Source organism: Oxalobacteraceae sp. CFBP 8761 (assembly GCA_014841595.1).
Lineage (GTDB): Bacteria > Pseudomonadota > Gammaproteobacteria > Burkholderiales > Burkholderiaceae_D > Telluria.
In genome coordinates, this window is sequence record JACYUE010000001.1 from 1951327 (window position 1) to 2182012 (window position 230686).

Genomic DNA, 230686 nt, shown 5'->3' on the forward strand with positions numbered 1-230686 from the left:
TGGCTGGCGGCGGTTGCATTGTGGGCACGCGTGCACCGGCCATTCGTGCGCGGCGCTGCGCTTGCGGGGTTTGCCCGCGCGAGCCTGCACGGAGGGCGTGTGGCGCCGGCGCTGGACCTTGCCTTGCTGCTCGTTGCGCTGCAGTGGTGGGCGCTGCCGTTTGCAGTCGCCTTCTGGACTGTGGCCACGAGCCCCGCGTCGCCGCTAGGTGCTGACGGTTTCTTTCCCCTGTATGTTCTTGGGCTGATCGTGTTGACACTCGCCGTGGCGCATGCCGTGGTGTTCAGTGCTGGCCGTGCTCGTGGCGCGCGGCGCACGGGTGCGGGCGGCGTGCTGCGTGTTCCTGCGCTGGTGTTCCTGATGCTGCTGCAGATGCGTAGCTTGTGGCGCGGCCACCTGCACGTGGCGCTGCCACGTATCGGGGCGGCGCTGCTCGTACATGCGGCCAGCTGGTGGATGATCTGCCAGGTGGGCAAGCGCCAGGATGCGGCAGGCTTCATCGCGCTGGCGTGCTCCGTAAGCGCGTATGCGCTCGCCGGCCTGTACTACGCGTTCTGGCGCGCGCGCCAGCCGCTCGAGCCCTACCTGCGCAGCATGCCGTTCAGCGTGGTCAAGATGCTCGCGGCCGAGCACCTGGTCGTGCTGGGCCTGGGCGGCGGCATCAGCATGCTGGTGTGGCTGGGGTATCGCGCCGCGCCGGCGAGCAGCCCGGACCTGCTGCCAATGCTGGCCTGCTCCCTCGGCCTGTCGCTGCTGCTGCTCGCGCTTCTCGGCGCACCGGTGCTGCAGCGGCACCGGTACGGGACCGCCTTCAAGGCTGCGCTCACGTTCGCTGCACTGATTCTGATGGGAGCAACACAATGACGATCTTGTTGGCAGCCGACGGCCTGGGCATGCGCTACGGCGGCCAGGTGGTGTTCGAGGACCTGCACCTGGCCTTTGGCGCAGGCGCCGTGGCGCTGGTGGGACCCAACGGCGCCGGCAAGTCGACCTTGCTGGCGTTGCTGGCCGGCGTCGACGTGCCGCAGGCGGGGCGGGTGCTGGTCTGCGGGCATGACCTGGCGCGCGGGCAGGGCGCACGCGCTGCGCTGGCCTGGGTGCCCGATGCCTCGGTCGCCTACGACTTCATGACCGGCGACGAATTCCTGTGCATGGTGCAGGCGCTGCGTGGCTGCGCCGGGCCGCATCGCGCGCTGCTGGAAGGCTTCGGAATCGCGGCGTATCTTGGCGCGCGCTTTGGCGACATGTCGCTCGGCACGCGCAAGAAGTTCATGCTGGCCGCCGGCCTGATGGGAGACGCGCAGGTCGTGCTGATGGACGAGCCGACCAATGGAATCGATGCCGATGCCCGGGCATTTCTGATCGATCAGATCAAAGCACGGGCGCACCAGCATCTGGTGCTGTTCTCGACCCACGACCGCGACCTGATCGTGCTGACCGGCGCCCGCGTGCTGGCGTTACCGGCACAGGGCGCGTAGAAGGGCTTAGCGCCGGTTGGTCTTCATTGCGGCAGCGACTTCGCGTTTGGCGTCGCGGTCTTTCTCCGTCGAGCGCTTGTCGTGCTGCTTCTTGCCCTTGGCCAGGCCGATCTCGCACTTCACATTGCCTTTCTTGAAGTGCAGGTTGAGCGGCACCAGCGTGTAGCCGGAGCGCTCCACCTTGCCGATCAGCTTATCGATCTCGGCGCGGTGCAGCAGCAGCTTGCGCGAGCGCAGCGCCTCGGGGTGGCTGAAGCTCGACGTGGTCGTCAGTGCGCTGACGTGCGCACCGAACAGGTACAGCTCGTTGTCACGGACGAGCACGTAGGCTTCCTTGATCTGCACCCGGCTTTCGCGGATGGCCTTGACTTCCCAACCCTCCAGCACGAGACCTGCCTCGTAGCGGTCTTCGATGAAGTAGTCAAAAAATGCTTTTTTATTGTCAGCGATGCTCATGAAAAGGCGAAAATTCGCGTGTCGGTTAAACTACTGCTATTGCGCCAACGGTGGCGCCACTTGCAAACGACCCCCATCATAACAAACGGTTGACCAATGGCAGTAGTGCACAAATCAGTTTTCCTTGGCTATAGCGCAGAACAGATGTTCGACCTCGTTGCCAAAGTCGAAGATTATCCGAAGTTTCTTCCCTGGTGCAGTGGCGTGAACATCGTCGAACGCACTGATGACAAGCTCGTCGCGGCTCTGCAAATTAATTTCCATGGCGTCAAGCAGAGCTTCACGACATCGAACCACAACCAGCGCCCGACCCAGATGAAGATGCACCTGGTCGACGGCCCGTTCAAGCTGCTCGAAGCCACCTGGAGCTTCAAGTCGCTGCGCGCCGATGCCTGCAAGATCGAGTTCGACATGCAGTACGAGTTCTCCAGCATGATCCTGGCGCAGATCGTCGGCCCCGTGTTCGGCATGATCGCCAACAGCATGGTCGATTCGTTCTGCAAGCGTGCCGAGGTCGTGTATGGCTGACGTCGCGCCTGCGCCCGCATTGCTGGGCATCTCGGTCAGCTACGCCAGCGACAAGGTCGAGTGGCTGCGCGAGCTGCAGGTCGAACCCGGCACGACGATCGGCATCGCCATCGAGCGCAGTGGCGTGCTGGAAGCCTTCCCGGATATCAATCTGACGACGCAGCCGGTGGGCATCTACGCCAAGAAGAAGACGCTCGACACGGTACTGCGCGAGCGCGACCGCATCGAGATCTACCGGCCGCTCGTGGCTGACCCAAAGGAGTCGCGCCGCAAGCGCGCGGCCAAGCGGGAAGGCGCTAGCGGCAGTCCTGCAGCGCCTGATTGACCTGCGCGGCCCGCGTGGCCCGCTCGGCATCCGTCATATAACTCTTCTGGCCATCCTGGCCGTAGCGCGCGATGCGCGTGCCGGACGCCAGCTGCGCCTGCGTCTCGCGCGCGGCGTTGCAGCGCTCGGCCAGCTGGCGTACACGCTGCGCTTCTTCCTGTGCTTTCAGATTGGACTCGTCACGTGCCTTGGTGCGCGCGCGGTAGGCGGCTTCCTGCTCGGCAAGCGTGGGTTGGCCTTTTGATGGCAGCGGCTTGGCGGCTGGGACGGTGGCCGACCCATCCGCTGGCATGACGGCAGGGGGCGCCGATGCCAGTTCGGGATTGGCGCGGCCTGGTGCCTTGACGATCTTGCTGGCCGGTGTGCCGGGCGGGGGCGGGCGATCGGAATACTGGCGCGTGCCGCCGGGGCCGATCCAGACATACTGGGCGTGCGCGGCCGTGGCGGCAAGGAAGAGCAGGGTGGCGCCGAGGGCGCGGTACGGCATCTGCGACATAGAAATTGCTCCTGAGAATTAACAGATTTCGCCATGCTTCGGTCCGGCTGTCAATCTCAAACCGTACCGCACCAACTAAATTTGGGTCAGGCCGGCGACGGAAATCACGGGTTTCTGTATAATTCGCTTTTGCGCCTATAGGAAATACTATGCGTCTCCTCCAAAAAGCACTCACCTTCGATGACGTGCTGCTCGTCCCGGCCTACTCCAACGTTCTTCCGGCCCAAACTTCCCTGCGCACCAAGCTCACCCGCAATATCACGCTGAACATTCCGCTGCTGTCCGCCGCGATGGATACCGTGACCGAAGCGAACCTGGCGATCGCCATGGCGCAAGAGGGCGGTATCGGTATCATCCACAAGAATCTCCGTCCAGCCGACCAGGCGCGCGAAGTCGCGCGGGTCAAGCGCTTCGAAGCGGGCGTGCTGCGCGATCCGATCACGATTCCACCGACCATGAAGATCCGCGAAGTGCTGGCGCTGTCGCAACAGCACGGCATCAGTGGCTTCCCGGTGGTCGAAGGCAACCAGGTGGTTGGCATCATCACCAACCGCGACCTGCGTTTCGAGGAAGACCTGGAAGCCGAAGCGCGCGCCAAGATGACGCCGCGCGACAAGCTCGTCACGGTCAAGGAAGACGCGGACACGGCCGAAGCCAAGCGCCTGATGAACAAGCACCGTCTCGAGCGCGTGGTCGTCATCAACGATAACTTCGAACTGCGCGGCCTGATCACCGTCAAGGATATCCAGAAGTCGCACGAACACCCGCTGGCCTCGAAAGATTCGCAGGGCAAGCTGCTGGTGGGCGCCGCTGTCGGCGTCGGCGAACGCGATGAAGAGCGCATCGAACTGCTGGTCGCGGCCGGCGTGGACGTGCTGGTGGTCGACACCGCCCACGGTCACTCGCAGGGCATCCTTGACCGCGTACGCTGGATCAAGGACCGTTACCCGCACGTGGATGTCATCGGCGGCAACATCGCCACCGCATCGGCCGCGCTGGCGCTGGTTGAAGCGGGCGCCGATGCGGTCAAGGTCGGCATCGGCCCTGGCTCGATCTGCACCACCCGCATCGTCGCCGGCGTGGGCGTGCCGCAGATCACCGCAATCTCGAACGTCTCCGAAGCACTCGAAGGGACGGGCGTGCCATGCATCGCCGACGGCGGCATCCGCTTCTCGGGCGACATCTCGAAAGCACTGGCTGCAGGCGCGCACACGGTCATGATGGGCAGCATGTTTGCCGGTACCGAAGAAGCACCGGGCGAAGTGATCCTGTACCAGGGTCGCAGCTACAAGTCGTACCGCGGCATGGGCAGCCTGGGCGCGATGGCCGACGGTTCGGCCGACCGTTATTTCCAGGAAGCGTCGAGCAAGGCCGACAAGTTTGTTCCTGAAGGTATCGAAGGCCGCGTGGCCTACAAGGGCAGCGTGCTGGCGATCATCTTCCAGCTGATCGGTGGCGTGCGCCAGTCAATGGGTTACTGCGGTTGCAGCACCATCGAAGAGCTGCGCTCGAAAGCCGAATTCGTCGAGATCACGTCCGCCGGCATGCGCGAATCGCACGTGCACGATGTGCAGATCACGAAAGAAGCGCCGAACTACCGTTCGGAGTAATCGACCTTCGACGCGGCCATTGATGGCCGCGTTTTCTATGGTGGGTGGCAATGCCAGCCACCATACGTTTCGCTCACCACCGACCACATTAAGCTTCCCTATGCATTCGAAAATCCTCATCCTCGATTTCGGTTCCCAGGTCACCCAGCTGATCGCCCGCCGCGTGCGCGATGCCGGCGTCTTCTCCGAAGTCTTCCCCTACGACGTCAGCGACGAGTTCGTCCGCAACTACGGCGCCTCGGGCATTATCCTGTCGGGCAGCCACAATTCGACGCTCGAAGGCGATTCGCCACGCGCGCCGCAGGCCGTGTTCGAAGCCGGCGTGCCGGTGCTGGGCATCTGCTACGGCATGCAGACCATGGCGGCCCAGCTGGGCGGCAAGGTCGAAAACGGCCTGAAGCGTGAGTTCGGCTACGCCGAAGTGCGCGCCCGTGGTCATACGGCGCTGCTCAATGGCATCAACGACTTCGTCACCGACGAAGGCCACGGCATGCTCAAGGTCTGGATGAGCCACGGCGACAAGGTCCTGGACATGCCTGAAGGCTTCAAGCTGATGGGGTCGACCGATAGCTGCCCGATCGCCGCAATGGCCGACGAAGAGCGCCGTTTCTACGCGCTGCAATTCCACCCTGAAGTCACGCACACGACGCAGGGCGAAGCCATCATCGGCCGCTTCGTGCACGAAATCTGCGGTTGCAAGTCGGACTGGAACATGCCGGACTATATCGGTGAAGCCGTCGAGAAGATCCGCGCACAGGTCGGCACCGACGACGTGATCCTGGGCTTGTCGGGCGGCGTCGACTCGAGCGTGGCCGCTGCGCTGATCCACCGTGCGATCGGCGACCAGCTCACCTGCGTGTTCGTTGACCACGGATTGCTCCGCAAGGACGAAGGCAAGATGGTCATGAGCATGTTCGAAAAGAACCTGGGCGTGAAAGTGATTCGCATCGATGCCGAAGACCAGTTCATGGGCCACCTGGCCGGCGTGAACGATCCCGAGCAGAAGCGCAAGATCATCGGCCGCGAGTTCGTTGAAGTGTTCCAGGTCGAAGCGGGCAAGCTGACCAATGCCAAGTGGCTGGCGCAGGGCACGATCTACCCGGACGTCATCGAGTCGGCTGGTAAAGGTAAAAAAGGCCAGACGATCAAGAGCCACCATAACGTGGGCGGCCTGCCAGAGACGCTGAACCTGAAACTGCTCGAGCCGCTGCGCGAACTGTTCAAAGATGAAGTCCGCAAGCTCGGCGTCGCGCTGGGCCTGCCGCACGACATGGTCTATCGTCACCCGTTCCCGGGCCCGGGCCTGGGCGTGCGCATTCTGGGCGAAGTCAAGAAAGAGTTCGCCGACCTGCTGCGTGAAGCCGATGCGATCTTCATCGAAGAGCTGCGCAACACGCCGTTCGAAGTGCCGCACGTGCCGGGCATCGATGCCGGCAAGGCGCCATTGAACTGGTATGAAGCGACCAGCCAGGCGTTTGCCGTGTTCCTGCCAGTGAAATCGGTGGGCGTGATGGGCGATGGCCGCACGTATGAATATGTTGTCGCGCTGCGCGCGGTGCAGACGCTGGATTTCATGACGGCGCAGTGGGCGCATCTGCCGCATGCGTTGATGGGGAAGGTTTCGAATCGCATCATCAATGAGGTACGGGGGATTAATCGCGTTGTCTATGATATTTCGGGGAAGCCGCCTGCGACGATTGAGTGGGAATGACGAGTCGGCTGTAACTAGCTGATTTTGAATAAAAAGTTAAGGCCGTTGATGATCTGGTGTAGATCATCAATGGCCTTAATTATTTGGTGGCATCAGTCGCGACTTGGCCGGTAACGTCGCAGCGAGTCGTGCACATTCGATACGCAAAGCCTCAGGCAAACCAGCACCCCGGACCACGCTGCGCTGCTAGTATCAGTATGTGAAAAATAATATCTCTCCGGTCTCATGATCGAAACCCGACTTCTTCGCCAATTCATCGCCGTCGCCGAGGAATTGCACTTCAACCGCGCTGCGCAACGGCTTCACATGGCGCAGCCACCGTTAAGCCAGGCGATTCGCCGGCTGGAACAGGAGATCGGCGCGCCGCTATTCGAGCGCTCTAATCGCAGCGTCTCGCTCACGCCGGCTGGCGCGGCCTTTCTGGAGTCGGCGAGAGGGGTGCTGCGCCTGCTTGACGAAAGTGTCGAGCAGACCCGGCGTGTGGCGCAGGGCATTGAAGGCCATCTCACTCTGACCTTCATCAACATCGCTCCTTATAGCGCATTGCTGCATGCGCTGCGGCGCTTCCGCTGTGCATTCCCGGCGGTTTCCTTCACGATGCAGGAAGCCACGACGCAAGAGCAGGTCGAATCCCTAGAGCAGGGCCGTGCTGACCTTGGCTTCATGAGACCGCCGGGCAGGACAGCGCCGGGCTTACGATTCGCGTCCATTCTGCGCGAGCCCATCCTGGTGGCCCTGCCTGTCACGCACCGGCTTGCAGGCAGCAAGATCGTCCCGCTGGCAGCGCTTCAGGATGACGCCTTCGTCTCGTCACCCCGACATTTGGGGCAGGGCTTTCATGACCAACTCGTCCAGCTTTGCAAGGCAGCAGGTTTCGTGCCGCGCATTGTCCAGCAGGCGCGGCAACTCGAAACGCTGGTGGCCCTCGTCGGCGGTGGCTTTGGTGTGGCTCTGCTGCCGGCCTCATTGGCACAGCATGGGCGTGAGGACGTGGCGTTCCGGCCAATTGAAGTGGATGCGCCGGACGGATTACGGCATGTGGAATTGTGGATGGCATGGAGCGAGCATGCTCCCAGCGTGATTCGGGACAGACTGATCGCCGAGGTGCGTGACACTTCGGCATCAGCGCGTCCAATTGAGACTATTTAGATCTTGTTTAAGTACAAATAATATATTTTACGAACGGCGGCAACCGTTCCATCATCGTGATTTCAGATTCAGGGAGATTCACGATGACACATCTGACAGATGAAATTTTTAAAGGCAAAGTCGCTATCGTCACCGGCGCCGCGCGCGGGCTTGGGCGGGCCTATACGCAGGCGCTGCTTGACCGTGGCGCGTGTGTAGTTGCTAGCGACCTCGGCACCGATCGGGCTGGCGAGGGCGCCAATGAGGACTTGATGGCCCAGGCGGCGCGCACCTTGCGGGCCGACGACGGGCGATTGATCGCACACAATGGGCGGCTGGATCATGAGGCTGGCTGCAAGCAACTCGTGGAACTGACCATCGCGCAATTCGGTGCGCTCGATATTCTGATCCACAACGCCGGGTGGGTAAATTATCAATACATTGAGGACCAGCAAGACGATTCCCTCGAGCGCGCCATTGGCATCAACGTGCGTGCGCCAGTCTGGTTGAGCAAGCATGCCTGGGCGCACCTCAAGCGGTCTTCATCGGCGCGGGTTGTGCTGACTACGTCCGACCGCGCCATGTACCAGCGGTACGCGCAGCCGGGCCTGGCGGCCTACGCCGCCGGGAAGATGGCCCAGGTGGGCATCATGAATGCATTGAGCATGGAAGGCGCACCGCATGGCATTCTGGTCAATGCGGTCTCTCCTGTTGCCAAGACCCGCATGTGGGGGATCACGCAGCCACCCGAGGATCTCCTGCCGGAGAGTGTGGCCCCTGGCGTGCTGTATCTGGCCAGCCCGCTGTGCCAGGACACGGGCGTCATCCTGCGCGCCAGCAACGGTCAGTTCACCGCGACGCGCTTTTGCGAAAACCATGGGGTCATTTACCCCGAGAACCTGGCGCGGGTCGCATGCGCAAGCATGGAAGACATCGCCCGGAACTGGCCGTGCATCAAGGAGTTCAGCGATGCGTGACGATCATGGTTTGCGCAAGATCGCCCATATCCGCGCCGATCTTGGCGAAAGTCCCGTGTGGGATGCGCGCAAGGGGCTTTTGTACTTCGTCGATATCTCCGGGGGCAAGATTAACATGCTGCTTCCGCAAGGACAGGTGGAGACGATATATACATCGGCGATGCGTATCGGTGCGCTGGCACTGACCGATAAAGGCAATCTGATCTTCACTGAAGATGCCTCCTCCAGGATGTTCGATGTGGAGGCTGGCGAGGTGTGCAGGCACACTCCCGCCGTCCATGACGGGGCAAGCTATCGTTTCAACGATGGCGCCTGTGATCCGCAGGGACGGTTTGTCACCGGCTTCATGGACGAGGGGCCGAGCGGCAAGAGCGGCGCGCTGTACCGCTACGACAGCGCGCTGAATGCTCAAGTGATTCATCGGGGATTGGCACTGCCCAATGGGCTTGCCTGGTCAGAAGATGGGCGCACGCTGTTCTTCGTCGATTCCGTTGCCCGCTCGATCTTTCGGGCAGCGTATTCAGCCGAGGGCGTACTTGGGCCAGTGACGTTGTTCGTCGCGACGCCGGCCGAACTGGGGCGTCCCGATGGCATTGCCCTGGATCAGGCTGGAGGAGTATGGGTCTGTCAGTTCAACGGCGGATGCCTGCTGCGCTACGACCGCTACGGGCACTTGACCGATCGCGTTGCCATGCCGGTGCCGCGTCCCACCAGTTGCTGCTTCGGCGGTGACGGTTTGGGGACGCTGTTCATCACCACAGCACGTTTTGCCATGACGGCCTCGGAACTGGACGAGTATCCGGGCGCCGGGGACTTGTACACCATTCGTCCCGAGGTCGCTGGCAGTCCGCGGCACTTGTTCAGGGAGTGAAGCGGAGTCGCTGGATGATGGTCTGCCGAGAATCTGGATCGAGGAGGCAGATCTCCAATAAACGTAACTAACCAACTTAAGACACGCCAAAAACATAAAACTTCTGAGCCAACAATTATAGTAAGACATCAGTTAATCAACCAGGCTTGCAGGCGAGGGGGGGGGCCGCCGATGACTAACTTCACAGGGCGCTGGCGCTATGCGGCGCGCCGTCAGAAACGGACCGGTTGCCTGGAGTTCGACCTTCGCGGACAGCACGCACGTGCGCGACGCAGCAAACACTTGGTAACCGCTGTCCGGATCGCTTCCCCCGACTGTCGGTTTCGGCCTGCTACGTTATCGACACGGGCGGGCAGCGTGACCACGCGATCCATGCAGCGCATCGCTTCGTTGGCGCCCATGCCGAACCGGGTGCGGGCCGGAACCTCGCTGGCATTGGCGACATCGGCAAACTGGGTTGTCGTGCAGGCCGCACAGGCATTGAGGCTGAGGCTTGGGACGTTTGGCAAGTCCCGTTCGCCGCTTTGTCGCGCTGCAGGTGCCGCGGCCGCTGCACGTTGGCGACCATCGTAGCCAGGCCCCCGAACTGCAGTGAACCTGCCGCGACACTGCCACCAGCCCGGTCTGGATCACGGGCTTCGACTGGTGGCTCAGGCAGGGCCGGGCAACCGCCTTCAGGCCGAGAGCAACCCCGGCACTCCGACGGCACTACGCCATGACCGCACCAATCTCACGGCGTCGCCGCCGCCCGCGCCTGTGCAATCCACCCATCAAATTCCTTCTGATGGAACTTGATCCACCCCGACACATGGCGCGCAATATCGGCCTGGGAATTCTCACCGCTGCGCATGCGCGCATTCTGCGCATCGATATCGGCAATCGGCAAGCGCATCACTTGGAACAGCTTCACGGCTGCCGGGTTCTTCTCGGCCCAGGCACGGTTCACGACAAAGCGCGTCGTGTTGATGGCAAAGCCGTAGTCGCTGCCATCGGGCAGGCGTGTATCGGGCTTGCCCGGATACGCCGTCTTCGGTGCCTGCAGCCACACGACATCTTTGCCCGGAATCAGCACACCATTGACCCAGTACGGCGTCCAAGCGTAATACAGGATCGGCGAGCCGCGCTTGAAGCGGCCGATGGTATCGGCGATCAGTGCGGAGTAATTACCCTGCACATGCGTAACCGTGCCGCGCAGCTTGAAGCCGTCCATCTGCTGCTCGATCATCGCTTCGCAGCCCCAGCCCGGATTGCAACCGGCCATGTCCGCCTTGCCATCGCCGTCGTTGTCAAACAGCTTGGCCAGGCGCGGTTCGCGCAGTTGGCCGATATTGGTGATGCCGTACTTGTCGGCGGTGACCTTGTCGATCAGGTAGCCCTGGGCGGCCGGCCCGGCGTACTCGCCCATGCGCAGCAGTTTGGCATCGCCGCCGGCGTTGTCATAGAAATCCTTGTGCAAGGGATCCCAGTGCACCGCCAGGAATGTGGCATCGCCGTTGGCAATGGCGATGTGGGCCGTGGGGTATTCCACTTCCTTGATGGGTTGCGGTGCGTAACCCAGCGCTGCCAGAGCACGGTCGACCAGCATGGTCTGGAACGTCTCTTCGGCCACCGGGCTTTGCAGCGCTTGCACCTTGATCCCTTTGCCGGGAAGGCTGTCTGCCGGCGTTTGCGCCATGGCCAGGTGGGTAGTGAGCGCCAGTGCGCCAAGCGCGATGGTGGCGATCCAGCGAAACATGCGTCGTGACTGGTGTTTGATTGTGAATTTTTTCATGCGATGCATTCGTGTTCCTTTTTATGATTGTGGCTTGCCGCGCGTCAGGCGCAGGATGAGGCCGGCCGGGCCAGTCTGGTACCAGTGGCGTACGCCACGCCGCGGCTGTCCCATCGATTGCGTCAAGCGGTCCAGCGTGATTGCCAGCAGCACGATGCCCAGGCCACCCACGGTTGCGAGACCCATGTCCAGGCGGCCGATGCCGCGCAAGACCATCTGGCCAAGGCCGCCGACGGCGATCATCGAAGCGATCACGACCATCGACAGCGACAGCATCAGCGACTGGTTGATGCCGGCCATGATCGATGGCATCGCCAGCGGAAACTGGACGCGGCTCAGCAACTGCCACGGCGAGGCGCCGTAGGCGCGCGCTGCCTCAATCAGGTCGGGCCGCACCTGGCGAATGCCGAGATTGGTCAGGCGCACCAGCGGCGGCAGCGCAAAGATGATCGTCACGATCACGCCTGGCGCATTACCGATACCGAACAGCATCACCACCGGCACCAGATAGACAAAGGCCGGCGTCGTCTGCATGGCGTCGAGCAATGGGCGCAGGAGGTTCTGGGCACGATCGCTGCTGGCCAGGAAAATCCCCAGCGGCAAGCCGATCACCATGCAGAACGCGAGCGACGTCAGCACCAGCGACAGCGTGATCATGGCGTCGGACCAGATGCCCAGCACCGATACGATCAGCAGCGCCACCACGGTGCCGATGGCGAGCGTGCGGGTGGTGAATTGCCAGGCCAGCACGCCGATGACGGCGATCACCGCGAGCGCTGGCGCAGCCAGCAGCAGCGCGCTGACGGCGTCGAGCGTGGCATCGATGGGAGCGCGCACGATCTTGAAGAATGGGCGGAAGTGTTCAACCACCCAGCCCAGCGCGTCATTGATCCCGGACTGGAGCGACAGCGAGCCGTTCAGCAGGTCGGACAGCCCGAGGCTAGCCTGATCGGGCGATGCGGATGGCGCGGCGTCGAGCCAGGAGGTATCGCGCGGCGGCGTCGGCAGCCATGGATTGATCTGCTCAGCTTGTGGGGTGACCGGTTGGGTCGCGGTCGCGATAGCGGTGCCGGAATTCATGCTTGTCCTTTCGGGTGGTTTGGTGCGGCGATGGGCGGCGTATCGCGGTCGAGGAACTTCAGCAGGGTGGTCTTGCTGATGGCGCCGCGGTATTTGCCATCGTTCGTCACCACAGGCACGCCATACGGCATCTGTGCGACCTGGCCGAACAGGCCGGCGACCGGCTCATCGGCATCGATGGTGGTGACATCGGGCAGGTAGGCATGCGCCAGGCCCAGCGGGCCGACGTGGCCGTCGAGCGCGCTGCGCAGCGAGTCGGCCGAGACCACGCCCAGGAATTTTTGCTGCGGGTCGACGACGTAGGCATAGGCCCGATCCTGTTCTTCGAGCATCGACAGCGCTGCGCGCGAGCCGCGCGCGGGCGACTCCGACACCACGATCTGGCTTTTACGGGCGATATCGCCGGCCTTGAACACGGCCGCGGCATCGACGCCGCGCACGAAGTTGCGCACGTAGTCGTTGGCAGGCTGGCGCAGGATGTCTTCGGGCGTGCCCACTTGCACGACATGGCCGTCCTTCATGATCGCGACCCGGTCGCCGATGCGCATGGCTTCGTCGAGATCGTGCGAGATGAATACGATGGTGCGGCGCTTGATCTGCTGCAGGCGCAGCAGCTCCGATTGCATCTCGGTGCGCATGATCGGATCGAGCGCCGAAAACGCTTCGTCCATCAGCAGGATGGCGGGATCGCATGCCAGCGCGCGGGCCAGGCCCACACGCTGCTGCATGCCACCGGACAATTCGTCGGGATAGCTGGCGCCATACCCGGCCAGGCCCACCTGGTCCAGTGCCTGCAACGCCAGCGCATGGCGCTCGGCCTTCGGCGTACCGGCCAGCTCCATGCCGAATGCGGTGTTGTCGAGCACGGTAAGTTGCGGCAGCAGCGCGAACGACTGGAACACCATGCTGATATCCTTGCGGCGCAGCGCGCGCAACTGGGCATCGGGCAGGGTATTGATGTCATTGCCGTCGATCAGGATGCGCCCGGCGGTTGGCTCGATCAGGCGGTTGAGCATCCGCACCATGGTCGATTTGCCCGACCCGGACAAGCCCATGATGACGAAAATTTCGCCGGCTTCAATCGTGAAGCTGGCGTCGAACACGCCGATGGTGCAGGCGGTCTGGGCCAGGATGTCCTGCTTGGTGGCGCCCTGGCGAACCAGGTCCAGGGCGGCTTCCGGCTGATCGCCGAAGACTTTGAAGACCTGGTCGATGATGATTTGTTTTGCCACGGTGTGGTTCTCCCTCGATCTGTCGAATGAAATGAAATCGCCGCAGGCAACGAGGCCCGCGGCGGAGATCGCGACATGGTGGTGATGCAGACAGCGGTGCCTGGCCTGTCGACGCGGCGACAATGCCAAAGGCGTGGCGGCGCTCGCGACATGCGCAGTGCGTGCCGGATGCTGTGTGCGTGTTAGTGACGCTGAGTAGCGTTCAACCGCGATGCGGCGAACGTTGCTTGATGCGGGCGGTTGGCCCAGGGTTCGGTCCCCATGCACGGCATGGAAAGCGATCGATAGCAGGTGTGCTACCGGAGGTTTTGTTGTAAAAGGGCCGCAATTATAACAGCAATGATGTCAAAGGACAATTGCTTTTTGCGGTGAAACATGGTTGCTGCAGCAGTACCAAGCCGGGTCACAAGCCGGAGTCACAAGCCGGGGTCACAAGCCGGGGTCAGGTCTGACATTCGGACACGGCCCCGGCTGTGAACATAAGCGCGCTGCCGATCTCGTTCCCTTCGAACGACAAATCGAACTGGCGCGACAACGTGACTTTAAACTACCAACCGCCGTAAATCGCCACCAGCACGATAAAAATAACCACCGAACCAACCGCAAATCCGCGATCAACCCGGAACATCGACCGGTCGATCACCATGCGCTTGTTGCTGCCGTCGCGCTGCGCCGTAGTGCTCAACAAAACCATGCCAATGACCACCATGACAAACACAATCAGCATCCGATCAAGAAACGGGATTTCGTAACTACCAGCGCCGTTATTGACCGCAAAACCGATCGGCGCCAGAAACCCCAGATCCATCATCATTGGCAAGAACTTGAGAAACACCGAGAACACCAGCCCGCCAATTGTGGCAAACATGGCCGCCGCAGCGGTGGTCTTGCGCCAGTAAAAGCCCAGCAAAAACATCGCCAGGATGCCGGGTGACACGAACCCGGTGTATTCCTGGATGTACTGGAAGCCGCCTTTTTTGTCGATCCCCAGCAAGGGTGCGAGCAGCACGGCAATGGCCATCGCCGCCACCACCGAGATCCGGCCGATCCAGACCATGCGCTGCTCGCTGGCCGCGCGGTTGACATGCTTGTTGTAGACGTCGAGCGTGAAGATCGTCGCGACGCTGTTGGCCTTGCCGGCCAGCGACGCGACGACCGCTGCAACAAGGGCGGCGAACGCCAGCCCCTTGAGCCCGGCCGGCAGCAGGGCCAGCAGGGTAGGGTAGGCGCGGTCCGGATTGAGTTCGCCACCCGGCCGCATGGCGTCGCCAAGCGTGCCGGATTTGTCGAGCGCATAGGCCGCAATGCCGGGCAAGACCACGATCACCGGCATCAGCAGCTTGAGGAAGGCGGCGAACAGCAGGCCCTTGCGCGCCGTGTGCAGGTTGGCGCCCAGCGCGCGCTGGACGATGTACTGGTTGCAGCCCCAGTAGTTGAGGTTCACGATCAGCATGCCACCGATGATGGTCGACATGCCGGGCAGATCCATGTAGTTCGGATCGTCGCGCGTGAGCACCATATTGAAATGCTCGCCGGCGCGCAGATACAGTTCGCTCAGACCACGCACCGCACCCTGACCACCGGCCAGTGCCGCCACCAGGTCGAGTGCAATCCAGGTGGTAACGAGCCCGCCAATGACCAGGCACAGCACCTGGATCACATCGGTATAGCCGATCACCTTCATGCCGCCCAGCGTGATCACGGTGGCGAACACGGCCAGGAACAGCATACAGGCCAGTACATTCAGCCCCGCGATGCTGCTGATCGCCAGCGCGCCAAGGTACAGGATGGCGGTAAGGTTGACCACCACATACAGGCCAAGCCAGAACACGGCCATCGTTGCCGCCACCGCCGGTCCATAGCGCTGCTCGAGAAATTGGGGCATCGTATAGATGCGGTTCTTCAGGTAGATCGGCATGAAGAACACGGCAACGATGACCAGGGTCGCCGCAGCCATCAGCTCATACACCGCGATCGCCATGCCGATGCGAAAGCCCGCTCCGCTCATGCCGATGAACTGTTCGGCCGAGATGTTCGATGCGATCAGCGAGGCGCCGATGGCCCACCACGTGAGCGAGCCTTCGGCCAGGAAGAAGTCGTGGGTGGCCTTGCCGGACGAGCGTTTCTTGCTCCAGTAGATCCAGATGCCGTAGGCCGAAATGGCCACGAAGTAGATGAGGAAGACGAGGGTATCGAGGCTGGTGAATGAGGTCATGACGTTGTCGTGTCCCGGCACTCAGATGCGGTCGCTGCCCGACGTTCGCGAACCCGGCGCAGCGGCACCGGCCTGCGTCAGCTGCACGTCGCCCCAGGTCGTCACGACAGGCACCGCGTTGCCGGTCCTGGCATCCCGCACCACCAGTTCAATGACCTTCACGCCGCGCACATTGGCCGTCAATGCCTGAGCCTTCGATCCGAACCGCGCCGGCGCACTTTCAGCCAGCAGTTTTCCATCGCCATACACGTAAAAGCGCACCAGCTCGGCCGTGTTTTCAGTCGAATCATCCACGCCAACCGAGGCGGTCAAGCGCGCGTAGCCGGCATCGTTCTTCACCTGAAGGCGCGAATTCGACAGCACGCCAAGTCCCGACGTAAACACCTGGCCGGCTACCTGCAGGCTCTGGCCAAACGGCGTTGCATCCGGCTGCGCGCCGCCCCAGCCCGCGTACTGGGGCCGCGAGCCACCGGAGCGGGTGCTCGACCACGGATCGATCATGCGGTGCACGGTCGGATCGAGTTGCGGCTGGCGCGTCCCGTCGACGGCAACGTTGATCGATCCCGGGATCTCCGACAGATACACACCGTTGTCCAGCTGGCGCTTGCCTTGCGCTTCAAACACGAGCGTCTCGTGCGGCGCGAGCGTAAAGGCCTTCTCGCCGGTAAAGGTGAGGGTTTCCTTGGTCCACAGGTTGCGCAGGGTGACCGGTGCGCCATCCGCCAGTTTCAGGTGCATCGCCAGCAGCGTCACCGGTGCGGGCGCCGCGCCGCGGTTGAACAGCGCCACTGCCTTGCGCTGCCCGTCACCCAGTGTCTTGACGATGATCTGCGCATCGTCGGAATCGTAGGCGACGATGCCCTGGTGGCCGGCCTTGTCCTGGTTCAGGCGAATAACGTCCGCATTGCCCAGGACGGCGAGCAGCGACGCCGGACCATGCTGCAAGTCATAGCTGATCAGCAGCGGCGCGTTGATCATCGCCCACAGCGAAAAATGCGAGCGCACTTCGACCGGATTGTTGGCATCGAATTCGCCATGGCCGATGTGCAGGATATCGGGATCGTTCCAGTGGCCGGGGCCGGCGTACAGCGCGCGCTTGGCCGCGCTGTCGAAGTTGTGCAGCATGCTGGTCCAGCTTGGCGTGATGTCGGCGCTGGTGCGCCACAGGTTGCCGACATCCTTGCCCCAGCTGCGCACGTTGGCCATGCCCCAGGCGCAGATCGACATCACATAATCACCCAGCGGGCGCGCGGCCTTGATGGCCGCCGCAACGGTCTCGTAGCGGGCGCGCACGGCGCCGATCTCCGTGCGGTTGATCGACCCGCGTTCGATGAGCGGCGCCATGCCGCGGTAGCTCTGCTTCTTGACCAGGTCCGAGCCCGGGATGAAATCGGCCAGACCGCAGGCGTCGATCTTCAGGTAGTCGAAGCCCCATTCCTTGAAGTACAGATTGATGTCCTGCGTGACGTGGCCGTCCAGGCCCACTTCGCGTTCCGCTGTCGTGCCCTGTGGCAGGTTGGGCGAATGCAGATCGTAGGCTTGCGAACATGCATTGCGGCCCACGTCCGTGTAGATGCCCGCCTTGAAGCCCATCGCGTGCAGTTTGTCGGTGAACGGCTTGAAGCTGGTGCCGTCCGGCCCACCGGTGGCGGCAGACGGGAAGATGCCGGTGCGAATCTGCAGGCGGCCATCGCTGGCGCGGCGCTTCATCCACCAGCCATCGTCGAGGATGACATGGTTGTAGCCGAGCTTTGCCAGACCGCTGTCGGCAAGCACCTTCGCCGCGCCCATGACCTTGCCTTCGTCGACTTCCGTGCGGAACGCGTTCCAGCTGTTCCAGCCCATCGGGGGCGTGCTGGCGCTGCCGCTCGTGTTGCCTTCCCAGCGGCCTGCCGGGGCCAGGGGATCATCCAAAGATTTTGCATGAACCTGCGTCACCGACAAGGCCAGGGCAGCAGCCAGGCTGCCGCAGACAACGGTCCAGGGTTTGGGTTCACGTGCTTCAGTCCAGCGATGGTTCATGCAAATCTCCTGACGATGAATTTGTCTGCGGGCGGGAAAGGGTCGGACGGCGCATGCGTCCGTCGTCCTGATGGTAATCGAAAGTATTCGAAAATAAAAGGCGCGATTTTGTCGGCGAAAACACGCGAAAGCGAAAATATTTGGAAAGACTTTGCTTTTCGTTTGGCACTTCTTTACTATCGCATGGGTAGCAACGAAAACGTTTGAAACTAACGCACCTGGCGGAGAGGATTCGGATGAAAAGCACAACGAGCGATGGCGTCGAGTACGGCACAAATTGGATGACAGCATGGGTGGCCCTGTGAATCCAGTAGATACCCTGGAAAAGACGACGTTGCCTGCGCAAGCTCCCGCCAGTGCTGCCAAGCCGCGCTGGCTCGGCTACGCGCTGGCGACGGCGCTGCTGTGGGGCGTATGGGGCGCGTTCGCAGGCCTGCCCACCCAGAACGGTTTTCCCGAAACGCTCGTGTATGTGGTGTGGGCGCTGACGATGGTCCCGCCGGCGCTGTTCGTGCTGGCGCGCTCCGGCTGGCGCGTGCGCCGCGACCGCACTGCCGTGGGCTACGGGCTGGCCATTGGCCTGTTGGGCGCGGGTGGCCAGATGGTGCTGTTCTATGCAGTCAAAGCCGGCCCGGCTTACCTGATTTTCCCGCTGATTTCGCTTTCTCCCGTCATCACGATCGTGCTCTCGCTGCTGTTCCTGCATGAGCGTACGGGCCGCATGGGCGTGCTCGGCATCGTGCTGGCCGTATGCGCGCTGCCGCTGTTTGACTTCAACCCGGGCGGCGCACCGCAGCAGTACGGTCTGTGGTTCGTGCTGGCCATCGGGGTGCTGGTCGCATGGGGCCTGCAGGCGTACTTCATCAAGCTGGCCAATACGCGGATGGATGCCGAAAGCATTTTCTTCTACATGACCGCCAGTGCGCTGCTGTGCATTCCGGTGGCGCTGGCGATGACCGATTTCTCGCAGCCGATCAATTACGGGCCATCCGGGCCGCTGCTGGCCGCCGCCACCCAGGTGCTCAATGCCATCGGTGCGCTGACGCTCGTGTACGCCTTCCGGCATGGCAAGGCGCTGACGGTGTCGCCACTGGTCAATGCCGGCGCGCCGCTGTTGACAACCGTGATCGCGATGGCGCTGGCCGGCGCCGTACCGGGCGGCTACCGCCTGGCCGGCATCGGCCTGGCGCTGGCGGCCGCGCTGTTTCTTGCGCTGCAGGCGGACGACGTCGCGCCTGCCGAATCAACCGAAGGAGCCTGACAAATGGACTACATGTTGAATCTGGTGCGCCGGCACAAGGCCGGCGAAGCGGTCGGGATCCACGCGGTGTGCTCGGCGCATCCGATCGTGCTCGAGGCGGCGATGGAAGTAACGCTCGCGGCCGGGCCGGCGCAGCCGGTGCTGATCGAAGCGACGTCGAATCAGGTGAACCAGGATGGCGGCTACACCGGCATGACCCCAAGCGCATTTCGCGATTTCGTCTACGCCATCGCCGACCGCGTCGGCCTGGCGCGCGAGCGGGTGCTGCTGGGTGGCGACCACCTGGGCCCCAATGCCTGGCAAGGCGAGCACGCGGATGCCGCCATGGCGAAGGCCGAGGTGCTGATCGAACAGTATGTCACGGCGGGGTTTCGCAAGATCCACCTGGATTGCTCGATGTCGTGCGCCGGCGACCCGGTGCCGCTGCAGGATGAGGTCGTGGCTGCGCGGGCTGCGCGGCTGTGCGCCGTTGCCGAGCGGGCCTGGCAGGCGGCTGGCGGTGAGGCGCCCGTGTATGTGGTGGGCACCGAAGTGCCGGTGCCGGGTGGCGCGCATGAAGACCTGGCGGAGCTGAGCGTCACGACACCCGCCGCGGCGACGCAGACCATCGCGGCGCACCGCGCCGCATTTGCTGCTGCCGGACTGGATGGGGCGTGGCCACGCGTGGTCGGCCTGGTGGTGCAGCCGGGCGTCGAATTCGACCACCACAAGGTGATCGACTTCCGGCCCGAGCGCGCCGTGGAGCTCGGCCGCATGATCGAAGACGTGCCCACGCTGGTCTATGAAGCCCATTCGACCGACTACCAGACGGCGGCCAACCTGGCGGCGCTCGTCGCCGGCCATTTTGCGATCCTCAAGGTGGGCCCGGGCGCGACGTTCGCGCTGCGTGAAACGCTGTGGGCGCTGGCCGATATCGAGGCCGCGATGGCGGGTGACAGCGAGGGTTCCGGGTTCAAGGACACGGTGCTGGAGGTGATGCGTGCCGAGCCGGCGCAGTGGCAAAAGTATTACGACAATGAGCCGCGCCGCGCCCGCTTCGACCAGCAATACAGCCTGAGTGACCGGATCCGCTACTACTGGCCGCATCCTGCCATCCAGGCCGCGCAGGCGCGCCTGCTGGCCAGTCTGGAGCGTACTCCGCCGCCGCTCACCCTGCTGAGCCAGTACCTGCCGTTTCAATACGACGCCGTGCGTGAAGGGCGGCTATGCAACCAGCCCGTCGATCTGCTCAAAGAGGGCGTGGCCAGGGTGCTGCGCCAATACATGGCCGCCTGCATGGCAGGGGCCGCAACGAAGGAGTTGGAAGCATGTTAGTAGCAGACAAGAATATTCTGGGCATTGATGCGGAGCGGCTCGATGCCGCCGGCGCCGGCGCTACCGCGCGCGAAATCGCGCAGCAACCGGCCGTCTGGCCCGAGATCGAGGCACTGGTCGCCCATCAGCGCAGCGCGCTCGACGCGTTCCTGGGGCCCTTGCTCGCGAAGCCCGACCTGCGCATCGTGCTGACGGGCGCCGGCACCTCGGCGTTCATCGGCGAATGCCTCGCGCCGGCGTTGCTGGGCGGCGGCTGGCGCGTGGAAGCCGTGCCCACCACCGACCTGGTGTCGGGTCCACGCCAGTTCCTGCAGCCGAAGGTGCCGACGCTGCTCGTGTCGTTCGGCCGCTCGGGCAACAGCCCGGAAAGCGTGGCCGCAGTCGATCTGGCCGACGGGGTCGTGGACGAGATCTACCACCTGGTCATCACCTGCAATGCCGACGGCGCCTTGTGCCGGATGGCGCAGGGCCGCGCCAATGCGCATGCGATCCTGCTGCCGGACGCCACGCACGACCGCGGGTTCGCCATGACCACCAGCTTCACCTCGATGCTGCTGGCTGCGGCGGGTGCGTTCGGCGTGCTGGCGCCGGGCGCCACCGCCGGGCCATCGGCGGCGGCCGCGCAGGTGCTGGCGTCAATGCTGCCGCTGCTGGACGGGTTGGTGGCGCAGAAATTTAGCCGCGTGGTCTACCTTGGCAGCAATGCGCTGCGCGGGCTGGCCCGTGAAGCCTCGCTCAAGCTGCTGGAACTGACCGATGGCCAGGTCGTCGCGTTGTTCGACTCGCCGCTGGGCTTTCGCCATGGGCCGAAGACGGTCGTCAATGCCGACACGCTGGTCGTCGTGCTGTTGTCGAACGATCCCCGTGCCCGCCGTTATGACCTCGACCTGCTGCGCGAGCTGCGCAGTGATGGCCGGGCCGGCCGCGTGCTGGCGCTGAGCGGCCGCGATGAACCGGCGCTGGGTGACGCCTGCATCACGCTGGACGCGGTCGGGCAGGCACCGGATCTGGCGCTGGCGCTGCCCTACATCGTGTTCTGCCAGGCCTTCGCGCTGCTGCAGTCGCTGGCACTGGGCTTGCGTCCGGATACCCCGAGCGTGTCGGGCACCGTCAATCGCGTGGTGCAGGGCGTTACCATCTACCCACTGGCGGAGGACAGCGATGTTTCTCGGGGTTGACGGCGGCGGCACCAAGACGGCGTTCGCGCTGATCGACCGGCAAGGGCAGGTCCTGGCGCGCAATGAACAGAGCAGCGCGTACTACCTCGAAGTCGGCATGGAAGGTGCGGCTGACGTTCTGGCGCGCGGCTGCGCCGCGTTGTTCGCGGCCGCCGGCGTGACCGCGAACGACGTCGCGTTCGCGTTCTTCGGCTTGCCCGCGTATGGCGAAGACCGCGCCGTGCAGGCGCAACTCGATGCGCTGCCGCGCACCGTGCTGGGCCACGGGCGCTACCTGTGCGACAACGACATGGTGTGCAGCTGGGCCGGCTCGCTGGCCTGTGCCGACGGCATCAGCGTCATCGCGGGCACTGGCTCGATGGCCTATGGGCGCATCGGCGGGCAGGGCGCGCGTGCCGGCGGCTGGGGTGAATTGTTCAGTGACGAGGGCTCGGCCCACTGGATCGCGCGGGCCGGGCTCGCGCTGTTCTCGCGCATGAGCGATGGCCGCGCGCCACGCGGGCCGCTGCATGGGTTGCTGCGCACGCGCCTGGAGCTGCAGGACGACCTCGACCTGTGTCAGGTCGTCTATGGCGACCTCAAAGGGGAGCGCAGCAAGGTGGCCGCGCTGTCGCGCCTCGTGTCCGAAGCGGCGGCGCTGGGCGATGCGCAGGCAGCAGCGATCATCGAGTCGGCGGCGCTGGAGGTGGCTGCACTGGTCGATGCGGTGCGGGGCCAGCTTGGCGTCGATTCAGGCACCGAGGTCACGGTCTCGTATTCGGGCGGCCTGTTCGGTGTGGACGGCCCGCTGCGCGCGCCGTTTGCCCGCATGCTCGCGGCCAGCAGCGCTGGCGCCTATCGCCTGATGGCGCCGCGCCTGCCGCCCGTGCTCGGTGCGGCCGTGTATGCGGCGCACCAGGTCGGCATACCGCTGAACCCGGCAGCGCTCGACCGCCTGGCAGGCACGCAATGATGCGCCGGCAAGCACATGGCGTGCCGGTCGTGCGCCAATCTGGTAAGCTGTTTTTTTATTAAATCTGCGTATCCAATCATGGGTCAAACCGGTCAGCGCCGCGACACCATTCTTAAAGCTCTTACCGAACAAGCCTCGGTCCAGGTCAGCGAACTCGTCAAGCAACTCAACGTCTCGGCCGTCACGATCCGCAGCGATCTGAGTGCGCTCGAGGCGCAGGGCCTGGCCATCCGCAGCCACGGCGGCGCCACGCTGGCACGCATGCCGCCGACCGAACACACGGTGTCGCAAAAAGACGCACTGAATCACGAGCAGAAAGAGCGCATCGGCGCGCTGGCTGCGCGCCTGGTCAAGCCGGGCGAGAACATCATCATCGATTCGGGCACCACGACGCTGTCGCTGGCGCGCCACCTGCGCGACGTGCAGAACGTGACGGTGCTGACCAATGGCCTGAATATCGCGTGGGAGCTGGTCAACGCGGCCGGTGTCGACCTCATTCTGACGGGCGGCCTGCTGCGCAAGCAGGCGCTGTCGATCCAGGGCTTGCAGGCCGAAGCCTGCCTGCAGGCCTACAGTTTCGACAAGCTGTTCCTGGGCGTCGATGGGCTCGACCTGCAGTTCGGCGTGACGACCCACCACGAGGCGGAAGCGAGCCTGAATCACAAGATGGTCGAGCGCGCCAGGAAGGTCATCGTGCTCGCCGATTCCTCCAAGTTCGGCTTCATCAGCCTGCACCGTATCGTGCAGCTCGACCGCGTTCACACCGTCATCACCGACGGCGATATCAGTCCGCAATACCGGGATGGCCTGCGCGAGGCGGGCATTGAACTCCTGATCGCCGAGTAAGCCGGCCACGCGCGCACGGCGTGGCACCACGTCAGAGAATATGCAGCGTCGTCCCGGTACGAAACGCACCCAGCGGTGCATCCCATCCCTGCGCTTTGGCGGCATCGTCGGCGTTGGCAGGCCGCACGTTGTAGCGCACGTCGTCGGCCAGCGACGCTGCGCCATCCGGCAAGGCCAACAGCATGTCCCAGGCGCCAGTGGGCGTGCCGCCCGGGATCGCAACCCTTGCGGTTGCGGTGCTGGTCTGCCCCGGCAGCCAGGCGCGCGGGTCGATCGATGCCGCGGACAGCCGCACGACCCGGCCAGTAGCGCGATGCCGGAGCAGCATCTGCACACCACGCGGGTTGAAGGCGCGGGCCCAGCCGCTGTTGCGCACGGTCAGCACCAGTTCACCCGACTGGCCAGCCACGATGTGCGGGCTGTGTCGCAACGTCACCAGCTCGAACCGGTAGCCCATGCTGCGCTTGACCTGCGCCAGACAACCCTGCGCCTGCCAGCGCTTGTGAAACAGGTCGCGATAATAACTGTCGTTCAGGTACGTCAGGCCGAAGCGCCGGCCTTCGCGCAGGATGCCCTCGCAGTTCGTGCGTGGCGTCGGTTTGACTGCATCGGCCGGATTGCAGGTTTCGGCGCCGAATGGCGCTGTCGTCGACAGCGCGGCCACGTAGGCGCGCTCGCGCTGCCGGGTCGCTGCATTCTCACTGTAGGTGCCGACATCCGTGTTGGATGCCAGGAAGCAGTCGTTGTGCACGCCGATGCGTGCCACAGCCGAACCGTCGCGCCAGCGCGGCGCCTTTGGCGCCCATGCCATCAGATAAGGTGGATAGCGCACTTGCAGGAAGCGGTCCGGCGGCAGCGCGGCCAGCAGCGCAGCGCGGATCTGCGTGCGCCGCGCCGGCAGGGTCAGGTCGTGCGACGAGGTATGCCATTCGCCCCAGGCCCCGATAAAGCCAGCCTGCAGATACGCGATGACATCCGCGTTCGCCGCCAGGACCGGCTTGAGCTGCCCGATATGTTCCAGCACGCGCTCGAGCGGCGCATCCTGCGCCGCCCGGTAAGCGGTTTCGCCTGCCGGGAAGTTGTACATGAAACGCGGGATGACTTTCAGGCCGGCGCGGCGTGCAACCGCAAACCCTTTCGTCACGTCGGCAAGCAGCGTCGCGGGCAGCGCGTGGCCCGCATGCGCGTCCAGCCGCACCGGCGCGTAGACGATCCGGTAGCCGGCCGCAAACTGTGCATCGGCTTGTGCCTGCGTCCACGCCGCCAGGTTGTCGGCCGCCCAGACGTACATGCCACGCTCGGGGTTGGCGATCTCGTCGATCGACGCCTGGAACGTTGTTTCGACGGGACTGCCTGAGGGGCGGTCTGCCGACTGCCCGGCATGGGCATGCGCCGACAGCATGACGAGCAGGGCGAGGGGACGCAGGCGCTGCAGCATCATGCGCCGATCAGCAACCGGCCGAACGCGCCTGGCACGTGGAAGTCGGGCGCCGCAGTGCGGGTCGGACTCCACGCCGAATGCACGCGGTTGTCACCGGCAGCTTCGGGGCCTTCGACGCGGAACAGGTTCAGGCGCCAGCCGTCTCCACCCTGCATTGGTATGGCCAGCTCGGCTGTCCAGACCTTGTTGCCCGCATCGACATGCGCCCTGGCGCGGCTGCCGCCATCGATGCGCCGCTTGCCCGACACCTCGATCGCGATTTCCTGCAGCAGTCCGTTGGGCGCAACCTGCACCTCGCGATAGCTTTTCAGTCCGGCGCGATCCGGCGCCTGCAGGAACACCTCGACGACATCGCGCTCCCACAATGGCCAGATGGCGCTTGCCGAACCGGCCTGGTCGAAAGTGGTGAGCGTCTCGTACTTGCAGATGAAGCGCAGGTACAGGTGGCCCGCGCCCCGCAGCAGCTGGACACGGGTCGACTGTGGGCCGGCGAGCGGCTTGCCTTGCCAGTCGTGGCGGAAGAAGGTCGTGGGCGCATCGGCCCATTGCGATGCGTGCGGGAAGCCGTCCGTGCCCACGGCCGGGACCCTGCTGGCAAACGCCACAGGCAGCAGATCGGGAACGTCTGGCCGCGCTTCGATCAGCAGGCTGTGGGTGAAGCGCAGCGGCAGCGTTGGCTTGTCGGCCGACACCTTGCCCAATACGCTGCCGCTGAGCGAGTCGCGGACCGTCCAGGTGCCTGGGCCGAGGCCCCGCAAGGCGACCATGCCATCCCAGCGATCGGCATAGAACGCGTAGTGCAACGCGCCAGCTTGCTCCACGACGTGGGTTTCCGGTTTGTCGAAGCCCAGGTCGTACAGCTCGCCCCGGTAACGGCCTTCGGCCAGGCGCCCCTTGTTGTACAGGTCTACCCACTGCCGCCAGTGCGCCTCGCGCTCGGGTGTCAGCAGGAACGAGTCCTTGGGTTTCGGGTCCACGGGCCATGTGAACTTGGTGGCGACGACCGCGCCGATGCCGACGCTGGAGGCGAAGTCCTGTCCGCCCGTGCTCAGTTCCACGTGGTCGCCCGCATAGGCGGACCACGGGCCCATCAGTGCCTTGAGTGTCTTGCCCTTGTGGCGCACCTGCCAGCTCGACAGCGGATCGGACGATGGCGCCTGGTCCATGTATGGCATGTTGTGGAAGGCGTAGCTGGTGCCGCACGGGCACACCTCCAGCACCGCTTCCGGATTGGCCGCATGCACCACATCGTGCATGACCTTGTAGAAGTCGGCGACTGCCTCGACCGATTCCTCGGGGCGCTTGTGCTGGTGCTTGGGATTGAAGCACGGCGCGACGCCGTTCAGGTGCTGGCCATCGACCTTGAGGCCGTCGAAGCCCCAGTCCGCAATGATCATGCGCAGCGTCGCGGCCAGGCGCGTCTGCGTCTTTTCGTAGGCAGGGCACAGGTAGAAGCAGTTCCACCAGGTCACGTCCTGGGCCGCGCCGGTCTCGTCGAGCAGCAGCAGGTCGGTATGCTCGTGCAGCTCGTCGCTGCCGGGGGCCACGGCAAGTGGCGCGATCCAGAGCCGCGCCTTCATGCCGCGTGCGTGGATGTCGGCAACCAGCGCCTTCATGTCGTCGCCGCCGCGCGGGAATTTGGCGAGGTCGGGCGTCCAGTCGCCGGTCTTGACCTGCCAGCCGTCGTCCAGCACGGCCCACTTGAAGCCCAGTTCCTGCACCTTGGGCAGCGTGGCGCGCACATAGTCGAGCGAGAAATCGCGTTCATAGCCCCAGGCGCACCACTGCGCATCGTAGGCGCTTTGCGGCGGCTCGGGAGCTGCCAGGCCCTGCGCGGCCATCAGGCGGCGGTAGCGGTCGAGCGGTACGTAGAAGTCGCCACGGTGCACGGCGATGAACGTGGGCGGCGTGGCCAGCGTGGCGCCTGGCGCCAGCGTCTGCGGGACGTCGCCGCGCAGCGCGATGTCGACCGCATTGCCGACCGCCTTGACGGGGAGTGACACCAGCAGCGGCTGTAGCGCCAGGTGGCCGACGGCCAGGCCGACGTCGCGGCGCCAGACATCCGCGACTGGCGTGCCGCCGCCGTAGTCGGATGCGTTCATGCCGAGGAAGTTGCCTTGCTCGAAACCGCGCTTGACGGGTTGGACCCAGTCGCGCCGGTCGGCGTGGCTGGCGCCGGAATAGGTCCAGTAGCCGCCTGCATGGCGCGGCGCGGCGGCCAGGCGGTGCGCGCCATTCACCCAGGCGTCGATCGTCAGCGGTTTGGCGCCGGTATTCACGTACTGCACGTCCAGCAAGGCCACGCCCGGATGCTCGTCGAGCAGCGTCACGGTAACGCGCTTCTCGATGCCCTCCGCAGAGCGGCCGACGAGGTGCAGCGCCTGCCCGGCGCCAAACGGCGTCGTGGCCGGGGCCGGCTCAGCCTTCTGCAACGTGAAGCGGCCGATCGGCTTGCCACCGATGACCAGGTGTTCGCTGGTGTCGAAGCCCGTCAGCGCGGCAGGCTGCTTGCCCAGCAGGCTGACGATGCGGCAACGCAACTGCTCGTCGAACTGCAGCGAGACGGCGGCGTCCTGCACGCGTACATGGCCCTTGCCGGTGACGGAGGCGGAGGCAGGCGCTGCCTGGGCCAGCGGGATCTGCGTGGCCAGCGGCGCCGCGCCGAGCCACCCGAGAAATGCTCGGCGCGCGGTCATGGCTGGCCTTTCCAGGCGTCGGGGAAAGCGCGCTCGGCATTCGTGCGGTAAATTTTGTCCACGACGTCGCGCGGCAGTGCGAGACCCTGGACGGGCTTGTCAAGATCGGCGACCTTGAACGACTCTGCCGTATTGAAGTAGCGCCAGTGCATGCGCCACACGCCTTCGGCCTCGCGACCCAGTGCGGCCCCATCCTGGCCAGGCTCTTGCGCCATGTCGCTGCCGTAGAGGATGCGGTCCTGGTACTTGATGAAGAAGTTGCGCACTTTCTCGCGGTCGCGCTGGCTCTGGTACTGCAGCTGGCCGATGCGCGCCGACGCGTCCACCACCGCGTTGGGGAACCGGTCGAGGAACGCCGCCAGTTCGTCAACATTGCGCTCCAGCGAGGCCAGGTGCACGCCGACGAAGTGCAGCGTCGGATGCGCCGCGACCATGCGGTCGCGCGCGGCCATCTGCGCTTCCCAGCTTGGCATCTCGGGGTGCAGATACATATGGTATTGCGGGTGGTTCTTGAAGTAGGTGCGGTCGTTGTTGACCGTCATGCGTTTTAACGGCAGCCAGCAATTGTGCGGTTCGCCCTGGTGGCCCAGCAACGGGATGCCCTGGCGGGCCAGGTCGTCAAACAGCGGTGCGAAACGCGCATCGTCGATCATCACCAGTTCTTTGTCGGCGCCGCGCAGGCTCATGCCAATGTTCTTCCAGACCTTCACGCCTACGGCGCCGGCTTCCATCGACGCGGCAATGTGGTGGCGGGTGGCCGCGAGCCACGCAGGTTGGGCGGAACCATCGACGGAGAAGCTCGCTGCCCATGCGACGTCCTGCGGGAATTGCTTTTTCAATGCGATGGCGACGCGCTGCTGGTCATCAAGTGGTGGGAAATCAGGGTAGTCGACATTGATCGACAGGATCTTGAAGTTCTGGCGCCGGGCAGCTTCCATGAACGCCGGCGCAGCATTGTGCAGGTGCAGGTGCGCGTCGATCTTGGCTACGCTGGCATAGTCCGCCATCGTGTAGCTGGACCCGTCCGCGGCGTACGCGGAGAAAGGGATGGCCCCGGCGAGCAGGACGGCAATGGAAAAAACAGAAGTGTGCATCAGGATTCCAGTTCTCGGTGTTGCGGGCCGGTGAACTGACAGGCCGGCCCGCGCTGGCGATGGGCTGTGCGGCGCCACGTACCATGGCGCCGCGTGCTGCATTAGAACCTCAGGCTGGCGCCAAGGGTCACGGAGCGCCCGTATCGGTAATAACCGTTGGGCAGGCTGACGGTGCCGTTGGTCAGTCGTGGTGCTTGCTCGGCATCGGTCAGGTTATTGCCTTCGATGCTGATGCGCAGCGACTTGTTCACATCATAGGCGAGCTGGGCCGTGAGCCAGGTCACCGAGTTGGTCACCTCGTTGAAGCCGGAACCGATCACGTTGGTCGCAGTGACGAACGAATCGGTGAAGTCGGCTGTGGTACTCATGCTCCACGGGCCCCGTTCGTACAGGATGCCCAGCGATGCCGTTGCTGGCGCGATGCCTTCGAGTGGGCGTTCGACGCCGCCGACCCAGCTGCTCGACAGATTGCGCGTGTATTGCGCGCGCACGCCGAAGCCGTTGTCGAACAGGTGCTGCAGGCCGATCTCCATGCCGCGCGCCTTGGCGCTGTCGCCGTTGATGGGGCGCTGCACGTTGAACAGGCGTCCGCCGGGTGCACCGATGTCCTGACCGGCCAGGTAGAGATTGGTGATCTGGTTCTTGATGTTTTTCTGGTAGACGGCGAAGGTCAGTGCCGAGCTTTTGGCGTAATACCACTCCAGCGAGATGTCGGCCTGGTGCGCCGTATACGGCTTGAGGTCGGCGTTGCCGCCGTAAATCTGCGTGAAGTCGCCCCACGAGATGCTGGCCGTGGTGCTGGACGGTGCCAGCTTGTCGACGGATGGGCGCGCCATCGTCTTGGCGGCGCCAACCCGCAGCTGCAGCTTGTCGGTCAGCGAGTAGGTGAAGTTACCCGACGGCAGAGCGAAGCTGTAGGTGGCATCCTGACGCACGATCGACGGATCGGCGTAGACAGGCGTGAAGTTGAATGCGCCGTTCTGCACGATGTCTTCGATCTTGGCGTCCCACGCCTGCGCACCGGTCTTGGTGCGCACGAAGCGCACGCCGACGTCGGCGAACCAGCGCTCGCCGGCCAGGTCGGCCTGCACGAACGCGGTCGAGGTCTTTTCTTCGACGCGGTAGCTTTCCAGCGGGTTGAAGGCTGGCGCTGACAAGGTCGAGCTGTAGACGCCGCCGCCTGGCCGTGGCTTGCCGTCCAGCCCCGCCAGTGCCTGCGCGTAGCGGTCGACGTCAAAGCCCAGGAAGCTGCGCGGGAAGTTGCCGTTCACGCCCGACAGGAAGCCTTTGGGACTCAGCGTCTGGTTGATCACGTTGCCGCCCAGGGTGCCGACGTTGATCGCGTTTTCGCCAGAGTAGTGATCCTGGCCCGAGTTGAACGCATTGTTGATCATGTCGCGTGACTTCTTGCGGTTGGTCTGGCTCAGACCGAACTTGAGGTAGTCGATGCTGTAGCGGTCCACCTTCCAGTCGGCATTGACGGTCGCGCCGCCGATGCGGTCGTCGATATTGTCGCCCGCGCGGCTGTAGAAGTGGGTGTTGAAGTCGTTGCCGCTGAACAGGCCCTGGGCCAGTCCGCTCTGCAGATCGCGGCCATCGGCCAGCGTGGTCGTCACGTCGGGCACGGCGGCGCCGGTGAGCCGGATGCGCGTCGTGTTCGGCTGGTTCATGCGCAGCACGACGTAGCTGTCCTTGCCGCCGGAGTCGCGCTTCGAGGTGGACAGATAGACGTCGCCGGCCACGTTCAGCGTCGGGGAAATCCGCCATTCGGCCCGGGTACCGTACATCGCGGTATCGACGACCCGGTATTCGGTCTTGTTCAGCACTTCGGGATTCAGGCGCAGCTCGGGGTCGTTGCTGTTCAAGGTCAGGTCTGTCACGACATTGTTGGTGACCTTGACGTCGGACCAGCGGCCCGGGGCGTACAGCGGGTAGTACGACAGCTGGTAGCCCACCTGGGGTGAGTCGAGCCGCGTCTTGAAGCCGTCAAAAATGACCTTGACGTCGCTGCTGGGCCGCCACTCCACCTTGCCCGAGAGCGCGATGCGCTCTTTTTTCTCCATGATGGAGCCGAAGCGGAACTGGCCGGGCCCGATCAGGCCTTCTTCGCTGGGGTCGAGTACGCCGTTGCCGTTCGGATCGATGGCGCCGCCCCAGGTATTGCCGTATTCCCAGAACTGGCTTGGGTCGCTCGGGATAGGATTGCGCGACCAGCCGCCGTCGTTGCCGGCGGTGTCGGTGCGCACGTCGCGCTTGGCATAGACAACGCCGAGCAGCACGCCGAGCTTGTTGTCGAAGGTGTTGCTGTAGGTGGCGGACAACTTCTTGCCGTTCAGGCTGCTCATGTCGTTGCGGTCAGCCTCGGCGCGCACCAGGCCGCGCTGGCCTTTCTGGTCGAACGGGCTGGCCGAGCGCAGGTTCACCAGGCCGCCGATGGCGCCTTCGATCAACTGCGCCTGGGTCGACTTGACGACGTCGGCGCCGCTGATCACGTCGGCCGGCAGCACGTCGAATGCGAAGTAGCGGCCCGCGCTGTCGGTGCCCAGCAGGCGCCCGTTGAACGTGGTGATCGTGTAGTCAGGGCCCAGGCCGCGGATGCTGACTCGCTGGCCTTCGCCGCCGGCCGTGCGGGAAATCGAGACGCCGGTGATATGACTGAGCGAGTCGGCCACGTTGTTGTCGGGGAAGCGCCCAAGTTCCGTCGCGCTGATGCTGTCCTGGACGACAGCGGCATTGCGTTTGAGTTCCAGCGATTGCTGCAGACTGGCACGGGTGCCGGTCACGACGACTTGCTCCAGTTTGCCGGCATCGGGCGCGATGACATCCTGAGCGCGGGCCGATGTCGCAAGTGTGGCAAGCGCGAGCAGACAGGCAGACGTGAGCGGATTGAGCATAAACCGATCCTGACGATCGGCGCGCGAGCGGCACTGTGAAGGAGAATTCATGAAACGCTTCCTTTATAAGTTGTTGGAGCAGCGTGGCAATGGCTGGCAAACGGAAAGGCTGTCTAGTTGCGATCACTGCCTCCACGAGCCGGAGTACTTACCAGCTGATGTGACTCGATTCTTTCTTTCGTTTTATTTCGTATTGCTTGAATCCTCATCTCGCAGCTTTCGGTTGAGGGATATCGAAAGTCTTCGACATTGCTCGAACGATCGCTGTGACACCAAGTCTATAGCGAAATTCTGTGTAATACAAAACATCTTTCGTTTTTTCGAATTTCCGTTGTGTTAACGTATTTCATGAAAATTCTTTCATTCGAAAGTCGGGTCTGCCGCGGATTTTTGTTTGGTGAGGTGCGCCTGTGCACAGGCAGATCGGAAGCGCGATCGAACGGTGCCGAACCGGTTGGATGCGGGAGGGGCGGGAAGGGAGAACTGGTGACCGGGTTCGATGGGTTATCCCCGAAATGGCTTCGGGACGCGATCGTGGTCAGCGGGGATTTGGATGGGCGTAAACGAATGCGAGAGCGCCAGGGCCGGAACAGGCCACTGCGCACGGCATCGGGCTACCAGCAGCCCGATAGTCGCGCCAGCCTGTCCGGGACCAGCGGCCTGTCAGCCCGCCAGGTAGTCGTCGGCAGACACCACCGACGCGTAGGCAAACGCAAGTGCCGACATGAACGCGGCGTGCACCTGCGCGGCCGGCACGGTTTGTCCAACGAACTCAAGGTCGCGCGTGGCGCATGCATCGTGCACGACCGTTGTCTTGTACCCGAAGTCGGAGGCTGCACGGGTCGTCGCATCGATGCACATATGACTCATGGCGCCAATGACCGTCACCCTGTCGACGCCGTGGTCGTCAAGCAGTGCCTTGAGATGGGTCTTGAGAAAAGCATTCGGGAAGTTCTTGACGATGACCGGTTCGCCCTGCACCGGCGCCACGGTGTCGTGGATCTGGACGGCATCCGTTCCCGGCGTGAAGACGGGCGCGTCCGGGTCCGTTGACTCGTGGCGAATATGGATGAGCAGGTCGCCTTTGGTGCGGGCATCGGCGATCACGCGCGCTGCATTGGCCAATGCGTCATGGATGCCGGCCAGGGCCAGTTTTCCGGTAGGGAGATACTCGTTCTGGAGGTCGACGACGACGACAGCATGCTTGTTCATGGTGATGTTCCTTTCATTGAAATGAGGCGGCCAGCGACAATATCGTGCACGTGTCGGGCCAGCCGGAAGACCGATTGTGCTCGCAACGACCACCATCGAACATTGGCCCGAAGGCTAACTTTCGATACAATCGGGCCATGTCTCTTATTGCGCCTGAAGTCCGCCATCAAAAAGTTGCCGTTATCGCCTTCGAGGGCATCACGCCATTTCATTTGTCGGTGCCTTGTCTGGTGTTCGGCAGCCACGTGGCGGGCGCTGATGCGATGTCGTTCGAGATCACTGTCTGCGCACCGCAGAGGGGCACGTTGCCAACCTCTGCCGGATTCGCGATCGCGATCGATGCCGACCTCTCGGCAGTCGATGAGGCTGACATCATCGTCATGCCTTCCTGGCACGCAGACGGGCGCAGTGCACCGGACAGCCTGCTTGACAGTCTGCGCCGCGGCCATGCGCGCGGCGCCATCATTGTCGGCTTGTGCCTGGGCGCCTTTCCGCTGGCACAGGCCGGCCTGCTCGATGGCCGGACCGTGGCAACGCACTGGCAGGCGGCAGACATGCTCGCGCAGCACTATCCCCGACTTGCCGTGGATCGGCACGTGCTGTACGTGGATGATGGCGACATCCTGACGTCGGCGGGTGTTGCCGCCGGCCTCGATTGCTGCCTGCATCTGCTGCGGCGATTGTGTGGTGCCGAGGTCGCTAACCGTGTCGCAAAGCACATCCTGGTCGCGCCGCACCGTGACGGCGGGCAGGCGCAATTCATCGAGCGGCCGTTGCCGGATGACGCTGCGGCAGGGCGGTTCGCCCAGTTGCTCGAATGGGTCGGTGAACATCTGCACGAGGAGCACAGCATTGACATGCTGGCCGAGCGCGCTGCCATGAGCCGGCGCAATTTCACACGTCATTTCCGCCTTGCTACCGGCACCTCCGTCAAGCAGTGGTTGCAGAATCAGCGACTGATCCATGCCCAGCGGCTGCTCGAGGCAGGGGACTTGTCGATCGAGCGCGTCGCGCACGTATCCGGATTCGGCACGGCGCTGTCGCTTCGGCAGCATTTCAAGGCAGCCCTGCGCACATCGCCGTCCGACTACCGCAAGCGCTTTCGGGCCAGTAGCGTTGAGCGCGCTGAAACCTGACCAGGGCACTGGCTGTAAGGATGGTCACCGGGTCGAGTAGAGCGGCGTCTAATCTCGCTGAAATGTAACTAACCAACGTATGAATTTGCGAAACGACAAACCCCGCGTTAGCGGCGGCGCCAACCTTGCGAGCACATGAAACCGTCGCCAGATCACGTGATAATCACGCCCGCCAGCGACGATCTGGCACCGCAATAATGCTAGAATGGCGCCCAGCTTGCGTGGTGCCAGCTTCTGGCAGGGCAGCTGCGAGTGTTTGCATAATAATAAAGCCCTGTTTTTACAGGGCTTTATGTTTTTGAACGATTTAGAGCGTTACTGAGGAAATCTGCGATGGAAATTAAGGTCAACTTTCTCGACAAGCTTCGTCTCGAGGCGAAGTTCGATGACTTCACGGTGATTGCCGACCAACCCATCCGCTACAAGGGTGACGGTTCGGCGCCGGGCCCTTTCGATTACTTCCTGGCTTCGTCGGCACTGTGCGCGGCGTACTTCGTCAAGCTGTACTGCGATACGCGCAACATCCCGACCGAAAACATCCGCCTGTCGCAGAATAATATCGTCGACCCGGAAAACCGTTACCAGCAGATTTTCAAGATCCAGGTCGAGCTGCCTGCCGATATCTCGGACAAGGACCGCCAGGGCATCCTGCGCTCGATCGACCGTTGCACGGTCAAGAAAGTGGTGCAGGCCGGCCCTGAATTCGTCATCGAAGAAGTCGAAAATCTCGACGCCGATGTGCAGGCCTTGCTCACGCTGCAGCCGTCGACCGACTCGCGCACCTACATCACCGGCAAGGACCTGCCGCTCGAGCAGACCATCGCCAATATGTCGGGCATGCTGGCCGATTGGGGCATCAAGATCGAGATCGCCTCGTGGCGTAATATCGTGCCGAACGTGTGGTCGCTGCATATCCGCGACGCCCATTCGCCAATGTGCTTCACCAACGGCAAGGGCGCAACGAAGGAAAGCGCACTGGCCTCGGCACTGGGCGAATACATCGAGCGTCTCAATTGCAACCACTTCTACGCCGGCGCGTTCTGGGGCGAAGACATCGCCAACGCACCGTTCGTCCATTACCCGAACGAACGCTGGTTCAAGCCAGGCCCGAACGACGCGCTCCCGGCGGAGATTCTCGATGCCTACAGCCTCGAGATCTATAACCCGGACGACGAACTGCGTGGCTCGCACCTGATCGACACCAATTCGGGCAATGCCGCGCGCGGCATTTGCGCGCTGCCGTACGTGCGCCAGTCGGACAATGAGGTCGTGTACTTCCCGACCAACCTGATCGAGAACCTGTACGTCAGCAATGGCATGAGCGCCGGTAACACGCTGGCCGAAGCGCAGGTGCAGTGCCTGTCCGAGATTTTCGAACGCGCCGTCAAGCGCGAGATCCTGGAAGGCGAATTGTCGCTGCCGGACGTGCCGCAAGAAGTGCTCGCGAAATACCCGGGCATCGTGGCCGGCATCGCGGCGCTGGAAGAGCAGGGCTTCCCGGTACTCGTGAAAGACGCGTCGATGGGCGGCACCTATCCCGTCATGTGCGTGACGCTGATGAACCGCAAGACGGGCGGCGTGTTTGCCTCATTTGGCGCGCACCCGAGTTTCGAAGTGGCGCTGGAGCGCAGCCTGACCGAACTCCTGCAAGGCCGCAGCTTCGAAGGATTGAACGATTTGCCGCAGCCGACCTTCGCCAGCAATGCCGTCACCGAGCCGAACAACTTCGTCGAACACTTCATCGATTCGAGCGGCATCGTCTCGTGGCGCTTCTTCAGCGCCAAGGCCGACTTCGATTTCGTGGAATGGGATTTCTCGAGCGAGGGCGAACACGCCAATGCCGAAGAAGCGGCGACGCTGCTGGCGATCCTGGCCGACATGGGCAAGGAAGTCTACACGGCGGTGTACGACCAGCTTGGCGCGACCGCGTGCCGCATCCTGGTGCCGGGTTATTCTGAGATCTATCCGGTCGAAGACCTGATCTGGGATAACACGAACAAGTCGCTGCTGTTCCGCAGCGATGTCCTGAATCTGCATCGCCTGGACGACGCCAGCCTCGAAGCGCTGATCGATCGGCTGGAAAACAGTGAGCTCGACGAGTATTCGGATATCGCCACGCTGATCGGCATCGAGTTCGACGAGAATACCGAGTGGGGCCAGCTGACCGTACTCGAACTCAAGCTGCTGATTCACCTGGCGCTGGGCCAGCTCGAGGATGCCCATGAACTGGTCGGTGCGTTCTTGCAATACAACGACAACACTGTCGAACGCCGCCTCTTCTATCAGGCGATGAATGTAGTGCTGGAAGTCTCGCTCGACGACGATCTGGAACTGGACGATTATGTCGCCAACTTCCGCCGCATGTATGGCGACGAGCGCATGGACGCGGTGCTCGGTTCGGTGGACGGCAGCGTGCGTTTCCATGGCCTGACGCCGACCAGCATGGCGCTGGAGGGGCTCGATCGCCATCACCGCCTGATCGACAGCTACAAGAAGCTGCACGCAGCGCGGGCGAAGGCGGCGGCGCGCTGAGCTGGTGACGGGCCGGCGTTGTTGCTACCTACAGCAAGAACGCCGGCCCGCCGCTGCCTGGTGAGTCACCATGACTAATGCAGGCACCCATGAACCATCGTTGACGTCAGACACCCCGATAACTCACGTTGGCGACGCTTTCGACATTCATTTCTGCTTGTCTGCAAGTACCTCTTGTAACAGCTTGCGGGTTTGATTCAGCGAATCATTCCATTGAGCGCCTGGAAGGTAAGCAAAAACAGGGGCATCTCCAGGGTTTGCTGCAGCAAATTTAGGATCACGAACCACTGTTTCAACGGCTTTCTGCAGCTGTTGGGTGATATTCGCAGGAACATTTTTATGGACTGCAAATCCACGTTCCGATGACATCGTCACTTGCAAGCCTGATTCAATCGCCGTTGGCACCTGAGCCAGCGCCTTGATTCTGGTTCGGGAGAGCTGCGCAATAGCACGGTATTCGGCCGTTTTCCCATGATGGAGTTCTGGCACTTCACTTGCGCTCACAACCGCAACATCGATGAAACCACCGAGCAGGTCGGTGCGCTGTGCTGCCGTTCCTTTGTAAGGCACCTCGTTCAACGACAATCCCGTCTGCTTGCTGATCAATTTGGCAGCAATCTCGCTATTCGTCCCGATGCCGTTATTTCCGAATGAGACAGAACCTGGTTGCCGTTTGAGTGCTGCCAGAACACTGGCGACGTTGGTATATTTGCTGTCCGATCGAACAATCAATACCGTCGGATCATCGACGATCCGGGCGACCAAACGAAAGTCTTCGGGTTTGTATTGGGATTTTTTTGACATCGGCACGTACAGAAATCCCGGCATGTTGACAACCGCAACGGAATAGCCATCTGCCGCAGCACGTGCAACGTAACCCGTGGCAATTTCGCCTCCCGCGCCAGGTTTGTTCATGACGATAAACTGTGTTTTTTCGCCGAGTGGTTTTTGCATGAACCGCGTTATCTTGCGGGCCAGCAGATCAGTGCCGCCGCCTGCCGCGAAGCCGACTACCACTTCAATGGGTTTGTCGTTTGGCCAGGCGGCGTAGGCTGGTTGGCAAAGTGCAGTGCCGATAATGGCGCTGATCAAAATCTGTCGGCCACTCTTTCTGTTCAGTCGGTTCATCGATTTATCTCCAATTATTTTAATTTTGAAGCGCCTGCTGATGGCCATCAAGGCGTCGCGGGTCGCGGTAGGTCGCATTGAGACTGCAGGTAGCGCCCCGGATAAACGTTGGGAGATCAGGCACGTTCTGTGACAGGGTATTTCCCCATTAAACTTTCCGGGACACTGCTGCAGTTCAGGACGCATGTTAGATCACGAATTCTGCATGAAAAAAGCGAATAATTTCGATTTGGAGTCATTCGCTTTTTTCGTGGTAGAAGATCGTTGTGATAGGCTTGTGTCATCCCGAACACCAACGATGCGCGTACGAACCGGCGTCGAGTGACGCTGATTTATCGCAAACGATGTGAACCCAATCGACCTGCCCACACACGACATTTCATGACTCTCAAACAACTAGAAGCGTTTTACTGGGCGGCTACTCTCAACAGCTTTTCCGCCGCCTCCGGTCGTCTGAATGTCACGCAGTCGACACTTTCCAAACGCGTCGCGGAACTGGAGTCTTCGTTGGGCGTGTCGCTCTTCGCCCGTTCTGCCAATCGGACGATACTCACAGAGCACGGACAGCTTGTCTTGGCGAAAGCCCAGCAGATGCTGGTCATGGAAGCGGACATCAAATCGCTGCATGGCGGACCACAACCTCTGCGCGGAACGTGCCGTTTTGGCATCAGCGAGTTGACCGCGCTGACATGGTTTCCGAAATTTGTTTCGCGGATCAATGAGCTGCATCCGCAATTGCTGCTTGAACCTTACGTCGATCTTGGTTCGGCGCTGGAAAAAAAGCTGATGCGGGGGGAGATCGATTTCGCCATTTTGCCAAAAACCAGTTCGGGCAACACGATGTTGTCCACCGTGGCATTGGCAACGCTCGATTTCGCCTGGATGGCGTCGCCGCAACGCATTGCCGCAAAGGACGAGCTGACGATCCAGGAGATCGAGCAACATCCGATTATTGTCATGACGAGCGAGTCGAGGCTGACCGAATCTTTTCAACAGTGGTCATCGCAACACAATGTCACCGTTCGGCGTGTCCTCGCGTGCAATAGTTTGAGCGCTATCGTCGGACTCACTGTCGCAGACGTTGGCATCAGTTTTCTCCCGCGCCGGTTTCTCGAGCCGATGGTTCAGCAAGGCAAGCTTAGCGCCTTTCAAAGTAATCCTGCTTTGCCGGCCATCGAATATTGCTTCCGCTGGCGAGCCGATGACACGCGCACGCTCGGTCCAACCCTGGCGCAGCTTGCCCTGGAAGAAGTGGACTATTCACTGACGTACGGGTTCTAGGTTTTCTGTGCTTGCGCGTGTTATGGCGATGACCGCCATGAAACCGTGCATGAAGTCCAACCGACCTTGTTCACGACGCATGCGTTGCCCTTATGGCAGAGCCGTGTCGCATCAGCGCTGAAAAACTTTTTATACCCGAATAAAAAAAGCCTCCGCGTTAGCTGCGAATATTTTTCACCGCGAAAAAAATGAATAGCAGCCGATCGAAATAATTCTCTTTTTTCTTGCTGGGGTCGTGATCTACCATGGGTGAAAGGCTGCAGCTCGATCTGCAGTCCTACAACAATAACGAACATGGAGACAAGCCTTGGAGAATTCTTCGGGTAAGCGCACGCGCTACCGCTGGATCGTCTTACTGATGATCTACGTGACCTACATGATTGCTGGAGCAGACCGCGCCAATATCGGCGTACTCATTCCCGTCATTCGCCAGGACTTCAACCTCTCCAACACTGACGTTGGCGCACTGGCAAGTCTCTTCTATATCAGTTACGCCATCATTCAGATTCCGGCAGGTTATCTGTTCCAGAAATTCGGTGTGCGCAAGCTGCTCGTTGGCTCGATGGTGCTGACGTCGCTGGCAACGCTGGTAACCGGTCTGGCCGCAACTACGCTACAACTCAAACTCGCGCGGTTCGTGCTGGGAGCTGCTGAAGGTCCGATCAATATCGGTATCGTGTCGACGATCAATCGCTGGTTTCCCCCTCAGGAAAAGGGACTCGCTACTGGCGTATTCATGTCGTCCATCAAATTTGCGCCTGCATTCGTCCCGCCACTGTGCGCGTTCCTGATGCTGCATTTCGGTTGGCGCGAAGTGTTTTTCATTTTCGGCATACCCGGGTTCGTGTGCGCGGCGTTGTGGTATTTCCTGGTGCACGATGACCCCTCCGAATCAAAACGGTGTTCGCCGGCTGAGGTCGCGTATATCAAGGATGCACCACGCCAGGATGGAGGCGACAGCACCACGCAGCCTAAGCAGGTCGTCAGTTCGCGTGACTGGATTGATGGCCTGATCCGTACCCGCGATGTGGATCTTCTTCAGACCAACAAAGAAGTCCTGCGGTCGTGGAATGTATGGGCCTGTGCACTGGGATACTTCTTTATGGTCGGCATCACCTACACGATCATGACCTGGATTCCGACCTACCTTGTTTCGGTCAAACACTACTCGATTATGAAAATGGGGCTGGTCGCGTCGGCTCCCTGGGTGGGCGCCATTGTCGGCAACATCCTTGGCGGCTGGCTGTCAGACCGCGTATTCGCCCGTCGTCGCAAGCCCGTCATGCTGATTACTTCAGCTGCAACGGTGCTGTCGATGTTTGCTCTGATTCATGCCCCGGCCGCTCCGCTGGCATTGTCTGCGATGTTTTTTTGCGTTGGCGTGTTGCTGAATCTGGGGTATTCGACGTTCCTCGTCTACCCGATGGCCATCGCCGCGAAAGAACGCGTCCCGTTCACGGCCTCGATCGTTAATACGGCAGGCTCTCTCGGCGGGGCATTCACACCATTCGTCGTCGGCGTGTTGCTCGACAAGTTCAGCTGGACGTGGGTATTCGGCCTTCTTGCAGCAACCTCGCTGCTGACGTTCGTGCTGGTCGTCTCGATGATCGAACCGCGCGTTCGCACCCGCTTTTCAGACGCCGCCACCGACGTGGATGCGCTGTCAGGAACTACCAAATCTTCTTCAGCTCCTTAAGGCAAAAAATGGCAATTTTTATCATGGACCGCATTGCGCAAGAGGCGGTTGATTTTCTGCGCGCTCATCACGAAGTCGTCGATTTTCCCATGTCGCGTGAGAAGGATTGGCGGACTGAGGCAACTGCGATGATCGTCAGAACATTCCAGATGCGTGAAGCTGAGATCGCATTAGCGCAACACCTGAAGATTATCGCCAAGCATGGCAGTGGCGTCGATAACATCGATATCCCTGCCGCGACACGCAAGGGAATCACGGTAACCAACACGCCCGGCGCGAATGCGGACGCGGTGGCCGAGTATGTGCTGACCCTAGCCCTGGCCACGGCGCGCCGGGTCGCACTGTCAGATCGGCGCCTGCGAACAAGCGTGCCTGGACAGGTGCAGGACGGAATCGAGCTTGGCGGAAAGACCCTCGGCCTGATTGGTCTCGGGGACATCGGCTCGCGTACGGCAAGCCTTTTCCGCAATGCGTTTGCCGCCGAGGTGATTGCCTACGATCCGTATGCGCCGGCGTCGGCATTCGAACAGTGCGGCGCCCGCCAGGTACGTGACGTGTCGAGCGTGCTGACCGACGCTGACGTCATCAGTCTCCACGTGCCACTCATGGACAGCACGCGACATCTCATCGGCGCTGCGGAACTCGCAATGATGAAGCCGACCGCGATTCTGATCAACGCCGCGCGCGGCGGCATCGTCGATGAGTTGGCGTTGCATGCCGCCTTGCTTGACGGCCGGATTGCTGGTGCAGGGAGTGACGTTTTTGAAATCGAGCCGCCGCCTGCAGAGCACCCCTTGCTCAGTCTCGATAATTTTGTCGGCTCTCCCCACGTGGCAGGCAGCAGCCGTGAAGCACTTCAGCGAATGGGATTCGGTGCTGCACGCGCAGTGCTTGCAGTCCTGTCTGGCGAAACGCCGCCCCATGTTCTCAACAACAAGTAATCACCAAAGGACCCCAATGAAAACTACGAAATTCGACAATGTCGCCGAGTTCGAGCGTGTTTCTGCCAATCTGGTCGATGAGGCACGGCAATTCCAATCCGCTGTCCTGTGTGACGTTGCAGGACGCCGCGGCGCCCTTCACGCACGCATCCAGGGGCTGTCTCCAACAATGAAGCTGGCCGGCCCTGCATTCCCGGTCGAGGTACGGCCGGGCGACAACCTGCTGTTTCACGTTGCCTTGGCCCTGGCCAGACCTGGCGACATCATCGTCGTTGATGGCAAAGGCTACGAGTCGAGCGCACTTGCTGGCGAATTGATGGCAACACAGGCCATCGCGGCCGGCATCGGCGGTTTTGTCATGGACGGCGCCATTCGCGATACCGACACGCTCGGGAACGGACCGCTGCCGATCTTTGCAGCAGGCCGCAATCCGGCCGGCCCAACGAAGGGTCTTGACGGACGCGTGGGCACAACCGTTGCAATCGGTGATGTGGCCGTGCATCCGGGCGATCTGGTGGTCGCCGACTGCGATGGCGTGGTGGTGATTCCTCGTACCGACGTGCCCGCCGTTCTGCTGGCGGCGCACCAGAAGCTCAAGGCGGAAGCCCAGCGCCTGAAAGAAATCGAAGAAGGGCTGCTGGTGTCGCCTTGGCTCGACGACGCACTGCGGATGGCAGGCGTGATCGGCAAGGAAGAAACCCTGCTTTGATCACCACGCAGGGGATGGCAATGCGCGTCCCCGGCCTGGCTGAGGGCAGCTTGCTTCAGTGATCGTTTCATTTAACTGAAAAAGAATGACATGAACAAGAAACTGTTATCAGTACTCAGCCTTGCCCTTGGCGCGAATGCGGCCTTTGCCCAATCCAGTGTAACGATCTACGGCATCGCCGATGCTGCTATCGTCCATGAGCGCGGTGGCGCCGGCGGCAACGTGAACAAAATTACCAATGGCGGCGTTTCTGCATCGCGCATCGGCTTTCGCGGCAATGAAGAACTCGGTGATGGAATGTCCGCATTTTTCACGCTGGAGAATGGCTACCGCATCGATAACGGCGAGGTGGATGTTGCGGGAACGCTGTTCAATCGTCAGGCGTTTGTCGGTTTGAAGACACGTGCGGGTGCGTTGTCAATTGGCCGCCAGTACACGCCCTGGCACCAAACACTGGGCCAGGTCGCTGACCCATTCGTGACTGGTTATGCAGGGACATCCAAGAATCTGTTTCCCGATTCCGGGACGAATGTACGGACCAGTAACACGATCCAGTACACGGCGCCGGTCATGCAAGGGTTTACTGCCGATCTGGCTTACAGTTTTGGTGAGCAAGCCAGCAGCAGCAAGACCGGGCGGCAGATGGGCGGGTCCATCGGGTACGCGAGCGGGAAACTCGCTGTACGTTATGCGTATAACAAAAAAAATACCGATGTCGCTGGGTCACCGGGTGTCGCGCCAATTTCGAGAGACGACAGCACCAACCACCTGATAGCGGCGAATTACAATTTCACGGTCTTGAAGTTGCACGCTGCATATGGCAGGGACAAGGGCTTCAACAGCGCACCGATACAGAATCCCAATAATCCATTTGGCGGTGTCCGGCCAACGCCGTCAACGAACAGCAATGCCATGTTGCTCGGTTTGTCAGCGCCAGTGCCTGGTGGGACTCTCATCGCGTCTGTCATGCGCAAGGACGACAGGACAAATGTCGATCAAGACGCGCGTGCCTGGGGCGTCGCTTATGTGTATGCACTGTCAAAGCGGAGCACCCTCTACACATCGTACGGTGCTGTCGTGAATAAAAATGGCGCTGGCTATACGGTCGGTAGTAATGGCGAGACGGGCTCCGGAGATCGTGCATTCAACGCCGGGATGCGACACGTTTTCTGAAAAATCGTCTGCACCTGGGCCGTAGGCGCGTCGTGAAGTGGTTTGCTTCACTGCCTACAGCAGGAACGCCGGCCCGCCGCCGCCCGGCAGCACGTCATCCTGGGACGTCTCGTCCTTGAGTGCCACGCCGCTCAGCTGCCGTAGTTGCGCCTGCCTAAGCAGATAATGCAGCCGGGCAGCGGCTTGGACATAATCCAACCCCGCCGGCCTGACGTTCGAGATGCAGTTGCGACGCTCATCCGTCAGGCCGACGCGTGGCGCCCACGTCATGTAGATGCCCATGCTGTCCGGTGCGCTCAGACCCGGGCGTTCGCCAATCAGCACAACGACGATCTTCGCCCCCAGTAATTCACCGACTTCATCGCCCACGGCGACGCGGCCTTGCTGGACGATCGCCAACGGCGCCAGCATCCACGCTTCGGCGGCCAACTGTAGATGCAGCGCTGCGAGAAACGGCGCGGCATTCTGCGCGATCGCGTGTGACGACAAACCATCCGCCACGACGATGGCCAGATCGCAGCGGCGGTTGCCATCGTCACGATCGGTCAGAAGCGCGCGTGATGGCGCATCGAGCCGCCGCCCCAGATCCGGTCGCTGCAGATAGACGTTGCGGTTCGCAGCCGCGCTGTGCAGCAGGAGGGGGGGGCCAGCGTGCGGCCACGCTGCCTGCAATGCTGGCTTGAGCGCATCGATGTCGAGCGGAAGATGCACGGCGTCGCGCGCCCGCGCATGCGCGAGCTGAAAGTCGAGCTGTGCGCCTGTCGGCTGGCTGATGCCGGCAGCGCCCAGCGCAATGCGGGCGTCCGTAAATTTGCGCAGGGCTAGCCACTGTGCGGTGCCGGCAATGGGGTCGTCAATCGAATCGGACATGGGAGCAACCTCAGGATGACTGCAGCAGCGCGCGTTGAAATGCCGGGGGCACGGTCCGCCCCAGCTCAACCTGGCCCGCGCCCTTGAAAATACCCATCGCGCGCAACCACGCATCGAACTCTGGCGCCGGCTGCAGGCCGAGCGCGCGGCGCGCATACAGCGCATCGTGGAAGGACGTCGTCTGATAATTGAGCATGATGTCGTCCCCGCCGGGAATCCCCATCACGAAGGTGCAGCCGGCCGTGCCCAGCATCGTCAGCAGCACGTCCATGTCGTCCTGGTCGGCTTCGGCGTGGTTGGTGTAGCAGACGTCGCACCCCATCGGCAGGCCGAGCAGCTTCGCGCAGAAATGGTCTTCCAGGCCGGCGCGGACGATCTGCTTGCCGTCGTACAGGTATTCCGGCCCCATGAAGCCCACCACGGTGTTGACCAGCAACGGCTCGAATGCGCGCGCCACAGCATACGCGCGGGCCTCACAGGTTTGCTGGTCCACGCCGTGGTTGGCATTTGCGGATAGCGCGCTGCCCTGGCCGGTCTCGAAATACATGACGTGGTTGCCGACCGTCCCGCGGCCCAGCGACAGGGCAGCGGCGCGGGCTTCGCCGAGCAGCGCCAGGTCGATGCCGAAGCTGGCGTTGGCCGCTTGTGTACCGGCGATCGACTGGAATACCAGGTCGACCGGCGCGCCGCGCCCGATCGCCTCGATCGTGTTGGTCACGTGCGTCAGCACGCATGACTGGGTGGGGATGTCGTAGCGGCTGATGATATCGTCCAGCATCGTGACGAGTTTGACCACCTGCGCGACATTGTCGGTGGCCGGATTGATGCCGATGACCGCGTCGCCGCTGCCATGCATCAGACCGTCGAACAGGCTGGCCGCGATGCCCGACAGGTCGTCGAGCGGGTGGTTCGGCTGCAGTCGCGTCGACAGCGTACCGGCCAGGCCGATCGTGTTGCGAAAGCCGGTGATCACGCGGCACTTACGCGCTACCAGCACCAGATCCTGGATGCGCATGATCTTCGATACCGCCGCCGCCATCTCGGGCGTGATGCCAGGGGCGACGTGCGCCAGCATGACGCCGTCGACCGCGTCGCCCAGCAGCCACTCCCGGAAACTTCCCACGGTCAGGTGGCGGATCGGCGCGAACGCGGCAGCGTCGTGGCTGTCGATGATCAGGCGCGTGACTTCATCGGTTTCGTACGGTACGACGGCGTCGTTCAGGAAGGTGCGCAAGGGCAGGTCGGCCAGCGCCATCTGCGCGGCGACGCGCTCTTCGGCGCTGCCTGCGGCAACACCGGCGAGATGGTCGCCCGAGCGTGCGGGCGTGGCCTTGGCCAGCAGGTCGCGCAGATCGGCGAACCAATACGTTTTGGTGCCGACGACATGGGAGATCCGAGGCATGAAGGCGGTCCTTCGCTTGTAGGGGGGCAATAGCGGGCGATTGCGCTGCACGACGCTCATGTTAGCAGCGATAGTGCCACAGGTCGGGTGTGTTCAGGGCGCGTGGCGACGGCGGCAACGGTGTGATAGCATCGCCGCTGATCTTGCACCATTGGCAACTCGCCACCATCACGACGACACCGACCGATCCGACAATGTGAGAACCCCTTCCGACACACCTGCTTTTTCCTGGCGAATGCGCCTGGCACTGCTGCTATCCGTGGTGATCCACGCTCTGCTGCTAAGCATTCCGCTTGAGGGCGATGTGTTCGGACTTCCAGGATTGCGCATGCCGTGGGAAGAGCGACGCCTCGCGGTGACTGAACTCAATGTCAGGCTGGCGCCGGCGCCAGCCGCAGCTCCAGAGCCGCCGCCCGCACTCACTGCGAAGGCAGAAGCACCGGTCGTTGCGAGTCAGCCGACGCTGCCGGCCGCACCAGCAGCAACCGCGCCTGCGCCCTCCGTGCCGCAAGCGCCGGTCACCAGGGTCCAGCCAGCGCCAGCGCCGACGCCACAGAACGACGACGCGGCCGGGGCGCGCATCATCGCACTCGATGACGACAAGCGGGAGACGGCGATCGAGGAAGAACGCGTGCGCCAACAGGTGGTCCAGCGCGAGGCTGCGCGCGCAGCGGCAGCCGTTGCGGCTGAACAGCAGCGGACTGCCGAGCTGGCGGCACAGGCCCAGGCACAGGCACAGGCACAGGCACAGGCACAGGCACAAGCAAAGGTACGTGAGCAAGCCGCGCGGGACGCCCTGGCCAGTGCCGAGGCGGCGCAACGCGAAGCCGAACGTGCCGATGCACAGCGCATCGAGGAAGCCAACCGCGATGCGGCGGGCCAGCGTGAGGCTGCCCGGGCAGAAATCGCCAGGCAGGAGCAGGCCAAACGGGAAATAGCGCGTCAGGAGCAGGCCCGTCTTGACGCCGCCCGTGCTGAAGCAGCCCGCCAGGAGCAGTCGAGACTGGCGCAACAGGAAGCAGCACGTCAGGAAGCTGCACGTCAGGAAGCAGCACGCCAGGAAGCAGCACGCCAGGAAGCCGCACGCCAGGACGCAATCAAGCAGGAAGCAGCACGCCTCGCGCAGTTGCCACAAGCGCCAGCGGCGCCCGTGCAAACCGCGCAGGAAGCGCAGCGTGAAGAGCGCCTGCGCGCGATCGGCCGGCAGTTGAACCAGGAAGCCGCGCAGCGTGACGCCGCCGGCGGACAGCGTCGCGGCTGGCTGCTGGGCCGCGCCGATGCCAACGCCGACCTTGTGGCGTACGCGGAAGCCATGGGCCGCAAGATCGAGCTGAACATGAGCCTGAGCGCCGTGCGCGACATCGTCAGGCAGCCGCACCGGCAGCCGCTCGTGACCGTGGCCGTGCGCAGCGACGGTTCGGTGGAGCGGGTGACGTTCGTGACCTCGAGTGGTGTGCCTGCGGTCGACGAGGCAATCCGCCAGATTATTGCCAGTCACGCGCCGTATGGACCGTTCCCGCCGGCGCTGGCGCGCCAGTACGATGTGGTGGAAATTCGCCGGACGTGGCTGTTCGATGTGGCGGTGCGCCTTCAGTAAGAACGCAGAAACACCATCCGATCGGTTCGCCAACAGGTGGCCCGGCATGTTAGGGTGCTGTTTTCACTCACCTTAAAGCAACCTGCAACCATGCAAGACCTCTCCAAATACTCGCTGGCCAAACTTCGTGCTCTTGAAGAACAGGTCAACGATGCACTCAAAACGCACCATTTCCTCAGCATCAGCAAGGCGCGCGAACAGATCCTCCACATCGCCCGCAATGCCGGCCTGACCGAGAAACAGGTGCTGGCGATCAAAGCGCCGGTACCAGGAAAGCCGACCGCCGCCGCTGTCAGCTATACCAATCCCGACGATTCTGCCCAGCAATGGAGCGGTCGTGGCCGTCAACCGGCCTGGGTCAAGGCATGGCTTGCCGCCGGCAAGTCGCTCGAGGACATCAAGACGTCGGTTTGATCCGCGGCCCGGTCAGCGTCAATCGCGCGCGGTACGCCATTCCTGGGCATTGACAGGCTGCTCGTGTTCATGCCCGCAGTTCGTGATCCTCTGCTTGCCGAACTTTTCGATCATGTCGATGCTCGTTGCCGGCGAGCGCTCGGTGATGCAATAGATGCCGCCAGCCGTGACGACGCGCGTGCGTCGCGCGCCGTCGCCGCCATCATTGACGAGTTCAACGATCTTGGGCGCTTCCCACCAGCGGCCCGGCGCGACTGCCGCCGCCTCGGCAAACCCGCGGGCCATGCGGATCTGCGGGCTGTCCGGCGGCGCGACGATATACGGCTTGCTGCTCTTGCGCAGCGTGCGCTCGATGGCGCCCGCTTCGCGCAGGGCTTGCTCGACGCTCAGTCGCGCGCTCCCTTCAACAGGCGTCATGTCACGACCATCGGCTGAAAGAACAACGTCCGGCCCGGTGGTTGGCTGTTCGATACCCGACGCTACCGCTTGGCCAGTCCGGGCGGCTGGTGCAGCGACAGTTGCGCGTTTGCGTTCCGCGGGAACGCGGACATCGCGTGTGGCAGGCTGCGGCCCGCTGTCAGGCACGTGCACCCACTGGGTGAAGACCGCCTGTCGCTCGTCGTCGGGCGCTCGTTGGCGGCTTGCCTGCCATGCGGCCAGCAAGGCGGCGTGCAGCAGCATGGCGACGCCGATGCCCAGGACGCGATTTTCGGAAGATGACAACGATAGCGGACGTAAGTACATATTCACCAAGTATAGTCAGCACCGCGCGTCAATTATTCGCACATTCTCACATTTCACCAACCAGTCAATTCGAGGGAAACATTTTTCTGGTGTATTTATGTCAACTGGTTTGCATCATGCTGCGTTATTAAGACACATTTCAGGCGCCGCCGACCGCGGCACGCCCGATCCATGCAGACTTCAGGAGAATGAATGCGCCGTTTGAACCTCACGCCGGTATGTGCCGCCATCATGCTGCTGTCCTCGTATGGCGCACCAGCCTTCGCGCAGGTCGTCACCGACTCGCCGGCCCCGGCACCCCAGGCGCCGGAAGCACCTGCTGATGCAGCTCAGGCCGCGCCGGCCGCACCCACCGTCATCAAGGTCACGGGCCTGCGCCAGAGCCTGCGCTCGGCCGAAGACATCAAGCGCGATGCAGCGCAGGTGGTCGATGCGATCAACGCCGACGATATCGGCAAGTTCCCCGACCGCCATGCGGGCGATGCGCTGCAGCGCGTCGCGGGCGTGCAGGTCGGCCGCGATCGCGGCGAGACCAGCAACGTCACCATCCGCGGCTTGCCCGACGTCGCCACGACCCTGGACGGCAACGAGATCTTCACTGCGGCCGGGCGTCGCCTGGCGTACCAGGATTTGCCGGTGCAGTCGATCGGCGGCATGGAAGTCTACAAATCGGCCACCGCGAACCAGTTCGAGGGCGGCATCGCCGGCGCCGTGAATATTCGCCTGCGCGCGCCGTTCGACGCCAAGGGCTTCGTGGCCACCGGCTACGTCGAAGACCGCGTCAACCAGATCAACGGCAGCGGCAATACGGCCGACAAGCACAGCCCGGGCGGCGGCTTTTTGGTCAGCAACCGCTGGGACACCGATTTTGGCGAGATGGGCGCGCTGTTCGACGTCGCCGTCAACCGCGACAACTGGGCCTATCCGGTGCAATACAACGACCGGCCGTCGAACGTGTTCTCGGTGCGCCCCGACGGCAGTGCCACGCGCCTGGGCGAGTCGGCGCCGTTTGCACCGCTCGCCCCTGGCGAGGTGCTGGGCCAGCTGCCGCATATCGGCGGCACCTACAACGAAGGCGCGCGCGAACGCCAGAGCGTGCACGGCGCCTTCCAGTGGAAGATCAATCCGCGCACGACGGCCACCGCACAATATCTGGGCATGGGTTACCAGGGTCGCAACGCCGTCAACTACGCGTTTTCGAACGTCGGTTCGGCGCCGCGCCTCAGTGGCGTGACGCTGGGCCAGCAAGCCAATGGCTGCGCCACGTCGCTCGGCGTCATCTGCCCGATCCTGTCGGCGACTGCGCCGGCCGCGCAGTTCGGCGGCGCCAACGACTGGGAGCCGTACACCGCCACCAGCACCTGGGGCCAGAACGAACGCACCGCCACGCACTACCTGAACCTGGGCCTGAAGTACCTCGAGGGCCCGCTGTCGGTCGAGTCGCAGGTGGGCTACACGCGCTCGAAGTTCGTCAACGACACGCTGATCGTCGATCAGCAGGCGCCTGGCGTGAGCGCCAATGTGTACGCGTATGGCGCCGACGGCCATGGCGGCTTCAATGCCATCACCAAGGGCGGCAACGCCAACGTGCTGCAAGACCCGAATGCGTATGTGCTGCGCGGGATGGTGCAGAACTGGAACGAGCAGGCCGGCACCCAGCTGCAGTGGCGCACCGACGCCGTGTACCGGATGCCGGGCGACGGCGCCTTCAAGGCGCTGCTGGGCGGCGTGCGGCTGTCGTCGCGCAAGGCGAGCTATCACGGCGCCGAAGGCCATGCCGACTTTACCGGCGCGCGCCCGACCCCGATCGGCGCCTTCGGCCCGGCCTTCCAGCACCTGGTGCCGGGGCTGGACCGCTTGGGTGGCGCCTGGAGCGCGCCGTCGGCTGACTTCCTGATCGACCAGGCCGACGCGGTGCGCAATGGCTATGGCCTGGCGAGCGGGCGCATTGCCGAAGACCCGGCGCGCGCGTTCGACCAGAAAGAACAGAATGTCACGCTGTATGCGGCGGGGCGCTGGGACCATGAGATTGCCGGCGTGGGCATCAAGAGCGAAGCCGGCGTGCGCGTCGTGCGCGTGAACCGCGACCTGCGCGGCCAGAGCCGCATCGGCGACGTGATCACCGACATCGACCAGTCGACGTCGGAAACCAATGTGCTGCCAAGCGCAACGGCGACGATCGGCTGGCGCGAGAACCTGCAGTCGCACCTGTCAGTCGGCAAGACGATCACGCGGCCCGAGTTCGGTGCGCTCAATCCATCGCTGTCCCTGATTGCGCCGACGGTCAACGTGGCGGGCAGCGGCGGGGCCGGCAACCCGTTGCTCGAGCCGACCAAATCCACCAACCTCGACGCCACACTGGAGTACTACTTCAAGAAAAATGGCTATGCGCAGATTGCATTGTTCCACCGCGATATCGACGGCTACCAGCAAAGCTTCACGCAGGATGAAACCATCGACGGCCAGCTGTATCGCGTGACGCGCCCACAAAATTCGGGCAAGGGCCGCCTGCGTGGCGCCGAAGTCGGCATCCAGAAGTTTGCCGACTTCTTGCCGGGCGCGTGGAGCGGCCTGGGTGCGCAGTTCAATGCCACCTATATCGATGGCGACAACCAATCGCGCACCGCGTTCGACAGCGACCAGTTCACGACGACGGCGCTCACCGGCGTCTCGCGCCAGAGCTACAACTTTGCGCTGCTGTACGAAGGCAGCGGCTTCACCGGCCGCCTGGCCGCCACGCGCCGGGGCGACTATGTCGAGCAGATCGCCGAAGCGCCGTTTGGCCAGGACCGCGTGGTCAAGGCCGCGACCTTTGTCGACCTGAGCATCGGCTACGAAATCAACGACAACGTGTCGCTGCAATTTGACGCCATCAACCTGACGCGCACGAAGTATGAGAGTTCGCTGGGACAGTACCAGCCGCGCGATATCCGCTACAACCCGACGACGTATGGCGTGAGCCTGCGCTTCAGGATGTAAGGCAGGGCAGGCTGGCGGTCGGGCCGGCGCTTGAGGGATAATGGCCGTTTGCCGGCGGGTGCGCCGGAATTTTCGCAGACCGCCATGACCTTCCTCCGCCGGCTTTTCGCCATTTCTGCTGCGCTGCTGCTCACTGCCTGCAGCACGCCTTCTCCCAACCTGCGCCTGATCGGCACCGCGCAACTGGCAGGTGACATGCGCGTCGGTGAGACGCGCGTCGGCGGCTTGTCCGGCATCGATTACGACAGCGTGGCCAGGGAATGGCTCATCATCAGCGACGATCGGGGCGTGCATGGCCCGACGCGTTTTTACCGCGCCCGCATCGACTACGACGCGCATCGTGTCGCGGGCGTGCAGATCACCGGCATGCAGCCGCTGGTGCAGGCTGGCGGCGCGCCGTATGCGCGGCGCGGCGAGCCCGGGCAGGTGGCCGACCTGGAGACGCTGCGCCTCGACCCACTCGAGCGCAGTCTCTGGTTTGCCGGCGAAGGCGACCGCGCCGCGCGCTCGCCGATGCTGCTGGCCCGCACCGGCATGGATGGCACGCCCCTCCGTGCGCCGCCATTTCCCCCAGCGCTGCAGATCCAGCCCGATGCGCAAGCCGGTGGGCGCAGCAATGCGGGGCCGGAGGGCCTGAGCTTCAGTGCCGATGGCCAGCACCTGTGGCTGGCGATGGAAGGTGCGTTGATCCAGGACGGCCAGGCGTCGGCGCCGGGCGAGGGCGCGCTCACGCGACTCAGTCTGCTGGACCGGCAGGGCCGCATCCTGGCGCAGTACGCGTACCGGCTCGAGCCGGTGTTGCCGCCGGGCCGCCCGGGCGGCTATAGCGAAAACGGCATTGCCGAAATCCTGGCCATCGGACCGCGCCGCCTGCTGGTGATCGAGCGCGCAGGCCGTCAGACGGCGCACGACTTCACGTTCGATGTGCGCCTGTATGACGTCGACCTGCAGGGCGCCAGCGCGCTCGACCCGGACGCGCCGATTGCCTCTGGCGTGCGGCCGGCCGTCAAGCGCCAGTTGCTGGGCAATGCGCAGCTGCCTGCAGGGTGGTCCGACAATTACGAGGCGATGGCGTGGGGACCCAGGCTGGCCAATGGCCACCGTTCGCTGGTGATCGCCTCGGATAATAATTTCAGGGATGGGCCGTCGCGCTTTCTCGTCTTCGATGCCGGGGCCGACAGCACCTGGCGCTAAGCACCGGCCAGGGTCACTGTCCCGCTGACTCTCCGCACTGCCGGCGTCGATTAATCTGGCCTTAATGTTGCCCCCATAAGTTTCGCCATGGGAACAACAAAAGGAGTGACCAGTGTCGACCACCATGCCATGCGCTACCCGCGCCAGCGCCACGCCACCTGCCGCAGCAGGGGCCGGGCGCACTCTTGAACTCGTGGCGCCGGACCATCCGGAACGCGCATCGCTCGAAGCCTTCATCGCCGCCGAGTTTGCCCGCGTCTACGGCGCCACCTTGCAGCATTTCTGCCATACGCTTGCCGGCCGTCGCGACAGCGCCGGGCGCTGGGTTGCTGCGCTCGGTTATTCGCTGGCGGGCGAAGGCCGGCTGTTTCTCGAACATTATCTGGACGGTTCCGTCGAGAGCGAAATCGGCGCGCGCACCGGCCGGCCGGTCGCACGCGGCAGCATCGTCGAAGTGGGCAACCTGGCCAGTACCGATGCGGGCGCCGCGCGCGCCCTGATCGTGGCCATGACGCACCAGCTGCATTGCCAGGGCCTGGTCTGGGTCACCTTCACCGCCACGCGCGCACTGCTCAATTCATTCGCACGGCTGCGGCTGGCACCGTCGGTGCTGGCGGATGCCGATCCGGCGCGCCTGGGGCAGGCACAGGGGGCATGGGGCAGCTATTACGCGACCCATCCGCAAGTCATGTTCGGCAATATTGGATTCGGTCATGATCAACTGGCGCGCTAATCTCCCCCCAAACGGCGCGGTGCTGGAAGGCGCGCACGGTACCTGGAGTGCCAGCGTGCTGATCGAGCGTGTCGAGGCGCTGGCGCAGATGCTGCGCGCGACGTTCCGCCCGGGCGCTGCGCTGGCGATTCTGGCCGACAACGGTCCCGAATGGATCGCCATCGACCTGGCCGTGCACGAGGCGGGCATGACGCTGGTGCCGCTGCCATCGTTCTTCACGCCGCCGCAATGGCGCCACGCGCTGACGCAGGCCGCAGTCGATGGGCTGTTCTGCGTCGATGCGGCGCTGGCCGGCGCGCTGGGCTACACCACGGCGGTCGCCACGCCGGGCGCTTTATCACTGTATGCCGGCGCCGAGATGCCTGGCACCGCGCCGCCCGGCGTGCAGAAAGTGACGTTCACGTCGGGTACCACCGCCCAGCCGAAAGGCGTGTGCCTGGGTTCCAGCCAGCAGTGGGCACTGGCGCAGGTGCTGGCCGATGCGCTGGCCGGCCTGAACATCCGGCGCCATCTGAATCTGCTGCCACTGTCGGTGCTGCTTGAAAACATCGCCGGTACCTACACGGCCATGCTGTCGGGCGCGCTCAATATCAGCCTGCCGCTGGCCATGACCGGTCTGCGCGGCGCGGCGTCGTTCGATCCCGGCGTCTGCCTTGCCGCCATCGCCGCCACGCGCGCCGAGAGCGTGATCCTGTTGCCGCAGATGCTGCAGGCGCTGGTAGCCGCGGTCCGGCCGGACGATCCACGCATTGCCAGTCTCAAGTTCATTGCCGTCGGCGGGGCCAGGACGCCCAAGGCGCTGATCGCGGCGGCGCAGGCCAGGGGATTCCCCGTGTACGAAGGCTATGGCCTGTCGGAGTGCGGCTCCGTCGTGTCGCTCAATCTGCCGGGGCAGGCGCGGATCGGCAGCGCCGGCAAACCGCTGCCCAATCGCAGCGTGCGCATCGCGCTGGACGGCGAGATCGAAGTCGGCGGCGGGGTCATGGCCGGCTATCTGGGCCCGAATTCCGGAGACCACACGCCTGCCGAGGGCACCTGGCTGGGCACCGGCGACATCGGCCATCTCGATGCCGACGGCTACCTGTACATCGACGGGCGCAAGAACAACGTGCTGGTCACCGCCTACGGGCGCAACGTGTCGCCCGAGTGGCCCGAGTCGCTGTTGCTGGGCACGGGCGTCATGGCCCAGGCGATGGTGGTCGGCGACGCACGGGCTTACCTGGCGGCGGCCATCGTGCCGCTGCAGGCGGATGCGCCGGATGCGGTGATCGACGCCGCCGTCGAACGGGTCAACCAGGAGTTGCCCGACTATGCGCGCATCGGCGCGTGGTTCCGCACCGCGCCATTCAGCGAAGCCGATGGCACCGCGACCGTCAACGGACGCCTGCGGCGCGACAAGGCGCGTTTGCGCTGCGCGGCGCACATCGAACAAATTTACCAGTCCTGAAGGAGCAATGTATGCAGTTCTATGACATCCTGTGCCAGCACACCGAACCCCAGCGCCAGCAACTACTGGGCACGCCGCTGATCCAGCAGGCACTGACGGGCGACATCGACCTGCCCCAGTACGTGGCCTTTCTGACGCAGGCCTATCACCACGTGAAGCACACGGTCCCGCTGATGATGGCTTGCGGCAGCCGGCTGGGTGACGAGCAAGGGTGGCTGCGCCAGTCCATTGCCGAATACATCGAAGAAGAAATCGGCCACGAGGAGTGGATTCTGTCGGATATCGCCGCCTGTGGCGGCGACCCGAAGCTGGCGCGCGATTCACGGCCGCTGCCGGCGACCGAACTGATGGTGGCCTACGCCTACCACGGGATCGACCGCGGCAACCCGATCGGCTTCTTCGGCATGGTGCACGTGCTGGAAGGCACCAGCACCGCGCTGGCGACGCAGGCCGCGCAGACCATCCAGCTGCGCCTGGATCTGCCGGATGCCGCGTTCAGCTACCTGACGTCGCACGGCAGTCTCGACCTGGCCCATGTCGCGTTCTTCGTGAGCCTGATGAACCGGGTCGAGCGGGCCGCCGACCGCGAGGCGATCATCCACAGCGCGCGCATGATGTATCGCCTGTATGGCGACATCTTCCGCAGTCTGCCGCAGCGCAGCGCCAGCCTGGCCGGGGTCTAGCATGGCGCACATGACATGGCGGCTGGTGCTGACCGGCGCCAGCGGGGGCATCGGCCAGGCACTCGCGGTGGCCCTGGCGCCGTATTGCACGTCGATGGTGCTCGTCGGCCGCAACCGCGGGGTGCTCGAGACGCTGCGCGAACGGCTTGGACCGCATTTGGTGCGGATCGTGGTGGGTGACACGACGCAGGCGGCCACGCTCGACGCCGTGACTGCTGCGTCGAGCGAGCTCGGTGGCGTCAGCCTGTTGATCAACAACGCCGGCATCAACGACTTCCATGCGTTCCAGAGCCAGGATCCGGCGGCGCTGCGCAACCTGCTCGAGGTCAACCTGCTCGCGCCGATGCTGCTCACGCAGCGCTTGCTGCCGCAACTACGCAACGCCACGCGTGCGCAAGTCATCAATGTCGGCTCGCTGTTTGGCTATCTGGGCTACCCCGGGTTTGCCGGCTACTGCGCCAGCAAGGCCGGCCTGCGCGGTTTCACGCAGGCGCTGCGGCGCGAGCTGGCCGATACCGGCGTCGAGGTGCGGCACTTCATCCCGCGCGCGACCCGCACGCCGATCAATGCCGGCCCGGTCGAAGCGATGAACGCCGAGATGGGCGTGCCGCTGGACGAGCCGGCCGATGTGGCGCGCCAGCTATGCGCGTTCATCGAAGGCTCGGCGTGGGAGCACAAGCCGGGGCTGAAGGAAGCGCTGCTGGTCCTGCTCAACCATCTGCTGCCTGCTTTGCCCGACCGGGCCATCCGCGGCCAGTTACCTGTCATTCGCAAACACATGCCGGCGCCTGTCCGCCGCGCACAACCGAGGTCATCATGAAAATATCGCATCGCACACTCACCACATTCGTCTTGGGCATGGCGGCCTTCAATGTCGCCCTGGCCGCACCCGCCGACGACGCCGTCAGTACGCTGCAACAACGTTGGGAACAAATGAAGTACGGCGCGCCCGCCGGTGGGCAGGAGCGCGCATTCGAGGCGCTGAGCGCCGAAGCGGACACGGTACTGTCGCGCTATCCGGATAGCGCCGGCGTGCTGATCTGGCATGGTATCGTCGTCGCCAGCCACGCCGGCGCCAAGGGCGGCCTGGGCGCACTGGGCCTGGCCAAAACAGCGAAGAAGGATTTCGAAGCAGCGCTGCAGGCCGACCCGAAGGCGCTGGGCGGTTCTGCGTACACGAGCCTCGGGAGCCTGTATTATCAGGTGCCGGGTTGGCCGATCGGCTTTGGCGACAAGGACAAGGCGCGCGAGTACCTGCAGCAGGGCCTGGCGCTGAACCCGGACGGCATCGACGCCAACTACTTCCTTGGCGACTTTTTGTATCGTCAGGGTGACTTTGCCGGCGCCGAACGCTGCCTGCGCAAGGCGCTGCAGGCGCCGGCGCGGCCAGGCCGCAAGCTGGCCGATTCAGGACGGCGTGCCGAAGCCGAAGCGTTGCTGGCGCAGGTCGCGGCCAAGCGCAAATAACAACCTGCTGGAGAGGCGCGGGATGCGAATACTACTTGTCGAAGATGACGAATCGCTGGCATCGGGCCTGAAGCTCGCCCTCGGGCGGGCCTGTTACACGGTCGAACACGTGGGCGACGGCGTGGCGGCGGTCGCCGCGCTGGAACACAATGCGTTCGACCTGGCCATCCTCGACCTCGGCCTGCCGCGCCTGGACGGCATCGACGTCCTGGCACGGGTGCGGCGCGCCGGCAACGCCGTGCCGGTACTGGTGCTGTCGGCGCGCGATGCGGTGCGCGACCGGATCGTCGCCCTCGACCTGGGCGCCGACGATTACCTGATCAAGCCGTTCGATGTCGATGAATTGCTGGCGCGGGTGCGGGTACTGGAGCGGCGCCGCGCCGGCCTGTCGGTCAACCAGCTGCGCTTCGGCGACCTGGCACTGGATCTCGCGGGCATGGCGGTCAGCTGGAAAAACCAGCCGATCGATCTGCAGCACCGCGAATTCATGCTGCTCAGGCGGCTCGTCGAGCAGCCAAACAAGGTGTTTACCCGCAGCGAACTCGAAGCGTCGCTGTACGGCTGGGGCGAGGGCGTGGCCAGCAATGCCATCGACGTCTACGTGCATCACGTGCGGCGCAAGACCGATCCTGAGCTGATCAAGACGGTGCGCGGGCTTGGTTACCGTATCGGGAATTTGGCCACATGAGCGGTCGCACGAGCAGTCACATAAGCGGCCGTCGCTATTCGATCCGCCGGCGCCTGATCGTGCGCACGATGGCGTGCATGCTCCTGATCCTGGGGGGCATCTCGCTGGCCGCCCACTGGTTTGCCAGCTACGAGTCCGAGGAATTCTTCAGCGCGCGCCTGGCCAGTTCGGCGCGCGTGCTCGAAACACTGGTGGCCCACCAGCTCGAAACCGCCACCATCGGCGCGCCCATCGTGATCCCGATTCCGCGGCGGCTCGGCTACTCGGGCGGTGCAACGCCGTATGGTCATCCGTACGAACACAAGATCGCCTTCCAGGTCTGGAATGCCGAAGGGCGCCTGGTGGCCCGATCGGCGTCGGCGCCCGAAGCGCCGCTCGGACCCCTGGCGGCAGGCTATACCAGCAAGCTGCTGGGCGAGACCCTGTGGCAGGTGTTTGCCCTCAAATCGGGCCACATGTGGGTGGTCGTGGCCGAGAAGGACGAAGTGCGCGAAGAGATGGTCGAGCAGCTGGGCGCATCGGTGCTGGCGCCCGTCATCATTGGCGGCATCCTGTTGGTGCTGGCGGTCAACCTGGTGCTGGCGACGAACCTGGCGCCGCTGCGCACGCTGGCCGATGCCATTGCCCGGCGCGAGCCGGAGTCGCTTGCGCCCGTCGAACTGCCCGACCTGCCACGCGAGCTGGCGCCGGTGGTCGATGAACTCAACAGCCTGTTGCAGCGGGTGGCTGCGGCGTTCGAGCGTGAGCAGCAATTCATCGATGCGGCGGCGCACGAGATCCGCACGCCGATCGCGGCGGTGCAGCTGCATGTGCAGAATGCGCTGCGCGCGGCCAATCAGGCCGAGTGCGATGTGTCGCTTGGCGAGGCAGTTGGGGCGCTCGAGCGCACGACGCAACTGGCCGAGCAGCTGCTGACCTTCAGCCGCCTTGCGTCCGGCACCGACATGCAGTTGCAGCGCGAGGTCTCGCTGGCCGAAGTCTGCCGCGACGTGATGGCGCTGCAGGAACCCTTGCTCGACCGGCGCGGCCAGTCACTCGGCTTGTCCGCCACCCACGATTGCAGCGTGCAGGGCGATCCGTACCGGCTGCAGCAACTGCTGCGCAACCTGATCGAGAACGCGTCCCGGCATGGCCTGGCGCGCGGCGACATCGACGTGGCCATCGACTGCAGCGAGGGCCAATGCCTGCTGCGCGTATCCAACGATGGCGATCCGGTGCCGGACGAGGAGACGGAAAATGTATTCCGTCCTTATTACCGGCTGCGGCCCGGTGGCAAGTCGGGGGCCGGCCTGGGCCTGAGCATCGTGCGCCAGATCGCCGACCAGCACGGGGCCACGGTCATGATTGCCCGGAAGGCAGATGGTCAAGGCTGTGTGGTGACGGTGGCGTTTCCTCGGTAAGCGCGTCACGTCCCCATTCGCGGTATTCGACGAGCAGCGGCGTGCGCGCCATGGCCCCGAGCGGCTCGATGCCCATCGCCGCCAGGCGCGCCAGCAGCTCGGCCAGGATCGTCGTGCGCTGCAGCGACCAGGTCGACGCAAAGCAGCGCCAGAAGGTCCAGCCGGCCCGTTCGAGCACGCGCTGGCGCCCCATGTCGGCCTGCCACCGGTCCGGCCCATGGAAGTCGTCGCCATCGAGCTCGATCGCCAGGCGCCGGTCGTGCGCACCTTCCACCACCATGTCGATGCGGTAGCCGGCCGCCGGCACTTGCGGAATGACGCGGTAGCCGCGCTCGAACAACTCGGTGTACACGTCGCGCTCGAAACCGGATTCGCACAGTTCGATGAGGCTCGTGGCTTCTTCATTGGCTTCGAGGGGTTTGGCGAAGTGTTCCACCAGTGTGCGTCGCAAATCGAGCGTGGACAGTTCTTCGAGTTTCACCGAGCGTACGAGGTACATGCGGTCGCGCGCGCGCGAGGCAGCGACATTGAAGCGCTGGTCGAACTGCACGCCGGACAGCGCGTGGTGCTGCTTGCTGTCGGCGACTATCGACAGGAACATGATATCGCGCTCGCTGCCCTGGAACAGGCGCGCATCGCCGCAGGCGAAGTTGCGCTTGACCAGCTCGGCCATGTCGCAGCGCGAGCGCACCATCTTGTCGATGAGCTGCGCCTGTTCGGGCCCCAGCAGCGACACCACGCCCAGCGTGCGTCCGGCATAGGCCGGATCGCGCAGGATGGCGTCGATTTCGGCCACGATGAATTCGGCCTCGGGGCGGTTCAGACCTTTGTTTTCGCGGTAGCCGTTGGCCACGAACACGTCAATCAGCGGCGGATCGAGCCGCTCGGACGCCTTGGGAATGCGCAGCGGCTGGATGAAGCCCTTGTAGAACACGCGGTTGCTGTAGGCGATGATCGGCGCGACGCTGCGGAAATGCTCGCGCAGCATGACCTTCGACGCGGCAAACACGGTCGAGGCGATGTCGTACAGCGACATGTCGGCCGTGAGCACTGCTTCGAATGGCTGGCCCGCCAGAAAGCGCCGGCGCAGGTCGGTGATCTTGGCGGCCGAGACAAAGCCCGCTTCGGGCGAGACCTGGCGGTCGTCGCCAACCACCAGGAGCTGCTTGCCGCGCAGGACGGCCGGCAGCGCCCACAGGTCGGACTGGCTGGCTTCGTCGACGATGACGAGATCGAACGCACCGAGCGTGGCCGGCAGCGTTTCGGACACGCGGGCATGGCTCATGATCCAGCACGGCACGGCGGCCTGCGCATTGACCATCGCTTCCTGCGCGTCGCGCCGGTAGCGGCCAGCATTCACGCCCGTGCCCTTGCCCAGTTTGCGCATCGATGTGCGGTAGGTTTCCAGCGCGCTCAGGACGTTCTGGCCGGCCAGGCGGCGCGTGGCCAGCCAGGACGATTTCGACACCAGCTGCTCGTACAGGCGCGCCAGGCCCCGTTCGAGTTCGTGGCGACGCTCGGCCAGGCCCAGCATCTCGTCGCGGGCATCGATGCCGTCCAGGTACGTCTTCAAGCGCGCCCAGGTCCAGGCATCGCGCCAGCGCACCGGGAATACGGCGTCGTCGCCGTGGGCGTCGACCGGGATCGTCATCAAGCGTGTCGCCAGCAGCGCCGCGCCATGCTGCGCGACCTGTTCGGCGAGGTCGCGCACGGCGGCCAGGTCGGGCGCCAGCGCAGCGATGCGGCGCAGCTCGGCGAGCAACGCTGCGTATTCGGCGCTGACCGTGTCGGCTGCCAGGCCAGGTGTGCCGAGCGTCTGCCCGGCGAAGTCACGCAGACGCACGCCGACCGGGCCATCGGCGCCGGCCAGCACGCCATGCAGCGCGGCCATGGCGGTGCGGGCCTGTTCGAGATTGGCGCGCGCCAGGTGGCGCGCCAGGTAGTCGCGCACGCGCAGCAGGTCGGCCTCGCGGCCCAGCAGGTCGTTCGTCGGCGGCTGGCTGAACACCGCCTGGGCCAGGCGAGGCAACTGCACGTCATGCGTGGTTGCCTGGGCATGCGCGGCGCGGGCCGTGGTCAGGATCTGCTCGATGGCGCGCAGTTGCGCCACGTCCGCCTCCAGGACCGGCAGCGACAGGTCGGGTGCGAACGCATTCCAGCGCACGGCGAACGAGTGCAGGCGGTTCTGCAGCGCGGCGTAACGCTGCACGTGGGCCCAGTCGTCGCTGGAGGCTGGCGCCAGGCCGGCCACGCGGATCGCCGCGATCTGCACCTTGACGTCGCCGCCGCCGAATGACAGCAGGCCGAATGGCTTGCCCGTCTCGACTGCGCGGTTGATGGCGTCGACGGCTTTTGGATTGGCGAGTGCTTCGGTCGGCGCCGTGACGGGGCGCTGCATGAATTCGGCGCGTGCGCGCAGCAGCGCATCCATCTCGGGCAGCAGCGCCTCGAACGCGCCGCGCTCGGTGACGAATTGCGACTGGCGGGATTTCAGGCGCACGGCGTGCGCCCAGTCAAAACCCGAGGCCTCGACCTCGGCGGCGGTGGCAATGGCGCCGGCCAGCGCGGTCTGCAACGCCTGTGCCGCAGCAAACACGTCGGGCGTGGTCGCGCGCAGTGGCGGCAGCGCGCCACTGGCTTCGTCGCGCTCGATGTCGTGCATCGCCAGCAGCGTGTCGTGCAGACGGCCGATCGCCTGCGCTGATGGCAGGGCGTCGGCCGCTGGCAGCCGCGCATTGCAGTACACCAAATCCGCGCCGAGCCGGCGCCGCGCCTCGCGCAGCGCCATTGCCTGTTCGTCGCCAAACGGCGGCGCGTGGTGCGGGGCGAGCGACAACTCGTCGTCGAACCAGCCGAAACGGTCCCTGCCTTCGATGACCAGTTCGGCCATCTTCTGCGCACGCATCTCGACGCCGTCGACACTGACGGCGGCCAGCTGGGCATGCGCGATCTCGTCGATGCGGGTGTCGATGGCGGCGGTTTCGGCGTGCGCGCGGTCGAGCGCGACGCGGCACGCGGCAATCGCCTCGGTCTCTAGCTGCGGGTTCAGATGCGACAGCGTGTGGATGATCGCTTCGATCGATGCCTGGAACTGGCGCATGCCTTCCTTGTCGCCCGACAGCAGGGCGACGGTCAGCGGCCGGATCGATTCCGGGATCTTCTCCTGCAGGACCTTCAGCGCCGGCTCTCCCTTGGACGTGACCAGGATGCGTTTGCCCGAGGCCAGGTAGTGGCTGATGATATTGGCGATCGTGTGCGTCTTGCCGGTGCCAGGCGGGCCCTGGACCGTGACGCCGGGCGAGCGCGCCAGTTGCTGCACGATGGTTTCCTGCTCGCGGTTGTACGGCAGCGGGAAGTACAGTTCGCGCGGTTCGCCAGCGTTGACGGCGCCGCCGGACAGGCCGCGAAACGCAATCGGTTCGTGTTCGAGCACCGCGCTGCCGGGTGGCGTGACAAGGCTCAGCGGGCCGTCTGGCAGCGCTTCGGCGTCGTCCACGCGGTCTTTCAGGCGCGCGATGTCATCGATCAGGAAGTGGGTTGCGCGCGGCCGGGCGAAGATCACCCAGCCGTGCGTGACGACGAGGCGCTCGCCCGGAGGCGGCGCCTGCGTGGCGGCCATGTCGTAGCGGGCGTCGGCGCTGACCTGGCCGGCGATCAGCTTGAGAATCGGCTCGATCATCTCGGGTGCGAACGGCGAGATCGTGCTGTCGCCGCGCGCGGCCAGCAGGCTGCGCGCCGCGCGTTCGACGTCGCCGATACCGGGCACGCCGCAGGCCGCGAACGCATCGAGTTCCAGGTGCGCGTCGAGCTGGCGGGGGCGCAGGCCGATGGCGTGCGAGGTCGGGTCGATGTCGATTTCCAGCGCCTGCGTGATGAGCGGGTAATGGAAGTCGACAGGCGCCGGGGTGCGCAGCTGCCACGACGACAGGCCCATGCCCCAGACCAGTTCCAGCGGGCGCGCCGCTTCTTCGGATTCCAGCCGGGCCTTCAGCGCGAACAGGTCCGCATACAGCGTGATCACCTGTCGACGCGGCCGCTCGCGCGCCGCCCACTCCTGCCACGGTGGCAGGTAGGCAGCCAACCCCTGCGCGACGCGGGCGCGGCGCTCTGCATCGCGTTCTTCAACGCGCTGCTTCGCCTGGTCATCAGTGGCACTGGCAGCATCGTCATGGCGCGCATCGGCCAATGTGGCTTCATTGAGCGCCGGCGGATTGCCGGACGGGTCGGCGCCGATCAGCAGGTATGGCGCCAGCGCCGGATCGGCCAGCAGCGGCGGCGATGTGGACTCGAGCCGGTGCACGCGCAGCCACAGGTCGTCCTGCTCGGTCTCGACGTTGAACTCGATCCACGGCAGCGTCGACAGGTCGGTAAAGGTTTTCTTGAATTCGGTGACTTTCGCGAGCGTGAACGCGGAAGGGTCTATGTCTTTGGCCTGCTCGACGAGATAGTCGAGCAGCGCGCTCATGCGCTGGGCAGATGTGTGCATCGGGTGCTTCCCGGCAGGGCCGGTGGGTAAGGTGGCGGCCATTGTACAAGAGGGCTGCCATGCGTGCGGCACGCACGAATGGCGTGCGCGGGGCCATGCTAGAATGAGCGGGTCATCGACTTACCCGCTGCAGTTCCCTCCTATCTATGAGACGAGTATTCGTCATCTGCCTGATCCTGCTGCTCCCCCTGAACATGTTTGCCCTGGCCATGGCCGCATCCGCGATGCTGCCGCCCGAGCAAGTCCAGCGCAGCATCGCGTCCGAACCGCTTGTTGAGCTGGCATCCGCACCGGTGTTTGCCGACGCCTACCTGCCCGACAACTACGACTGCCAGACCAGCTGCGACATCGATCCCGATGAACCGCCGGCCGGCGCCGACGTGCACGACACCATCAACGAAGAGCTCTCGCTGCGCCTGGCCGATGTGCGCGGCGGCGCGCTCGCACCCCCATTCCTGTCCCATGCCAGCAGGTCCTGGCACCCCTTGTTCAAGCCACCGCGCGCGGTGTGACGCCTGCCTGTGCCCATTTTTTGGCACGCCCTCGCTGCGCCCTGCGCGGCGGCACGTTCACACTGATTCAAACAAGAGGTAACACATGGAATGGCTATTCGACCCCACCATCTGGGCGGGTCTGCTCACGCTCGTTGTCCTGGAAATCGTCCTGGGCATCGACAACCTGATTTTCATCGCCATCCTGGCGGACAAACTGCCGCCGCACCAGCGCGACAAGGCGCGCCTGATCGGCCTGTCTCTCGCCATGCTGATGCGCCTTGGTCTGCTGACCATCGTCTCGTGGCTCGTCACGCTGACGACGCCGCTGTTTGCGCTTGGCTCGATGGCGTTTTCCGGCCGCGACCTGATCCTGCTGCTGGGCGGCGTCTTCCTGCTGTTCAAGGCTACTGTCGAACTGCATGAACGCATGGAAGGCGTCACGCACGTGCAGACCAAGTCGCGGGTGTACGCGGGCTTTGGCGCCGTGGTCGCGCAGATCGTCGTGCTCGACGCCGTGTTCTCGCTCGATGCGGTCATCACCGCCGTCGGCATGGTCGACAACCTGTACGTGATGATGGCCGCGGTGATCATTTCGATCGGCGTCATGATCCTGGCCTCCAAGCCACTGACGCGTTTCGTGAATGCGCATCCAACGGTCGTCGTGCTGTGCCTGAGCTTCCTGCTGATGATCGGCCTGTCGCTGGTTGCCGAAGGCCTGGGCTTTCATATCCCGAAAGGCTATCTGTATGCCGCCATCGGTTTCTCGATCCTGATCGAGGCGCTGAACCAGTTCGCACGCCGCAATTTTCTGAAACAGGAAGCGCGCGTGCCGCTGCGCGACCGCACCGCCGATTCGGTGCTGCGCCTCATGGGCGGCAAGAAGCGGATGCACGTGGATGCCGATGCCGAACCGCAGGATGAACCGGCGACCGAGCCGGAAGCGTTCGGCGCCGAAGAGCGCAATATGGTCAGCGGCGTATTGGCGCTGGCCGACCGGTCGATCCGCTCGATCATGACGCCACGCTCGGAACTCACGTGGGTCAATCTGGACGACGACGCCGACACCATCCTGCGCCAGTTGCAGGCGTCGCCGCACAGTGGCATGCCGGTCGGTCGCGGCCAGCTGGACCAGCTGGTGGGCATTGCGCGCACCAAGGACCTGGTCAGCGCGCTGATGCTGCACGGGCGCATCGATGCATCGGCCGACGGCGGCATCGTGCGCGCGCCGATCCTGCTGCCCGATACGGCCGGTGTGCTGGGCGCGATGGAGACGCTCAAGCGCGCACATGGCCAGCCCGTGCTGGTGACCGACGAATTCGGGATTGTCCAGGGCCTGCTTACGCCGGTGGACATCCTGGAGGCGATCGCCGGTGAATTCCCGGACGAGGACGAGCAACTGGCCATCCGGCCGCTGGGCCCGGACCTGTGGGAAGCCGATGGCGCGGCCGATCTGCACCAGCTGGAGCAACTGCTGGAGACGGATGCGCTGGTGGGCGATGACGATTACACGTCGCTGGCGGGGTTCCTGCTCGCGCGCTTCGCGTCGATGCCCGAACCGGGGCAGGCCATCGAGCTCGATGGCTGGCGCTATGAAGTCGTCGCCGTCGAGGATCGCCGCATCGCGAAGGTTGCGATATCCCGTGTGGCAGGCGACACGGCGCCCGACGTCGTGTAAACGCTTAGCTGCCGCCCGTCGGAACTGGCACGCCGGGCGGCATGCCCAGGGTCTCGGCCCGGGCGATGGTGGTCGCAGTGGGAAGGCCGAAAGAAAACGGGACGAATGACGTCAGGGTCTGGTACGGCACCGGATCGCAGACACCGCTGGCGCTCCCGGGCAAGCAGATCCGCACCCGGACCAGCTGAATGCAGTTGGCCGCGTTGGGATTGGACGTGCAGTTGATCCGGTTTTGCCGGGGACTTGCCGGCATGCCTGTCCCGATCGGGACGGGGTCCGATGTCGCCGGGATGTGCAGATAATCGATCTTGACGTAATCGTCGGTGATGGGATCGGCAAACAGCAGGGCGCCGCGCGTGGTGCGAAACACCGCGTGGGTGCGCACATTCAGCATCGCGGTCGCATCGGAGAAGTCACTGTTGACGGCCAGCGCCGTCGCGCGCCGCGTGACCTCCTGCAGGATATTGCAGATATATAGTGCCCGGATGATGTCGACAATGCCGAAGAAGAGCATGAAAAAGACCACGGCAACCACGGCGAATTCGACTGCGGCGACACCACGTTGCCGCGTTGGCGTTTGGCGGGTCATGTCAGGTCCATCCGTCAGGGGTACAGGACGATGCGGGTGCCCAGGGACTGCTCGGTCGCCAGGCCTGCGAACTCGCCGTACAGGGAGGTCTGCGTGGCGGGAACCGTCATGAAGAATTTGCCGATGCCAAGCACCGTGGCGTCGCTGCCCGTGATCGGGCAAGCGAGCAATGGCAGGTTCAGGACGCGGCGGTTGGCAAGACTCTTGTTACTCGCCGGTGGCCCTTTGTAAAATTGGGTACCAGTCGTGTAGGAGTAGGGCGTCGGCGTGTCCGCGCTGTCGGGATAGGGTGTAGTCGTTGATGTGGTGGGATTGCCCGGCGTGTACAGGGTGCTCCATTCGGTCACGTCATACGTTGCATAGCCGGTTGCCGGTTCCGGCGCACCCGTACTGGCGTACGATGTATACTGTACCGCTTTTGCGTACGACCAGAGCGGGCCGAATTGCACGCCCAGGGTCCCGGCGGGCGCCGTATCGGGGCCTGCAATTGTCCACCGGCGCTCTGTTGTCGCCAACAGCGTAGCTGACTGCCCCGCGGGCGTCGCGCCCATCCAGGAGGCGCCGCTGTTGAAGGTGAATTCCTTGATATTGATGTCGGCGGGCGCCGTGCGGGCGTCGCAGGCGTTGGCACCTGTCCCGTAGGTGCCGAAGCGGGAATTGAGCTGCTGCGAGAGAGAATTGATCGGAAATGACGCCGACACCTTGACCGTGCCACCGGACAGCCGCGACATGGCCATCGTGCCGGTACAGACGAACGGCGCCAGTGTCGCTGTGTCAATGATCGGCGTGGCCTGCGCAACCGGATTGACGATGAAGGTCTGACCGGTGGTGGCGCCGGGCAGGTTCAGGTCCAGCAGGTTGTAGCCCACGCCCCGGCGAAAACCGAACTCTTCCAGTTCACCCCCATGGTCGCGGTGGGCATCCTCACGCATGGCGCAGATGCCCAGCGGGGTGACCTTGATGGCAGAGCGGCCGGCGATGGCGCGGGCGCTGGTGAAGGTGTCAGGGATGTCCGTGAACGTCCGGAGGAACAGCGTGGCGACGGTCCCGTACTCGGTATCCAGCCTTGCAGTATCGACTTGCACATACAGCAGATCGTCAAAATCTGTCATGGCCTCGCCGACCGTGCGCCACGGGCCGGACGGGCTGCGGGCGAATTCGATGGCAACATCCGACCAGGCCATCGTGGCCTTGCCGTACTGGTAGGTAAATCTGTCGCTCCCTTGCAAAAAGCGCTGCGAGGCGATTTCCAGTGCAGAGGCAATGCCGGCCGCAGTCCCGTCAAGTTCATGCGCGGCCGACAACGCAACGCTGTCAGCGACATTCTGGAGTTCCATCTTGCGGTGGGTGACGAGGGACAGGTCGAAGGCCAGCGCGAGAAACCCGAGAATGATGAACATGGCAGACGCGAACATCCAGCTGATGACGCCGGTCTGTTTGCCAGGGTGTGGCGGGTGTTGCCGACGCGGGCGCGCCGGCCCGGCATTTTCACTGGGCGACATAGCGCATCGTGACTTCGCTGGTCATTGTTATATCGGCAGAGCCCAGGTAATCCATCGTCAGGCTGCCGAGTAGATGATCGTGCAACGTGATTTGCACACTTGTGTGGACCTGCGTAGGCGTCAGCGCACTGCATGGCTCGCCATCGCATTGGATCCCGATGGCAATGCTATCGGTGAGCGGCACGAGTTCGCCCAGTTCCTGTTGGGCGATCCAGCGGGCAATTGCCGGAACGCGTGCTTCGTTGAAGCCACCGCCACCGGTGCGCAGTTCGGCCTGCGTTGCGGTCGCGATGTAGCGCGTGGCATCGTGCGCCGCTTTCTGCCCCACGCTGTAAAACCATGCGGCGCGCGCCATATAGAGCGGCCCGGCCAGCAGGATCAGAAACAAGGGCAGAATCAGTGCCATTTCGACCGCGACGCTGCCGGTCACCGAGCTGCGGAATCGCTTGTAGCGTACAACCATGGCGTCCTCCTTCCAGCGTTCGACCATTGCCGATACTAGAGGAAGCCTTTGGTCCCGATTTGACTTGCGGCAACTATCGCGAGAGGTGGCGCGATCGTCCTCAGCGAATACCGGGTACGCCGACGCGGATCGCGCGCGAAAAATCGCTGCCGTCGATATCGGCCTGGCGCGCCCGCGCGTTGATGTGGCCGCGCTGCTGCAGCACCGCGTACGGCACGCCCGGCGTCAGTGCGTCCTGATCGTACGCGTATTCGGCGAAGTGGCCCGATGCCAGCAGCCGGTAATCGAGCGGCAGGTCGGGTGCGATGCGGTGCGCCAGTTCGTACAGGATCGTCGTGCAGTTGCTGGTGAGCGTGTTGTAGAACTCGGGCTGGCGGCGCAGTGCTTCGGCGCGTTCCAGGTACGCCAGCAGCACGGCGCGCAGCTGCTCCGGTGTGGCGCGCAGGCGGTACAGGTAGACCTGCTCGCCGCGTGCATTGCTGCGCGTGCGGATCAGGTCGCGCTCGTCCGAGGCGATGATCACCTGTTCGAACTTGCGAAAGAAGCCGCCGATCGCGGAGAAGGTCTCGTGGCGCTCCTTGCGGATTTCGAGCGAGAACACGAGCTGTTTGCCATCCCTGAAGCCGAATGTCACCAGCGTGTGGGCGATGTGCGGCCCCATCCAGTACGACATGATCAGGTCGGCCGACACGATGCCAGCCAGATCATAGTCACGGGTCTCCCAGCGCGGCGTGTAGTCGGTCTCGGTGCGCCAGTCGAAGTTGCGCACGTTGTGCAGCACGAGGCGATCGCCGTCGACGCGCGAGACGAGCATGCGCGACACGTCGTCAGCCCACACGCGCTCGTGCGATGGCGTCAGTGAAAACCACCAGCCCAGCAGCACGGCCAGCGCCACGGCGCCGGTGACCAGCGCCCTGGTGCCGGGCCACTTGCCCGCGCCGCGTGCGATGGCGATGGTGGCGGCCAGGCCGGCCAGCGACCACAGTGCGATCGCGGCGTAGCCGCCGGGTCTGGACAGCTGGAACCACAGCGCCAGCGCGCCCCAAGCGGTGACCAGCAACACGCACACGGCAAGGACGGCGCGGGGGACGGGGCGGCTCATGATCATCTGCTACTTTCGGAAACGCTGGGGTGGTGCAGTGTAGCGGTTCGGTTTGGCAACAACAAGCGCCGTCCCGGAGCGCGCCCTGTAGAATGCCGCCTCCAAAGGGGGACCAATGACGACGCCAGGCCTGACCATTTCGCGCATCCTGCATGCGGGGTACGTATTCGCGTGCGAGGGCGCAACGATCGCCTTCGACACGATCTTCGAGAACCCGTTCAGCCGCAACTGCCATGCATTCCCGGACGTGCGCTTCGATGTCGCGGCGATCCGCCGCCAGCATTTCGACGCCGTGTTCATTTCGCATTTCCATGACGATCACTGCTCGCTCGACAGCCTCGATTTGCTGGACCGCGCCACGCCCCTGTACATCTACTGCATCTTCGACGCGTTGTTCGAGATGGTGCGCCAGCTGGGCTTCACGCACGTGCACCCGTTGCGCCTGAACACCCCGGTCACGGTGGGTCCGTTCACCGTCACGCCGCGCGAGGCGATGGACGTCGACGTCGATTCGATGTTCCAGGTCCAGGCGGCCGGGCAGAACGTGCTCAATGTCGTCGATTCATGGATCGACGACGACACGCTGGCCCAGTTGATTGGACTGGGGCCGTGGGACATGGTGCTGTGGCCGTTCCAGACGATGCGTGAAATCGAGGTGCTCACGCCATCGCGCGCCGCAGCCGCGCCGCCCGAACTGCCGGCCGAATGGATCGCGCAGCTGCAGGCGCTGCAGCCGCGCTATGTGGTGCCCAGTTCGTGCCAGTTCGTACAGGAGCCGTGGTCGTGGTACAACCGCGCGTTCTTCCCGATCACCTATGCGCAGTTTACGCGCGAGGTGGGCGCCGCGCTGCCGGCGGCATCGGTCGTGCGGCTCGACCCCGGCACGTCCGTGCGGCTAGGCGGCGCCGCGCTGCAACCGGCAGCGCCGCTGGCGTGGCTCGTGCCCGTGGGGCCGCAGGATATCGACTACGTTTATGAAGGCAATGCAGCGCCGCCATCGACGGCGTCGATCGCGCAGCATTTTGCAGCCCTGAGCGAAGCGCAGATGGCGCGCGTGCTGGATTACTGCCGCGCGGGTGTGCCTGCCAAGTACAGTGAGGTCGAGGCGGCCTCAAGCTACTTCGACGGCCCGCGCTACTGGCGTTTGTCGGTGTATGACCACCAGGGCCAGGCGAGCGTGTTCGATTACCTGCTCGATGGTGACGTGGCCACGCTCGTGACCGAAGCTGGCCCGCTTGGCTGGACGACGGAAATTCCGGCCGCCAGACTGTATGGTGCGCTCGAACAGGGCGAGTCGCTCACCACGATGTACATGAGGATCAACGACGCACATTTCGATGCCGATGCCGAGCGTGACCTGCTGGACGTTGACGTCGTTGACGATCCGCTGATCCGCTGCCTGTTCAGCGATACCTTCGGCGCGTACCAGGCGGCGCAGCTGCGCCGCCTGCTGGCGCGCTGACCGGGGCTATTTGCCCAGCAGGCGCAGCGACTGTTCCCAGTCGTCTTCCCAGTCCAGCAGAAAATCGTGGGTCTGGAACGCGCGCCGTAGCGGGCCCAGTGGTACGCGGTGGAGATCATGCAGGCCGAGCGCCAGCGTCACCGGGTTCCAGACTGCGTTGCGTTTGGACTTGCGCACGCTGGCCTTCACACGCGCGCCATCGTCACCAAAGATGCCGATGGCATTGTCGAGCGCCGCGCCCAGATCCATGCGCGCATGTGCGGCAAACGCTTCCAGCACCTGCGCCTTGTTGATGCCGAAGGCCGACTCGGTCGGCACTTTTGGTTCTGGCGGCGGCGCGGCCGCTGCAGCGATGGCCGCCTGTTCCTCACGCTCCAGCCTAGCCACCAGCTGCGTCAGGTCCTTCTTCTGGAACCGCAACGCATCGAGCGGGCGTCTGAAGCCCGGCGGCGGCAGGTGCGCGACGATCTTGTAGGCGTCCTTGGTCATCGTCATCAACACGTCGTCACTGCCGGCGATCAGGCGCGCGATGTCGTCCTGGAAGAAGATCGGCGCTGCATAACCGCCATTGGCGTCACCGAACAAGTCGGCGTGGGCCGGGTCGTAGTCGAGCCAGACATACGGCGTGACCGCGTGTTCGAGCAGGCGCGCCAGGGTCCAGGGTGATGCGGTCTGTTGTTCGAGCCAGGTGCAGGCGTCAAGCAGGGTGGCACGGTAGGGCAGGTCGGTGGCGCTCATGTCGATTCAGTGGGGAGGGCGTGGCTGGCACCCATTGTAGTGCATGCATTTGCCGGATTGGGTTCAGCGCCCGTCGCGATTGTGGTCATTGGCGTCCGGCGGCTCGATCCCGCGCGCCGTCGGCAGATGCCAGCCATAGCGGATGGCGGCCAGGCGCAAGCCGAAGCATAGCGCCGCGCCGACGCAGGCGGTGGGCGTCGTGGGCCACTGCAGCGCGTCGCCGATCACCACCACCGAGGCACCGGCCAGCGCTGCGACCGCGTAGATATCCGAACGGAACACGGCCGGCACGTTCGACAGCAATACGTCACGCGCGACGCCGCCGCCAATGCCGGTCAGCATGCCGAGCAGCGCGGCCATCACGGGCTCCAGCCCGAACACGAGCGCCTTTTGCGCGCCCGCCACGCAAAACAGCGCGAGGCCCGCGCCATCGAACAGCAATACCGGATTGCGCGCGCGGTGGATGAATGGATGCCAGAAGAAGATCGTGACGCCCGCCAGCAGCGATACGCCGAGGTAGCGCCAGTCTGAAAACGCAGCCGGCGGCGTGGCGCCGATCAGGAGGTCGCGCACGATGCCACCCGAAGTGGCGGCCACGAACGACAGCACGAGCACCCCGAACAGATCGAGATGGCGCCGCACGCCGGCAGTGGCGCCGGACAGCGCAAACACAAAGGTGCCCACCAGGTCGAGCGTGAGCACCAGCGTTTTCATGGCGGCCCCCATGTCGAGGGCAAGAACGGCAAACACGTGAATCCACCTTGCAAATGCTGGTGCGCGCGGCACCGAAGACGGCGATTCTAGCGCATGGCCGCGCCTGCTCCCGGATGGACGCCAGCAAATCGGCGTTGACCTGGTCCGTGTGGCCAGGTGATCGCTCAGCCGAACCGGGCATACACCTTCGCACAGCGCACTGAAGCTGCGCGCGCGTCCCTCACTTTCGACCCGGCGTCATGCCGATAGGGCTACACCTTGCATTTATTTGGTGATGCGCAAAATGGCCGAGGCCAATCGCGAGAAGCAGGGCGTCAGGTCGTTGTCGGTTGCGGCATAGCAGTACATGCCGAGCGGTTGGTCAGGTTTCCTGCAGCGTGGAAGCGCGTCGGCGGTATTGGCCATGCACTTCAAAATCATTTCGCCATTGGTACTCGTATCAGATGCAAATGCTTCTTTCAGGCCTGGGCCAAATCCGAGGGTGAACACATAAATGCCTTCGGATCTGGTTTTTTCAGCGACGCTTTCTGCTAGGTTACGCGATGCCCGCAAGACGTTTCGCTCAAGGAGGTATTGGGTGCTGATGTCAGCCGTCACTGAGCGCGGTGTATCTGTCACAATCGGAAATTCCCGGTAGGACGACGCAGGGCGTGCGTTGTACCAATCAGGCAGGCTGCGTACTGCTGACTGCAGGTCTCCGCTTCTGTAACTGCCTCTCCAGGTTTTGCATCCCTCGCTTACATATTTGAGCCCACTGCTGCTGAGATCACCCAGGCCGCCTTCTTCCAATACGCGGTCCACGGACCCGGGCCGGTTGCAATCGGCTTGATTCTTGAACGTGAGATACGAGCCGAACGATGTGGGCGCGCCATCGGAGAAAAAGACGACGACGCGCATCGTTGAGCGATTTGCCAACGGGACGGTGTTGAGCTGTTCACGAGCCCTGTACATGCCTTCAAATGAAGACGTGCCTCCCTTGAAGTTGTATGCGGTAATCTTGCTGTTCATCGATGTACGATCGAAGCCACGCGCCAGTGGGTTGATGGGATTGTCCGTTTCGACACCCGCGGCGAAGTGGATCAGTGCGACCCGGTCCTGCGTCACGTTGAACTTGTTGAGGAAGCTTTTGGAGGATGCCCTTACCGTCGCTGCGGAACCGACCAGTGAGCCCGACGTATCCACCACCAGCGCCATATCCAGGTCATTCCGGATCGTCTGCGCCGCCGCCACCGGCGTCAGTGTCGTGAAATTCATGATCTGCATGATCGACACCGGCATCGGCGCCTCGGCAACGACGTCGATTGTCGCCTGGCCGGCGTTGAAGGTCACGCTGGTGCTGGTAATCCGTGGCGACGACGACAGATAGTCGTCGGGAATATTGGCGGCGAAGAAGTCGGCGGCCGCTGCCCGTGCGCTGGCGATCTGCTCGGTCTGGTTATTGCCGGTCGTGACAGCGCGCGCGCCGGCCAGCGCTGCCGAATCCACCGCCGCATTCAGGCGCGCCTTGACCAGATACGCCAGGCCGGCATCGACACACAGGCCCACGACGGCGAGCAGCACGAACATCGACACGGCCACCATGATGGCGATTGCACCGCGCTGACGGGGAAGATTCGGATTCATCTCAGAACACACTCATGGAATACAGGTCGGGCCCGAACGTGGGCAGGGTATCGGGGCCGGTGGTAAATCCGCTGACCAGCATGTCGAAACGATAGAACGTCTCGACCACGAAAACGACTTCGCCAGGGTCGAGCTTGCCGGTCATGACCGACGTGGTGGGGCGGGAAGCGCTGCTGACGCTCGAACATTTGCCGGTGCCGCTCCAGGCGCTGCAGCCGTACACCTTGCTCTGCGGGGCGTAGCCGCTCCGGCGAAACCCCTGGACGCGCTCGGCATCGTCCCAGCGGTACTGGTCCAGCACGACACTGCGCGAGACGCCATTGGTGACCTCACCCATCACGCGGGTGATGTACATCATTCCGAGTTGATTGACGTTCAGCGGCGGGGCACTGGCCATCAGCGCATTGATCGTGTCTTGGCTGCTGTCGTCCAGATCCGCGCCGCTGCGCGACAGGATGTTCGCGCCTTCACGCGAGATATTGGTGATGATGATATTGGCCTGCAACGCACGCGCGCCATCGATGGCGCACAGCATCAGGACCACGAGCATCGGCAGCAGCAGGGCAAGTTCGACCGCGGCAACGCCATGCTGGCGGTGTGCATGACGTACGGTAGCAAACGATATCGGCCGCATCAGAAATACTCGTTTCGCATGGTGGCGCCGACAGCGAAGCTGTTCTGGCCGTCGGGAAAGAATGCTGACAGCAACGGCGTCGTCACCGGCCAGGCGCAGTCGAGCTGAAGTACCACCATCTCGCCCGCGCCGCCAAACATGGTGTTGCTGTAGCTGGTACTTGCATAGCTCTTGCCATTGACCGACACAACGCAATTCATGCGCTCGTACATGCCCAGTGAGTTGTCGCGGATCGTCGCGATGACGGTGGCGTAGCGCTGGGCGGTGCTGGTCCCGCCCTCGTTCGCGCGGCCGGTAATGGCAAAGCGCGCACCTTCACGCACCGCATACTGCATGGTCAGCGTGGCGAAGAACATCATGCTCAGCTCGATAATCCCCACGAGGACCAGCATGAACACGGGCGCGATGATGGCCATCTCGACGAGTGTGGCGCCAGATTGACGTTGGGGTGTCTTAAACAACATATTCAGGCAACTGTGAGGGGGTTTGGACGTTGAATGCGATAAACTTCAAGGATTCTACAGGGCAATAATCACGCCTTGTAACCGTTTTAGCGAGGAGTCAACGCGTTTGTCGGCGCGCAACAACATGAGTTGGTACCCGAATACCCGTCGTTTGATGGCCGCCGCGCGGCGCACGCCCGGCGTCGCCGCACCATCGGCCGTTGCGCCCGAAGCCGAAGCCTGGATGGTGTTCGGGATGCGTGTGCTGCTATCGGTGTCGGCGCTGCTGACCCTGTATATCGGGCCCGATGGCGTGGTCGCATCCAGCCCGTGGACCTGGCTGGTGCTCGCCGGCTACGTTCTGCACAGCCTGACATTGCTCGTGATCGCGAGCTACCGCGCGGGTTTCTGGCACGGTCCCAATGTCTACTGGATCGACATCTTCTGGTACGGGCTGATCGTTCTGGCCACCGGCGGGGGCACCAGTCCGTTCTTTTCTTTCTTCTTGTTTGCCATCCTGGCCACGTCGTTTCGCCACGGGTTCGATGCCGGCGCCAAGCTGACGCTGGGCGCGGTCGGCATCGTGAGCCTGTCGGTGGTGCTGGTGCAGGGCTTCCAGTCGTTTCATATCCTGTTGTTGCGCGCGACCTTCATGCTTGCGCTGGGCTACATGATCGCGTTCTGGGGCGGCCTGTCCGTTGATCAGCGCCGCCGGCTGGCATTGCTGCGTGACGTCAGCCGGCTGTCCAACCCGCGGTTTGGCGTGCAGCAGACGCTCGATTCGCTGATGGACAAGATCCTGCGCTATTACGGCGCCAATACCTGCACCTTGCTGATGCAGGACAGTCATCAGCGCTGGATCCTCAATACGGCCCACCACCCCAGGGCTGGCCGTCCCATCAGCCGCAGCCGGCCCGACGCTGCGGACGTGCAGCCGCTGCTGGCGCTGGCACCGGGTGCGACCCTGTACCGCGGCCCCGGCGCCAGGCTGGTGCGCCTGCTGCCGCGCGGCGGCTGTGCGGTGCGCCTGGCCGCCGGTGAAAAAGAGTGGTGCAAGACGGACATGGATGCTTGCGGCCACGTGGCCGATTTGCTCGACGCCGACGGTTTCGTCAGCGCATCGCTGCCGCTGCGCAAGGGCAGTGGTCGCATCTTCGTCACTGGCAGCCGCCTGCGCCGAGGCGATGCGACGTTCCTGAAGCACATCGTGCAGCAGGCGTTTCCCGTCATCGAAACCATCGATCTGCTCGATCGGCTGGCTTCCGAAGCAGCATTTCGCGAACGTCAGACCATCGCGCGCGACCTGCACGACAGCACGATCCAGCCGTATATTGGCCTGCGCCATGCAGTGGCAGCGATCCGCAACAGCGCAGGAGAAGACAGCGCCGTGGCGCCCGAACTCGACCGCCTGCTGGCGATGTGCTCGGACGTGATCGGCGACATGCGCGACTTCGCCCAGCGTTTTCGCAGCGGGCGTCAGGAAGAACCCGAACTGCTGATGGCGCTGCGGCGCCAGTTGCGCCAGGTACAAACCTTCTACGGCCTGGACGTGATGCTCGAGGTGCAGGGCGAGGGCGTGGCCAACGACCGCATGGCAGCGGAAGTGTTCCAGATCGTCACCGAAGGCATCAGCAATATCTGCAAGCACACGCGGGCACGCACGGCCGGCGTCGTGATCGAGGACGCCGCCGGCCAGCTGGCGATCGACATCTTCAACCCGGTAACCGATGGCGCCGTGGCGTCCAAACCCTTCGTGCCGCGCTCGATTGCCGAGCGCGTGGCGGCGGTGGGGGGCACGCTGGGCGTCGAAGCGGATGGGCGCCAGACGCTCCTGCGCATCCGGATTCCGGTCTAGTCAGCATCGACATAGTGTAATGGAGAAACCATGACCATCCGCATCCTGCTCGTGGATGACCACAAGACCATGCTGTGGGGTCTCGAGCGCCTGATCCAGGCCGAAGGCCCGTCGTTCACGCTAGTGGGCAGCGCCAGCGATGGCATGGAGGCCACTGCCCTGTGCGCCGCGCTGCACCCCGACATCGTGCTGCTCGACCTCGACCTGAAAGGCAGCAGCTCCATCGACTTTCTGCCCGCGCTGGTCGCCAATGGCAGCACGCGCGTCGTGATCCTGAGCGCGAACCGCGACCAGGGCACGCTGGCTGCCGCCGTGAAAGCCGGCGCGCGTGGCGTGGTCAGCAAGGAAGCGCCGACCGACGACGTGCTGCTGGCCGTGCGCAAGGTGCATGACGGCGAGCTGTGGCTTGACCAGTCGCTGATGCAGGCGCTGCTGGGCCAGCTGGTAGCTCCGGCCCGAAAGGCCGATCCGGAGGCCGAACGTATCGGCACGCTGACAGCCCGCGAGCGCGACGTCATTGGCATGATCGTGCAGGGCAAGGGTGCGCTGAACAAGGAGCTGGCTGAACGTGCGTTCATCTCGGAGCGCACGCTGCGCAACCATCTCACCACCATCTACCAGAAGCTGGACGTGGCCAACCGCCTCGAGTTGTACGTCTACGCCACCAAGCACGGCCTCTCCTGAGGCATCGCCTTTCTCCCCGCGTCGGAGTGCGCCGGCGCGCGACCCAGGACAAATGTACTGGGTTGCCATGGCGCAACGTACCTTTCAAAAAGGTAGTTTTGACGGATGGCACCGAAGTCACGGGTCCGTAAGATCCTGTTCATGCGCTGCGTATCGTGACATGCGGTACGGCGGCAAGCGAACAGGAGCGAACGGTGCACGACAGAGAAGACAACCCGGAACAGCAGTATGAAAGCAGCAGCAATCCGGCCATGTCGTATGTCGTTCTCTCGGTTCTGCTCGCAGTCGTCGGCTTCATCGCGGCGATGGCCGCATGGACGAGCGCATAAAGCCAACCTGCTCATTAAAGCTTCAAGACCCCTGAAAGGATTCACCATGAATTTCATCAAAAACCTGATCAAAGAAGAAGACGGCGTAACCGCCATTGAATACGCACTGATCGCATCGCTGATCGCCGGCGTGATCATCACCGCTGTGACCCTGCTGGGTGGCAACATCAGCACCATGTTCACGAACCTGGCAGGCAAGATCAACAAGACGCCGAAGTAATTGACGTCCCGTCCGCCCCAAGGCGGACCCGATCCGGCACGGGTGGCCCCGCTGCCGGATTTTTTTTACCCGGAGATTTCCTTGTCAACTCTGCCACTCCTGCTGCTGTTCGTCTTGCTTGGCGTTGCCGTCTTCAATGACGTGCGCGCGCGGCGCATCCCGAATGCCGTCGTGTTTCCAGGCATGCTGGCCGCATTTGCGCTGCATGCGCTGCTGCCGGCAGGGGCAGGGTTATATACAACCCCGGTCGGGGGGCTTGGCATCCTGTCTGCGCTCGGCGGCTGTGCGCTTGGTCTGGCGCTGCTGCTGCCAATGTACGCGCTGAAGCTGATGGGCGCCGGCGACGTCAAGCTGCTGGCCATGGTCGGCGCTTTTGTCGGCGCGGGCCAGATTCTCACCGTTGGCCTGCTGACGTTGGTGGCAGGCGGCGTGCTGGCGCTGGGCTTCGCGGCCTGGCAGCGCAATCTGCGCCGCCTGGTCGCCAACGCGTATTACATGGCGCTGCACACGACGTACTCGGCGCTGGCCGGCACGGTCGCCGCGCCGACGGTACCGCCGGAAGCAGCCAGTGGCCGTCTGCCGTATGCGATTGCGATTGCCAGCGCCACTGTGTGCTGTGTGCTGTGGCTGCATGTGCATGGGGAGATGCCGCTGTGAGCCTCGCTTTGCTCGCCCCATCGAATGACCGGGCGCCGCGCACGGTCGAGGAAACCGGCTTGCCGTTCCTGTTCCTCGCCGAATTGCTGAGCAAGGTGCTGGCCCAGCGCGGTCAACTGCGCCTGGCCGAACTTGCCAACCACACCAAGCTCAATGTCAGCGTCATCGACCCGCTGATCGCGTTCCTGCGCACCGAGAAGCTGTGCGAAGTAGCGCGCATCGGCAACAGCGGTACCGACGCCGACCTGTGCTACATCCTCACCGAGGCGGGCCGTGCGCGGGCCCATACTGCGCTGGGCCGCAACGCCTATGCGGGTCCGGCGCCCGTTACGCTGGCCGCCTACGTGGCCCAGGTCAAGGCGCACAGCGTTGCGAACATGCAGGTGACGCGCGGCGCGATGGCCGCCACCTTCGATGGGGTCGTCGTCAACCCGGTCGTGCTCGACCAGATCGGCGCCGGCATGAACTCGGGGCGCGCGCTGTTCCTGCACGGCGCCGCTGGCAGCGGCAAGACCTACCTGGCAGAGCGCCTGCGCGATCTGCTGGTCGGCACGATCGACGTGCCACATGCGCTGATGGTCGATGGCGAAGTGATTCCGTTCTTCGATAACGTGCAGCACTGCGTGACCGAACAGGCCGCAGTGGAACTGCCGGGCCTGGACCGCGGCAGCGCGCCCGACATGCGCTGGGTCCGCGGCGTGCGCCGTCCCGCCGCGCTGGCCGGGGGGGAACTTACGCTGGACATGCTCGATCTGCGTTTCGATCCGCACACCCGCCTGTACCAGGCGCCGCCGCACCTCAAATCAAACAACGGCATTTTCATCATCGATGATCTGGGGCGCCAGCGCTGCACGCCGGAAGCGTTGATGAACCGCTGGATCGTGCCGATGGACCGCAATGTCGACTACCTGACGCTGCACACGGGGCACACGTTCCAGGTGCCGTTCGACGTGATCGTCGTGTTCTCGTCGAATTTCGTGCCACAGCGCCTGTCCGACGGCGCTTTCCTGCGCCGGCTTGGCTACAAGATCGAAGTGCCGGCAGCGTCCGAGGCCGAATACACGCGCCTGTTTCAGCAGGCGTGCGACAGCGTCGGCGTTGCATTCGACGCCGCGTCATTCGACTACCTGCTGGCCTGCCACCGCGAGCGCGGCGTGCCATTGCTGGCCTGTTACCCGCGCGACCTGATGCGCCAGCTGCGCGACCTGGCACGCTACGAAGACCGTGCCCCCACATTGTCACGCGCCACCCTGGACTGGGCCTGGGACAACTACTTTGCCGCGGGCGCTCCCGGCCGGCCCGCACCACAAGAACGCCGCGAACGCGGCACGACGGAGTATGAACATGCGTAATTCGAGAGCAATCCTGATCATTGGCGTGGCACTGCTGCTGGCGCTGGGCGCCGTGGTACTGGCGGCCAAGTGGATGGGCGAGCAGGGCCCGGCCGGCACCCGCGTGGTCGTGGCCGCCGCCGACATCGGGCAGGGCGCGCGCATCCTGCCGGCCAGCCTCCAACTGGCCGACTGGCCCGCCGGCGCACTGCCGCCCGGCGCGATCACCGATATGAAACTGCTCGAGGGCCGCATCGCTCGCGGCGACATTGCACGCGGCGAGCCGGTGCTCGAATCGAAGCTGGCGCCGGCCGGCACGCTGGGCGGCTTGTCGGCGGTCGTGGCCAGCGGCAAGCGCGCCATGACCGTTGGCGTCAATGACATTGTCGGCGTGGCCGGTTTCGCGCTGCCCGGCAACTACGTCGACATTCTCGTCAACCTGGCACCGACCAATAACGACCTGGCGCAGAACACCGGCTCGATCTCGAAGATCGTGCTCGAGCGCATCCTGGTGCTGGCCGTGGCGCAGGAATCTGCCGTGGACGACAACAAGCCACGTCTCGTCAATGCCGTGACCCTCGAGCTCACGCCAAACGAAGTCGAAAAGCTCGACCTGGCCCGCTCGATCGGGTCACTGTCGCTGGTGCTGCGTAATCAGGCCGAAGCGCAACCGGCCAACACGACCGGCGCCACGCGTGAATCGGTGCTTGGCCTGCCGGCCGTGTCGGCGAAGGCCCCGGCGCCGGTGAGTGAGCCAGCGCCGCGTACTGCATCTCCCGCACCACGTCAGCCAAGCGCGCCGCGCGACGGTGTCCTGGTGATCCGCGGCCTGGACGCCGCTTCGCAAAGCTTTTGAATGAAGATTTCGTGATGACCACATTGACTCACAAGACCCTGCTGGCCTGCGCCGTCGCGTTGACGCTCGACGCCCATGCTGCCCCGGCTGCCTCTGCCATCAAGGTGACCGCAGCCGTACCGGTCGCGCCATCGGCCGACTGCATCGACCTGCGCGGTGGTGCAAATCAGCGGCTCCAGCTGATGCGCGGCAAATCCGTCCTCAAGCGCTTCTGCACGCCGGCCGGCGCGGTCATGGTGGGCGACCCGAAAGTGGCCAACGTCGTGGTCCCGGGCGCAAGCGAAGTCGTGATCGTTGCGCGCAGTGTGGGCAGTACCAACCTGATCGTGTCCGGCCGCGACAAGCGCTCGACCGTGATCGACCTGGACGTGGCCATCGATACATCGGCGCTGCGCACGCAGTTCGACGCGCTGTTCCCGCTTGAGCGCGATATCCGCATCGGTGCCAGTGGCAATGCCGTGGTGCTGTCGGGGATGGTCAGCGACGTTGGCGTGGCAAGCCAGCTGGTGGACCTGGCCACGGCGTTCCAGGAAAGCGCCGGCCAGCAGGCCGACAGCGGCGCCGGCAGCCCGTCGCCACTGTCCGTCGGCGCACCGGCGGCGGCACCGGCTGCAGGCTCTGGCGCCGCAGCGAAAGTATTGAACATGCTGTCGATCGCGGCACCCCAGCAGGTCATGCTGGAAGTGAAGATCGCCGAAATCTCGAAGTCGCTCGTGGACCAGCTGGGCGCCAAGGCAGGTTTCTCGAAGACCAACGGCAACTGGACCTATGCCGCCGTATCGAGCCTGCTCAGTGGCGGTGCCGGCGCCGTCAGCGCTGTGGGGACCGGCATCAAGGAACTCACCATCGATGGTGAAAAGCGCGACGGCCTGGTCAAGATCCTGGCCGAGCCGAATGTCATGGCCATCAGCGGGCAGGAGGCAAGTTTTCTTGCCGGCGGCAAGATCTTCATCCCGGTTGCACAGAATGCAGTGGGCGGGGCGGGCGTGGTCACGCTGGAAGAAAAAGAGTATGGCGTGGCCGTGAAGTTCACCCCGACCGTGCTGCCGGGCGGGCGCATCAACCTGCGCGTGGCGCCGGAAGTGTCGGAACTCAATCGCGAAGGTATCGGTATCAGCACTGGCGGTTCAAGCAGCGCAACCGCGATCCTGCCAGCGTTTACGACGCGGCGCGCAGCGACCACGGTGCAGCTGCAGGATGGCCAGAGTTTCGCCATCGGTGGCCTGATCCGCAATAACGTGACCAGCACTATCAGGCGCTTCCCGTTCCTGGGCGACGTTCCGGTGCTTGGCACGCTGTTCCGAAGCAGCGACTTCCAGAGTGACCGCACCGAACTGGTGTTCATCGTGACGCCACGCCTGGCCAAGCCGATGCAGTCGCAGCCCGCATTGCCAACCGACGAGTACGTCGAGCCGACCCGCACCGAATTCTTGCTTGGCGGCCAGCTTGAAGGCGCCGCCGCCTCTGCCGCACCGGAGAAATGATCATGAAAACCGTTACTTCCATTCTCGCCGTCTCGTGCATGCTGTCGCTCCTGGGCGGTTGCACGACCAGTTCGCCCGCCGGCACCGGCAACACCGTGCGCGCCATCATGGCCAGCCAGATCATCGCCCCCGAGGGCATGCCAGGGCACCCAGGGAGCGATGCCGGCACCGCGGTTCTCGCTTACAAGAACTATCAGGGCTCGTTCGCCACGCCCGCGCCCCAGGTCGACAGCACGCTGTTCGGCGCGAACAAATAGAGATCATCATGAAAATCGCAGTCCTTTCGCGCGATGAGCGCCACCTGATCGAGCTGTCGCGCCAATTGCGCGCACGCCCGGGCAGCGACGAAGTCGACATGATCGCCGGCACCCCGGCGCGCCTGTCGACGATGAGCGACGACGCCATCCCCGACCTGCTGGTGGTCGACCAGCCGCGCGCCGACGAGGGTGATCTTGACCAGCTCGAGCGGCTCGGCCACCTGTTCCCGCGCATGGCGTTCATCGTGCTGTCGGGCGACCTGTCACAGGATTTTCTGCTGCGCGCGATGCGCGCCGGCGTGCGCGAAGTGCTGCCTGCCGCGCCCGGCACGGCCGACCTGGCCAAGGCCGTCGACCACATCGCCGAGAAGTTCGGCAGCCAGGGCGCCGCGCAGGGGAAGGTGCTGGCTTTTATTTCCTGCAAGGGCGGCAGTGGCGCAACCTTCCTGGCCACGAACCTGGCCTATGCGTTGTCGGCCGGCGGCAACAAGCGTGTCGCCATGATCGACATGAATCTGCAGTTTGGCGACGCGTCGCTGTTCGTCTCGGACAGCAAGCCGCTGGCCACGCTGTCGGATGTCGCGACCCAGATCCACCGGCTCGATCCGTCGTTTCTGTCGTCGAGCATGGTTGCCGTGACGCCGAACTTCAGCGTGCTGGCTGCACCATCGGATCCGGCCCATGCCAGCGACGTCAAGCCGGAGCACATCGACGCGATCATCAAGCTGGCGCGCCGCCAGTACGATTTCATCGTGCTCGACGTCGCGCGCAGCCTGGATCCGGTGACGATCCGCGCGCTCGACCATGCCGACACGATCTACCCGGTACTGCAAACGACGCTGCCGTATATCCGCGACGGCAAGCGCCTGCTCGACGTGTTCCGCAATCTCGAATATGGCAACGACAAGGTCGAAATCGTGGTGAACCGCCACGACAACAACAGCGACATCAAGCTCAAGGACCTCGAGCAGGCCTTTGACACGACCCACCTGCGCACGATGCCGAACCACTACGATGCGGCGGCCAAGTCGGTCAACCAGGGCGTGCCGATCACGCGCCTGGCGCCCGAGAGCCCGCTGAGCGCGGCCTTGATGACCATGGCGCGCAGCCAGACGGGCGAGGCGGCGCCGCAGGCGGCGGCCAGCGTGATGGCGCGCCTGTTCAAGCGCCGCAAGACTGACGCATGACCCGCGAATTGTCCAAGGAATCCAACGACATGAACATGATCCCATCCGCCTCGCTGCGCGAACGCCTCGGCAGCGCAGCCCTGGCCAGCAGCACCAGCACGATAGCGAGCGCACCGACGCGCGTGACCAGTGGCGCCCCGGCGCCGCGCGCCGCCACCGTGCGCGGCGGGCCGATCGACAACCGCGCGTATCACCAGCTCAAGTCCCGCATCCATGAAGCGCTGCTCGACCGCATCGACCTGGAAAGCATGCAGCGCCTGAACGGCGACCAGATCCGGCAAGAGCTGCGCCTGCTGGTCGAGCGCCTGCTCGAAGAAGAAATGGTCGTCATCAACGACGCCGAGCGCAAGATGCTCACGCGCGATATCCAGAACGAGATGCTGGGCTTCGGCCCGCTCGAGCCGCTGCTGGAAGACCCGACCGTCTCGGACATCCTGGTCAACACGCACAAGCAGGTCTACGTCGAACGGCGCGGCAAGCTCGAACTGACCGACGTGACCTTCACCGATGAAGCCCACCTGATGAAGATCATCGACAAGATCGTCTCGCGCGTGGGGCGGCGCATCGACGAATCGAGCCCGATGGTCGATGCGCGCCTGCCGGACGGCTCGCGCGTGAACGCGATCATCCCGCCGCTGGCGATCGATGGCGCCGTGATGTCGATCCGGCGCTTCTCGGCCGATCCGCTGCGCCTAGCCGACCTGGTGGCATATGGCAGCATGACGGCCGACATGGCCGAGGTGCTGCAGGGCCTGGGCAAGGCCAAGGTCAATATCGTGATCTCGGGCGGCACGGGTTCGGGCAAGACGACGATGCTCAATGTGATCTCGGGCTTCATCAGCCACAACGAGCGCATCGTGACGGTCGAAGACGCGGCCGAACTGCAGCTGCAGCAGCCGCACGTGGTGCGTCTGGAAACGCGCCCTGCGAACATCGAAGGCAAGGGCGAAGTGACCCAGCGCGCGCTGGTCAAGAATGCGCTGCGGATGCGCCCCGACCGCATCATCCTGGGCGAGGTACGCGGCGAAGAAGCCATGGACATGCTGGGCGCGATGAACACCGGCCACGAAGGCTCGATGGCGACCCTGCACGCCAATACGCCGCGCGAAGCGCTCACGCGCCTGGAAAACATGATCAGCATGGCGGCGCCGAACCTGCCGCCGAAGGCCATGCGCCAGCAGATCTCGTCGGCCGTGGGCGTCGTCGTGCAGGTTTCGCGCCTGACCGACGGCAAGCGCAAGGTGCTGTCGATCACGGAAGTGACGGGCATGGAGGGCGACGTCATCACGATGCAGGAGATCTTCACGTTCCGCCAGACCGGCGTGGCGGACGATGGCACGGTGCTGGGTCAGTCCACCGCCACCGGTGTGCGGCCGCACTTTGCCGAGCGCCTGCGCACGTTCGGCGTGAACCTGGCGCCGCACATCTTCGAGCCGCGTTAGGACCCCTGGCATGGATACCACCTTCCTCCTGTTCATCCTGCTGCTGTTCGTCGCCGTCCTGCTGCTGGTATGGGGCGTGTATACGGCCTGGCAGGCGAACAACAACCCGGAAGCCGAGCGCATCGCGCGCCGCCTGCGCAGCGTGATCGGGCGCGAGACGCGCGAACTCGATGTCACCATCGTCAAGGAACGGCGCCTGTCCGACAACCCGGAGCTGGAACCGCTGCTGCGCCGCGTGCCTGGTGTGTACCGGCTGGACCGCATGCTGCTGCAGGCGGGCAGTGCGCAGAAAGTGGCGTCGCTGCTGGCCGTGTGCGCAGCGTGTGCGGTTGGCGGGATCGTGGCGGCGTTGCTGCTGCGCCTGCCCTTGCTCGGCTTCATGGGTTGCACCCTCGTTGCCGGGTGGCTGCCGCTGCTGCGCCTGACGCGCGCGCGCGATGCGCGCATGGTGCGCTTCGAGCGCCAGCTGCCTGAAGCGCTCGACATGATGAGCCGCGCGATGCGCGCCGGCCACGCGTTTCCGACGGCGCTGAAACTGGCGGCCGACGAAATAAGCGCACCGCTGGGCGAAGAATTCAAGACGGCATTTGATGAAGTCAACTTTGGCGTCTCGATGGGCGACGCGCTGAACAATCTGGCGCAGCGCGTGCCCAGCATGGACTTGCAGTATTTTGTCGTCGCCGTGCTGATCCAGCGCGAGAGCGGTGGCAACCTGACTGAATTGCTGACGTCGATTTCGAGCATCATCCGCGATCGCCACAAGCTGGCCGGCCAGGTGCGCGTGCTGTCGGCCGAGGGTCGCATCTCGGCCTGGGTGCTGTGCCTGCTGCCGTTTGGCGCCGGCGGCATGATGGCGCTGGCCAATCCCGAGACAATGGGTGTGCTGGTCAATGATCCGATCGGGCGCCAGCTGAGCGGCGCGGCGCTGGGCATGATGGGTTTTGGCGTGCTGGCGATCCGCAAGATCGTCCGCATCCGTATGTAACGAAAGTACGACACGATGACCATGGCAAACATTCTCATGCTGGCAGCGATGTTCCTGCTGGTGTTCGGCATTGCGGTGGCAGCCTTGCTGCTGCTCACGCGCGATCCCGTCAAGGCGCGTCTGGTGGCGCTGGACGAGCGCGATATGCCCAAGACCCGGCGCGGGGACGGCTGGGGCGCGCGTCTGGCCGATTTCGCCGAGCCGCTGGCCAAGCTGTCGGTGCCGACCGACGGGTGGGAATCCTCGCCATTGCGGCTGCGCTTCATCAATGCCGGCTGGCGCGCGCCCTCGGCTCCCGGGCTGTACCACGCCGGCAAATCGGTGCTGACGATCGGCCTGCCACTGCTGGTCTGGATCGCGCTGCCGCACCAGCCTGACCGGCCTCTGGCGCTGACCTTCCTGTTGCTGGTGAGCGCGGCCAGCATCGGCTACTACCTGCCGGACTTTCTCCTGAAGCGCCGTGTCGCCAATCGCCAGCGCGACATCTTCGAAGGCTTCCCCGATGCGCTCGACCTGATGACCGTCTGCGTCGAAGCGGGTCTGGCGATGGATGCGGCGCTGGCCCGCGTGGGCAACGAGATCGGCCTGAAAAGTCCGGTGCTGGCCGATGAGCTGCAACTGGTGACGCTCGAACTGCGCGCCGGCAGCGCCAAGGAAAAAGCGCTGCGCAATCTGGCGCTGCGCACCGGCGTGGAAGACGTGGATGCGCTCGTCAAAATGCTGATCCAGGCCGAGCGCTTCGGCACCAGCGTCGGCACCGCGCTGCGTGTGCAATCGGAACAGCTACGCACGCGGCGGCGGCAACTGGTGGAAGAGAAGGCGGGGCAGATTGCAACCAAGCTGTTGTTCCCGCTGATCTTCTGCATTTTTCCGGCATTGCTGGTGGTGTTGCTGGGACCGGCAGTCATCCAGATCTTCCGCGCGATGACCCCGGTGGCCGGTCACTGAGCGTGCAGTACAGGTTCGCGCTGCACGGCAGTCTGTCCGATCCATCGGCGCAGAAGACCAACCAGCGTCGCATGCATGCTGAATCGACCATGTTTGAGGTTGAAAGTATTTACGCGTATTACACGAAGATTCGTCTCTGTTAGCCGAAGATGTTGGCCGTGTGCAACACGCGAAGGTGTCGCATGTGCGATGATATTTCTTTTGGGCATCTTTGCCGTACGGCGTTCCTTTGCATACGCAGGGCGCCGGTCTCACACACACCCTCCCGGATAACCGTTGATGAAAAACTTAAAAATAGGCACGCGCCTGGCGTTCAGCTATGCGGCCGTACTGATCCTCATGGCCATCGTGATCGTCGTGACCCTCGGTCGCATGGGCGAGATGAAGGATGCGACCGATCGCGTGGTCAATACCAGCATGAAGAACCAGCGCAACGTGGCCGAGTGGTCCAAGATCATCGAAGTCAACACCACGCTGATGGAAATGGCGTACCGCACGCCAGAGCCGGAGCAGGTCAGGATCATCACTGACCGTATTGCAGCGGGCTCGGTGCGCTCCACCGAATTGCAGCAAACGATCAAGGCCGGCTTGCGCAACCCGAAGTCGCAGGCCCAGCTCGAAGAGGTGGTGGCTGCCCGGGCGCCGTACCTGGCCGCACGCACCGCGCTGCTCGCTGCCAAGAATGGCGGCGACACGGAAGGCGCACGACGCATCTTCGACACCCAGATGCGCCCGACGAGCCTTGCCTACCTCGAATCGATCAACAAGCTTGCGGTTGCCCAGCAAAACTCGGCAGGAAAATTCGTGGCCGATGCGGCTGCAGCGTATGACACGGCGCGTACGACCCTGATCGGCCTGGGAACGCTCGCCATCGTGCTGGGCGTTTCCTTCGGCATCTTCATTACCCGCTCGATCGTGCGGCCGATCCAGGATGCGGTGGCGGTTGCCGACCGCGTGTCGTCGGGCGACCTGGGCAGCCAGTTCACCGTCACGACCCGCGACGAGACCGGCCAGTTGATGGCGGCCTTGCAGAAAATGAACGATAACCTGCTCGGTATCGTGACCCGCGTCCGGGCCGGTACCGAAACCATCGCGACTGCCTCGGCCGAAATCGCTGCAGGCAATCTGGACCTGTCGCATCGCACCGAACAGCAGGCCGGTTCGCTGGAAGAAACTGCTTCGTCGATGGAAGAACTCACGTCCACCGTGCGCCAGAATGCCGATAACGCCCGCCGCGCCAACACGATGGCCTCCGAGGCGGCCAGCATTGCCGGGCAGGGCGGCGCCGTGATTGCGCAAGTAGTCGGCACGATGAGCGAGATCAATGCCTCGTCGCGCAAGATCGTCGACATCACCAGTGTCATCGACAGCATCGCGTTCCAGACCAATATCCTGGCGCTGAATGCCGCCGTGGAAGCGGCGCGTGCCGGTGAACAGGGCCGTGGGTTTGCGGTCGTCGCCACTGAAGTGCGTAACCTGGCGCATCGCTCGGCTGCTGCGGCCAAGGAAATCAAGGGCCTCATCGACGACTCGGTGCAAAAGGTCGAAGCGGGCACCAGCCTGGTCGACAGTGCGGGGACCACGATGACCAATATCGTGCAGAGCATTTCCCTCGTGACCGGCATCATGAGCGAAATCTCGCATGCCAGCGACGAACAGAGCGCCGGCATCGAGCAAGTCAACGCCGCCATCACCGAGATGGACCAGGCGACGCAGCAGAACGCCGCGCTGGTCGAGCAAGCCGCTGCCGCCGCCGGTTCGATGCAGGAGCAGGCTGCGCACCTGGCCGATGTCGTCAGTGTCTTCAAGACGGAGGTGCGCGCTGGCGCCGCCCATCCGCCACCAGCGCGCAGCCAGGAAGCGCCAGCCGGACGCCTTGCATTGGCGGGCGTCTAAGACGGCCTGCGCTGGATACATGGTGGTACCGGCATTGCGCCCGTACCACGTGGTTTCCTGTTGTTGATCAAATACGGGATTTTCGAGATAGTTGATTTGTGAATGACGACTATCATGGATCGCAATTTGATTTCTATCTGAGAGAGCGCATACTAGCTTCATACCAGATCAAACACACAGGAAGAAAATCATGACCACCTTGTCCCTTCGCCCATCGTTCGCTGTCCAACTGGCCGCCGTGTTCAGCACTGCATTCGATTTCGTGCGTGAAGTCAAGGCAGCGCCAAGCGTCGCAACCCGCACCACCGGCAGCGCTGATGTCTGGGCGTTGTACCGCATGACCCGCGGCGCCGATGCAGTCTCGCCAGCAGTGGCCCGCCGCCTGGCTGCGCACGCCAAGTCGAACTGATTCCCGCGCCGGGCTTTCGCCCGGTCTGCCTCGAACGCCCCGCACGATGCGGGGCGTTTGTCGTTTACAGGCAGCCTGTACGACAACCTCCCACACACAGGGTAGTTCGTCTCCTACGCTGTGCAAATGTTGCAAGCTCGATAATGTCGATTGAGAATTCGATAGCGGTGCTCGTCCGCATATGCACCATGAACATTAAAAAAACGCTCGTTGAGGGTCAATTTACCGAGTTGGACAATGGCTGGCCGGAATCCTATGCGTGGGCAATCGAGCAAATGCCTTGCCCTGCGTATTGTTGCTCCCCGACCGGGGCGCTGGTCCATGTCAATGCGGCTGCGCGGCGGATCTGGGGCGAGTCGTGTCCGCTGGTGGAAGACATGCGCTGGGATGGCTTTGAGACCTTGCGCGGACTGGACGGCCAATTGCTGGACAAGGCCACCAGTCCGGCGGCGCAGGCCGCAGCGGGAGCATCACCATGCCCGACCGAGCTGCTCGCCGTGTGCCGCGATGGCCAAGCGCGCCGTATCGTCATTCATGCCAAGCCCGTGTTCCAGGCAAACGGCGCAGTCGTTGGCGCCTTGTGCTGCCTGACCGACATCAGCGAACAGCGCCGGTTGCAAGAGCGCGAGCGGGACGCGGCGAATGCGCGCGAAGAATTCCTGGCCATGCTGGCGCACGAATTGCGCAACCCGCTGGCGCCCATCATGAGTATTGCGGGCCTTCTGCAACGCGCCAACAAGGACCCGGTCGTGGCAAAAATGGCCGGCGTCGTCCAGCGGCAAACCAAGCAGCTCGCACGTTTCATTGCCGATCTGCTGGACGCGTCACGCGTCGATTGCGTGCACACGCTGCCTGTCGAGCTGCGCAGGTGCACGAAGCACGAGATCGTGAACCTGTCGCTGGACGCGGTGGAAACGCTGGTGCGGTCACGCAACCAGCGTTTGATCGTCGAGGTCGACAATCCCGACGCCGAGTTGCGCTGCGATCCGGAGCGGGTGGCGCAGGCACTGGGGAACGTGCTGTGCAATGCCAGTGCGTTCACGCCGGATGGCGAGGAAATCTGCCTGCGGGTCTATATCGAGGGCAATATGCTGCGCGCCGAGGTCATCGACTGCGGGGCTGGCATTGCGGCAGAAGACTTGCAGCACATTTTCGAGCCATTCGAGCGCCGTGCGCTGGCGCCGGGCCGCGCGCCCGTTGGGGCGGGACTGGGCTTGACGATCGCCAAGGGCGTCTGCGAAGCCCATGGCGGATCGATCTTCGTGCGCAGTGCGGGGCCCGGGATGGGCACCACCGTGTCGATGGCCTTGCCGGTGGCCGTCTGAGCTGCCTGACATGCTGACCGGGATCGTCTCCCGGCTTCGATCGTCACAAATGTGGTCAGGTCAGACCTGGCCGCCGGCACGGCGCGCGCGGTGACGCTCCAGCAACCAGGCCACGATGCCTGGCACCAGCGACAGCACGATGATGCCCATGATGACGGCGGTCAGATTGTCGTTGACCCATTTGATATTGCCAAAGATGTAGCCGGCAACCGTCAGCGACACGACCCATAGGGTTCCGCCAGCGACGTTATACGCCAGGAAGGTGGCATAGCGCATGCTGCCCAGCGCTGCTACGAACGGTGCGAGCGTACGGACGATCGGCACATAACGCGCCAGCACGATGGTCTTGGGACCATGGCGCTCGAAGAAGCGCTCGGTATGCGCGATGTGCTCGGCCTTGATGAGGCGGAACCGGTAACCGCGCTTCACGCGTTCACGAAACGCACTGCCAATGGCAAAGTTGAGGATATCGCCAGTCACCGCTGCGACGATCAGCAGCGGGATCAGCATTTCCAGTGACAGCATGCCTTTGGCAGCCAGCGCGCCGGTGACGAACAGCAGCGAGTCGCCGGGCAGGAATGGCATCACGACCACGCCTGTCTCGACGAAGATCACGGCAAACAGCAGCACGTAGACGAGCAACTGGTATTCGGCCGCCAGTACGGCGAGGTGGCGGTCCAGGTGGAGGAACCAGTCGAGCAGGGTAGTAAACATTGAATTTCTCGTTGAATCAGGTTGCGGCAGGACCCCGGCCAACGTCATGCTGGCCGGAGCAAAGCGCGTATCTTACCTTTACTGCAACCCGTCCTGTTACTCTTCCTGGAATTCGTCCGAGCGGCAGAACAGATCCCAGGCCGCGATGAACAGGGCCGCAATCACCGGTCCGATCACGAAGCCGTTCAGGCCGAACAGCGCCATGCCGCCCAGCGTCGAGAGCAGAATCACATAGTCGGGCAGCTTGGTGTCCTTGCCGACCAGGATCGGACGCAGGATATTGTCGACCAGGCCGATGACCAGAACGCCATACGCGGCCAGCACCACGCCCTGCCAGATAGCGCCCGTTACCAGGAAGTAAATCGCCACCGGCCCCCACACCAGTGCCGCACCGATGGCCGGCAGCAGTGACAGGAAGGCCATCACCACGCCCCACAGCAGCGGGCCGGACACGTCCAGCATCCAGAAGATCAGGCCGCCCAATGCGCCTTGCGCGACCGCCACCAGCACATTGCCTTTGACCGTGGCGCGAATGACCGTCGTGAAGTTCTGGAACAGACGGCTCTTGTATTCGACACTCAGCGGCACGGCGCGCTGGATGCGCGCTGCCAGGATGCGGCCGTCGCGCAGCAGGAAGAACAGCAGGTACAGCATGATGGTCATGCTGACGACGAAGTCGAGCGTGTTGCGGCCGATATTGAGCGCATACGTGGCGGCAGCCTGGCTGATCTGCGCCGCAAATTCGGTGATCTTGGTCTGCAGCGATGCCAGGTTGGTCAGTTCGAAACGTTCGAGGATCGAAATGGCCCAGTTCGGCAAGGCGCGCATCACGACCTCGAAGTAGTGGGCGAAATCGATCTGGCCGCTGCTGACCATCGTGTAGATACCGGCGACCTGGTCGACCAGCGACGCCGTGATCATGGCCAGCGGCAGCAGCACCATCAGCACGATGACCAGCAGCGAGAGCAAGGCGGCGACGGTGGGCTTGCCCTTGGTCGCGCGCAGCAGTTTCGATTGCAACGGCGCGAAGATGATGGCGAACACGACACCCCAGAACACGGCGCCCGAGTACGGCAACAGAATCCAGAGGAAAGCGATCGTGACGATCGTGAGCAGGAGCAGAAAGGAATTCTGCGGAAGGGTAAATTGCTTCATTGGCTGCGTTTGCGAAAAGGTTAATGTTTCTGGATGATAAACCAAGCCGCTGAAAGCACCCGGTACGTTCGTGTAATGACGTGGGGTGGTGTGCCAAGTATGCAACTTGCATGGCGTGATATTCCGCTGTGGCTTAATGACCACAAAGTCAGTTCAATCGTGTGGGTTGGCAAACTAACATCTTGCGATAATTAATTGTTGCCGCGTCAGACACAGTCTGGCGGGCACTTCCATCAATTGATTATCCGGAGAAAGAATGTCCCGTCCTGCACCACGCACTGCTGCCCCGTCTGTCCACACCACCCTCGTCCGCGCGCTCAAGGGCGCGATCCTGCTGGGCGCCGCCGCAGCAGGCATGGCGCAGGCGCAGCAATCGCCAGCGCTCGATCGCGTCAGCATCTCGGCCGGCGCGTTCTACGCCGAGCCGGAAATCCACCTGGGTGGCGACACGCGCTATGGCCGCATCGATACGCCAGACGAAGAGATCGACGACGTCACGCTGCCACGCGTCAAGGCCGAGGTCCTGATCGGCGACAGCCACGGCATTTCGTTCGATTACTTCCGCTTCGACGAAGGCTATGGCGCTGACCTGAGTGGCAACACGGAGTATGAAGGCCGTCCGGTCAGCGGCTCGATCCGCGCCGACGCCAACCTGCGCATCGAGCTGGCGCGCTTGTCGTACAAGCTGTGGTTCGGCAAGGAAAAGAACGTCTTCGGCATCGGCCTGGGCGCAGCCCACCTGCGCGCCAAGATTTCCGGTTCGGCAACGGCCAATGTCAGCGCGACCGCGCCGGTGGAAAACTACACGTGGAGCGGTTCGGCATCAGCCAGCGAAAGCGTGTGGGCCCCGACCGTCGAACTGGCATGGCGCCACGCCCTGAACGACCAGGTCCGCTTCTACGCGGAAGCCGCGGGCGTGAAGAAGAACGGCGGCAACGTCGAAGGCCATATCTATAACGGCGCGGTCGGCGTGGAATACTTCCCGCACAAGAACATCGGCCTGGTGCTGGACTACGGTATCCAGAAGATCGACCTGCACCGCAATGGCGAACGCACCGCCGACATCGACCTCAAGCTGACCGGCCCGTCGGCCTACCTCAAGGTCCGCTTCTGATCGGGACTGCGCTCACGTTTGAACTGCACGTTCAGTTGCTCTCGGTCATAATACCTAGTGTGAAAGCACTGGTGTAAGGGGAGTGGGTGAAAACGGATCAACTGGTCGCGTGTCATGACTGTGGCAGCCTGTATCACTGGCGGCCGCTGGCCGCCTGCGAGCGCGCCAGCTGCACCCGCTGCCAGCACGAGTTGTACCGCTGGCACAAGGGCAGCCCGGCGCGCCAGGCCGAGGTGCTGGCCGCCCTGACGCTGGGCGCCGTCCTGGTGTTCCTGCTGGCGCAGTGGTTCCCGATCGTCACGCTCGAGATGGGTGGCATGCTCTCGGGTGCCACGCTGTACCAGGCGGTGGCGGTGCTGTGGGGGGCGGGAGACCAGGTCATCGCGGCCATGGTCTTTTTCTGCGCCATCATCTTTCCCGGCATCGAACTCGCTTCCCTGTTCTACGTGGCGCTCGGCCTGACCCGGGGCGTGCGCGTGCCCGGTTTCAACCTCGTGCTGCGCACGGTGCAGGGCGCGCGTCACTGGGCCATGACCGAAGTGCTGATGATCGGCATCCTGATCACCGTGATCAAGATGACCAGCCTGGCGCGCGTGGAGCCACATCCGGCCCTGTTCGCCTTTGGCATACTCACGATCCTGTGCGCGCTCGTCATGCGCTACGAACCGAAAGCGCTGTGGGCGCTGGCCGACCGTCTCGCGCCGCTGCGCAAATCCGACCCGGCGCGCCAGACCACCACGATTCCCGAAGCCGATTCGGTGCTGGTCTCGTGCAGCGCCTGCGGCCTGGTGAACCACACGTGTCCGTCGCGCGACGGCACCGACCGCTGCGCCCGCTGCAGCGCGGCGCTGCACCGCCGGATTCCCCACAGCGTCGGCTGGACCTGGGCCATGCTGCTGGCTGCCACGCTGCTGTATATTCCCGCCAATATGCTGCCCGTGATGTACACCCGCTCGATCGGGGGTACGGAAGGCGACACGATCATGAGCGGCGTCGTGCTGTTCTGGAACACCGGCTCCAAGGGCCTGGCCATCATCATCTTCGTGGCCAGCATCGTGGTGCCGGTGTCAAAACTCGCTGCGCTGGCATGGCTCAACGCGACTGCCCAGGCGCGCTCGCGCACGGCGCCGATGGCGCGCACACGCGCGTATCGCGCCATCGAATTCGTCGGCCGCTGGTCGATGCTGGATATTTTCGTGGTTGCCCTGACCGTCGCGCTGGTGCGCTTCGATGCGCTGGTGGTGATCACGGCCGGACCGGGCGCGATTGCGTTTGGCTGCGTGGTGATCGTGACAATGGTCGCGTCCCACCAGTTCGACCCGCGCCTGATCTGGGACCCTATTGAATCGAACGGAGAACCACATGTCTGAACAGGACAGCGCAACACCACCGGGCACACCGCCGCCAACCCCGCCCGGACCACCCGTGGGGCCATCGGCGCCGCTGGCGGCTTCGCCCGCCGTTGATCGCCCGAGCCGCTGGCTGCCGTCGCTGATCTGGATGATTCCCGTGCTCGCTGCGCTGATCGGTGCCTGGCAGGTGGTCAGCTGGGTGACCAACAAGGGCGCGACCGTCTACGTGTATTTCTCCAGTGGCGAAGGGCTCGAAGCCGGGCAGACCAAGGTCAAGTACAAGGACGTCGACATCGGCCGCGTCGTCTCGGTCACGCTCGGCGAAGACGGCAACCGCGTCGTGGCCAAGATCGAGATGGCCAAGGAGGCCGACCGCTTCACCGCCATCGACTCGCGCTTCTGGGTCGTGAAGCCGCAAATCGGCGCCAGCGGTGTCTCGGGCCTGGGCACGCTGCTGTCCGGCCCCTACATCGGCGCGGCGCCCGGGGTCAAGGAAGACACGACCAACAGCTTCACCGGCCTGGAAACAGCGCCGCCGATTCCGATTGGCCTGAAGGGCCGCGAATACAAGCTGCATGCCGAGACGCTCGGTTCGGTGGCGCCTGGTTCACCGGTCTACTTCAAGCGCGTGCGCGTGGGGCAGGTGGCATCGGTGGCGCTGGACAAGGCCGGGCACGGTATCGACATGTCGGTGTTCGTCGAACAGCCCTACATCGGCCTGGTGGGCCCGGATTCGCGCTGGTGGCATGCCAGCGGCGTCGATTTGCGCCTTGATGCGAGCGGCCTGAAACTCAATACCCAGTCGCTGGCGGCTCTGGCCACCGGCGGCATCGCGTTCGAATCGGCCGACGACCGCAAGCCGGTGACGCCGGCGCCGGCCGGCACCCGCTTCGTGCTGTCCGAAGACCGCAGTGCCGCGCTGCGCCCGCCGGACGGTCCGGCGGTGACGGCCGTGGTGTACTTCGACCAGTCGCTGCGCGGCCTGTCGCCGGGCGCCGTCGTCGATTTCCGCGGCGTGGCGCTGGGCGAAGTGCGCGCGGTCGGCATCGAATTCGATCGCGAGCGCCAGAAATTCACCATGCCGATTACGGTCGACCTGTATCCGGGACGTCTCGGCAAGGGCTTCATGGCGGCGATGGAACGCGAAGACGGCGGCCAGCGTGCCTTGACCGCGATGGTGGGCCGCGGCCTGCGCGCGCAGCTGCGCAACGGCAACCTGCTGACCGGCCAGCTGTACATCGCGCTGGACTTCTTCCCGAATGCCCGCAAGGCGACGATCGCGGCGCAGGGCGACATGCTGGTCTTGCCGACGGTGCCAGGCCAGCTCGACGAGCTGCAAAGCCAGATCTCGCGCATCGCGGGCAAACTCGACAAGATCCCGTTCGACGAGATCGGCGTGAACCTGAACCGCACGCTGGTGCAGGCCAACGCCACACTGGCACGGATCGATGGGAAAGTGCTGCCTGAGATGCAGCAGACGCTCAATGCCGCCAAGGCCACGTTCGCCAGCGCCGAAAGCGTGCTGGCGCAGGATGCGCCGCTGCAGTCCGACCTGCGCAAGGCGCTGCAGTCGGTGACCGACACGATGGCCAAGATCGATGCGCTGGCCGATTACCTCGAACGAAATCCGCAGTCGCTCATTCGCGGCAAACCTCAGGAGAAAAAAGAATGACGCTGTTTATCCAGGCGCGCCGCGCACTGACAGGCGCGGCGCTGGCAGCCCCGCTGCTGCTGGCAGGCTGCTCGAGCACGCCAACCGACCAGTTCTATACCCTCAGCGGCGGCGCAGCCACGGTCGTGCCGCCGGCGGCGGCCAGCGCGCCGCTGTTCTTCGAGATGCGCCCGGTGACGATTCCCGCGCAGGTGCGCCGTCCGCAACTGATGGTGGCGGGCGAGGCCGGCAAGATCGAGCTGATGGAGCACCATCGCTGGGCCGGTCCGCTGGCCGATGAAATTACCACCGGGCTGTCGCTGGGGATTGCGGCCAATCTGGGTGGTGTGGATGTGTACCGCAACCCGGCGCCGGCCGGCAGCACGCTGTACCGTATCGGTGCGAACGTCCAGCGTTTCGAATCAAAGGAGGGCAGCTATGCCCTGATCGACGCGGTCTGGAACGTGCGCAAGGTCGATGGCGGCTCGGTGCAGACGTGCCGCAGCGTGTTCCAGGAAAACGTGGGGCCGGGTTACGAGGCACTGGTGGCCGGGCATCGCGCTGCGTTGGCCAAGCTGGCTGCGGCGATCTCGGCCGGCGTGCGCAGCCAGGTTGCCGGCGGCACGCTGGCCTGCGTGAACAACCCATAGCGCAACAGCGGGCAGGCCCGCGTCACGCAGTGGCTGCGGGCTTACTTCTTCGGTGTCAGCATCAGGAGCTTGCCGCGCGGACCGTCCTCCAGCAGCCATACTGCGCCGTCCGGCCCGGTGCGAACGGCGCGGATGCGTTCGCCCATGTCCCAATGGTCTACCTTCTTCGCGTTCTCGCCGTCGAGGGCGATGCGGTCCAGCGACTTGCCCGAGAGGCCGGTGATGAAGAGGGAATTTTTCCACTTCGGGAACAGGTCCGCGTCGTAGTAGGCAAGGCCCCCTGGTGAGATGGCCGGATCCCAGGACACTTTCGGGGCTTCGAAGCCGTCGCCAGGCTTGTGGTCAGGAATGTCCCGGCCGTCATAGTGACTGCCGTTCGACGCTTTCGGCCAGCCATAGTTAAGGCCTGGCTTGATCAGATTGATCTCGTCGCCATGGCGCGGCCCCATCTCCATTTCCCACAAGCGCCCCTGCTTGTCAAAGGCCACGCCCAGAAGATTGCGGTGACCATACGACCAGACGGCCGGGTTGAACCCCTTCGCCGCGAGCGGGTTGCCAGCCGCCGGCGTGCCGTCGAGGTTCAGGCGCAGCACCTTGCCGAGCGTCGACTTGGGGTCTTGCGCCGGGTCGAACAGCTGGCGGTCGCCACTGGTAAAGAACAGGTACTTGCCATCCGGCGAGAAGCCAATACGGCCCGAATAGTGCCCGCCCGTCGACGCATCCTGGCCGCGGAAAATGACCTTGGTATTCTTGAGTGCGCCGCCCGCCTGATCCAGTGTCGCCGTGGCGAGCATCACCCGGGTGTCGGCGCCGCTACCCGCTTCAGAGTAGCTAAAGTAGAGCATTTTGCTGGCCGCGAAATCGGGAGCGGGCACGATGTCCATCAGCGCGCCCTGGCCCTTGCTGCTGACGGTGGGCGTGCCTGATACGGTCCGCCTAGTACCGGTGGCAGGATCGAACAGGATCATCGTCCCTTCCTTCTGCGTGACCAGCACGTTGCCGTCAGGCAGAAATGCCATGGCCCAAGGGCTGTTGAATGTGCCGACTGCCTTGACCTCGAAAGGCAGGCCGCCGGGGGCGGTTGCGCTGGCCTGCGCGTTTGCGGTCGCGGGGGCGGCGGCGAACGCGAGCAGGGTGAGCGAGAAAGTGGTGGCAAGGCCGAGCACGCTTGAATTCATGTTTTCCAGATCTCCATTCGCGGATTGATGCCAGGTTGTCGAGGCGGTGCACGCCCGTCGCCGACGCGCGCGAAATACGCGCCGGCGCCGTAGGTGCAAGGGGGCGACAGGAAGTGTAGAGCAAAACGCCCATTGCAGACGCTGCGCTGGTCGCGGCCGAATCGTTCTGCGCCCTGGGCGGGCGGCCCACGGTCGGCGCTCGACCGCTGCGTTGGGAAAAATGACAAGGTGCTATGTGCGTCTCTCGATGGCAATGACATCAGCCTGCATTGGCGCCATTGAAGATACGAGATGACGCCATGCGATACGGTCGACATACATGTTGTTTCATGGCAACGATCCATTCTTTATGTGCAGCGCATGGCATTCTGCGGAGAAATTTTGCTTACACTGAAGCCTGTAATGACGCAGTGGTGAGGTGACCCTGCCAGGTGGACTGGCACCGCTTCGCCCATGACGCCCTGTCAAGAACATACCGGGTCGACCTGCTGCGTTCCATGCCCTGATAAACCCGTGTAGCGCGGCAACGTCGTTCTGTCGTTGTCAGTCAATCCGCATCCGGCTTCAGTGCACATGGCGATCGCACCGTCGACATCAACCAGCAGAAACCCTTCCGAGGCAAAAATGAACGCATTCAAGAACCTGAGAATCGGCACCCAACTCATGCTGGGATTCGGTCTGGTCACCGCGCTGATGCTGCTACTTGGTGCATTTTCCATTTTCGGTTTGACGGCCATTCACACTGCAACGCAGAAGCTGCATCGCGTCAATCAGGCGCACCTCAAGCCACTGTACATCGCCCGCGAAGCACTGGCGCAGACCGGGCTGGCGGCGCGCAATGCCTACGTCTTCACCAGCGACGCGCAGGCCAGGAACGAACTCGACCTGGTCGACCAGCAAAAGAAAGTATATCTCGCCGCGCTCGAGGGCATGTCGCCGGCGTTTGCCGGCGACTCCCAGTTCGACAAGGTGCGTGCAGGATTGCTGACGATGGCCGCTGCACTGGAAAAACCACGCAAGTTCCGTGAAGCGGGCCAGATGGAAGCATTTGGACAATTCCTGGTCGAGGAGTGCAGCCCGCTACGACAGCAGATCGTGAAGGACATCGCGGTACTGGTCGCCAACGCCGAGCGCGAGGTGTCTGACGCCGACGCATCGGCCGAACAGGCTGAAGCTGCCGCTCGTAACTGGGTGATCGGTCTGACTCTGACCGCGTTCGTGTTCAGCGTCGTGATATCGACCGCCATCAAGCGCCTGCTGCTCAAACAGCTGGGGGGCGAGCCTGCTTATACCGCCCAGATTGCCAACCTGATTGCCTCGGGCGACCTCGCCACGAACGTCGATGTTCGCAGCGGCGACAGCACGAGCCTGCTGTTCTCGGTAAAAACCATGCGCGACAGTCTCGCGTCGATCGTCGGCAAGGTGCGCCATGGGACCGATGCGATTGCGAGTGCCTCGTCCGAAATTGCCGAGGGCAGCTGCGATCTGGCCTCACGCACCGAGGTACAGGCGTCTTCACTGGAACGCATTGCATCTGCCATGGAAGAGCTGACCACGACCGTCCAGCAAAACGCGAACAATGCACAGCAGGCCAACACGTTCGCGCAGTCTGCGTCGTCGGTCTCGCAGGAGGGCGGCGCCGTCATGCTTCAGGTGACGGACACGATGGCGTCGATCAATGCGTCATCCAAGCGCATCGTCGACATCATTTCGGTCATCGACGGTATCGCCTTCCAGACGAACATCCTGGCGCTCAACGCCGCGGTGGAAGCAGCGCGCGCAGGCGAGCAAGGGCGCGGGTTTGCCGTCGTAGCCAGCGAAGTACGCAACCTGGCGCAGCGTTCGGCCAGCGCTGCCAAGGAAATCAAGGTGCTGATCGAAGACTCGGTCGGTAAAGTGGACACGGGTTCTGAACTGGTCCAGCGCGCAGGCAGCACCATGCAGACCCTGATGGAGAGCGTGCAACGCGTGACCGAAATCATGGGCGACATCACGCTTGCCAGCGCCGAGCAAAGCGTGGGCCTGGGCGAAGTGAGCAATGCGATCGGCGAAATGGATGGCATGACCCAGCAGAACACCGCGCTTGTTGAAGAAGCCTCAGCCGCGTCGCAGGAACTGCAGGCGCAGGCATCGACCCTGGCCAGCCTGGTAGGCCAGTTCCGGCTATCGGGCGCCGGTGGCGAAACAGGCCGGCAAGAGCGGCCCGCGCTTGCGGCTGCGCCGCTGCGTCTTGCCGCTGTCGCTTGAACATGGCTTCAGGGCGCGGCCGTGACAGGACGGGCCGCACCTGCCTGGTTCATTATGGGATCAGACGTTCTGCGCGCAGGCGTTCAAACAGGTCGAAGAACGACGCGTCGGTCGCCTGATAGGCCGTGAAGCCAAGGCGACGGCTGTTGCTCATGTCCGTCATGACTTCAAGCGGCCGGCCCAGATCGAGGTCGGTATGCCAGGCCGAGGCCAGGCGGTCCAGATCGGCTTCCACCAGGCCATGGCGCGCCGCGATGTCACGCCACAGCGGCGCATCGTTTGCCATCGCCGCTTCGAGTGGCTGCACCGTGCCATTGAAACCGGCCGCCTCGACGCCGAAGAACGCGGCCAGCTTTGGCCACAACCAGCTCCAGCGGAACACGTCGCCATTGACGATATTGAAGGGCTCGTTGCGCGACGCGTCGGTATCGGCGGCCCAGACCAGCTGCTTGGCCAGCATCCGGGCATCGGTCACGTCCGACATGCCATCCCACTGCGCCTTTGACCCGGGGAACTGGAACGGGCGGCCCGTCTCCTTGCAGATCGTCGCATACACGGCCAGCGTGGTGCCCAGGTTCATCGCATTGCCAACGGCCAGGCCGATGACGGTGTGCGGCCGGTGGATGGTCCAGGTGAAGCGGTCGCGCTCGGCCGCGGCATAGACCTCGTCTTCCTGCGCGTAATAGAAATTCTCGAGCGGCAGGCGCGGCTGCGATTCGCGCAGCGGCGTGTCGGGCAGCGTGCCCGAACTGGCGTACGCTTCGAACGGCCCCAGGTAATGCTTCAGGCCCGTGACCAGCGCGACGTGGCGCACGCTCTTGTGCGACGACAACGCGTCCAGCAGGTTGCGCACGAGCGCAGCGTTGACGCGGATATTCTCGGCTTCGGTATCCTGGCGCATCCAGGTCGTGATGAAGACGTGGGTCGGGGCGACGTCCTTTAATGCAGCGCCGAGCGCAGCAGGGTCGAGCAGGTCGGCGGCGATGTGGCGCACCTGCGGCAGATCGCGCGGTGCACGGCGCGACAGGCCAACGACATCCCAGCCTTGCGCCAGCAGTTCACGGGCGGCGTGGTTGCCGCCAATACCGGTAACACCAACGACGAGTGCAGTTCGTTTCATGTGTGGCTCCTGATTTGACAATTGTCGTCCATTTTACTGCGCACGATTGATGTGCGTACTGGCGGGCTGCGCCGTACTCGGTAGAGTTGACTTCCTTTCCTCTCAGAAATAGTCCAGCCATGACCACGTATCGTAGGTGCTTACCCTGCACGTTCGCCGCCATTCCCACGCTGGTCGTGCCGATCGTGCTGATGGTGCTGGCCGGTTGCGCGTCGTCGGCCGCAGACCGGATCGGGACGGCAGCGACCGTGCCACTGACCGACCTGAACGTCGCGCAAGAGGATATTCCAGCCATTTTGCTGGCCGCCCGGGAACATCCGTACGAGGTGCCGGCCAGCCAGAACTGCGTGGCGATTTCGCTGGAAATCCGCGAGCTCGATGAGGTGCTCGGCGCCGACCTCGATGCGCCGGTGTCGCCTGCCGATCCGTCCCTGATGCGCCGCGCCTCGTCGCTGGTTCAGGACCAGGCGGTGGGCGCGCTGCGGCGCACGGCGGAGGGGTTGATCCCGTTTCGCGGCTGGGTGCGCAAGTTGAGCGGGGCCGAGCGCCATTCGAAGCAGGTCTCGGCCTGCATCGCGGCGGGCTCGGTGCGGCGCGCTTTCCTGAAAGGGTTCGCCGCCTCGGAACATTGCGCCTGGCTCAATGCGGTCGGGGCCATGGCCACACGCTGACGGCGTCAGGTTCATGGCCAGGCCCGCGACAGAGGGCTTTACCGCGTCACACCATCAGAAGCGGTAGCGCAGCGTCAGCGATGTGTTGCGCGGTGCGCCGTAGGTGAACTGGTTGTAGGCGGCGAACATCGCGAACGTTTTCTTGTCGGTCGCATTGTTGACGTTCAGCTGGGCCGACAGCTGCTTGTTGAACTCGTAGCGCGCCATCAGGTTGACCAGCGCGTAGGATTCCTGTTCCATGCGGCCGTCGATTCCCGGGGCAACCGTGCCGTCGATCGTGTAGGTGCTGCCTTCCCAGTTCACGCCGCCGCCGACGGTCAGCTTGTTCCATTGGCCCGGCAGGCGATAGCTGGCAAATGCGCGCAGCGTTTTGCGTGGATAGATCGAGTTGAAGTCGACGCCCGTTGCATCCTTGGCGCGGAAGATCGCGTAGCCGATGCTGGCGTTCAGGCCCGGGACGATCTCGCCCGACACATCCAGCTCGATCCCCTTGCTGGTAGCGCCCTGGGCGGCGCGGTAATAGCTTTCTTCGAGCAGCGGGCCGGCCGCACCATCGCGGTCGATGCGGCCGGCGGCCTGGCCCAGGTTGTCCTGCTTCAGATGGAACACGGCCAGTGAGGCGTTGACGCGGCGGTCGAAGAACTCGCCCTTGATGCCCGCTTCGTTGGCCTTGCCTTCGATCGGGTCGAGCAGGTTGCCCGCCAGGTCCTTCAGGTTTTGCGGCTCGAAGATGCTCGTGTGGCTGGCATACAGCGAGTAGGTGTCGTTCAGGTCGAACACGAGGCCGGCGTAGGGCGTGATCTCGTTGTCGTAATTGAGCGAGTACGGGGCTTGCCATTGGCCGCCGCCTTGCTTTTCGTATTTGGTCACGCGCGCGCCGATGATTGCCTTGAGATCGTTGGTGACCGAGAAGCGCGCCATGCCGTACAGGCCCTGCTGCTTCGTTGCGCTGGTCTCGTAGCGGGTCTGCTGGCCCCATACCGGGGCGGGGTACGACGCCGGATTCCAGTTGTTGAAATCACGGACTGCTGGTGCCGCTCCGTCAGGTTCACCCGCGAAGCTGGCCAGGCGGTTGTTCGAGTGGAAATCGGTCTTGGCATGCAGGTAGCCGAACGCGGCTTCGTGCTGGCGTCCGAAGGCCGAGAAGGGGCCGCTGGCGTGCACGCCGAGGTCTTTCTGCTTCGTCTGGATGACGTAGGAGCCGGCAAAGGCTCCCAGGCCAGAACCCGTCACGCGATCCGGCACGCCCGACAGGTACAGCAGGTGCGAGTCGCCGTCGCGGGTGGCATCGGTGTAGGTCAGGCGCAGGTTCCAGCCGTTGGCAAAGCGGTGCTCGTAATCGGCGAAGAAATTGTCGTACTGGTTTTCATAGCCGGTCCACGGGGTGCCGGTGGTCTTCGAACGGTCCCAGTCGATGATCGAGCCGTCGCTGTAGCGGTATGGCAGGCCGCCCCACATCGAGCCGCGCGGGTTCATTTTCTGGCGCGAGAAACCGGTCGAGAAGGTGCCGTCGCGGCCGATGTCGGCTTCGACGGTGGCGTAGATGGTGCGATCCTTGTTTTCCAGGTACTGCACCCAGCTGTCGCCGGCGCTGTACTCGGCCACGGCGCGGCCACGGATGCTGCCCGACGCATTCAAAGGCGTCGAGACATCGGCCATGATGCGGCGCTTGTCCCAGCGGCCGACCGTAGCCTCGATCGTGCCGTCCAGCTTCTTGCTGAAGGCGCGCTTGCGCACCAGGTTCAGTGCAGCCGATGGCGTGCCGGCGCCGGTCATCAGGCCGGTGGCGCCGCGCACGACTTCGACGCGGTCGTACAGGGCCAGGCTGCCCAACACTTCGCCCGCGCTCCAGGCGGCGTCCCAGGTGGTCGGGATGTTGTCGATCTGCAGATTGGTGACTTCGAAACCACGGGCCGTGAAGCTCGCGCGGTGGGTTTCGTACTGGTTGACCGAGACGCCGGTGACGTTGTTGGCGACGTCGGTGATGGTGAGCAGGCCCTGGTCTTCGATGCGCTGCTGCGTGATGACCGACACCGATTGCGGTGTGTCGCGCAGCGACATGTCCAGTGGCGTGGCGGTGCGGGTGCGGCCGATCGTATACGAGCCGACCGCGTCGCCCAGTTTCTGCGCCTGCACTTGCACTTGCGGCATCGACGTGGTGCCCGCGTCGGTTGACTGGGCCTGGGCAACGAACGGAAGTGCGAGGCTCACGCACAGCGTCAGTGTTTTCACGTGAAGACGCCCCGTAGGGCAGACCAGCTTATCCATCTTTTTATCCTGTTGTTCGTGGTTGGTACATACGACCGGTATCCCGTTTTGGTGGACGGGTGTGGTCAGATCGCCAAAAGATGGTAATGATAACCATTCTCATCTAGGAGTGTCAACTTGTTAATTGGAAATATAATGAGTTCGCCCGGCATGGTGCCGGGCGACTGTTCATCAGGCTGGAGAAGGATGGGTGACCGCGCGGGATATCGCAGCGGCCGTGCTGGTTCAAGCCACCGCGCGCTTGTTCGCCTCGGTCACCGTCCAATAATAGATAGTGCGGCCATCGACCTCGACCGTTTTTTCGGCAGGCCATTCGGCGCCCATATCGAAGGCATGCGAGACCACGCGCGTGCCGATCTTCAGTTGCTTCCACAATTGCGGGCGCAGCTTCGCGTTGATGTTGGGCAGCAGGTACAGCGTTACGACAGTGGCAGTCGAGAAATCCGTCTTGAACAGGTCGCCGATACGAAATTTGGCGCGGTCGGACACCCCCGCCTTTTTCGCGTTTTCGGTCGCCTCGGCGATGCGGACCGGATCGATGTCGATGCCGGTGCCGCGTGCACCCCGCGCTTTCGCGGCCGTCACGACGATGCGTCCGTCGCCGCAGCCAAGGTCGAACAGCGTGTCGTTCTTGCCGACCCTGGCCAGGTCGAGCATCTTGTCGACGACGTCCTGTGGCGTCGGCACGTACGGGACATCGAGGCGGGGCATGGCGGCCGTGATCTGGGCCAGTGCGCGCCCGAACGGCAGCATCGTCAGGCCGGTGGCGGCAGCGGCGGACAGCACGATCGTACGACGGCGAGGGTGCGAGGTCATCGGAGCATCTCCTTCGGGCAGGTGGGTTGGTCAGGTAGCCGGACGATCGTGCCGCGAACGCAGCACGAGCAGCAGCAGGGCGCCGCAGGCCAGCACCGCGACGCCGATCCAGGCCGCATTCAGGCCGCCGAGCGACTGGCTGTACACGTACGACAGGCTCGACCAGAGCATGTAGGCGCAACTGGCGCAGAACAGCAGCGGCAACACCGGATACAGCGGCACCCTGAACGGGCGCGGCATCTGCGGCTCGCGCCGGCGCAGCACGAACAGCGACAGGCCGGTGAGCAGGAAGAACAGCCAGAACACGGGCGCCGTGAATTCGACCATGGCCTTGAACCCGCTGCCCAGCGCGGCGCCGAGTCCGACCAGCGCCAGCGCGGCGATGCATTGCACCGCCATGGCCACGGTCGGCGTGCCGCGTTCGTGATCCCAGGTCGCCAGCGTTCCGAGCTTGTTCCAGTCCAGGCCCACGGCATAACTGGTGCGGGCGCCGACGATCATCGTGGCGTTGATCGAGGTGAGAGCCGAAACCGCGACGAGCACCGCCATGATCTTCTCGCCGGGTGGGCCGAACACGGTCTTCATGACATCGGCCGCCACGGCCTCGGACGCGGCCATGCCTTCCAGGCCCAGCACGGTCCAGTAGGCCCACGTCACCAGCAGATACAGGACGGTGATGACCACGATGCCCAGGGTCAGCGCGAGCACCATATTGCGCGGGCCACCGCGCAGTTCGGCGCTGATGTAGGCGGCCTCGTTCCAGCCGCCATAGGTCAGCAGCACGAAGACCATTGCCATGCCGAGCGCGGCGACTTCTGGCACTGCAGCAGAAGCCACGGCAGCGCTGCGCGCCGGCGCCGGATCGGCAAACAGGGCGGCCGCGCCGACGATCACGAGCAGGCCCAGAATCTCGGTGATGGTCAGGAGGGTCTGGGCGCCGGCGCCGGTGCGGATGCCACGCAGGTTCAGCAGCGACAAGCCGGCGATGACCGCCACCGCATACGCCGTGCTGCCCCAGTCGCCGGGCAGGACCGTGAGGGGCACTGCCTGCTGCATGTAGTCGCCGAACACGAAGGCAAGCAGCGCGATCGAGCCGGTCGTGATGACGGAGAAGCGGGCCCAGCCAAACAGAAAGGCAACCGGGCGGCCGAATGCGCGCTGCAGGTAGTGGTAGTCGCCGCCAGCGTGCGGGTAGGTGGTCGTCAACTCGGCATAGCAGAGCGCACCGATCAGCGACAGGACGCCGCCCAGCACCCACAGCGTGAACATCTGCGTGGCGCCGCCGCTGAGACTGGCGACAAGGGATGGCGCCTTGAAAATGCCCGCGCCGATGACCACGCCGACGATGACGGCCACCGCCTCACGCAGGCCGATCGTCGGCCGGGGACGGGTGCCGGCACGTGATGAAACAACGCATTCAGCTTCGATGGCATCCATGGCGGATATGTCAGGAAGTTGCCCGGCGGCTCAGGGAGCGCCTTGCGTGGTTGGTCGTATCCAGTGCTGCCGACACGCGGCCGCGCACTCGCTGTTCCTCAAATCATGGTATCGACGGCGACTGGACGGCGGCGCGCGATTGCCCAGCGGAACGTGGCGCGCCAACCTGGATGGACTTGCCTGACGGGGATGGGGGCAACAGGGGATCAGCGGCGCAGGCTGCGCCGCTGATCGTTGCTCAACCGTTCGACGCGGGCGCGCCGAGCCAGTCGAAGATGGTGGGCCACAGCGTCGCATGCGCGTTGCGCCCGGCGAGCACCCCAACGTGCTGCAGATTCACGCCGATGTCGCCATGGTATTGCAGCACCTGCTTGCGCACGCTCGAGGTCGCCTCGTGGAATGGCACCATCGCGGCCGGCGGAATCACCTTGCTGCGAAAATCGACGACGCTGATCAATGGCGAGCGCAGGTCGGCCGGGCCGATCGTGCGGCCGTTGATGACGAGCCGGCCGCCCATGAAGTCATCGTTGCGGTACAGCGACTCGACGATGTCGACGAACAGCTTGCCGGGCAGGGGGAATTCGTCATGGCTCCAGCGCTCGACCTGCATGTGCGTGGCCAGCGCCTTCTGATCGAACAGCGACAGCCAGCGGTCGGTCGCGCGCTCCCAGCCGAAGGCCTGCGGCTCTGCCATCGCACTCATCAGGTTGAGGAAGGCGCCCGGGATGTGACGGAACGTGTCGGCAATCTGGCGCGCATCGGGCGTGGCCTTGACCAGCGGCGCGAAGCACGAGGCCCTATGCCCGAAGCCCAGCGGCGATTCGAGCAGCACGGTGGCCGTCACGTGCCCGGGATGCATGGCGCTGTAGATCGCGGCGAGAATGCCGCCGAGCGAGTGGCCCACTAACGTCAGGCTGGCTTCTCCGCTATCGGCCTGGATGGCGCGCTGGCAGCTCGACAGCATGCGGTCGCCATAGTCGGCCAGGCCAACGGCCGGGTCGCCGTCGGGCATCGGCAGCCATTCGGCCAGGTAGACGCGGTAGCCGCGCTCCTGCCAGCGCTGCACGACGCTGATGTCGGGCGCCAGGTCCCAGATATAGGCGCGCTTGATCGGCGCCGGCACCAACAAAACGGCCGGCCCGCCGGCGGCGGCAGGTTCGTAGCGGCGCAGTTGCAGGCCTGTCTCGGCCAGGATGACCGAAAACGGCGTTTCCTGCGGGCCGTGACCGGCCTGCTCGAGTTGCCGGCCACGCTCCTGGCGGCTGCGGTCCATATTTCTGAGGGCTTGTACCTGCTGCGGCCCCAGGGTAGTCCAGTTGCTGGCGTACATGGCGATCCCATCGAAGTGGCGACCATGGCACTTTACCGGCTTTGGCGATCTGCGCCAATCGCGGCGTGCAGGAATCGCCATGGGGTTTGCGCTCGCTACCACCCGGGCCGTGACGGCAATGACCATGCCGACATTGCAGCCGGTGGCTACAGGTACTTGACCCAGGCCTTGCCGCTCTCGCGCTTGTAACGGCCAAACCGCTTTGTTGGCCAGTACAGCAGCAGCGCCAGCAAGACCGAGCCGAGCCATACCTGCCAGACATGCCCGACATCCACGCGCGGCAGGTCCAGCACGAACGCGGCCACGCGCTGCGCCACCAGCAACAGATACAGGTGCGCGATATAGAAGAACAGCGGCGCGCCACCGAACACGGCCGCGATCCGTACCCATCCAGCGTCGATGCGCTCGATCCAGGCCAGCACCAGCAGGCCCACGCCGAGCGTGAGCAGCAGGAAGTCCAGCGATGGCGGGTACTTCGTGAAATTCAGCCACGACATCGCGCTGCGCAGCAGCGTCTCGTGCGGCGCCCATGGCAGCGGCTCGCCATACAGGTTCCAGGTGCGCAGCAGCGCGAGCAGCAGCAGGCTGGCCGCACCTGCGAGCACCAGCCAGCGCCGGCGCTGTGCGGCGGGCATCCCACGCGCATACAGCGGGCCGCAGGCGTAACCGAGCAGGATCACGCCGATCCACGCCAGCAGCGGATAGCTGATGCGCACCCGCACCGGGTCGTACATCAGGTTGCCGCGCTGTTCGAGAATCGTCCAGGCACTGGCGGCCCAGGTATCCGGCGCGAACGCCACGCCAGCCAGCCCATTGTGGCCGCCCACGATCGCCGCGCCGATGGCCGCCAGCAGCAGCAGGGGCAGACGGTGCAGCAGGGCCAGCGCCAGCATCGACAGGCCGATCGCCCACATCACCTGCAGATACACGGTCTGCGGCGTGAAGGTGCCGGTCCAGGCGAAGTTGATGACGACGATTTCGAGCAGGATCAGGAAGGCGCCGCGTTTGGCCAGAAACCCCGTCGCGCTGCGCGGACCGCTCGCCGGATTGGCGTACAGCCAGGCCGACAGGCCGGTCAGGAACACGAACATCGGCGCGCAGAAGTGCGCGGCAAGGCGTGAAAAGAACAGGGCCGGGTCGGTGCTCGCGACATCCATCGGGTCGCTGACCTGGTGCTGCAGATAGAAGGTTTCGCGGACGTGATCGAGCGTCATGATCAGCATGACGAGTCCGCGCACGACATCGATCGACGCGATACGCTGGCTTGGCGGATTGACTGGGAGGCTGTGCACGGCGGCGTTCATGCAGTGGCAAAGCCCGGCATTCTACCCTGCGCCGCGCCCGGCATGCGACGCCTCTGGCATACTCGGGCCATCTTCCACGGCGAAACGGCAGGGTGTTGAACGATGAAACCGAGCATTCTCGTATTGGGCAGCGTCTGGTCGGACGACGTGCGCGAACAGGTGGCGCAAGCCTTCGACTGTCACTTCATGAAAGCGATCCCGCAGGCGGGCGACGCCGCGTTCGACGCGATCGCCGGCAGCATCCGCGGTGTGCTCACCACCGGCACGGTCGGTGTCACGCCGGCGCTGGTGGCAAGCCTGCCGCAGCTTGAGATCGTGACGGTGCACGGCGTGGGCGTCGATGCGGTGCCGCTGTCGCTGTTGGCTGAAAAGGGCATTCACGTGACCAACACGCCCGACGTGCTGACCGACGACGTGGCCGATTTCGCCGTGTTGTTGCTGCTGGCCACGGTGCGGCGCCTGCCGGTGCTCGATCGCTATGTGCGCGCCGGTGACTGGCTGGCCAAGGCGCCCCTGGGAGACGTGCAGGCGCGCGCACTGAAGGGCAAGGTCGCCGGCATCGTCGGCTTCGGGCGCATCGGCCAGGCTGTCGCCACGCGCCTGGAGGGCTTCGGGCTGCAGATCCGCTACTACCAGCGCAGCCCCGGGCCGGCGCCCGCGCAGCGCAGTGCGACGCTGCTCGCACTGGCACAGGAGAGCGACATGCTCGTGCTGTGCATGCCGGGCGGCGCCGACACGCAGGGCATGATCGACCAGGAGATCATCGAGGCGCTGGGGCCGCAAGGCACCCTGATCAACATCGCGCGCGGCACCGTGGTCGACGAAGCGGCGCTGGTAGCGGCACTGCAGGACGGCCGGCTGGGCGCCGCGGGCCTGGACGTGTTCGAACAAGAACCGCAGGTGCCGCAGGCGCTGCTGGCGCTGGACAATGTCGTGCTCACGCCGCACGTGGGCAGTTTTACCGTTGAAGCGCGGCGCGCGATGGGCGCGCTGGCAGTGGCTAATCTGGTCGCGCATTTCGAAGGCCAGCCGCTGCCGACGCCGGTGGACTGAGGTCGTCAACAAGGGGAGATAAGGGCGCCGCATTGCTGTATCATCCCCGTCCTGCAAACGAAAGTCACACATGCTCATCATCACCATCAAGCAGGGCAAGGAAAAAGCCCTGCTCGCCGGCGACCCGTGGATCTACCTGTCGGCCGTCGAAAAAGTCGACGGCAAGGGCCACGAACGCAACAAGCCGGGCATCACCGCCATCGTCCAAACGTCGACGCGCCAGTTCATCGGCCGCGCCGCCTACAACGCCAAGTCGCAGATCGTCGGGCGCATGTGGTCGTTGCGCGAGGACGAACCGGTCGATCATGCAATGATCAAGCGCCGCGTCCAGGCCGCCATCGACAAGCGCGCCGCCACGCTGCGCATTGCCGATCCGCAGGCGCTGATCGGTTTGATCGATGGTGAAAAAGATGGCTTGCCGGGCTTGCAGGTGCATCAATATGGTGGGGCCGATGGCTACCTGATCTGCCAGTTCAACGCTGCCGGTGTCGACATGTGGAAGGTGCCGGTCGTGCAGGCGCTATTGAAGGCCACCGGTTGCCGCAACGTCTACGAACGCAGCGACCCGCTCGTGCGCCAGGGCGAAGGCCTGTTGAACACGCCGGGCGCACTGGCCGGCGACGAACCGCCCGACCGCCTGATGGTGCGCGATGGCAAACGCCTGGTGCCGATGGATATCGCCACCGGGTTCACCTATCCGCGCTGAGCGGCTGCCCGGTCAGTCCAGGCGCTCGTGATGATCGGCCACGCCGCGCTTCCAGTAGGCCGATACTTTGGCCGCCTGGCGTGGCATGCCTGCCTCGACCAGCACCTGGCGCACACGCGCCATCAGCGCCGCTTCGCCGCCACCCCAGGCCAGCCCGGCGCCCGCCTGCGCCGGCAACTCCTTCAGCACCTGCAACAGCGCATCGTCGCTGTCGACCCAGTGGATACGGGCATCGGCGCGGGTCACCAACGTGCGGCGGTCCGCGGCGCTCACCAGCAGCACTGCGTCGACGCGGGCGTCTGCCGGCAATTCCTCGAGCCGGCGCGTCACGGCCGGCAGCGCGCTGTCGTCGCCGATCAGCAGGTGCCAGTCCATCGCCAGCGGCAGGATCATCGAACCGCGCGGCCCGCCGATGGTCGCGCGCTGGCCAATGGTTGCATTGCGCGCCCACTCGGCCGCACCGCCATGGCCGTGCAGCGCAAATTCGATGTCGATCTCGCGGGCGTCGGTGTCGACCCGGCGCGGTGTGTAGTCGCGCCGTACCTGCTCGCCACTGGCATCGTTGAACATGAACTTGACGTGGTCGTCGAACGACAGCGACGTGAAGTCCGCCAGCGCCTCGCCCTGGAACGTGATGCCGGCAAAGCCGGGGCTGACGCGGTTGATGCGCGCCACGGTGACCTCGCGCAGTTTCAGGTCGTGGCGCACGCGTTCGATCGTGGGGATGCGGTTTTCACTCATGCTACACTCCATCAATTAGTTGATAACGTCCACCATTATGCAAAAAGAAGTTGATAGAGTCAACCAAAAAGGCGGCGAAGATCCGCTCGAGGTCATGCATGCGATCGTGCACCTGTATCGTTCGCAGCAGATGCGCGGTCTGCGCAGCGGCGTGCAGGCCGGCTCGCACGAGCTGGCGCACATGGAAATCAAGGTGCTGCGGTTTTTCGGCCGTCATCCCGGCGCGACGCAGAGCGAGCTGGTCGCGCATTCGGGCCGTGACAAGGCGCAGGTTGCGCGCCTGATCAAGGGCTTGCGCGATGCGGGGATGCTCGATGCGACAGCCGACGAGGCGGATCGGCGCAGTACACGGCTCACATTGAGCAGTGCAGGGCAGGCGGTGTCTGAGGAACTGCGACGGCAAAGCGGCGCATTGGGAAAGATTGCCCTGGCAGGGCTGGACGGGGCCGAGCAGGCCCAGTTGATGGCGTTGCTGGCGCGCGTGCGCGCCAACCTGGAAGCCGGCGCGGCCTGAGGCCGCGCCGGCGGGTGGGTCGAATCGTTTACTCGACCCAGCCGAAGCCGTCGCGCGCCAGCAGCGCGAACGATTCCGGCGGACCCCACGAACCGGCCGCATACGCATGGGGCTTTTCGCCCAGCGTCTCCCAGCCATTGATGATCGGCTCGACCCATTCCCACGCTGCCTCGAGTTCATCGCGGCGCATGAAGTGCGTCAGGCGGCCACGTACGACGTCGATCAGCAGGCGTTCATAGGCTTCGGCGCGGCGCTGCGCGAATGCCGACTGCAGATCGAGGTTCAGCGCGACCTGCTGCATCAGCATGCCGCTGCCTGGCTGCTTGGCGAAGATCTGCAGCTTGATCGCTTCTTCGGGCTGCAGCTCGATGACGAGGCGATTGGCCACGCCGCCTGGCGTTTCCGGGAACAGCGGGAACGGCGGATTGGCGAACTCGATGACGATCTTCGACGAGCGCCGCGCCATGCGCTTGCCGGTGCGCAGATAGAACGGCACCTTCGACCAGCGCCAGGTATCGATGTGGGCGCGCAGGGCGACGAAGGTCTCGGTGTGGCTGTCGGCCGGCACGTTGCTTTCTTCGTGATAGCCCTTCGCTTCCTGGTTGCCGCTCACGCCACGCGAATACTGGCCACGCACGGTGTCGCGCGCGATATCGGCCAGGCCCATGCGGCGCAGCGAGCGCAGCACCTTGAGCTTTTCATCGCGCACGGCGTCGGGCGAGAGCGAGGTTGGCGGCTCCATCGCCACGATGCACAGCAGCTGCATCAGGTGGTTCTGCACCATGTCGCGCATCGCGCCGGCGCTGTCGTAGAAGCCCGCGCGGCTGCCCACGCCGACTTCTTCGGCCACCGTGATCTGCACGCTGGCGATGTTCGGAGCGCGCCACAGCGGTTCCAGGATCGAGTTCCCGAAGCGCAGCACCATCAGGTTCTGCACGGTCTCTTTGCCCAGGTAGTGGTCGATGCGGTAGATCTGCGACTCGGCAAAATGCTTGCCGACCGCCTCGTTGATCTCGACGGCCGAGGCCAGGTCGCGCCCCAGCGGTTTCTCGAGCACGACGCGCGCATTGGCGTCGACCAGGCCGGTGGCGGCGAGCTTGTCGCAGATCATCGTGAACAGCGATGGCGCGGTGGCGAGATAGAACACGCGCTGGGCGCCATCGCGCGAGACGTCGCGCAGCGTGTCGAAGACCGGCGCCTCAGCGACGTCGACCTTCACGTAGACCAGCAGATCCAGGAAACCGGCCCAGCTTTTCTCGTTGAAGTTGTCGCCGCTGATGAACGAGCGCGAATGCTCTTCGATGAAGGCGAGATAGGCCGCGCGGTCATAGTCCTGGCGGCCGGTCGACAGGATGCGGGTCGATGCCGGCAGGTTGCCGTGCAGGTAGGCCATGTACAGGGCGGGCAGCAGCTTGCGCATGGCAAGGTCGCCCATCCCGCCGAAGATGGTCATGTCGAGGGGGAGGCCGTTGTCAATCTCGGTCGAGGTGCTCATGGGTCTTTCGCTGGCAGGTTGGAGAAAATCGCGTGCGTCGCGGGCCGTAGATTGTAGCGTACCTGAGGCCCGACGGATGCCCGGCGTGCCGCCGGGGTATGCCTGACGTGGACGAAAAAAAGCCCGCGCAAGCGCGGGCCCAAGGACGCAAGGACGCGTTCGGTCAGAACTTGTAACGCAGCCCGAACAGATATTCGCGGCCCGTGACGTTGTTGACGACGACGCTGTTGCGCGCCCGGCTGATGAACTGGTCGCTTTCTTCGTTGGTCAGGTTGACGCCTTCGAGCGTGAACTCGAGCTTGTCGTTGACCTTGTACGAGAACGACAGGTCGACGTTGAGCGTTTCATTCTTGCCTTCGACGTCGTTGTTGTTCTGACCCGGCACGCGGGTCACGAAGCCCGAGCGCTGGGCGGCCGAGACACGCGCGCTGAACTTGCCGTCGTCATAGAACAGCGTGGCGTTCCATGCTTTCGGCGACAGGTTCAGCAGGTCGTCCGTGATGCGCGCGTCGCTGGTCGGCGAGACCAGGTATTCGATCTTCGACGAGACCCGGGTGTAGTTCAGCAGCGTGCCGAAGTTCTTGCCCCAGCCGGGCAGGAACGTGAACGGCTGCTGGTAGTTGATCTCGAAGCCTTTCAGCTTGCCGCCGTCGGTATTGACCGGGGTGGTCAGCGCAAACACTTCTTCACCCGTGAAGTTTGCCGGCAGCAGCGACAGCGGCAGACCCGAATCGCGGAACGCCACGTTGGTACGCAGGCTCTGGATATAGGTGTCGATGTTCTTCTGGAACAGGCCCACGCCGACGAACGCCTTGTTCTTGAAGTAGTACTCGAAGCTGGTGTCGAAGGTCTTGGCGCGGAACGGTTTCAGGAACGGGTTGCCCGTGTTGATCGACAGGTTGCCGGTGGTCGCGATGCTGCCGCCCGGCGACAGGAAGCCCAGTTGCGGGCGCGTCATGACCTTGGCGGCGCCGACGCGCACGATGAATTCGTCGGTGATGTTCGCAGCCAGGTTGAACGATGGCAGCGTGTCCTTGTAGTCGTGGTCGACCGTGACCGCGGTGCCACCGCCGGCGGCCTGGTAGCCGGTCGTCGACAGGTCGGTCTTCACATGGCGCACGCCGACGTTGCCGCGCACCGGGATATTCCACAGGTCGTAGCGGAACTCGCCCATCAGGTACAGGCCATCGCTCTTCTCGGTGACCGAGCGGTTGTTGCCGCGTGCATTGCCGTTCTCGATCGACGACAGCCGGAAGTCGCCCGGGCCGCCTGCAGGACCGCTCTTGATGCAGTTGCAGTAGATGTCGTAGGCAGCGGCGATCGCCTGCAGGTTCGGCACGACCCAGCCGGTCGGATTTCCGGCGGGGAGGCCCAGGTTGCTGCCAAAGCCGGTCAGGTTGGACGTCAGGCCGGTGGCGCCTGCGGGCGGTGCGAAGATCGTGTCGTTCTGGTTCACGCGCCGGAATTCGTAGGTGTCCGAGCTGTACTTCTTGCTGTTGACGCCACCCTTGATCGTGAAGATGTCACTGGCTTCCCACGCCAGGTCGAACTGGCCGACGTTGTTGACGTTGTCGGTGCCTTGCGGACGGGTGCGGATCTCGCTGGTCGTGGTGTTGGGGACCGTCGATGGCTGCGTGCCGCTGGCCACCTGCGGTACGCCGACCAGGCCCAGACGGTTGCCCATCGGGTCGAACGGATAGCCGATGACCGGGCGGCGGTCGTCGTTGCGGAAGTCGAGCGTGTAGCCGTCGACGTTCAGCGCGTCGAGCGTGACCGTGGTCTGCACCGGATTGCGGAACTTCGAATTGGCGCGGCCGTAGCGGGCGCTCATGCTCAGCGTGTCGGTGATCTTGTGTTCGAGCGTCAGCGTCGGCTGCGTGAAGGTGGTCTTCAGTTCGTCGAAGCGCTGCTCGGAGCGGATGTCAACGCCGTTGTATTTGCCATACAGCAGAGCGCCGTTCGGCGCGTACTCGGCCTGCACCACGCTCATTTGCGGCTTGCCGCCCTGGCTGGCGCTGCGGCTGAACGAGGTCGCTTCCAGGAAGTCTTCCTGGCGCGTGGCGTCGAGCTTCGAGTACAGCATGTCGAACGTGAGCAGGGTGCCGCGCTGCGGGCGCCACTGCACCGAGGCGGTCAGGCCCAGGCGATCCTGGTCGTGGGTCAGGCGGCCATAACGTGGCAGGCGCGGATGGAAGTTGTCCGGGCTGCTGGCGGCGTTGTAGGCAGCCTGGTTTTCCGGGGTGTTCGGCAGGCGCGCGACACCTTGTGCGGCGGGGCCGCAGGTGGTCGCGGTGGAGTTGGCCGGGTTGGCGGCGGCAGCGCCTTGCGGTGCGCACCAGCCGCCGGACGACGGGCCGTTATCCCAGCGCACGGTGCTGAAACCGTCTTCCAGTACACGGCGTTTCGAGAATGCGCCCGAGACCAGCACGCCGACCTTGCGGTCGAAGAACGTATCCGAAATCATGAAGGCCGCGCGCGGATCGGTCTTCTCGGAGCCGTCGTTGTACTTGCCCTTGAGGGCGACCGTGGCGTTGAAGCCTTTCAGGTCGAACGGGCGCAGCGTCTGCAGGTCGACGGTGGCGCCAAGCGAGCCTTCGTCGACATCGGCCGAAGAGCTCTTGCGCACCGTCAGGGCGCTGAACAGTTCAGACGCAAACACGTTGAAGTCGAAGCCGCGGCCACGGTTGGTGCCGCCCGAGCTGTCGGTGCCGCCGGTGGTGGCCAGGCCCTCGATGCCGTTGATGCGCACGCGGGTAAAGTCCTGGCCCAGGCCGCGTACGGTGATCGAACGGCCTTCACCCGCATCGCGGTCGATGACGACGCCCGGCACCCGCTGCAGCGACTCGGCCAGGTTCGTGTCAGGGAACTTGCCCATGTCTTCCGACTTGATGACGTCGACGATGCCGTTTTCCTGGCGCTTGGCGTTCAGGGCGCTTTCGAGCGAGGCGCGCAGGCCCGTGACGACCACCGTTTGCGCTGCGCCGGCGCCGGCCGGTGTCGCGGCCACTTCCTGCGCGAACGCGGGGCCCAGCGACATGGCGGATACCGAGGCTGTGCCGAGCAGGCACAGGGTGAGTTTGCGCAGCGATGCGCGGTGCGGGTGTTGGTTCATGCTGTCTCCATGCGTTTTTATCGGGGTGGACATCGGTTGGTCCACCGGCGCTGCATTGTTTAATCTGGTCAGGCCAGTTTTTGAATTCTATGTCACAACTGGCAATTTTGGTCAGACCAATTAAAAAATATTTTTCATCTGGCCTGACCTGTTGCGAGTCAGGTCTTTTTGTGCAAGACCTGCTTGTATCGCTTGCCGGCAATGGTGACGTTGTCCAACGTGATGTCGACAGCGTTGTGCACGAACCACGGCTGGCGCGTGTTGGCGGGCGTGCCGAAATCCGAATCGCTGATGCGCACGCGCGCGATCGGCGGTATCGGTGTGCCCGGCTTGCCGTTGAAGCTCGACGCCACGGGGCCGAGCAGCACGAACGCCTGATAGCACGAGAATTGACCCTTGCCCGTCGCGACATTCCTGGCGCGCACATTGCGGATGTCGATGTCCGACACCTGCGGTGGACGACTGCGCATCGTGTCGTCGCCCGGCACGTAATCGCAGTCGATCGTGATGATCGCGCCGGCGCTCGAGGCGACCGGCTGCTTGAGCTCATGCGCGCCGGCCAGCGGCTTGTACAGCCCGGGTTCGAGCGCCACGCCATTGGGCAGCGTCACGTCGCGCACGTACAGGTGGCGCAGAAAGCCGCCCCGGTTCATGTTTGTCTTGAGCCGGATCGCCGTGTTCAGCGGATCGTCCTTCCAATGGGTATTGCGAAAATCGAGCTGCTGCGCGTAGACGTGCTCGATCCCGCCAGCCATCTCGCTGCCGAGCGTGACGCCGCCATGGCCGCTGTTCATCACGCAGCGCTGGATGACGATATTGCGCGTCGGGCCATGCTGCGTGTCGCGGTTCTTGCCGGCCTTGATGGCAATGCAGTCGTCGCCATTATTGAAGTGGCACTCGTCGACCAGCACGCCGTCGCAAGCCTCCGGGTCGAACCCGTCGCTGTTCGGGCCCAGGCTTTCCATGTCCACGCGGCGGATCACGAGGTCCCTGCAATTGACCGGGTGGTGCAGCCAGAACGGCGCGGCATTGACCTGGTAGCCCTGCAGCAGCACCTTGCTGCAGCCAATCAGCTCGATCATGCACGGGCGCAGATAGTGGCCATGGCCGAACACGCGCCGTTCGACCGGCACGCCGGCCTCGGACAGCGCGGGCAGATAGCGCGAGTCGGTCTGCCAGCGGTCGCCATCACCCTGGATGCTTGCCTGCAGCCGCGCGTCGATACCGGGAACGACGCGGTCGAGCGGGGCGTTGGCCGGATTGGCGGCCACTTCGGTGCGGGTCCGTACCGGTTTGCCGCGCCCCTTCCAGTCCCACCAGCATTCCGGTTGCTGCGCGAAGCCCGGTTCGAACGGCACGCCGCCCTGGCCATTGAGGATGCTGGTCCAGTCTTCGCCGGTGAGGGCGATATTCTGCTGGTCGATCGCGTACACCATCGGCGAATAATTCAGGCAGTCGTTGCCCTGCCAGCGCGACAGCACCAGCTTGCCGTTGGCGCCGCAGTCATGCGCGCCGTGACGCGCATAGTGCTCGGGGTTGGCCGAAAAATGCACGCGCGCGCCGGCGGCCAGGTGCACGTGGACATTCGAGCGCAGCACGATCGGCCCGGCGCAATACCACTCGCCTTTCGGGATTACGACGCGCCCACCGCCCTTGGCATGGCAGGCGGAAATTGCAGCCGCGATGGCCGGATAGCAGTCGGGCGAGCCGGGCGCCGGCGTGTCGAGCATGCCATCGACGAGCGAGGCGACCTGGCCCGGCACCTCCATCAGCGCGGCCGGCTTGGCGCCGTAGGCGATGACGTCGAAGTCTTCCTTGCGAAACGCCAAGGGCGTGGCGAAGCGGGCGATGATGTCGTTGGCGCGCTGCCACGGGTCGGGCGGCGCGGGTGCAGCGACGGTAGCGGCGGCGAGGGCGGGCTTGACGCCGGAGAGCAGCAGCGAGGCCGCCGGTACGGTGCGCAGCAGCGCGCGGCGTGTGGGGTGAAATGCCATCGTCAGTCTCCTTTGGCGGGCGCGATTGTCACGCGCACCGGGCTGGCGTCGCGCGCGGCGACGGCCGCTGCCTGGTCTTGCCATTGTTCGCGGCTGGTGATCTCGCCAGCGCGGCGCCAGGCGGCGCCTGCGTAGTAGCGCAGCGGCTGGCCCGGCATGGCGTTGGCCACGATCAGCTCATTGAGCGCGTCCTGGGCGAAGCCTTCGGCGGTTGGCAGCACAATCGCGGTACCGAAGGCATCGTTGGTGGTCTGCTCGACCCACTGCAGCAGCACCTTGCCATCGCGCGTGGTGGCGATTTCCGGGGACTGGCCCTTGTCGCCCGGCGTCTTGTTCAGGCCCACGGCGACCATCAACGGGCGGTTGCCGCTGGCGGTGAAGGTGCTGTCGATGCGGTCGAACCAGTGGCCGGCATCGACCGTGAAGCGTTTGACTTCGCTGACCTGGCGCCCGCTCGCGTCCCACGGCGCGTAGTGCAGCTCGAACACCGTGCGGATCGGGCCATTGGCCAGGATCTTGAAGTTCGCGTAGTTCACGCCCGGGTACAAGGTCGCACCGCTCCAGATGCCGGTGCCACCGGCGCCGCGCGACTTGCCGACGTTGTACATGTCCATGCCTTCGCCCTGGTCCTTGTGATAGTGGTCGTGGCCCTTGTTGTACCAGCGGTCGACGATCGGATAATCGACGCGCTTGAACCAGATATCCAGGCCGCTCGTGACCAGGACTTCCTTGACGACGCCAGGCGGGGCGGGCGCTGCCAGCGCCGGCCCGTAGGTGCGGTGGGCGATCTTGTCATTTTCCCACGCGAAGTCGTCCAGCCGCTCGGGTACCTGGCGCGCGAAGGTCTTGATCGGGAACGGTGGGGCGACGCCGTCGATGCGCTCGATGGTGAACCCGGCGCTCTTTTCGCCGGCGGCAAAGCTGTGCTGGAACAGCAGTTCGCCGTAGGCGACGCCTTCGTTCTTCGGGTCCTTGGCCTGTGGCGCGATATTCGTCACCTGGTGCGGCAGCACCCGGCCACGCGCATCCTTCACCGCGATTTTCTGCACCATCGCGCCGGGCAGGGCGGCGTTGACGTCCTTCCACGGGATCGAGATGGTCTCGGAAGGGCGGGCAATGGCCAGGTCTTGTTCGACGGTCACGCGGATGCTGTCCGCATGGGCGTGCGCCAGCGGCGCGGCCACTGCGGGGATGAGCAGCGCGGCGAGTACGAGTCGGTTCATGTCAGTCACTCCGAGGTCAGTGGTGTTCGCGGTAGTCGGTCTGCCCGCCCTTGGGCATGTAGTGGTACGTGCGCACCTTGTGCTGCACCTCGAACGCGGGGTTCGTCACCAGGCGGATGATTTCGGCGCCGGCCAGCAGCATCGGGCCGTAGCCGTGCAGCGCATCCACGCTCGTCGGGCGGTGGTAGTAATAAACCATATCGCCGGCCAGCGTCGTGCCCACGCACGTGCCTTCCACTTGGCCCAACGCCGTGATGCGGGTGGACAGCGCGTTCCAGCCGGCTTGCGCGATCGAGCCGTAGGTCGTCGGGCTGACCCAGCCCTGGTTGACCGCATGCGCGAACACATAGGTGAAGATCGCGCTGGCCGACGTTTCAAGATACGAGTCGTTGCGGTCGATCATCTGGTGCCACAGGCCGCTGCCGCTTTGCAGTTCGGCGATGCCCTTGAGCGACGCGCGCAGCTGTGCCAGCACTTTCGGGTAGCCGGGATGGTCTTTTGGCAGCACGTCGAGCAGGTCGGACATCGCCAGCACCGCCCAGCCATTGGCGCGCGCCCAGTAAAAGCGCGGCGCGTCCGGGTGGTTCGCATGCCAGCCGTGCGTGTACAGGCCAAGCTGGGGATTGAACATGCGGCTCGACATGCCCATCACATTATTGACGGCGTCGTCGAAATACGCGCGCTCGCCCGTCAGCCGGCCCATCTCGGCCAGCGCCGGGATGCTCATATACATGTCGTCGGCCCACAGCGAGACTTCCTGCGGGCGCTTGCGGGCCATCGTGCCGTCGTCCAGCCGGAACTGGCGCTTGGCGACCCAGTCGCTGCAGGTGTCGATCATGGGCTTGAGGTCCGGCCCGACCCTGGCGGCGCGCGCGCGGATCAGGGCGGCGCACATCGAGCCGGCGTCGTCGAGAGAGCGGGGATCGAGAAAGCGCGAAAAGCTGTTGGCCCGTTCGAGCTTGAACTGCTGTTCCTGTGCACGAAAGTACGGCAGCGTCTCGGCAAAGAAAGCGAAGTGGCGTTTGGTCATGGCGGTAAAGCCCTGGTCCTTGGTAACCTCGGCAGCCTTGAGCAGGCCCGAATGCACCACGCCCATCTCGTAGACCTGGATCCCGTAGTCGCCGGCGCTCTTTTCGAAGACCGCGTCGGCGCTCGGCTTTTTCAGGTCCGTGATCGGCTGGCCGGTGCGCTTGCTGACGATGCGGGTTGGCGTCGCGCGGTCCATGAAGGCGCGGATGGCCTGCAACTGCGCGGTGACTTCCGCCACCACCGGCTTTTTATAGGGGATCGGGTAGGTGCCTTCGCCAGCGTCGCCCAGATTCGTGTTGTCGGGATTGCGGTACGGGCCCTGCGCCAGCGCGGACGAGGATATCAACGCGCAGCCCAGCAGGGCTGCAAGCAATGGGCGTTGCAGATGCAGTTTCATTTGTCTCCAATCGGCATCGTGATTTTCACTTATGTATTTACCTGTGTCTTGGTCGTGCAGGTAGCGCTCTTTTGGTCAGGCCATTCTAATTTGGTCAGACCAAAATCGCAAGGTGGACTAGCCACTTTTCGATTTTGTATGGCATACTTTCTCGGAACTTCCAGATAAGGCAGACCAATGAACCAGCTCGTCCCTCGTACTATCCGCATGCAAGCCAGCGACAATGTGGCGATCGTCGCCAACGACGGTGGCCTGCCGGCCGGCACCGTCCTTGCGGACGGGCTGGTGCTGGTGGAGGGCGTCCCGCAGGGGCACAAGGTCGCGCTGGTCGACCTGCTCGACGGCGACGCGGTGATCCGCTACGGCGTGACGATCGGGTACGCCAATGGCGCGATCCCGCGCGGCAGCTGGATCTCGGAAAAGGTGCTGCACATGCCGGCCGCCCGCTCGCTGGACGACCTGCCGGTGGGGACGCACGCGGTCGCCTCCTTCCCGCCGCTCGAGGGTTACACCTTCGAGGGCTTTCGCAATCGTGACGGGTCGGTCGGCACCCGCAACGTGCTGGCGGTGACCAGCACCGTGCAGTGCGTGTCGGGTGTGATCGAACATGCGGTCAAGCGCATCCGGGCCGAACTGCTGCCGCGCTACCCGAACGTCGACGATGTCGTCTCGCTCGAACACAATTATGGCTGCGGCGTGGCGATCGATGCGCCGGGCGCAGAGATCCCGATCCGCACGCTGCGCAACCTGTCGAAGAACCCGAATTTTGGCGACAACGTCATGGTCGTGAGCCTTGGCTGCGAGAAGCTGCCGCCAACGCGCCTGTTCCCGGCCGGCTCGATACCGATCGGCGCCGCCGAACCGTCGGTCATATGCCTGCAGGATGCGCAGCATGTCGGGTTCATGTCGATGATCGACAACCTGATGGCCACTGCGCAGCGCCACCTGGAAGCGCTCAATGCCCGCCAGCGCACCACCTGTCCGGCGTCCGAACTGGTGGTGGGCGTGCAGTGCGGCGGCAGCGACGCGTTCTCCGGCGTGACCGCCAACCCGGCTGTCGGCTTTGCGACCGACCTGCTGGTGCGCGCCGGCGCGGCCGTGATGTTCTCGGAAGTGACCGAGGTGCGCGACGGGATCGACCAGTTGACGGCGCGCGCCGCCACGCCCGAAGTGGCTGCGGCGATGGTGCGCGAGATGCAGTGGTACGACGATTACCTGGTGCGCGGCGGCGTCGACCGCAGCGCGAATACCACGCCCGGCAACAAGAAGGGCGGCCTGTCGAACATCGTCGAAAAGGCGATGGGCTCGATCGTAAAGTCGGGCAGCACGGCGATTACCGGCGTGCTCTCGCCCGGCGACAAACTGAAGCAGAAAGGCCTGATCTACGCGGCCACGCCGGCCAGCGACTTCATTTGCGGTACGCTGCAGATGGCCGCCGGCATGAACGTCCACGTGTTTACCACGGGGCGCGGCACGCCGTACGGCCTGGCCGCGGTCCCCGTGATCAAGATGGCGACGCGCTCCGAGCTGGCACGCCGCTGGCACGACCTGATGGACGTCGACGCCGGCCGCATTGCCACCGGCGAAGCGAGTATCGAGGACGTGGGCTGGGAACTCTTCCGCCTGATTCTCGACGTCGCCAGCGGGCGCCAGACCTGGGCCGAACAGTGGAAGCTGCACAATTCGCTGGCGCTGTTCAATCCGGCGCCGGTGACGTAATCTACAAATAGAAACATTCAGGAGACCGTGCATGACCGAAGTTGAGAACAAAGTGGGCAAGCCATTCAAACGCATCCTGCTGACCGGCGCGGCCGGCGGCCTGGGCAAGGTGCTGCGCGATCGCATCAAGCCGTGGGCCGACGTGGTGCGGCTGTCGGATGTCGTCGACATGGGCGAAGCCCGCGAAGGCGAAGAGATCGTCCAGTGCGACCTGGCCGACCGGGAAGCGGTGATCAAGCTGCTGGAGGGCGTGGACGCCGTGCTGCACTTTGGCGGCGTCTCTACTGAAAAGCCGTTCGAGCCGATCATGCAGGCCAATATCCTGGGCGTGGCCAACCTGTACGAGGCGCTGCACAAGGCCGGCACGAAGCGCGTGATCTTTGCCAGCTCGAACCATGCGATCGGCTACCACCGCACGACCGAGATGCTCGACGCGAATTCGCCGACCCGCCCGGACAGCTACTACGGTCTGTCGAAGGTGTTCGGCGAGCAGATGTCGCGCTATTACTACGACCGCTTCGGCATCGAGACGGTGTGCGTGCGGATCGGCTCGAGCTTCCCGGAGCCGGCCAACAAGCGCATGATGAGTACCTATCTGTCGTATGACGACCTGACCGAACTGCTGCGCTGCGCGCTATTTGCGCCGCGTGTGGGCCACACGATCGTCTACGGCATGTCGGACAACGACAGCGTCTGGTGGGACAACCGGCTGGTCGCGCACCTGGGCTTCAAGCCCAAGGACAGTTCGCGCACCTTTGCGCACCTGTTCCCGGATTCGGCCGAATTCCCTGCCCCGGACGATGTGACGACGATCTACCAGGGCGGTAAATTCCTGCTCGACGGCCCGCAATACTGATGCCGGTGGCGCGCCCCATGCTGCAACGCCTCGTCCTGCGCAACCACAGCCTGGCGGCCGAGATCGTGCCGCAGATCGGCGGCAGCCTCGCGCGCCTGGACTGGCTGCGTGGCGCACAACCGGTGCCACTGCTGCGCGGCCTCCCGCCGGATTTTTCGGGCATGCCGCAGCCGGGCCAGCTGGCCTGCTTCCCGCTGGTGCCATGGTCGAACCGGATCGCGCCATCCGGCTTCGAATACGCCGGCCAGCGGTATGTGCCAACGCCGAACCGCCCAGGCGAGAAGGTCGCCATTCATGGCGATGGCTGGCAGCAGGCGTGGGACGTGCAATCGCTGACCTTCGATTCGATCCTGCTGCGCCTGACGCGCCACGAATTCGCGCCGCTCGCGTATGACGCCACGCTGCGCTACACGCTCGATGACGACGCACTGATCGTCGAACTCACCGTGCGCAATGCCGGCGCCGTGGCGCTGCCATTCGGACTGGGTCTGCATCCGTGGCTGCCCGACCCGGGCGGCGCGCAGCTGCAGGCGCGCGCCGATGCGGTCTGGCTGTCGGGCGCCGACAAGCTGCCGTCGAGCCGGCGCGCCGTACCTGCGCACTGGGACTACCGCACGTTCGCGCCGCTGCCAAAGGAAGCTGTCGACAACGCATTCGCCGGATGGGACGGGGTCGCGCGTGTGCGCTGGCCGGGGCGGGGCGTGGGCCTCGCCATCGAGGCGGCGATGGATTACTTCATCCTTTACGCGCCACCGGGCCGCGATTTCTTCTGCTTCGAGCCGGTCGACCATCCGATCAATGCGCACAATATGCCGGGCTATCCTGGCCTCACCGTGCTGGCGCCCGGCGCCAGTGTGAGCCGCTCGGTCATCTTCCGGGGCGAGTCGCTGTGACGCGCTGGCCGCTGGCGATCTGGCTGCTGTTGCCGGTCGCCGGCGCCGTCAACATCGCTACCGCCCAGCCGTACAACGCCGAGACCACGTACCGCAAACTCGTCGCCGCCTATCCCGACATCCGCATTGCCAGCAGCACGGCGCCGGCGCCCGTCCGGGTGCGCAAGGACATTGTCTACGCGCGCCGGGGCGAATTGTCGCTGGCGCTCGACCTGTATTCGCCGGGGCCGCGAGACCAAGCGGCGCCAATCGTCGTGCTGGTGCATGGCGGCGGCTGGCGCAGTGGCGACCGTAGCGAGATGGCCCCGCTGGCAGCAAGGCTGGCCGCGCGCGGCTATGCGGCGGCCACGGTCAGCTATCGCTTGTCGGGTCAGGCGCGCTATCCGGCGGCGATTGATGACGTCAAGGAGGCGATGCGTTGGCTGCACGCGCATCCCGAGGTCCACGGCGCCGACGTCGACCGGATGGTGATCGCGGGCGGTTCCGCTGGCGGGCAGATTGCCACGCTGGTTGGCATGACGAGCCCCGGTGCCGTCCAGGCGGTGATCAATATCGACGGGCTGTCGGATTTCACGAGCGAAGAAGCACGGCGCCACGAGGACGATCCGAGCAAGAACCCGTCCGCCGCCGGCGCCTGGTTTGGCGGGCGCTACTCCGAGCAGCCGGCGCGCTGGCAGCAGGCCTCGCCGATCAACCATGTGAGCAGGGCGAGTCCGCCGGTATTGTTCATCGTGAGCAGCGTCCCGCGTTTTTCGGTCGGTCGCGAGGCGATGACGGCAAAGCTGCACGAGCACGGTGTCGTTGCCGAGACGGTCGCGTTGCCTGGTACGCCGCATTCATTCTGGTTGTTCGATCCGTGGGTCACGCCGACGGTCGATGCGATGACCGATTTTATCGAGCGCGTGTTTGGTGGGTCGCCTGGCGGGTGATGTCGCAATGCGAGCAGCATGCATCGTTACAAAGCGCGTTTTTTCTCGCAGGAATCGTCGCTATAGTGACAGCGGGCGCCATTGTGCGGCAAACATTGTGGGGTAAGGTTCATGACATTCAGGCTCTGCTGCGCTGCAATCAGCGTCGCTTTGGCGCTCGGTGTGCCGGCGCATGGTGAGGAGGCGGCCGCAGCGCGCGAGCAGACGGTCAAGCGCCAGATCATCGAAGAGTCCATCGCGTCCTATCCTGGCCGCTGCCCTTGTCCATACAATGTGACGCAAAATGGCAGTGCCTGCGGTGGACGAAGCGCCTGGAGCCGGCAGGGCGGTTACGCACCGATCTGCTACGAGCGAGAAATAACGGCGGATGCCGTACGTGCACGGATCGAACAGACCCGCCAATCACGGGCGCGGACAAATGGCGCGCCGCAATCGGACTAATCGACCTTTTCACCAGCTATCGCTTTCCAGAGGAACCAGGCATGCAACGCTGTTACTGCCGTATCTTGTCCGTCGTGGTGTTCACGTTTTTCACCGTTACCGCCGCCAACTGTCAGGCGCAGACGCCGGCCCCCGGCCGGCCTGAACGCGTCACCGCGCTGCTTCCCGAGATCGACCGCATGTACGCGGCGCTCGCTGTCCGAGAGCATCTCCCGGGCCTGGTCTACGGCGTGGTCCTGGACGGCAAGCTCGTGCATGTACGGGCGCTTGGCCTGGCCGACGTCGAGCGCAAGATCGCTGCGAGCAGCGTCACTGAATTTCGGATCGCCTCCATGACCAAGAGCTTCGTGGCGATGGCGGTGCTGAAGCTGCGTGACGGCGGCAAGCTGCGCCTTGACGATCCGGTTGCCGATTATCTGCCCGAACTGCGCGACGTCACGCTGCCGACCTCCGACTCGCCGGCAGTGACGATTCGGCACCTGATGACCATGACCACCGGGCTGCCCGAAGACAACCCCTGGGGCGACCGCCAGATGACGTTGTCCAATAGCAGGCTCGAACAGCTGATTGCCGGCGGGTTGTCGTTTTCCTCCACGCCCGGTCAAGGCTTCGAATACAGCAACCTCGGCTACATCATGCTGGGCAAGGTGGTCAGCAAGGTGTCCGGCATGCGCTTCCAGGATTACGTCACGCGCGAGATCCTGCAGCCGCTGGGCATGACCAGCACACGCTGGGAATACACACGGGCGGCGCCGGGCAAGCTTGCGTTGGGATACCGGTGGGATCGCGATCGGTGGGAGCCCGAACCGATCCTGCCTGACGGCGATGGCGCCGCCATGGGCGGCTTGATCACCACTGCCGACGACTTCGCACGCTACGTGGCATTCCACCTCGATGCGTGGCCAGCCCGCAGCGGCCCGGAGCGGGGCCCGCTGCGCCGGGCGTCGGTGCGCGAGATGCAACAGCCGCATGTCTTCACCGGATTGTCCGCCAACGCAACCATGCTAGATGGAAAAACACGCAATCCCGACGTGAGCTTCTACGGCTATGGCCTTGACACGCAGCGTGATAGCCGCGATGTGGTGATCACCGGTCACTCGGGCGGCTTGCCGGGGTTTGGCAGCCAGTTCTATTTTGCGCCCGCGCATGGCGTCGGTGTCTTTGCCTTCACCAACCTGCGTTACGGTCCGGTGTATGGCCGCACCGGCAAGGCGCTCGCGATGCTGATCGAGCGGGGCGGTCTTGGCCCACAGCCGGTGCCCGTGTCGTCCATCCTGGCGACGCGCCACCGGCAGGTGGCGCAACTGGTGCAGTCGTGGGACGACGGTTTGGGCAACGCGATCGCCGCCGACAACCTTTTCCTTGACCGCTCGCGCGACGCGTGGATGGCCCACGCGCGTACCACGCTGAACGCGATTGGCAAGATAACCTCGGTCGGGCCGATCACCGCTGAAAATGCCTTGCGCGGTACGTTTGCGCTGGTTGGCGAAACCGGTGTTGTGAACGTCGGCTTTACATTGACACCCGAGCGCGAGCCGAAGGTGCAGGAGATCACCCTCACGGCGCAGAAGCCCTGAGCGCCTTCCCCTGGTTATCAGGGGCATGTGGTCGTGTCTTGGACGATTGCTGTCGCAACCAACTTGCATCACGTAGAATGCGCCGGTCAACCGCCATTCCCCGCGCATGCCACGCTCCATCCTTCATTGCCTGCTATCGCTGTTATTGCTCGTCTCGCAGCAGATGGCGCTGGCGCATGGGCTGTCGCACTGGCATAGCGCGCAGCAACGCCATGTCATGCAGCAAGCGGGCGGTCAGCCGGACGCACCTGCGCTGCAGGAGTTCTGCGCCGAATGCGCGGCCGATGCCCAGTTGGATGTCGGATTGCCGCTGCCGCAATACCTGGGCCACGTACCGCAAACGGCCGTTGCCGGTCCACTGGCGCTTGGCGCCGATCTTGTGCGGGCGCAGCCCATCCGCGCGTGCCTGCCGCGCGGCCCTCCTCGGGCGAACTGATTCGATCCGCTGTCATCGATGCATTGCCATGGCGCCGCCGTGGCATTGCCGTTCGCACCCATTTTGCTCGAGGTTGTATCCATGAATATTCAACGTACGCTGCTCGCCAGCGCCATCCTGCTCGCCTGGAATCTGCCCGCCCACGCCCAATCCGCACCCGGGAACGACACCCCGCAGGTGATCGTCACTGCCTCGCCATTTCGCAACAGTGAAAACGACCAGATCCTGACCCCGGCGAAGGTGCTGGCCGGGGACGAGCTGCGCGACAAGGCGGGCAGTTCGCTCGGCGAGACGCTGTCCCAGGAGCTCGGTGTCTCCGCGTCGGCGTTCGGCGCCGGCGCATCGCGCCCCATCATTCGCGGCCTGGAAGGTTCGCGGGTAAAAATGCTGGAAAACGGTATGTCAGTGTCGGACGTGTCGGGCCTGTCGAACGACCATGCGGTATCGGCCGAAGGCGCGGTCGCGCGCCAGATCGAGATCCTGCGTGGCCCGGCGGCGCTGCTGTATGGCTCCGGTGCGATTGGCGGCCTGGTCAATGTCGTCAACGAGCGCATCCCGACCCGGCTCGAAGCCGCGCCGACAGGCCAGGTCGAGACCCGCTACAGCACGGTCGACAATGGCAAGAATGTCTCTGGCAGCGCGGACGCCGCCAGCGGCAGGATCGCGCTGCACGTCGATGGCAACTGGCGCGACACCGACGATTACCGCATTCCGGATCGCCGGGTCCTGCAGGACCCCGACTCGGCGATGCGCCGCCTGCCGCACTCGGACACGCGTGAAAAAAATCTTGGCGCCGGCGCCTCGTGGGTCGATGGCTGGGGCTACGCCGGCGTGTCGGCGTCGCACCTGACCAACCTGTACGGCATTCCAAGTGACGAAGGTTCGCGCATCGACCAGAAGCAGGACCGCTACGACTTCGACAGCATGCTCAGGCAGCCATTGCGGGGCATCGAATCGCTGCGCTTCAAGGTCGGCTATACCGACTATGAGCACGCCGAGCTGGGCGAGGATGGCCCCGAGGTGATCTTCAATAACCGCTCATTGGAAACGCGGCTGGAACTCACGCACGAGGCCATTGCCGGCCTGCGCGGCACGGTCGGCGCCCAGACCGAGAACACCCACTTCTCGGCGCTCAGTGCCGAAGGCGGGCCGGACACCGTGCCGCTGACCCATTCGAAGACCACGGCATTGTTCATGGTGGAAGAGGGCGATGCCGGTCCGCTGCGCCTGAGCGCCGGCGCGCGCTATGAAAACGTCAAGCGCGAGCCGGTGAGCGGCAGGCAGCGCACCTTTGACCTCGGTTCCGGTTCGGTGGGCGCGGCCTGGCCGTTCATGCCGGGCTACAGCGTGGGGGCGACGCTGTCGTATGCACAGCGTGCACCTGCCATCGAAGAGCTGTACTCGGCCGGACCGCACGACGCGACTGCCACTTTCGACATCGGCAATCCCGACTTCGACAAGGAAACCTCGCGCAACGTCGAACTGACGCTGCAAAAGAACACGGGCCTCGTGCGCTGGAAAACCAACCTGTTCCGCAACAACATCGACAATTACATCTTTGGCCGCATCGGCACCGACTTGGTCGACGAGGAAGGCAATCCGGGTGATGCATTGCGCACCCGGACCTTCGAGCAGCGCCGTGCCCGCATTCATGGTGCGGAAGCCGAGCTGACCTATAACCAGACCGGCGCCGGCTGGTCGGGCCGGCTGTTTGGCGATACCTCACGCGGCGAACTCGGTGACGGCGGTGGCAACCTGCCGCTGCAGCCGGCAGACCGTATCGGCGCCAGCGTCGGCTACCGCGAGGGGGCATGGCGCGGCGGCCTGTCGCTTATCCATGCGCGCGGGCAGGATCGCCTGGCCGCCAACGAGCTGCAGGACACCCCGGCTTATAACCAGCTCGACGCCAACCTGTCGTACACGCAGCGCGTGCAGGGCGTCGACCTGACCTGGTTCGCTCTGGCGAAGAATCTGCTGAATGACGATATCCGTTTGTCGACTTCAGTGCTCAAGGATATCGCGCCCCTGCCTGGCAGGCGTCTCGTCGTGGGTGTCAGAACGAAGTTCTGACAGACTGTCAGTACATGGCGGTGCCGGCTGCGCGCGATGCGTTGCAGTCCGGCGCCACCTTCGTTCGACCGCTATACAGGTCGCCTCAACTGGTGGCCTGTACGCCAGGATAAGCATTGCGCCTTGTTCGGGCTGCATATGGTCCTGAGCTCTTGCCGGGTGCAACGCCCGAAGTAAAGTAATTGCAATAATGCGTTAGAAGTTCACAACAAAATCACACATATTGAACACAAAAAGTGACTTTCTGTGAATTTTCATTGCTGCAACAGTTTCCTGATGGATACAATTGCCTCAGAAAATGCGATTCGGCGCAGGCCTTGTCGCCGCTTTTTGCATTCAACAAACCACTTCAATTGTAATCCCCAGGAATTTATGAAAACACGTAACATCGTGGTGGCACTCGCTTTGCCATTCGCCGTCGCATCTGCCTTTGCTCAAGATAGTAACGCCGTTCGTATCAGCGGTTTCGGTACCGGCGCTCTCACGTTTTCCGACACCGACCAGGCCGAGTTCGCCCGTTCGAACCAGTCGTCGGGTGTCAAAAAGGATCCACGCACCGGCGTCGATTCGAATCTCGGTCTGCAGGCCGACTATACCGTCAACAGCTGGTTGTCAGTCACCGGCCAGGGTCTGGTGCGCAAGGATGGCGAAGACAGCTTCGGCGCCGAACTGTCGTGGGCCTTCGTCAAGGCCAAGCTGTCGGACGACCTGAGCATCCGCGTCGGCCGCATGGCCATGCCAGCCTTCATGATTTCTGAATACCGCAATGTTGGCTACGCCAACACCTTCCTGCGTCCGCCGCAGGAACTGTATTCGCAGATGCCGCTCAATAACATCGACGGCGCCGACATCACCTGGCAGCAGCAGTACGCCGACACGACCGTCACGGCAACCGCCGCTTACGGCCGCAGCGAGTTCAAGACCTCGGGCGGCCCTACCGCCGAATCCCGCAACCAGTACGCGCTGAACCTGACGGCTGAACATGGTCCGTTCATCGTGCGCGTGGGCCGTAGCGGCACCAAGCTGTCGTCGGAAAGCGCGCAACTGGACGCCGCCGTGATCACGTTCAACAACACGGCTGCCGCGTTCAATGTCCCGCAAGTGGCCGACATGGGCGTGCTGCTCAACACCAAGGACCGCAAGTACACGTTCACGTCCGCTGGTCTTTCCATGGACTGGAAGAATATCGTTGTCCTGACCGAATACGCCAAGCGCAAGATGCCGGATTCGTTCCTGGGTTCGTCCAAGTCGTTCTACGTGATGGGCGGTTACCGCTTCGGCAAGTTCCTGCCGTACTACACCCACGCCAAGATCATGTCGAAGGGTGTGACCAACACCATTCCTGCGAACTGCCCAGCTGGTGCCTCGTTCGCATGCGCGCCAACGCTGGCGGCGCTGTCGGGCCTGATGAACATGCTGACCACGGCCATCGATGGCACGAGCCAGACCACCGACAGCATCGGTGTGCGCTGGGACTTCACGACCTCGGCCGCGCTCAAGGTCCAGGTCGATCGCATCAAGCCGCAAGGCAACGGCCAGTTCATCAACGTCCAGCCTGGCTTCAAGGGCCCGGTGACCGTCGGCGCCGTCGCGCTTGACTTCGTGTTCTAAGGATTTACCAATGAATCAATTGTTTAAAGCAAGCGTGATCCTGAGCGCATTGTTGCTAGCGCTGCCAGCCACTGCCGAAGTCGTCGTCGTCGTCAATGCGAAAGCCGCCGAGTCGTCGCTGACCAAGGACCAGGTGTCCCAGTTCTTCCTGGGTAAATCGACCGCCATGACCCCGGTCGACCAGGCGGAAAATGCGCCGGCGCGCGCCGAGTTCTACAAGAAGGTCACGGACAAGGATCCATCGCAGATCAAGGCACTCTGGTCGAAGCTGGTCTTCACCGGCAAGGCCACGATGCCGAAGGAAGTCGGCGACAACGCCGGCGTCAAGAAAGCCGTTGCAGCCGACCCGAAAGCGATTGGCTATATCGACAAGAGCGCGGTCGACGCGTCGGTCAAAGTGGTCTATTCCGGTTCCTGATCATTTATCGGTACCCCGCCGCGCGTGCGGCGGGTTTTGACTTCAGGAGCAGGCAGCATGAGCATCAAACGCAGGATCTGGGCACTGCCGATCATCTCGGCCATCATTTTTACCCTCGGGGTCGCCGTCAGTGCCGGCATCGCCAACAAGGCGCTCACGTCGATCCACACGACTGAAAGCGTGGATTACCCGGCGCTCGACATCAGCAAGGAACTGGCGGGCGACATCGAGGCGGTCACCAATGGCTTGCGCGACGCCGTCAGCGAAGGCGACAAGGCGCGCCTGACGCAGGTTGGCGAACAGGCCAACAAGGTGCGGGCCAAGCTGGCCAGCTTCGGCAAGATCGACGGGATGGGGCCAACCGGCGAGCGCCTCAGCAAAGAATTCGAACAGTATTATGCACCGGCGGTTTCGGCGGCCAGGATCATGCTCGACATGGAGCAAGGCGATCCGCAGGCGGTCGTGACGCGCATGCAGTCGACGCTTGCGACACTCAATACCGACGTCGCCAAGGTCAATGAACAAGCGCAGCAGCAATTCAAGGCTGGCATCACGCGCAGCGAAACCAGCGTGACGAATGTCCTGACGGTTACCATTGTCACCGGCCTGATCGTGATTGCCGTGCTGATCGCGGTGTCGTGGTTCATGGTGCGCACGATCTGGCAGCAACTGGGCGGCGAACCCGAATATGCGCGCGACATTGCCCGCATGGTCGCCGACGGCAACCTGTCGATGGCAATCCGCATCGAGCCGGGCGATAACAGCAGCCTGCTGGCCGCGCTGTCCGACATGCGCGATCGCCTGGCCAATATGGTCGCCGGCATCAAGACGTCGGCCGACACGATCGCGTCGGCCAGTGGCGATATCGCCAGCGGCAATGCCGACCTGGCCAGCCGCACCGAACTCCAGGCTGGTCGCCTCGAGAACACGACGCGTGCGATGGAAGCCTTGACCGATACCGTGCGCGCCAATGCCGCCAATGCCAATCAGGCGAAGGACCTGGTGGTCTCGGCCAGCGACATCGCCACGCGCGGCGGCGAAGTGGTGGGCAATGTGGTGTTGACCATGAGCGCCATTAACACGTCAGCCACCAAGATCGTCGAGATTATTTCGGTGATCGACGGCATCGCGTTCCAGACCAATATCCTGGCGCTGAACGCCGCAGTCGAGGCAGCCCGAGCAGGCGAACAGGGCCGTGGTTTCGCGGTCGTGGCGTCTGAAGTGCGCAACCTGGCGCAGCGCAGCGCCACTGCCGCCAAGGAAATCAAGGAATTGATCGGCGACTCAGTGTCCAAGGTCGATGCCGGCAGCGCGCTGGTCGATCAGGCCGGTAGCACGATGGAACAGATCGTCGCTGCGGTGCGCCGCGTGCAGACGATCATGGGCGACATCAGCGACGCCGGTCAGCGCCAGAGCGAAGGCATCGAGCAGATTGGCCTGGCGATCAGCGACATGGACCAGATGACGCAGCAGAACTCGGCGCTGGTCGAGGAAGCTTCGGCAGCTGCGACGTCGCTGACGGATCAGACGGCGCAGTTGTCGGAGGCGCTGGCGGTGTTCAAGCTGGATCACACTGCCGGGCCGCTGGCGGTCAAGGGTGGCCGCGCGGCGCCGCTGGCGCTGGCATAGGAGTAGGCGCGTGGACGGCTATGCCGTCCACCCTACGAATATGCAATGACCGCGACGGTCAGAACGCTGCAATGCCGGTCTGTGCGCGGCCGAGAATCAGCGCATGGATGTCATGCGTGCCCTCGTAGGTGTTGACCACTTCCAGATTGACCATGTGGCGGATGATGCCAAATTCATCCGAGATTCCATTACCACCCAGCATGTCGCGCGCGACGCGGGCAATGTCGAGCGACTTGCCGCACGAGTTGCGCTTCATGATCGACGTGATTTCCGGCGCCGCCGTGCCTTCGTCCTTCATCCGGCCCAGGCGCAGGCAGCCCTGCAGGCCGAGCGTGATCTCGGTCTGCATGTCGGCCAGCTTCTTTTGCACCAGCTGGTTTGCCGCCAGCGGTTTGCCGAACTGCTGGCGGTCCATCGTGTACTGGCGCGCCGTGTGCCAGCAATCTTCCGCCGCACCCAGTGCGCCCCAGGCGATGCCGTAGCGGGCCGAATTCAGGCAGGTGAACGGGCCTTTCAGGCCACGCACGTCCGGGAATGCGTTTTCTTCCGGGCAGAACACATTGTCCATGACGATTTCGCCAGTGACCGACGCGCGCAGGCCGAACTTGCCGTGGATCGCCGGGGCCGACAAACCTTTCCAGCCTTTTTCCAGCACGAAGCCACGGATCGCGCCTTCGTCATCCTTGGCCCACACGACAAACACGTCGGCCACAGGCGAATTGGTAATCCACATTTTCGCGCCAGAGAGGCTGTAGCCACCCTCGACCTTGCGGGCGCGGGAAATCATCGCGCCGGGGTCGGAGCCGTGGTTCGGTTCGGTCAAGCCGAAGCAGCCGATCCATTCGCCGGTGGCCAATTTGGGCAGGTATTTCTGCTTGGTCGCTTCATTGCCGAATTCGAAGATCGGCACCATGACGAGCGACGACTGCACGCTCATCATCGAGCGGTAGCCCGAATCGACGCGCTCGACTTCACGCGCGATCAGGCCGTAGGCGACGTAGTTCAGCGCCGGGCCACCGTATTGTTCCGGAATGGTCGGGCCGAGCAGGCCCAGTTCACCCATCTCGCGGAAAATCGACACATCCATCGACTCATGGCGGAACGCTTCAAGTACGCGCGGGCGCAGCTTGTCCTGGCAATAGGCAGCGCTGGCGTCGCGCACCATGCGCTCTTCGTCCGTGAGCTGGCTGTTGATCAACAGTGGGTCATCCCAGTGGAAAGCGGCTTTGCTTGTCATGATGGTCTCTTCTCTAAAATGGTCTTTACATATTCGGATAGTTCGGGCCGCCGCCGCCTTCGGGCGTCACCCAGACGATGTTCTGGGTCGGGTCCTTGATGTCGCAGGTCTTGCAGTGCACGCAGTTCTGGGCATTGATCTGCAGGCGGTCGCCCCCGTCTTCGCGCTTCACGTATTCGTAGACCCCGGCCGGACAGTAACGCTGCTCGGGGCCCGCGTATTTCGCCAGATTCACTTCCACGGGCACGCTCGGGTCCTTCAGCGTCAGGTGAATTGGTTCGTCTTCGCGGTGGTTGGTGTTCGAGATGAACACCGACGACAATTTATCAAACGTCAGCTTGCCATCCGGCTTCGGATAGACGATCGGCTTGAACTGCGCCGCCGGCTTCAGGCATTCATGGTCGGCGTGCTTGTGGTGCAGCGTCCATGGCGCCTTGCCGCGGAAGACGATCTGGTCGATGCCCGTCATGATCGTGCCCAGCACCAGGCCCTTGCTCATCCAGGGTTTGAAGTTGCGCGCCACGTGCAGCTCTTCGTGCAGCCATGATTGTTCAAATGCCGCCGGGAAGCTCGTCAGCTCGTCGCTCTTGCGGCCCTCGCTCAGCGCGGCAAACGCCGCCTCGGCCGCCAGCATGCCGGTCTTGATCGCTGCGTGGCTGCCCTTGATGCGGCTGGTGTTCAGGAAGCCCGCATCGCAGCCGATCAGCGCGCCGCCCGGGAATACCGTTTTAGGCAGCGATTGCAGGCCGCCTGCGGTAATCGAACGCGCGCCGTACGAGATGCGCTTGCCGCCTTCGAAGAAACCGCGGATGGCCGGGTGCGTTTTATAGCGCTGGAATTCTTCGTACGGCGACAGATACGGATTCTGGTACGACAACCCGACCACATAGCCGACTGCAACCTGGTTGTTCTCCAGGTGGTACAGGAACGAGCCGCCATACGTGTCGTTCGGCAGCGGCCAGCCGGCCGTGTGGATCACCAGGCCCGGCTGGTGCTTGGCCGGATCGATTTCCCACAGTTCCTTGATGCCGATACCGTAGGTCTGCGGATCTTTGCCCTTGTTCAGTTCGTACTTGGCCATCAGCTGGCGGCCCAGGTGGCCGCGCGAGCCTTCGGCGAAGAACGTGTATTTCGCATGCAGCTCCATGCCCAGCTGGAATTCGGGACCCGGCTCGCCATCGCGTTTCATCCCCATATTGCCGGTGGCGACGCCCTTGACCGAGCCATCTTCGTGGTACAGGATTTCAGCAGCCGGAAAGCCCGGGAAGATTTCCACGCCCAGCGCCTCGGCTTGCTGGCCCAGCCAGCGCACCACATTGGCCAGCGAAATCACGTAGTTGCCGTGATTGGCCAGTGCCGGCGGAATGGCAAAGGCCGGGGTCGCATACGATTTGGTTTCGCTCAGGAACAGGACGCGGTCTTCAGTCACGGCCGTATTGAGGGGCGCGCCTTGTGCTTTCCAGTCAGGTATGAGCTCATTCATCGCGCGCGGGTCCATCACCGCGCCGGACAGGATGTGGGCACCCAGCTCGCCGCCTTTTTCCAGCACGCAGACCGTGACTTCCTGGCCGTTCTCAGCAGCCAGCTGTTTCAGGCGGATCGCCGCCGATAGGCCGGCCGGGCCGCCGCCGACGACCACGATGTCGTATTCCATCGCCTCGCGTGGGCCGTATTGTTCAGTCAGATTCATGCCGTGGCCCCGGTCTCGCGCGAAAAATACAGCCCGTGCAGATGCTCGAGACTGACTTCGCTCGCCGCCTGCGACAGCACCACTTTACCGCTTTGCATCAGGTAGACGTGGTCGGCCACGCCCACCGCGCGGTGCGTGTTCTGCTCGACCAGGATCATCGTGCGGCCATCGTCCTTGAGTCGTTTGAGGATCGCGAACAGCTCGTTGACCATCACCGGCGCCAGGCCCAGCGACGGCTCATCGATGATCAGGACCTTCGGGTCGCTCATCAGGCCGCGCGCCATGGCCAGCATCTGCGCCTCGCCACCCGACAGCGAACCGGCCATCTGGCGACGCCGCTCGCGCAGGCGCGGGAACATCTCGAACGAGCGCTCCAGGTTGTGCGCCGCGTGCGCGCGGTGCTGCGGCGCAAAAGCGCCCATCATCAGGTTTTCCTCGACCGTCATGTCGCGAAACACCATGCGGCCTTCGGGAATCATCGCCATCGACACCTTGTGCATGTCCCAGGTCGGCGTGCCGTTGAGCGGCTTGCCGTCGAGCGTGATGGTGCCTTGCGACACGGGGATCAGCCCCATCATGGCGCGCAGCAGCGTGGTCTTGCCGGCGCCGTTCTGGCCGATGATGGTGGTCAGTTTGCCCGGTGCGATGCTGAGCGACAAATCCCACAGCACATTGATCGCGCCATAACCAGCGCGCACGTTCTGGATTTCAAGCATGGTCGACCTCGCCTCCGGTATAGCTCTTGATGACGGCCGGGTTGTTGAAGACCTCGGCCGGCGTGCCTTCGGCAATCATGCCGCCGAAGTTCAGCACCGCCACCCGCTGGCACAGATTGCTGATGGTTTCGATGTCATGCTCGATGATCAGAATGCCGACCGAGAATTTGGCATGCAGGTCCTTGAGCATGTTCATGAAGTTGCGCTTGCCACTGGTTTCCAGGCCCGCCAGCACTTCGTCGAGCAGCAGCAGTTTTGGGTTGGTGGAGAGCGCCTTGGCCACTTCGAGCGCCTTCAGTTCGGTCAGCGCCAGGCCGCTCGATGCATCACGCCCGGCCTTGGCAGCCAGGTTGGTGAAGTCCAGGATCTCGTCGATGCGGCGCTGGTCGACCGAACCGGTGCCGAAGCGCTGCGCGACTTCCAGGTTCTGGCGCACGGTCAGCTCGTGCATCGGCTGCGGGATCTGGAAGGTACGGCCGATGCCCATGCGGGCACGCTGGTACATCGGCGCCTTGAGCACATCGGCGTCATTGAACAGGATGCGGCCCGTAGTCGGGCGCACCAGCCCCGAAATCGCATTGAAGAGTGTGGTCTTGCCGGCGCCATTGGCGCCGACCAGGCCCACCAGGTCCCCCGTGCCGACCGCCAGCGTGACATCGTTGACCGCCGTGAGGCCGCCGAAGCGGACGGTGACGTTTTCAAGTTGCAGCATGTTTTTTCCTTAGCGCCCGGCGGATCATGCCCAGCAGGCCATCCGGGCTGGCAATGATCATCACGACCAGCACCACGCCGAGAACCAGCTGGTGTCCGGTCGGCATGAAGTTCTTGATGAATAACTGGTCGACCAGGTACACCACGACGGCGCCAATCAGCGGGCCCGTGATGGTGCGGTAGCCGCCAAAGATCGCCGCGACGATCGGGATCGTTACCCACACCGCACTGAAGGCATAATCCGGTTCGAGGAAGTTGATGTAGTGCGCATTGAAGGCGCCTACGGCGCCGCACATGAAGGCCGACACCAGCAGCATCAGGCCCTTGAGCAGCGTGTTGTTCACGCCCACCACGCGCGTGGCATCCTCGCTGTCGTGCATGGCGCGCAGGGCCAGGCCGTGGGGGCTGCGGCGGATAACGTCGTAGGCCCAGGCAAACAGCAATACCATCGTCAGGATCACGAGGTAATTGCCGGTGTGGGTGCCGAAATTGTAGTCGAACACGGTCGGCAGGGTCGGGATCCTGGCAATGCCGCCGGCGCCGTTCGTGACTGACGTCCATTCAGTGGCAACGATGCGGAAGATGTGCGCATACGCCAGGATGGCCAGCGCAAAGTAGGGGCCCCGCAGGCGCAGCACGGGCAGCATCAGGACCGCCGACAGCACCGCACCGACGCCGCCCAGCACCAGGCCGATGAAGACCGGCACGTTGTACTGCATCGTCAGCACGGCCGACGTATAGGCGCCCACGCCAAAGAACGCCGCATGGCCGAAGCTGACCATGCCGCCCAGGTTGCCCAGCAGCGCCCACGACAGCGCGACGCCGCCAATGATCAGCGAGGCGATGACCAGGCTCATCACATAGCTGTTGCCGCCCAGCGCGAATGGCACCACGAGATACGTCGCCACCAGCGTGGCGATCAGGAGTTTGTTGAGTTTCATCCGCGCCTCCGTGCCACACCAAACAGGCCATTGGGCATCACGAACAACACCACCAGGAACAGGCCCATCCCGGCCAGTTCCTGCAGCGCCGAACTGGCCAGCGTGATCGTCAGCGATTCGGCCACGCCCAGCAGGATTGCGCCGATCAGGACGCCGGGGATCGAGCCGAGGCCCGCCAGCACGGTAATGATGAATGCTTTCACGGTCAGTACGCTGCCATAGCCCGGCGTGACGACGCCATAACTGAACAGGGCGACACCGGCAAAGGCGGCCAGGATGCCGGCCACGATGAACGACACCAGCTCCGTGCGGCCAGGGTTGATCCCCATCAGCTTGGCGGCGTCGCGGTTGCTCGACACGGCGCGCACGGCGCGGCCATACCAGCTGCGCGACAACCACCACCACAGCGCCACGATCAGCACGAGGCTCACGCCGAAGAACAGCACTTCGCTGCGCATGCTGTAGAGCTCGCCAACGATGAAGGCTTCCTGCATCCAGGTCGAGCTCGTGGTGCGCACGTCGGCGCTCCAGATCATCAGGACCAGGTTGGTGAGGATCACGCCGACGCCGAAGGTCAGCGTCAGTGAATTGATTTCGCGATGCACCGTCACCCGGCTGACCAGGAAGTACAGCAGGCTCGAGGTGATGGTCACGATGATCACGGCGGCGGGAATCGCGGCCAGCGGATTCCAGCCGAGTTGCGATTCGACCGTGTAGGCGATGTAGGCCGCCAGCAATACCAGTTCGCCGTGCGCCAGGTTGATCACGTTCATGGCGCCGAACACGAGCGCCAGTCCCAGTGCAATCAGGGCGTAGGAGCCGCCCTGCAACAACCCGGAATACACGGCTTGTAGAATCAAGTCCGTCATTTCTGCATCCAATCGATTATTCTCGCGGGCAGGGGGATCCTGCCCGTCTCGCTCATGCGCTCACTCATGCGCCCACAGCGTTACCAGGGCAGGCCCGGATAGACCGGCTTGGCGGTCGCCGATTCTTTCGGCCATACCAGCTCGACCTTCTTGCCCTGGTGCTGGCCCATGCGCTGCGTGAAGTTCGGGTTGTCGCCCCGGGCATCGAACTGCACCCGGCCGATCAGGGTCTGGCGATCGGTCTTGCGCATTTCTTCGACCACGCCGCCTTTTTTCAGCGTGCCCTTGTCGGCGGCGCGTGCGATCGCTTCGAACAGCAGCATCGACTGGACGTAGCCGAACTGGCCCAGGTAATCCGGGTCCTTGTTCAGCAGTGCCTTGTAGCCGTCGGCAAAGCGCTTGCCTTCTTCAGTCGAGAACTGCACCGGGTATGGGAGCACGGCGGTGCCGTACACGTTCGGCATCAGGTCCGGGAAATCGGCCGCCATCTTCGGCGTTGCCAGCGACCACACGCCGGCGACGCCCTTGATGCTTGGCTTGAGGACCCGCGCGGCGCGCAGGATGCCGACGTAGTCGTTTTCGTAGCCGACCATGACGATGAATTCGGAGCGGTCGCGCAGTTTCACCTTGTTGATGATCGGCTTGAAGTCGGTGATCAACGGGTCGAACGCGTGCGTGACGACTTTGACGCCCTTGGCTGCCAGGGTTTTTTCGACGTCCGAGGCCAGACCGTGGGTCGCATCCTTGGTCGAATAGATGATCGACACCGACTTGACGTTGAGGTCGGTAAGCAGGCCGACGAGGGCCTTCTGGTAACCCTGGGTGTTATTGATGCGGAAGAAATTCTTGCGCCCGGCATTGACCAGGCCATCGTCAACGCCACCCGACGTCACATAGGCCAGGCCCAGTTTGCCGGCAGCGTCCGAGGCAGGGGAAATATTGTTGGACGCGTAGCCGCCCGTGATGGCGACCACGTTCTGGCTGGCCAGCTTTTCCACCGCAGCCACGGCCTTGGCCGGCGCCGATTCGTCGTCGACGGTGATGAGTTTGATCGTGTGCTTGCCGTTGGTCTTGTTGAAGACCTCGGCCGCGACGCGGATACCCTCTTGGGTGCCCAGGCCGACGCGGGCCAGCGGTCCGGTCAGCGGAATCTGCACGCCGACCAGAAATTCTTCGGCACTTGCCAGGTTGATGCTGCCGACGGTGCCCAGTGCCAGGATGGCGAGGACGATCTTGTTTGCCTTCATCATGTCTCCGTTATTTTTTAGTGAATGTAGGAATAGTCAAAAACGACGGCAAGCCGAGGGCCTCACCGCGTGCAGCGGCGTCGCTCCTTGATTGCCGGTACCACGGCACCGCTAGCCGATATGCCGGCCCATGCTGATTTCGACGTTGCGCACCAGTTGCACCAGGCGAGGACCGAGGTCCTCGACCAGCTTTTCGTAGGGCAGCAAAAAGGCCGGGCCACCGCAATTGAATGCCATCGTCCGGGCGATGTCCTGGTCGAGCAGCGGCACGCCGACTGCGCTGATGTTCGCGTCCCACAGGCCGGACGACAGGACGAAGCCGCGGTCCTGGTAATCCTTGAAGCCCTGTTCGATGTCGGTCTTGATCTTGGGCCAGTTGGTGTCGGCCGTCAGGCGGATATGGTCCATCAAAAAATCGCGGTCGGTTTGCGGCAGGCCGCACAGATAGGCCTTGCCCATCGCGGTCGTGGCCAGCGGGATGCGCGAACCGGCATCGCGCCGCAGCGTGACCGCAGCGCTGCCGCGGCAGGCTTCGACATACACCATGTGCAGGCGGTCGCGGATCCCGATCGCCACGCTGCACTGGGCGTATTCAGCCAGTTCCTGCATGGCCGGCCGGGCCAGTTTGCGCACGTCGAGGTTGGCGAGCAGGGTGTAGCCGAGCGCCAGCACGGGCGCGCCGAGCTGGTAGCGGCCCTGGTCGGCCGAATACGTGAGGTAGCCGAGTTTGGTCAGCGTGTAAGTCAGGCGTGAAATCGTCGGCTTGGGCATCCCGGTGCGCTTGGCCATCTCGCTGTTGGTGAGATACGCCTCGCCCGGGCGGAAGCAGCGCAGGATTTCCAGGCCGCGCGCCAGAGCAGTGACGAACTGGCGGTCCTTGCCGTTGTCTTCGTCGGGCGCGTCATCCTGGGGCGCTTGTGGTAACTCTTGCTGTAGCTCTTGCGAGGTGGCGGGTGCCGCCAGCAAAGGGTCTTCCAGTGACTGGATCGAGTCCATTCTTGTCTCCTATGCCCGGCATCTCCGGCTGGGCTTGAGTCGGATATTCACATACCGAAAACCGGAGTGTCAACAGTTTTTGTGAAATGGTCGTTCGCAGAGCGAAACACCTAGTATGGGTAATTACGTTCATTCGACGAATTTCGCACAGCGAATCACTGGATCTGCCGGTTTTACCCGCAAAAGCGGCGCTGTGAAGTCGTTTACATTTTCGAGAAAAATCGGTTATCGTTGATCGCAACAAGAAATGCAAAACTCGGTTTCGCACAGCGAACCGACTTAGCATCGAACATAAAATCAAGGAGACAGCTCATGCACACCGGCGCAACTGGCCCGGTCGCTCGTGCCATGCACGGCGACATTCTCGTCGTCACCATCGACAATCCTCCCGTCAATGCGCTTGGCGTCGACGTCCGTCGCGGCCTCGCCGCGGCGATCGACGCAGCCGTGGCCGACGCTGCCGTCAAGGCCGTGCTGATCGTCGGTAGCGGCAAGACCTTCATCGGCGGCGCCGATATCCGCGAATTCGGCAAGCCGCCGATGGCGCCGTTCCTGCCCGACGTCTGCAACGGTATCGAAGCCTGCAGCAAACCGGTGATTGCCGTGATCCACGGCGCTGCGCTCGGCGGTGGACTCGAGATCGCGCTGGCGGCGCACTACCGTTTGGCGCTGCCCGCAGCGAAACTGGGTTTACCCGAAGTGGCGCTTGGCCTGCTGCCGGGCGCCGGCGGCACCCAGCGCACGCCGCGCCTGATCGGCGCCGCCGCAGCGCTCGACCTGATGCTGAGCGGCCGCCACGCAGGCGCGGCCGAAGCGGCAAAACTGGGCCTGGTCGACCGGGTGGTGGATGGGGCCGACCCGCTCGCAGCCGGCCTGGCGTATGCGCAGGAGCTGGTGCAGGGTGGGGCGCCGGTACGGCGTACCCGTGACGCCACGCAGCTTGCCGACACGGCGGCCCAGCGCGCCGCGATCGACAGCGCCCGCGCCGAGACGGCCAAAAAATCACGCGGTCTGTTCTCGCCCCTGAAAATCGTGGACGCGGTGCAGGGCGCGCTTGAGCTGCCGTTCGACGAAGGCCAGGCGCTGGAGCGCAAGCTGTTCCTCGAATGCCTCGACAGTCCGCAGCGCGCCGGGCTGGTGCATGCCTTCTTCGCCGAGCGCGAAACGGCCCGGGCGCCGGAGACGCGCAGTGCCAAGCCACGCCCGATCAATAGCATCGGTGTCGTCGGTGGCGGCACCATGGGCGCCGGCATCGCCGTTGCCGTCCTCGATGCCGGCTTGCCGGTCACGATGATCGAGCGCGACGACGAGGCGCTGGCGCATGGCCGCAAGCATGTCGAGAAGGTGTATGACGGCCTGATCGCCAAAGGCCGCATCACGCAGGACGCCAAAGACGCTACCATGGCGCGCTTCAATGGCAGCACGTCGTACGACGCGCTGGCCCAGGCCGATCTGGTGATCGAAGCCGTGTTCGAAGACATGGCCGTGAAACACGCCGTGTTTGCCGAACTCGATCGCGTCTGCAAACCCGGTGCGGTGCTGGCCACCAATACGTCCTACCTCGACATCGACGCCATCGCGGCGGCCATCTCGCGCCCGCAGGACGTCGTCGGCCTGCATTTCTTCTCGCCGGCGAACATCATGAAGCTGCTCGAGATCGTCGTGCCGGCCAAGGTGGCCGACGACGTGGTCGCCACCGCGTTCGACCTGGCAAAGAAGCTGCGCAAGGTGCCGGTGCGCGCCGGCGTGTGCGACGGTTTCATCGGCAACCGCATCCTCGCCGTGTACGGCCAGGCCGCGCACGCGATGATGGAAGACGGCGCCTCGCCCTACCAGATCGACAAGGCACTGCGTGACTTCGGCTACCCGATGGGGCCGTTCCAGGTCTCCGACCTGGCCGGTGGCGACATCGGCTGGGCCACGCGCAAGCGGCGCGCCCCCACGCGTGACCCGCGCGCACGTTACGTGCAGATCGCCGACCGCCTGTGCGAACGGGGCTGGTTCGGCCAGAAAACCGGGCGTGGCTACTACCTGTATCCTGACGGTGCCCGCGTCGGCACGCCGGACCCGGAAGTCGAGGCCATCATCGATGCCGAACGTGAACGCGCCGGTAAATCACCGCGCAGCTTCAGTGACGCCGAGATCGTGCGCCGCTACCTGGCCGCGATGATCAACGAGGGCGCCAATGTCGTGCACCAGAAGATCGCTCTGCGGCCACTCGATGTGGATGTGACGTTCGTGCACGGCTACGGCTTCCCGCGCTACCGCGGCGGCCCGATGCACTATGCCGACACGGTCGGTCTGCCCACGATCCTGGCCGACATCCGCGAGTTTGCCAAGGAAGACCCGCTGTCCTGGCAGCCGTCGCCGCTGCTGGTCGAACTGGTCGACAAGGGCGCCAATTTCGCCAGCCTGAATCAATCCGCGTAGAACCCATCGTTCTCAATCAGTCAGGAGACTCGCCATGCGCGAAGCTGTCATCGTTTCAACCGCCCGCACCCCGCTGACCAAGGCGCACCGCGGCGAATTCAATATCACCCCTGGCGCCCAGCTGGCCGCCTTTGCCGTGCGCGCCGCCGTCGAGCGCGCCGGCATCGATCCGGCCATGATCGAGGATGCGATTCTCGGCTGCGGCTACCCGGAAGGCACCACCGGTCGCAACGTCGCGCGCCAGAGCGTGATCCGCGCCGGCCTGCCGATCACGATCGCCGGCACCACCGTCAACCGTTTCTGCGCCTCGGGCCTGCAGGCAATCGCCATCGGCGCCGGCCGCATCATCGTCGACGGCGCGCCGGCCATCATCGCCGGCGGTGTGGAGAGCATCTCGCACATCCGCAGCCGCGACAGCGGCGATTCGGGCATCGACCCGTGGATCCTGGAACACAAGCCGGACCTGTATCTGCCGATGATCGACACTGCCGACATCGTTGCCGCGCGCTACAACATCAGCCGCGAAGCGCAGGACCGCTTCTCGTTCGAATCCCAGCGCAAGACCGAGGCGGCGCAGCTGGCCGGCCGCTACAGCGAAGAAATCGTCGCCTGCACCACGACCATGGCCGTCACCGACAAGGAGACGAAAGAAGTCAGCCACCGTGAAGTCACGATCGCCGAAGACACCTGCAACCGGCGCGGCACGACCTATGAAGGCCTGGCCAAGCTGGCGCCGGTCATGGGCGAGGGCAAATTCGTCACCGCCGGCAATGCGTCGCAGCTGTCCGATGGCGCGTCGGCCTGCGTGATGATGGAAGCAAAAGAAGCCGAACGCCTCGGCTTGACGCCGCTGGGCGCCTTCCGTGGCATGGCGGTGGCCGGCTGCGAGCCGGATGAAATGGGCATCGGCCCCGTGTTCGCGGTGCCCAAGCTCTTGAAGCGCTTCGGCCTGACGGTGGACGACATCGACCTGTGGGAACTGAACGAAGCGTTTGCCTCGCAGGCGATCTACTGCCAGCAGCAACTCGGCATTCCCGACGAGCGCCTGAACGTCGACGGTGGCGCGATTTCGATCGGCCACCCGTTCGGCATGACGGGGGCGCGCCTGGCCGGCCACATTCTGATTGAAGGCCGGCGCCGCGGCGCGAAGTACGCCGTGGTCACGATGTGCATCGCCGGCGGCATGGGCGCTGCGGGCCTGTTCGAGATTTTCTAAAGGATCATCATGGATTTACATTTCACCCCTGAACAAGAGCGCTTTCGCGACGAGGTACGGGCATTCCTGGCCGAGAAGCTGCCGCAGGACCTGTCGGAAAAAGTCGCCAATGGCATGCACCTGTCGAAGGCCGACATGGAGCGCTGGCACGCGATCCTGAATGAGCGCGGCTGGCTGGCAAACCACTGGCCGGAAGCATACGGCGGCCCGGGCTGGGACGCCATCGAAAAATTTATCTTCGAGACCGAATGCGCGCTGGCCAATACGCCGCGCATCGTGCCGTTCGGCGTCAACATGCTGGGCCCGGTCCTGATCAAGTACGGCAACCAGGCGCAAAAGGACTACTGGCTGCCCCGCATCCTGGATGGCTCGGACTGGTGGTGCCAGGGATATTCGGAGCCGGGCGCGGGCTCCGACCTCGCTGCGGTCAAGTGCAGCGCCGTGCGCGGTGTGGACGCCGACGGCGAGCATTACATCGTCAATGGCCAGAAGACCTGGACCACGCTCGGCCAGCACGCCAACATGATCTTCTGCCTGGTGCGCACCGATGCGGGCGCCAAGAAGCAGGAGGGCATCAGCTTCCTGCTGATCGACATGCAGTCACCGGGCGTGGACGTGCGCCCCATCACGCTGCTCGATGGCGAGCGCGAAGTGAACGAAGTATTCTTCACCGATGTGCGGGTGCCGGTGCAGAACCTGGTCGGTGAAGAGCATCGCGGCTGGACCTGCGCCAAATATCTGCTGACGTATGAACGCACGAACATCGCCGGCGTCGGCTTCTCGATGGCGGCGCTGGCGCGTTTGAAACGCATCGCGCAGGAGCAGACGCGCGGTGGCAAGCCGCTGGCCGATGATCCGGGCTTTGCGCGCCGCCTGGCGCTTGTCGAGATCGACCTGGACAACATGAAGACCACCAATCTGCGCGTGATCGCGGCAGTGGCTGGCGGCGGCGTGCCGGGCGCGGAGAGTTCGATGCTCAAGATTCGCGGCACCGAGATCCGCCAGGAGATCAATGCGCTGACGCGGCGCGCGATGGGCGTGTATGCGCGCCCGTTCACGCAGGACATGCTCGATGCGGCCAATGATGGCCCAAGCTTCGGGCCGGATTTTGCGGCCGCCGCCTCGGCGCAATACTTCAACAACCGCAAGCTGTCGATCTTCGGCGGCTCCAACGAGATCCAGAAAAACATCATCTCCAAGATGATCCTCGGACTGTAAGGGCAAGCGACATGAACTTCGAACATACAGAAGAACGGCGCATGCTGGCCGATAGCCTGAACCGCTTCATCGCCCAGCAATACCACATCGAAGCGCGGCACAAGATCGCCGCCTCGCCAGAAGGCTTTTCCAACGCCATGTGGCAGCAGTTCGCCGAACTGGGTGTGGTGGGCATGCTGCTGCGCGAAGAAGACGGCGGCTTCGGCGGGGCCGGTTTTGACATCGCGGTCGTGTTCGAGGCGCTGGGCCGTGGCCTGGTGCTCGAGCCACTGCTGGGTAGCGCCGTGCTGGCGGCTGAAGCCATCGCGGCAGCCGGCACTGATGCGCAAAAAGAGGTATTGGCCAGCATCGCCGATGCGTCAGTCATCGCCGCGTTTGCCCACGACGAACCGGGCGCGCATTACGAACTGGCGCGCGTGGCGACGAGTGCGCGCCGCGAAGGCGACGGCTGGGTGATCGACGGTGCCAAGGCCGTCGTGGCCAACGCCGAACATGCACAGTGGATCGTCGTGCCGGCGCGCACCGCGGGCGCAGTCGATGACGAAGCGGGTATTTCGCTGTTCCTGGTCCCTGGCGATGCGGCCGGCCTGTCGATGGTGGGCACACCGACGATGGACGGCGGCCGTGTGGCCGAGCTGACCCTCAGCGGCGTGAAGGTCGGCGCTGATGCGCTGCTCGGTGAGCCGGGGCAGGGTTTTGCTGCGCTCGAGCGCGCCATCGGCCGCGGCGTGCTGGCCCTGTGCGCAGAAGCCCTGGGCGCGATGGAAGCGGCCAAGGAAGCGACCCTCGACTACCTGCGCACGCGCAAGCAATTCGGGGTCGTGATCGGCAGCTTCCAGGCGCTGCAGCATCGCATGGCCGACCTGCTGCTCGAGATCGAGCAGGCCCGTTCGGCGGTGATCAATGCCGCGTCTGCCCTGGACGCCGACCGCATCACGCGTGAGCGCAGCCTGTCGGCTGCCAAAGCCAGCATTGGCCGGATCGGCACGCTGGTGGCGGAAGAATGCATCCAGCTGCACGGCGGTATCGGCATGACGTGGGAGCTGCCGCTGGCGCACTACGCCAAGCGCCTGGTGATGATCGACCATCAGCTGGGCGACGAAGACCATCACCTGGCGCGCTATATTGCCCTGGCTCATGAGTCAACCCAGACCAGTGAGGCCACCCCGGCATGAACGCCCCCGGCCTCATGATGCGCACCGATGGCGCGGTGCGCATTCTCGTCAACAGCAATCCGGCGGCGAAGAATGCGATCATCCCGGCGCTGTACGACGCGCTGCCGGCCGCGCTCGAACAGGCGGCGCAGGACCCGGCCATCGGCGCCATCGTGCTGGTCGGCGACGGCGACTTTTTCTGCGCCGGTGGCGACTTGCGCCAGCTGGCCACGCGCCGCGCGCTGGCGCCGGACGAACGACGCGCCAAGGTCGAACGCCTGCACGACCTGGTGCGCGCGCTGCGCGCCTGCCCCAAGCCGGTGATTGCCGCGGTCGAGGGTGGGGCGGCCGGCGCCGGCCTGTCCCTGGCGCTGGCCTGCGACATGGTGGTCGCGGCCGACGATGCCTTCTTTTCGATGGCGTATGTCAAGGTCGGCCTGAGTCCGGATGGTGGCGCGACGGCGTTTCTGGCGCGCTGCATGTCGCGCCAGTTGCTGACCGAGCTCTGCCTGCTGGGCGAGCGCCTGCCGGCCGCGCGCCTCCATGCGCTGGGCGCGGTCAACCGCCTGGCCGCGCCGGGCCAGGCACTGGTCGATGCGATCGCGCTGGCAGCGCGCGTGGCCGCCGGGCCAGTCAATGCCAACGGGCGCATCAAGGTGCTGTGCGAAAATGCCGGGGCCGCAAGCCTGGCCGGGCAGCTCGACCTGGAAGCCGCGCTGATGGTGCAGTCGCAGGGCGACGACGAAGCGCAGGAAGGCATTGCGGCCTTTTTTGACAAGCGCACGCCCGCTTTCGCGGCGCTGCGGGGCGCCGCAGCCACGGGTCGGCCACAAGAATGACGTTTGCCGGCTCCCTGTAAACGAGCCGGGTATCTGGAGTGTTATGACTGACAAATCTGCTTTGCCTCTGTCCGGCGTGCGCGTGCTGGACTTCTCGCGCGTGCTGGCCGGCCCGTGGTGCGCGATGGTGCTGGGCGACCTGGGCGCCGAAGTGATCAAGGTGGAGCACCCCGAGCGCGGCGACGACACGCGCGACTGGGGCATGCGCATCGGCGCCACCGAAACCGCGTACTTCAACAGCGTCAACCGCAACAAGCGTTCGGTGTGCCTCGACCTGAAAACACCCGAGGGCCAAACCCTCGCGCGGGATCTGATCCGCAAGAGCGACATCGTGATCCAGAACTTCAAGTTCGGCGACATCGAACGCCTTGGCCTGGGCTACGACGCCCTGAAGGACGAGCAGCCGGGCCTGATCTACTGCTCGATCACGGGTTACGACCGTACCGGCCCGGAAGCCGCACGGCCCGGCTACGACCTGGTGATCCAGGGTGAATCGGGCCTGATGGCGCTCAACGGCGAACCAACCCAGCCGCCGCTGAAATTTGGCGTGGCCGCGGTCGACATGATGACGGGGATGTACGCCGCGCAGGGCGTGCTGGCGGCGCTGTACGAGCGCGAAAAGACGGGCAAGGGCCGCCACATCGGCATGGCGCTGTTCGACTGCGGCCTGATGATCACCGCGTACTACGGCCTGGAAGCGCTGCTGCGCGGTAACGACCCGCCGCGTTACGGCAATGCGCATCCATCGATCATGCCGTATGGCGTGTATGAGGCAAAGGATGGTCCACTGGTCGTTGCGGTAGGTAATAACAGCCAGTTCGTCCGCTTCTGCAACGACGTGATCGAACGACCAGACATCGCATTGGATGAGCGTTTCAAGACCAACCTGGCGCGCACGCAGCACCGCGACGAACTGATGCCCGAGATCAAACGCGAACTGGCGCAGCGCACGCGCAGCGATCTGCTTGCGTGCATGAGCCGGGTCGGTATCCCGTGTGGCGAGGTCGCGGGGCTGCATGAAGCATTGACATCGACCCGTGCGCAGCAGGGCGGCCTGGTCAAGGAGATGCCGCATCCTGAAGTGGGCAGCGTTCCGGTACTCGCCTCGCCCTATCGCTTTGACGGTGAGCGCCTGCCGATACGCAGCGCACCGCCATGCCTGGGCGAGGGGACGGACGACGTGCTGCACGAGTTGCTCGGCTTGTCGACCGAGACGCTGGCCGGGTTGCGGGAGCGCGGTGTCGTTTAACTACATCAAAGCATGCCGCTAATGCCTGCCGGTTTTGCATGGCGAAATGAACTGCATTAGAATGGAATTTGACCACCATTCTTGACCAGGGCTTTCCCATGCCAGTGAGCGATACCCTTCCTGATGATGTCCAAGTAGGAGACATCGCTGATGCGGCCGAGGCGCCGCGTGGCGCCGAAGAGCGCTACTTCATCACGGCGCTGGCGCGTGGCCTCGAGGTCCTGGCCTGCTTTCGTTCAGCCGACAAGGGGCTGAGCAACCAGCAGATCGCCGAGCGCTGCGGCTTGCCCAAGTCCACCGTCACCCGCATTACCTATACGCTGACCACGCTCGGCTACCTGGCGCAGGAACCCGGCGGGCGTTACACGCTCGGCAGCGCCACGCTCGGCCTGGGCAGCGCGATGCTGGCCCGGCTCGATATCCGCCAGCTGGCGCGCCCGATGATGCAGGAGCTGGCCGAATTCTCCGGCACCACCGTGTCGATCGCGATGCGGGATCGGCTGTCGATGATCTATGTGGAGGTGTGCCGCAGCAGCGCGGCGCTGGCGCTGGCGCTGCAGGTGGGCTCGCGCATGCCGCTGGCGACTTCGGCGATCGGCCGCGCCTACCTGGCACGGGCGGCCGAGAATGAACGCAGGGATATCCTGAGCCGGTCGATGGAGCTGGACGAAACAGCGTTCGAGGCCATGCGCACGGGTCTGGCCAAGGGCTTGAGCGACTACGAGACGTATGGCTGCACGACCTCGTTCGGCGACTGGCAGAAGGACGTCAACGGCATCGCGGTCGGCTTCATGCCGATCGGTGGCAGCCAGATCATGTCGATCAATTGTGGCGGCCCCTCGTCGAGCGTGTCGACCGCCTTCCTGCTCGATGAGGTGCGCCCGCGCCTGATCGAGGTCGCCCGGCGCCTCGAGTCGTAATCAGGCGACCCTCAATACCCGGCCTCCAGCTGGTCGGGGCGCAAGGCGTTCATCACCGCAAACACGCCGCTGGCGCGCAGGATGCGGCGCGCGCCGACCTGCAGGAAGCAGTTGGCAAAGGCCATCCGCTTGCCCATTTTCTGTACCTCGACATGCGCTTCGACCCAGTCGCCGGGCCTGGCCGCGTCGATGAAATCGGTGCTCAGGTTGACGGTCACGAACGACTGGCGTCCTTCGCAATACAGCGTCAAGCCGAGACCAAGTGCGGAATCGGCCAGACTGGCCAGCATTCCGCCATGGGCGATGCCGCGCATATTGGTGTGCTTGTCCTCGATGCGCATCGCGAACACGATCTCACCCTCGCGCCGGCGGCAATACAGCTCGCCCAGGTTGGCCATGTACGGCCCACCGCGGTTGAGGCGTTCGAAGCCGGGCGGGACGGAGGGTGGCGCGGAAGGTGGTACGGAATGCACGTCGTCGTGTGTCGTCATCAGAACATGTGCATGATGCCCATCGTGAACCGGTTGGCCGAGTCGCTGCCGACCGCCACGAAGTTCTGGGCCAGGTTGATCTGGTCAGTTTTAACGATGCTGTCGGTCGCGGCGTGGCCCACCGAGACGTAGCCGGTCGTACGCTTGCTCATCAGGTAGCGGCCGATCAGGATGAATTGCTGCGCATCGTCCTTCAGGTCGCCCGAGCGCTTGACCTGGTAGGCCGCGGCCGTGACCAGGAAGGCCGGCGCCACCGGCACATCGGCGCCGACGCCGAGCACTGCGATCTTGCGGCCAGTGCTGCGCAGTTCATTCCACGAATAGGTCGACTTGAGCGTCACCGCCGGGAACGCGTACTTGATGCCATACGCGTGCGACGTGAGCAGGTCGGTGTCGGTGATGTTCTTCATGCGCGCATAGGCGCCGGCAACGGCCAGCTTGCCGGTGTTGTACAGCAGCGCGCCGCCCTGGTACGAACTTTTCTGCGCGTTGCCTGCCTGCTCGCCGAAGGCGCGCATCAAGGCAAAACTCAGGCCCTTGAACACGGGCGACGTGTACTTGATCGAGTTGTTCTGGCGCAGGGCCGTGCCGCCGTTGTTGGCGCCGTAGGGCGCATACACGGCGGCGTTGTTCATCGCCGAGAACAGCACGTTCGGGCTGCTGGACGCGAAGCCCAGGCCCAGCGGATCGGCCATGCCGACCGACATGATGCCGACGATATTCTGGCGGCCGATGTCGATGGCGCCGTAGTTGGTGACGATGCCGACCGTGGCTTCGCGGTCGAACAGGCTGGTGCCCGACGGGGTGCCGAACGGGACGCCGGCGCCGCCCGTGTCATTGAGCAGCGTGCCTTCCAGCCCGAAGCGCGCCTTCATGCCGCCGCCCAGGTCTTCCTGACCCTTGATGCCCCAGCGCGATACCTGCATCTGGCCGGTATCGACCTTGGTCTGGTCGCCTTGCGGGCCGTCGTTGGTCAGGCGGGTCAGGCCGGCATCGATGATGCCGTACAGGGTAATGGCCGATTGCGCGGACGCGGTCGGTGCGGCTGATACGCAGGCGCATAGCGCCGCCGTTGCGATGATGTGTTTCTTCACTCGGTCTGTCTCCATTATTGTGATGGTGCCGGCCCGTCGCCAGCCATGACGATGGCCGACGACAGATCCATGAAGCGGGTTTCTCTTTGCGGAACCAGATCTTCAATAATGAAACTGTAGGTTTTTCCGTTTGGCAGTGTCAACAGGTATTCGCGCCCGAGCCAAGTCTTGCCGCACTCTGGCGCGAAACGTGTCGAAACCGGTACACAGGGTTTTGAGAGGCGAACCAACCATTCTGCTTGGCGAAATGAAAGCGTTCGCGGTGCCGACAGTTGTCGTTGAAATGCACCCGTCCGCTCAAGGCTTCGGATCCCATCCTTCGCCCTCATTGAATCCCGAGAACACGGCGCCGCGATTGGCCAGTGGCCGCGCTTCGTGTTCGTCCATCTCGTATCCGCCGAGATGTGCCACCTCGCCGTTGGCGAACGTATTGCCCGCTTCGCGCCAGCCGGCACGCGCCGTCCCTTGCACCGGATTCGGCTGCGGTTCGCGCAGCCACGCGCTGCGGGCGATGTGCGCGCCGATCGTGCAGCCGATGAAGGCGACGTTGTCCCAGGTGTGCGCGGTGCCGGGCGAACGGGCGAGGTACGTGCCGCCCGGCGGCGGCAGGTTGCCGGCCGGTCCGCTGTCTGAGGTCAGGCGCGAGCGCAGGAACACGAAGCCGGGATCGTCACGGGCGACGGTGCGGGCCTGGACCAGATAGCCGCCATTCGCCGGATCCGCGCTGTCGCCGACGCTGCGCAGTTCGCTTTCTTCGAACAGCGCGGCGCGGTTGTACCCCCAGATGAAGTCGACGTTGCCTTCGATGAGCGAGCGGTAGATCCAGGCATAGCCGGTCAGCTGGATCGTATCCTGCTCGCTCGTCAAATGGGCGTTGCGCACGACCAGCCGGCCCTTGTCGTTGCTGAAGAAGAGGGCTTCGGCCTGCGCTGACGGGTCCGCGCTGCGCCGCGTCGTGTTGTGCAGCGCGATGTCGCGGATCTCGAGCAGGTCGCTGTCCTGGACCAGGAACAGGGAGCGTCCGCCACCGATGCCGGCGCTGCCCGCGTCCTGTCCGGCGCCAGAGCCGGGATTGCGCGCCTCGCTGTTCGCCGCGCGGATAATGGTCGCTTCACGGCTTTGCCCGCGCAGCATCACGTTGTCCTTGCCCTGCAGATAAAGCAGCTCGGGATAGACGCCATCGCGCACATTGACCGTCACCGGTTTTGCACGCGGCAGCACCATCACGTGGTCCAGCGCGCCCTGGACGGTGCGAAAATCGGCGCGGCCATCGTCGTCGACGGTCACGCTGTCGCCCACCGGGCGATAGGGCGTCGTGCGAAAGGTCCAGCGTGCGCCCTTGAAGCGGCGGTCGCGCAGCAGCGCCGCATCGACCAGCACATCGTAGTCGGTATCGGTGGCGAGCTGCTGCGGCAGACGGACGCGCAGCGTGTTGCCCTCGATGTCGATCGCGTGATGGCGCACGACGCGCTGGCGAGCGGCGGGGCCAAGCGTCAGCACAGTCTCGCCAGGCCGGACCAATGCAACGAGTGCACCATCGTGGCGGCGCACGACGCGCACGCTGCCGGCACCGCTCAATACCGGCGCGTGCCTGAATGTCAGCCGGATGGGCGTGTCTGGTGGCACACCGCGTTCGGCGTGGGCAGGCTGCAGCGTCCCTTGTGGCAGCAGCGTGTGTGCCGGTGCACGCGATGGGGCGCCAACGGTTGCCTCGAACGCTGCTTGCTGCCACGGTCCGCCGGTTACGGTGATGGTTGAGCGGCCAGGCTGCCGCGGCGTCACGTACGCGGCGCCATCCCGCAGTTCGACCGTGGCGACCTGCGGATCGGACGACGCTGCGCGCAAGTCGGCTCCAGTGATCGCGATGCGTTCGGGCGGGTCACCGGCCTGCAGCGCCAGCGAGGTCGTTGCGAGTTTCAGCCGGACGCCCGCCGCTGGCAGCGTCGCAGGCCCGTCACGCACGTCGAGCACCGTGTGCTGTGCGGCGTCCCATGCTGCCCCTTGCTCGGCTGGCACTGGCGCGATCCGCGCCGACGTCACCCGTTCGCCATCGAGCCACAGCGACACCTCGCCGGCCTGGCTGGCAAAGCGCAGCACGACCGGCTGGCCCGCCAGCGGCGCCCGACGCCGCACCTGTTTCAGTCGCACCGTGGTTGCGCCAGTCCCTTCGAGCAGCGCGATCTGCAGCGCCGCCCCGCCGTCGGCCAGCGCGATGCTGGCACCCTGCCAGCGACCGCTGTCATCCTGGCGTGCCTTGAGCGTGAAAGGCGCCGCGCCGTCCTTCACGACCAGCTTGACGTCGACCACGCCGTCGCCCGCATCGGGTACGCGCGGTCCGGCGTGCGTCAGTACATGCTGCGCGACGTCGGCCGCGGGCAGTGGCGCGAACGAGTAGGGCACGCGCCAGCCGACGTCGCCCTCAAAGCCGCAGTCAGCGAGCGGCTGCCCATTCAGCAGCGAGCCAGTATCGGCATACACGCCGCGACTGCTGGCCAGGCTGCCGCCGGGATCGCGCACCACGTGCCCGCACTTGGCGGCGCCCGCGATCGCATACGAATTCGCATGCGAGATGACGTGCGCTTCGTGCGCAACACCGACGCTGTAACCATGCGGGTAGGCCGGATGGGCGCGGGCGCCCACGTGGTAGTTGTTCAGCAGGTGGACCTGGCCATAGCGCACACGCGGCGCGCGCTCGCTGACGTTCTCGAACAGATTGCCCTTGAACGTCACGCGCAAGTGGCTGCGGTCGCCCGTCGCGCGATCGGCGCCGCCCACCAGCGTGTTCTTTTCGTGCAGGGCGAAGTGGTTGTATGTGACGCTGACGAAGTCCGATGCGCTCGTGATATCGAGCGCGCCGTCGTGGCACTGCTTCGGCATGCCGTTTTCAACCGGTTGCGTGTCGTCCGTGACCGGTGCATCGGTGAAGCGGTTATGGTCGATCCAGACGTGGTGCGCATTGGTCACGCTGATGGCGTCGTACTGCGAATTCCAGTTGCCCCTGGCGCCATCCTGTGGGTCCCAGCGCGGCGCAATATCGCACGGATTGCGCAGCGCCAGGTTGCGCACGATGACCTGCGACACGCCGGATACGACCAGGCTCGCATTGACGAAGCCGGCGCCAGTAACGACGCCCACCAGCGTGGTATTGGCCGGGATGCGAACGACGCTGCGGCGCGCCTGGTCCTGGCTGTCGGCGAATGGCCAGCCTTCGCTCATGTCGATCGTTGCGGCCACGCGCACGATACGTGCTGGCGCCGGAGTCGACGTTATAGCGCGAAGCGCGTCGCGCAGTTGCGCTGCAGTGCGCACGGTGTAGACGTTGGCAGGCACGGCAAGCGCGCCGCCGCGTGTGCCGCCTTCCTGCGCTGCCCAGCCGTCGTCCGGCGCATGCTGCCGCTCAGTCATGGTGCCGGCGCCGGCCAGCGCGAGCGCGAGTGCGGCAACCGCGGCGCTCATCGCGCGCTCCCGAGTGCGCGCGCCAGGGGCGGCACTGCTTGCAGCAGCGCGCCCGTCATCGCAGCCGCGACACGCGCAGCGCCCGCTGGCCCCAGATGGGTATGGTCGAAGTTGGCGCCAGCCCTGGCCAGTGCGTCCGCGCGTGCCGGTCCGATGGCCTGTACATCGGCCATCGACAGCCAATTCAGGTCGACCAGTGGTGTCTCCGTGGCGGTGGCGACGCGGCGCACGGCCGCCGACCACGGCGCCAGGTCATCCTGCACCCAGGCGCCGCGGAAACTGCGGCGCGTCAGCGGCGTCACCAGCACGGGCACCGCGCCAAGCGCACGCGCCTCGTTCACATAACGTGCCAGGTTCGCGGGAAATTCGTGCACGAGATCGGTCGATCGTCCCGGCTTGCCCGGCTGGTCGTTGTGACCGAACTGGATCAGGACATACGTGGCGCCAAAGCCGGCCGGTGCGCGCAGCAGCGCCTCGACCTCATCCCACCGGCCTTCGGCGCGAAAGCTGCCGGAACTGCGTCCGCCCCGCGCCAGATCGATGCATGCGGTCTCGGGCGAGAAGCGGGCGCACAGCGCGTCGCCATAGCCCGTGCTGCTGGCCATGGTGGAGTCGCCGACAAGGATGATCCGCACTGGCGGCGCAGATGCAGGCGCTGCAGACGTGGCGTGCGCGCTGGCAGCGGCGCAGATGAGCAGATAGGGAAGGGCGCGATCAAGCAGCATGGGCAAACTCCACAAAGTTTGCCGATTCTATTTTGGCCTGACCAATTAAGCAAGCGGTCAGGCCATTTGATCTCGCAAGTTAGCTGAAGACTAGCCGCGCGAGAACGTACGCGTCACGCGTTCGAGGTGCGCGCGCATCGCGGCGCGGGCGCCGCTGGCGTCATGCGACGCGATCGCCGCCAGGATGTTGCGGTGGTCGAGCAGTGTCTGCTTGCGCAGCTCTTCGGTCTGGAAGTGTTCTTTCAGCTTGTGCCACAGGCTGCCGCGCTGGGCCCACAGGTATTCGATCACGCCCACCATTGCCGTGTTGCCGGTGGCACGGGCCAGCGCCAGGTGGAAGTTGCGGTCGGCATGTTCGTTGCTGGCGCGGTCGTCGTGCTGGCGCTCCATCTCTTCGACGGCCTTGAGGATCGCGTCGATGTCGCGGTCGGTGGCATTCTTGGCAGCGAGGGCAGCGATCTCGGATTCGATCATGCGGCGCGCAGCGAGCACCTCGAACGGTCCCGGGCCTTCTTCTGGCACCTCGGCGGGCGCCACCGCCTTTTCACTGACATACACGCCGGAGCCGCCGCGCACCTCGACGATACCTGACAGCTCGAGCACGATCAGCGCTTCGCGCAGCGATGCGCGGCTCACTTCCAGCTTGGCAGCCAGTTCACGCTCGGCAGGCAGGCGCGTGCCGGGCTGGATCTTGTCGTCGCGGATCAGCTCCTGGATGCGGGCGGCGACCACGCGATAAAGTCGTGGTTCGGGCTGGTTTGGCTCGGTGGACGCGGGTAGTTTTTTCATCGGGGGCAGGCGCTCCCGGCAGCGTTGCCGGGTGGAGGGAATCGTCCCGTGATTCTAATTTGGCCAGACCAATCCCGCAAGGCGGACCTACCAATACTGAGAAGAAAGGATGACTGGTCATAAGATGTCTGACATCTAAGTTTGGCGTGCGGTGTTGTTGGTATAATCGCGCCCATCCAGTCCCTATTTGAAGCGAGCAGCCATGGTCCCCACGCAGCGCAGGCAGCGCAATCTCGCCCAGAGCGTCATCGAACAGGTCGGCGCAGCGGTCAAGCAGGGCATCCTCAAGCCCGGCGACAAGCTGCCGACCGAATCGTCCCTGATGGCGCAGCATGGCGTCAGCCGCACCGTCGTGCGCGAGGCGATTTCACACCTGCAGGCATCCGGCCTGGTGCAGACCCGGCACGGCATCGGGACCTTCGTGCTGGAGCGCCCGCAGACGGGCCTGGGGCTCGACGCCGAACACATCCTGACGCTGCGCGACGTGCTGGCGATTCTTGAATTACGTATCGGCGTCGAGACTGAAACGGCAGGGCTGGCGGCCAGCCGCCGCAGTGAAGAGCAGGTGCGCGAACTGGCTGGCGCGCTGGATGAAATGCAGCAGGCAATGGCCGAAGGCATCTCGGCGGTGGAGGCCGACAAACGCTTCCACCTGCTCATTGCCCAGGCCACTGGCAACCGGTATTTCGTCGATATCCTGGCCCAGTTGGGTAACGCCATCATCCCGCGTGCGCGCCTGAACACACCTGGGCTCGAGCAGGACAAGCCCGCCGATTTCCTCGAGCGCGTCAGCCGCGAACACGACGATATCTTCCGCGCGATCGAGCGGCGCGACCCGGAAGCCGCGCGCGCCGCGATGCGCACCCATTTGTCCAACAGCCGTGAACGTCTGGTGCAGGCGCAGCGCCGTCTGGAAAACGCAATCGGCTGACGCAGTAATATTTTGCTTGCGGGTTAAACCATTTCAGTTGTACGATGACTTACAACCTAGTCGTCAACACAAACACACTGAACGGAGACTTTCGCATGCATCCCCTGGAACTCAAGCAAACCCTGTCGCACGGCCTGCTTTCCTTCCCGATCACCGACTTCGACGCCCAAGGCGATTTCAACCCAGCCGGCTACGCCGCGCGCCTCGAATGGCTTGCGCCGTTTGGCGCGACCGCGCTGTTTGCTGCCGGCGGTACCGGCGAATACTTTTCGCTCAACGGTGAAGAATACGGCCAGATCATCAAGACGGCGGTCGACACCTGCGCCGGCGTGGTGCCGATCCTGGCCGGCTGCGGTGGTCCCACCCGCACCGCCATCGCCCACGCACAGGAAGCCGAGCGCCAGGGCGCCAAGGGCCTGCTGCTGCTGCCACACTACCTGACCGAAGCCAGCCAGGACGGCCTGGTCGCGCACGTCGAAGCGGTGTGCCGCTCCGTGCAGATCGGCGTCGTCGTCTACAACCGCGCAGCCTGCCGCTTGACCCCGGATTCGCTGGCCAAGCTGGCCGACCGTTGCCCGAACCTCATTGGCTTCAAGGACGGCATCGGCGACATCGAACTGATGGTCTCGATCTGGCGCCGCATGGGCGACCGCTTCAGCTATCTGGGCGGCCTGCCAACTGCCGAAGTCTATGCCGGCGCCTACAAGGCGCTGGGCACCCCGGTGTATTCGTCGGCCGTGTTCAATTTCGTGCCACAACTGGCGATGGACTTCTATCACGCCACCGCTGCCGGCGACACTGCCACCACCAACCGCCTGATCGACGAATTCTTCCTGCCGTACCTGGAGATCCGCAACCGCAAGGCCGGCTATGCCGTCTCGATCATCAAGGCCGGTGCACGCCTGGTCGGCCATGGCGCGGGCCCCGTGCGGCCACCGCTGACCGATCTGACGGCCGAAGAAGATGCGATGCTGCTGGCGCTGATCCAGAAGCAGGGAGCCATCTGATCATGACCATCCTCGGTGAAATGATCATTGGCCAGTCGTGCCTGCGCGGCACGGGCGGCGAGGTGTTCGGCTTCAACCCGGCCACCCGCACGAATCTCGAGCCGGCCTTTGGCCAGGCGACGCCTGACGATGTCGAGCGCGCCTGCACGCTGGCCGCGCAAGCGTTCGACCCGTACCGCGCGCTGCCGCTCGAGGCGCGCGCTGCGTTCCTCGAGATGGTGGCCGAAGAAATCCTGGCGATCGGCCCCGAGCTGATCGAGCGCGCGCAACTGGAAACGGGCCTGCCGCAGGCCCGCCTGGAAGGTGAGCGCATGCGCACCGTCACCCAGTTGCGCCTGTTTGCCAAAGTCGTGCGCGACGGGTATTTCATGGACGCGACCATCGACAGCGCCATGCCAGAGCGCACGCCGCCACGGCCCGATCTGCGCCTGCGCAAGATCGGCCTCGGTCCGGTCGTCGTGTTCGGCGCCAGTAACTTCCCACTGGCGTTCTCGGTCGCGGGCGGCGATACGGCGTCGGCGCTGGCCGCCGGTTGCCCGGTCGTGGTCAAGGCGCACGGCGCCCACCCCGGCACGTCGGAGCTGGTCGGGCGCGCCGTGCAGCGCGCCGTCAAGGCCAGTGGCTTGCCGGAAGGCGTGTTCTCGATGCTGTTCGGCGATGGCCGCACGGTCGGCCAGCAGCTTGTGGCCCATCCGGCGATCAAGGCCGTGGGCTTCACCGGCTCGCGTCAGGGTGGCCTGGCACTGCTGCGCACCGCCGCCGCGCGCGCTGAACCGATTCCCGTGTACGCCGAAATGAGCAGCGTGAATCCCGTGTTCCTGCTGCCCGCTGCATTGCAGGCCGGCGGCGCGACGCTGGCCCAGGGCTTCGTCGATTCGCTGACGCTCGGCGTCGGCCAGTTCTGCACCAACCCGGGCCTCGTGTTCGCCCTGGCCGGCGCCGAACTGGATGCCTTCGTCGATGCGAGCGCCGCGGCGCTGGGCGCCAAGGGCGCCGGCACGATGCTCACCGCCGGCATCCATGACGCCTACACGAAAGGCGTGAGCGCCTTCGGCGCGGTCGATGGCCTGCAACTGGTCGCGCAAGGCACGACTGAAGGAAGCGGCTGCGCTGCGCAGGCTGCGCTGTATGTGTGCGATGCCGCCACGTACATGGGCAACCCGGCGTTAGAGGATGAAGTGTTCGGTCCGTGCGCGGTGCTGGTGCGCTTTACCGACGCCGCCCAAATGTTGCAGGCAGCAGAACACCTGCACGGGCAGCTGACCGTCACGGTCCATGCACGCGAAGGCGACCTCGATCTGGCTGCTGCGCTGCTGCCGATAGTGGAGCGCAAGGCAGGCCGCGTACTGTTCAATGGCTTCCCGACCGGCGTCGAAGTGGCGCACGCGATGGTGCACGGCGGCCCGTTCCCGGCCACGAGCGACAGCCGCACGACGTCGGTTGGCGCCAGTGCGATCGATCGCTTCCTGCGCCCGGTGTGCTACCAGAACGTGCCGGGCAGCCTGCTGCCCGAGGCGCTGCGCGACGACAATCCGCTGGGCCTGGCACGTCTGCAGGACGGCGCATTGCAGGCAGCCGGGGGGAAGTAACGCACCAGCCCTGATGCAGCACCAGCCGGAGGAGACGCCGGCTGTCACCCAACTTGAAAAGAACTGATCACCATGAATCAGCAAGTCATCGACGTAACACCGGCGCAGTCGGTGGTGGGCAGATATCGCTGGACGATCTGCGCGCTGCTGTTCTTCGCCACCACCATCAATTACCTGGACCGCCAGGTCCTGAGCCTGCTCGCACCGGTGCTCACCGAGCAGTTCAACTGGACGAACACCGACTACGCCAACATCACGGCGACCTTCCAGTTCGTGTACGCGATCTCGATGCTGTTTGCGGGCCGCGTGATCGACCGCATGGGCACCAAGCGCGCCTACGTGCTGGCGATCGTCGTCTGGTCGCTGGGCGCCATCGGTCATGCGTACGCAATCGGCATCGGCGAAGCGGTCAACACGGTATTCACCAGCGTCGGCCTGGCCGTGGTGCCCGTGTCGGTGGCCGGCTTCATGATCGGCCGCGCGGTGCTGGCCATTGGCGAAGCCGGTAACTTCCCGGCCGCGATCAAGGCCACTGCCGAATACTTCCCGAAACGCGAGCGCTCGTTCGCCACCGGCATCTTCAATTCGGGTGCCAATGTCGGCGCGATCCTGGCGCCACTGACCGTGCCGCTGATCGCTGCGCACTGGGGCTGGCAGTCGGCGTTCATCGTCATTGGCGGCATCGGCTTCTTGTGGATGGGCCTCTGGATCTGGCTGTACGATGCGCCGGAACGCCAGCCGCGCCTGAAGGCGGCCGAACTGGCCTACATCAACAGCGACGCCGGCGTGGTGGCGGCGCCCACCGGCAAGCCCGTCAAGGGCTCGTGGTTCAAGCTGCTGGGCTACCGCCAGACCTGGGCCTTCGCCTTCGGCAAATTCATGACCGACGGCGTCTGGTGGTTCTTCCTGTTCTGGCTCCCCAAATACATGTCGGCGCAATACGGCATGTCGGCCACCGACATGATCATCCCGCTCGCGGTCCTGTACAGCATGACAATGGTAGGCAGCATTGGCGGCGGCTGGTTGCCGACCTGGTTCCTGAACCGGGGCGCCGACATCTATCATGGCCGCATGAAGGCCATGCTGATCATCGCCCTGTGCCCGCTGGTCGTGCTGCTCGCGCAACCGCTCGGCTACCTGGGCTTCTGGGTGCCGGTGATCCTGATCGGCGTTGGCGCCTCGGCGCACCAGGCCTGGTCGGCCAACCTGTTCACGACCGTTTCGGACATGTTCCCGAAACACAGCGTCGGCTCGGTTGTCGGCATCGGTGGCATGGCCGGTGGCCTGGGCGGCGTGCTGCTCACCAAGCTCGGGGGCTGGCTGTTCGACCATTACGGCGCGCTCGGCCAGTTGCAGACCGGGTATATGATCATGTTCTCGATCTGCGCCGTGGCCTACCTGGTGGCGTGGACAGTCATGAAAATGCTGGTGCCGCAGCACCGTGAAATCAAGGGGTTGTAATCGATGTCTGCTGAAGTAGAACGCGTCGGGGGCGTGCATTGCGCCACCGGTGAAAGCCCGCTGTGGCATGCGGGGCAGGCTGCCTGGTATTGGGTGGACATCCCTGCGCGCCGCATCTGGCGCAGCGACCAGGCCAGCGGCGCTTTGCAGCATTGGACGGCACCTGAAATGGTGGCCTGCATTGCCGCGGACAGCGATGGCGGCCTGATCGCCGGCATGGAAACGGGCGTGTTTCGCCTGACGCTGGGGGCCGATGGAACGGTCGATGCACGCCGCCTGGCCGCGCCGCCTGACGTGGAGCTGGGCGAGGGCATGCGTTTCAACGACGGGCGCTGCGACCGGCAGGGCCGGTTCTGGAGCGGCACCATGTTCATGGACATGGGCGCCGCACGCGCGGTGGGCGGGCTGTATCGCTACAGCACCGCTGCAGGCCTGCATGGGCCTGTCGTTCGGAACTTGCTGACGCAGAACGGCCTGGCCTTCTCGCCGGATGGCCGCACGATGTACCTGTCCGACTCGCACCCGCAACGGCGCCTCGTGTGGGCCTACGATTACGATCCCGATGCCGGCCTGCCGAGCAATGAGCGGATATTTCTCGACCTGGCGGGGCAACGGGGCCGGCCCGACGGGGCGGCGGTCGACGTCGATGGCTGCTACTGGAGCTGCGCCAACGATGGCGGTGTGGTGCAGCGCTTCACGCCGCAAGGCAAGCTTGATCGTGAAATTGCGCTGCCGATGGCCAAGCCGTCGATGTGCGCATTTGGCGGCCCGGCGCTCGACCTGCTGCTCGTGACGTCGATTGATCCGGCAGGGGCGGCCAATCCTGGTGGCGACGCCGGTTCGGTCGTCATCCTGCGGCCGGGCGTGCAGGGTATCGCAGAGACGCCATTCGCCGTTTGAACGGCCAAATGTGAACAAGCCGCGACACCGGTTGCCCGGGTCGCGGCTTGCGCATTACACGACTGCTGATCGAACTAATCCAAATGAATTACTTCGAAGCGTCCTGCATTTTTTCGCCAGCGCGCTCGACGCTACGGCCAGCAGCAGCGGTTGCGTCGCTGGTGGCTTCTTTAGCGGCAGCAGCTGCTTCGCGGCTTTCCTGACGCACTTCGGCGCCAGCAGCTTCGATACGTGCACCGGCACGGTCGGTAGCGGCGTCGATACGCTGACCAGCAGCGTCCAGATTGGCTTCAGCTTTGTCAGCTGCAACTTCCATCTTGTCGCCAGCGCGTTCAGCAGCTGCATCAGCAGCAGCGACGGCTTCTTTAGATTCCTGAGCGACGGTTGCGCCTGCGTTGTCGACGGCTGCGCCGGCTTCTTGTGCAGGGCCCATATTGTCGTTTTTGTTGCAACCGGCCAGCATCGCGACGCTCAGCATCAGGGCGGAAATGGTAATCGTGGTTTTCATGGGGTGCTCCTTAAAATTAAATGTTGTCGTTTAGCTTACACCAGCTGCTAATTCTTTGACTCACGCCCCGACCGCAATCGTGCGCGACAGACGTATTAAAACATTTCCAAAACTCATCGGCTGTGCGCTAGATAACTTAACAACAATTCAGCGTGTGGCGACAACAATGCGGGATCGGCGACGCAGACGCGAAGTTCCCGGTTTGCCCACGCGTCGTCCAGCGCGACGATGGCGACGGACAGCTCGCGGGCAAAGCGGATGGCGGCCGCCTCGGGCAGCATGGCGATGCCGACATCCTGCGCCACCAGCTGCGCGATGGCGTCGAAGCTCGGCGCCCGTACGCGCACCTTCAACGGCCGGCCGTTGTGGATCGCCCTCGCTTCAATGAAATGCTGCATCGGCCGTTCCGGCGGCAGACACACGAACGCGTATTCAAAGGCGTCCCGCAGCTTCATCGTCGCGCGCTGCGCCAGCGCATGGCCGGCCGGCACCAGCATCACCAGGCGATCGCTGCGAAAGGGCAGCGAGATCATCTCGCCGGTCGTCACGTTCCCATCGAAAATGCCCAGCTCGATCTCGCCGGCGCGTACCGCCGCCACGATATCGCGGCTGGCGCGTTCGTCCAGTTGCAGGTCGACTTGAGGGTGGTCCGCCAAAAATTCGCCAAGGGCCGCTGGCAGGAAGGTGCTGATCGCCACTGTAGTGCCGGCCAGGTGCACCGACATGCGGCGTCCACCGCGCAGGTCGCGCACGGTCTCGCGCAACTGCTCCGTTTCATTGACAATGCGCGCGGCCCGCTCGAGGATGAAGCGTCCTGAGGGCGTTGGCGTCATGCCGGCCGCCGAGCGGGTAAATACGACTATGCCGGTGTCCTGCTCGAACCCGCGCAGGCGGTTGCTGGCCGCGGACAGGGCGATGGGGAAGCGTTCGGCGGCCTTGCTCAGGCTGCCAGCGGCCTCGATGGCCAGTAACAGGCGAAGATCGGTCAGGTCGATGTGCATGGGGTTTCTCGCTCGGCGAAGGCCTGATTCAGTATTGGCGCATTCTAGCCCGTCTTGTTTCGCGGCAAAATAAGGCCTTGACGATGACGTGATAACGGCTGAGACGAAGATGAGCGATTTGACATGGGTAGGCCGCTGGGCGCAGGACGGACGGCTGTATGCGATTCTGGCCGCCACGGGAATGAGCATGAAGGCGGTGTTCGTCAAGCTGGGCTACGCGGCCGCGCCAGTGGATGCATTGACCATGCTGGCGCTGCGCATGGGTTTTGCGCTGCCGCTGTTCCTGGGCCTGGCCTGGATGGCGCGCGATCCGCAGGCAGCCCGGTTGACGCCGAAGGACTGGCTGCACATCGCAACCCTGGGCTTCTTCGGCTATTACCTGGCGAGCCTGTTCGATTTCTATGGCCTCGAAACCATCACGGCCGGGCTTGAACGGCTGATCCTGTACCTGTACCCGACGCTGGTGCTGTTGTTCCAGGTCTGTCTCACCAAACAGTACCCGTCGAGCCGTACCTTGCAGGCGCTGGGCATCTGTTACCTGGGCCTCGGCGTCGGCTTCATCCACGACCTGCACGTGACCGGCATGAGCAGCGAGCTCCTGACTGGTGCTGCATGGGTATTTGCCAGCGCCGTGGCGTACGCGCTGTACTTCGTCGGCACCGGCGCGGTCGTCAAGCGGATCGGCGCGATGCGCCTGGCAGGCCTGGCAGGCAGCGCATCGTGCTTGTTCGTGCTGCTGCATTTCACGCTGGCCGGTGACCGCGCCGCCCTCACGACGCTGCCGCCAGCGGTCTGGCTCAATAGCAGTCTGATGGCCGTGGTATCGACCGTGGTGCCGATCTATTGGCTGTCGCTGGCGATTGCCCGCCTCGGCGCATCGCGGACGGCGGCGATCGGCAATCTCGGCCCGGTACTGACGGTGTTCGCTTCGTGGCTGCTGCTGGGAGAGCCGTTGTCCGTATTCCAGTTGGGCGGGTTGGCGCTGGTGATCCTGGGTGTGGCGCGGCTCAAGCCGAAGGCGCAGCCAGCGGCGACGGCTGCACCGAAACGGGCGTCGGCATGACAGCATCGAACAAGCCGCGGCCATCCCAGCGCGGCAAGTGCGAGATGGTCCGCGCCGGAACAGCCCGGTCCGTATACGCCGGCCCAAGCGACGCCAAAAAGCGTGGGAACGCGCGGCAGTAGGTCGACTGGATGCCGGCCAGGCGCGCCAGTAGCGCGTAGTCGATCACGGTGTCGCGCGGCATGGCGTCGATCACCTGTGCCACGCGTTCGTGCCAGTCATCTGACCACGCGGACAGCAATGGGCCCAGGTCGCGTACGGTGTCGCCGGTACAAATTGCGCCGCCTTGCACGACGCGCGCCAGCACGCCACGTCGGGCGCCAATCCTGGCGGCGACGTGCGCGCCATGCAGGTCGAGCCGGCCGCACGCTTCGCATGCGAACATCAGGCGCACCTGCGCCTGGTCCCCGATCTGCAGCACGGTGCCGGAGGGCAGGGCGTCGATGGGCGTATCGAGCAGCAGGTTCTCGCGCAGCGCGTGGGGAGCGAGATTCAAATCAGCATAGGTCGCGCTGCTCGCCAGCAGCAGCTGGCGGGGCGATGCCGGGTCGCGGTGGCGGTCGCCATCGATCCCCGCGCCGGCCATGAGCATGAGCCGCTCGACCGTCTGCGGCGCGGCGCTGCCAGTCGGACGGAGCGACAGGCTGGCCAGTTTCACCCGGTCACCATCATCGGTCAGCGTTACTTCGGCGCCTGCAACGCCGCCGCCGCAGCGCGGTACTTGGCGGCATTGGGCACGTCCGTCCACGCCGGCTTGACCGGATCGTTGGCGATGTCCTGCAACGCCACGGCGATCATGCGGTTCACGCTGGCCAGGTTGTCGTAGTCGACCTTGTCCCAGGTGTCGTCCTTGCCGTGGTAATCGGGGAAGCCGAACGCTACGCACAGCGTGTGAGCCGGCACGCCGGCATCGGCCAGCGCCTGGTTGTCGCTGCGCGCAAAATAGCGGTCGCTGTTGGTCGGGTGCTTCCAGAAGCGGATGCCGGTCTGTTCGCCTGCGCGTTGCAGCGTCGTGCCCACCGTCGAATAGTCAAAGCCGGTCATCGTGGCGGAGCGCAACTGCGGGCCTTCGCCGTCGTCGGTGCGGCCAAGCTGCTCGAGGTTCAGGTTCATCACGGTGTCCTTCAGCGGGAACACGGGATGCTTCGCGTAGTAGCGCGAGCCGAGCAGGCCCAGTTCTTCGCCGAACAGCGCGACGAACACGATGCTGCGGCGTGGACGTTCCTTTTGCGCCGCCATGCTGGCGGCGATCTCGATGACCGAGACGGTGCCGCTGCCATCGTCGTTGGCGCCGTTGAAGATCTCGCCATCGCGGATGCCCAGGTGATCGTAGTGCGCGCTGAGCATCACGTAGGTGCTTTTCAGGGCCGGGTCCGAACCGCGCAGCACGCCGATCACGTTGCGCAGCTTGGTCGGCGTGATCTCGGGTGCGACGATCTTCGCGGCGACGGTGGCGCCGCCCTGTTCGAGTGCGGTCGCGGCATCGGCTGCATGCACCAGCACGACCGGCGCGCCGCCTTTTGCCACTGCGAAGCCCGGATCGATCAGCCAGCCACCCTGCGTGCGCGCCTGACGGCGTTCGCGGTCGATCAGTACGATCAGCGCCGGCTTGCTTTTCAGTTTGGCTTGCAGCGCGGCGCCCGCGCCGGGGATTGCGGCGGCCGGTACGACCAGCACCTTGCCGTTGGCTTTGTCCGGATCGTCGAGCGCCGCCTGCCAGGTCATGAAGACGGCAGGGGTGTGCGCCAGCGTGACCGGATCGACGAAGTTGGCCGATGCGCCCGTGCCGTTAAGTGTCATGGTCTTGCCGCCAGCCGTCACCGTCAAGGCGATGTCCTGCGGGCTGCGCCTGGCGTATTGCCAGTTCGCGGTCTGGAAGTAGCCGTCGTCGCCCGCCGCCTCAAGCCCCGCGCGGCGGAACTGCGCCGCGATGTATTCAGCCGCCAGGTCAACGCCGCGCGACGGCGTGCCGCGCCCTTCGAGCAGGTCGGACGACAGGAACGACAGGTGGCCGCGCAGCGAGTCGGCCGAGATGCTGGAGGTCAGCGCATCGCGCCCCGAAGTCTGCGGCCCCTGGGCCGAGGTGGCGCACCCGGTCAGGGCGAGGGCGATGGAAATGGACAGCGCGGAGGCAAGGTGACGCATGCGAGGACTTCCGTGGATTGATGAGGATGGCAATATGACATGGTGGAGGGAATCGGGTCAACCGGGATGTGTGTCGCCACCCGACTGGGGCGCCGCGAGAACGCTTCCCGTTTCAGCCCACCATGCGATCAGCCCTGCGCAGCGTACGGCGGGTAATCGATATAGCCCCTGGCATCACCCCCGTAGTAGGTGCTGCGGTCAGGCTCGGCCAGTGGCCAGCCGTTGCGCAGGCGCGCGACCAGGTCGGGGTTCGAGATGAACGGCTGGCCAAACGCTGCCAGGTCGATCACGCCATCGTCGATCATCTTATCGGCGCGTTCGCGCGTCATGCCGCCAGCCAAAATCAGTGCAGTCTCGGGCAGCGCGGGCCGGAAGGCGCGCAGCAAGTCCTGGATCTTGTCGGACACGGTCGGCCCGGACGCCTTGTCGCCCATGCCGTAGCCGGATTGGTCCATGATGTGAACATAGGCGATGCGGCGTTCCCCGAGCGCGGCGACCAGCGCCGTGTAGGTGGAGTCGATGTCGTCGTACAGCGGCATGTCGAACAGGCGGCCGTAGGGCGACAGGCGGATGCCCACGCGCTCGCGGCCGATGCGGGCGACGACGGCATCGACGACTGCCAGGGCAAAGCGCAGGCGGTTGTCCATCGTGGTTGCGCCGTACTCGTCGTCGCGGTCATTGACCAGCGGGTTGAGGAACTGCTCCAGCAGATAGCCATTGGCGCCGTGGATCTCGACGCCGTCGAAACCGGCCTCGATGGCATTGCCAGCGGCGTTGGCAAAATCCTGCACCACGCGCGCTACCTCGTCGGTGGCAAGCTGGCGCGGTTGGGTGGTGGCCACCATGCCCGGCGTGCCATCATCCTTGACACCATAGGCCATGGCGCCTTGCGCGATTTTCGAGCTGGCGCTGACGGGATCGATGCCATCGGTCTGGATGCTCGGGTGCGACACGCGGCCCACGTGCCAGAGCTGCGCGAACATCTTCGCACCGATGGCGTGCACGGATTGGGTCGTCAGGCGCCAGCCGGCGATCTGCGCGGGCGTGTAGATGCCGGGGTTAAACAGGTAACCCTGGCCTTCGCGGGAAATGGGCGTGCCTTCGCTGACGATCAGGCCAGCGGTGGCGCGCTGGGTGTAATACAGCGCGACGGTTTCAGTGGCGACGTCGTCCGGCGCACGCGCCCGGGTCAAGGGCGCCATCACGACGCGGTTGACGAGGGGAAGCGAAGCGAGCTTGAATGGCGAGAATAACTGGTGCATGGCGTCCTTGTAGCGTTATGGATGGATGCGGCCAGCATAAATGAATTCGAAGAATTGGATGACCGGCACGCTAGCGAATCGGGCCATCGCGCTCTGCGAGGCCGGGTTCACTCCCGCCTTTTGCCAATTCGTCGCACCGTCCCTTGCCGCTGGCACGCCGGCTCGGCACAATGGGTTGTCCCTGTCCTTATTACCGTGATTTTCTGAAGCGAGTCCACATGGCCAGCATCTCTCCGCCGATTCACCAGCAACGACGTGCGCGCCTGCGACGCCTGTTGACCGACCTGCCGCTGTCGATCGCCATCAGCGCGCTGCTGGCGTGTTTCATCAGCCTGGTCACGGGACGCTTTCTAGAAAACCTGCTGGTGTCGGTCCTGATCGGCATCGTTGCCTTCACGATCGTGTACGGCGGGCGTCTGCTGTTCATCAAGCGGCCGGTCTGGCGCTTGCAAGAATGGGCCAGGTTCGCTGCGCTGGCGGTGCTGGCGGCGCCGATTGCCCATTTCACCGGCCTGTACACGGCCGGGCTGTTGCTCGGCATTCGTACGCCGACGCTGGCGGAATATCCGAGTGTGGACCGCATCAGCATGATCGTTTTCACCTTCCTGGGCACGACACTGATGGTCGTGCTGATCATGAACCGCGAGCGCGTGCGGCATGCCCAGGAAGAGCAGGCCGAGGCGCACCTGCGCGCGCAGATCATCGAGCGCCAGGCCTTGCAGGCGCAGCTGCGCCTGCTGCAGGCCCAGATCGAACCGCACATGCTGTTCAATACGCTGGCCAATCTGCAGGGCCTGATCGCGCTCGACCCGGTGCGCGCCAGCGACATGCTCGACCAGCTGATCCAGTACCTGCGCGCCACGCTGAGCGTATCGCGCAGCGAGACCACGACGCTGGAGCAGGAATTTGCCGCCATGGGGGCGTACCTGGGCCTGATGGGCGTGCGCATGGGCGAGCGGCTGCGCTACCGGCTCGAGCTGCCGCCGGCGCTGCGTGCCGCGCGCCTGCCCACGATGCTGCTGCAACCGCTGGTAGAGAACGCGATCGTGCACGGCGTGGAGCCGAAGATCGATGGCGGCGAGATCACCATCAGCGCGGCGATCGACGGCGACAGCCTGGTGCTCGACGTCCGGGATACGGGGCTGGGGCTGTGTACGGGCCAGGCACCTGCGCGGCGTGGCGGCGGCGTCGGCGTGGCCACGTCGCGTGAACGGCTCGACGCCCTGTATGGTGAGCGCGCATCGATGACCTTGAATCCGGCGCCGCCACAAGGTACGCTGGCCCGATTGACCCTGCCTCTGGAGTTCGAACAATGACCCGCGCGCTGATTGCCGAAGACGAACCGATCCTGGCCGCCACGCTGGCCAGGACACTGCAAGGCCTGTGGCCCGGCCTCGACATCGTCGCGACTGCGCCCAACGGCGTGGTCGCCGTGGAGCAGGCCCTGGCGCTGCGACCGGACGTGCTGTTCCTGGACATCCGCATGCCGGGTCAGAGCGGGCTGGAAGTGGCCGAAGAATTGGCCGAGCGCTGGGACGGACCGGCGCCGTTTCCGCACATCGTGTTCGTCACCGCGTTTGATGACTACGCGGTGCAGGCCTTCGAGCACGCGGCGTTCGACTATGTGCTCAAGCCGGTCAGCAGCGCGCGGCTGGGCAAGACCGTCGAGCGCCTGCGTGCCGCGTTGGAGGCGCGCACGACGATGGCGCCGGATGCACTGGGCCAGCTGCTCGGGCAGTTGCAGGCGCTGGCGCCACGCGCCGCACCAAGCGAGCGCTTGGGCGTGATCCGGGCGGCGGTCGGCAACGCGGTGCGCATGATCCCGGTGTCAGACGTCGTGTACTTCCAGGCGATCGACAAGTATGTGAATGTCGTCACCGCCGACGCCGAAGCGCTGATCCGGGTGCCGCTGAAGGAATTGCTGCCGCAACTCGACAGCGCGCAGTTTCGTCAGGTAAGCCGCAGCACGGTGGTGAATATGGGATGCGTGACCAGCGCGGTGCGCGATGATCTGGGCAAGGTGATGCTAACGTTGCGTGGCCGGCCGGAAAAGCCCCGTGTCAGTCCGGTGTATGCGCATTTGTTCAGGCAGATGTAGCAGGATTGGCGCTGCAACATCACTCGACGGCGGGCACGAAGAATATGCGCTCTACCTTGCCGTTTTCCTTATCGGTTTCAAACACCAGCAAATAGCCTTTTGTATAGACGCTCTCGACGGTTGTTGGCCCGACGACGTACGCAGGATTGGTGTCATAGTCGTAGTAGCCAGTAGGGCGGCCGAGCAGTGCCACGATGTCACTGCCGTTCGACCGCTTCAAATCATGTTTCTTTAGCAGCGATGCCGTCATCTCTCCTCGCTGCAAGTCTGACGCCGTGGCCCAGACATCCGTCGTAAACTCACGGTCACCGAGCTTGTTTGCCTGGTCTTCGACAGAATCGCGACAGCCAGCAAGCAAGGCTGCGATCAGGACAGTGTAGAGACAGAAGCGCATAGGTTGTAGATGTCCCGGCAGTTTCTCGATGGCGAGTATCCCAAGCCATCATTGCGGATGAATTGGGAACCATCAACGACGGTAGATTGAGTAAAATGCTGCTCTCGATTTGCTAGGCCACACCATGGAACTCCGCGCCGCCGCGCTGCACGCACTGCTCGACGCCGACCCCGCCGCCAAAGCCAGGGCGGTCGCCGCGCTCTCTGCTGCGTGCAAGGCAGGTCAGGTCGCCATCGACACCCAGGCCGTCATGACGGCGCCGCCTGGCATCCCTGGCCGTCCGATCCGCCCTGAACTGGTGCCGCCGCTGCAGGTGGGCCGCCGCTCGATGGGCACGCCGGAAGGGCGCGCGATGCTGGTCCACGCGCTGGCGCACATCGAGTTCAATGCCGTCAATCTGGCGCTCGATGCCCTGTGGCGTTTCGATGGGATGCCCGAGCAATACTATCTCGACTGGTTGCTGGTTGCCGATGAAGAGGCGCTGCACTTCACGATGCTGAGCGATCATCTGGGCACACTTGGGTATGCGTACGGCGACTTCCCGGGCCACGACAGCCTGTGGGAGATGGTCGCCAAGACCAGCGACGACGTGCTGGCGCGCATGGCGCTGGTGCCGCGCACGCTCGAAGCGCGCGGCCTGGACGCGATCCCGCCGCTGCGCAAGAAGATCGCGCAGGCGGGCGACCTGGCTGCGGCGCTGATCCTCGACCGCCTGCTGGTCGACGAAGTGGGGCACGTCGAAATCGGCAATCGCTGGTATCTCGAACTGTGCCTGGCGCGCGGCCTCGAGCCGATCGCCACGTACGACGAACTGACCGTGCGCTACAAGGCGCCCGTGCTCAAGGGCCCATTCAATATCGAAGGGCGCCGCGCGGCCGGCTTTTCCGAGGCCGAGCTGGAACGCTATCGCTGACATGGACGATGCGGCGTCGGACAGCACCGGCTTTCTGCTGACGCGCCACTGGCGCGACACGCCTGCCGGTTGCGAAGTCGAGTTCTGGCTTGCCACCGATGCCGGCCCGCGCTGCGTGCGCATCCCGGTGCAGACCCCGGTCGCCTTCATTCCCGAAGCGCAGCGCGGCACGGTCGAGCAACTGCTGCAGGACGAACGGGGCTGGGAATTACGCCCGCTCGAGCTGCTCGACTTCCAGCACCGGCCCGTCGCCGGCCTGTACTGCCGCAAATACCGCCAGCTGATGCAGATCGAACGGCGCCTGCGCCAGCATGGCCTGGACGTGTTCGAGGCCGACGTGCGCCCGCCCGAGCGCTACCTGATGGAGCGCTTCATCACCGCACCCGTCGTGTTTGCGGGACAGCCGGTCGAGGGCAATCCGCACCTGCTGGTCGAAGGCGTGATGAAGCCCTCGCCCGGCTACCGGCCGACCATCCGCACCGTGTCGCTCGATATCGAGACCACGTTTCAGGGCGAGCTGCGCTCGATCGCGCTTGAAGGGTGCGGGCAGCGCCAGGTGTACATGCTGGGACCACCCAATGGCATCGATGGCCCGCGCGATTACGATCTTGAGTATTGCGCCACCAGGCGCGAGCTGCTCGACCGCATGGAAGCGTGGTTCGTACAGCACGACCCGGACGCGATCATCGGCTGGAACGTGATCCAGTTCGACATGCGCGTGCTGCAGCGCCATGCCGAGGGCATGAAGCGGCCGCTGCGCCTCGGCCGCGACGGCAGCGCGATCGAGTGGCGCGAAGCAGGTGGCAAAGGCGGTGGCAAAGGCGGCGGCAACCGCGGCGGCCAGGAACACTACTTCATCTGCATCGCCGGGCGCCTCGTCATCGACGGCATCGACGCGCTGCACTCGGCCACCTGGACCTTCCCGTCGTTCAGCCTTGAAAACGTCTCGCGCACGCTGCTGGGCGTTGGCAAGGCGATCGACAATCCGCATGACCGCATGGCCGAAATCGACCGCATGTTCAACGAGGACAAGCCGGCGCTGGCCTATTACAACGTCATGGATTGCGAGCTGGTCACCCGCATCTTCGACAAGACCCGGCTGCTCGACTTCCTGCTCGAGCGGGCCAGCGTGACGGGGCTGGCGGCCGATCGCAGCGGCGGGTCGGTGGCCGCGTTCGAGCACCTGTACATGCCGCTGCTGCACCGCCAGGGCCGGGTGGCGCCGAATATCGGCGACGTCGAGGGCGCCGACAGCCCGGGCGGCTTCGTGATGGATTCACGCTCGGGCCTGTACGACTCGGTGCTGGTGCTGGACTACAAAAGCCTGTACCCGTCGATCATCCGCACTTTCCTGATCGACCCGCTGGGCCTGATCGAGGGCCTGCGCGAGCCCGAGGAGACCACGGTGCCGGGCTACCGGGGTGGCCGCTTTTCGCGCACCCGGCACTGCCTGCCGAACATCGTCACGCAGGTGTGGGCGGGCAGGGAAGCGGCCAAGAAGGCGCAGAATGCGCCGCTGTCGCAGGCGCTCAAGATCATCATGAATGCCTTCTACGGTGTGCTCGGTACGACCGGCTGCCGCTTTTTCGACCCGCGTCTGGCGTCGTCGATCACGATGCGCGGGCACGACATCATGCACCGCACGCGCGCGCTGATCGAAGAGCAGGGCTACCAGGTCATCTACGGCGACACCGATTCGACCTTCGTCTGGCTCGGCGCCCCGCATACCGACGACGATGCGCGCCGCATCGGGAACATATTGGTCAATCATGTGAACGGCTGGTGGAAGACGCATCTGGCAGATGAGCTGGGCATCGAGAGCGCGCTCGAACTGGAATACGACGTGCATTTCCGGCGCTTCCTGATGCCGACCGTGCGCGGTTCGGACGAGGGCAGCAAGAAGCGCTACGCCGGGCTGGCCACGACGCTCGATGGCGACGACGAGATGGTCTACAAGGGGCTGGAAACGGTGCGCAGCGACTGGACACCGCTGGCCCAGCAGTTCCAGCAAGGCCTGTACGAGCGGATCTTCAAGGGCGAGCCGTACGAAGACTTCGTGCGCGAACTGGTGGCGCGGATGCTGCGCGGCGAGTGCGATGACGATCTTGTTTACCGCAAACGCCTGCGCCGGGCGCTGGACGACTACGAGCGCAACGTGCCGCCGCACGTTCGCGCCGCGCGCATGGCTGACGAACACCACCTGCGCAACGGCCGCCACGCGCTGTATCGCAAGGGCGGCTGGATCCGATACGTGATGACACACGATGGCCCCGAGCCGCTGGAACTGCGCCGCTCGCCAATCGATTACGAGCATTACCTGACGCGCCAGCTCGAACCCGTCGCGGACGCGATCCTGCCGTTTTTGGGAGACAGTTTTGCGAACCTTACACGCCATCTGACCAGTGGGCAGGGCGCGTTGTTCTAGGGGCTGGCGCCATTCATGGCGGATGCGGGTAGCATGTCAGTCGGTCGTTACGCAATGAATGACCGACGCATCGGGCAGTTCGAACGTGATGGCGTGCCCATCGGGACGGCCGGCAACCGCGGGCTTCCATGCCGAGGCGCGCACAGGCGGGGTCGCGACGGCGAACGCACGGCCAGCATCGGTCACGCGCATGGCGCCCGTCGCGGCGATGGCGACCCGCAAATCCCGGTCTGCCCAGGTGTCACGACAGGCCAGTTTCCGCTCAATCGCCCCCGTACCGGTCAAGCTGGACAAGACCAGCAGACGATCGCGATAGGCGTCGATGAGACACGCGCGGTGGCTGTTGTCGAAAGCGCACCGGGCGCGGCGGCGGAACCAGTCCGCCGGCGATTCGATGAGACCGGCATTGCCCAGCGCCGCGGCGTCGATCTGCGTCGATCGCTGCACATTGAGGGCGTCGAGTGCGCGTAGCAGGGGGTCGATGCACACGAGCTGGTCGGACGCATAGACGGGCCTGGCACAGTTTGCGCCAATCTGTGCCGGGGGCGGGGGCACAGGCTGCGCAACGGCCGATGGACCGGCGAGGACCATCCACCCAGTCGCCAGGATCGATGCCTTGCGCATAACAGCACGCCACGAACAACCGAGGACGTCGCTGCCACCGGCCCGATGCTGCTGCAAGGGCGTTTTCAACGACAACGTCGGTGGCTACCGATATCGGACAGGCTGTCGATACGGCCATCCACGGTGATGGCCTGAAGGCATTGCCGGGTACGGCCATTCCACCAGATCGTGCCCTTGCCGTCACCGCCCGACTGGAAGCCATCGACGCGGCTGAATCCACGCGACTCCAGACTGTTCTCGGCGCCCGATGCGCGCGCGCCGGTCAGGTCGGACACATCCACCGACGGGGCATAACCGCCGCCCCAGCGGTGATCGTCCCGGTAGGCCGTATTCTGGCCGCGTTGCCGTACGCCGCTTTCGTAGCCGGCGCTGTAGGCATCCCTGCGTGAATAATTGTGGTAGGGCTGGTTGTACATGCCATCGTTGTAACCGCGTTCATAATCGGCCTCTTGCTCCCGGTCGGCATAGTGCTTGCCATCGTCGTGGTGCCCCGATTTGTGCGATGCCAGCGCCGCGATGAGCGCGATGGCACCGACGGTGCCGATGGCAATGGCCGCATCGTTGTTGTCACTCTTCTGGTTGCAGTCGCCCTTGCCCACGTCGGAGATCGCCGCGAACCGGCCATCGCTGGTCCTGACCATCACGCAGCTCTTGCGCGAGGCATTCCACCAATAGGTGTATGAAGCGTTGCCGGCATGGTGGCCGGTAATCGACACCCAGCCCCTGGATTCGAGTGTGTTCTCGCCACCGGCGGCGCGGGCGCCCACCAGGTCGCGCAGGTCGTCGGCGCTGGCCGCAATGGATACCGTCGGGCTCAGGGCAGTGGCGAGTGCCGTGCATGCCACGACAAACTGCCGCATTGTTTTCTTCATGTGCGATCTCCTTTTAATTATTGGCAAAACAAAGCCGGCGCATCAGGTCCGGTACAGCACACCCGGGCTACCAGATTTTTACCCGTTTCTCGGGGGGCAAATACAGCTTGTCGGTTGGTTTGACATCGAATGCCTTGTACCAGGCGTCGACATTACGGACGACGCCATTGACCCGAAACTCGCCGGGACTGTGCGGATCGGCCAGCGTGCGGCGGCGTGTTTCGCCTTCGCTCGTGATGTTGCGCCAGAGCTGTGCCCAGGCGAGGAAAAAGCGCTGGTCGCCGCTGTAGCCATCGAGAACCGGCGCGTTCCCGCCCTGTTTCTCCTGCACGAAGCTGCGGTAGGCCGCGTAGGCGACCGACAGGCCGCCCAGGTCGCCGATGTTTTCGCCGAGATTCTGGCGGCCATTGATATGCAGGCCGGGAATCGGTTCGTACCCGTCAAATTGCACGACGAGACCTTGGGTGCGTTTCTCGAACTCGCGGCGCGAGGCCCTGGACCACCATTCACGCAGTTTGCCGTCGCCGTCGGCGCGGCTGCCCTGGTCGTCGAAACCGTGGCCGAATTCATGGCCGATGACCGCTGCAATTGCGCCGAAGTTCACCGCAGCGTCGGCGTTCGGGTCGAAGAAGGGCGGCTGGAGTATCCCGGCTGGGAACGTGATCGAATTGGCCGATGGCGAATAACCCGCATTGATTTCTTGCGGGCTGTAGGGGAACTCCCATTTTCGCGTGGGTTCCTTCAGCTTTTGCAGATCGTCGGCGCGCATCCAGTCGAACAGCCGGCGATAGTTTCCGACGAGGTCGTCGGCTGCAATGCGGACCGTCGACCGGTCATGCCAGCGCTCGGGATAACCGATGTAGCGTGTGACCTTGTCGAGTTTCTTCAGCGCCTCAGCCCGGGTTGGCGCATCCATCCAGTCGAGCTTGCTGATACGGTCACGGTAGGTGGCGCGCAGATAATTCACCATCTCTTCGACCTGCGCGCGTTCCGTGGCCCCGAAATACCGGGCGACATAGATGCGGCCGATCTCTTCGCCCAGCACCGAACTTACCGCCATGATGCTTTCGAGTTCGGGCGGCCGTCGTTGCGGCGTATCTTGCAGGCGCTTGCCATGGAAATCGAAATGTGACTGGACCCACGGTTCCGACAGCGAATCGGCCCATGCATCGAGCGTCTTGAAGACAAGGAAGGTCTGCAGGTCGGCGGCCGGCGTCGTGGCAAACAGCCGGGCGAGGTCGCGCACCGCCGTATCGGTCGTGACCTTGAACTTGGGCTGCTTGTCGTACTTCAGTTCTGCCAGAAACGCATCCCAGGGAAAACCGGGTGCGTACTTCTTCAGTTCGCCCGTGGTCATGACATGATTCATGCGGACCACGTCGCGGCGCTGCGCCACGGTCCAGTGGCGCCTGGCGATCGCGGTTTCCAGCGCCAGCACCTTGCTGGCGCGGGTATCGGCATCGGCGAACCCGGCGCGGCGAAAGCTCGCAGCGATGTAATCGAGCAATGCCTTGCGGTGGCCGATGTAGGGCTCGGCTTCAGTGAGATAGTAGTCGCGCGACGGCATGGTCAGGCCACCGACGCCGAGTGCTGCAATCTGCCGGGTCGGGACGGCCGCGTCGCTCATCGGGCCGGTGGGAAAAAAGCCTTCGATCCAGGGATAGGCCATGATCCTGGCCAGTTCCCGTTTGTCGGTGGTGCCTGCGATGATCGCGAGCGTGCTGGCAATCGGCGTGATGCCCAGCGTGTCGCGGCGCTCCCGGTTCGCATGCGAGCGGTGGAAGTCGCTGATTATCTGCTCGGGGCTGCCCGGCGGCGCGGCTGTTTCGCGTGCCTGTGCGACGATGCCGGCGACCCGTTTTTCGGTCGACAAATACACTTCGACGAAGGAATCGATCGCGGGCAGACCTGGCGGCGGCGCGGCGGTCCTGAGCCACCCGGCATTCACATAGCGGTAGAAGTCGTCGCCTGGCCGGGTCGTTGTCGACAGGCCGGCCGTATCGACGCCCCATCGACCGATGGCGGCACTGGCAGGGGCGGCCTGCGCCCATGGCGCCAGACACAAAGTCAGTGTCAGTGCAGAGATCGTTCGGAGCAGGTCGTTCATTGTTATCCCCCAGCTGTTTGCGGTTGTTCGCAATATCCACCGAAGCGCGATCCGATTGCCGGCGCGCTCAGCCGCCGACGACGAAGGCGTCGGGGACCCGGTAGACTTCGATGGCGCCAATCCGGATGATCTGCAGATCGCCCTGGCGTCGCACGTCCAGGCTGGCCCCGGCATCGCTGCCCGTTGCCTCGCCGTTCGTGAAGAAGATGCGGCGGTGGCCGCCGTCGGGCGTGGCGAGCTCGATGGTCGCGGTACCGCCCGTACGGCGAATGACACCTGCCTTGCAGGGGCCGGTTTTGCCGCCGTCCGATGTCGTGCAGACGATATCTGCCGTCGCGTGGAAGCGGGTGCCGGGAACCAGTGCGTCGCCGGCGGGCCCTGCACTGGTGGCTGGCGCGTCGCGAAGATCGATGCGCAGCGTGTAGCGGGCGACCTCGTTGCGGCGCGCGGCGTTGCGCATCAGATAGACCAGCACACGATACGATCCGTCGGCCGGCACCGGGCCGGCGAAGTGGTTGCCGCTTGAGGAGCCCACGAACATTGCTTCACCATTGCTTCCCGGCGCAATGACGTTGACGTACGCCGATGCATTGGTCGGCTTGAAGTCCACCGTCAGCAACTGCCCTGCGCGCGCATTTACCAGATAGTCATGGTCGGCATTCCCCTTGATCTGCCCGGTCAGTGTGACGGTAGGGCGGTCATGGGGAAACACGACATTGGTCTGTTGCTGCGCAGCGGCTGATGCTGCCAGCAGCAAGGTGCTGGCATACAGTACGGCGAAAAGGGCATGGTGCATGGGGACTCCGGATCGGTTTGTCATGGACGCAGCGGTACCGACACCAGCGTGATGCCGTCGACGGTCGCGACCAGTCTGCCGCCAAGCTGCATGGCGTCGCCGTGCGTCGGGCATCCGACAAGAATCGCGGTGTGATCGAGAAAATCGATGGTGGCAGCGCTTTCGCCGACACGCCGACACGGCGCACCAGACGCTGGAAAGCCGTCGCCGACGAGCGTCAGCAAGTGCGACCACGCCACGCGGCTGGCCGCAGCGGCCAATGCCGGATCGGCTGGCGGCGCATCAGTGGCTGCCGGCGGCTGGACGCATGAGCACAGCGAGAGCACTGCGCCAAGTGCTCCCACCATGAAGATGCCTTGTCGATGCATGCGTCATTTCCTTCCACCAACGAGTTCGCTAATGGCAAGCTGCTGTCGCAATCCGTGAGCTGCTGTTGAACGATACTCGCGCAGTTCTAAGCTTTTTGTCAACACAGTGTTCTCCCGTGCGCGCCGACCGCAACTCGCTTCCTGTTGCGCGCAATCGGCGCTGCGCTGACCGGGGGCGCATTGGCACTGGTTCGGGTGTATTCTTCGCCAGATGGCCACCCGGCGCCTGGCGACTGTATGGCGGTCCGGATTGGTGGGTGTGACAATTCGTGGTTTTTTTGCACCGACCGATGCTAAATCTGCGACGCTTTCGGTCTGTAATGACCCAAGGACCTGCAGCCCGTCTACAATGATTTCCGGACAGCACTATTTTTTGACAGGATCAGCCATGAAATCGGTACAACAAGAAGTCGATGAGCGCAGCAACCTGACGGGGACGAACAAATTCGAATTGCTGCTGTTTCGCCTCGGTGGCGATGCAGAGGGCAATCATAACGAACTGTTCGGGATCAACGTCTTCAAGATCCGCGAGATCGTGGCGATGCCTGAAATCACTGCCGTCGCCGGCGCCCCGCAGCACGTGCTGGGCGTGGTCAACCTGCGTGGCCACATCATCCAGGTGCTCGACCTGCCGGGCATCACCGGTGTCACGCCCAAGACGGGTCTGAACATCATGCTGGTGACCGAATTTGCGCGCACCACGCAGGCGTTTGCCGTCGAGAGCGTCGAAGAAATCGTGCGTCTCGACTGGAGCCAGGTCATGACGGCCGAGAATACCGCCGGCACCGGCATGGTCACGAGCATTGCCCGCCTGCCGGAAGCCGAAGGCCAGCCGGCACGCCTGGCCCAGGTGCTGGACGTGGAAACCATCCTGCGCCGTCTGAATCCGGAACAGGACCGCCAGGACCTGTCGCAAGCAGTCGGCAACAAGATCTCGATCAAGCCGGGCAGCGTCATCCTGGCGGCCGACGATTCGGTCGTCGCCCGCGCACTGATCGAGCAGGGTCTGGATGCGATGGGTCTGCCATTCATCATGACCAAGAGCGGCAAGGAAGCCTGGGATCAGCTGGCGGCGATTGCCACCGCCGCCGAAGCCGAAGGCCGTACGGTCTACGACCGCGTCGCGATGGTGCTGACCGACCTCGAGATGCCGGAGATGGATGGCTTCACGCTGACCCGCAACATCAAGTCGAGCCAGCGCTTCGGCAACCTGCCGGTGGTGATCCATTCATCGCTGTCGGGCACCACCAACGAGGAACACGTCAAGAACGTGCGCGCCGACGCCTACGTCGCCAAGTTCTCGGCCGAAGACCTGTCGCGCACGCTGCGCAAGGTGCTGGGCGGTTAAGCCAGCCACGGGGAATCACGCCGCGCAGGCCCGGTGCTATGATGCGGCCGTGATTCCCGACCTGTCCCAGTTACTGATCCTCGACAGCCTGCTGCGCGAGGGCAGCCTTACCCGCACCGCCGAACTGCTCGGCATGAGCCAGCCCACGGTCAGCCGCGCGCTGGCCCGCTTGCGGTCCCACTTCGACGACCCGCTGTTCGTGCGCACCGGCCAGCGCATGGTCGCGACGACGCGCGCGCTGGAACTGGCTGGTCCGATCGTGGCCGTGCTCGACGCCGCACGCGAGCTGGGCAGCGGTCCCGCTGTCTTCGATCCGCTCACCGCGCACCGCTCATTCGGGCTGTACATGGTCGACGGCGCCGTCGTGAACATCCTGCCGCAGTTGCTGGCCGGGCTGGCCGGGCTGGCGGGCCTGGAAGATGGCGCCAGCGGCCTGCAACTGCGCAGCGTGCACATCGATCCCGGTGCGATCGAGGCGCAGCTCGAACGCGGTCACATCGACCTGGCCATCGGCCGCTTCCCGCAACTGGTCAACAATATTCGCCGGCGCAAGCTCTGGACCGACGAGTACGCGTGCGTGATGCGGGCCGGGCATCCGTGCGCCGGCCAGCTCGATCGCGATGCCTACCTGACGCACCGGCACGTGCTGATCGAGATGGAGCAGACGAGCCAGCACAACGGGGCCGTCACGCGCAAGCTCGAAGCGCTGCTCGCGCCGTCGCGCATCCTGTGTCACGTGCCCAGTTACACATCGGCGGCCCACATCGCGCTGCATACCGACGCCATCGCCACCATTCCGCTGCGCCTGGCACGGCCGCTGGCGCGCGACCTGGGCCTCCTGCTCGCGCGCCTGCCGATCGATCTGCCACCCGTGCATCTGGCGCTGTACTGGCACGAGCGCAGTCATCGCGATCCTGCCAATGTGTGGCTGCGCGCGTTCGTGCGCTCCACGCTGACGGCGTCGGACCCGGCATCCGCAGACGCCTGAGGCAGCAGGTGCATGCAGGTCATGCAGAATCTGCATGACCTGCATGCACCTGGCGGCATGGCCGGCACGGGCGCCCCCGCGTAAGCTTCGGCCTTCCCGAAAAAGCCGAGGCACACCATGCTTCAACCCACACGCACGCCGTGCCGGGGCGCATGCCGCCTGGCCCTGGGCGCTGCGATCCTGTTACTGACTGGCTGCGTGTCGATGGGGCCGCAGCCCACGCCGGCCCGCCTGAATGTCGATGCGGCGGCGCATTCCACGCGCACGTTCTCTGCACAGGCGCTGTCGACATCTGCACCTGCATCTGCACCCTGGCCCGCGCAGGACTGGTGGCGCGTCTACGGCGACCCGCAGCTCGACCGCCTGGTCGACGGCGCGCGCGACGCCAGCCCCACGATTGCTGCCGCACTCGCGCGCGTGCGCCAGGCGGCCGCCCTTGAAGGCCTGGCGGCGGCTGCACTGGCGCCGCAGGCCAGCGCCACGGGGCATCCGGTGCGCCAGCGCTACAGCGACAACGGCAGCGTACCGAAACCCCTTGCAGGCAGCTGGCAGTGGGCGAACGACCTCGGGGTCAGCCTCGGCTACGAACTGGATTTCTGGGGCAAGAACGCGGCCGGCGTGGCCGCCGCTGCCGGGCGTGTGAATGCACGTCAGGCCGAAGCGCAGGCGGCGCGCCTGGCCGTGGCCGGCGCCGTCGTCCAAGCCTATCTGCAGCTGGACCACCTGTACACGCGGCGCGACCTGGCCGAACAGGAACTGCGCCAGCGCACCCGCATCGCCGACCTGGTACGCCAGCGCGTGGCGGCGCAACTGGATAGCCAGGCGGAACTCCGGCAGGCCGAGATCGGCGTGCCGTCGGCGCGCGGCGAAATCGCGGCGCTCGACGAAGCGCTGGCGCTGACGCGCGGCCAGCTCGCGGCCCTGAGCGGGCAGGGACAGGATGCCGGTGCGACGATCGCGCGGCCACGCCTGGCGCCGGCCCGGTCACCGGGCGTACCGGCGGATATACCCGCCGCGCTGCTCGGGCGCCGGCCGGAGCTGGTGGCGCTGCGCTGGCAGGTCGAAGCGGCCAGCGGCGACATCGACGTCGCCAGGGCGCAGTTCTATCCAACCGTGAACCTGAGTGTCTCGGGTGGCCTGGCCAGCCTGGGCTTCGACCGGCTGGTGCAGGGTGGCAGCCGCACGGTTGCCGCCGGCCCGCTCGTGACCTTGCCGCTACTCGACGGCGGGCGCCTGCGCAGCAATCTGGCGGCGCGTAACGCCGACTACGATCTCGCCGTCGCGCAGTACAACGGCGCCGTGCTCGAAGTGCTGCGTGACGTCGGTGCGCAACTGACGTCGCTGCGCTGGCTGGGCGAACGCCGGCGCGAGCAGGACGCGGCGCTGGGCGCAGCCGAAGAAGCCTATGCGCTGGCCGAGCAGCGCTACCGCGCGGGCCTGGGCAACTTCGTGCAGGTCTTGATTGCCGAAACCCAGGTCGTCGCGCAGCGCCGTGGTCAGGCCGACCTCGCGGCCCGTGCCTACACGCTGGACGTGCATCTCGTGCGCGCGCTGGGTGGGGGCTTTCAGGCCGCCATCCATTGAGAACGCTGGAATCATCACATGACTGAACAAACGAATCACGCGCCGCAAAGCCGGCGCAAGCTGGCGCTTGGCCTTTGCGCCGCCGTGCTGGCCGCTGCAGCCGGCATTGCCTGGTCCTCGCCCGGGGTGCTGGGCATCGGCTGGAACAGCCAGCAGACCGAAGATGCCTACGTCGAGGGCAACCTGGTGCACGTCACGCCGCAGGTCGCGGGCACCGTCACGCGCATCGCGGCGGACAACACGGATTTCGTGCGGCCGGGCGAGGTGCTGGTCCAGCTCAATGACGTCGACGCCCGGCTGGCGCTGGACCGCGCCGAAGCGGCGCTGGCCAGATCGGCCCGTCAGGTACGTTCGCAACTGGCCGGCGTCGGGCAATTGCGTTCAACTGTCGTGCAGCGTGAGTCCGACCTGGCCAGGGCAGAGAGCGATCTGGCGCGCCGCCGTCAGCTGGCCGATACGGGCGCCGTCTCGGGCGAAGACATCCGTCATGCCGACGATGCCGTGGGCGCCGCCCGCGCTGCATTGAACGCGGCGCGCCAGCAGGTGGATGCGGCGCGGGCGCTGGTGGATGGCACGACGCTCGAACAGCACCCGGACGTGCTGTCGTCGATTGCCGGCGTGCGCGATGCGTCACTGGGCCTGGCCCGCACGACGCTGGCCGCGCCGGTGGGCGGCATCGTCGCCCGGCGCAATGTGCAGATCGGCCAGCGCGTGGCGCAAGGCGCGCCGCTGATGGCGATCGTCCCGCTCGACCAGATGTGGGTCACGGCCAACCTGAAAGAGACGCAGCTGACGGACGTGCGCATTGGCCAGCCGGTGGCCGTGACGTCGGACGTGTACGGCGCCGACGTCGTCTTTCACGGCCGCGTGGCCGGTCAGGAAGCCGGGACCGGCAGTGCGTTTGCCGCTGTGCCGGCGCAGAACGCGACCGGCAACTGGATCAAGGTCGTGCAGCGCGTGCCGGTGCGCATCGCGCTCGATGCGCAGGAGCTGGCACGCCATCCGCTGCGCCTCGGCCTGTCGATGAAGGTCGCAATCGATACCAGCCGCGCCGATGGTCCGAGTCTGCTGCAGGCCGGTGCGGTGCGCCATTCGTACGAGACCGTCGTGTTCGAGTCAGAGTCGGCTGGCGCCGACGCGGCGATCCGCCGCGCGCTTGGCGCGCCAGCGGCCGTGGTGGCGCGTTGACCGCAATCGCCGGCAGCCCGACGCCGCACCCGGCGCTGCTGGGCGCCATCTTCGTGTTCAACCTGATCGAATTTCTGTCGACGGGGATGACGGTGCTGGCTGCGCCCGCGATCATGGGCCACATCGGCGCCTCGCCCGAAGAGTACGCGACGGTCTCGGCGCTGTACGCCGCGGTGGCGGTGCTGGCGATTTCTCAGATGACCGTACTGCTGCAGCGCCTTGGCTGGCGCAATTACCTGCTGGGCGCCGTGCTGTTCTACCTGCTCGGCGCGTGGGTGTGCGCCACGGGCGCCAGCGTGGCCGGCTTTGCCGGCGGCCGCCTGCTGATGGCGCTGGGCGGCGGCGTGTTCATGACGGTCTCGCGCATGATGGTGAACCTGATCCCGCCATCGCCACAGCGCCTGCAGGGCATCGCCGCGTATGGCGCCGCGTTGTCGGGCGGGCTGGCGCTCGGGCCCTGGGTGGCGGCCAAGATGCTGGGCCACGAAGCGTGGGGCGGGATGTTCCTGGTGCTGGCCGCGCTGGCGACGCTCGGCGCGCTGATCGCCGCGCGCTGGATGCCGCAGGATGCCGTGACGCTCGATCGCGCCTCCGGCGGATCGCCATCGCGCATGCATGCCATCGACGCGATGCTGCTGGCGGCCGGCGCGGCCATCACGCTGTACGCGTTGCAGCACCTGACGTATGACTGGCATGGCGAACGCGGATCCCTGCTGGCGCACCTGGTGCTGGGGCTCGCGCTGCTGTCCGCGTTCGGGTTGCTGCATGCGCGCCGCAGTGCGCCGTTCCTGCACCTGGCCGTGCTGCGCAGCCCGCGCTATCGGCTGGGCCTCGTCATCTTCAGCGTCTGTTACGCGATGCTCGGCATGGTCAACACGTTGCTGCCGCAGGTGGTGCAAAAAGGCCTTGGTGTCGGACTGGAGCAGGCCGGCGAACTGCAGGGAACGGGGTTGCTGGCCACGGTCATCGCGTTCTTCGTGATGCTCGAACTGGTCAAGCGGCGCCCGCATCCGACCAAGTTTTTCGTCACCGGCTTTCTGATGCTGGCCTTGCTCGGCTGGCGCTTCGCGACGCTCGACCCGCGCGCCTATGCGTGGGACGCGGTGATCTTCTGGCTCGGCCTGTTCGGCGGCTTTCTGACGCTGGGGATGGCGACGACGGCGATCCACGCGTTCAAGGAGCTGCAGGGGGACAATGTGGTGTTTTCGAATGCCCAGCAACTGAAGAACATGCTGGGGCAGGCAGGCCTTGCGCTGGGCGTGGGCATGACCAATATCGGGCTGCAGGAGCGCACGGCGCTGCATGCGTCGCGCCTGGCCGAGAAATCATCAAGGCTGTCCGACGGCGGGGCCGAGCTGGCACGGCAAGCCGGCCTGCTGGCAGGCCAGGACCTGTTCTGGATTGTGATGTGGGTTGGGTTGGGTGGCGCGGCGCTGCTGGTGTTGCAGCGCCGCTTCGACTGAAGACGCAGGACGTGTTCTGCGTCCAGTCGGATCAACGGCGGCGCGAAGGACCGGTCAAACGGTCGGCCAGGACGGCGGTGACGACGGCTTGCAGCACGTGGATCGCCCAGCGCTCACCGGCCTTGCGCGGACCGGCCGCCACTTCACCTTCGGTGATGCCCAGGACCGGCGCGATGGCGCCGATGTTCACGGCATACAGCGCCGTGCCGTACAGCGTGCCGATGGCGGCCGGCGACAGGCCTGGGGCCAGTTCGCGCAGCTTTGGGACGGCGGCGGCAAATGCGGCCGACGCGCCCAGGTGGTTGACGAATTCCACGGCGCTGGTGCCGGCGTCGCCGATGACGGCGCGCGAGCCCGTCACGTCATCGATCCAGTCGACCGCATCCCGGTCGAGCGTTTTGGTAAGCACACCGGACTTGCGGCCTGCGACCATGACGGCCGTCGTGACCACGCCTGCGATCAAGCCACCCACGATGGCTGCTGTGTATTTTTGCATGAACGTCTCGCTTGAAAAGTGAATCCGCAGCGGGGCGCCCGTGCGCCTGCTGCAGATGGAGTCAATACGATACGTGGCCGGATGCGCTGGCTCGGTGCGGTGCTGCACCGATAACTCAGTCGCCCTTGGCCATCTGCCCGAACACTTCGTCACGCCGGACCCACGCGTGGTAGAGCGCCGCGCCCAGGTGCGCCAGGATCGTGAAGAACAGCACATACGCCAGCACGCCGTGCAGCGGCCGCAGGAAGCCATATATCGCAGGGCTATGCGGCAGGATCGCCGGCAGGTTCACGCCGTCGAACAGCACGATCGGATAGCCTCCGGCCGACAGCATGGCCCAGCCAATCAGCGGCATGGCCAGCATCAGCGCGTACAGCGCCCAGTGCGACGCGGTGGCCGCCCACACCTGGATACGCGGCAGATCGGCGGGCAACGGCGGTGGTGCGTTCAGCAGGCGATTCACGAGGCGCACGATCGCCAGCAGCAGGATCGCCAGGCCGAGGGGCCGGTGCAGGTCGAGCAAAAATTCACGGTGGCGCAGCGACACCACCATGGCGGCGCCGACGAACAGCATCGCCAGGATGGCGACGGCCATCGACCAATGGAGTACGCGGGCGAGCAGGTTGAAGTGGCGTGGACGGTTCATCGTACGCTCCCGGTGTGAACGTTGCCCGAGCTGATTTCACGCTCGCGGCGGTTGAACGAAACGGAATAGACCGATGAACGTGCGTGCAGCACCGGATCGTCAGTGCCTGCAATCCCCTTCGGCAGGATCAACGGATCGAAGTTCAGATCGAGGCATGGGCCGGCGACTTGCGGTTCGGCGCGCACCAGCGTCAGCGTGCCGGCGATGGTCTCGGGCCGCGTATCGGGCCAGGCTCTGGATGGGTCTTCGATCGGATCGCCCGGTTCGGCAAACTGCATCACCATGTCCCACTTCAGCGGGCCGGCCGCCAGGCGGCGATCAAGGTCCGCCGCCAGGAAATCGCGGTCGGCGGTCTTCAGTTGCTCGGGGTCGGCCGCCACGAACGGCGTGTGCGGGCGCATCGACCAGCGCACGGCGCGCGTCGCGCCAGCAGCATTGGTCAGGCGAAACGCATTGACGCCATTAAAGCGCGTGTTGGCCAGGCTGTCGGGCGTCGGCGCACTCTTGGACCATGCCATGAACTTCTTGATTTCCGGATGGGCGGCCAGTACGGCGTCCATCTTGGCCGGATCCGGTTTGCCGGTCGCCGGATCGGGCAGGCGGGCGGCGTTCAGGGCCTGGAAGGCTTCCGGGGTGGACGCGGCAAAAAACGGGAAGCTGTTCATCGCCATGCGCCATTCCTGGCCGTCGTCGGTTTTCAGCTGCAGCGCCATGCCGCGCACGGCCGCCTTGTTGTCGGGCGAATGCGGATCGTTGCCAGGGCTGGAAAAGCGGCCGAGGGCGGGTGTCGACGGCTGCGAAAACACGCGCGCCGTGGACAGCTGCGCGGCGGCAGGCGTTGGTGCAAAGGTGCCGACGATGCAGATGCCCTTGGCATGCGCACGGCGCACGCCCGGTTGCTGCGTGCCGGAGGCTTCGGCGGTATTGACCATTGTTTGGGGCGTGACGTTCTTGTTGCCGAACCAGCCGCCAATCCAGGCGAAGAGAACGGCCAGCGCGATGATGATGAGCGCGATCGGGAGCAATAACAGCGGGGAACCGTGGCGTGGCTTGGGCGGTGACATGGGCGGCACTCTCTTGAAAGGGTCTTGCTACATACAGCCGGAAAATTCGGTGGCGAATTGTCGCATGATTAACAAATTGATGCGTGCCGTCCCTTGCGGCGTCGTTGCGTCGGCGATACTGCTGAGAGTAACTGTCCAACGCGCACGGCTAAATTGTGCAAGAATTCTGGAGGTCTTTGATGTCGCTTCACACTACATATTTACATGCGCCAACGTAATCACATGCTTGTCAACCGTCGTCCGATCCCCGTCATCGTGTCACGTGTCACTGAGGAAGGGGCGTGAGCGCGGCGCATGCCGACCTTGCGGCATTCGACTGGCGCGCGACCCCACTGGGTGCACGCGCAGCCTGGCCCGCGGAACTTGAAGCCGTCTTCGGCTTGATGCTGGCAACGCCGGTGGCGATGTGCGCCACTTGGGGCCCGGAGCAAACGCTGCTCTACAACGCGGCGTACGTGCCGTTTCTCGGCAAACGCCATCCGGACGCCCTGGGGCGACCACTGCCCGAGGTCTGGTCGGAAATATGGGACGACATCGGTCCGCTGGTGGCGCGCGTGATGGCTGGTGAAGCGGTGAGTTTTACCGATTTGCCGCTAGTCATGACGCGCAGCGGCGACGAGGAAGAAACCTGGTGGTCGTTTGCGTACAGCCCGCTACGCAGCGAAGGCCACATCGCTGGCCTTCTCAATATCGCGACCGAAACGACGGCCGGCGTCATTGCCGCCAGAGAGCGCGATGCTGCGCAGACCCAGCTCATCAAACGCAATATCGCGCTGGAGCAGGAGATTGTGGCGCGCAGGGAAGCGGCCAGCCGGCTTGCCACCGTCATCGAGCACCTGCCAGTGGGTATCTGCCTGTTCGACATGGATGGGCAAGCTATCCTGAACAACCCCGTGTTCCGCACTTTTGTCCCCGATTTCTCGCCAGCGCATGGCCTGCAGCGCGCCTGGGAACACTGGCGCGGGTTCGACGCGCAGGGCCGCTTGCTGGCGCCCGACGACTATCCGAGTGCGCGCGCATTGCGGGGCGAACTCGTCACGCCGGGCGACGAATTTCTGCGGCGTGCAGCGGACGGCACGGAAACCTGGGTCGCCGTCAGCGCCGTGCCGCTGATCGACAGCGCCGGCGCGCAGGCCGGCATCATCCTGGTATTCGACGACATCGACCAGCGCAAGCGGATACTGCTCGATCTCGAGCGCCAGGTGGCGGAGCGGGCGCAGGATCGCAATGCGCTGTGGACGCTGTCGTCGGACATCATGCTGCGCTGTACGTTTGACGGGGTGATCACGGCGTCCAATCCGGCCTGGTCGTCCGTGCTGGGCTGGCGCGAGCACGAGTTGGTCGGCTCGAATCTGTTCGACCTGATTCATCCGGACGATATCGCGCATACGATTGCCGGTGCGCGGGAATTGTCGGAAGGGATCGGCCATCAACGGTTCGACAACCGCTACCGCCATCGGGATGGCAGTTATCGCTGGATCTCGTGGTCCACGCGTGCACATGACGCGATGATCAACGCGGTGGGCCGCGACATCACGCGCGACCAGGAGCAACTGGCCGAACTGGAAGCGATGCAGAACGCCCTGCGCCAGAGCCAGAAAATGGAAGCGGTGGGCCAGCTGACCGGCGGCCTGGCGCACGATTTCAACAATCTGCTGGCCGGTATTTCCGGCGCGCTGCAGCTGATGCAGATGCGCATGCAGCAGGGGCGCTACAACGAGTTCGAGCGCTATATTGCGACGGCGCTGGGCGCGTCCAAGCGGGCGGCGGCACTGACCCATCGCCTGCTGGCGTTCTCGCGCCAGCAAACCTTGATGCCCAAGCCGACGAACGTGAACCGGCTCGTCACCGATATGTAGGAGCTGGTCCAGCGCACGGTGGGCCCTGCCGTGCGGATCGAGGTGGTGTGCGTTGCCGATGCCTGGCCGGCGCTGGTCGATGCGTCGCAGCTCGAGAACGCGCTGCTGAACCTGTGCATCAATGCGCGCGACGCCATGCCCGATGGCGGCGCCATCACGGTCGAAACGGCCAACAAGTGGATCGACGAGCGCGTCGCGCGCCAGCAGAACATGGCGCAGGGCCAGTACCTGGCCTTGTCGGTCAGCGATACCGGTGTCGGCATGGCGCCGCACGTGGTGGCGCGCGCGTTCGAGCCTTTCTTCACGACCAAGCCGATCGGCCAGGGCACGGGCCTCGGGCTGTCGATGATCTATGGGTTCGCCCAGCAGTCGGGCGGCCAGGTCCGCATCTATTCCGAAGTGGGGCAGGGAACGACCGTGAGCATCTATCTGCCGCGGCATTACGGCGATGGCGCTGCTGACCTGGAGCCCGATGTCGCGGCGCCCACCGCGCTGACGCAGTCGGAGCAGGTGGCCACGGTGCTGGTCGTCGACGATGAACCGACCGTGCGCATGCTGGTCATCGACATCCTGCAGGATCTCGGTTTTGGCTGGATCGAAGCAGCCGACAGCGCGACGGGTCTCAAGATGCTGCAATCGGATGCGCGGATCGACCTGCTGGTGACGGACGTGGGGCTGCCCGGTGGCATGAACGGACGCCAGATGGCCGACGCCGGGCGCGCGGTGCGGCCCGGGCTGCAGGTCTTGTTCATCACCGGCTACGCGGAAAATGCGGTGCTGAACAACGGTTACCTCGATCCGGGGATGGCGGTGCTCACCAAGCCGTTTTCGATGGAAGCGATGGCCGCGCGCATCCGTTCGATGGCCGAGGTGGGCGCCGTCGAAGCGGTGGGGTCCTCTGCAGGGAGTCGCCATCCACGGTAAGATTGTCGTCCTTACCACAGGACCACTTACCATGACGACTTCCAGCTACCCCGATACCCGTCTCCTCATCGCCAACGAATGGCACGACGCCAGCGGCGGCAAGACCATCTCCGTGATCAATCCGGCCACCGGCCAGCCGATCGGCAAGGTCGCCCACGCCAGCATCGCTGACCTCGATCGCGCACTGGCCGCTGCCCAGAAGGGCTTCGAGACCTGGCGCGCCGTGCCCGCCGCAGAACGCGCCGCGATCATGCGCCGCGCCGCGACGCTGCTGCGCGAGCGCGCCGGCGACATCGCACGCCTGCTGACGCAGGAGCAGGGTAAGCCGCTGGCCGAAGCCAAGGGCGAGGCCCTGGCCGGCGCCGAGATCATCGACTGGTTTGCCGCCGAGGGCATGCGCGTGTATGGCCGCATCGTCCCGTCGCGCAACCCGGCCGCGCAGCAGCTCGTGCTGAAAGAGCCGGTCGGCCCGGTCGCCGCGTTCACACCCTGGAACTTCCCGATCAACCAGATCGTGCGCAAGCTCGCTGCGGCGCTCACGACCGGCTGCTCGTTCCTGTGCAAGGCGCCGGAAGAAACGCCGGCTTCGCCAGCGGCGTTGCTGCAGTGCTTCGTCGATGCCGGCCTGCCGCCGGGCGTCGTCGGCCTGGTGTTTGGCGATCCGGCCGAAATTTCGGGCTATCTGATTCCGAGCCCGATCATCCGCAAGGTGACGTTCACCGGCTCGACGCCAGTGGGCAAGCAGCTGGCCGCGCTGGCCGGCGCGCACATGAAGCGTGCGACGATGGAGCTGGGTGGCCACGCGCCGGTCATCATCGCCGAGGATGCCGACGTGGCGCTGGCCGTCAAGGCGGCGGGCGCTGCCAAGTTCCGCAATGCCGGTCAGGTCTGCATTTCGCCGACCCGCTTCCTCGTGCACAACGCGGTCAAGGCCGAGTTTACGCGCGCGCTCGTGCAGCACGCCGAAAGCCTCAAGCTCGGCGACGGCATGGCCGATGGCACGACGCTCGGGCCCCTGGCCAACGCGCGCCGCCTGGATGCGATGGCCAAGGTGGTCGACGATGCGCGGGCCCGTGGCGCCACGGTGGCAACGGGTGGTGAACGCGTGGGCAGCAGCGGCAACTTCTTCGCACCGACGATCCTGGCCGACGTGCCACTCGACGCCAGCATGTTCAACGACGAGCCATTCGGCCCGATCGCCGGCATCCGCGGTTTCGACAGCCTGGAAGACATGATCGCGGAAGCCAATCGCCTGCCGTACGGCCTGGCGGGTTACGCATTCACGCGCTCGATCAAGAACGCGCAGTTGCTGATGAACCGCGTCGAAGTGGGCATGTTGTGGATCAACCAGCCCGCCACGCCAAGCGCCGAGCTGCCGTTTGGCGGCATCAAGGATTCGGGCTACGGCTCGGAAGGCGGACCGGAAGCGCTGGAATCGTATCTCAATACGAAGGCCGTCTCGATGGTGGGCGTGTAATTGGCAGTGTCGCGCTGCGGCGGGATCGGGTGTAACAATTTGTAGGATAATGCGCCGTCGTGGCGGGGTATAATTCTGCCCGCCACCGGCCTCTGCACTCTTCAGATGCCACTTATCTCTGTAGAGTGACACCATGATCTTCCCCCAGCGCGCATGACGCAGGCCATCCTGACGCTCAATGTCGATACAGAATTCGACGTGATCGCCGCGCGCCAGCGTGCGCGCCAGATCGCGGGCGCCTGCGGGTTCGGTTCCGTCGATCAGGCCCGTATCGGCACGGTCGTGTCCGAGCTGGCGCGCAACATCTTCAACTATGCAGGCGCCGGTTCGGTCTCGTTCGTGGCCGAAGGCGCGGTGGCGCCGCAGCATCTGTCCATCACGTTCGCCGATCGCGGGCCGGGGATTGCCGATGTCGGGCACGTCCTGTCCGGCGCGTACCGCTCGACGTCGGGCATGGGCGTCGGCATCCTGTCGGCGCGCCGGTTGATGGACCAGTTCGACATCGCCAGCGGACCGGCGGGCACCCGCATCACGGTTGGCAAGCGCTTTCCGGCCAACGCCGGCTTCATCAGCGCTGGCGGGTTTGGCCCGCTGGTCGCGCAATTCGAGACGCTGCCCAATCACGCGGCCTTGTCGGAAGCGCGGCACCAGAACCGTGAACTGGCCGACGCGCTCGGCGCGCTGCAGGCGCGGCAGGAAGAACTGCAACTCGTCTCGACCCGCCTCGAAGAGCGCAATCGCAATATCGAAGCCCTGAATGACCTGCTGGACGACAAGGCTGCCGCGCTGCAGAAAGCCGATCGCAGCAAGGACGAATTTCTCGCCACGCTGAGCCACGAATTGCGCGGGCCGCTGTCGGCCGCCACCATGGCGGCAAGCATGCTTCTGCCCGAGGGCGTCACTTCGCAGCGCGCCAACCAGATGGGTGAACTGATCCGGCGCCAGGTCACGCACATGAGCCGGCTCGTCGAGGATCTGCTGGACGTTTCGCGCGTGAGCCGCGGCCTGGTGCAACTGGAAAAGACGCCGGTGGAGCTGGCGGACGTGATCGCCGCCACGCTCGAGCAGGTGCAGTCGGCCGCAAACCAGAAACGGCACTGCATCGAACAGGCAGCGGGCGTACCCAGCCTGCTGGTGCTGGGCGACCGCACCCGCCTGATCCAGGTGGTGAGCAATCTGCTGACCAACGCGATCCGCTACACGGACAGCGGCGGCATCATCCACGTCGCGCTCGAAAAACGGGGCCGGATGGCCGCGCTGCGGGTCACCGACAACGGCATGGGCATCGCGCCCGACCTGATGCCGCGCCTGTTCGACCTCTACGTCCAGGCCGAACGTTCAGCCGACCGCACCGGCGGCGGCCTGGGCCTTGGCCTCGCCCTCGTCAAGAACCTGGTCGAAGCCCACGACGGCACCGTCACCGCCCACAGCCCCGGCGACGGCCAGGGCAGCACCTTCACCGTCCTTCTCCCCCTGCACACCGAACGCCGCGAATAACCGTACCGCATCGCCACAGCTCAGCACGAAGACTCAATTAGGGTCAGAGTCGAATTATTGAGCAACAAACTTCCCTCCATGGTCCGTTTGCAATGCCGTCAGGCAGCATTCCGCGCGGCCATTGCTTTCCAATTGGGGTCAGAGTCGAATTGTTTGACAACATTGAGGAATTGCCCAATAAGTCGACTCTGACCCTAATTGTTCAGTATCTGGTGACGGGGGGCGGGGGCGGGGGTGAAGCGTGCTCTCGCGCGCAAACGGCGACCGCCCGGGCCGGCCTGGGGGCCGGCGCCGGGCGGCGCGGGTGGTGCGGGTTGACGTTGGCCTGGGGCCTTAGTCTTCCTGGAAAGCTTCTTCGCGTTTCTTGCGCAGCGATGGCAGCAGCACGACGATCATTGCGGCGGCGGCCAGGCCCAGCATGACGCCCGAGATCGGACGCTCGATGAATACCATTGGGTCGGCGCGCGAGAGCAGCAGGGCGCGGCGCAGGTATTCTTCCATCATCGGGCCGATGATGAAGCCGAGCAGCATCGGCGCGGGCTCCAGTTCGAGCTTGGCGCACAGGTAGCCGAGCAGACCGAACAGCGCCATCAGATAGACGTCGAAGGTGCTGTTGTTCAGGCTGAACACGCCGATCGCGCAGAACATCAGGATGGCCGGATACAGCATCTGGTAAGGCACCATGATCATGCGCACCCAGATGCCGATCATCGGCAGGTTCAGCACGACGAGGAACAGGTTACCGACCCACATCGAGACGATCAGGCCCCAGAACAGGCCAGGCTGCTCGGTCATGACGGCAGGACCAGGCTGGATGCCCTGGATGATCATCGCGCCGATCATCAGCGCCATCACTGGGTTCGACGGAATGCCCAGCGTCAGCATCGGGATGAACGAGGTCTGCGCACCGGCATTGTTGGCCGCTTCCGGCGCCGCAACACCTTCGATGGCGCCCTTGCCGAAATTGGCTGCGTTCTTCGACACTTTCTTTTCGAGCGAGTAGGACGCGAACGAGGCCAGCATCGCGCCGCCGCCCGGCAGGATGCCCAGCAGCGAGCCAAGGCCCGTGCCACGGATGACCGGCCACATGATGCGCTTGAAGTCTTCCTTGTTGAGCATCAGCCCGGTGACTTTCTTCATCACCAGATTGCGGTCTTCGTTGTGCTCGAGATTGCGGATGATTTCGCCGATACCGAACATGCCCATGGCGACGATGACGAAGTTGATGCCATCAGCCAGTTCCGGCAAGTCGAAGGTATAGCGCGCCGAACCCGAGTTGACGTCAGTGCCGACCACGCCCAGCAGCAGGCCGAGCAGCACCATGCCGATGGCCTTGAGCAGCGAGCCGCTGGCCAGGACGACCGACGCCACCAGGCCCAGCACCATCAGCGAGAAGTACTCGGCCGGGCCGAATTCGAGTGCCAGATCGGCCAGCGGCGGTGCTGCCACGGCCAGCAGGATCGTAGCAACGGTGCCGGCGAAGAACGACGAGATCGCGGCGGTGGCCAGTGCCTTGCCGGCCTGACCGTTGCGGGCCATCTGGTAGCCGTCCAGAGCCGTCACTACCGACGAGGATTCGCCAGGCAGGTTGACCAGGATGGCAGTGGTCGAGCCACCGTATTGCGCGCCGTAGTAGATACCGGCCAGCATGATCAGCGCCGATTCTGGTGGCAGGCCGAACGTGGCTGGCAGCAGCATGGCAATGGTGGCGATCGGGCCCAGGCCAGGCAGGACGCCCACTGCAGTGCCGACGAATACGCCGACCAGGCAGTAGAACAGGTTTTGCATGGACAGGGCCGTCTCGAGGCCCAGTGCGAGGTTACTGAAAAGTTCCATATGATTTAATTCCCACCGAGCCAAGGGCCAATGATCGGCATCGGCAAGCCAAGCAGCTTGACGAACAGACCCACTGCGAACAACGTCATGCCCACGGCCAGCGCGAGTGACTTCTTCAATTCGAATTTATCGCTGGCGTACGAGCTGATCAGGATCAGCAGGAAGCCCGCAGGCACCAGGCCGGCATTGCGCACCAGGAAGCCGAACAGCAGCACGGCGACCAGTACGATGGTCAGCTCGCGATAATAGATGCGGCCGATCGCTTCGCCCGGACGGATGAATGAGCGCACGAATGACGCCACGCCGACGAGCGACAGCAGGATGCCCAGCGCGATTGGGAAGTAGGCCGGGCCCATGCGGCCGGCACTGCCAATCTCGTACTCCTGGCCGATGTACACGGCGCTCAGACCGAAGAATAGAAAGACAATGCCGCTCCAAAAGTCTTTCGGATGGCGGATAAATGCTGGCACGGTGGTGGTCCCCTTTATGGTGTGGCAGATGCGGTGATGCAGATGCAGTGGTTCGAAAAGCGTGAATGCAGATCACTGATGCAGCCTTGCGCAGCGACGGTGACAACGACGCCGGCCAGGCTCCAGATGCGACAACGCCGCACCGCAGCCGGACAGGCCGGCGCGGCGCGAGGTCGTCAACAGGGCATCAGTCGGCGAAGGCGCCGGCTTTCTTGATGATCGGGCCCCACAGGTCGATCTGCTGCTTCAGGTGCGTGCGCAGCGCTTCCGGCGTGGCTTGATTGGTCGGGACCGGCTCGGTGCCCAGGTCGGCAAAGCGCTTGACCACGTTCGGATCACGCAGTGCGGTGCGCAGGGCGTTCGACAGCGCGTCGACGGTTGGCTTCGGCGTGCCTTTTGGCGCGTACAGGCCGTGCCAGACACCGACTTCGAAGCCTGGCAGGCCAGCCTTGTCCAGCGTCGGCAGGTTTGGCAGCGAGGCAACCGGGGTCTTGGTCGTCACGCCGTAGGCCTTGATCTTGCCGCCCTTGATCTGGCTGGTGGTGTTGGTGGTCTGGTCGCACATGAAGTCCACCTGGCCGCCCAGCAGGTCGTTCATCGCCGGGCCGGTGCCCTTGTACGGCACCGTGGTCAGTTCGACGCCCATCGCGGTCTGCAGCAGCATGCCGCACAGGTGCGAAGCCGAACCCAGGCCGGCGTGCGCGTAGGTGACCTTGTCCTTGTTGGCTTTCACGTACGTGATCAGCTCTTTCATGTCCTTGGCCGGGAAGTTCGCTTTGGCGACGACGGTCATTGGCACGTCGGTGATCAGGCCGATCGGTTCGAAGCTGGTGATCGCGTCGTACGGCAGCTTGCGGTACAGCGCCGGCGCGGTCGATTGACCGATGTGGTGCAGGAAAAGCGTGTAGCCGTCAGGCGCGGCCTTGGCAGCGCGCGCGGCGCCGATCGTGCCACCGGCACCGCCGACGTTTTCGACGATGATCTGCTGCTTGAGCGTGTTGCCCATCGACTGCGCCACGAGACGCGCGACGGTGTCGGTCGGGCCGCCGGCCGCGAACGGCACGATCATGGTGATGGTCTTGGTCGGGTAGGCCTGAGCATGGGCCAGGCCCGTGCCGAAAGCGGTCAGGCAGGCGGCTGCGCACAGCATCTTGAGCTTCATGGTGTCGTCCTCGTATCTCTTTTTGGTTTAGTTTGGCAACCGGCACTATTTCTGTGCCGTGCTCCCTTGCGGCGTTGTCTTACGCACCAGATGTTTTACCAGCAAACATATTGTTGTGCAACTACGTGGAAACACGTATGTGGTGTGCATGACGCTTTTTTCGGCAAAAACGAATGGGCGAAAAACGCAAATCCGAAAACAAAAAACGCCATCCGAAGATGGCGTTTTTGGTCGCTGCAGCGCCGTATTGTCAGACCGGCGGTTGCACCGGGAGTTCCCGGTCGCCGAGCAGCAACTTCGCCGGCGTCATCGGTGTCGTGCGCAAGCGCGTACCGGTGGCATGGAAGATGGCGTTCGAGACCGCCGCCGCCACGCCCACGATGCCGATCTCGCCCACACCCTTGGCGCCCAGCTGCTTGCTCACGATGCGGTCGTCTTCTTCCACGAAGATCACGTCGATGTCGTGGATGTCGGCATTGGCCGCCACGTGGTACTCGGCGAAATTGTGGTTCATGAAGCGCCCGTACTTGTGATCGGTATGGGTTTCTTCATGCAGTGCCTGGCTGATGCCCCAGACGACCGCCCCGCTGATCTGGCTGGCCGCCGTCTTGGCGCTGATGATGCGCCCGGCTGCGATCGCGCTGACCACGCGCGTGACGCGCACCATGCCGAGCTTTTCGTTCACGCGCACTTCGCAGAACACGGCCGAGTGCACGGCGCGTGCGTACTTGCGCTGCTTGAGCATCTGCGGCGTCATGAAGTATTTCTCTTCGACCTGATCGACGCCCGCATTGGCCAGCACCTGCGTCAGTTCCACACGGCGCGACGGATCGTCTTTCATGAAGATTGCGCCATCGCCGAATTCCACGTCGCGCAGGCGCGCCTTGGCCAGCGGCGAATCGGCCATCTTCGTCGCCATTTTCAGCAGCGACTTCTTGAGCTTTTCGCAGGCGCCGAACACGCCCGAGCCCACGGTGGTCACGTGCGATGAGCCGCCCTCGATCGGCGCCATCGGCAGCGTCGAGTCACCCAGCTGGAACGTCACCAGCTCCATCGGCAAGCCCATGGCCTCGGCCGCAATCATCGACATGACGGTATAGGTGCCGGTGCCGATATCGGTCGCCGCACTGCTCACGACCAGGCGGCCATTGCTGTGCAAGACGGCGCTGACGCGCGCGACCATCACCATCGCATCCCAGATGCCGGTTGCCATGCCCCAGCCCACCAGCTCGTCGCCGTCCTGCATCGAGCGCGGCTCGAGCGGGCGCTTGTCCCAACCAAAACGCTCGGCGCCCTGGCGGTAGCACTCGCGCAGTTCCTTGCTCGAGAACGGCTTGTCCTCGATCGGCGAGGTATCGGTGTAGTTTTTCAGGCGCAGCGCCAGCGGATCCATCTTCAGTTCGTAGGCCAGCTCGTCCATCGCCACTTCCATGGCGTGCACGCCGTGGGCGGCGCCCGGGGCGCGCATGTCCAGCGGTGTAAAGCGGTCGTTCGCGACCACCTGATAGCCGAGCTTGATGTCGGTGCACGCATACAGCTGGCCCGACCAGTTGACGATCACTTCAACGTAGTCTTCGAGACGTGAGGTCTCCTGGATCGCTTCGTGCCAGATCGCCTTGAGCGTGCCGTCCGGCGCAGCGCCCAGACGAATGCGGTGCCAGGTTTCCGGACGGTGGCCGAAGCTGAACATCTGCTGGCGCGTCAGCACGACGCGCACCGAGCGCTCGAGCAGCAGCGCGCCCATCACGGCCAGCGGCAGCTGGTATTGCGGGCGCAGGCCGGAGCCGAAGGCGCCGCCCACGTACGGGTTACGTACCGTGACTTCGTCGCTCGACAGGCCGAAGCCGTGCGAGACATACCAGCGGCTGTTCTGCGAGCTTTGCGTCTTGTCGTAGATGGTCAGGTGGCCGTTTTCAGCGCGAATCACGGTCGAGGCGAACATCTCCATCGGATTGTGGTGCTCGACGCCGTTGTAGTACTGCGAGTCGACCCGTACTTCGGCTGCCTCGAACGCCTTTTCACCGTCGCCGATCGAGCTTGGCGGCACGAAGCCCGCCTTCATCTTGCGCGGTTCATAAGCCTGGTCGAGAGTTTCGAGCAGATTGGTTTCGTGCGCATCGACATCGTAGTGCACGCGCACCAGCGTCGCGGCGTAACGTGCGGCTTCAAAGGTCTCAGCCAGCACCAGCGCCACCGGCTGGCCGCTGTAGAAAATCTCGTCCGAGAACAGGGGGCGGAATGGCGAGCCGGCCGGGGCCGTCATGTCTTTCCACGCCAGGTCGAACGAGCGCATCTTGGGGCGGTTCTCGTGCGTCATCACGGACAGCACGCCCGCGACGGCCAGCGCCTCGGCCGTGTCGATGCCGGTGATGCGCCCCTTGGCCACGGTGCCGCTGACGACCACGCCGTAGGCCAGGTCAGGGGCGAAGTATTCGGCAGCGTACTGCGCCTCGCCGGTGACCTTGGCGCGGCCATCGATGCGCGAGACCGCCATGCCGCTCTTCACGCGGCCGGTGCCGGCCGGCGCGCTCGGCGCGCGCAGTTCTGGAATCAGGTCGGTCATGCTTGTTCTCCTTGTGCATCGAGTCCGCGCGCATGGTCGGTACCACGCGCAGCGGTGGTCAAGGCTTGCACGATGGCGTTGCGCGCCAGCGGCAGCTTGAAGTCATTTTGGCCGAAGCCCTGGGCGCCTTGCAGGATGGTCTCGGCGGCCTGCAGGAAGGCCGCTTCGCCGACCGCCTGGCCGACCAGCGCTTCTTCGGCCGCTTCGACGCGCCACGGCTTGTGGGCCACGCCGCCAAGCGCGATGCGCGCGGCGCGGATCGTGCCGTCGGCGTCGAGGTCGAGCGCTGCAGCGACGGACACCAGCGCAAACGCGTATGACAGGCGGTCGCGCACCTTGATGTAGGCGCTGTGGTCGATGAAGCGGTCGGCTTCGGGCACCGTGATGTGGGTGATCATCTCGCCTGGCTGCAGCGTGTTGTCGATCTGGGGCGTGTCGCCCGGCAGCCGGTGGAAGTCGGCGAACGGGATCTCGCGCGCACCGCTCATCGAGCGCACGTGCACCGTCGCGTCGAGCGCGCGCAGTGCCACGCACATGTCCGACGGGTGGGTGGCGATGCAGCTTTCGCTGGTGCCCAGGATTGCCAGCTGGCGGTTCAGGCCTTCGCGCGCCGGGCAGCCGGTGCCGGGTTCGCGCTTGTTGCAGGCGGTGCCGACGTCATAGAAGTAGACGCAGCGGGTACGCTGCATCAGGTTGCCGCCGTTGGACGCCATATTGCGCAGTTGCGGCGAGGCGCCGGCCAGGATTGCCGTCGACAGCAGCGGGTAGCGCTCGCGCACGACCGGGTGATAGGCCGTGTCCGCGTTGCGGGCGAGGGCGCCAAGCAGCAGGCCGCCGTCTTTTTCTTCGACCTGGTCGAGGCCGAGGTTGTTGATGTCGACCAGGCGTGACGGCTTCATCACGCTTTCCTTCATCAGGTCGAGCAGATTGGTGCCGCCGGCGATCGGGCGGGCGTCAGGGTCGAGCAGGGCAGCCAGCGCCGCGTCGACGTCCGTGGCTTGGGTAAAGGCGAACGGGTTCATGACAGCACCGCCCCGGTCGTGAAGCCTTCGGTGGTTTTTTTCGTGTCGCGCATGTCGAGAACCTTCACGACCGCATCGGCGATCTGCGGGTACGCCCCGCAGCGGCACAGGTTGCCGCTCATGAGTTCACGCACGTCGTCGCGCGAGGTGGCCTGGCCTTCGTTGATCAGGCCCACGGCCGAACACAGCTGGCCCGGCGTACAGTAGCCGCACTGGAATGCGTCGCAATCGATGAACGCCTGCTGCAGCGGATGCAGGTCTTCGCCGGTGGCCAGGCCTTCGACGGTGGTGATCTCGCGACCGTCCTGCATGACGGCCAGCGTCAGGCACGAGTTGATCCGCTTGCCGTCCACCAGCACGGTGCAGGCGCCGCACTGGCCCTGATCGCAACCCTTCTTGGTGCCGGTCATGCCTGCGCGCTCGCGCAGCAGGTCAAGCAGCGTTACCCACGATTCGACGTTGAATTCGCGGTCCTGGCCGTTGATGCGCAGGCGCACCGGATGCTGCTGTTGATGTTCCATGTTCTTCCCCTCTGTGAGAAGGTATGAACATAACGTCCTGTTACATTTGCGACGGTTAGGTGACGCACCTACATTACGTATAAGTCAACGTTGTTATCACTGTCATTACGGCCCGCGGAACACGACGGTCTTGTTGCCGTCCACGAACACACGGCGCTCGATATGAAACTTGACCGCTGTGGCCAGCGCCAGGCATTCGTTGTCACGCCCCACGCGGGTGAGCTGGTCGACCCGGTAGTTGTGGTCCACGCGCGTGAGCACCTGTTCGATGATCGGGCCCTCGTCCAGATCGGGCGTCGCATAGTGGGCCGTCGCGCCGATCAGCTTGACGCCCCGGTCGAACGCCTGCTGATACGGCTTGGCGCCCTTGAAGCCGGGCAAAAACGAGTGGTGGATATTGATGCACTTGCCGGCCAGGCGGCGCGCCAGCCCATCCGACAAAATCTGCATGTAGCGCGCCAGGACCACGAGTTCGGAGTCGGTCTCGTCGACGATTTCCAGCAGGCGCGCCTCTTGCTGCGCCTTGTTGTCCTTGTTCACCGGCAAGAAAATGAAGCGGATGCCTTCGCGCTCGACCATCGGGCGCAGGTCGAGGTGATTCGACACGACCGCCGTGATCGACAGATTGAGTTCGCCCGTGCGGCGGCGGTACAGCAGGTCATCCAGGCAGTGATCGGTCTTGGACACCATGATCACGGTGCGCACCGGGTCGAGCGGATCGTAGATTTTCCAGCCCATGTCCAGGCGCGTGGCGACCGTGCTGTCGAATTCTGCGCGGATCGTGTCGATGGCCGGCGACTTGTCTTGCTGGCGAAACACGGCGCGCATGAAGAAACGGGCGGTCGAATCGTCGTCGAACTGCTCGAGCGCGCAGATATAGCAATCGCGCTCGGCCAGGAAGGTCGCGACGGCGGCGACGATGCCGATGCCGGCCGGGCAACTGGCGTGGAGAATGTATTCGGGGCGGGTTGGTGGCGTGACGTCGCTGGTGCTGCGCATGCTTGTTCCTGTCGGTGATGAGGCGATGTTGTCAAGACAGCTAGAATGCGCGATGCCACGACGGGCGTCAAGCGCATGCTACGATGCGCGTTTTTTTCGCCCGCCTATCTCTCATGTCGACCTCCCTGCGCCCGATGCTGCCCACCGATCTCGATGCCGTGCTGCGGATCCAGGCGGCCTGCTATCCGGCCGCGATGCAGGAGCCGGCAGCGGTCGTCGCGGCCCGGATGGCGGCGGCGCGCGGCACCTGCCTGGTCGGCATTCATGAGGGCATCGTGCGCGGTTACCTGTTCGCCTATCCGTCGCGCCTCGGGCTGGTGACGGATCTGAACGCACCGTTTACGGTAGCGCGCCAGCCGGACACGCTGTACCTGCACGACCTGGCAATCGCGCCGTGTGCACTGGGGCGTGGCCTGGCGCGCGCGCTGGTCGACGACGCATTGCGCATGGCACGCACGCTGGGACTGGCGCATGCGGCTCTGGTGTCGGTGCAGGACAGCGAGCGCTTCTGGCACGCGCTGGGCTGGCGCGCTGCATCAACCCACGACGCCGGCCTGCACACCTATCCGCCCGGCGCGCTGTACATGGTGCGTACGCCCGCCTGACCTTTATTGCACCCGGCGCACCTTGGCCGAGCTGTTGCCGCCATCGATTTTCAGGAACAGCGTGCCGAACACGTTGCGCTCGATGGTCACCGCCGCGTCCTTCGTGCGCGGCAGGACGGCGTCGCTGCCGTCGATGACGCGCCAGACCTGGCCATTGGCCAGGCGGATCTGCGAGCCAGGGCCCCAGCCATCGAAGTCGCCCACGACCGTGCTGCGGATCGATGCCGGCTGCGCTTCGCGCTGCTTGACCGCTTCAAGGCCGAAATTCTGCTCAGGCGTGCGTGCTGGCGCAGGCGCGGCGGCGGGACCGGCGGCGCCGACCGGAATCGCGTCGTAGCAGGCCACGCGCGCGGGGATGTCGCTCAGGGTACGGCATTTGAGCAGCGCGGCATCGTCGGCAAGGGCAGTGCCGCTGGCAGTCAGCAGGGCAACCATGAGGACGGGCAGGGACAGGGCTTTCATCGGGACTTTCGGGTAGTTGAAAATTGCGCCCTGGCGTCAGGGCGCTCACGATTATAGGGGATGTACCGGGCGCAGGGTCTGACACGTCAGGTCACCGCAGCAACCGTGCAGAGCATCGCAACGGTGACATGCCGTGTCGACGAACTTGACACCTCGTCTGCGCCGGCGAACCACCGATCGCGAATGTTGTTTAGAATCAACGGGATGCAGGCTCTACATCCACGGGCGTAATTCTTGCTGACGTATTGTAGGAACTTTCCGAGGAGATCATCTATGACGCGCATTGCCCCCATCGTCTTACTGCTGGCCGCCGCCTTGGCGCTGCCGGCGCAAGCCGCAGTCACCTACAGCTGGCAGCAAGTGAGTGCATCCAATTCGATGCCGACCGGCCTCAACCTGGAACTGGCGTTCTCCGAGGAGGCTGTCACCGCCGGCCGGTTGTCACTGGATATCCACAACGAATGCGACATCGGTCCGCCATGCCTCGATCCGCAGTCGAGTTTGCTGTCCCTGCGCTACTGGTTCGACGACCCGTACATCGATGGCCAGCACAACCTGATCGACTATGGCTACCGCACCGAGCCGCGCAATTATTATGACTACATCGTGATGGACCTGACATTCCTGGCAGGTGGACTTCTCGGGGGCAGCATCTTCGCCTCGGACGGCAACTCCGATTTTCAGATGGTAAGCCAGGGCGCGCTGTTCAGCGTGGTGGCCGCCCATAGTGACGAACCCTTTGGCTGTGGTTGGCAGTACCCCGACTGCAGCGGCGCCAGCGGCATGCTGGTGGCTGCTGCGCAGGAAACGATCGAGGTGCCGGAGCCGGCCACGGGCGCCATCGTCGGCCTTGGCCTGGTGGCAGCCTGGTTCGCACGCCGCCGTCAGCGGCCGGCGCGCGGCATCGCCTGAAGCACGGGTGGCGCCGTCAGTTTGCCGGCGCCAACAGGGCGGCAGTGTCGGTGGCGCCCATCTTCAGCGCCGCGTCGTACGCGGTCACGCCTGACGCGTCGCGCGCCGCCGGGTCGGCGCCGCGTTCCATCAGCAGCTGGGCGATGGCGACCCGGTTGAACATTGCGGCGAACATCAGCGCCGTCCGGCCCGACGGGCCGGCAAAGTCCGGCAGTGCGCCCATGTCGAGCAACAGCGTCGTGACTGCCAGGTCGCCCTTGAATGCGGCGCCGTGCAACGGCGTTTGCCCCGCATCGTTGATCAGGTGCGGATCGGCGCCGTGCTCGAGCAAGACCCGCGTCGCGTCCAGGTGGCAATGGTAGCTGGCGAGCATCAAGAGGCTGTCGCCTTTTTCATTGCGCAGGTTTGGCGGCAGGCCGCGCGACAGGAAGGCGGCGAGATGCTCGGCGTCGCCCGAGCGCGCATACTGGAACATATTGCGCGCCATGTTGAGCGCGGCTTCGTCCAGTTCGGCTTTGGTCGGCGTCGCCGTTTGGTCGTTCGTGTGCATTGCGTGCTCCGGATCAGGATAAAGGTTGATTAAAACACATCTTAATCCGGCGCGTGGTCTATGCGCTCTGGCGTGCGGCCGCATGCCCGGTGGCTTCGCGGAGCCAGACCGGCAGCGCCAGCGCCGGCAGCAGCATGCCAACCAGCAGCGCCGCGTGCCAGCCATGTGCGGCATATACCCACCCACCCAGCGCGGAACCGACCGCACCACCGGCAAAGAACAGCGCGAAGTACAGGCCATTCAGCCGGCTGCGCATGTCCGCGCCCAGCGCGAACAGCGCGCGCTGGCCCAGCACCAGGTTGGCGGCCACCGCAGCATCCAGCACGATGGCGGCCACGGCCAGCAAGCAGAGCGCGACCGGTTTCGACGCGGGCGCAAACAGGGGCAGCAAAAAGCTCAGCGCGCCGACGACCAGGGCGACGGCAGTGGCCTTGAGCGTGTGACCGGCATCGGCCAGGCGCCCGGCGACAGGCGAGGCCACCGCACCGGCCATGCCGACCAGGGCAAACAGCGCGATGCCATTTTGCGTGAGGCCGAAGGCCGGGCCGGCCAGCGCCTGCGGCGCCACAGTCCAGAACAGGCTGAAGGCGCCGAACAGGCCGGCGTGATACAGCGCGCGCTGGCGCAGCACCACGGTCGTGGCCAGCAACGGCCATAGCGAGCCGATCAGGCGCCGGTATGGCTGCGGCGAGGTTGGCTGGCGCAGCGGCAGCTTCAACCGCAACACCACGGCCAGTAGTGCCACCAGTGCGGCGGCGATGCCAAACACGGTGTGCCAGCCGCCCAGGCCAGCCAGCACGCTCGCCACCGGCCGCGCCACCATGATCCCCAGCAGCAGGCCACTGACGACCTTGCCGACGATCTGGCCACGCGTGGCTTCCGGCGCCAGGTGCGCGGCAAACGGCACCAGCACCTGGGCCACCACGGCGCCCAGGCCGATGGTCAGCGCGGCCAGCAGGAACGCCCACGCCGTGGTGGCCGTGGCCGCGACCAGCAAGGCAGCGCTCGTGACGAACAGGCCGGTGACGATCAGGCGCCGGTTTTCCACCAGGTCGCCCAGCGGCACGATGAACAGGAGGCCCAGCGTGTAGCCGATCTGGGTCAGCGTGACGATCAGCCCGGCCGCTGCGGGCGGCAGGCCCAGCGCGGCGCCGATCGGGCCGACGAGCGGCTGCGCATAATAAAGGTTGGCGACGATGATGCCGGCCGCAGTGGCCAGCAGCATGACCATGCCGGACGACCTGGGGGTGTTCATGACGAACTCCATGGGAGTGAATGAGGGAATGACCCCATGGTAGCCAGTTCGCCGGCGAAGATAATCAGGGCATAATGCGCTTATACCATTCACTTTATATGAACAATCATGGACAAGGTGAAAGCGATGCAGACGTTCGTGCGCATCGTCGAAGCGAACAGTTTCACGCGCGCGGCCGAGTCGCTCGACCTGCCGCGTGCATCGCTGACGGCGACGCTGCAGAATCTCGAACGCTATCTGGGCGCGCAACTGCTGCAGCGCACGACGCGCCGGCTGTCGCTGACGCCCGAGGGCGAGCGTTACTACGCCCACTGCAACACCATCCTGGCCGCCATCGACGACGCCGAAGCCGACTTTCTGGGCGAGCACGCCGGGCGCATGCAGGGCCGCCTGCGCATCGACTTGCCGGGCGCGCTCGGGCGCGCCATCGTGCTGCCACGCATCGGTGAATTTCGCCAGGCGTTTCCGGCGCTCGATCTCACGATCAGCCTGGGCGACCGCCTGGTCGACCTGACCGCCGAAGGCATCGATTGCGCATTGCGCGTGGGCGACTTGCCCGATTCGAGCCTGGTCGCGCGCCGGATCGGCCTGATGCGCTTCGTGATCGCCGCCACGCCCGGCTATCTGGCGGAACGGGGCACGCCTGAAACGGTCGATGCATTGGGCCAGCATGATGCGATCGTGCATTTCTCGGGCAAGACCGGCCGCGCGTTCGAGTGGACGCTCGCGGGTGAAGAGAAAGAAGGGGGCACGGGTAGCGTGGTCCGGGTGGCCATCGATGGTGGCATCGCCGTCAACGATGCCGAGGCCAACCTGCTGTGCGCGCTGCAGGGGCTGGGACTGGCGCAACTGGCCCGCTACCAGGTGCGCACGCACGTGGCGCAGGGCGCGCTGGCTGTCGTGCTGCCCGCCATGTGCCCGACGCCAATGCCGGTCTCACTGCTGTACCCACGCGGGCGCATCGCCAATCCGCGCCTGCAGGCGTTTGCCAGCTGGCTGGCCGGGGTGTTCGAGGCCGACCCTGACCTGCGCCTGGCGGACGCCTGATGCCGGTTCACCCGCCGCTCAGAAGTCCACGTTCATCGACAGCCACAGGCGGCGCCCGTCGAGGTTGTTGACGTAGACGCTGCTATAGGTCGGCGCTGCCGCCGGCGTCGCGCGATACGGCAGGTAGTCGATGAAGTCCTTGTCCAGCAGATTGTAGATCGCAGCATTGAGCGTAATGGCCGGCGTGATCTGGTAGCTGGTGCCAAGGTGCAGCATCGTATAACCCTTGAAGTCGCCCAGCGCGTCCCGGGCCGCGCGGGTGGCAGCCGACGTCCCCGGATCGCGGAAGCGCTCGCTGCGGTATTCGGCGCGCAGCCACGTGTTCCAGTCTGGCGACACGTCCCAGGTCAGGCGCGCATTGAACGCGTGCTTCGGCGTGTCGGACAGCGGCTTGCCGGCATTCGCGCCGCTTTCCTGTTCGCTGTCGGTGTACGTGTAGTTGGCGCTGGCGGCCCAGCCGGCGGCGAGCGGGAAGCGGGTGGCGAGTTCGACACCACGCGTGACGGCCTCGTCGACGTTGATCGACTGGCCGAAGGCGTCGACGTTCGGCCAGTTGCCGAAGCTGACGCAGCCCGGCCGGTTGAGCGCCGGGCGGTAGGTGCAGTTGAGGAGGCCAGTACCGCTGGTGATCTTGTCCTTGAAATCGTTGTTGAAGACCGTGACGTTCGCGGTCCAGCCGGCGCCATTGTCGAAGTAGGCACCCAGTTCGGTGGTGACGCTGGTTTCGGGTTGCAGGTTCGGGCTGCCCACGAGCGGGATCGTGCCCTGGCCACCGAAGCCGTTGATGCCGGGGGTGAGCTGCTCGACGCGCGGGGTCTTGTAGCCCTTGCTCACGCCGCCCTTGACAGTCCAGCGGGGCGAGGCGCTCCAGACCAGGTAGCCGCGCGGGCTCGTCTGGCCGCCGAAGATGCTGTGGTCGTCGTAGCGTGCACCGATCGTCAGCGAGACCCGCTCGTGCAGGCGCCACTCGTCTTCCACGAACAGGGCTTTCTGCGTGAACGCGAACGCTTGCGGCGCGACGCCGTCGATCATTTCCGCATCCCAGTGCTGGGCGCCGATCGTGGTCAGGTGCGTGCCCCATGGCAGCAGGAGCTTCGTGTCGAACACCTTGCTCTCGACTTCCAGCGTGCGGGGCGTGCCGGGCACTGCGCCTGGCGTCCCCGGCGGAATCGTGCGGCCAATGGTTTCCGTGTTGTTCACCATATAGCTGCTGGCCCAGGTGCCGAACGGTAGGCGCGCCTTGTACGACAGCGTGGTCTGCTCGCGGTTGTATTTCTGTTCAGGTCCATAGCCGCCCGTGCCCAGCGTGCCGAGCTGGCCGCGCGTGTTGTCATAGGTCTGGCGCGTCTTGTCGGCGTCGAGCACCAGTTCGTGGTTGCGGTGCGGGGTGAACGCCAGCCGCGCGCCGACGTTGTCGATCTTCTGCTTGACGGGGTTGGCGTTCTGCGTGAGTGGCCGTGCCGGGTTGATCTCGTCATACGCAATGCTGGCTTCGTCGCGGCGCAGGGTGCTGCCGCGCAGCGAGAGTCCCAGCACATCGGTCTTGAGCGGGCCGCTCAGGTAGAACTTGGCGCCCTTGACGTCACCGAACTGGCTGTCTTCCTGTAGCGTGTAGTCGGCTGCCACCGAACCGACCCAGCGCTTGCCGACCTTGCGCGTGATGATGTTGATCACGCCGCCCATGGCGTCCGAGCCATACAGCGTCGACATCGGACCCCGGATGACTTCGATGCGTTCGATCGCACCCACCGGTGGCATGAAGCTGGTCGACGTACCGCCGAAGCCATTTGGCGTGACGTTGCCGGCCGCGTTCTGGCGCCGGCCGTCGATCAGGATCAGCGTGTAGTCGCTCGGCATGCCCCGGATACTGATGTTCATGCCGCCGGTCTTGTCGCCGGCCGCGCCCACATCGATGCCTTCCACGCTTTCGAGCGCCTGCGCCAGGTTGCCGAAGCGCTCTTTCTCAAGTTGTTCACGGGTCAGCACCGTGATCGAGGCGGGCGCTTCACGGATCGTCTGCTCGAAGCCGGCCGCGGTCACGACCACGGTCGGCATGGTCGCCGGCAAATCGTCAGCAATCGCATCGGTGGCAACAGCGGCAACAGCAACAAGCGGCATCGTGCCGATGGCCAGGCTCAATACAGTGCGGGCAAATGGGAGGGCAGGCAAACGGTCAATCATTGTTCAGGCATCCTTTTTATAATTTGAAGCAAAGCTCTGCGTAAAGACGTCAAACGAGGCAAAGATCGCAGAATGGCGCCATTCTAATCGTTAATGCGAATCATTCCCATTCAAATTTCATGACGGGCGTGTCGGATGCTGTTCATGCAACGCCGTGCTGCCCATGCCACCGGGGTTTCCCGCTATGATGTCAGGCGGTGCCCGCCCAGGGCGCCTGTGCCTTACGATCAACCCAGCCACTGGAGCATCATGAAGAAGTACCTGACCCTGACCCTGGCAGCGACCGTTGCCGTCGCCGCCATTCCCGCCGCCCACGCGAACGCCGACCTGGCCAAGGCCAAGGCCTGCATGGCCTGCCACGCCGTCGGCACCAAGCTGGTCGGCCCGGCCTACAAGGATGTCGCGGCCAAGTATGCGAAAGATGCCGGCGCCGAAGCGCGTCTCATCCAGAAGATCCAGAAAGGCAGCAGCGGCACCTGGGGCCCGATCCCGATGCCGGCCAATCCACAGGTGACGGAAGCCGATGCCAAGGTCCTGGCGAAATGGATCCTGGCGCAGAAATGACCCATTGGCGGCCCCAGCCCGGGCCGCCATGACCGTACCTGGCGCGTTCTTTGCATACAAGCAATGAACTCAACGCCAGGAGCGGCCGATGTTCTTGCACAACGATGTCATCGAATACCTCGATCCTCCCGGCCAACTGGTGCGGATTCTCTGGATCGACGTGGCAGATTCCGTGGCTTATACCTTTGCGCTGCGCCGTCCGAGCGCCACACCGTGCAGGACACCGCTGCACGTGCTGGTAGCGGACGTGTCGACCCGGCGTGCCCGGTTACTGCTCACTGACCCTTGCCAAGCACCGCGCGTAGACGCCCCATCCGGCAAGCACCACCTGCTGCAGATGAAGGCGTGGGATGCGGTGAGCGCGCTGCATCGCGACCTGCCGCAACTCTATCTGCCGCGCCCGCGCGGGGTTCTGCTCAACGCCTACAGTCGCGCCCACGGGATCTCCGTCGCCAGCCTCATGCGTTACCTGCGCCGCTACTGGGAGCGGGGCCAGACGATCGATGCGCTGCTGCCCGATTACGCCAACTCCGGTGCGCGTGGCAAGACGCGGGCGGCCAGCGCCGGCGTCAAGCGCGGCCGTCCGCGCAATGGTGCGACGAGCAGCGCCAACGCGGGCACCAATACCGACGCCGCACTGCGGGCGCTGTTCCTGGCGGCTGCTACGCACTTTGCCGCTACCCATCCGCGCTTTTCGCGTCCGGCCGCGTATCGCCAGATGTTGAACGACCACTTCGCCAATTGTCCGCCCGGCACCATTCCCAGCTATGGCCAGTTCAACTACTGGCTGGAACGCGACGGCGCTGACCACACCCATTGAAGTGCGTATTTACGCCACAACGGTGCAATGTCGATTTGGCATGCTCGCGGCGCGTGCGCGGCATCGCTACGCTGTCCGTGGACGATCCCGAACGGGTCAGGAAAAATAAAGTCTCGACGCAGCATGCGCCAGGCATCGCGCGATGTGTGTCACGTTTGTCAATACGAATGAAGAAACAGTAGTTCTGAATCTTGTTTGAATAAATACGCTTACGTCAGGCTTACGTTCGGTAAAACTACCTCTGCACTTTATTTTAATAAGTTTCGTATTGACGATCGCACCACCCACTTGGCACAGGTATTGCTGATAGACCACTAGTTGCAAGGTCTTTCAGTAACGCCAAGTGGAGGTAGAAATGAAACGTTTGACACCGTCGCTGACCCGACGTGAGTTCTTGTACCGGGCCGCCGCCGTTGGCGGTTCGGCGCTGTTGATGGGTTCGATGAATGCCTGGGGCATGGGGATCGCCTCCCGGACCACGACGCCGCCCGTGCTCGCTGGCTCTGGCAAGGGGAAGAAAGTCGTCGTGCTGGGCGCCGGTCTGGCCGGCCTGACGGCAGCCTACGAACTGGGCAAGCTGGGCTACGAAGTCCAGGTGCTCGAGGCGCGGCCCTATGCGGGCGGGCGCTGCCAGACGGCGCGCAAGGACTTCAAGCTGCACGAACTGGGCGGCGAGGCCCAGCAGTGCCGCTTCGACGCGGGCCAGTACATCAACCACGGCCCGTGGCGCATCCCGCTGGACCACCAGTCCACGCTCTACTACGCGCGCCAGTTCAAGGTACCGCTCGAAGTGATGGTCAACGAGAATGACCATGCGTATGTGTACCTCGAGGATGGCGGGCCGCTGTCGAAGCAGCGCCTGCGCGGCGCCCAGATCAAGGCCGACATGCGCGGCCATGTCGCCGAACTGCTGGCCAAGTCGGTCACCGGCCATGCGCTCGACAAGCAGCTGACGGGCGACGACCAGCGCCTGCTGCTCGATTACCTCAAGCACGAAGGAGCGCTGGACGCCGGCGACCTGGCCTACAAGGGCCGCAGCGGCCGTGGTTTTGCCACCAACCCCGGCGCGGGGCTGGTGCCGGGCGCCGGCACACCGTCCGATCCGCTGGCGTTTCACGATCTGCTGGCTGCCCGGGTCGGCAAGGTCTACAGCGCCGTGCAGGAGTTCCCGATGCACGCCACGATGTTCCAGCCGGTCGGCGGCATGGACGCGATCCCACGCGCCTTCGCCAGCCGGCTGGGCGGCCGCATCCGCTACCACGCCGAAGTCCAGCGCATCCGCCAGGGCGACGACAAGGTCACGATCGACGTGTGTGACACGGCCAGCGGCGCGCTCTCGCGCGTCACGGCCGACTATTGCCTGTGCACGGTGCCGCTGTCGGTGCTGCGCATGATCGACACCGATTTTTCCGACGGATTCAAGGCCGCGATCAAGGCCGTCCCGTACGCGCCGGTCGGCAAGATCGGCCTTCAGATGAAGCGCCGCTTCTGGGAAGAAGACGACCATATCTACGGTGGCCACGTGCTGACCGACCTGAAAGGGATCAACACGATCTCGTTGCCGTCCGGTGGCTGGCAGCAGAAAAAGGGTGTCGTGCTGGGCTATTACCACTACGCGCTCGACGCCATTGAAGTGAGCGGGATGGCACCTAGCGAACGGACCGAGTTCGCACTCGCGGCCGGTGAAAAGATCTTTCCTGCCTACCGCGCAAGTTATGAAAGCAGCTTCTCGGTTGCCTGGCACCGCGTGCAGTACAGCCTGGGCGGCTGGGCCGAATGGACCGACGCCGCGCGCAAGAGCGCCTACCCGATTTTGCTCGATGGCGAGCGCCGCGTGCTGCTGGCCGGCGAACACCTGAGCTACCTGACCGGCTGGCAAGCCGGCGCCATCGAATCGGCATGGCAGCAGGTCGAGGCACTGCACCGGAGGGCCAGCGCATGAAGACCCCGATCCTTGCACTGGCAAGCACTGTTCTGTGGGCCGGCGCAGTCCAGGCCCAGGCTCCCGCACCGGCAGACGGCAAGACCCTGTTTGCCAGGAACTGCGCGGCCTGCCACCAGGCCAATGGGCGCGGCATTCCCGGCGCGTTCCCGGCGCTCGTCGCCAGTCCGGTCGCCATCGGGCCGGCCGACGCGGCGGCCGAGGTGCTGCTCAAGGGCCGTGGCGGCATGCCCGATTTCAGCACAAGCCTGGATGACGCCGATATCGCCGCCGTCCTGACCTATGCGCGCAGCAGTTGGGGCAATCGCGCGCCGCCGATCGCCGGCGCCGAGGTCGCCATGCGGCGCGCGGCGCTGCAGGTCGCACCGGCGGGCGACAGCCGCTTCGGCAACAAGCACTGATGTTTTCCCTTTCCTTCCCATGCCCATGAAAGACGATCCAATGACATTTGCCGCTATCCGCTCCACCTCTTGCCTGGCCGCCGCGCTGCTGCTGGCGCCCGCCATCGCCAGCGCCGCAGCCACCGACATCGTGCGCCACAAGATCCCGAACTCGGATTTTCCCATTGCCCTGGCCGTGTCGGTGCCGCCCGGCGCGACGATCCACTTCATCAGCGGCCAGGTGCCGCCCATCGTCGACAAGGCGGCCGGCCCCGATACCATCGCGGCCTTTGGTGACACCAAGACGCAGACGGTCGGCGTGCTGCAGAAGATCAAGGAGATCCTCGCCGGCATGGGGTTGGGCATGGGCGACGTCGTCAAGATGCAGGTGTTCCTGGTGGGCGATCCGGCGCAGAAAGGGCGCGCCGACGTCACCGGCTTCATGGCCGGCTACACCCAGTTCTTCGGCGGTGCGCAGCCCAACCTGCCGGCTCGCGCGGTGATGCAGGTGGCGGGCCTGAGCAATCCCGGCTGGCTCGTGGAAATCGAAGTCGTGGCAGCAAAGAAGTAAGCGGCGCGGCCCACGCCGGGCCACGCCAACCATACCTATAACAGATCACGCCAACCAGGGAACCACCATGTACAAGACCATCATTCATACCAGTGTCGCCGCTGCCTTGCTGTCGTGGGGCGTGGCGGCCCACGCCACCGACAAGGCGGCCGAGCCGGCCGTCGATCCCGTTGTCGACACCGCGGCTGCCGCCGTGGCGCCGGACGGCCCCGCGATCGCCAGTACCGGCGTCGTGATCGTCACGGGCACGCGCGCCGCCGGCCTGACGGTCGAGGACAGCGCATCGCCGATCCAGGTGCTCGACGCGTCGTCGCTGGCCCGCACCGGCCAGCCCGACCTGATCCAGGCCCTGGCCCAGAACCTGCCGTCGCTCAATGCCCAGGCCTTCGGTAGCGACATGGCGGCGATGACGCTGTCGGCACGCCTGCGCGGCCTCTCGCCGAACAACACGCTGGTGCTGGTCAACGGCAAGCGCCGCCACGGCACCGCCAACCTGGCCGTGCTGGCCGGCGCCTTCCAGGGCGGCGCTGCAGCCGACCTGAACTTCATTCCGGTAGCGGCGATCGAGCGCGTCGAAGTGCTGCAGGACGGCGCGGCCGCGCAATATGGCACCGACGCCATCGCCGGCGTCATCAACATCATCCTCAAGTCCAATTACCGTGGCGGCAGCGCCAACGTCAGTGGCGGTGGCTATATGGACGGCGGCGGGCACACGGGCGACGGCATGGCCAATATCGGCCTGACCCCGTTCACCGATGCCTGGCTGTCGCTGACAGCGGAAACGAAGTACCACGGCTTTTCGCAGCGCGGCGGGATCGATCCGCGCGTCGTCGATCCGGCCACGATGGCGGCGATGCCGTCGCTCGTCAATGCGCCAGGCTACCCGTACCTGAACAAGATCCAGGGCGACGCCCAGTACCGCCAGCACATCTTCGCCGCCAACTTCGGCGTGGACCTGGGCGGCGACACCGAGTTGTACAGCTTTGCCACCTATGGCAAGAAGGAAGCGCGGGCCTTCGAGAACTACCGCATGCCCAACCGCCTGCCGACGATCTACCCGCTGGGTTTCAGCCCGCAGGAGACGTTCGACGAAGAAGACTATGCGTTCACGTTCGGCATCAAGGGCAAGGTGTTCGGCAACTGGAACTGGGATCTGTCGAGTACCTACGGCAAGGACGTGGCCAAGCTGGGCGTGGCCAATTCGGCCAATATCTCGCTGTTTACCGACACCGGCGCGACGCCGCTTGATTTCGCGGCCGGGGAATTCCAGGCCAGCCAGTGGACCAACAACCTTGACCTGCGCCGCGAGTTCGATGTTGGCATGGCTACGCCACTGACGCTGGCGCTGGGCCTCGAGCACCGCCGCGATACCTACGCGATTGTCGCGGGCGACGCCGCATCGCGCTACAAGGAAGGCGCGCAGTCGTTCCCGGGCTTCTCGCTGACCGACGCCGGAAAACACAGCCGCAACAACAAGGCGGTCTACGCGAATATCGCCGTGCAACCCGTGACCGGCTGGACGGTCGACATCGCCGGGCGCTTCGAAGATTTCAGCGACTTTGGCAACGCCAAGGTCGGCAAACTCACCAGCCGCTACGACTTCACGCCGGACGTGGCCGTGCGCGCGACCTACAGCAACGGCTTTCGCGCGCCGACGCTGGCCGAATCGTTCTATTCGGCCACCAATGTCTCGCCACGCAGCGCGTTCGTGCAACTGGCGCCGAACTCGCCGGGCGCGCGCCTGGTGGGCATCGACGGCCTGAAGCCCGAAGCATCGACCAATATCAGCGCGGGTCTGGTGCTCAATCCGGTGGCCGGCATGGCCGTCACGCTGGACGCCTACCAGATCACGATCCGCGACCGCATCGTCGGCAGCGGCTCGCTGTACGGTTCGGGCGGCGCGATCAATTCGCCGGCCGTCACGGCAGCGATTCTGGCCAATGGCAATGTTCTGGATCCGACCGTCGTGCAAACCGGTATCAACATCTTCACCAATGCCGTCAACACCCGCAGCCGCGGCGCTGAAATCGTGGCCACCCTGAGCAGCAACTACGGCGCATACGGGCGCGTGGACTGGTCGGCAGCGGCCAACTACAACAAGGTCGAGGTCATCAAGATCAACCAGGCACCGACGCAACTGGGCGCGCAGACGCTGCTCGACGCCACCGCGATCTCGCATCTGGAAACGGCCTCGCCCAAGGTGCGGGTGAATCTGGGCGGCTTGTGGCGCATGGGTGACTGGACCGTGAACCTGCGCGAGAACTACTTCGGCAAATCGTCCGAACAGTTCTCGACCGACGGCGCGGTGTATCGCGAAAACCGGATCAAGGCCAGCCTGTTGACCGACCTGGAAGTGAGCTACCAGATCAGCAAGGCCTGGAGCCTGTCGCTGGGTGCGAACAACCTGTTCAACGAGTACCCGGACAAGGTCAATGCACTGACGCTGGCGGAGCAGCGCGCCAACCTGGACAACGGTGCGGTGACGATCTATCCCGGCTTCTCGCCATATGGCATCAACGGTGGTTACTACTATGCGCGCGCGGCCGTAAAATTCTGATCCACGGCGTCGGGCGTCGGGCATCAAGCGGCTGGCCGTGGCGGGCCAGCCGCTTGATTGCCGCTGCAGGGTCGATCCAGCCCGAGACACAGATTCCATAATCGAAAATATCGATCATAGGGCGGCAGATAACTCGTTTTTCATCATGGCCGGTGGCGCGCATAATAGCGTCATCGCATCGGGAACAAGGCGCGAATCAGCGAGTGCCCGCAACGGCATCAAGATTCGAGCAGCTCGATGATCCAATCACGAAAGGAGCAAATGATGTTGAACGTCCGTAAAAGCAATGAACGTGGTGGCGCCAGTTTTGGCTGGCTGAACTCGCAGCACTCGTTTTCGTTCGGTCACTACCACGATCCGAAACACATGGGTTTTGGCCCGCTGCGCGTCATCAATGATGACCATGTAGAGGCAGGCCGCGGCTTCGATTCTCACGGTCACCGCAATATGGAAATCATCTCGTATGTGCTCGAAGGCGCCCTGGCGCACAAGGACAGCATGGGCAACGGCTCGGTGCTGCGCTACGGCGACGTGCAGGTCATGAGCGCCGGTACGGGCGTCGTGCACAGTGAGTTCAATGGTTCGAAAACAGAAGGCGTGCACTTCCTGCAGATCTGGATCGAGCCGAACGAAATCGGCGCCGAACCGCGCTACGAAGAAAAGCACTTCGACACGGCCTCGAAGACCGGCAAGCTGCGCGTGGTGGCGTCGAACGACGGCCGCGATGGCTCGGTCTCGATCCGTCAGGATGCATCGATCCATGCCGGCATCTTCAATGGCGCCGATGAGGCAACGCATGCGCTGGCCGATGGCCGCCAGGCCTATGTCCACGTGATTCGTGGCCAGATCACGGTCAACGGCGTGGCGCTGAGCGGTGGTGACGCGCTCAAGATCACCGGTGAACCTGCGGTGACGCTGAGCCAGGCCGAAGCGGCCGAAGTGCTGGTGTTCGATCTGCCGCAGTAACACGCGCAGGCAGCATGGCAGCAATGCCGCCCCGATCCCGGGGCGGTGTGTCGTGTGTGCGTGTCGTTTTATGCAGCCGCACACGGATCGACGGCCATGCGCGCGAACGGTGAACTCGTGCGCATCCGGTCGATCCACCAGGTGAGCGCCGCGCCGTCCTCGGTGCTGCGCCAGGCCAGATAAAAGGTTTCGTCGGGCTTGGGTTCCACCACCTGCTTTTCAATGAGCTGGCCGCGCGCGATCGCCGGTCTGGCCCATGCCTCGGGCAGGAAGCCGAAGCCCAGCCCCTGCACCTGGAACTCGTACTTGGTGCGCATGTCGGGCACGGCCAGCGTGGCCTGTCCGAACAGGATGCCCACGGTGCGCGCGCCCAGCACGCGCGCTGAATCCGACACCGTGATCGCCCGGTACGGCAGCAGATCGGCCTTGTCGAGCGGATGGTCAAGCGCTGCCAGCGGATGGTGCGGGGCGACCGCGAACACGAAGCTGCTCGTGCCGATCGGTTCAGCCGTGTAGCCGCCGCCCGACGGTCCGTCGCCGGCAGCGCCCACGAGCAGGTCGACGCGGCGGTCGAGCAGGGCGTCCCAGGTACCACCGAGCGACTCGCGCACGATGCGCAGGCGCGTGTGGTCGGCGACCTGGTAAAAGTCTTCAATGTCCGGCTGCAGGCCACCCGCGCCCAGCACCGAATCCATCCCGATCGCAAAGTCCGTTTCCCAGCCCGAGGCCACGCGCCGCACGCGCGACTCCAGGTCGCCGGCAGCGCGCAGCAGGTAGCGCCCGTCCTTGAGCAACGCCTGGCCCGCCGGCGTCAGCGTGACCTTCGGCCCGAAACGGTCGAACAGGCGCACGCCCAGGTCGTCCTCGAGCTTGGACACCGTGTACGAGATGGTGGACGGCACGCGAAACAATTCCTTGGCCGCGCCCGCGAACGAGCCTCGGCGGGCGATGGTGTCGATGATCTGAAGGGCGTCGAGGCTGAGCTTGAGCAAGTAGGCATCCTGGAATCGGTATCCAGCCATGGTAGCGGCAAGCGCGGGCGCCACCAAGCCCCCGGGGCGAAAATAGCAGTCTGATTCTGTCGCCATGGTTGGCCGGCGCGCGCGCCATGCGTGCGCAGCAGAACAGATGCCTGGTTTTGAAAATTGGTATCGTACGGGCTGCCCAATCATATGGAGTACGTCCCGTGTTCGAGTTCATCACCGAGTTCATGCAAAAGAGCGGCTATCTCGGCGTCTTCGCGCTGATGGCGCTGGAAAACATTTTTCCTCCGATTCCATCCGAGCTGATCATGCCGTTTGCCGGATTTGTCGCTGCGCGCGGTGACCTGAACGTGATCGGCGTGCTGCTTGCCGGCACCGCCGGATCGGTAGCAGGCGCTTTGCCGTGGTATTACGCCGGCAAGGTGTATGGCAAGGAGCGGCTCGAAGCCTTCGCCGACAAGCACGCGCGCTGGATGACCGTCACCCACGGCGACATCGAGCATGCGATGGACGCCTTCGAAAAGCACGGCAAGAAAGTGGTCCTGCTGGGGCGGTTGATTCCGGCGATCCGCACGCTGATTTCGGTGCCGGCCGGTCTGGCCAACATGTCGATGGGCCAGTTTCTGTTGTTCTCGACGATCGGTTCGCTGATCTGGACCGGCATCCTGACCGGCGCCGGCTATGCACTCGAGAGCCAGTACGAGCGCGTGGCCGAGTATGTCGATCCGGTGTCGAAGGCAGTCCTGATCGGCCTGCTCGGCTGGTATCTGTACCGCGTGGTGACATTCAAGTCGCGTAGCAAGACCTGAACCGTTCATGGCTGCTGGCCAGGCCAGTCCAGGCCAGGCCAGGCCGGCTTGCCGGCTAAGCGGACGCCGTCGCCAGCGCCAGCGCGCGCCACCACACCTGATCGCGCCCGGCCTGCTTGGCGCGATAGAGCTGGGCGTCGGCCGCTTCGAACAGTTCGAACGGTTGTTCGGTGCCGGCCGGATCGAATGTGGCGCCGCCGATGCTGACGGTCAGCACCGGCGCAACGCTCGATGCTTCGTGCGGGATCGCCAGTCCGGCAATGGCCGCGCGCAGCGCTTCGGCGATCGCATGCGCGGACTGGGCATCGGTCTCGGGCATCAACAGCAGCAGTTCTTCGCCGCCATAGCGCGCCGCCAGGTCGCCCGGCCGGTGCATGCCTGCGCCAGCGGTGCGCGCCACCGAGCGCAGCGCGCGGTCGCCCGCCGGGTGGCCATACCGGTCGTTGAACTGCTTGAAGGCGTCGATGTCGAGCAGGGCCAGCGACAGTGGCAGCCCGCTCTGGCAGGCGCGCTGCCATTCCTGCTCATACACTTCGTCGAAGCGGCGCCGGTTGGCCAGTTCGGTCAGGCCGTCGATATTGGCGAGGCGTTCGAGCATCCGGCGCTGGCGCACGACCTGCAGGTGCAGCGCCACGCGCGCCATCACGACGGTCTGGTTGAACGGCTTGACGATGTAGTCCGACGCGCCCATCTTGAGGCCATTGGCTTCGTCTTCGGGCCGGTCCAGGCCGGAGATGAAGATGATGGCGATGTGCGCCGTCTGCGGATCGCCGCGCAGCCGGCGCAACACCTCGTAACCGTCCATGTCCGGCATCATCACGTCGAGCAGGATCAGGTCGGGCAGGTGGCGCCCGGCGCGTTCCAGGGTCTGGGCGCCATTGCGGGCCAGCAGCACCGTATAGTCGGGCTTGAGCAGTTCGCCCAGCACTTCGCGGTTGATGGCGTCGTCGTCGGCCACCAGCACTTTTTGCGACTGATCGATATTCATTGGCTGCCTTCCAGGCTGAGATCGAGTTGCGCGCCCAGGGCCGCCAGCGGCGCCAGCGCCGCCGCATACTCGATCTCGGCCACAGCACGCCGTACGGCGCCCAGCGCCCGTTCGACGGGCTCGGCGTGGGTCTGCGTGCCAAGCAGCGACTCGAGCTGTGCCAGGGCGTCTTCGGCGCGCGCATCGTCGGTACGCAGGTAGCCGTCCAGGCGCGCGATCACCAGCGACAGCGCTTCCGGATCGCCCGCTGTCGGCAGTGCCAGCGCCGCCATCTGGGCCAGGCCGGACAGTACCGTGTCGGCCGCGTTCACGAGGGCCGGCACCTGGATGCCGACGCGGTCGAACTGGCCGGCGCGCAGATCCTGCTCGAGACGCGCAGCGGCGCTGCTCAGTTCGAACGCACCCACGTAGGCGGCGCTCGACTTCAGGTTGTGCGCCAGTGCTTGCAGGCGCGGGTGGTCGCCCGCCTGCAGCGCTTCGCGCAGGATGCGCGGGGCACTGGCGTATTCGCGGATGAAGCTGCCGGCGCGCTTTTCCAGGCGGCTGCGCTGACCATTCACATTCTCCAGCGCCATGCGCCAGTCGATGCCCGGCACTGCCGGCAGCGGCCGGCTGGACGATTGCTGCAGCGTGGACGGGGTGGGCCGCATGGCGGGCGGCGCCACGCGGCCTGCCAGGCGTGCCGGATCGATCCATTTGAGCAGCGTGCAAAACAGCAGGTCGGGGTCGATCGGCTTGGTCACATGGTCGTTCATGCCGGCCAGGCGGCTCAGCGCGCGGTCGCTGGGCAGCGCGTGCGCCGTCATGGCCACGATCGGCAACGCGCGCAGGCGCGGGTCGAGCCGGATCTCGCGTGTGGCCGTCAAGCCATCCATCTCGGGCATCTGGATGTCCATCAGGACCAGGTCATAGTCCCCGGCCAGCGCCATGCGCACCGCGTCCACGCCATTGAAGGCGACATCGACCTGCATGCGCGCGGCGGCCATGAAGTCGAGCGCGACTTCGCGGTTGTTGTCGTTGTCCTCGGCCAGCAGGATACGCGCGCCATCCAGGCGCGGCAGGTCGGCCAGGGCCGGCAGGTAGTTGTCGACCGTGTCGACGGCGCCCAGCTGCGGGTGCAATACTTGCAGCAGGCTGTGGTACAGGAGCGCCGGGCCGACCGGCTTGTGCAGGAACGCGTCGATCGGCAGCTCACTTTCCCCTTGCTCCTGCATCACGGTCTCGCGCGTGCAGGCCGAGATCATCAGGATCGCCGGCGGCGGCGTCATGTCGCCCTGGTCCTCGGCGTGCCGGTGAATGCGGTGGATGGTCTGCATGCCGTCCAGGCCCGGCATCAGGTAGTCCATCAGCACGATCTGGTAGGGGTTCCGGTCGCGCGCGGCCTGCGCCAGCAGCGCGAGGCATTCTTCGCCCGAAGCGGCCATATCGGCGTGCACGCCCAGGCCGGCGAGCATTTCGGCCAGCGCGCCACGCGCGGTGGCGCTGTCGTCAACGACCAGCGCGCGCACGTCGAGCAAGAGCGCCTTGCGTACCGCACTGGCGGCGGCATACCCTTCGGCGATCCCCAGCTGCACGGTGAAGGTAAAGCTGCTGCCGACGTGCGGCGTGCTGCGCGCCGCGATCTCGCCGCCCATTAATTCGACCAGCTGGCGCGAGATCGACAGGCCCAGGCCCGTGCCGCCGTACTTGCGCGTGGTCGAGCTGTCGGCCTGGCTGAACGAGACGAACAGGCGCGCCAGCTGCTCGGGCGTCATGCCGATGCCGGTGTCGCTGACCGTGAAGGCCAGCACGATCCTGTTGCCGTCGACCTGCTGCGCCTCGACGGCCACCACGATTTCACCGCGCTCGGTGAACTTGACGGCATTGCCGGTCAGGTTGATCAGGATCTGGCCGAGACGCAGCGGGTCGCCAATCAGGCGCTGCGGCACGCCGGGGCCAACCCGGAAGATCAGCTCGATGCCCTTGGCGTCGGTCTTCACGCCGGTCAGGCTCGCCAGATGATCGAGCATCTCGTCGAGGTCGAACGGCACCGCTTCCACCTGCAGCTTGCCCGCCTCGATGCGGGAAAAGTCGAGGATGTCGTTGATGATCCCCATCAGGTGCTCGCTGGCGCCCAGGATCTTGCTCAGGTAATTGCGCAACTGCGGCGCCGGCTCGCTCATCAGGGCCAGCCGGCTCATGCCGATGATGGCGTTCATCGGCGTGCGGATTTCATGGCTCATATTGGCCAGAAATTCCGACTTCATGCGGGTGCTGGCTTCGGCGCGCAGCATCGCCTGTTGCATCGCCTCGGTGCGCAGGGCCAGGATGCGCATGAACACCAGCATGTCGAAGGTGCTGCCGAAGACCAGCGCGTGCATGGTCCAGAAGTTCGCCGGGAGCTTGCCATTGATGAGCTGCGCGGTGACGAATGCGGCCGCAAATGCCACCGCCCAGCCGGCCAGAAAGTAAATGCCGACCGCGTCGCCCGTCCGCGCGCGCCGGTAGGCGCCGGGCAGGCCGAGCAGCATCGGCATGATGCCCAGCGTGCCGACGATCAGGACCAGGTATTTGTGATTGATGACGCCGGCGGCGAAGCCGATCGCGGTGACCAGGCACAGCGCGGCCAGCGTCTTCATCATGCGGCTGAAGATGCGGTCCCGGCCGGGCCGCGCGAGCGATTGCTCGACGAACAGGTAGGCGCCGCACGAGGCCATGATCGAGGCCAGGCCCGCGCCGTGTTCGAGCAGCCAGGCATTGCCCGGGTAGAGGTACTGGCCGGCGATGCCGAACCAGGCGGCCGAATACAGCGTAACGCCGGTGGCCAGCAGCGCGTACTTGCCGAACAGCGGCTCGCGCAGCGCATACCACTGGCCCAGCGCGTACAGGATCAGCGTCACGCGCAGGCCCAGCAGGATGCCCTGCATCAGCTGCTCGCCCAATTCGGCGGACAGGACGGCATCGGGCTGCCTGAAGCTGATCGGCAGGATCTTGGGGCCCACCGTCTTCACGCGCAGCAGCACGGTGTAGGCCGTGCCCGGTGTCAGGCGCAGCACGGCGCCGGGCACGCGGCCCTTGAGCGCATCGCCCGACTGCTGCTGCATGCGCCCGACACTGGCGATCTTGCGCAGGCCGCCTGGGAAGCGTACCCAGACGTCGACCTCGTCGAGCAGTGCGAAGTCGATCTGCATCACCCAGCCGTTGGTGGCGTCGCGCGCCACCGCAATCGGGATCCGGACCCAGGTGGTCCCCGGCAGCATGCCCAGGCTGGCGTCGGCGGTCGCTGGCCGCGCAAAGCGCGCCCCGGCGGCCAGTGCGGCAGGGGCGTCGAGCGCGTTGTCGGGATCGGCCAGCGTCGTCACGGCCGGCCAGGCATCGACGACGCCGGCGTCGCGCGTCAACTGTAGCGTCTGGGCCATGGCCGGCGTCGCAGCCATCATGCCCAGCACGAGTAGTATTGCCAGGCATGCAAAGGCAGCCATGCGCGCGCACGTGGCGCGCTTCATCCAGTACGTCATGCTGCACCCCTGGCCGCAGCGCTGGCTGAAACGGCAGGTACCGGCTGCCAGCGATACAGCCCGCATGCGGCGCACAACAGCGGCATGCCCATCACGAACAGGGCGATGGTGCGCGTTTCGACCGGCACGCTTTGGGTGGCTTCGAACAGCATCAATGCGCCGTACAGACCGAGCGGGACCAGGACATCGCGCGTGCGCGCGGCCGGCGCCGGGCGGGCCCCGGTGCGGCGCAACAGCATTCGGAACACGAAGACGATGCTGCAGGCCACCAGCATCCAGCCGGCAAAGCCCTGCAGCGTCTCGCCGAACCACCAGCCATCGTCCCTCACCATGATCCAGGCCTTGAGCTTGTAGACCATGTACGGATCGACACCCAGGTCGTAGGCGGTCACGATCAGCGCGGCAAGCAGGGCCATGACGATGCTGCGGCGGATCGACGTGGCGCCATCGGCCGGGATTTGCCAGACGATCAGGTTGGCCATCACATAGCCGATATACGACAGCGCGAACCACATGAGCGGAATGACCACGCGCACGCTGCCCAGTTGCGGGCCGAGGACCGGCGTGTAGTGGTAGCTGCCGAAGAACCAGCCGTAGCTGGCGCCCATCTCTTCGGCGAACCAGCCGACCGGCAGCGCGATCAGCACGAGGGAGATGGCCGCACGCTGGCCGAGCACGCGTGCTGCGCTGGCCAGGCACGCCAGGAACATCAGTACTGAACTGGCGACCAGCAACTGGGTCCCGGCATGCCAGCCGCGCAGCAGCAGCGCCAGCAGGGCGGCGCCGCCGAACGCTGCAGCAAGACGGGACAGGACAGTTGGCGAGGGCATCATCTTCGGATTCATCGGTGCGAGGCGCTAACTGTTTGGTCGAAATGACGTCTGCGCCCGAGTGTTGACAGGGGATGTTGCGATAATGACAGTCTATATTGACAGTCTAGCAGGTCATCCCTGCGAGCAACAGCATTGTGATTCTTGAATGTAACATTTTCGCACGGCTGTGGTGTTCCCTGGACGCCCACTGCCGGTCTACAGCGCCGATCAGGCCGGCGGCCTCCCGGCCAGGCGCGCTTCCAGGCGACGTATCCAGTGCGATGCGTTCGGGTCCGTGCGCCAGGTGCTGGCGGCCGCATGCACGTCGTTCAGCAGCGCGTCGGGCAGGCGCAGCGGCCGGGTCAGGTCAAGCAGGAAGTGCGTCACCAGGCGCTGGCCCAGCGCGCGCGTCAGCATGCGGCTGAGCGAAAAACCGGGCACGAACACGCGCGCCACGGCGTCGATACAGCGCACGGCTGCCAGTGCGAGCGCGAACACGGCCCGCGCCAGCAGTGGCACGCGCGCGTCCAGACCCAGGGCGCGCCTGGCGTCGCCCTTGCACAGCAGGCGCGTGAGCAGCGTCGGCACGGGTTTCAGCAGCCGGATCGGGATCTCGTTTTCCATCGCCTTCATCAGGTCCGCCGCCAGCAGCGGGCGCGGATCGGGCCTGCGCACCAGCAGGCGGGCGCGCGCCTGGATGGCCTCGAAATCGTGCTGCGCCTGTGCCATCGTGGTCGCCATCAGGCCCTGTTCGATGCCCAGCACGTGGCCCAGTACGTTCCAGGTGTGCAGGTAGGCTTCTTCATCCTGCGCGGGCAGCGCGAGGCGCAGCGTGCGCAGGCCCCGCACGAACACGTAGCTGAACGTGAGCAGGGTATAAGCCAGTTCTTCCTGATTGCATGGCAGGCCGTTGACGGACGTGTCCCAGCCATGCGCGTACAGCGTGTGATAGATGCCGCCGCCCGCCGGCGCCAGCGACGGCACCGGTGGGGCGTCTACGGCGTCATTCGGCGTGCCGCGCAGGATCAGATAACGAATGGTGGCGTGAATCAGGCGCACCTTGAGCGCCTGGGCCACGCCGCCCCCTTCGGGCGTGGTCAGGCCGCCGGCCAGCATGACCGGGAAGATCATGGCGGCGGTGGAGCGCACGCGGTAATCGGTGTGCGCCTCGAGCTGGCCAGCCGCGTGCAGCACCGCCGACAGGTCGGGCAGCACATAGCATTCGGGCAGGCTGGCGCAGAACAGCAGCGTGCACGAGAGCATGCTCATGTCCATGAACAGCGTCTCGGCGCGCGCGATGGCCGCCCGGTCGGTCCACGCCGGCAAGTGCTGGCAGGCGGCCAGGTAACCGGTCAACGCCTCGGCCGCGCGGGGATCGAGACCGGGCCCGGGCTGCCAGGACGCCAGCGCGCCATTGGTCTGCCAGCGCGCCAGTTCGCCGTTGATCTGCGCGATGCGCGCCGACAGCTCGCCCGGCCCGCTGGCGCCGGCCAGCATCCGCGCGACGGTGTCATCGGCGGGCGGGTCGGCGCGCAGCGTTGGACAGAGCAACTCGGGGGCAATGCGATCCATCGGCGTTCCTTGTGAGGTAAGGGGAGGCAGGGTTCCAGCAGTGGATCAAAAGCGCAGATCGAGGCGCACGTCGGCCGTACGCGGCGCCGTCGGCGTGGTCATGCCGAAGCTGTCGATCAGCGACGGGCGCACCGAATTTTCCAGGTTGCGCACGCGCGCCAGCAGGCTCCAGGCGCCGCCGGCCGGGGCGTAGCGCAGTGTGGCGTCGGTGGTCGTGTGCGCGGGAATCCGGTATTCGAGCAGCTGGCTCGGAATCGTGATCACATACTCGGCGCTGCGGCGCGAGAACACCCCCGCATGCAGCTGCCCGCCAAACACGCCGAAGCGGTGCTCGTAGCCGAGCGTATAGACATGGCTCGGCGCGCGATCGAGCTTGCGGCCGGCCCATGACGCGGTGGGGGTCGGGTTGTACGACACATAGTGTGCGTCGAGCGCGGTCGCGCCGTAGCTGAGGCGCCCGTTGCTGCCGACGCGGATGTCGCCGTCCAGTTCCAGGCCGCGCGAGCGGGCGACGCCGGCGTTGCCCGTCAGGATGCGCGGGGCGCCCGAGACAATGGCGGTGCCGCTCAGTTGCAGATTCGTGTAGTCGTATACGAAGGCAGCGGCGTTGACGGTGACGCGACCACCCCACAGGCGCGACTTGACGCCGGCTTCCCAGGCGCGCAGTTCTTCCGGCTGGTAGTACAGCGCGCTTTCCGATACGGCCACTGCCGCCGGGCATGCGATGCCCAGCGCGGTGCTGCCGGCGATGCAGCCGTCGTTGAAGCCGCCCGCCTTGTAGCCGGTGGCCAGGCTGCCATACAGCAGCGTCGTGGGCAGCAGGTCGTAGTCAAGTCCCAGGCGCCAGGTCGTGCGTGCGGTATTCAATTCGGCCGCATTGAGCAGGCGCCGGTCGGTCGCGGCGTTGAACACGGGCCCTTGCCGGAAATCGGTCGAGCCGACGCGGTCCTTGTCGTCCTCGGTGCGGCGCGCGCCGGCGGTCAGGCGCAGGCCGTCGACCACGCGCCAGGTCAGCTGGCCGAACACGGCGCGGCTGCGCGCTTCGGTCACGAGCGGAAACGCGTAATACGGCGGCAAGCCGACCGCTTGCAGGCCCTGGAACGCGTACGACGTGTCGGACGTTTCGTTGAAGTAGTACAAGCCGCCCTGGGCGCTGAGCGGGCCGGCGCCATTGGTGGCCAGGCGCAGCTCATGCGAATCCTGCTCGTTGTGGCCGTCGTAGTTGTTGATCACGCCAAGGGCGAGCTGCGGGGCCACGCGGTAGTAGTAGTTCTGGCGGAGTTCCTGGTCCAGCTTGCGGCGCGCGCCCAGGTAATACAGCGTGGCAGGACCGAGATCCCAGCGCAGGTCGGCGGACCAGCCCCGGGCCACGCGGTCTTGCCAGCCCTGCACGGGCGTCATGTTCGGCGGACGGAAGCTGTTGGTCAGGCGTTCGTCGGTCGTGCTGTCGCGGTACACGGGTTTGCCGCTGGCCACGCCGGAATAGAAATTCGTGTCCGGCACGAAGCGATCGTTATTGCCTTTGGCCTGGCCATGATCGTAGCGCAGCACCAGCGCGGCGTCGCGGCCCAGCGCCAGCTTGGCACTCAGGCGCGCGTCACGGTCGTCCTGGTCCATGCCGGGGCGCAGCAGCGTGCCCTGGCCGTTGTTCAGGTAGGGGTCATGCTGCAACTTGCTCACGGCGGCGCGCAGCGCCAGCATGTCGTTCACCGGCACGTTGATCACGCCGTCGATTTTGCGCCGGTCGTAGGTGCCCGCTTCGAACCCGATGGCGCCCTCGAAGCGGTCGGTCGGCAGGTTCGAGATCACGTTGACCAGGCCGGCAGTCGTGTTGCGGCCATACAGCGTGCCCTGCGGGCCGCGCAGCACTTCGATGCGGTCAACGTCCAGGAAATTGCCGCTCTGGCCGGCAGGCCGTGCGATGTACACGCCGTCGAGCATGAAGGCGGCCGACGGGTCGCCCTTGTCGGTGGTGTCGCTGTTGCTGATGCCGCGGATCGTCAGGCGCAGGCCCGAGAACGCCTGGTCGATGTAGACATTCGGCAGGCGCGGTCCAATGGTGGCAGCGCTGTCGGCGCCCAGCTCGCGCAACTGCTCGCCGGACAGGACGCTGATCGCAAGCGGCGTACGGGACGCCAGGGATTCGGTGCGCTGGGCGGTGACGACGACTTCCGGCACGGCCGGGCCACTGTCCTGGCCACTGTGCAGGGTGGGCGCAGTTTGCGCGCTGGCGATACTGCAGACGATACTGGATACGGCCGCGGCCAGCAGCGTGTGCGCTGGGCGGACTGGTCTTGCTTTCATTGATACCACTCCCGGTGGGACAACTGCGTGCCCGTCCTGAGCAACGCATGTCCAATGTTGTTCTTTGTGGCAAATTTAATTGCGCTGAGCAATTCCACGCCCGAGAGTCTAGCAGTACATCTCGAGGCGAAATAGTCCGGGGAAGTTAATTGAACAAAAATGACACCTGTACGCAACGGTCAGCGTGTTGACTGAGTAATCTGTCAATGAAGCTCGGCACCAGGACTGATGATTTTGTCATTCCCAACGGCGCCGTGCAGCCTGACCGACCAGGCCACGCCGGCGATCAGCAGCGCGATTGCCGCCAGTTCGAGCGGCCGTGGTCCGGCGCCGCGATAGATGCAGCCGTACAGCAGCGCGAACAGCGTTTCGAACAGGATCAGCTGGCCTGTCAGCGTGACGGGCACGCGGCGGCTCGCCACGTTCCAGAAATGGTTGCCGATGACCGATGCGCCCAGCGCCAGCAAAGCGTTGCAGGCCCAGAACACGATCCAGTCGCGCTCGCCAGCCACTTGCCCGCCGGCATCCCAGAACGCGAACGGTGCGAGCGCCAGGGACAGCACGCCCGTGGCCAGGCCGTACAGCGCCGACCATTCGCCGCTGCCAAAGCGCGGGTTGTTCTTCAGGTAGCGTGCATTGTCGAGCGCGTACCAGCTCCAGCACAGCAAGGCGCCGGTGGCGCACAGCACGCCGCCGGCGATGGCGATG

General features: G+C 64.7%; 191 protein-coding genes and 2 pseudogenes (2 of these 193 running past the window's edge). 107 read left to right on the forward strand and 86 right to left on the reverse strand.

Features of this window, described 5'->3' with window-relative positions; all coding sequences use genetic code 11:
- Both IFU00_08615 and IFU00_08620 read left to right on the forward strand, forming a co-directional pair.
- Positions 1-864: the 3' portion of a hypothetical protein gene (locus IFU00_08615; GenBank protein MBD8542341.1), read on the forward strand. The gene continues 216 nt to the left of window position 1, outside the view; 864 of the gene's 1080 nt are visible here — the last part of the coding sequence; the start codon falls outside the window, past its left edge; the stop codon is at positions 862-864.
- Positions 861-1478, forward strand: a complete 618-nt coding sequence (locus IFU00_08620; GenBank protein ID MBD8542342.1) for an ABC transporter ATP-binding protein — start codon at positions 861-863, stop codon at positions 1476-1478. The genes IFU00_08615 and IFU00_08620 overlap by 4 nt, the downstream gene beginning before the upstream one ends.
- 6 nt (positions 1479-1484) lie before the next feature.
- Here IFU00_08620 and smpB read toward each other — a convergent pair whose 3' ends face one another.
- Entirely contained in the window at positions 1485-1934 is a 450-nt protein-coding gene (gene smpB / locus IFU00_08625) for an SsrA-binding protein SmpB (GenBank protein MBD8542343.1), read from the reverse strand.
- A 96-nt stretch (positions 1935-2030) separates the two neighbouring features.
- Between smpB and IFU00_08630 the strand changes: the two genes are divergently transcribed.
- Both IFU00_08630 and IFU00_08635 read left to right on the forward strand, forming a co-directional pair.
- On the forward strand, positions 2031-2462 hold the full coding sequence (locus IFU00_08630; protein ID MBD8542344.1) for a type II toxin-antitoxin system RatA family toxin: 432 nt from the start codon (positions 2031-2033) through the stop codon (positions 2460-2462).
- Entirely contained in the window at positions 2455-2787 is a 333-nt protein-coding gene (locus IFU00_08635; GenBank protein ID MBD8542345.1) for an RnfH family protein, read from the forward strand. The genes IFU00_08630 and IFU00_08635 overlap by 8 nt, the downstream gene beginning before the upstream one ends.
- Here the strand turns inward: IFU00_08635 and IFU00_08640 are convergent.
- Positions 2759-3283, reverse strand: coding sequence for a DUF4124 domain-containing protein (locus tag IFU00_08640; protein ID MBD8542346.1), 525 nt, complete (start codon positions 3281-3283; stop codon positions 2759-2761). The genes IFU00_08635 and IFU00_08640 overlap by 29 nt on opposite strands.
- Positions 3284-3432: 149 nt before the next feature.
- On the opposite strand from IFU00_08640, the gene guaB reads away from it, so the two are divergent.
- The 5 genes from guaB (at position 3433) to IFU00_08665 (ending at position 9580) form a co-directional block, all read left to right on the forward strand.
- On the forward strand, positions 3433-4893 hold the full coding sequence (guaB, locus tag IFU00_08645) for an IMP dehydrogenase (protein ID MBD8542347.1): 1461 nt from the start codon (positions 3433-3435) through the stop codon (positions 4891-4893).
- Positions 4894-4993: 100 nt separating this feature from the next.
- Positions 4994-6604: a glutamine-hydrolyzing GMP synthase gene (guaA, locus tag IFU00_08650; protein ID MBD8542348.1), complete on the forward strand. Its 1611-nt coding sequence runs from the start codon at positions 4994-4996 to the stop codon at positions 6602-6604.
- A gap of 225 nt (positions 6605-6829) precedes the next feature.
- Positions 6830-7753: a LysR family transcriptional regulator gene (locus tag IFU00_08655; protein ID MBD8542349.1), complete on the forward strand. Its 924-nt coding sequence runs from the start codon at positions 6830-6832 to the stop codon at positions 7751-7753.
- An 83-nt stretch (positions 7754-7836) separates the two neighbouring features.
- Positions 7837-8709 carry an SDR family NAD(P)-dependent oxidoreductase gene (locus IFU00_08660; protein MBD8542350.1) on the forward strand — a complete coding sequence of 291 codons (873 nt, stop codon included), beginning with the start codon at positions 7837-7839 and terminating at the stop codon, positions 8707-8709.
- Positions 8702-9580: an SMP-30/gluconolactonase/LRE family protein gene (locus IFU00_08665; GenBank protein ID MBD8542351.1), complete on the forward strand. Its 879-nt coding sequence runs from the start codon at positions 8702-8704 to the stop codon at positions 9578-9580. The genes IFU00_08660 and IFU00_08665 overlap by 8 nt, the downstream gene beginning before the upstream one ends.
- A gap of 730 nt (positions 9581-10310) precedes the next feature.
- Here the strand turns inward: IFU00_08665 and proX are convergent.
- The 5 genes from proX to IFU00_08690 form a co-directional block, all read right to left on the reverse strand.
- Positions 10311-11360, reverse strand: a complete 1050-nt coding sequence (gene proX, locus IFU00_08670; protein MBD8542352.1) for a glycine betaine/L-proline ABC transporter substrate-binding protein ProX — start codon at positions 11358-11360, stop codon at positions 10311-10313.
- 12 nt (positions 11361-11372) lie between these two features.
- Positions 11373-12431 (reverse strand): glycine betaine/L-proline ABC transporter permease ProW, encoded by a 1059-nt coding sequence (gene proW / locus IFU00_08675; protein MBD8542353.1) that lies wholly within the window; start codon positions 12429-12431, stop codon positions 11373-11375.
- The gene (gene proV, locus IFU00_08680; protein ID MBD8542354.1) at positions 12428-13663 is read right to left on the reverse strand and encodes a glycine betaine/L-proline ABC transporter ATP-binding protein ProV; all 1236 of its coding nucleotides are present in this window, start codon (positions 13661-13663) and stop codon (positions 12428-12430) included. The genes proW and proV overlap by 4 nt, the downstream gene beginning before the upstream one ends.
- A gap of 547 nt (positions 13664-14210) precedes the next feature.
- Positions 14211-15878, reverse strand: a complete 1668-nt coding sequence (locus tag IFU00_08685) for a sodium/solute symporter (GenBank protein MBD8542355.1) — start codon at positions 15876-15878, stop codon at positions 14211-14213.
- A gap of 21 nt (positions 15879-15899) precedes the next feature.
- On the reverse strand, positions 15900-17900 hold the full coding sequence (locus tag IFU00_08690) for an NPCBM/NEW2 domain-containing protein (GenBank protein ID MBD8542356.1): 2001 nt from the start codon (positions 17898-17900) through the stop codon (positions 15900-15902).
- On the opposite strand from IFU00_08690, the gene IFU00_08695 reads away from it, so the two are divergent.
- From IFU00_08695 to IFU00_08720, 6 genes are all read left to right on the forward strand, one after another.
- The gene (locus tag IFU00_08695) at positions 17802-18107 is read left to right on the forward strand and encodes a hypothetical protein (protein MBD8542357.1); all 306 of its coding nucleotides are present in this window, start codon (positions 17802-17804) and stop codon (positions 18105-18107) included. The genes IFU00_08690 and IFU00_08695 overlap by 99 nt on opposite strands.
- Before the next feature lie 82 nt (positions 18108-18189).
- A complete protein-coding gene (locus IFU00_08700; protein ID MBD8542358.1) occupies positions 18190-19161 on the forward strand; it encodes a DMT family transporter in 972 nt (323 codons plus the stop codon).
- A 3-nt stretch (positions 19162-19164) separates the two neighbouring features.
- Positions 19165-20475 carry a D-tagatose-bisphosphate aldolase, class II, non-catalytic subunit gene (locus tag IFU00_08705; GenBank protein MBD8542359.1) on the forward strand — a complete coding sequence of 437 codons (1311 nt, stop codon included), beginning with the start codon at positions 19165-19167 and terminating at the stop codon, positions 20473-20475.
- Positions 20469-21653, forward strand: a complete 1185-nt coding sequence (locus IFU00_08710) for an SIS domain-containing protein (GenBank protein MBD8542360.1) — start codon at positions 20469-20471, stop codon at positions 21651-21653. The genes IFU00_08705 and IFU00_08710 overlap by 7 nt, the downstream gene beginning before the upstream one ends.
- Positions 21637-22605 carry an N-acetylglucosamine kinase gene (locus IFU00_08715; protein ID MBD8542361.1) on the forward strand — a complete coding sequence of 323 codons (969 nt, stop codon included), beginning with the start codon at positions 21637-21639 and terminating at the stop codon, positions 22603-22605. Before IFU00_08710 ends, IFU00_08715 begins: the two co-directional genes overlap by 17 nt.
- Positions 22606-22683: 78 nt before the next feature.
- Complete coding sequence (locus tag IFU00_08720; protein ID MBD8542362.1) at positions 22684-23451, forward strand: DeoR family transcriptional regulator; 768 nt, start codon at positions 22684-22686, stop codon at positions 23449-23451.
- A 31-nt stretch (positions 23452-23482) separates the two neighbouring features.
- On the opposite strand, the gene IFU00_08725 is transcribed toward IFU00_08720, so the two are convergent.
- From IFU00_08725 to IFU00_08745, 5 genes are all read right to left on the reverse strand, one after another.
- On the reverse strand, positions 23483-24892 hold the full coding sequence (locus IFU00_08725; protein ID MBD8542363.1) for a DUF4832 domain-containing protein: 1410 nt from the start codon (positions 24890-24892) through the stop codon (positions 23483-23485).
- Complete coding sequence (locus tag IFU00_08730; protein MBD8542364.1) at positions 24889-27588, reverse strand: alpha-galactosidase; 2700 nt, start codon at positions 27586-27588, stop codon at positions 24889-24891. The genes IFU00_08725 and IFU00_08730 overlap by 4 nt, the downstream gene beginning before the upstream one ends.
- Complete coding sequence (locus IFU00_08735; protein MBD8542365.1) at positions 27585-28682, reverse strand: amidohydrolase family protein; 1098 nt, start codon at positions 28680-28682, stop codon at positions 27585-27587. Before IFU00_08735 ends, IFU00_08730 begins: the two co-directional genes overlap by 4 nt.
- 101 nt (positions 28683-28783) lie before the next feature.
- On the reverse strand, positions 28784-31627 hold the full coding sequence (locus IFU00_08740; protein ID MBD8542366.1) for a TonB-dependent receptor: 2844 nt from the start codon (positions 31625-31627) through the stop codon (positions 28784-28786).
- Between the two features lie 612 nt (positions 31628-32239).
- A complete protein-coding gene (locus tag IFU00_08745) occupies positions 32240-32788 on the reverse strand; it encodes a cysteine hydrolase (protein ID MBD8542367.1) in 549 nt (182 codons plus the stop codon).
- Between the two features lie 137 nt (positions 32789-32925).
- On the opposite strand from IFU00_08745, the gene IFU00_08750 reads away from it, so the two are divergent.
- Both IFU00_08750 and IFU00_08755 read left to right on the forward strand, forming a co-directional pair.
- Positions 32926-33924, forward strand: a complete 999-nt coding sequence (locus IFU00_08750; protein MBD8542368.1) for a helix-turn-helix domain-containing protein — start codon at positions 32926-32928, stop codon at positions 33922-33924.
- A 333-nt stretch (positions 33925-34257) separates the two neighbouring features.
- A complete protein-coding gene (locus IFU00_08755; GenBank protein MBD8542369.1) occupies positions 34258-36456 on the forward strand; it encodes an OsmC domain/YcaO domain-containing protein in 2199 nt (732 codons plus the stop codon).
- 147 nt (positions 36457-36603) lie between these two features.
- Here IFU00_08755 and IFU00_08760 read toward each other — a convergent pair whose 3' ends face one another.
- Positions 36604-37584, reverse strand: a complete 981-nt coding sequence (locus IFU00_08760; protein MBD8542370.1) for a tripartite tricarboxylate transporter substrate binding protein — start codon at positions 37582-37584, stop codon at positions 36604-36606.
- Positions 37585-37965: 381 nt separating this feature from the next.
- Between IFU00_08760 and IFU00_08765 the strand changes: the two genes are divergently transcribed.
- The 5 genes from IFU00_08765 (at position 37966) to IFU00_08785 (ending at position 43384) form a co-directional block, all read left to right on the forward strand.
- Positions 37966-38865: a LysR family transcriptional regulator gene (locus IFU00_08765; protein ID MBD8542371.1), complete on the forward strand. Its 900-nt coding sequence runs from the start codon at positions 37966-37968 to the stop codon at positions 38863-38865.
- A gap of 358 nt (positions 38866-39223) precedes the next feature.
- Positions 39224-40561 carry an MFS transporter gene (locus IFU00_08770; GenBank protein ID MBD8542372.1) on the forward strand — a complete coding sequence of 446 codons (1338 nt, stop codon included), beginning with the start codon at positions 39224-39226 and terminating at the stop codon, positions 40559-40561.
- Positions 40562-40569: 8 nt separating this feature from the next.
- Positions 40570-41502, forward strand: coding sequence for a hydroxyacid dehydrogenase (locus tag IFU00_08775; protein MBD8542373.1), 933 nt, complete (start codon positions 40570-40572; stop codon positions 41500-41502).
- A 16-nt stretch (positions 41503-41518) separates the two neighbouring features.
- Positions 41519-42211, forward strand: a complete 693-nt coding sequence (locus IFU00_08780; GenBank protein MBD8542374.1) for an RraA family protein — start codon at positions 41519-41521, stop codon at positions 42209-42211.
- Between the two features lie 90 nt (positions 42212-42301).
- Entirely contained in the window at positions 42302-43384 is a 1083-nt protein-coding gene (locus tag IFU00_08785; protein MBD8542375.1) for a porin, read from the forward strand.
- Positions 43385-43438: 54 nt separating this feature from the next.
- Here the strand turns inward: IFU00_08785 and eutC are convergent, their stop codons facing one another.
- Both eutC and IFU00_08795 read right to left on the reverse strand, forming a co-directional pair.
- Positions 43439-44254 (reverse strand): ethanolamine ammonia-lyase subunit EutC, encoded by an 816-nt coding sequence (gene eutC, locus IFU00_08790; protein ID MBD8542376.1) that lies wholly within the window; start codon positions 44252-44254, stop codon positions 43439-43441.
- A 10-nt stretch (positions 44255-44264) separates the two neighbouring features.
- Positions 44265-45656, reverse strand: coding sequence for an ethanolamine ammonia-lyase subunit EutB (locus IFU00_08795; protein ID MBD8542377.1), 1392 nt, complete (start codon positions 45654-45656; stop codon positions 44265-44267).
- A 328-nt stretch (positions 45657-45984) separates the two neighbouring features.
- Here IFU00_08795 and IFU00_08800 point away from each other — a divergent pair, with 328 nt between their 5' ends.
- Positions 45985-47253, forward strand: coding sequence for a TonB C-terminal domain-containing protein (locus IFU00_08800; GenBank protein MBD8542378.1), 1269 nt, complete (start codon positions 45985-45987; stop codon positions 47251-47253).
- A 54-nt stretch (positions 47254-47307) separates the two neighbouring features.
- Positions 47308-47667, forward strand: a complete 360-nt coding sequence (locus IFU00_08805; GenBank protein MBD8542379.1) for an H-NS histone family protein — start codon at positions 47308-47310, stop codon at positions 47665-47667.
- An 18-nt stretch (positions 47668-47685) separates the two neighbouring features.
- On the opposite strand, the gene IFU00_08810 is transcribed toward IFU00_08805, so the two are convergent.
- On the reverse strand, positions 47686-48348 hold the full coding sequence (locus tag IFU00_08810) for a hypothetical protein (GenBank protein MBD8542380.1): 663 nt from the start codon (positions 48346-48348) through the stop codon (positions 47686-47688).
- 255 nt (positions 48349-48603) lie between these two features.
- On the opposite strand from IFU00_08810, the gene IFU00_08815 reads away from it, so the two are divergent.
- From IFU00_08815 to IFU00_08855, 9 genes are all read left to right on the forward strand, one after another.
- Complete coding sequence (locus IFU00_08815; protein MBD8542381.1) at positions 48604-51390, forward strand: TonB-dependent receptor; 2787 nt, start codon at positions 48604-48606, stop codon at positions 51388-51390.
- An 84-nt stretch (positions 51391-51474) separates the two neighbouring features.
- Entirely contained in the window at positions 51475-52584 is a 1110-nt protein-coding gene (locus IFU00_08820; GenBank protein MBD8542382.1) for an esterase-like activity of phytase family protein, read from the forward strand.
- Positions 52585-52708: 124 nt separating this feature from the next.
- Positions 52709-53317 (forward strand): thermostable hemolysin, encoded by a 609-nt coding sequence (locus IFU00_08825; protein MBD8542383.1) that lies wholly within the window; start codon positions 52709-52711, stop codon positions 53315-53317.
- A complete protein-coding gene (locus IFU00_08830; GenBank protein MBD8542384.1) occupies positions 53298-54764 on the forward strand; it encodes an AMP-binding protein in 1467 nt (488 codons plus the stop codon). Before IFU00_08825 ends, IFU00_08830 begins: the two co-directional genes overlap by 20 nt.
- 11 nt (positions 54765-54775) lie before the next feature.
- Positions 54776-55447, forward strand: coding sequence for an iron-containing redox enzyme family protein (locus IFU00_08835; GenBank protein ID MBD8542385.1), 672 nt, complete (start codon positions 54776-54778; stop codon positions 55445-55447).
- Position 55448: 1 nt separating this feature from the next.
- A complete protein-coding gene (locus IFU00_08840) occupies positions 55449-56267 on the forward strand; it encodes an SDR family oxidoreductase (GenBank protein ID MBD8542386.1) in 819 nt (272 codons plus the stop codon).
- The gene (locus IFU00_08845; protein ID MBD8542387.1) at positions 56264-56914 is read left to right on the forward strand and encodes a tetratricopeptide repeat protein; all 651 of its coding nucleotides are present in this window, start codon (positions 56264-56266) and stop codon (positions 56912-56914) included. Before IFU00_08840 ends, IFU00_08845 begins: the two co-directional genes overlap by 4 nt.
- A 22-nt stretch (positions 56915-56936) precedes the next feature.
- Positions 56937-57602 (forward strand): response regulator transcription factor, encoded by a 666-nt coding sequence (locus tag IFU00_08850; GenBank protein ID MBD8542388.1) that lies wholly within the window; start codon positions 56937-56939, stop codon positions 57600-57602.
- Positions 57599-59002 carry a sensor histidine kinase N-terminal domain-containing protein gene (locus IFU00_08855; protein MBD8542389.1) on the forward strand — a complete coding sequence of 468 codons (1404 nt, stop codon included), beginning with the start codon at positions 57599-57601 and terminating at the stop codon, positions 59000-59002. Before IFU00_08850 ends, IFU00_08855 begins: the two co-directional genes overlap by 4 nt.
- Here IFU00_08855 and IFU00_08860 read toward each other — a convergent pair.
- Positions 58941-63467 carry an AAA family ATPase gene (locus IFU00_08860; GenBank protein MBD8542390.1) on the reverse strand — a complete coding sequence of 1509 codons (4527 nt, stop codon included), beginning with the start codon at positions 63465-63467 and terminating at the stop codon, positions 58941-58943. The two genes, IFU00_08855 and IFU00_08860, sit on opposite strands and share 62 nt — an antisense overlap.
- A gap of 167 nt (positions 63468-63634) precedes the next feature.
- Here IFU00_08860 and IFU00_08865 point away from each other — a divergent pair, with 167 nt between their 5' ends.
- Complete coding sequence (locus IFU00_08865; protein ID MBD8542391.1) at positions 63635-64000, forward strand: hypothetical protein; 366 nt, start codon at positions 63635-63637, stop codon at positions 63998-64000.
- Positions 64001-64085: 85 nt separating this feature from the next.
- Entirely contained in the window at positions 64086-65657 is a 1572-nt protein-coding gene (locus IFU00_08870; GenBank protein ID MBD8542392.1) for a TerC family protein, read from the forward strand.
- A gap of 4 nt (positions 65658-65661) precedes the next feature.
- On the opposite strand, the gene IFU00_08875 is transcribed toward IFU00_08870, so the two are convergent.
- The 4 genes from IFU00_08875 to IFU00_08890 all read right to left on the reverse strand — a co-directional run bounded on the left by IFU00_08875 (position 65662) and on the right by IFU00_08890 (position 69313).
- On the reverse strand, positions 65662-66246 hold the full coding sequence (locus IFU00_08875) for a pilus assembly protein (GenBank protein ID MBD8542393.1): 585 nt from the start codon (positions 66244-66246) through the stop codon (positions 65662-65664).
- Between the two features lie 14 nt (positions 66247-66260).
- Positions 66261-67646: a Tad domain-containing protein gene (locus tag IFU00_08880; protein MBD8542394.1), complete on the reverse strand. Its 1386-nt coding sequence runs from the start codon at positions 67644-67646 to the stop codon at positions 66261-66263.
- Positions 67647-67734: 88 nt separating this feature from the next.
- Positions 67735-68238, reverse strand: coding sequence for a pilus assembly protein (locus IFU00_08885; protein MBD8542395.1), 504 nt, complete (start codon positions 68236-68238; stop codon positions 67735-67737).
- Between the two features lie 73 nt (positions 68239-68311).
- On the reverse strand, positions 68312-69313 hold the full coding sequence (locus IFU00_08890) for a DUF4105 domain-containing protein (protein MBD8542396.1): 1002 nt from the start codon (positions 69311-69313) through the stop codon (positions 68312-68314).
- A 115-nt stretch (positions 69314-69428) separates the two neighbouring features.
- Here IFU00_08890 and IFU00_08895 point away from each other — a divergent pair, with 115 nt between their 5' ends.
- Positions 69429-70775 carry an MBL fold metallo-hydrolase gene (locus tag IFU00_08895; protein MBD8542397.1) on the forward strand — a complete coding sequence of 449 codons (1347 nt, stop codon included), beginning with the start codon at positions 69429-69431 and terminating at the stop codon, positions 70773-70775.
- Between the two features lie 6 nt (positions 70776-70781).
- Here the strand turns inward: IFU00_08895 and IFU00_08900 are convergent, their stop codons facing one another.
- The 5 genes from IFU00_08900 to IFU00_08920 all read right to left on the reverse strand — a co-directional run bounded on the left by IFU00_08900 (position 70782) and on the right by IFU00_08920 (position 74945).
- On the reverse strand, positions 70782-71513 hold the full coding sequence (locus IFU00_08900) for a hypothetical protein (protein ID MBD8542398.1): 732 nt from the start codon (positions 71511-71513) through the stop codon (positions 70782-70784).
- A gap of 63 nt (positions 71514-71576) precedes the next feature.
- Positions 71577-72227 (reverse strand): trimeric intracellular cation channel family protein, encoded by a 651-nt coding sequence (locus tag IFU00_08905; protein MBD8542399.1) that lies wholly within the window; start codon positions 72225-72227, stop codon positions 71577-71579.
- A gap of 264 nt (positions 72228-72491) precedes the next feature.
- Positions 72492-73850: a VWA domain-containing protein gene (locus IFU00_08910; protein ID MBD8542400.1), complete on the reverse strand. Its 1359-nt coding sequence runs from the start codon at positions 73848-73850 to the stop codon at positions 72492-72494.
- Between the two features lies 1 nt (position 73851).
- A complete protein-coding gene (locus IFU00_08915) occupies positions 73852-74484 on the reverse strand; it encodes a pilus assembly protein (GenBank protein MBD8542401.1) in 633 nt (210 codons plus the stop codon).
- The gene (locus IFU00_08920) at positions 74484-74945 is read right to left on the reverse strand and encodes a pilus assembly protein (GenBank protein ID MBD8542402.1); all 462 of its coding nucleotides are present in this window, start codon (positions 74943-74945) and stop codon (positions 74484-74486) included. Before IFU00_08920 ends, IFU00_08915 begins: the two co-directional genes overlap by 1 nt.
- A gap of 127 nt (positions 74946-75072) precedes the next feature.
- On the opposite strand from IFU00_08920, the gene IFU00_08925 reads away from it, so the two are divergent.
- The 15 genes from IFU00_08925 to IFU00_08995 all read left to right on the forward strand — a co-directional run bounded on the left by IFU00_08925 (position 75073) and on the right by IFU00_08995 (position 90792).
- Complete coding sequence (locus IFU00_08925; protein ID MBD8542403.1) at positions 75073-76782, forward strand: histidine kinase; 1710 nt, start codon at positions 75073-75075, stop codon at positions 76780-76782.
- A 30-nt stretch (positions 76783-76812) separates the two neighbouring features.
- Positions 76813-77466: a response regulator transcription factor gene (locus IFU00_08930; GenBank protein MBD8542404.1), complete on the forward strand. Its 654-nt coding sequence runs from the start codon at positions 76813-76815 to the stop codon at positions 77464-77466.
- A 375-nt stretch (positions 77467-77841) separates the two neighbouring features.
- The gene (locus IFU00_08935; GenBank protein ID MBD8542405.1) at positions 77842-78015 is read left to right on the forward strand and encodes a Flp family type IVb pilin; all 174 of its coding nucleotides are present in this window, start codon (positions 77842-77844) and stop codon (positions 78013-78015) included.
- Between the two features lie 81 nt (positions 78016-78096).
- Positions 78097-78672 (forward strand): prepilin peptidase, encoded by a 576-nt coding sequence (locus IFU00_08940; protein MBD8542406.1) that lies wholly within the window; start codon positions 78097-78099, stop codon positions 78670-78672.
- On the forward strand, positions 78669-80024 hold the full coding sequence (locus tag IFU00_08945) for an ATP-binding protein (GenBank protein MBD8542407.1): 1356 nt from the start codon (positions 78669-78671) through the stop codon (positions 80022-80024). The genes IFU00_08940 and IFU00_08945 overlap by 4 nt, the downstream gene beginning before the upstream one ends.
- On the forward strand, positions 80017-80859 hold the full coding sequence (gene cpaB, locus IFU00_08950; GenBank protein ID MBD8542408.1) for a Flp pilus assembly protein CpaB: 843 nt from the start codon (positions 80017-80019) through the stop codon (positions 80857-80859). Before IFU00_08945 ends, cpaB begins: the two co-directional genes overlap by 8 nt.
- A 14-nt stretch (positions 80860-80873) precedes the next feature.
- Complete coding sequence (locus tag IFU00_08955; GenBank protein ID MBD8542409.1) at positions 80874-82343, forward strand: type II and III secretion system protein family protein; 1470 nt, start codon at positions 80874-80876, stop codon at positions 82341-82343.
- 2 nt (positions 82344-82345) lie between these two features.
- Positions 82346-82600, forward strand: a complete 255-nt coding sequence (locus IFU00_08960) for a hypothetical protein (GenBank protein ID MBD8542410.1) — start codon at positions 82346-82348, stop codon at positions 82598-82600.
- A gap of 8 nt (positions 82601-82608) precedes the next feature.
- Positions 82609-83787: an AAA family ATPase gene (locus IFU00_08965; GenBank protein ID MBD8542411.1), complete on the forward strand. Its 1179-nt coding sequence runs from the start codon at positions 82609-82611 to the stop codon at positions 83785-83787.
- Between the two features lie 29 nt (positions 83788-83816).
- A complete protein-coding gene (locus IFU00_08970; GenBank protein ID MBD8542412.1) occupies positions 83817-85229 on the forward strand; it encodes a CpaF family protein in 1413 nt (470 codons plus the stop codon).
- 10 nt (positions 85230-85239) lie between these two features.
- The gene (locus IFU00_08975; GenBank protein ID MBD8542413.1) at positions 85240-86214 is read left to right on the forward strand and encodes a type II secretion system F family protein; all 975 of its coding nucleotides are present in this window, start codon (positions 85240-85242) and stop codon (positions 86212-86214) included.
- Between the two features lie 15 nt (positions 86215-86229).
- Positions 86230-87162, forward strand: coding sequence for a type II secretion system F family protein (locus IFU00_08980; GenBank protein ID MBD8542414.1), 933 nt, complete (start codon positions 86230-86232; stop codon positions 87160-87162).
- Between the two features lie 279 nt (positions 87163-87441).
- Entirely contained in the window at positions 87442-89058 is a 1617-nt protein-coding gene (locus IFU00_08985) for an MCP four helix bundle domain-containing protein (protein MBD8542415.1), read from the forward strand.
- A gap of 190 nt (positions 89059-89248) precedes the next feature.
- On the forward strand, positions 89249-89467 hold the full coding sequence (locus IFU00_08990) for a hypothetical protein (protein ID MBD8542416.1): 219 nt from the start codon (positions 89249-89251) through the stop codon (positions 89465-89467).
- A gap of 188 nt (positions 89468-89655) precedes the next feature.
- Positions 89656-90792, forward strand: a complete 1137-nt coding sequence (locus IFU00_08995) for a PAS domain-containing sensor histidine kinase (GenBank protein ID MBD8542417.1) — start codon at positions 89656-89658, stop codon at positions 90790-90792.
- A 60-nt stretch (positions 90793-90852) separates the two neighbouring features.
- On the opposite strand, the gene IFU00_09000 is transcribed toward IFU00_08995, so the two are convergent.
- Together IFU00_09000 and IFU00_09005 are read right to left on the reverse strand one after the other, a co-directional pair.
- On the reverse strand, positions 90853-91506 hold the full coding sequence (locus tag IFU00_09000; GenBank protein MBD8542418.1) for a VTT domain-containing protein: 654 nt from the start codon (positions 91504-91506) through the stop codon (positions 90853-90855).
- Positions 91507-91602: 96 nt separating this feature from the next.
- Complete coding sequence (locus IFU00_09005) at positions 91603-92661, reverse strand: AI-2E family transporter (protein ID MBD8542419.1); 1059 nt, start codon at positions 92659-92661, stop codon at positions 91603-91605.
- 256 nt (positions 92662-92917) lie between these two features.
- Between IFU00_09005 and IFU00_09010 the strand changes: the two genes are divergently transcribed.
- From IFU00_09010 to IFU00_09025, 4 genes are all read left to right on the forward strand, one after another.
- Entirely contained in the window at positions 92918-93775 is an 858-nt protein-coding gene (locus tag IFU00_09010; protein MBD8542420.1) for a hypothetical protein, read from the forward strand.
- Between the two features lie 86 nt (positions 93776-93861).
- Positions 93862-95145, forward strand: a complete 1284-nt coding sequence (locus IFU00_09015; GenBank protein MBD8542421.1) for a paraquat-inducible protein A — start codon at positions 93862-93864, stop codon at positions 95143-95145.
- Positions 95138-96799 (forward strand): MCE family protein, encoded by a 1662-nt coding sequence (locus IFU00_09020; protein MBD8542422.1) that lies wholly within the window; start codon positions 95138-95140, stop codon positions 96797-96799. Before IFU00_09015 ends, IFU00_09020 begins: the two co-directional genes overlap by 8 nt.
- Positions 96796-97428: a membrane integrity-associated transporter subunit PqiC gene (locus IFU00_09025; GenBank protein ID MBD8542423.1), complete on the forward strand. Its 633-nt coding sequence runs from the start codon at positions 96796-96798 to the stop codon at positions 97426-97428. The genes IFU00_09020 and IFU00_09025 overlap by 4 nt, the downstream gene beginning before the upstream one ends.
- A gap of 41 nt (positions 97429-97469) precedes the next feature.
- Here IFU00_09025 and IFU00_09030 read toward each other — a convergent pair whose 3' ends face one another.
- Positions 97470-98606 (reverse strand): PQQ-dependent sugar dehydrogenase, encoded by a 1137-nt coding sequence (locus IFU00_09030; protein ID MBD8542424.1) that lies wholly within the window; start codon positions 98604-98606, stop codon positions 97470-97472.
- 624 nt (positions 98607-99230) lie between these two features.
- Here IFU00_09030 and IFU00_09035 point away from each other — a divergent pair.
- Entirely contained in the window at positions 99231-100853 is a 1623-nt protein-coding gene (locus IFU00_09035) for a chemotaxis protein (protein ID MBD8542425.1), read from the forward strand.
- Positions 100854-100905: 52 nt separating this feature from the next.
- Here IFU00_09035 and IFU00_09040 read toward each other — a convergent pair whose 3' ends face one another.
- Positions 100906-101973 carry an SDR family oxidoreductase gene (locus tag IFU00_09040; GenBank protein MBD8542426.1) on the reverse strand — a complete coding sequence of 356 codons (1068 nt, stop codon included), beginning with the start codon at positions 101971-101973 and terminating at the stop codon, positions 100906-100908.
- Positions 101974-102164: 191 nt separating this feature from the next.
- Here IFU00_09040 and IFU00_09045 point away from each other — a divergent pair, with 191 nt between their 5' ends.
- A complete protein-coding gene (locus tag IFU00_09045; protein ID MBD8542427.1) occupies positions 102165-102644 on the forward strand; it encodes a hypothetical protein in 480 nt (159 codons plus the stop codon).
- Between the two features lie 54 nt (positions 102645-102698).
- Here IFU00_09045 and IFU00_09050 read toward each other — a convergent pair whose 3' ends face one another.
- From IFU00_09050 to IFU00_09070, 5 genes are all read right to left on the reverse strand, one after another.
- Complete coding sequence (locus tag IFU00_09050; GenBank protein MBD8542428.1) at positions 102699-104912, reverse strand: TonB-dependent siderophore receptor; 2214 nt, start codon at positions 104910-104912, stop codon at positions 102699-102701.
- Positions 104913-105137: 225 nt separating this feature from the next.
- The gene (locus IFU00_09055) at positions 105138-105728 is read right to left on the reverse strand and encodes a methyltransferase domain-containing protein (GenBank protein ID MBD8542429.1); all 591 of its coding nucleotides are present in this window, start codon (positions 105726-105728) and stop codon (positions 105138-105140) included.
- Positions 105729-105758: 30 nt separating this feature from the next.
- Entirely contained in the window at positions 105759-107165 is a 1407-nt protein-coding gene (locus IFU00_09060; protein MBD8542430.1) for an amino acid permease, read from the reverse strand.
- 238 nt (positions 107166-107403) lie between these two features.
- Positions 107404-108495 carry an alpha/beta fold hydrolase gene (locus IFU00_09065; protein ID MBD8542431.1) on the reverse strand — a complete coding sequence of 364 codons (1092 nt, stop codon included), beginning with the start codon at positions 108493-108495 and terminating at the stop codon, positions 107404-107406.
- 146 nt (positions 108496-108641) lie between these two features.
- Positions 108642-109799: a DUF1624 domain-containing protein gene (locus IFU00_09070; GenBank protein MBD8542432.1), complete on the reverse strand. Its 1158-nt coding sequence runs from the start codon at positions 109797-109799 to the stop codon at positions 108642-108644.
- A 102-nt stretch (positions 109800-109901) separates the two neighbouring features.
- Here IFU00_09070 and IFU00_09075 point away from each other — a divergent pair, with 102 nt between their 5' ends.
- Together IFU00_09075 and IFU00_09080 are read left to right on the forward strand one after the other, a co-directional pair.
- Positions 109902-110852, forward strand: a complete 951-nt coding sequence (locus tag IFU00_09075; protein MBD8542433.1) for a 2-hydroxyacid dehydrogenase — start codon at positions 109902-109904, stop codon at positions 110850-110852.
- A 70-nt stretch (positions 110853-110922) separates the two neighbouring features.
- A complete protein-coding gene (locus tag IFU00_09080; protein ID MBD8542434.1) occupies positions 110923-111558 on the forward strand; it encodes an SAM-dependent methyltransferase in 636 nt (211 codons plus the stop codon).
- Positions 111559-111570: 12 nt separating this feature from the next.
- On the opposite strand, the gene IFU00_09085 is transcribed toward IFU00_09080, so the two are convergent.
- Complete coding sequence (locus tag IFU00_09085; GenBank protein ID MBD8542435.1) at positions 111571-112299, reverse strand: siderophore-interacting protein; 729 nt, start codon at positions 112297-112299, stop codon at positions 111571-111573.
- 37 nt (positions 112300-112336) lie between these two features.
- Between IFU00_09085 and IFU00_09090 the strand changes: the two genes are divergently transcribed.
- Positions 112337-112813 carry a MarR family transcriptional regulator gene (locus IFU00_09090; protein ID MBD8542436.1) on the forward strand — a complete coding sequence of 159 codons (477 nt, stop codon included), beginning with the start codon at positions 112337-112339 and terminating at the stop codon, positions 112811-112813.
- Between the two features lie 28 nt (positions 112814-112841).
- Here the strand turns inward: IFU00_09090 and zwf are convergent, their stop codons facing one another.
- The 5 genes from zwf to IFU00_09115 all read right to left on the reverse strand — a co-directional run bounded on the left by zwf (position 112842) and on the right by IFU00_09115 (position 122063).
- On the reverse strand, positions 112842-114308 hold the full coding sequence (gene zwf, locus IFU00_09095) for a glucose-6-phosphate dehydrogenase (GenBank protein ID MBD8542437.1): 1467 nt from the start codon (positions 114306-114308) through the stop codon (positions 112842-112844).
- Between the two features lie 163 nt (positions 114309-114471).
- Entirely contained in the window at positions 114472-117345 is a 2874-nt protein-coding gene (locus IFU00_09100) for a TonB-dependent receptor (GenBank protein ID MBD8542438.1), read from the reverse strand.
- 233 nt (positions 117346-117578) lie between these two features.
- Positions 117579-119414 (reverse strand): glycoside hydrolase family 28 protein, encoded by a 1836-nt coding sequence (locus IFU00_09105; protein MBD8542439.1) that lies wholly within the window; start codon positions 119412-119414, stop codon positions 117579-117581.
- Positions 119415-119416: 2 nt separating this feature from the next.
- Complete coding sequence (locus tag IFU00_09110; GenBank protein ID MBD8542440.1) at positions 119417-120637, reverse strand: DUF4861 family protein; 1221 nt, start codon at positions 120635-120637, stop codon at positions 119417-119419.
- Positions 120638-120653: 16 nt separating this feature from the next.
- On the reverse strand, positions 120654-122063 hold the full coding sequence (locus IFU00_09115; GenBank protein ID MBD8542441.1) for a glycoside hydrolase family 88 protein: 1410 nt from the start codon (positions 122061-122063) through the stop codon (positions 120654-120656).
- Positions 122064-122240: 177 nt separating this feature from the next.
- On the opposite strand from IFU00_09115, the gene garD reads away from it, so the two are divergent.
- The 11 genes and pseudogenes from garD to IFU00_09170 all read left to right on the forward strand — a co-directional run bounded on the left by garD (position 122241) and on the right by IFU00_09170 (position 134642).
- Complete coding sequence (gene garD, locus IFU00_09120) at positions 122241-123782, forward strand: galactarate dehydratase (GenBank protein ID MBD8542442.1); 1542 nt, start codon at positions 122241-122243, stop codon at positions 123780-123782.
- A gap of 31 nt (positions 123783-123813) precedes the next feature.
- Positions 123814-124638 carry an NAD(P)-dependent oxidoreductase gene (locus IFU00_09125; GenBank protein MBD8542443.1) on the forward strand — a complete coding sequence of 275 codons (825 nt, stop codon included), beginning with the start codon at positions 123814-123816 and terminating at the stop codon, positions 124636-124638.
- A gap of 17 nt (positions 124639-124655) precedes the next feature.
- Positions 124656-125531: an aldose 1-epimerase gene (locus IFU00_09130; protein MBD8542444.1), complete on the forward strand. Its 876-nt coding sequence runs from the start codon at positions 124656-124658 to the stop codon at positions 125529-125531.
- The gene (locus tag IFU00_09135; protein ID MBD8542445.1) at positions 125528-126460 is read left to right on the forward strand and encodes an alpha/beta hydrolase; all 933 of its coding nucleotides are present in this window, start codon (positions 125528-125530) and stop codon (positions 126458-126460) included. The genes IFU00_09130 and IFU00_09135 overlap by 4 nt, the downstream gene beginning before the upstream one ends.
- Before the next feature lie 162 nt (positions 126461-126622).
- A pseudogene (locus IFU00_09140) lies at positions 126623-126838 on the forward strand (hypothetical protein).
- 104 nt (positions 126839-126942) lie between these two features.
- Positions 126943-128478, forward strand: coding sequence for a beta-lactamase family protein (locus IFU00_09145; GenBank protein ID MBD8542446.1), 1536 nt, complete (start codon positions 126943-126945; stop codon positions 128476-128478).
- A 106-nt stretch (positions 128479-128584) separates the two neighbouring features.
- Positions 128585-128914 (forward strand): hypothetical protein, encoded by a 330-nt coding sequence (locus IFU00_09150; GenBank protein ID MBD8542447.1) that lies wholly within the window; start codon positions 128585-128587, stop codon positions 128912-128914.
- Between the two features lie 81 nt (positions 128915-128995).
- Entirely contained in the window at positions 128996-130984 is a 1989-nt protein-coding gene (locus tag IFU00_09155; GenBank protein MBD8542448.1) for a TonB-dependent receptor, read from the forward strand.
- A gap of 372 nt (positions 130985-131356) precedes the next feature.
- Complete coding sequence (locus tag IFU00_09160; protein ID MBD8542449.1) at positions 131357-132595, forward strand: hypothetical protein; 1239 nt, start codon at positions 131357-131359, stop codon at positions 132593-132595.
- A 10-nt stretch (positions 132596-132605) separates the two neighbouring features.
- Positions 132606-133013, forward strand: coding sequence for a hypothetical protein (locus IFU00_09165; protein MBD8542450.1), 408 nt, complete (start codon positions 132606-132608; stop codon positions 133011-133013).
- 57 nt (positions 133014-133070) lie between these two features.
- Positions 133071-134642 (forward strand): chemotaxis protein, encoded by a 1572-nt coding sequence (locus IFU00_09170; protein MBD8542451.1) that lies wholly within the window; start codon positions 133071-133073, stop codon positions 134640-134642.
- A 58-nt stretch (positions 134643-134700) separates the two neighbouring features.
- Here the strand turns inward: IFU00_09170 and IFU00_09175 are convergent, their stop codons facing one another.
- From IFU00_09175 to IFU00_09210, 8 genes are all read right to left on the reverse strand, one after another.
- Positions 134701-135879 (reverse strand): acyl-CoA dehydrogenase, encoded by a 1179-nt coding sequence (locus IFU00_09175; protein MBD8542452.1) that lies wholly within the window; start codon positions 135877-135879, stop codon positions 134701-134703.
- 25 nt (positions 135880-135904) lie between these two features.
- Entirely contained in the window at positions 135905-137533 is a 1629-nt protein-coding gene (locus IFU00_09180) for an electron transfer flavoprotein-ubiquinone oxidoreductase (GenBank protein MBD8542453.1), read from the reverse strand.
- A gap of 32 nt (positions 137534-137565) precedes the next feature.
- Positions 137566-138285, reverse strand: a complete 720-nt coding sequence (locus IFU00_09185; protein MBD8542454.1) for an ABC transporter ATP-binding protein — start codon at positions 138283-138285, stop codon at positions 137566-137568.
- Positions 138278-138997 (reverse strand): ABC transporter ATP-binding protein, encoded by a 720-nt coding sequence (locus tag IFU00_09190; protein ID MBD8542455.1) that lies wholly within the window; start codon positions 138995-138997, stop codon positions 138278-138280. Before IFU00_09190 ends, IFU00_09185 begins: the two co-directional genes overlap by 8 nt.
- The gene (locus IFU00_09195) at positions 138984-139937 is read right to left on the reverse strand and encodes a branched-chain amino acid ABC transporter permease (protein MBD8542456.1); all 954 of its coding nucleotides are present in this window, start codon (positions 139935-139937) and stop codon (positions 138984-138986) included. Before IFU00_09195 ends, IFU00_09190 begins: the two co-directional genes overlap by 14 nt.
- Positions 139934-140806 (reverse strand): branched-chain amino acid ABC transporter permease, encoded by an 873-nt coding sequence (locus tag IFU00_09200; protein ID MBD8542457.1) that lies wholly within the window; start codon positions 140804-140806, stop codon positions 139934-139936. Before IFU00_09200 ends, IFU00_09195 begins: the two co-directional genes overlap by 4 nt.
- A gap of 80 nt (positions 140807-140886) precedes the next feature.
- The gene (locus tag IFU00_09205) at positions 140887-142053 is read right to left on the reverse strand and encodes an ABC transporter substrate-binding protein (GenBank protein ID MBD8542458.1); all 1167 of its coding nucleotides are present in this window, start codon (positions 142051-142053) and stop codon (positions 140887-140889) included.
- 111 nt (positions 142054-142164) lie between these two features.
- On the reverse strand, positions 142165-143049 hold the full coding sequence (locus IFU00_09210; GenBank protein MBD8542459.1) for an IclR family transcriptional regulator: 885 nt from the start codon (positions 143047-143049) through the stop codon (positions 142165-142167).
- A gap of 312 nt (positions 143050-143361) precedes the next feature.
- Here IFU00_09210 and IFU00_09215 point away from each other — a divergent pair, with 312 nt between their 5' ends.
- The 7 genes from IFU00_09215 (at position 143362) to IFU00_09245 (ending at position 152075) form a co-directional block, all read left to right on the forward strand.
- Positions 143362-145479, forward strand: a complete 2118-nt coding sequence (locus IFU00_09215) for an enoyl-CoA hydratase/isomerase family protein (protein MBD8542460.1) — start codon at positions 143362-143364, stop codon at positions 145477-145479.
- A 34-nt stretch (positions 145480-145513) separates the two neighbouring features.
- Entirely contained in the window at positions 145514-146695 is a 1182-nt protein-coding gene (locus IFU00_09220) for an acetyl-CoA C-acyltransferase (GenBank protein ID MBD8542461.1), read from the forward strand.
- A gap of 9 nt (positions 146696-146704) precedes the next feature.
- Positions 146705-147913 (forward strand): acyl-CoA dehydrogenase family protein, encoded by a 1209-nt coding sequence (locus tag IFU00_09225; GenBank protein MBD8542462.1) that lies wholly within the window; start codon positions 146705-146707, stop codon positions 147911-147913.
- 11 nt (positions 147914-147924) lie between these two features.
- The gene (locus IFU00_09230; protein MBD8542463.1) at positions 147925-149088 is read left to right on the forward strand and encodes an acyl-CoA dehydrogenase family protein; all 1164 of its coding nucleotides are present in this window, start codon (positions 147925-147927) and stop codon (positions 149086-149088) included.
- On the forward strand, positions 149085-149906 hold the full coding sequence (locus IFU00_09235; GenBank protein ID MBD8542464.1) for an enoyl-CoA hydratase/isomerase family protein: 822 nt from the start codon (positions 149085-149087) through the stop codon (positions 149904-149906). The genes IFU00_09230 and IFU00_09235 overlap by 4 nt, the downstream gene beginning before the upstream one ends.
- Positions 149907-149949: 43 nt before the next feature.
- Positions 149950-151155: a CoA transferase gene (locus IFU00_09240; GenBank protein MBD8542465.1), complete on the forward strand. Its 1206-nt coding sequence runs from the start codon at positions 149950-149952 to the stop codon at positions 151153-151155.
- A 98-nt stretch (positions 151156-151253) separates the two neighbouring features.
- Complete coding sequence (locus tag IFU00_09245; GenBank protein ID MBD8542466.1) at positions 151254-152075, forward strand: IclR family transcriptional regulator; 822 nt, start codon at positions 151254-151256, stop codon at positions 152073-152075.
- 11 nt (positions 152076-152086) lie between these two features.
- Here IFU00_09245 and IFU00_09250 read toward each other — a convergent pair whose 3' ends face one another.
- The 5 genes from IFU00_09250 to IFU00_09270 all read right to left on the reverse strand — a co-directional run bounded on the left by IFU00_09250 (position 152087) and on the right by IFU00_09270 (position 158630).
- The gene (locus IFU00_09250) at positions 152087-152566 is read right to left on the reverse strand and encodes a PaaI family thioesterase (GenBank protein MBD8542467.1); all 480 of its coding nucleotides are present in this window, start codon (positions 152564-152566) and stop codon (positions 152087-152089) included.
- The gene (locus tag IFU00_09255; protein MBD8542468.1) at positions 152566-153660 is read right to left on the reverse strand and encodes a porin; all 1095 of its coding nucleotides are present in this window, start codon (positions 153658-153660) and stop codon (positions 152566-152568) included. The genes IFU00_09250 and IFU00_09255 overlap by 1 nt, the downstream gene beginning before the upstream one ends.
- 297 nt (positions 153661-153957) lie before the next feature.
- Positions 153958-157116: a hypothetical protein gene (locus IFU00_09260; GenBank protein ID MBD8542469.1), complete on the reverse strand. Its 3159-nt coding sequence runs from the start codon at positions 157114-157116 to the stop codon at positions 153958-153960.
- The gene (locus tag IFU00_09265) at positions 157113-157841 is read right to left on the reverse strand and encodes a rhamnogalacturonan acetylesterase (GenBank protein ID MBD8542470.1); all 729 of its coding nucleotides are present in this window, start codon (positions 157839-157841) and stop codon (positions 157113-157115) included. The genes IFU00_09260 and IFU00_09265 overlap by 4 nt, the downstream gene beginning before the upstream one ends.
- Positions 157842-157931: 90 nt before the next feature.
- On the reverse strand, positions 157932-158630 hold the full coding sequence (locus tag IFU00_09270; protein ID MBD8542471.1) for a FadR family transcriptional regulator: 699 nt from the start codon (positions 158628-158630) through the stop codon (positions 157932-157934).
- Between the two features lie 202 nt (positions 158631-158832).
- On the opposite strand from IFU00_09270, the gene IFU00_09275 reads away from it, so the two are divergent.
- The 5 genes from IFU00_09275 (at position 158833) to IFU00_09295 (ending at position 164518) form a co-directional block, all read left to right on the forward strand.
- Positions 158833-159561, forward strand: coding sequence for a FadR family transcriptional regulator (locus tag IFU00_09275; GenBank protein MBD8542472.1), 729 nt, complete (start codon positions 158833-158835; stop codon positions 159559-159561).
- Between the two features lie 95 nt (positions 159562-159656).
- On the forward strand, positions 159657-160568 hold the full coding sequence (kdgD, locus tag IFU00_09280; GenBank protein MBD8542473.1) for a 5-dehydro-4-deoxyglucarate dehydratase: 912 nt from the start codon (positions 159657-159659) through the stop codon (positions 160566-160568).
- 2 nt (positions 160569-160570) lie between these two features.
- Positions 160571-162157, forward strand: coding sequence for an aldehyde dehydrogenase (NADP(+)) (locus tag IFU00_09285; protein ID MBD8542474.1), 1587 nt, complete (start codon positions 160571-160573; stop codon positions 162155-162157).
- A 72-nt stretch (positions 162158-162229) separates the two neighbouring features.
- On the forward strand, positions 162230-163618 hold the full coding sequence (locus IFU00_09290; protein MBD8542475.1) for an MFS transporter: 1389 nt from the start codon (positions 162230-162232) through the stop codon (positions 163616-163618).
- A gap of 3 nt (positions 163619-163621) precedes the next feature.
- Positions 163622-164518 (forward strand): SMP-30/gluconolactonase/LRE family protein, encoded by an 897-nt coding sequence (locus tag IFU00_09295; protein MBD8542476.1) that lies wholly within the window; start codon positions 163622-163624, stop codon positions 164516-164518.
- Between the two features lie 88 nt (positions 164519-164606).
- On the opposite strand, the gene IFU00_09300 is transcribed toward IFU00_09295, so the two are convergent.
- Both IFU00_09300 and IFU00_09305 read right to left on the reverse strand, forming a co-directional pair.
- The gene (locus tag IFU00_09300; GenBank protein MBD8542477.1) at positions 164607-165026 is read right to left on the reverse strand and encodes a hypothetical protein; all 420 of its coding nucleotides are present in this window, start codon (positions 165024-165026) and stop codon (positions 164607-164609) included.
- Between the two features lie 113 nt (positions 165027-165139).
- Positions 165140-166027, reverse strand: a complete 888-nt coding sequence (locus tag IFU00_09305; GenBank protein MBD8542478.1) for a LysR family transcriptional regulator — start codon at positions 166025-166027, stop codon at positions 165140-165142.
- A 109-nt stretch (positions 166028-166136) separates the two neighbouring features.
- On the opposite strand from IFU00_09305, the gene IFU00_09310 reads away from it, so the two are divergent.
- On the forward strand, positions 166137-167090 hold the full coding sequence (locus IFU00_09310; GenBank protein ID MBD8542479.1) for a DMT family transporter: 954 nt from the start codon (positions 166137-166139) through the stop codon (positions 167088-167090).
- Here the strand turns inward: IFU00_09310 and IFU00_09315 are convergent.
- The 3 genes from IFU00_09315 to IFU00_09325 form a co-directional block, all read right to left on the reverse strand.
- Positions 167035-167682 carry an MOSC domain-containing protein gene (locus tag IFU00_09315; protein ID MBD8542480.1) on the reverse strand — a complete coding sequence of 216 codons (648 nt, stop codon included), beginning with the start codon at positions 167680-167682 and terminating at the stop codon, positions 167035-167037. The genes IFU00_09310 and IFU00_09315 overlap by 56 nt on opposite strands.
- 89 nt (positions 167683-167771) lie before the next feature.
- Positions 167772-169235 (reverse strand): M20/M25/M40 family metallo-hydrolase, encoded by a 1464-nt coding sequence (locus tag IFU00_09320; protein MBD8542481.1) that lies wholly within the window; start codon positions 169233-169235, stop codon positions 167772-167774.
- Between the two features lie 128 nt (positions 169236-169363).
- Complete coding sequence (locus tag IFU00_09325) at positions 169364-170497, reverse strand: alkene reductase (GenBank protein ID MBD8542482.1); 1134 nt, start codon at positions 170495-170497, stop codon at positions 169364-169366.
- Between the two features lie 218 nt (positions 170498-170715).
- Here IFU00_09325 and IFU00_09330 point away from each other — a divergent pair, with 218 nt between their 5' ends.
- Positions 170716-171813 carry a histidine kinase gene (locus IFU00_09330; GenBank protein MBD8542483.1) on the forward strand — a complete coding sequence of 366 codons (1098 nt, stop codon included), beginning with the start codon at positions 170716-170718 and terminating at the stop codon, positions 171811-171813.
- Positions 171810-172595, forward strand: coding sequence for a response regulator transcription factor (locus tag IFU00_09335; GenBank protein ID MBD8542484.1), 786 nt, complete (start codon positions 171810-171812; stop codon positions 172593-172595). Before IFU00_09330 ends, IFU00_09335 begins: the two co-directional genes overlap by 4 nt.
- A 19-nt stretch (positions 172596-172614) precedes the next feature.
- Here the strand turns inward: IFU00_09335 and IFU00_09340 are convergent, their stop codons facing one another.
- Positions 172615-172989: a hypothetical protein gene (locus tag IFU00_09340; GenBank protein ID MBD8542485.1), complete on the reverse strand. Its 375-nt coding sequence runs from the start codon at positions 172987-172989 to the stop codon at positions 172615-172617.
- Between the two features lie 124 nt (positions 172990-173113).
- Here IFU00_09340 and IFU00_09345 point away from each other — a divergent pair, with 124 nt between their 5' ends.
- Together IFU00_09345 and IFU00_09350 are read left to right on the forward strand one after the other, a co-directional pair.
- Positions 173114-173902, forward strand: a complete 789-nt coding sequence (locus tag IFU00_09345) for a ferritin-like domain-containing protein (GenBank protein MBD8542486.1) — start codon at positions 173114-173116, stop codon at positions 173900-173902.
- A gap of 1 nt (position 173903) precedes the next feature.
- The gene (locus IFU00_09350) at positions 173904-176327 is read left to right on the forward strand and encodes a DNA polymerase II (GenBank protein MBD8542487.1); all 2424 of its coding nucleotides are present in this window, start codon (positions 173904-173906) and stop codon (positions 176325-176327) included.
- A gap of 36 nt (positions 176328-176363) precedes the next feature.
- On the opposite strand, the gene IFU00_09355 is transcribed toward IFU00_09350, so the two are convergent.
- The 5 genes from IFU00_09355 to IFU00_09375 all read right to left on the reverse strand — a co-directional run bounded on the left by IFU00_09355 (position 176364) and on the right by IFU00_09375 (position 181094).
- Entirely contained in the window at positions 176364-176951 is a 588-nt protein-coding gene (locus IFU00_09355; GenBank protein ID MBD8542488.1) for a hypothetical protein, read from the reverse strand.
- A gap of 65 nt (positions 176952-177016) precedes the next feature.
- A complete protein-coding gene (locus tag IFU00_09360) occupies positions 177017-177823 on the reverse strand; it encodes a hypothetical protein (GenBank protein MBD8542489.1) in 807 nt (268 codons plus the stop codon).
- 67 nt (positions 177824-177890) lie between these two features.
- Entirely contained in the window at positions 177891-179930 is a 2040-nt protein-coding gene (locus IFU00_09365) for a M13 family metallopeptidase (GenBank protein ID MBD8542490.1), read from the reverse strand.
- A gap of 67 nt (positions 179931-179997) precedes the next feature.
- The gene (locus tag IFU00_09370) at positions 179998-180726 is read right to left on the reverse strand and encodes a hypothetical protein (protein MBD8542491.1); all 729 of its coding nucleotides are present in this window, start codon (positions 180724-180726) and stop codon (positions 179998-180000) included.
- Between the two features lie 20 nt (positions 180727-180746).
- Positions 180747-181094, reverse strand: coding sequence for a hypothetical protein (locus IFU00_09375; GenBank protein ID MBD8542492.1), 348 nt, complete (start codon positions 181092-181094; stop codon positions 180747-180749).
- A 388-nt stretch (positions 181095-181482) separates the two neighbouring features.
- Between IFU00_09375 and IFU00_09380 the strand changes: the two genes are divergently transcribed.
- From IFU00_09380 to IFU00_09400, 5 genes are all read left to right on the forward strand, one after another.
- On the forward strand, positions 181483-182442 hold the full coding sequence (locus tag IFU00_09380; protein ID MBD8542493.1) for a chemotaxis protein CheV: 960 nt from the start codon (positions 181483-181485) through the stop codon (positions 182440-182442).
- 49 nt (positions 182443-182491) lie between these two features.
- Positions 182492-183430 (forward strand): LysR family transcriptional regulator, encoded by a 939-nt coding sequence (locus tag IFU00_09385; GenBank protein ID MBD8542494.1) that lies wholly within the window; start codon positions 182492-182494, stop codon positions 183428-183430.
- Positions 183431-183547: 117 nt separating this feature from the next.
- Positions 183548-185014 carry an efflux transporter outer membrane subunit gene (locus tag IFU00_09390; protein ID MBD8542495.1) on the forward strand — a complete coding sequence of 489 codons (1467 nt, stop codon included), beginning with the start codon at positions 183548-183550 and terminating at the stop codon, positions 185012-185014.
- Positions 185015-185032: 18 nt separating this feature from the next.
- A complete protein-coding gene (locus IFU00_09395) occupies positions 185033-186202 on the forward strand; it encodes an efflux RND transporter periplasmic adaptor subunit (GenBank protein ID MBD8542496.1) in 1170 nt (389 codons plus the stop codon).
- A gap of 86 nt (positions 186203-186288) precedes the next feature.
- Positions 186289-187665: an MFS transporter gene (locus IFU00_09400; GenBank protein MBD8542497.1), complete on the forward strand. Its 1377-nt coding sequence runs from the start codon at positions 186289-186291 to the stop codon at positions 187663-187665.
- Between the two features lie 31 nt (positions 187666-187696).
- Here IFU00_09400 and IFU00_09405 read toward each other — a convergent pair whose 3' ends face one another.
- From IFU00_09405 to IFU00_09415, 3 genes are all read right to left on the reverse strand, one after another.
- Positions 187697-188161 carry a hypothetical protein gene (locus tag IFU00_09405; GenBank protein ID MBD8542498.1) on the reverse strand — a complete coding sequence of 155 codons (465 nt, stop codon included), beginning with the start codon at positions 188159-188161 and terminating at the stop codon, positions 187697-187699.
- 115 nt (positions 188162-188276) lie between these two features.
- Positions 188277-188807 carry a cytochrome b gene (locus tag IFU00_09410; GenBank protein MBD8542499.1) on the reverse strand — a complete coding sequence of 177 codons (531 nt, stop codon included), beginning with the start codon at positions 188805-188807 and terminating at the stop codon, positions 188277-188279.
- Entirely contained in the window at positions 188804-189871 is a 1068-nt protein-coding gene (locus IFU00_09415; protein MBD8542500.1) for a catalase family peroxidase, read from the reverse strand. Before IFU00_09415 ends, IFU00_09410 begins: the two co-directional genes overlap by 4 nt.
- 383 nt (positions 189872-190254) lie before the next feature.
- Between IFU00_09415 and IFU00_09420 the strand changes: the two are divergent.
- The 3 genes and pseudogenes from IFU00_09420 (at position 190255) to IFU00_09430 (ending at position 195628) form a co-directional block, all read left to right on the forward strand.
- A pseudogene (locus IFU00_09420) lies at positions 190255-192654 on the forward strand (PAS domain-containing protein).
- A gap of 31 nt (positions 192655-192685) precedes the next feature.
- Complete coding sequence (locus IFU00_09425; GenBank protein ID MBD8542501.1) at positions 192686-194131, forward strand: NAD-dependent succinate-semialdehyde dehydrogenase; 1446 nt, start codon at positions 192686-192688, stop codon at positions 194129-194131.
- A gap of 153 nt (positions 194132-194284) precedes the next feature.
- Positions 194285-195628: an ATP-binding protein gene (locus tag IFU00_09430; GenBank protein MBD8542502.1), complete on the forward strand. Its 1344-nt coding sequence runs from the start codon at positions 194285-194287 to the stop codon at positions 195626-195628.
- A gap of 333 nt (positions 195629-195961) precedes the next feature.
- On the opposite strand, the gene IFU00_09435 is transcribed toward IFU00_09430, so the two are convergent.
- The 7 genes from IFU00_09435 to purU all read right to left on the reverse strand — a co-directional run bounded on the left by IFU00_09435 (position 195962) and on the right by purU (position 204201).
- On the reverse strand, positions 195962-197464 hold the full coding sequence (locus tag IFU00_09435; GenBank protein MBD8542503.1) for a tripartite tricarboxylate transporter permease: 1503 nt from the start codon (positions 197462-197464) through the stop codon (positions 195962-195964).
- Positions 197465-197469: 5 nt separating this feature from the next.
- Positions 197470-197934 (reverse strand): tripartite tricarboxylate transporter TctB family protein, encoded by a 465-nt coding sequence (locus tag IFU00_09440; protein MBD8542504.1) that lies wholly within the window; start codon positions 197932-197934, stop codon positions 197470-197472.
- A 187-nt stretch (positions 197935-198121) separates the two neighbouring features.
- The gene (locus IFU00_09445) at positions 198122-199096 is read right to left on the reverse strand and encodes a tripartite tricarboxylate transporter substrate binding protein BugD (GenBank protein MBD8542505.1); all 975 of its coding nucleotides are present in this window, start codon (positions 199094-199096) and stop codon (positions 198122-198124) included.
- 250 nt (positions 199097-199346) lie between these two features.
- Entirely contained in the window at positions 199347-201659 is a 2313-nt protein-coding gene (locus IFU00_09450) for a xanthine dehydrogenase family protein molybdopterin-binding subunit (GenBank protein MBD8542506.1), read from the reverse strand.
- Positions 201656-202681 carry a xanthine dehydrogenase family protein subunit M gene (locus tag IFU00_09455; protein ID MBD8542507.1) on the reverse strand — a complete coding sequence of 342 codons (1026 nt, stop codon included), beginning with the start codon at positions 202679-202681 and terminating at the stop codon, positions 201656-201658. Before IFU00_09455 ends, IFU00_09450 begins: the two co-directional genes overlap by 4 nt.
- The gene (locus tag IFU00_09460) at positions 202678-203202 is read right to left on the reverse strand and encodes a (2Fe-2S)-binding protein (protein MBD8542508.1); all 525 of its coding nucleotides are present in this window, start codon (positions 203200-203202) and stop codon (positions 202678-202680) included. The genes IFU00_09455 and IFU00_09460 overlap by 4 nt, the downstream gene beginning before the upstream one ends.
- 105 nt (positions 203203-203307) lie before the next feature.
- On the reverse strand, positions 203308-204201 hold the full coding sequence (gene purU, locus IFU00_09465) for a formyltetrahydrofolate deformylase (GenBank protein MBD8542509.1): 894 nt from the start codon (positions 204199-204201) through the stop codon (positions 203308-203310).
- Positions 204202-204314: 113 nt separating this feature from the next.
- On the opposite strand from purU, the gene IFU00_09470 reads away from it, so the two are divergent.
- Entirely contained in the window at positions 204315-204806 is a 492-nt protein-coding gene (locus tag IFU00_09470) for a GNAT family N-acetyltransferase (protein ID MBD8542510.1), read from the forward strand.
- A 3-nt stretch (positions 204807-204809) separates the two neighbouring features.
- Here IFU00_09470 and IFU00_09475 read toward each other — a convergent pair whose 3' ends face one another.
- Positions 204810-205268: a hypothetical protein gene (locus IFU00_09475; protein ID MBD8542511.1), complete on the reverse strand. Its 459-nt coding sequence runs from the start codon at positions 205266-205268 to the stop codon at positions 204810-204812.
- Positions 205269-205541: 273 nt separating this feature from the next.
- On the opposite strand from IFU00_09475, the gene IFU00_09480 reads away from it, so the two are divergent.
- Complete coding sequence (locus tag IFU00_09480; protein MBD8542512.1) at positions 205542-206180, forward strand: PEP-CTERM sorting domain-containing protein; 639 nt, start codon at positions 205542-205544, stop codon at positions 206178-206180.
- Positions 206181-206196: 16 nt separating this feature from the next.
- On the opposite strand, the gene IFU00_09485 is transcribed toward IFU00_09480, so the two are convergent.
- A complete protein-coding gene (locus IFU00_09485; protein ID MBD8542513.1) occupies positions 206197-206730 on the reverse strand; it encodes an ankyrin repeat domain-containing protein in 534 nt (177 codons plus the stop codon).
- Between the two features lie 58 nt (positions 206731-206788).
- Positions 206789-207961: an MFS transporter gene (locus IFU00_09490; GenBank protein ID MBD8542514.1), complete on the reverse strand. Its 1173-nt coding sequence runs from the start codon at positions 207959-207961 to the stop codon at positions 206789-206791.
- Positions 207962-208093: 132 nt separating this feature from the next.
- On the opposite strand from IFU00_09490, the gene IFU00_09495 reads away from it, so the two are divergent.
- Positions 208094-209032, forward strand: coding sequence for a LysR family transcriptional regulator (locus tag IFU00_09495; GenBank protein ID MBD8542515.1), 939 nt, complete (start codon positions 208094-208096; stop codon positions 209030-209032).
- Positions 209033-209050: 18 nt separating this feature from the next.
- Here the strand turns inward: IFU00_09495 and IFU00_09500 are convergent, their stop codons facing one another.
- Positions 209051-211213, reverse strand: coding sequence for a TonB-dependent receptor (locus IFU00_09500; protein MBD8542516.1), 2163 nt, complete (start codon positions 211211-211213; stop codon positions 209051-209053).
- A 249-nt stretch (positions 211214-211462) separates the two neighbouring features.
- On the opposite strand from IFU00_09500, the gene IFU00_09505 reads away from it, so the two are divergent.
- The 7 genes from IFU00_09505 (at position 211463) to IFU00_09535 (ending at position 219013) form a co-directional block, all read left to right on the forward strand.
- Positions 211463-211777: a c-type cytochrome gene (locus IFU00_09505; GenBank protein MBD8542517.1), complete on the forward strand. Its 315-nt coding sequence runs from the start codon at positions 211463-211465 to the stop codon at positions 211775-211777.
- Positions 211778-211865: 88 nt separating this feature from the next.
- Positions 211866-212597, forward strand: coding sequence for a hypothetical protein (locus IFU00_09510; protein ID MBD8542518.1), 732 nt, complete (start codon positions 211866-211868; stop codon positions 212595-212597).
- Between the two features lie 442 nt (positions 212598-213039).
- A complete protein-coding gene (locus IFU00_09515; GenBank protein ID MBD8542519.1) occupies positions 213040-214539 on the forward strand; it encodes a flavin monoamine oxidase family protein in 1500 nt (499 codons plus the stop codon).
- Positions 214536-214940 carry a cytochrome c gene (locus IFU00_09520; GenBank protein ID MBD8542520.1) on the forward strand — a complete coding sequence of 135 codons (405 nt, stop codon included), beginning with the start codon at positions 214536-214538 and terminating at the stop codon, positions 214938-214940. Before IFU00_09515 ends, IFU00_09520 begins: the two co-directional genes overlap by 4 nt.
- A 40-nt stretch (positions 214941-214980) precedes the next feature.
- On the forward strand, positions 214981-215490 hold the full coding sequence (locus IFU00_09525) for a RidA family protein (protein MBD8542521.1): 510 nt from the start codon (positions 214981-214983) through the stop codon (positions 215488-215490).
- A gap of 67 nt (positions 215491-215557) precedes the next feature.
- Positions 215558-218047 carry a TonB-dependent receptor gene (locus IFU00_09530; GenBank protein MBD8542522.1) on the forward strand — a complete coding sequence of 830 codons (2490 nt, stop codon included), beginning with the start codon at positions 215558-215560 and terminating at the stop codon, positions 218045-218047.
- 264 nt (positions 218048-218311) lie between these two features.
- Positions 218312-219013 (forward strand): pirin family protein, encoded by a 702-nt coding sequence (locus IFU00_09535; protein MBD8542523.1) that lies wholly within the window; start codon positions 218312-218314, stop codon positions 219011-219013.
- 68 nt (positions 219014-219081) lie between these two features.
- Here the strand turns inward: IFU00_09535 and IFU00_09540 are convergent, their stop codons facing one another.
- Complete coding sequence (locus tag IFU00_09540) at positions 219082-220005, reverse strand: LysR family transcriptional regulator (GenBank protein MBD8542524.1); 924 nt, start codon at positions 220003-220005, stop codon at positions 219082-219084.
- 194 nt (positions 220006-220199) lie between these two features.
- Here IFU00_09540 and IFU00_09545 point away from each other — a divergent pair, with 194 nt between their 5' ends.
- Positions 220200-220805: a DedA family protein gene (locus IFU00_09545; protein MBD8542525.1), complete on the forward strand. Its 606-nt coding sequence runs from the start codon at positions 220200-220202 to the stop codon at positions 220803-220805.
- A 55-nt stretch (positions 220806-220860) separates the two neighbouring features.
- On the opposite strand, the gene IFU00_09550 is transcribed toward IFU00_09545, so the two are convergent.
- From IFU00_09550 to IFU00_09575, 6 genes are all read right to left on the reverse strand, one after another.
- On the reverse strand, positions 220861-221793 hold the full coding sequence (locus tag IFU00_09550) for a diguanylate cyclase (GenBank protein MBD8542526.1): 933 nt from the start codon (positions 221791-221793) through the stop codon (positions 220861-220863).
- The gene (locus IFU00_09555) at positions 221790-225254 is read right to left on the reverse strand and encodes a response regulator (GenBank protein ID MBD8542527.1); all 3465 of its coding nucleotides are present in this window, start codon (positions 225252-225254) and stop codon (positions 221790-221792) included. Before IFU00_09555 ends, IFU00_09550 begins: the two co-directional genes overlap by 4 nt.
- A gap of 32 nt (positions 225255-225286) precedes the next feature.
- Positions 225287-226123: a carotenoid biosynthesis protein gene (locus IFU00_09560; GenBank protein ID MBD8542528.1), complete on the reverse strand. Its 837-nt coding sequence runs from the start codon at positions 226121-226123 to the stop codon at positions 225287-225289.
- A 207-nt stretch (positions 226124-226330) separates the two neighbouring features.
- Complete coding sequence (locus IFU00_09565) at positions 226331-227674, reverse strand: DUF2236 domain-containing protein (protein ID MBD8542529.1); 1344 nt, start codon at positions 227672-227674, stop codon at positions 226331-226333.
- A gap of 45 nt (positions 227675-227719) precedes the next feature.
- Positions 227720-229852: a TonB-dependent receptor gene (locus IFU00_09570; protein MBD8542530.1), complete on the reverse strand. Its 2133-nt coding sequence runs from the start codon at positions 229850-229852 to the stop codon at positions 227720-227722.
- A gap of 329 nt (positions 229853-230181) precedes the next feature.
- Positions 230182-230686, reverse strand: partial view of a DMT family transporter gene (locus tag IFU00_09575; protein MBD8542531.1) — the 3' portion only. It continues 449 nt past the right edge of the window; the window shows 505 of its 954 coding nt (coding positions 450-954); its start codon lies beyond the right edge, outside the window; it ends in the stop codon at positions 230182-230184.

What these genes read in the sequence shown, in the direction of transcription:
- IFU00_09335 (MBD8542484.1), top strand. Translation starts at nt 171,810, where the DNA reads ATGACCCGCGCGCTGATTGCCGAAGACGAACCGATCCTGGCCGCCACG.
- proW (MBD8542353.1), bottom strand. Translation starts at nt 12,431, where the DNA reads ATGAATTCCGGCACCGCTATCGCGACCGCGACCCAACCGGTCACCCCA.
- IFU00_09115 (MBD8542441.1), bottom strand. Translation starts at nt 122,063, where the DNA reads ATGAAACTGCATCTGCAACGCCCATTGCTTGCAGCCCTGCTGGGCTGC.
- IFU00_09175 (MBD8542452.1), bottom strand. Translation starts at nt 135,879, where the DNA reads ATGACAAGCAAAGCCGCTTTCCACTGGGATGACCCACTGTTGATCAAC.
- IFU00_09005 (MBD8542419.1), bottom strand. Translation starts at nt 92,661, where the DNA reads ATGAAGCAATTTACCCTTCCGCAGAATTCCTTTCTGCTCCTGCTCACG.
- purU (MBD8542509.1), bottom strand. Translation starts at nt 204,201, where the DNA reads ATGCGCAGCACCAGCGACGTCACGCCACCAACCCGCCCCGAATACATT.
- IFU00_08880 (MBD8542394.1), bottom strand. Translation starts at nt 67,646, where the DNA reads ATGTTCATCATTCTCGGGTTTCTCGCGCTGGCCTTCGACCTGTCCCTC.
- IFU00_09065 (MBD8542431.1), bottom strand. Translation starts at nt 108,495, where the DNA reads ATGTACGCCAGCAACTGGACTACCCTGGGGCCGCAGCAGGTACAAGCC.
- IFU00_09450 (MBD8542506.1), bottom strand. Translation starts at nt 201,659, where the DNA reads ATGACCGACCTGATTCCAGAACTGCGCGCGCCGAGCGCGCCGGCCGGC.
- IFU00_08640 (MBD8542346.1), bottom strand. Translation starts at nt 3,283, where the DNA reads ATGTCGCAGATGCCGTACCGCGCCCTCGGCGCCACCCTGCTCTTCCTT.
- IFU00_09330 (MBD8542483.1), top strand. Translation starts at nt 170,716, where the DNA reads ATGGCCAGCATCTCTCCGCCGATTCACCAGCAACGACGTGCGCGCCTG.
- IFU00_08965 (MBD8542411.1), top strand. Translation starts at nt 82,609, where the DNA reads ATGAAAATCGCAGTCCTTTCGCGCGATGAGCGCCACCTGATCGAGCTG.
- cpaB (MBD8542408.1), top strand. Translation starts at nt 80,017, where the DNA reads ATGCGTAATTCGAGAGCAATCCTGATCATTGGCGTGGCACTGCTGCTG.
- IFU00_08765 (MBD8542371.1), top strand. Translation starts at nt 37,966, where the DNA reads ATGACTCTCAAACAACTAGAAGCGTTTTACTGGGCGGCTACTCTCAAC.
- IFU00_09040 (MBD8542426.1), bottom strand. Translation starts at nt 101,973, where the DNA reads ATGAAACGAACTGCACTCGTCGTTGGTGTTACCGGTATTGGCGGCAAC.
- IFU00_08760 (MBD8542370.1), bottom strand. Translation starts at nt 37,584, where the DNA reads ATGAACCGACTGAACAGAAAGAGTGGCCGACAGATTTTGATCAGCGCC.
- IFU00_09185 (MBD8542454.1), bottom strand. Translation starts at nt 138,285, where the DNA reads ATGCTTGAAATCCAGAACGTGCGCGCTGGTTATGGCGCGATCAATGTG.
- IFU00_09515 (MBD8542519.1), top strand. Translation starts at nt 213,040, where the DNA reads ATGAATGCCTGGGGCATGGGGATCGCCTCCCGGACCACGACGCCGCCC.
- IFU00_09525 (MBD8542521.1), top strand. Translation starts at nt 214,981, where the DNA reads ATGACATTTGCCGCTATCCGCTCCACCTCTTGCCTGGCCGCCGCGCTG.
- IFU00_08730 (MBD8542364.1), bottom strand. Translation starts at nt 27,588, where the DNA reads ATGACCGCGCGCCGAGCATTTCTCGGGTGGCTCGGCGCGGCGCCGCTG.
- IFU00_08910 (MBD8542400.1), bottom strand. Translation starts at nt 73,850, where the DNA reads ATGAATCCGAATCTTCCCCGTCAGCGCGGTGCAATCGCCATCATGGTG.
- IFU00_08840 (MBD8542386.1), top strand. Translation starts at nt 55,449, where the DNA reads ATGGCGCACATGACATGGCGGCTGGTGCTGACCGGCGCCAGCGGGGGC.
- IFU00_08935 (MBD8542405.1), top strand. Translation starts at nt 77,842, where the DNA reads ATGAATTTCATCAAAAACCTGATCAAAGAAGAAGACGGCGTAACCGCC.
- IFU00_08820 (MBD8542382.1), top strand. Translation starts at nt 51,475, where the DNA reads ATGACCTTCCTCCGCCGGCTTTTCGCCATTTCTGCTGCGCTGCTGCTC.
- IFU00_09130 (MBD8542444.1), top strand. Translation starts at nt 124,656, where the DNA reads ATGCTGCAACGCCTCGTCCTGCGCAACCACAGCCTGGCGGCCGAGATC.
- IFU00_08740 (MBD8542366.1), bottom strand. Translation starts at nt 31,627, where the DNA reads ATGAATTCTCCTTCACAGTGCCGCTCGCGCGCCGATCGTCAGGATCGG.
- IFU00_08895 (MBD8542397.1), top strand. Translation starts at nt 69,429, where the DNA reads ATGACGACGCCAGGCCTGACCATTTCGCGCATCCTGCATGCGGGGTAC.
- IFU00_08685 (MBD8542355.1), bottom strand. Translation starts at nt 15,878, where the DNA reads ATGACCTCATTCACCAGCCTCGATACCCTCGTCTTCCTCATCTACTTC.
- IFU00_08990 (MBD8542416.1), top strand. Translation starts at nt 89,249, where the DNA reads ATGACCACCTTGTCCCTTCGCCCATCGTTCGCTGTCCAACTGGCCGCC.
- IFU00_09240 (MBD8542465.1), top strand. Translation starts at nt 149,950, where the DNA reads ATGACTGACAAATCTGCTTTGCCTCTGTCCGGCGTGCGCGTGCTGGAC.
- IFU00_08850 (MBD8542388.1), top strand. Translation starts at nt 56,937, where the DNA reads ATGCGAATACTACTTGTCGAAGATGACGAATCGCTGGCATCGGGCCTG.
- IFU00_09455 (MBD8542507.1), bottom strand. Translation starts at nt 202,681, where the DNA reads ATGAACCCGTTCGCCTTTACCCAAGCCACGGACGTCGACGCGGCGCTG.
- IFU00_09265 (MBD8542470.1), bottom strand. Translation starts at nt 157,841, where the DNA reads ATGCTGCTTGATCGCGCCCTTCCCTATCTGCTCATCTGCGCCGCTGCC.
- IFU00_08875 (MBD8542393.1), bottom strand. Translation starts at nt 66,246, where the DNA reads ATGACCCGCCAAACGCCAACGCGGCAACGTGGTGTCGCCGCAGTCGAA.
- IFU00_08695 (MBD8542357.1), top strand. Translation starts at nt 17,802, where the DNA reads ATGAACCTGCGTCACCGACAAGGCCAGGGCAGCAGCCAGGCTGCCGCA.
- IFU00_09355 (MBD8542488.1), bottom strand. Translation starts at nt 176,951, where the DNA reads ATGCGCAAGGCATCGATCCTGGCGACTGGGTGGATGGTCCTCGCCGGT.
- IFU00_09395 (MBD8542496.1), top strand. Translation starts at nt 185,033, where the DNA reads ATGACTGAACAAACGAATCACGCGCCGCAAAGCCGGCGCAAGCTGGCG.
- IFU00_09045 (MBD8542427.1), top strand. Translation starts at nt 102,165, where the DNA reads ATGGTGCTGGCCGGTTGCGCGTCGTCGGCCGCAGACCGGATCGGGACG.
- IFU00_09400 (MBD8542497.1), top strand. Translation starts at nt 186,289, where the DNA reads ATGACGGTGCTGGCTGCGCCCGCGATCATGGGCCACATCGGCGCCTCG.
- IFU00_09060 (MBD8542430.1), bottom strand. Translation starts at nt 107,165, where the DNA reads ATGGATGCCATCGAAGCTGAATGCGTTGTTTCATCACGTGCCGGCACC.
- IFU00_08635 (MBD8542345.1), top strand. Translation starts at nt 2,455, where the DNA reads ATGGCTGACGTCGCGCCTGCGCCCGCATTGCTGGGCATCTCGGTCAGC.
- IFU00_09510 (MBD8542518.1), top strand. Translation starts at nt 211,866, where the DNA reads ATGTTCTTGCACAACGATGTCATCGAATACCTCGATCCTCCCGGCCAA.
- IFU00_09310 (MBD8542479.1), top strand. Translation starts at nt 166,137, where the DNA reads ATGAGCGATTTGACATGGGTAGGCCGCTGGGCGCAGGACGGACGGCTG.
- IFU00_09470 (MBD8542510.1), top strand. Translation starts at nt 204,315, where the DNA reads ATGTCGACCTCCCTGCGCCCGATGCTGCCCACCGATCTCGATGCCGTG.
- IFU00_09165 (MBD8542450.1), top strand. Translation starts at nt 132,606, where the DNA reads ATGAATCAATTGTTTAAAGCAAGCGTGATCCTGAGCGCATTGTTGCTA.
- IFU00_08710 (MBD8542360.1), top strand. Translation starts at nt 20,469, where the DNA reads ATGTTAGTAGCAGACAAGAATATTCTGGGCATTGATGCGGAGCGGCTC.
- IFU00_09375 (MBD8542492.1), bottom strand. Translation starts at nt 181,094, where the DNA reads ATGCATCGACAAGGCATCTTCATGGTGGGAGCACTTGGCGCAGTGCTC.
- IFU00_09035 (MBD8542425.1), top strand. Translation starts at nt 99,231, where the DNA reads ATGAACGCATTCAAGAACCTGAGAATCGGCACCCAACTCATGCTGGGA.
- IFU00_08905 (MBD8542399.1), bottom strand. Translation starts at nt 72,227, where the DNA reads ATGAAAACGCTGGTGCTCACGCTCGACCTGGTGGGCACCTTTGTGTTT.
- IFU00_08620 (MBD8542342.1), top strand. Translation starts at nt 861, where the DNA reads ATGACGATCTTGTTGGCAGCCGACGGCCTGGGCATGCGCTACGGCGGC.
- IFU00_09495 (MBD8542515.1), top strand. Translation starts at nt 208,094, where the DNA reads ATGGACAAGGTGAAAGCGATGCAGACGTTCGTGCGCATCGTCGAAGCG.
- IFU00_08785 (MBD8542375.1), top strand. Translation starts at nt 42,302, where the DNA reads ATGAACAAGAAACTGTTATCAGTACTCAGCCTTGCCCTTGGCGCGAAT.
- IFU00_08745 (MBD8542367.1), bottom strand. Translation starts at nt 32,788, where the DNA reads ATGAACAAGCATGCTGTCGTCGTCGTCGACCTCCAGAACGAGTATCTC.
- IFU00_09425 (MBD8542501.1), top strand. Translation starts at nt 192,686, where the DNA reads ATGACGACTTCCAGCTACCCCGATACCCGTCTCCTCATCGCCAACGAA.
- IFU00_08665 (MBD8542351.1), top strand. Translation starts at nt 8,702, where the DNA reads ATGCGTGACGATCATGGTTTGCGCAAGATCGCCCATATCCGCGCCGAT.
- smpB (MBD8542343.1), bottom strand. Translation starts at nt 1,934, where the DNA reads ATGAGCATCGCTGACAATAAAAAAGCATTTTTTGACTACTTCATCGAA.
- IFU00_09090 (MBD8542436.1), top strand. Translation starts at nt 112,337, where the DNA reads ATGCAAAAAGAAGTTGATAGAGTCAACCAAAAAGGCGGCGAAGATCCG.
- IFU00_09535 (MBD8542523.1), top strand. Translation starts at nt 218,312, where the DNA reads ATGTTGAACGTCCGTAAAAGCAATGAACGTGGTGGCGCCAGTTTTGGC.
- IFU00_09315 (MBD8542480.1), bottom strand. Translation starts at nt 167,682, where the DNA reads ATGCTCATGGCCGGCGCGGGGATCGATGGCGACCGCCACCGCGACCCG.
- IFU00_08795 (MBD8542377.1), bottom strand. Translation starts at nt 45,656, where the DNA reads ATGCCTCGGATCTCCCATGTCGTCGGCACCAAAACGTATTGGTTCGCC.
- IFU00_08900 (MBD8542398.1), bottom strand. Translation starts at nt 71,513, where the DNA reads ATGAGCGCCACCGACCTGCCCTACCGTGCCACCCTGCTTGACGCCTGC.
- guaB (MBD8542347.1), top strand. Translation starts at nt 3,433, where the DNA reads ATGCGTCTCCTCCAAAAAGCACTCACCTTCGATGACGTGCTGCTCGTC.
- IFU00_09085 (MBD8542435.1), bottom strand. Translation starts at nt 112,299, where the DNA reads ATGAGTGAAAACCGCATCCCCACGATCGAACGCGTGCGCCACGACCTG.
- IFU00_09160 (MBD8542449.1), top strand. Translation starts at nt 131,357, where the DNA reads ATGAAAACACGTAACATCGTGGTGGCACTCGCTTTGCCATTCGCCGTC.
- IFU00_08870 (MBD8542392.1), top strand. Translation starts at nt 64,086, where the DNA reads ATGGAATGGCTATTCGACCCCACCATCTGGGCGGGTCTGCTCACGCTC.
- IFU00_08915 (MBD8542401.1), bottom strand. Translation starts at nt 74,484, where the DNA reads ATGCGGCCGATATCGTTTGCTACCGTACGTCATGCACACCGCCAGCAT.
- IFU00_09480 (MBD8542512.1), top strand. Translation starts at nt 205,542, where the DNA reads ATGACGCGCATTGCCCCCATCGTCTTACTGCTGGCCGCCGCCTTGGCG.
- IFU00_09020 (MBD8542422.1), top strand. Translation starts at nt 95,138, where the DNA reads ATGTCTGAACAGGACAGCGCAACACCACCGGGCACACCGCCGCCAACC.
- IFU00_09340 (MBD8542485.1), bottom strand. Translation starts at nt 172,989, where the DNA reads ATGCGCTTCTGTCTCTACACTGTCCTGATCGCAGCCTTGCTTGCTGGC.
- IFU00_08960 (MBD8542410.1), top strand. Translation starts at nt 82,346, where the DNA reads ATGAAAACCGTTACTTCCATTCTCGCCGTCTCGTGCATGCTGTCGCTC.
- IFU00_09300 (MBD8542477.1), bottom strand. Translation starts at nt 165,026, where the DNA reads ATGAAAACCACGATTACCATTTCCGCCCTGATGCTGAGCGTCGCGATG.
- IFU00_08970 (MBD8542412.1), top strand. Translation starts at nt 83,817, where the DNA reads ATGAACATGATCCCATCCGCCTCGCTGCGCGAACGCCTCGGCAGCGCA.
- IFU00_09565 (MBD8542529.1), bottom strand. Translation starts at nt 227,674, where the DNA reads ATGGATCGCATTGCCCCCGAGTTGCTCTGTCCAACGCTGCGCGCCGAC.
- IFU00_09555 (MBD8542527.1), bottom strand. Translation starts at nt 225,254, where the DNA reads ATGGCTGCCTTTGCATGCCTGGCAATACTACTCGTGCTGGGCATGATG.
- IFU00_09245 (MBD8542466.1), top strand. Translation starts at nt 151,254, where the DNA reads ATGCCAGTGAGCGATACCCTTCCTGATGATGTCCAAGTAGGAGACATC.
- IFU00_08930 (MBD8542404.1), top strand. Translation starts at nt 76,813, where the DNA reads ATGACCATCCGCATCCTGCTCGTGGATGACCACAAGACCATGCTGTGG.
- IFU00_09105 (MBD8542439.1), bottom strand. Translation starts at nt 119,414, where the DNA reads ATGGCATTTCACCCCACACGCCGCGCGCTGCTGCGCACCGTACCGGCG.
- IFU00_08995 (MBD8542417.1), top strand. Translation starts at nt 89,656, where the DNA reads ATGAACATTAAAAAAACGCTCGTTGAGGGTCAATTTACCGAGTTGGAC.
- IFU00_08925 (MBD8542403.1), top strand. Translation starts at nt 75,073, where the DNA reads ATGAGTTGGTACCCGAATACCCGTCGTTTGATGGCCGCCGCGCGGCGC.
- IFU00_09365 (MBD8542490.1), bottom strand. Translation starts at nt 179,930, where the DNA reads ATGAACGACCTGCTCCGAACGATCTCTGCACTGACACTGACTTTGTGT.
- IFU00_09360 (MBD8542489.1), bottom strand. Translation starts at nt 177,823, where the DNA reads ATGAAGAAAACAATGCGGCAGTTTGTCGTGGCATGCACGGCACTCGCC.
- IFU00_09490 (MBD8542514.1), bottom strand. Translation starts at nt 207,961, where the DNA reads ATGGTCATGCTGCTGGCCACTGCGGCCGGCATCATCGTCGCCAACCTT.
- IFU00_08750 (MBD8542368.1), top strand. Translation starts at nt 32,926, where the DNA reads ATGTCTCTTATTGCGCCTGAAGTCCGCCATCAAAAAGTTGCCGTTATC.
- guaA (MBD8542348.1), top strand. Translation starts at nt 4,994, where the DNA reads ATGCATTCGAAAATCCTCATCCTCGATTTCGGTTCCCAGGTCACCCAG.
- IFU00_09230 (MBD8542463.1), top strand. Translation starts at nt 147,925, where the DNA reads ATGAACTTCGAACATACAGAAGAACGGCGCATGCTGGCCGATAGCCTG.
- IFU00_09050 (MBD8542428.1), bottom strand. Translation starts at nt 104,912, where the DNA reads ATGGATAAGCTGGTCTGCCCTACGGGGCGTCTTCACGTGAAAACACTG.
- IFU00_09110 (MBD8542440.1), bottom strand. Translation starts at nt 120,637, where the DNA reads ATGAACCGACTCGTACTCGCCGCGCTGCTCATCCCCGCAGTGGCCGCG.
- IFU00_09180 (MBD8542453.1), bottom strand. Translation starts at nt 137,533, where the DNA reads ATGGAATACGACATCGTGGTCGTCGGCGGCGGCCCGGCCGGCCTATCG.
- IFU00_09475 (MBD8542511.1), bottom strand. Translation starts at nt 205,268, where the DNA reads ATGAAAGCCCTGTCCCTGCCCGTCCTCATGGTTGCCCTGCTGACTGCC.
- IFU00_09235 (MBD8542464.1), top strand. Translation starts at nt 149,085, where the DNA reads ATGAACGCCCCCGGCCTCATGATGCGCACCGATGGCGCGGTGCGCATT.
- IFU00_08885 (MBD8542395.1), bottom strand. Translation starts at nt 68,238, where the DNA reads ATGGTCGAACGCTGGAAGGAGGACGCCATGGTTGTACGCTACAAGCGA.
- IFU00_09345 (MBD8542486.1), top strand. Translation starts at nt 173,114, where the DNA reads ATGGAACTCCGCGCCGCCGCGCTGCACGCACTGCTCGACGCCGACCCC.
- IFU00_09125 (MBD8542443.1), top strand. Translation starts at nt 123,814, where the DNA reads ATGACCGAAGTTGAGAACAAAGTGGGCAAGCCATTCAAACGCATCCTG.
- IFU00_09505 (MBD8542517.1), top strand. Translation starts at nt 211,463, where the DNA reads ATGAAGAAGTACCTGACCCTGACCCTGGCAGCGACCGTTGCCGTCGCC.
- IFU00_09195 (MBD8542456.1), bottom strand. Translation starts at nt 139,937, where the DNA reads ATGAAACTCAACAAACTCCTGATCGCCACGCTGGTGGCGACGTATCTC.
- IFU00_08975 (MBD8542413.1), top strand. Translation starts at nt 85,240, where the DNA reads ATGGATACCACCTTCCTCCTGTTCATCCTGCTGCTGTTCGTCGCCGTC.
- IFU00_09560 (MBD8542528.1), bottom strand. Translation starts at nt 226,123, where the DNA reads ATGATGCCCTCGCCAACTGTCCTGTCCCGTCTTGCTGCAGCGTTCGGC.
- IFU00_09320 (MBD8542481.1), bottom strand. Translation starts at nt 169,235, where the DNA reads ATGCGTCACCTTGCCTCCGCGCTGTCCATTTCCATCGCCCTCGCCCTG.
- IFU00_09225 (MBD8542462.1), top strand. Translation starts at nt 146,705, where the DNA reads ATGGATTTACATTTCACCCCTGAACAAGAGCGCTTTCGCGACGAGGTA.
- IFU00_09435 (MBD8542503.1), bottom strand. Translation starts at nt 197,464, where the DNA reads ATGGAACTTTTCAGTAACCTCGCACTGGGCCTCGAGACGGCCCTGTCC.
- IFU00_09390 (MBD8542495.1), top strand. Translation starts at nt 183,548, where the DNA reads ATGCTTCAACCCACACGCACGCCGTGCCGGGGCGCATGCCGCCTGGCC.
- eutC (MBD8542376.1), bottom strand. Translation starts at nt 44,254, where the DNA reads ATGTCCGATTCGATTGACGACCCCATTGCCGGCACCGCACAGTGGCTA.
- IFU00_09275 (MBD8542472.1), top strand. Translation starts at nt 158,833, where the DNA reads ATGGTCCCCACGCAGCGCAGGCAGCGCAATCTCGCCCAGAGCGTCATC.
- IFU00_09080 (MBD8542434.1), top strand. Translation starts at nt 110,923, where the DNA reads ATGCTCATCATCACCATCAAGCAGGGCAAGGAAAAAGCCCTGCTCGCC.
- IFU00_08660 (MBD8542350.1), top strand. Translation starts at nt 7,837, where the DNA reads ATGACACATCTGACAGATGAAATTTTTAAAGGCAAAGTCGCTATCGTC.
- IFU00_08855 (MBD8542389.1), top strand. Translation starts at nt 57,599, where the DNA reads ATGAGCGGTCGCACGAGCAGTCACATAAGCGGCCGTCGCTATTCGATC.
- IFU00_09025 (MBD8542423.1), top strand. Translation starts at nt 96,796, where the DNA reads ATGACGCTGTTTATCCAGGCGCGCCGCGCACTGACAGGCGCGGCGCTG.
- IFU00_09210 (MBD8542459.1), bottom strand. Translation starts at nt 143,049, where the DNA reads ATGGACTCGATCCAGTCACTGGAAGACCCTTTGCTGGCGGCACCCGCC.
- IFU00_09380 (MBD8542493.1), top strand. Translation starts at nt 181,483, where the DNA reads ATGAAATCGGTACAACAAGAAGTCGATGAGCGCAGCAACCTGACGGGG.
- IFU00_08810 (MBD8542380.1), bottom strand. Translation starts at nt 48,348, where the DNA reads ATGCTGCTGCACGCCGCCTTGCTGGCCGCATGGCAGGCAAGCCGCCAA.
- IFU00_08725 (MBD8542363.1), bottom strand. Translation starts at nt 24,892, where the DNA reads ATGATGCTGCAGCGCCTGCGTCCCCTCGCCCTGCTCGTCATGCTGTCG.
- IFU00_08985 (MBD8542415.1), top strand. Translation starts at nt 87,442, where the DNA reads ATGAAAAACTTAAAAATAGGCACGCGCCTGGCGTTCAGCTATGCGGCC.
- IFU00_09410 (MBD8542499.1), bottom strand. Translation starts at nt 188,807, where the DNA reads ATGAACCGTCCACGCCACTTCAACCTGCTCGCCCGCGTACTCCATTGG.
- IFU00_08800 (MBD8542378.1), top strand. Translation starts at nt 45,985, where the DNA reads ATGCCGTGGGAAGAGCGACGCCTCGCGGTGACTGAACTCAATGTCAGG.
- IFU00_09270 (MBD8542471.1), bottom strand. Translation starts at nt 158,630, where the DNA reads ATGAAAAAACTACCCGCGTCCACCGAGCCAAACCAGCCCGAACCACGA.
- IFU00_09460 (MBD8542508.1), bottom strand. Translation starts at nt 203,202, where the DNA reads ATGGAACATCAACAGCAGCATCCGGTGCGCCTGCGCATCAACGGCCAG.
- IFU00_09370 (MBD8542491.1), bottom strand. Translation starts at nt 180,726, where the DNA reads ATGCACCATGCCCTTTTCGCCGTACTGTATGCCAGCACCTTGCTGCTG.
- IFU00_09170 (MBD8542451.1), top strand. Translation starts at nt 133,071, where the DNA reads ATGAGCATCAAACGCAGGATCTGGGCACTGCCGATCATCTCGGCCATC.
- IFU00_09260 (MBD8542469.1), bottom strand. Translation starts at nt 157,116, where the DNA reads ATGAGCGCCGCGGTTGCCGCACTCGCGCTCGCGCTGGCCGGCGCCGGC.
- IFU00_08955 (MBD8542409.1), top strand. Translation starts at nt 80,874, where the DNA reads ATGACCACATTGACTCACAAGACCCTGCTGGCCTGCGCCGTCGCGTTG.
- IFU00_08780 (MBD8542374.1), top strand. Translation starts at nt 41,519, where the DNA reads ATGAAAACTACGAAATTCGACAATGTCGCCGAGTTCGAGCGTGTTTCT.
- IFU00_08720 (MBD8542362.1), top strand. Translation starts at nt 22,684, where the DNA reads ATGGGTCAAACCGGTCAGCGCCGCGACACCATTCTTAAAGCTCTTACC.
- IFU00_08845 (MBD8542387.1), top strand. Translation starts at nt 56,264, where the DNA reads ATGAAAATATCGCATCGCACACTCACCACATTCGTCTTGGGCATGGCG.
- IFU00_09075 (MBD8542433.1), top strand. Translation starts at nt 109,902, where the DNA reads ATGAAACCGAGCATTCTCGTATTGGGCAGCGTCTGGTCGGACGACGTG.
- IFU00_08830 (MBD8542384.1), top strand. Translation starts at nt 53,298, where the DNA reads ATGATCAACTGGCGCGCTAATCTCCCCCCAAACGGCGCGGTGCTGGAA.
- IFU00_08980 (MBD8542414.1), top strand. Translation starts at nt 86,230, where the DNA reads ATGACCATGGCAAACATTCTCATGCTGGCAGCGATGTTCCTGCTGGTG.
- IFU00_09145 (MBD8542446.1), top strand. Translation starts at nt 126,943, where the DNA reads ATGCAACGCTGTTACTGCCGTATCTTGTCCGTCGTGGTGTTCACGTTT.
- IFU00_09100 (MBD8542438.1), bottom strand. Translation starts at nt 117,345, where the DNA reads ATGTCGCTGGGCCCCGCGTTCGCGCAGGAAGTGGCCGCGACACCGGCC.
- IFU00_08865 (MBD8542391.1), top strand. Translation starts at nt 63,635, where the DNA reads ATGAGACGAGTATTCGTCATCTGCCTGATCCTGCTGCTCCCCCTGAAC.
- IFU00_08700 (MBD8542358.1), top strand. Translation starts at nt 18,190, where the DNA reads ATGGGTGGCCCTGTGAATCCAGTAGATACCCTGGAAAAGACGACGTTG.
- IFU00_08735 (MBD8542365.1), bottom strand. Translation starts at nt 28,682, where the DNA reads ATGCACACTTCTGTTTTTTCCATTGCCGTCCTGCTCGCCGGGGCCATC.
- IFU00_09285 (MBD8542474.1), top strand. Translation starts at nt 160,571, where the DNA reads ATGACCATCCTCGGTGAAATGATCATTGGCCAGTCGTGCCTGCGCGGC.
- IFU00_08655 (MBD8542349.1), top strand. Translation starts at nt 6,830, where the DNA reads ATGATCGAAACCCGACTTCTTCGCCAATTCATCGCCGTCGCCGAGGAA.
- IFU00_09070 (MBD8542432.1), bottom strand. Translation starts at nt 109,799, where the DNA reads ATGAACGCCGCCGTGCACAGCCTCCCAGTCAATCCGCCAAGCCAGCGT.
- IFU00_08755 (MBD8542369.1), top strand. Translation starts at nt 34,258, where the DNA reads ATGGAAATTAAGGTCAACTTTCTCGACAAGCTTCGTCTCGAGGCGAAG.
- IFU00_09000 (MBD8542418.1), bottom strand. Translation starts at nt 91,506, where the DNA reads ATGTTTACTACCCTGCTCGACTGGTTCCTCCACCTGGACCGCCACCTC.
- IFU00_08690 (MBD8542356.1), bottom strand. Translation starts at nt 17,900, where the DNA reads ATGAACCATCGCTGGACTGAAGCACGTGAACCCAAACCCTGGACCGTT.
- IFU00_08815 (MBD8542381.1), top strand. Translation starts at nt 48,604, where the DNA reads ATGCGCCGTTTGAACCTCACGCCGGTATGTGCCGCCATCATGCTGCTG.
- IFU00_09220 (MBD8542461.1), top strand. Translation starts at nt 145,514, where the DNA reads ATGCGCGAAGCTGTCATCGTTTCAACCGCCCGCACCCCGCTGACCAAG.
- IFU00_09445 (MBD8542505.1), bottom strand. Translation starts at nt 199,096, where the DNA reads ATGAAGCTCAAGATGCTGTGCGCAGCCGCCTGCCTGACCGCTTTCGGC.
- IFU00_08890 (MBD8542396.1), bottom strand. Translation starts at nt 69,313, where the DNA reads ATGAGCCGCCCCGTCCCCCGCGCCGTCCTTGCCGTGTGCGTGTTGCTG.
- IFU00_09030 (MBD8542424.1), bottom strand. Translation starts at nt 98,606, where the DNA reads ATGAATTCAAGCGTGCTCGGCCTTGCCACCACTTTCTCGCTCACCCTG.
- IFU00_08775 (MBD8542373.1), top strand. Translation starts at nt 40,570, where the DNA reads ATGGCAATTTTTATCATGGACCGCATTGCGCAAGAGGCGGTTGATTTT.
- IFU00_09350 (MBD8542487.1), top strand. Translation starts at nt 173,904, where the DNA reads ATGGACGATGCGGCGTCGGACAGCACCGGCTTTCTGCTGACGCGCCAC.
- kdgD (MBD8542473.1), top strand. Translation starts at nt 159,657, where the DNA reads ATGCATCCCCTGGAACTCAAGCAAACCCTGTCGCACGGCCTGCTTTCC.
- garD (MBD8542442.1), top strand. Translation starts at nt 122,241, where the DNA reads ATGAACCAGCTCGTCCCTCGTACTATCCGCATGCAAGCCAGCGACAAT.
- IFU00_09010 (MBD8542420.1), top strand. Translation starts at nt 92,918, where the DNA reads ATGTCCCGTCCTGCACCACGCACTGCTGCCCCGTCTGTCCACACCACC.
- IFU00_08860 (MBD8542390.1), bottom strand. Translation starts at nt 63,467, where the DNA reads ATGAGCGCGCTGCTCGACTATCTCGTCGAGCAGGCCAAAGACATAGAC.
- IFU00_09190 (MBD8542455.1), bottom strand. Translation starts at nt 138,997, where the DNA reads ATGCTGCAACTTGAAAACGTCACCGTCCGCTTCGGCGGCCTCACGGCG.
- IFU00_09290 (MBD8542475.1), top strand. Translation starts at nt 162,230, where the DNA reads ATGAATCAGCAAGTCATCGACGTAACACCGGCGCAGTCGGTGGTGGGC.
- IFU00_08705 (MBD8542359.1), top strand. Translation starts at nt 19,165, where the DNA reads ATGGACTACATGTTGAATCTGGTGCGCCGGCACAAGGCCGGCGAAGCG.
- IFU00_08630 (MBD8542344.1), top strand. Translation starts at nt 2,031, where the DNA reads ATGGCAGTAGTGCACAAATCAGTTTTCCTTGGCTATAGCGCAGAACAG.
- IFU00_09215 (MBD8542460.1), top strand. Translation starts at nt 143,362, where the DNA reads ATGCACACCGGCGCAACTGGCCCGGTCGCTCGTGCCATGCACGGCGAC.
- IFU00_09550 (MBD8542526.1), bottom strand. Translation starts at nt 221,793, where the DNA reads ATGAATATCGATCAGTCGCAAAAAGTGCTGGTGGCCGACGACGACGCC.
- IFU00_09295 (MBD8542476.1), top strand. Translation starts at nt 163,622, where the DNA reads ATGTCTGCTGAAGTAGAACGCGTCGGGGGCGTGCATTGCGCCACCGGT.
- proX (MBD8542352.1), bottom strand. Translation starts at nt 11,360, where the DNA reads ATGCATCGCATGAAAAAATTCACAATCAAACACCAGTCACGACGCATG.
- IFU00_08825 (MBD8542383.1), top strand. Translation starts at nt 52,709, where the DNA reads ATGCCATGCGCTACCCGCGCCAGCGCCACGCCACCTGCCGCAGCAGGG.
- IFU00_09485 (MBD8542513.1), bottom strand. Translation starts at nt 206,730, where the DNA reads ATGCACACGAACGACCAAACGGCGACGCCGACCAAAGCCGAACTGGAC.
- IFU00_08715 (MBD8542361.1), top strand. Translation starts at nt 21,637, where the DNA reads ATGTTTCTCGGGGTTGACGGCGGCGGCACCAAGACGGCGTTCGCGCTG.
- IFU00_09155 (MBD8542448.1), top strand. Translation starts at nt 128,996, where the DNA reads ATGAATATTCAACGTACGCTGCTCGCCAGCGCCATCCTGCTCGCCTGG.
- IFU00_09250 (MBD8542467.1), bottom strand. Translation starts at nt 152,566, where the DNA reads ATGACGACACACGACGACGTGCATTCCGTACCACCTTCCGCGCCACCC.
- IFU00_09205 (MBD8542458.1), bottom strand. Translation starts at nt 142,053, where the DNA reads ATGAAGGCAAACAAGATCGTCCTCGCCATCCTGGCACTGGGCACCGTC.
- IFU00_09415 (MBD8542500.1), bottom strand. Translation starts at nt 189,871, where the DNA reads ATGTCACCGCCCAAGCCACGCCACGGTTCCCCGCTGTTATTGCTCCCG.
- IFU00_09150 (MBD8542447.1), top strand. Translation starts at nt 128,585, where the DNA reads ATGCCACGCTCCATCCTTCATTGCCTGCTATCGCTGTTATTGCTCGTC.
- IFU00_08770 (MBD8542372.1), top strand. Translation starts at nt 39,224, where the DNA reads ATGATCTACGTGACCTACATGATTGCTGGAGCAGACCGCGCCAATATC.
- IFU00_09500 (MBD8542516.1), bottom strand. Translation starts at nt 211,213, where the DNA reads ATGATTGACCGTTTGCCTGCCCTCCCATTTGCCCGCACTGTATTGAGC.
- IFU00_08835 (MBD8542385.1), top strand. Translation starts at nt 54,776, where the DNA reads ATGCAGTTCTATGACATCCTGTGCCAGCACACCGAACCCCAGCGCCAG.
- IFU00_09305 (MBD8542478.1), bottom strand. Translation starts at nt 166,027, where the DNA reads ATGCACATCGACCTGACCGATCTTCGCCTGTTACTGGCCATCGAGGCC.
- IFU00_09325 (MBD8542482.1), bottom strand. Translation starts at nt 170,497, where the DNA reads ATGCACCAGTTATTCTCGCCATTCAAGCTCGCTTCGCTTCCCCTCGTC.
- IFU00_09520 (MBD8542520.1), top strand. Translation starts at nt 214,536, where the DNA reads ATGAAGACCCCGATCCTTGCACTGGCAAGCACTGTTCTGTGGGCCGGC.
- IFU00_09430 (MBD8542502.1), top strand. Translation starts at nt 194,285, where the DNA reads ATGACGCAGGCCATCCTGACGCTCAATGTCGATACAGAATTCGACGTG.
- IFU00_09200 (MBD8542457.1), bottom strand. Translation starts at nt 140,806, where the DNA reads ATGACGGACTTGATTCTACAAGCCGTGTATTCCGGGTTGTTGCAGGGC.
- IFU00_09530 (MBD8542522.1), top strand. Translation starts at nt 215,558, where the DNA reads ATGTACAAGACCATCATTCATACCAGTGTCGCCGCTGCCTTGCTGTCG.
- zwf (MBD8542437.1), bottom strand. Translation starts at nt 114,308, where the DNA reads ATGAGCACCTCGACCGAGATTGACAACGGCCTCCCCCTCGACATGACC.
- IFU00_09405 (MBD8542498.1), bottom strand. Translation starts at nt 188,161, where the DNA reads ATGCAAAAATACACAGCAGCCATCGTGGGTGGCTTGATCGCAGGCGTG.
- IFU00_09055 (MBD8542429.1), bottom strand. Translation starts at nt 105,728, where the DNA reads ATGACCTCGCACCCTCGCCGTCGTACGATCGTGCTGTCCGCCGCTGCC.